The 230,686-nt window shown below is 41.4% G+C and carries 213 protein-coding genes and 3 pseudogenes (1 of these 216 cut by a window edge); 173 read left to right on the plus strand and 43 right to left on the minus strand.

Annotated features, from left to right (window positions below; translation table 11 throughout):
- Positions 1 to 603: 603 nt before the first annotated feature.
- Both J7E81_RS20645 and J7E81_RS20650 read left to right on the plus strand, forming a co-directional pair.
- Positions 604 to 1,602: a glycosyltransferase family 2 protein gene (locus tag J7E81_RS20645; RefSeq protein WP_215045338.1), complete on the plus strand. Its 999-nt coding sequence runs from the start codon at positions 604 to 606 to the stop codon at positions 1,600 to 1,602.
- 55 nt (positions 1,603 to 1,657) lie between these two features.
- Positions 1,658 to 3,214, plus strand: coding sequence for a glycosyltransferase family protein (locus J7E81_RS20650; protein ID WP_215045339.1), 1,557 nt, complete (start codon positions 1,658 to 1,660; stop codon positions 3,212 to 3,214).
- A 206-nt stretch (positions 3,215 to 3,420) separates the two neighbouring features.
- Here J7E81_RS20650 and J7E81_RS20655 read toward each other — a convergent pair whose 3' ends face one another.
- The 3 genes from J7E81_RS20655 to J7E81_RS20665 form a co-directional block, all read right to left on the minus strand.
- Complete coding sequence (locus J7E81_RS20655; protein WP_215045340.1) at positions 3,421 to 4,383, minus strand: hypothetical protein; 963 nt, start codon at positions 4,381 to 4,383, stop codon at positions 3,421 to 3,423.
- A complete protein-coding gene (locus J7E81_RS20660) occupies positions 4,380 to 5,258 on the minus strand; it encodes an ABC transporter permease subunit (protein ID WP_215045341.1) in 879 nt (292 codons plus the stop codon). The genes J7E81_RS20655 and J7E81_RS20660 overlap by 4 nt, the downstream gene beginning before the upstream one ends.
- Positions 5,259 to 5,377: 119 nt before the next feature.
- Positions 5,378 to 5,830: a staygreen family protein gene (locus J7E81_RS20665; protein ID WP_215045342.1), complete on the minus strand. Its 453-nt coding sequence runs from the start codon at positions 5,828 to 5,830 to the stop codon at positions 5,378 to 5,380.
- Between the two features lie 314 nt (positions 5,831 to 6,144).
- Between J7E81_RS20665 and J7E81_RS20670 the strand changes: the two genes are divergently transcribed.
- From J7E81_RS20670 to J7E81_RS20685, 4 genes are all read left to right on the plus strand, one after another.
- Positions 6,145 to 7,527: an amino acid permease gene (locus J7E81_RS20670; RefSeq protein ID WP_215045343.1), complete on the plus strand. Its 1,383-nt coding sequence runs from the start codon at positions 6,145 to 6,147 to the stop codon at positions 7,525 to 7,527.
- A gap of 208 nt (positions 7,528 to 7,735) precedes the next feature.
- Positions 7,736 to 8,488 carry a helix-turn-helix domain-containing protein gene (locus J7E81_RS20675; RefSeq protein ID WP_215045344.1) on the plus strand — a complete coding sequence of 251 codons (753 nt, stop codon included), beginning with the start codon at positions 7,736 to 7,738 and terminating at the stop codon, positions 8,486 to 8,488.
- 226 nt (positions 8,489 to 8,714) lie between these two features.
- On the plus strand, positions 8,715 to 10,079 hold the full coding sequence (locus J7E81_RS20680; RefSeq protein WP_215045345.1) for an MFS transporter: 1,365 nt from the start codon (positions 8,715 to 8,717) through the stop codon (positions 10,077 to 10,079).
- A 53-nt stretch (positions 10,080 to 10,132) separates the two neighbouring features.
- Complete coding sequence (locus J7E81_RS20685) at positions 10,133 to 10,984, plus strand: creatininase family protein (RefSeq protein WP_215045346.1); 852 nt, start codon at positions 10,133 to 10,135, stop codon at positions 10,982 to 10,984.
- A 1,158-nt stretch (positions 10,985 to 12,142) separates the two neighbouring features.
- Here J7E81_RS20685 and J7E81_RS20690 read toward each other — a convergent pair.
- A complete protein-coding gene (locus J7E81_RS20690) occupies positions 12,143 to 12,676 on the minus strand; it encodes a GbsR/MarR family transcriptional regulator (protein ID WP_215045347.1) in 534 nt (177 codons plus the stop codon).
- A gap of 254 nt (positions 12,677 to 12,930) precedes the next feature.
- Here J7E81_RS20690 and J7E81_RS20695 point away from each other — a divergent pair, with 254 nt between their 5' ends.
- From J7E81_RS20695 to J7E81_RS20725, 7 genes are all read left to right on the plus strand, one after another.
- Complete coding sequence (locus J7E81_RS20695; protein ID WP_215045348.1) at positions 12,931 to 14,217, plus strand: quaternary amine ABC transporter ATP-binding protein; 1,287 nt, start codon at positions 12,931 to 12,933, stop codon at positions 14,215 to 14,217.
- Positions 14,187 to 15,041, plus strand: coding sequence for an ABC transporter permease (locus J7E81_RS20700; RefSeq protein WP_215045349.1), 855 nt, complete (start codon positions 14,187 to 14,189; stop codon positions 15,039 to 15,041). Before J7E81_RS20695 ends, J7E81_RS20700 begins: the two co-directional genes overlap by 31 nt.
- Positions 15,038 to 15,934: a glycine betaine ABC transporter substrate-binding protein gene (locus tag J7E81_RS20705; protein WP_215045350.1), complete on the plus strand. Its 897-nt coding sequence runs from the start codon at positions 15,038 to 15,040 to the stop codon at positions 15,932 to 15,934. Before J7E81_RS20700 ends, J7E81_RS20705 begins: the two co-directional genes overlap by 4 nt.
- Positions 15,935 to 16,086: 152 nt before the next feature.
- Positions 16,087 to 17,622, plus strand: coding sequence for a glycine betaine uptake BCCT transporter (locus tag J7E81_RS20710; protein WP_215045351.1), 1,536 nt, complete (start codon positions 16,087 to 16,089; stop codon positions 17,620 to 17,622).
- 284 nt (positions 17,623 to 17,906) lie between these two features.
- On the plus strand, positions 17,907 to 18,809 hold the full coding sequence (locus tag J7E81_RS20715; protein WP_215045352.1) for an AEC family transporter: 903 nt from the start codon (positions 17,907 to 17,909) through the stop codon (positions 18,807 to 18,809).
- A gap of 124 nt (positions 18,810 to 18,933) precedes the next feature.
- Positions 18,934 to 19,380: a MarR family winged helix-turn-helix transcriptional regulator gene (locus J7E81_RS20720; protein WP_215045353.1), complete on the plus strand. Its 447-nt coding sequence runs from the start codon at positions 18,934 to 18,936 to the stop codon at positions 19,378 to 19,380.
- Positions 19,381 to 19,647: 267 nt separating this feature from the next.
- Positions 19,648 to 19,950 (plus strand): hypothetical protein, encoded by a 303-nt coding sequence (locus tag J7E81_RS20725; protein ID WP_215045354.1) that lies wholly within the window; start codon positions 19,648 to 19,650, stop codon positions 19,948 to 19,950.
- A gap of 83 nt (positions 19,951 to 20,033) precedes the next feature.
- Here J7E81_RS20725 and J7E81_RS20730 read toward each other — a convergent pair whose 3' ends face one another.
- The gene (locus J7E81_RS20730) at positions 20,034 to 21,224 is read right to left on the minus strand and encodes an amidohydrolase (protein WP_215045355.1); all 1,191 of its coding nucleotides are present in this window, start codon (positions 21,222 to 21,224) and stop codon (positions 20,034 to 20,036) included.
- A gap of 368 nt (positions 21,225 to 21,592) precedes the next feature.
- On the opposite strand from J7E81_RS20730, the gene J7E81_RS20735 reads away from it, so the two are divergent.
- From J7E81_RS20735 to J7E81_RS20755, 5 genes are read left to right on the plus strand one after another with little or no spacing between them, the layout of a single operon-like run.
- Positions 21,593 to 22,405: a ribulose-phosphate 3-epimerase gene (locus J7E81_RS20735; RefSeq protein WP_215045356.1), complete on the plus strand. Its 813-nt coding sequence runs from the start codon at positions 21,593 to 21,595 to the stop codon at positions 22,403 to 22,405.
- A 4-nt stretch (positions 22,406 to 22,409) separates the two neighbouring features.
- Complete coding sequence (locus J7E81_RS20740) at positions 22,410 to 22,955, plus strand: hypothetical protein (RefSeq protein WP_215045357.1); 546 nt, start codon at positions 22,410 to 22,412, stop codon at positions 22,953 to 22,955.
- A complete protein-coding gene (locus J7E81_RS20745) occupies positions 22,956 to 23,663 on the plus strand; it encodes a class I SAM-dependent methyltransferase (RefSeq protein WP_215045358.1) in 708 nt (235 codons plus the stop codon). It abuts the gene before it with no gap.
- Positions 23,660 to 26,173 carry an SUMF1/EgtB/PvdO family nonheme iron enzyme gene (locus tag J7E81_RS20750; RefSeq protein WP_215045359.1) on the plus strand — a complete coding sequence of 838 codons (2,514 nt, stop codon included), beginning with the start codon at positions 23,660 to 23,662 and terminating at the stop codon, positions 26,171 to 26,173. The genes J7E81_RS20745 and J7E81_RS20750 overlap by 4 nt, the downstream gene beginning before the upstream one ends.
- Positions 26,174 to 26,213: 40 nt before the next feature.
- On the plus strand, positions 26,214 to 27,020 hold the full coding sequence (locus J7E81_RS20755) for a Cof-type HAD-IIB family hydrolase (RefSeq protein WP_215045360.1): 807 nt from the start codon (positions 26,214 to 26,216) through the stop codon (positions 27,018 to 27,020).
- Positions 27,021 to 27,214: 194 nt separating this feature from the next.
- Here J7E81_RS20755 and J7E81_RS20760 read toward each other — a convergent pair whose 3' ends face one another.
- Both J7E81_RS20760 and J7E81_RS20765 read right to left on the minus strand, forming a co-directional pair.
- Positions 27,215 to 27,439 carry a hypothetical protein gene (locus J7E81_RS20760; protein WP_215045361.1) on the minus strand — a complete coding sequence of 75 codons (225 nt, stop codon included), beginning with the start codon at positions 27,437 to 27,439 and terminating at the stop codon, positions 27,215 to 27,217.
- A 3-nt stretch (positions 27,440 to 27,442) separates the two neighbouring features.
- On the minus strand, positions 27,443 to 27,763 hold the full coding sequence (locus J7E81_RS20765) for a YbjQ family protein (protein WP_215045362.1): 321 nt from the start codon (positions 27,761 to 27,763) through the stop codon (positions 27,443 to 27,445).
- A 359-nt stretch (positions 27,764 to 28,122) separates the two neighbouring features.
- On the opposite strand from J7E81_RS20765, the gene J7E81_RS20770 reads away from it, so the two are divergent.
- From J7E81_RS20770 to J7E81_RS20810, 9 genes are all read left to right on the plus strand, one after another.
- Complete coding sequence (locus J7E81_RS20770; protein ID WP_215045363.1) at positions 28,123 to 29,625, plus strand: malate:quinone oxidoreductase; 1,503 nt, start codon at positions 28,123 to 28,125, stop codon at positions 29,623 to 29,625.
- Between the two features lie 200 nt (positions 29,626 to 29,825).
- A complete protein-coding gene (locus tag J7E81_RS20775; protein ID WP_215045364.1) occupies positions 29,826 to 31,382 on the plus strand; it encodes a histidine kinase N-terminal 7TM domain-containing diguanylate cyclase in 1,557 nt (518 codons plus the stop codon).
- A 379-nt stretch (positions 31,383 to 31,761) separates the two neighbouring features.
- On the plus strand, positions 31,762 to 33,168 hold the full coding sequence (gene uxaC / locus J7E81_RS20780) for a glucuronate isomerase (RefSeq protein WP_215045365.1): 1,407 nt from the start codon (positions 31,762 to 31,764) through the stop codon (positions 33,166 to 33,168).
- A gap of 246 nt (positions 33,169 to 33,414) precedes the next feature.
- A complete protein-coding gene (locus tag J7E81_RS20785) occupies positions 33,415 to 34,815 on the plus strand; it encodes a glycoside-pentoside-hexuronide (GPH):cation symporter (RefSeq protein WP_215045614.1) in 1,401 nt (466 codons plus the stop codon).
- A gap of 132 nt (positions 34,816 to 34,947) precedes the next feature.
- Entirely contained in the window at positions 34,948 to 35,946 is a 999-nt protein-coding gene (locus J7E81_RS20790) for a LacI family DNA-binding transcriptional regulator (protein WP_215045366.1), read from the plus strand.
- 82 nt (positions 35,947 to 36,028) lie between these two features.
- Positions 36,029 to 37,498, plus strand: coding sequence for a tagaturonate reductase (locus tag J7E81_RS20795; protein ID WP_215045367.1), 1,470 nt, complete (start codon positions 36,029 to 36,031; stop codon positions 37,496 to 37,498).
- A gap of 12 nt (positions 37,499 to 37,510) precedes the next feature.
- On the plus strand, positions 37,511 to 38,998 hold the full coding sequence (locus J7E81_RS20800; protein WP_215045368.1) for a UxaA family hydrolase: 1,488 nt from the start codon (positions 37,511 to 37,513) through the stop codon (positions 38,996 to 38,998).
- Positions 38,999 to 39,055: 57 nt separating this feature from the next.
- Positions 39,056 to 39,712: a bifunctional 4-hydroxy-2-oxoglutarate aldolase/2-dehydro-3-deoxy-phosphogluconate aldolase gene (locus tag J7E81_RS20805; protein WP_215045369.1), complete on the plus strand. Its 657-nt coding sequence runs from the start codon at positions 39,056 to 39,058 to the stop codon at positions 39,710 to 39,712.
- Positions 39,696 to 40,679 (plus strand): sugar kinase, encoded by a 984-nt coding sequence (locus tag J7E81_RS20810; protein WP_215045370.1) that lies wholly within the window; start codon positions 39,696 to 39,698, stop codon positions 40,677 to 40,679. The genes J7E81_RS20805 and J7E81_RS20810 overlap by 17 nt, the downstream gene beginning before the upstream one ends.
- Positions 40,680 to 40,782: 103 nt before the next feature.
- Here the strand turns inward: J7E81_RS20810 and J7E81_RS20815 are convergent, their stop codons facing one another.
- The 3 genes from J7E81_RS20815 to nagA all read right to left on the minus strand — a co-directional run bounded on the left by J7E81_RS20815 (position 40,783) and on the right by nagA (position 43,527).
- On the minus strand, positions 40,783 to 41,505 hold the full coding sequence (locus tag J7E81_RS20815) for a GntR family transcriptional regulator (protein ID WP_215045371.1): 723 nt from the start codon (positions 41,503 to 41,505) through the stop codon (positions 40,783 to 40,785).
- A 79-nt stretch (positions 41,506 to 41,584) separates the two neighbouring features.
- Positions 41,585 to 42,325 carry a glucosamine-6-phosphate deaminase gene (gene nagB, locus J7E81_RS20820; protein WP_215045372.1) on the minus strand — a complete coding sequence of 247 codons (741 nt, stop codon included), beginning with the start codon at positions 42,323 to 42,325 and terminating at the stop codon, positions 41,585 to 41,587.
- Positions 42,322 to 43,527: an N-acetylglucosamine-6-phosphate deacetylase gene (gene nagA / locus J7E81_RS20825; protein ID WP_215045373.1), complete on the minus strand. Its 1,206-nt coding sequence runs from the start codon at positions 43,525 to 43,527 to the stop codon at positions 42,322 to 42,324. Before nagA ends, nagB begins: the two co-directional genes overlap by 4 nt.
- 226 nt (positions 43,528 to 43,753) lie before the next feature.
- Here nagA and nagE point away from each other — a divergent pair, with 226 nt between their 5' ends.
- Both nagE and J7E81_RS20835 read left to right on the plus strand, forming a co-directional pair.
- Positions 43,754 to 45,640 carry an N-acetylglucosamine-specific PTS transporter subunit IIBC gene (gene nagE, locus J7E81_RS20830; protein WP_215045374.1) on the plus strand — a complete coding sequence of 629 codons (1,887 nt, stop codon included), beginning with the start codon at positions 43,754 to 43,756 and terminating at the stop codon, positions 45,638 to 45,640.
- 108 nt (positions 45,641 to 45,748) lie between these two features.
- Complete coding sequence (locus J7E81_RS20835; RefSeq protein ID WP_308162249.1) at positions 45,749 to 46,534, plus strand: SDR family oxidoreductase; 786 nt, start codon at positions 45,749 to 45,751, stop codon at positions 46,532 to 46,534.
- Between the two features lie 79 nt (positions 46,535 to 46,613).
- Here J7E81_RS20835 and J7E81_RS20840 read toward each other — a convergent pair whose 3' ends face one another.
- The 4 genes from J7E81_RS20840 to J7E81_RS20855 all read right to left on the minus strand — a co-directional run bounded on the left by J7E81_RS20840 (position 46,614) and on the right by J7E81_RS20855 (position 51,050).
- Complete coding sequence (locus J7E81_RS20840) at positions 46,614 to 47,822, minus strand: SpoIIE family protein phosphatase (RefSeq protein WP_215045376.1); 1,209 nt, start codon at positions 47,820 to 47,822, stop codon at positions 46,614 to 46,616.
- Positions 47,822 to 48,667, minus strand: coding sequence for an alpha/beta fold hydrolase (locus tag J7E81_RS20845; protein WP_215045377.1), 846 nt, complete (start codon positions 48,665 to 48,667; stop codon positions 47,822 to 47,824). Before J7E81_RS20845 ends, J7E81_RS20840 begins: the two co-directional genes overlap by 1 nt.
- 223 nt (positions 48,668 to 48,890) lie before the next feature.
- Positions 48,891 to 49,967, minus strand: a complete 1,077-nt coding sequence (locus J7E81_RS20850; protein WP_215045615.1) for a Gfo/Idh/MocA family protein — start codon at positions 49,965 to 49,967, stop codon at positions 48,891 to 48,893.
- Positions 49,968 to 50,060: 93 nt separating this feature from the next.
- Complete coding sequence (locus J7E81_RS20855) at positions 50,061 to 51,050, minus strand: glycoside hydrolase family 43 protein (protein WP_215045378.1); 990 nt, start codon at positions 51,048 to 51,050, stop codon at positions 50,061 to 50,063.
- Between the two features lie 197 nt (positions 51,051 to 51,247).
- Here J7E81_RS20855 and J7E81_RS20860 point away from each other — a divergent pair, with 197 nt between their 5' ends.
- Entirely contained in the window at positions 51,248 to 52,096 is an 849-nt protein-coding gene (locus tag J7E81_RS20860) for an NAD-dependent epimerase/dehydratase family protein (protein WP_215045379.1), read from the plus strand.
- Between the two features lie 40 nt (positions 52,097 to 52,136).
- Positions 52,137 to 52,976: an aldo/keto reductase gene (locus tag J7E81_RS20865; protein WP_215045380.1), complete on the plus strand. Its 840-nt coding sequence runs from the start codon at positions 52,137 to 52,139 to the stop codon at positions 52,974 to 52,976.
- A gap of 72 nt (positions 52,977 to 53,048) precedes the next feature.
- On the opposite strand, the gene J7E81_RS20870 is transcribed toward J7E81_RS20865, so the two are convergent.
- Together J7E81_RS20870 and J7E81_RS20875 are read right to left on the minus strand one after the other, a co-directional pair.
- Positions 53,049 to 54,431, minus strand: coding sequence for a L,D-transpeptidase family protein (locus tag J7E81_RS20870; RefSeq protein WP_251028784.1), 1,383 nt, complete (start codon positions 54,429 to 54,431; stop codon positions 53,049 to 53,051).
- A gap of 275 nt (positions 54,432 to 54,706) precedes the next feature.
- On the minus strand, positions 54,707 to 55,912 hold the full coding sequence (locus J7E81_RS20875; protein WP_215045381.1) for a nitrate/nitrite transporter: 1,206 nt from the start codon (positions 55,910 to 55,912) through the stop codon (positions 54,707 to 54,709).
- Between the two features lie 345 nt (positions 55,913 to 56,257).
- Here J7E81_RS20875 and nirB point away from each other — a divergent pair, with 345 nt between their 5' ends.
- From nirB to J7E81_RS20890, 3 genes are all read left to right on the plus strand, one after another.
- A complete protein-coding gene (nirB, locus tag J7E81_RS20880) occupies positions 56,258 to 58,351 on the plus strand; it encodes a nitrite reductase large subunit NirB (protein WP_215045382.1) in 2,094 nt (697 codons plus the stop codon).
- Positions 58,348 to 60,495 carry an assimilatory nitrate reductase catalytic subunit NasC gene (nasC, locus tag J7E81_RS20885; RefSeq protein WP_215045383.1) on the plus strand — a complete coding sequence of 716 codons (2,148 nt, stop codon included), beginning with the start codon at positions 58,348 to 58,350 and terminating at the stop codon, positions 60,493 to 60,495. Before nirB ends, nasC begins: the two co-directional genes overlap by 4 nt.
- An 86-nt stretch (positions 60,496 to 60,581) precedes the next feature.
- Entirely contained in the window at positions 60,582 to 60,989 is a 408-nt protein-coding gene (locus tag J7E81_RS20890; protein ID WP_215045384.1) for a DUF1259 domain-containing protein, read from the plus strand.
- Positions 60,990 to 61,097: 108 nt separating this feature from the next.
- On the opposite strand, the gene J7E81_RS20895 is transcribed toward J7E81_RS20890, so the two are convergent.
- Complete coding sequence (locus J7E81_RS20895) at positions 61,098 to 63,398, minus strand: glycoside hydrolase family 2 protein (RefSeq protein ID WP_215045385.1); 2,301 nt, start codon at positions 63,396 to 63,398, stop codon at positions 61,098 to 61,100.
- A 152-nt stretch (positions 63,399 to 63,550) separates the two neighbouring features.
- On the opposite strand from J7E81_RS20895, the gene J7E81_RS20900 reads away from it, so the two are divergent.
- Entirely contained in the window at positions 63,551 to 64,780 is a 1,230-nt protein-coding gene (locus J7E81_RS20900; RefSeq protein WP_215045386.1) for an AraC family transcriptional regulator, read from the plus strand.
- A gap of 79 nt (positions 64,781 to 64,859) precedes the next feature.
- On the opposite strand, the gene nspC is transcribed toward J7E81_RS20900, so the two are convergent.
- The 7 genes from nspC to rluF form a co-directional block, all read right to left on the minus strand.
- The gene (gene nspC / locus J7E81_RS20905) at positions 64,860 to 65,987 is read right to left on the minus strand and encodes a carboxynorspermidine decarboxylase (protein ID WP_215045387.1); all 1,128 of its coding nucleotides are present in this window, start codon (positions 65,985 to 65,987) and stop codon (positions 64,860 to 64,862) included.
- Position 65,988: 1 nt separating this feature from the next.
- Positions 65,989 to 67,227 carry a saccharopine dehydrogenase family protein gene (locus J7E81_RS20910; protein ID WP_215045388.1) on the minus strand — a complete coding sequence of 413 codons (1,239 nt, stop codon included), beginning with the start codon at positions 67,225 to 67,227 and terminating at the stop codon, positions 65,989 to 65,991.
- A 561-nt stretch (positions 67,228 to 67,788) separates the two neighbouring features.
- Positions 67,789 to 68,517, minus strand: coding sequence for a GntR family transcriptional regulator (locus J7E81_RS20915; RefSeq protein ID WP_215045389.1), 729 nt, complete (start codon positions 68,515 to 68,517; stop codon positions 67,789 to 67,791).
- A 66-nt stretch (positions 68,518 to 68,583) separates the two neighbouring features.
- Positions 68,584 to 69,366, minus strand: a complete 783-nt coding sequence (frlD, locus tag J7E81_RS20920) for a fructoselysine 6-kinase (RefSeq protein ID WP_215045390.1) — start codon at positions 69,364 to 69,366, stop codon at positions 68,584 to 68,586.
- 67 nt (positions 69,367 to 69,433) lie between these two features.
- Entirely contained in the window at positions 69,434 to 70,447 is a 1,014-nt protein-coding gene (locus tag J7E81_RS20925) for an SIS domain-containing protein (RefSeq protein ID WP_215045391.1), read from the minus strand.
- A gap of 329 nt (positions 70,448 to 70,776) precedes the next feature.
- Positions 70,777 to 72,120 carry an amino acid permease gene (locus J7E81_RS20930; RefSeq protein ID WP_215045392.1) on the minus strand — a complete coding sequence of 448 codons (1,344 nt, stop codon included), beginning with the start codon at positions 72,118 to 72,120 and terminating at the stop codon, positions 70,777 to 70,779.
- Between the two features lie 484 nt (positions 72,121 to 72,604).
- Positions 72,605 to 73,312 carry a 23S rRNA pseudouridine(2604) synthase RluF gene (rluF, locus tag J7E81_RS20935; protein WP_251028785.1) on the minus strand — a complete coding sequence of 236 codons (708 nt, stop codon included), beginning with the start codon at positions 73,310 to 73,312 and terminating at the stop codon, positions 72,605 to 72,607.
- 241 nt (positions 73,313 to 73,553) lie between these two features.
- Here rluF and J7E81_RS20940 point away from each other — a divergent pair, with 241 nt between their 5' ends.
- The 3 genes from J7E81_RS20940 to J7E81_RS20950 all read left to right on the plus strand — a co-directional run bounded on the left by J7E81_RS20940 (position 73,554) and on the right by J7E81_RS20950 (position 76,806).
- Positions 73,554 to 74,432, plus strand: coding sequence for a L,D-transpeptidase (locus J7E81_RS20940; protein ID WP_215045393.1), 879 nt, complete (start codon positions 73,554 to 73,556; stop codon positions 74,430 to 74,432).
- Positions 74,433 to 75,037: 605 nt separating this feature from the next.
- A complete protein-coding gene (locus tag J7E81_RS20945; protein WP_215045394.1) occupies positions 75,038 to 76,195 on the plus strand; it encodes a ParM/StbA family protein in 1,158 nt (385 codons plus the stop codon).
- A gap of 8 nt (positions 76,196 to 76,203) precedes the next feature.
- Positions 76,204 to 76,806 (plus strand): hypothetical protein, encoded by a 603-nt coding sequence (locus tag J7E81_RS20950; RefSeq protein ID WP_215045395.1) that lies wholly within the window; start codon positions 76,204 to 76,206, stop codon positions 76,804 to 76,806.
- A gap of 61 nt (positions 76,807 to 76,867) precedes the next feature.
- Here J7E81_RS20950 and J7E81_RS20955 read toward each other — a convergent pair whose 3' ends face one another.
- Positions 76,868 to 76,993: a DUF4023 domain-containing protein gene (locus J7E81_RS20955; RefSeq protein WP_215045396.1), complete on the minus strand. Its 126-nt coding sequence runs from the start codon at positions 76,991 to 76,993 to the stop codon at positions 76,868 to 76,870.
- 232 nt (positions 76,994 to 77,225) lie between these two features.
- Here J7E81_RS20955 and J7E81_RS20960 point away from each other — a divergent pair, with 232 nt between their 5' ends.
- Positions 77,226 to 78,158, plus strand: coding sequence for a phosphotransferase (locus J7E81_RS20960; RefSeq protein ID WP_215045397.1), 933 nt, complete (start codon positions 77,226 to 77,228; stop codon positions 78,156 to 78,158).
- 36 nt (positions 78,159 to 78,194) lie between these two features.
- On the opposite strand, the gene pepT is transcribed toward J7E81_RS20960, so the two are convergent.
- Both pepT and J7E81_RS20970 read right to left on the minus strand, forming a co-directional pair.
- Positions 78,195 to 79,427: a peptidase T gene (gene pepT / locus J7E81_RS20965; RefSeq protein WP_215045398.1), complete on the minus strand. Its 1,233-nt coding sequence runs from the start codon at positions 79,425 to 79,427 to the stop codon at positions 78,195 to 78,197.
- A gap of 510 nt (positions 79,428 to 79,937) precedes the next feature.
- Positions 79,938 to 80,864 carry a nuclease-related domain-containing protein gene (locus tag J7E81_RS20970; RefSeq protein WP_251028786.1) on the minus strand — a complete coding sequence of 309 codons (927 nt, stop codon included), beginning with the start codon at positions 80,862 to 80,864 and terminating at the stop codon, positions 79,938 to 79,940.
- Positions 80,865 to 81,078: 214 nt separating this feature from the next.
- Here J7E81_RS20970 and J7E81_RS20975 point away from each other — a divergent pair, with 214 nt between their 5' ends.
- From J7E81_RS20975 to J7E81_RS21035, 13 genes are all read left to right on the plus strand, one after another.
- Entirely contained in the window at positions 81,079 to 81,702 is a 624-nt protein-coding gene (locus tag J7E81_RS20975; RefSeq protein ID WP_215045399.1) for a TetR/AcrR family transcriptional regulator, read from the plus strand.
- Between the two features lie 16 nt (positions 81,703 to 81,718).
- Positions 81,719 to 82,603 carry an ABC transporter ATP-binding protein gene (locus tag J7E81_RS20980; protein WP_215045400.1) on the plus strand — a complete coding sequence of 295 codons (885 nt, stop codon included), beginning with the start codon at positions 81,719 to 81,721 and terminating at the stop codon, positions 82,601 to 82,603.
- 6 nt (positions 82,604 to 82,609) lie between these two features.
- The gene (locus J7E81_RS20985) at positions 82,610 to 83,407 is read left to right on the plus strand and encodes an ABC transporter permease subunit (protein WP_215045401.1); all 798 of its coding nucleotides are present in this window, start codon (positions 82,610 to 82,612) and stop codon (positions 83,405 to 83,407) included.
- A 12-nt stretch (positions 83,408 to 83,419) separates the two neighbouring features.
- A complete protein-coding gene (locus tag J7E81_RS20990) occupies positions 83,420 to 84,217 on the plus strand; it encodes an ABC transporter permease subunit (RefSeq protein WP_215045402.1) in 798 nt (265 codons plus the stop codon).
- Between the two features lie 131 nt (positions 84,218 to 84,348).
- Positions 84,349 to 84,699 carry an ASCH domain-containing protein gene (locus J7E81_RS20995; RefSeq protein ID WP_215045403.1) on the plus strand — a complete coding sequence of 117 codons (351 nt, stop codon included), beginning with the start codon at positions 84,349 to 84,351 and terminating at the stop codon, positions 84,697 to 84,699.
- 130 nt (positions 84,700 to 84,829) lie between these two features.
- Positions 84,830 to 86,563: an ABC transporter ATP-binding protein gene (locus J7E81_RS21000; RefSeq protein ID WP_215045404.1), complete on the plus strand. Its 1,734-nt coding sequence runs from the start codon at positions 84,830 to 84,832 to the stop codon at positions 86,561 to 86,563.
- Positions 86,564 to 88,411: an ABC transporter ATP-binding protein gene (locus tag J7E81_RS21005; protein WP_215045405.1), complete on the plus strand. Its 1,848-nt coding sequence runs from the start codon at positions 86,564 to 86,566 to the stop codon at positions 88,409 to 88,411.
- Positions 88,412 to 88,598: 187 nt separating this feature from the next.
- Positions 88,599 to 89,804 carry an MFS transporter gene (locus J7E81_RS21010; RefSeq protein ID WP_215045406.1) on the plus strand — a complete coding sequence of 402 codons (1,206 nt, stop codon included), beginning with the start codon at positions 88,599 to 88,601 and terminating at the stop codon, positions 89,802 to 89,804.
- A 316-nt stretch (positions 89,805 to 90,120) separates the two neighbouring features.
- Positions 90,121 to 91,293 carry an ABC transporter substrate-binding protein gene (locus tag J7E81_RS21015; protein ID WP_215045407.1) on the plus strand — a complete coding sequence of 391 codons (1,173 nt, stop codon included), beginning with the start codon at positions 90,121 to 90,123 and terminating at the stop codon, positions 91,291 to 91,293.
- A gap of 225 nt (positions 91,294 to 91,518) precedes the next feature.
- Positions 91,519 to 92,397: a branched-chain amino acid ABC transporter permease gene (locus J7E81_RS21020; protein ID WP_215045408.1), complete on the plus strand. Its 879-nt coding sequence runs from the start codon at positions 91,519 to 91,521 to the stop codon at positions 92,395 to 92,397.
- Between the two features lie 15 nt (positions 92,398 to 92,412).
- Positions 92,413 to 93,387 (plus strand): branched-chain amino acid ABC transporter permease, encoded by a 975-nt coding sequence (locus J7E81_RS21025; protein WP_215045409.1) that lies wholly within the window; start codon positions 92,413 to 92,415, stop codon positions 93,385 to 93,387.
- A complete protein-coding gene (locus tag J7E81_RS21030; protein WP_215045410.1) occupies positions 93,362 to 94,141 on the plus strand; it encodes an ABC transporter ATP-binding protein in 780 nt (259 codons plus the stop codon). The genes J7E81_RS21025 and J7E81_RS21030 overlap by 26 nt, the downstream gene beginning before the upstream one ends.
- A complete protein-coding gene (locus J7E81_RS21035; RefSeq protein WP_215045411.1) occupies positions 94,141 to 94,848 on the plus strand; it encodes an ABC transporter ATP-binding protein in 708 nt (235 codons plus the stop codon). Before J7E81_RS21030 ends, J7E81_RS21035 begins: the two co-directional genes overlap by 1 nt.
- A gap of 198 nt (positions 94,849 to 95,046) precedes the next feature.
- On the opposite strand, the gene J7E81_RS21040 is transcribed toward J7E81_RS21035, so the two are convergent.
- The gene (locus tag J7E81_RS21040) at positions 95,047 to 96,855 is read right to left on the minus strand and encodes a TIGR04190 family B12-binding domain/radical SAM domain protein (RefSeq protein WP_215045412.1); all 1,809 of its coding nucleotides are present in this window, start codon (positions 96,853 to 96,855) and stop codon (positions 95,047 to 95,049) included.
- Positions 96,856 to 97,144: 289 nt separating this feature from the next.
- Here J7E81_RS21040 and ybaK point away from each other — a divergent pair, with 289 nt between their 5' ends.
- Positions 97,145 to 97,621, plus strand: coding sequence for a Cys-tRNA(Pro) deacylase (gene ybaK, locus J7E81_RS21045; RefSeq protein WP_215045413.1), 477 nt, complete (start codon positions 97,145 to 97,147; stop codon positions 97,619 to 97,621).
- 212 nt (positions 97,622 to 97,833) lie between these two features.
- Positions 97,834 to 98,937, plus strand: coding sequence for a PRK06851 family protein (locus tag J7E81_RS21050; RefSeq protein ID WP_215045414.1), 1,104 nt, complete (start codon positions 97,834 to 97,836; stop codon positions 98,935 to 98,937).
- A gap of 32 nt (positions 98,938 to 98,969) precedes the next feature.
- Here J7E81_RS21050 and J7E81_RS21055 read toward each other — a convergent pair whose 3' ends face one another.
- Entirely contained in the window at positions 98,970 to 99,125 is a 156-nt protein-coding gene (locus tag J7E81_RS21055) for a hypothetical protein (RefSeq protein WP_215045415.1), read from the minus strand.
- Between the two features lie 126 nt (positions 99,126 to 99,251).
- Between J7E81_RS21055 and J7E81_RS21060 the strand changes: the two genes are divergently transcribed.
- Entirely contained in the window at positions 99,252 to 99,920 is a 669-nt protein-coding gene (locus J7E81_RS21060) for a DNA alkylation repair protein (protein WP_215045416.1), read from the plus strand.
- Positions 99,921 to 99,999: 79 nt separating this feature from the next.
- Positions 100,000 to 100,854: a Cof-type HAD-IIB family hydrolase gene (locus J7E81_RS21065; protein ID WP_215045417.1), complete on the plus strand. Its 855-nt coding sequence runs from the start codon at positions 100,000 to 100,002 to the stop codon at positions 100,852 to 100,854.
- A 212-nt stretch (positions 100,855 to 101,066) separates the two neighbouring features.
- Here the strand turns inward: J7E81_RS21065 and bshB2 are convergent, their stop codons facing one another.
- From bshB2 to pdxK, 3 genes are all read right to left on the minus strand, one after another.
- Complete coding sequence (gene bshB2 / locus J7E81_RS21070) at positions 101,067 to 101,732, minus strand: bacillithiol biosynthesis deacetylase BshB2 (RefSeq protein ID WP_215045418.1); 666 nt, start codon at positions 101,730 to 101,732, stop codon at positions 101,067 to 101,069.
- A gap of 33 nt (positions 101,733 to 101,765) precedes the next feature.
- Positions 101,766 to 102,113, minus strand: a complete 348-nt coding sequence (locus J7E81_RS21075; protein ID WP_215045419.1) for a YojF family protein — start codon at positions 102,111 to 102,113, stop codon at positions 101,766 to 101,768.
- A gap of 253 nt (positions 102,114 to 102,366) precedes the next feature.
- Positions 102,367 to 103,203: a pyridoxine/pyridoxal/pyridoxamine kinase gene (gene pdxK, locus J7E81_RS21080; RefSeq protein ID WP_215045420.1), complete on the minus strand. Its 837-nt coding sequence runs from the start codon at positions 103,201 to 103,203 to the stop codon at positions 102,367 to 102,369.
- 458 nt (positions 103,204 to 103,661) lie between these two features.
- Between pdxK and fdhD the strand changes: the two genes are divergently transcribed.
- The 15 genes and pseudogenes from fdhD to J7E81_RS21145 all read left to right on the plus strand — a co-directional run bounded on the left by fdhD (position 103,662) and on the right by J7E81_RS21145 (position 116,842).
- Entirely contained in the window at positions 103,662 to 104,438 is a 777-nt protein-coding gene (fdhD, locus tag J7E81_RS21085) for a formate dehydrogenase accessory sulfurtransferase FdhD (protein WP_215045421.1), read from the plus strand.
- A gap of 120 nt (positions 104,439 to 104,558) precedes the next feature.
- The gene (locus J7E81_RS31510; RefSeq protein ID WP_483861575.1) at positions 104,559 to 105,131 is read left to right on the plus strand and encodes a twin-arginine translocation signal domain-containing protein; all 573 of its coding nucleotides are present in this window, start codon (positions 104,559 to 104,561) and stop codon (positions 105,129 to 105,131) included.
- Between the two features lie 12 nt (positions 105,132 to 105,143).
- Positions 105,144 to 107,543, plus strand: a pseudogene (fdnG, locus tag J7E81_RS21090) (formate dehydrogenase-N subunit alpha); the annotation flags it as partial.
- Positions 107,544 to 107,545: 2 nt separating this feature from the next.
- Positions 107,546 to 108,370 carry a 4Fe-4S dicluster domain-containing protein gene (locus J7E81_RS21095; RefSeq protein ID WP_215045422.1) on the plus strand — a complete coding sequence of 275 codons (825 nt, stop codon included), beginning with the start codon at positions 107,546 to 107,548 and terminating at the stop codon, positions 108,368 to 108,370.
- Positions 108,363 to 108,686, plus strand: a complete 324-nt coding sequence (locus J7E81_RS30645) for a hypothetical protein (protein ID WP_251028788.1) — start codon at positions 108,363 to 108,365, stop codon at positions 108,684 to 108,686. Before J7E81_RS21095 ends, J7E81_RS30645 begins: the two co-directional genes overlap by 8 nt.
- Positions 108,647 to 109,075, plus strand: coding sequence for a cytochrome b/b6 domain-containing protein (locus J7E81_RS30650; protein WP_308162251.1), 429 nt, complete (start codon positions 108,647 to 108,649; stop codon positions 109,073 to 109,075). Before J7E81_RS30645 ends, J7E81_RS30650 begins: the two co-directional genes overlap by 40 nt.
- 99 nt (positions 109,076 to 109,174) lie before the next feature.
- A complete protein-coding gene (locus tag J7E81_RS21105) occupies positions 109,175 to 109,984 on the plus strand; it encodes a formate dehydrogenase accessory protein FdhE (protein WP_215045423.1) in 810 nt (269 codons plus the stop codon).
- Between the two features lie 16 nt (positions 109,985 to 110,000).
- Positions 110,001 to 110,609: a molybdenum cofactor guanylyltransferase gene (gene mobA / locus J7E81_RS21110; protein ID WP_215045424.1), complete on the plus strand. Its 609-nt coding sequence runs from the start codon at positions 110,001 to 110,003 to the stop codon at positions 110,607 to 110,609.
- Positions 110,610 to 110,636: 27 nt separating this feature from the next.
- Entirely contained in the window at positions 110,637 to 111,869 is a 1,233-nt protein-coding gene (locus tag J7E81_RS21115) for a molybdopterin molybdotransferase MoeA (protein WP_215045425.1), read from the plus strand.
- A gap of 13 nt (positions 111,870 to 111,882) precedes the next feature.
- A complete protein-coding gene (locus J7E81_RS21120; RefSeq protein ID WP_215045426.1) occupies positions 111,883 to 113,820 on the plus strand; it encodes a molybdopterin biosynthesis protein in 1,938 nt (645 codons plus the stop codon).
- The gene (locus J7E81_RS21125) at positions 113,817 to 114,284 is read left to right on the plus strand and encodes a molybdenum cofactor biosynthesis protein MoaE (protein WP_215045427.1); all 468 of its coding nucleotides are present in this window, start codon (positions 113,817 to 113,819) and stop codon (positions 114,282 to 114,284) included. Before J7E81_RS21120 ends, J7E81_RS21125 begins: the two co-directional genes overlap by 4 nt.
- Entirely contained in the window at positions 114,277 to 114,510 is a 234-nt protein-coding gene (moaD, locus tag J7E81_RS21130; RefSeq protein WP_215045428.1) for a molybdopterin converting factor subunit 1, read from the plus strand. Before J7E81_RS21125 ends, moaD begins: the two co-directional genes overlap by 8 nt.
- 401 nt (positions 114,511 to 114,911) lie before the next feature.
- Positions 114,912 to 115,931 (plus strand): thiazole biosynthesis adenylyltransferase ThiF, encoded by a 1,020-nt coding sequence (locus J7E81_RS21135; protein WP_215045429.1) that lies wholly within the window; start codon positions 114,912 to 114,914, stop codon positions 115,929 to 115,931.
- A gap of 213 nt (positions 115,932 to 116,144) precedes the next feature.
- On the plus strand, positions 116,145 to 116,453 hold the full coding sequence (locus J7E81_RS21140; RefSeq protein WP_215045430.1) for a YwdI family protein: 309 nt from the start codon (positions 116,145 to 116,147) through the stop codon (positions 116,451 to 116,453).
- A gap of 17 nt (positions 116,454 to 116,470) precedes the next feature.
- Positions 116,471 to 116,842 (plus strand): DUF423 domain-containing protein, encoded by a 372-nt coding sequence (locus tag J7E81_RS21145; protein ID WP_215045431.1) that lies wholly within the window; start codon positions 116,471 to 116,473, stop codon positions 116,840 to 116,842.
- Between the two features lie 49 nt (positions 116,843 to 116,891).
- Here J7E81_RS21145 and gerQ read toward each other — a convergent pair whose 3' ends face one another.
- Complete coding sequence (gene gerQ, locus J7E81_RS21150) at positions 116,892 to 117,371, minus strand: spore coat protein GerQ (RefSeq protein WP_215045432.1); 480 nt, start codon at positions 117,369 to 117,371, stop codon at positions 116,892 to 116,894.
- Between the two features lie 265 nt (positions 117,372 to 117,636).
- Complete coding sequence (gene hemQ, locus J7E81_RS21155) at positions 117,637 to 118,380, minus strand: hydrogen peroxide-dependent heme synthase (RefSeq protein ID WP_215045433.1); 744 nt, start codon at positions 118,378 to 118,380, stop codon at positions 117,637 to 117,639.
- Between the two features lie 260 nt (positions 118,381 to 118,640).
- On the opposite strand from hemQ, the gene pta reads away from it, so the two are divergent.
- Positions 118,641 to 119,612 (plus strand): phosphate acetyltransferase, encoded by a 972-nt coding sequence (gene pta / locus J7E81_RS21160; RefSeq protein WP_215045434.1) that lies wholly within the window; start codon positions 118,641 to 118,643, stop codon positions 119,610 to 119,612.
- A gap of 108 nt (positions 119,613 to 119,720) precedes the next feature.
- Positions 119,721 to 120,560, plus strand: coding sequence for an octanoyl-[GcvH]:protein N-octanoyltransferase (gene lipL / locus J7E81_RS21165; protein WP_215045435.1), 840 nt, complete (start codon positions 119,721 to 119,723; stop codon positions 120,558 to 120,560).
- A 129-nt stretch (positions 120,561 to 120,689) separates the two neighbouring features.
- Here the strand turns inward: lipL and J7E81_RS21170 are convergent, their stop codons facing one another.
- Positions 120,690 to 121,460 carry an RsfA family transcriptional regulator gene (locus J7E81_RS21170; protein ID WP_215045436.1) on the minus strand — a complete coding sequence of 257 codons (771 nt, stop codon included), beginning with the start codon at positions 121,458 to 121,460 and terminating at the stop codon, positions 120,690 to 120,692.
- A gap of 324 nt (positions 121,461 to 121,784) precedes the next feature.
- Between J7E81_RS21170 and J7E81_RS21175 the strand changes: the two genes are divergently transcribed.
- The 3 genes from J7E81_RS21175 to J7E81_RS21185 all read left to right on the plus strand — a co-directional run bounded on the left by J7E81_RS21175 (position 121,785) and on the right by J7E81_RS21185 (position 124,208).
- Positions 121,785 to 122,006, plus strand: coding sequence for a YuzB family protein (locus J7E81_RS21175; RefSeq protein ID WP_007087472.1), 222 nt, complete (start codon positions 121,785 to 121,787; stop codon positions 122,004 to 122,006).
- A gap of 286 nt (positions 122,007 to 122,292) precedes the next feature.
- A complete protein-coding gene (locus tag J7E81_RS21180; RefSeq protein ID WP_374104073.1) occupies positions 122,293 to 123,600 on the plus strand; it encodes an HD domain-containing protein in 1,308 nt (435 codons plus the stop codon).
- Positions 123,601 to 123,704: 104 nt separating this feature from the next.
- Positions 123,705 to 124,208, plus strand: a complete 504-nt coding sequence (locus J7E81_RS21185; protein WP_215045621.1) for a YwgA family protein — start codon at positions 123,705 to 123,707, stop codon at positions 124,206 to 124,208.
- Between the two features lie 125 nt (positions 124,209 to 124,333).
- Here J7E81_RS21185 and J7E81_RS21190 read toward each other — a convergent pair whose 3' ends face one another.
- Positions 124,334 to 124,519: a 2-hydroxymuconate tautomerase gene (locus J7E81_RS21190; protein WP_215045437.1), complete on the minus strand. Its 186-nt coding sequence runs from the start codon at positions 124,517 to 124,519 to the stop codon at positions 124,334 to 124,336.
- Positions 124,520 to 124,712: 193 nt separating this feature from the next.
- On the opposite strand from J7E81_RS21190, the gene J7E81_RS21195 reads away from it, so the two are divergent.
- Together J7E81_RS21195 and J7E81_RS21200 are read left to right on the plus strand one after the other, a co-directional pair.
- On the plus strand, positions 124,713 to 125,366 hold the full coding sequence (locus J7E81_RS21195) for a site-2 protease family protein (protein ID WP_215045438.1): 654 nt from the start codon (positions 124,713 to 124,715) through the stop codon (positions 125,364 to 125,366).
- A 15-nt stretch (positions 125,367 to 125,381) separates the two neighbouring features.
- Positions 125,382 to 125,894, plus strand: coding sequence for a YwhD family protein (locus J7E81_RS21200; protein WP_215045439.1), 513 nt, complete (start codon positions 125,382 to 125,384; stop codon positions 125,892 to 125,894).
- Between the two features lie 178 nt (positions 125,895 to 126,072).
- On the opposite strand, the gene J7E81_RS21205 is transcribed toward J7E81_RS21200, so the two are convergent.
- A complete protein-coding gene (locus tag J7E81_RS21205) occupies positions 126,073 to 128,139 on the minus strand; it encodes a transglycosylase domain-containing protein (protein ID WP_215045440.1) in 2,067 nt (688 codons plus the stop codon).
- 421 nt (positions 128,140 to 128,560) lie between these two features.
- Between J7E81_RS21205 and speE the strand changes: the two genes are divergently transcribed.
- The 5 genes from speE (at position 128,561) to J7E81_RS21230 (ending at position 133,196) form a co-directional block, all read left to right on the plus strand.
- Positions 128,561 to 129,388: a spermidine synthase gene (gene speE, locus J7E81_RS21210; RefSeq protein WP_215045441.1), complete on the plus strand. Its 828-nt coding sequence runs from the start codon at positions 128,561 to 128,563 to the stop codon at positions 129,386 to 129,388.
- A gap of 245 nt (positions 129,389 to 129,633) precedes the next feature.
- Positions 129,634 to 130,506: an agmatinase gene (gene speB / locus J7E81_RS21215; protein WP_215045442.1), complete on the plus strand. Its 873-nt coding sequence runs from the start codon at positions 129,634 to 129,636 to the stop codon at positions 130,504 to 130,506.
- A 270-nt stretch (positions 130,507 to 130,776) separates the two neighbouring features.
- On the plus strand, positions 130,777 to 131,211 hold the full coding sequence (locus tag J7E81_RS21220; RefSeq protein WP_308162253.1) for a YwiB family protein: 435 nt from the start codon (positions 130,777 to 130,779) through the stop codon (positions 131,209 to 131,211).
- Complete coding sequence (gene argS / locus J7E81_RS21225) at positions 131,208 to 132,878, plus strand: arginine--tRNA ligase (RefSeq protein ID WP_215045443.1); 1,671 nt, start codon at positions 131,208 to 131,210, stop codon at positions 132,876 to 132,878. Before J7E81_RS21220 ends, argS begins: the two co-directional genes overlap by 4 nt.
- Before the next feature lie 138 nt (positions 132,879 to 133,016).
- Positions 133,017 to 133,196, plus strand: a complete 180-nt coding sequence (locus J7E81_RS21230; RefSeq protein ID WP_215045444.1) for an H-type small acid-soluble spore protein — start codon at positions 133,017 to 133,019, stop codon at positions 133,194 to 133,196.
- 31 nt (positions 133,197 to 133,227) lie between these two features.
- Here J7E81_RS21230 and uvsE read toward each other — a convergent pair whose 3' ends face one another.
- Positions 133,228 to 134,184, minus strand: coding sequence for a UV DNA damage repair endonuclease UvsE (uvsE, locus tag J7E81_RS21235; RefSeq protein ID WP_215045623.1), 957 nt, complete (start codon positions 134,182 to 134,184; stop codon positions 133,228 to 133,230).
- A 15-nt stretch (positions 134,185 to 134,199) separates the two neighbouring features.
- On the minus strand, positions 134,200 to 135,402 hold the full coding sequence (cls, locus tag J7E81_RS21240) for a cardiolipin synthase (protein ID WP_215045445.1): 1,203 nt from the start codon (positions 135,400 to 135,402) through the stop codon (positions 134,200 to 134,202).
- A gap of 185 nt (positions 135,403 to 135,587) precedes the next feature.
- On the opposite strand from cls, the gene J7E81_RS21245 reads away from it, so the two are divergent.
- The 10 genes from J7E81_RS21245 (at position 135,588) to J7E81_RS21290 (ending at position 149,979) form a co-directional block, all read left to right on the plus strand.
- The gene (locus J7E81_RS21245; RefSeq protein WP_215045446.1) at positions 135,588 to 137,699 is read left to right on the plus strand and encodes a (Fe-S)-binding protein; all 2,112 of its coding nucleotides are present in this window, start codon (positions 135,588 to 135,590) and stop codon (positions 137,697 to 137,699) included.
- Positions 137,700 to 137,948: 249 nt separating this feature from the next.
- A complete protein-coding gene (locus tag J7E81_RS21250) occupies positions 137,949 to 139,136 on the plus strand; it encodes an acetyl-CoA C-acetyltransferase (protein ID WP_215045447.1) in 1,188 nt (395 codons plus the stop codon).
- Positions 139,137 to 139,405: 269 nt separating this feature from the next.
- The gene (locus tag J7E81_RS21255; RefSeq protein ID WP_215045448.1) at positions 139,406 to 140,257 is read left to right on the plus strand and encodes a 3-hydroxybutyryl-CoA dehydrogenase; all 852 of its coding nucleotides are present in this window, start codon (positions 139,406 to 139,408) and stop codon (positions 140,255 to 140,257) included.
- Positions 140,258 to 140,483: 226 nt separating this feature from the next.
- Positions 140,484 to 141,614 carry an acyl-CoA dehydrogenase gene (locus J7E81_RS21260; RefSeq protein WP_215045449.1) on the plus strand — a complete coding sequence of 377 codons (1,131 nt, stop codon included), beginning with the start codon at positions 140,484 to 140,486 and terminating at the stop codon, positions 141,612 to 141,614.
- Between the two features lie 125 nt (positions 141,615 to 141,739).
- Positions 141,740 to 142,879, plus strand: a complete 1,140-nt coding sequence (locus tag J7E81_RS21265; protein ID WP_215045450.1) for an acyl-CoA dehydrogenase — start codon at positions 141,740 to 141,742, stop codon at positions 142,877 to 142,879.
- Positions 142,880 to 142,944: 65 nt separating this feature from the next.
- Positions 142,945 to 143,601, plus strand: coding sequence for a TetR/AcrR family transcriptional regulator (locus J7E81_RS21270; protein WP_215045451.1), 657 nt, complete (start codon positions 142,945 to 142,947; stop codon positions 143,599 to 143,601).
- A 34-nt stretch (positions 143,602 to 143,635) separates the two neighbouring features.
- The gene (gene icmF / locus J7E81_RS21275) at positions 143,636 to 146,884 is read left to right on the plus strand and encodes a fused isobutyryl-CoA mutase/GTPase IcmF (RefSeq protein ID WP_215045624.1); all 3,249 of its coding nucleotides are present in this window, start codon (positions 143,636 to 143,638) and stop codon (positions 146,882 to 146,884) included.
- A gap of 178 nt (positions 146,885 to 147,062) precedes the next feature.
- On the plus strand, positions 147,063 to 147,236 hold the full coding sequence (locus J7E81_RS21280) for a hypothetical protein (RefSeq protein WP_215045452.1): 174 nt from the start codon (positions 147,063 to 147,065) through the stop codon (positions 147,234 to 147,236).
- Positions 147,237 to 147,464: 228 nt separating this feature from the next.
- A complete protein-coding gene (gene rpoE, locus J7E81_RS21285; RefSeq protein WP_215045453.1) occupies positions 147,465 to 148,061 on the plus strand; it encodes a DNA-directed RNA polymerase subunit delta in 597 nt (198 codons plus the stop codon).
- Positions 148,062 to 148,383: 322 nt separating this feature from the next.
- Complete coding sequence (locus tag J7E81_RS21290) at positions 148,384 to 149,979, plus strand: CTP synthase (protein ID WP_215045454.1); 1,596 nt, start codon at positions 148,384 to 148,386, stop codon at positions 149,977 to 149,979.
- 140 nt (positions 149,980 to 150,119) lie between these two features.
- Here the strand turns inward: J7E81_RS21290 and J7E81_RS21295 are convergent, their stop codons facing one another.
- A complete protein-coding gene (locus J7E81_RS21295) occupies positions 150,120 to 150,650 on the minus strand; it encodes a DUF2529 domain-containing protein (RefSeq protein ID WP_215045455.1) in 531 nt (176 codons plus the stop codon).
- Between the two features lie 151 nt (positions 150,651 to 150,801).
- Between J7E81_RS21295 and J7E81_RS21300 the strand changes: the two genes are divergently transcribed.
- The 34 genes from J7E81_RS21300 (at position 150,802) to J7E81_RS21465 (ending at position 183,592) form a co-directional block, all read left to right on the plus strand.
- Positions 150,802 to 151,173 (plus strand): response regulator, encoded by a 372-nt coding sequence (locus J7E81_RS21300; protein ID WP_215045456.1) that lies wholly within the window; start codon positions 150,802 to 150,804, stop codon positions 151,171 to 151,173.
- A 247-nt stretch (positions 151,174 to 151,420) separates the two neighbouring features.
- On the plus strand, positions 151,421 to 152,275 hold the full coding sequence (locus tag J7E81_RS21305) for a class II fructose-bisphosphate aldolase (protein ID WP_215045457.1): 855 nt from the start codon (positions 151,421 to 151,423) through the stop codon (positions 152,273 to 152,275).
- Positions 152,276 to 152,735: 460 nt separating this feature from the next.
- Positions 152,736 to 154,022, plus strand: coding sequence for a UDP-N-acetylglucosamine 1-carboxyvinyltransferase (locus tag J7E81_RS21310; RefSeq protein WP_215045458.1), 1,287 nt, complete (start codon positions 152,736 to 152,738; stop codon positions 154,020 to 154,022).
- A gap of 322 nt (positions 154,023 to 154,344) precedes the next feature.
- The gene (gene rho / locus J7E81_RS21315; protein WP_215045459.1) at positions 154,345 to 155,607 is read left to right on the plus strand and encodes a transcription termination factor Rho; all 1,263 of its coding nucleotides are present in this window, start codon (positions 154,345 to 154,347) and stop codon (positions 155,605 to 155,607) included.
- A 207-nt stretch (positions 155,608 to 155,814) separates the two neighbouring features.
- Positions 155,815 to 156,027, plus strand: a complete 213-nt coding sequence (gene rpmE, locus J7E81_RS21320; protein ID WP_133332912.1) for a 50S ribosomal protein L31 — start codon at positions 155,815 to 155,817, stop codon at positions 156,025 to 156,027.
- Between the two features lie 167 nt (positions 156,028 to 156,194).
- Positions 156,195 to 156,791: a thymidine kinase gene (locus J7E81_RS21325; protein ID WP_215045460.1), complete on the plus strand. Its 597-nt coding sequence runs from the start codon at positions 156,195 to 156,197 to the stop codon at positions 156,789 to 156,791.
- Positions 156,792 to 157,142: 351 nt separating this feature from the next.
- The gene (locus J7E81_RS21330) at positions 157,143 to 157,637 is read left to right on the plus strand and encodes a hypothetical protein (RefSeq protein ID WP_215045461.1); all 495 of its coding nucleotides are present in this window, start codon (positions 157,143 to 157,145) and stop codon (positions 157,635 to 157,637) included.
- 148 nt (positions 157,638 to 157,785) lie between these two features.
- On the plus strand, positions 157,786 to 158,859 hold the full coding sequence (gene prfA, locus J7E81_RS21335) for a peptide chain release factor 1 (protein WP_215045462.1): 1,074 nt from the start codon (positions 157,786 to 157,788) through the stop codon (positions 158,857 to 158,859).
- Entirely contained in the window at positions 158,852 to 159,808 is a 957-nt protein-coding gene (prmC, locus tag J7E81_RS21340; protein WP_215045463.1) for a peptide chain release factor N(5)-glutamine methyltransferase, read from the plus strand. The genes prfA and prmC overlap by 8 nt, the downstream gene beginning before the upstream one ends.
- Before the next feature lie 319 nt (positions 159,809 to 160,127).
- Complete coding sequence (gene spoIIR / locus J7E81_RS21345; RefSeq protein WP_215045464.1) at positions 160,128 to 161,060, plus strand: stage II sporulation protein R; 933 nt, start codon at positions 160,128 to 160,130, stop codon at positions 161,058 to 161,060.
- Positions 161,061 to 161,171: 111 nt separating this feature from the next.
- The gene (locus J7E81_RS21350; protein WP_215045465.1) at positions 161,172 to 161,618 is read left to right on the plus strand and encodes a GNAT family N-acetyltransferase; all 447 of its coding nucleotides are present in this window, start codon (positions 161,172 to 161,174) and stop codon (positions 161,616 to 161,618) included.
- 185 nt (positions 161,619 to 161,803) lie between these two features.
- A complete protein-coding gene (locus J7E81_RS21355) occupies positions 161,804 to 162,847 on the plus strand; it encodes an L-threonylcarbamoyladenylate synthase (protein WP_215045466.1) in 1,044 nt (347 codons plus the stop codon).
- 100 nt (positions 162,848 to 162,947) lie between these two features.
- Positions 162,948 to 163,505, plus strand: a complete 558-nt coding sequence (locus tag J7E81_RS21360; protein ID WP_215045467.1) for a manganese efflux pump MntP — start codon at positions 162,948 to 162,950, stop codon at positions 163,503 to 163,505.
- A 238-nt stretch (positions 163,506 to 163,743) separates the two neighbouring features.
- Entirely contained in the window at positions 163,744 to 164,184 is a 441-nt protein-coding gene (locus J7E81_RS21365) for a low molecular weight protein arginine phosphatase (RefSeq protein ID WP_215045468.1), read from the plus strand.
- A 254-nt stretch (positions 164,185 to 164,438) separates the two neighbouring features.
- On the plus strand, positions 164,439 to 164,885 hold the full coding sequence (gene rpiB, locus J7E81_RS21370) for a ribose 5-phosphate isomerase B (RefSeq protein ID WP_215045469.1): 447 nt from the start codon (positions 164,439 to 164,441) through the stop codon (positions 164,883 to 164,885).
- 25 nt (positions 164,886 to 164,910) lie between these two features.
- Positions 164,911 to 165,477, plus strand: a complete 567-nt coding sequence (locus J7E81_RS21375; RefSeq protein WP_374104078.1) for a TIGR01440 family protein — start codon at positions 164,911 to 164,913, stop codon at positions 165,475 to 165,477.
- A 188-nt stretch (positions 165,478 to 165,665) separates the two neighbouring features.
- Positions 165,666 to 166,907, plus strand: coding sequence for a serine hydroxymethyltransferase (glyA, locus tag J7E81_RS21380; RefSeq protein WP_215045470.1), 1,242 nt, complete (start codon positions 165,666 to 165,668; stop codon positions 166,905 to 166,907).
- Positions 166,908 to 167,128: 221 nt separating this feature from the next.
- Complete coding sequence (gene upp, locus J7E81_RS21385; protein ID WP_215045471.1) at positions 167,129 to 167,758, plus strand: uracil phosphoribosyltransferase; 630 nt, start codon at positions 167,129 to 167,131, stop codon at positions 167,756 to 167,758.
- Between the two features lie 236 nt (positions 167,759 to 167,994).
- On the plus strand, positions 167,995 to 170,160 hold the full coding sequence (locus J7E81_RS21390; protein ID WP_251028792.1) for a S8 family serine peptidase: 2,166 nt from the start codon (positions 167,995 to 167,997) through the stop codon (positions 170,158 to 170,160).
- Positions 170,161 to 170,575: 415 nt separating this feature from the next.
- Positions 170,576 to 170,803 carry an AtpZ/AtpI family protein gene (locus tag J7E81_RS21395; protein ID WP_215045472.1) on the plus strand — a complete coding sequence of 76 codons (228 nt, stop codon included), beginning with the start codon at positions 170,576 to 170,578 and terminating at the stop codon, positions 170,801 to 170,803.
- Complete coding sequence (locus tag J7E81_RS21400; RefSeq protein ID WP_215045473.1) at positions 170,803 to 171,186, plus strand: ATP synthase subunit I; 384 nt, start codon at positions 170,803 to 170,805, stop codon at positions 171,184 to 171,186. The genes J7E81_RS21395 and J7E81_RS21400 overlap by 1 nt, the downstream gene beginning before the upstream one ends.
- 11 nt (positions 171,187 to 171,197) lie before the next feature.
- On the plus strand, positions 171,198 to 171,911 hold the full coding sequence (atpB, locus tag J7E81_RS21405) for a F0F1 ATP synthase subunit A (RefSeq protein ID WP_215045474.1): 714 nt from the start codon (positions 171,198 to 171,200) through the stop codon (positions 171,909 to 171,911).
- Positions 171,912 to 171,984: 73 nt separating this feature from the next.
- Positions 171,985 to 172,209 carry a F0F1 ATP synthase subunit C gene (atpE, locus tag J7E81_RS21410; RefSeq protein ID WP_215045475.1) on the plus strand — a complete coding sequence of 75 codons (225 nt, stop codon included), beginning with the start codon at positions 171,985 to 171,987 and terminating at the stop codon, positions 172,207 to 172,209.
- 118 nt (positions 172,210 to 172,327) lie between these two features.
- The gene (locus tag J7E81_RS21415) at positions 172,328 to 172,858 is read left to right on the plus strand and encodes a F0F1 ATP synthase subunit B (RefSeq protein ID WP_215045476.1); all 531 of its coding nucleotides are present in this window, start codon (positions 172,328 to 172,330) and stop codon (positions 172,856 to 172,858) included.
- On the plus strand, positions 172,855 to 173,391 hold the full coding sequence (locus J7E81_RS21420) for a F0F1 ATP synthase subunit delta (protein WP_215045477.1): 537 nt from the start codon (positions 172,855 to 172,857) through the stop codon (positions 173,389 to 173,391). Before J7E81_RS21415 ends, J7E81_RS21420 begins: the two co-directional genes overlap by 4 nt.
- Positions 173,392 to 173,509: 118 nt before the next feature.
- Positions 173,510 to 175,018 (plus strand): F0F1 ATP synthase subunit alpha, encoded by a 1,509-nt coding sequence (gene atpA / locus J7E81_RS21425; protein ID WP_215045478.1) that lies wholly within the window; start codon positions 173,510 to 173,512, stop codon positions 175,016 to 175,018.
- Between the two features lie 88 nt (positions 175,019 to 175,106).
- Positions 175,107 to 175,964, plus strand: a complete 858-nt coding sequence (atpG, locus tag J7E81_RS21430) for an ATP synthase F1 subunit gamma (protein WP_215045479.1) — start codon at positions 175,107 to 175,109, stop codon at positions 175,962 to 175,964.
- A gap of 130 nt (positions 175,965 to 176,094) precedes the next feature.
- A complete protein-coding gene (gene atpD / locus J7E81_RS21435; protein ID WP_215045480.1) occupies positions 176,095 to 177,516 on the plus strand; it encodes a F0F1 ATP synthase subunit beta in 1,422 nt (473 codons plus the stop codon).
- Positions 177,517 to 177,537: 21 nt separating this feature from the next.
- Positions 177,538 to 177,945: a F0F1 ATP synthase subunit epsilon gene (locus tag J7E81_RS21440; RefSeq protein WP_215045481.1), complete on the plus strand. Its 408-nt coding sequence runs from the start codon at positions 177,538 to 177,540 to the stop codon at positions 177,943 to 177,945.
- 416 nt (positions 177,946 to 178,361) lie between these two features.
- On the plus strand, positions 178,362 to 179,639 hold the full coding sequence (locus J7E81_RS21445) for an ABC transporter substrate-binding protein (protein ID WP_308162255.1): 1,278 nt from the start codon (positions 178,362 to 178,364) through the stop codon (positions 179,637 to 179,639).
- Between the two features lie 99 nt (positions 179,640 to 179,738).
- Positions 179,739 to 180,614: a carbohydrate ABC transporter permease gene (locus tag J7E81_RS21450; RefSeq protein WP_215045483.1), complete on the plus strand. Its 876-nt coding sequence runs from the start codon at positions 179,739 to 179,741 to the stop codon at positions 180,612 to 180,614.
- Between the two features lie 2 nt (positions 180,615 to 180,616).
- Entirely contained in the window at positions 180,617 to 181,531 is a 915-nt protein-coding gene (locus J7E81_RS21455; RefSeq protein WP_215045484.1) for a carbohydrate ABC transporter permease, read from the plus strand.
- 154 nt (positions 181,532 to 181,685) lie between these two features.
- On the plus strand, positions 181,686 to 182,699 hold the full coding sequence (locus J7E81_RS21460; RefSeq protein ID WP_215045485.1) for an SIS domain-containing protein: 1,014 nt from the start codon (positions 181,686 to 181,688) through the stop codon (positions 182,697 to 182,699).
- 56 nt (positions 182,700 to 182,755) lie between these two features.
- Complete coding sequence (locus tag J7E81_RS21465) at positions 182,756 to 183,592, plus strand: PfkB family carbohydrate kinase (RefSeq protein ID WP_215045486.1); 837 nt, start codon at positions 182,756 to 182,758, stop codon at positions 183,590 to 183,592.
- 485 nt (positions 183,593 to 184,077) lie between these two features.
- Here the strand turns inward: J7E81_RS21465 and J7E81_RS21470 are convergent, their stop codons facing one another.
- The gene (locus J7E81_RS21470) at positions 184,078 to 185,064 is read right to left on the minus strand and encodes an SIS domain-containing protein (RefSeq protein WP_215045487.1); all 987 of its coding nucleotides are present in this window, start codon (positions 185,062 to 185,064) and stop codon (positions 184,078 to 184,080) included.
- A gap of 216 nt (positions 185,065 to 185,280) precedes the next feature.
- Between J7E81_RS21470 and J7E81_RS21475 the strand changes: the two genes are divergently transcribed.
- The 26 genes from J7E81_RS21475 to J7E81_RS21600 all read left to right on the plus strand — a co-directional run bounded on the left by J7E81_RS21475 (position 185,281) and on the right by J7E81_RS21600 (position 209,513).
- Positions 185,281 to 186,117, plus strand: coding sequence for a sugar phosphate isomerase/epimerase family protein (locus J7E81_RS21475; protein ID WP_215045488.1), 837 nt, complete (start codon positions 185,281 to 185,283; stop codon positions 186,115 to 186,117).
- Between the two features lie 141 nt (positions 186,118 to 186,258).
- Entirely contained in the window at positions 186,259 to 186,978 is a 720-nt protein-coding gene (locus J7E81_RS21480) for a GntR family transcriptional regulator (RefSeq protein WP_215045489.1), read from the plus strand.
- A 40-nt stretch (positions 186,979 to 187,018) separates the two neighbouring features.
- Positions 187,019 to 187,879, plus strand: coding sequence for a YitT family protein (locus tag J7E81_RS21485; RefSeq protein WP_215045490.1), 861 nt, complete (start codon positions 187,019 to 187,021; stop codon positions 187,877 to 187,879).
- 990 nt (positions 187,880 to 188,869) lie between these two features.
- Positions 188,870 to 189,241 (plus strand): NADH-quinone oxidoreductase subunit A, encoded by a 372-nt coding sequence (locus J7E81_RS21490; RefSeq protein WP_215045491.1) that lies wholly within the window; start codon positions 188,870 to 188,872, stop codon positions 189,239 to 189,241.
- On the plus strand, positions 189,232 to 189,744 hold the full coding sequence (locus J7E81_RS21495) for a NuoB/complex I 20 kDa subunit family protein (protein WP_141561107.1): 513 nt from the start codon (positions 189,232 to 189,234) through the stop codon (positions 189,742 to 189,744). The genes J7E81_RS21490 and J7E81_RS21495 overlap by 10 nt, the downstream gene beginning before the upstream one ends.
- Before the next feature lie 3 nt (positions 189,745 to 189,747).
- Positions 189,748 to 191,202 (plus strand): NADH-quinone oxidoreductase subunit C, encoded by a 1,455-nt coding sequence (locus J7E81_RS21500; protein ID WP_215045492.1) that lies wholly within the window; start codon positions 189,748 to 189,750, stop codon positions 191,200 to 191,202.
- Positions 191,203 to 191,205: 3 nt separating this feature from the next.
- A complete protein-coding gene (locus tag J7E81_RS21505; RefSeq protein WP_215045493.1) occupies positions 191,206 to 192,306 on the plus strand; it encodes an NADH-quinone oxidoreductase subunit D in 1,101 nt (366 codons plus the stop codon).
- A complete protein-coding gene (gene nuoH / locus J7E81_RS21510; RefSeq protein ID WP_215045494.1) occupies positions 192,306 to 193,310 on the plus strand; it encodes an NADH-quinone oxidoreductase subunit NuoH in 1,005 nt (334 codons plus the stop codon). Before J7E81_RS21505 ends, nuoH begins: the two co-directional genes overlap by 1 nt.
- A gap of 106 nt (positions 193,311 to 193,416) precedes the next feature.
- Positions 193,417 to 193,836: an NADH-quinone oxidoreductase subunit NuoI gene (gene nuoI, locus J7E81_RS21515; RefSeq protein ID WP_098527792.1), complete on the plus strand. Its 420-nt coding sequence runs from the start codon at positions 193,417 to 193,419 to the stop codon at positions 193,834 to 193,836.
- Positions 193,833 to 194,354 (plus strand): NADH-quinone oxidoreductase subunit J, encoded by a 522-nt coding sequence (locus J7E81_RS21520; protein WP_215045495.1) that lies wholly within the window; start codon positions 193,833 to 193,835, stop codon positions 194,352 to 194,354. The genes nuoI and J7E81_RS21520 overlap by 4 nt, the downstream gene beginning before the upstream one ends.
- A complete protein-coding gene (gene nuoK / locus J7E81_RS21525) occupies positions 194,351 to 194,665 on the plus strand; it encodes an NADH-quinone oxidoreductase subunit NuoK (RefSeq protein WP_215045496.1) in 315 nt (104 codons plus the stop codon). Before J7E81_RS21520 ends, nuoK begins: the two co-directional genes overlap by 4 nt.
- 147 nt (positions 194,666 to 194,812) lie before the next feature.
- Complete coding sequence (nuoL, locus tag J7E81_RS21530; RefSeq protein WP_215045627.1) at positions 194,813 to 196,684, plus strand: NADH-quinone oxidoreductase subunit L; 1,872 nt, start codon at positions 194,813 to 194,815, stop codon at positions 196,682 to 196,684.
- Positions 196,681 to 198,189 (plus strand): NADH-quinone oxidoreductase subunit M, encoded by a 1,509-nt coding sequence (locus J7E81_RS21535; protein WP_215045497.1) that lies wholly within the window; start codon positions 196,681 to 196,683, stop codon positions 198,187 to 198,189. Before nuoL ends, J7E81_RS21535 begins: the two co-directional genes overlap by 4 nt.
- 6 nt (positions 198,190 to 198,195) lie before the next feature.
- Positions 198,196 to 199,683 carry an NADH-quinone oxidoreductase subunit NuoN gene (gene nuoN / locus J7E81_RS21540; RefSeq protein ID WP_215045498.1) on the plus strand — a complete coding sequence of 496 codons (1,488 nt, stop codon included), beginning with the start codon at positions 198,196 to 198,198 and terminating at the stop codon, positions 199,681 to 199,683.
- A 503-nt stretch (positions 199,684 to 200,186) separates the two neighbouring features.
- Positions 200,187 to 201,026 carry a CheR family methyltransferase gene (locus J7E81_RS21545; RefSeq protein WP_215045499.1) on the plus strand — a complete coding sequence of 280 codons (840 nt, stop codon included), beginning with the start codon at positions 200,187 to 200,189 and terminating at the stop codon, positions 201,024 to 201,026.
- Complete coding sequence (locus tag J7E81_RS21550) at positions 200,998 to 202,035, plus strand: protein-glutamate methylesterase/protein-glutamine glutaminase (RefSeq protein ID WP_215045500.1); 1,038 nt, start codon at positions 200,998 to 201,000, stop codon at positions 202,033 to 202,035. Before J7E81_RS21545 ends, J7E81_RS21550 begins: the two co-directional genes overlap by 29 nt.
- 102 nt (positions 202,036 to 202,137) lie before the next feature.
- Entirely contained in the window at positions 202,138 to 202,965 is an 828-nt protein-coding gene (locus J7E81_RS21555; protein WP_215045501.1) for a magnesium and cobalt transport protein CorA, read from the plus strand.
- 185 nt (positions 202,966 to 203,150) lie between these two features.
- A complete protein-coding gene (locus J7E81_RS21560; RefSeq protein ID WP_215045502.1) occupies positions 203,151 to 204,476 on the plus strand; it encodes a flagellar hook-length control protein FliK in 1,326 nt (441 codons plus the stop codon).
- Between the two features lie 15 nt (positions 204,477 to 204,491).
- Positions 204,492 to 204,929, plus strand: coding sequence for a flagellar hook assembly protein FlgD (gene flgD / locus J7E81_RS21565; RefSeq protein WP_215045503.1), 438 nt, complete (start codon positions 204,492 to 204,494; stop codon positions 204,927 to 204,929).
- A 33-nt stretch (positions 204,930 to 204,962) separates the two neighbouring features.
- Positions 204,963 to 205,901, plus strand: a complete 939-nt coding sequence (locus tag J7E81_RS21570) for a flagellar hook-basal body complex protein (protein ID WP_215045504.1) — start codon at positions 204,963 to 204,965, stop codon at positions 205,899 to 205,901.
- A 16-nt stretch (positions 205,902 to 205,917) separates the two neighbouring features.
- The gene (locus tag J7E81_RS21575; RefSeq protein ID WP_215045505.1) at positions 205,918 to 206,340 is read left to right on the plus strand and encodes a flagellar basal body-associated FliL family protein; all 423 of its coding nucleotides are present in this window, start codon (positions 205,918 to 205,920) and stop codon (positions 206,338 to 206,340) included.
- A 29-nt stretch (positions 206,341 to 206,369) separates the two neighbouring features.
- Entirely contained in the window at positions 206,370 to 207,344 is a 975-nt protein-coding gene (gene fliM / locus J7E81_RS21580; RefSeq protein ID WP_215045506.1) for a flagellar motor switch protein FliM, read from the plus strand.
- Positions 207,345 to 208,499: a flagellar motor switch phosphatase FliY gene (fliY, locus tag J7E81_RS21585; protein ID WP_215045507.1), complete on the plus strand. Its 1,155-nt coding sequence runs from the start codon at positions 207,345 to 207,347 to the stop codon at positions 208,497 to 208,499. It begins immediately after the preceding gene.
- Positions 208,500 to 208,536: 37 nt separating this feature from the next.
- Complete coding sequence (locus J7E81_RS21590) at positions 208,537 to 208,899, plus strand: response regulator (RefSeq protein WP_215045508.1); 363 nt, start codon at positions 208,537 to 208,539, stop codon at positions 208,897 to 208,899.
- A 31-nt stretch (positions 208,900 to 208,930) separates the two neighbouring features.
- Complete coding sequence (locus tag J7E81_RS21595) at positions 208,931 to 209,326, plus strand: flagellar protein (protein ID WP_215045509.1); 396 nt, start codon at positions 208,931 to 208,933, stop codon at positions 209,324 to 209,326.
- A 49-nt stretch (positions 209,327 to 209,375) separates the two neighbouring features.
- The gene (locus J7E81_RS21600; protein WP_215045510.1) at positions 209,376 to 209,513 is read left to right on the plus strand and encodes a hypothetical protein; all 138 of its coding nucleotides are present in this window, start codon (positions 209,376 to 209,378) and stop codon (positions 209,511 to 209,513) included.
- Between the two features lie 105 nt (positions 209,514 to 209,618).
- Here the strand turns inward: J7E81_RS21600 and J7E81_RS31125 are convergent, their stop codons facing one another.
- Together J7E81_RS31125 and motA are read right to left on the minus strand one after the other, a co-directional pair.
- Positions 209,619 to 210,392 (minus strand): OmpA family protein, encoded by a 774-nt coding sequence (locus tag J7E81_RS31125; RefSeq protein ID WP_215045511.1) that lies wholly within the window; start codon positions 210,390 to 210,392, stop codon positions 209,619 to 209,621.
- Between the two features lie 12 nt (positions 210,393 to 210,404).
- On the minus strand, positions 210,405 to 211,193 hold the full coding sequence (gene motA / locus J7E81_RS21610) for a flagellar motor stator protein MotA (protein WP_215045512.1): 789 nt from the start codon (positions 211,191 to 211,193) through the stop codon (positions 210,405 to 210,407).
- A 279-nt stretch (positions 211,194 to 211,472) separates the two neighbouring features.
- Between motA and J7E81_RS21615 the strand changes: the two genes are divergently transcribed.
- The 20 genes and pseudogenes from J7E81_RS21615 to J7E81_RS21705 form a co-directional block, all read left to right on the plus strand.
- Positions 211,473 to 213,491, plus strand: a complete 2,019-nt coding sequence (locus J7E81_RS21615; protein WP_215045513.1) for a chemotaxis protein CheA — start codon at positions 211,473 to 211,475, stop codon at positions 213,489 to 213,491.
- 19 nt (positions 213,492 to 213,510) lie between these two features.
- Positions 213,511 to 213,933: a chemotaxis protein CheW gene (locus tag J7E81_RS21620; protein ID WP_215045514.1), complete on the plus strand. Its 423-nt coding sequence runs from the start codon at positions 213,511 to 213,513 to the stop codon at positions 213,931 to 213,933.
- 23 nt (positions 213,934 to 213,956) lie between these two features.
- Entirely contained in the window at positions 213,957 to 214,424 is a 468-nt protein-coding gene (locus J7E81_RS21625) for a chemotaxis protein CheW (protein WP_215045515.1), read from the plus strand.
- 193 nt (positions 214,425 to 214,617) lie between these two features.
- Complete coding sequence (locus tag J7E81_RS21630) at positions 214,618 to 215,061, plus strand: YaaR family protein (protein WP_215045516.1); 444 nt, start codon at positions 214,618 to 214,620, stop codon at positions 215,059 to 215,061.
- Positions 215,062 to 215,081: 20 nt separating this feature from the next.
- Complete coding sequence (locus J7E81_RS21635) at positions 215,082 to 215,510, plus strand: flagellar basal body-associated FliL family protein (protein ID WP_215045517.1); 429 nt, start codon at positions 215,082 to 215,084, stop codon at positions 215,508 to 215,510.
- A gap of 33 nt (positions 215,511 to 215,543) precedes the next feature.
- Positions 215,544 to 216,422 (plus strand): flagellar hook-basal body protein, encoded by an 879-nt coding sequence (locus J7E81_RS21640; protein ID WP_215045518.1) that lies wholly within the window; start codon positions 215,544 to 215,546, stop codon positions 216,420 to 216,422.
- Between the two features lie 28 nt (positions 216,423 to 216,450).
- Positions 216,451 to 217,305 carry a flagellar hook-basal body protein gene (locus tag J7E81_RS21645; RefSeq protein WP_215045519.1) on the plus strand — a complete coding sequence of 285 codons (855 nt, stop codon included), beginning with the start codon at positions 216,451 to 216,453 and terminating at the stop codon, positions 217,303 to 217,305.
- 155 nt (positions 217,306 to 217,460) lie between these two features.
- Positions 217,461 to 219,038, plus strand: coding sequence for a flagellar filament capping protein FliD (gene fliD, locus J7E81_RS21650; RefSeq protein ID WP_215045520.1), 1,578 nt, complete (start codon positions 217,461 to 217,463; stop codon positions 219,036 to 219,038).
- Between the two features lie 385 nt (positions 219,039 to 219,423).
- Positions 219,424 to 219,747 (plus strand): carbon storage regulator, encoded by a 324-nt coding sequence (locus J7E81_RS21655; protein ID WP_215045521.1) that lies wholly within the window; start codon positions 219,424 to 219,426, stop codon positions 219,745 to 219,747.
- Positions 219,748 to 219,882: 135 nt separating this feature from the next.
- A complete protein-coding gene (locus J7E81_RS21660; protein WP_215045522.1) occupies positions 219,883 to 221,061 on the plus strand; it encodes a flagellin N-terminal helical domain-containing protein in 1,179 nt (392 codons plus the stop codon).
- Between the two features lie 344 nt (positions 221,062 to 221,405).
- A pseudogene (locus tag J7E81_RS21665) lies at positions 221,406 to 221,519 on the plus strand (flagellin); the annotation flags it as partial.
- Between the two features lie 413 nt (positions 221,520 to 221,932).
- A pseudogene (locus tag J7E81_RS31385) lies at positions 221,933 to 222,913 on the plus strand (HAMP domain-containing protein); the annotation flags it as partial.
- A gap of 78 nt (positions 222,914 to 222,991) precedes the next feature.
- Positions 222,992 to 223,855, plus strand: a complete 864-nt coding sequence (locus J7E81_RS31390; RefSeq protein ID WP_374104080.1) for a methyl-accepting chemotaxis protein — start codon at positions 222,992 to 222,994, stop codon at positions 223,853 to 223,855.
- A gap of 59 nt (positions 223,856 to 223,914) precedes the next feature.
- Positions 223,915 to 224,490, plus strand: a complete 576-nt coding sequence (locus tag J7E81_RS21675; RefSeq protein ID WP_215045524.1) for a DUF6470 family protein — start codon at positions 223,915 to 223,917, stop codon at positions 224,488 to 224,490.
- A 235-nt stretch (positions 224,491 to 224,725) separates the two neighbouring features.
- The gene (gene flgM, locus J7E81_RS21680; protein WP_215045525.1) at positions 224,726 to 225,001 is read left to right on the plus strand and encodes a flagellar biosynthesis anti-sigma factor FlgM; all 276 of its coding nucleotides are present in this window, start codon (positions 224,726 to 224,728) and stop codon (positions 224,999 to 225,001) included.
- A 12-nt stretch (positions 225,002 to 225,013) separates the two neighbouring features.
- A complete protein-coding gene (locus J7E81_RS21685; protein ID WP_215045526.1) occupies positions 225,014 to 225,499 on the plus strand; it encodes a flagellar protein FlgN in 486 nt (161 codons plus the stop codon).
- Between the two features lie 18 nt (positions 225,500 to 225,517).
- Positions 225,518 to 226,981 carry a flagellar hook-associated protein FlgK gene (gene flgK, locus J7E81_RS21690; RefSeq protein ID WP_215045527.1) on the plus strand — a complete coding sequence of 488 codons (1,464 nt, stop codon included), beginning with the start codon at positions 225,518 to 225,520 and terminating at the stop codon, positions 226,979 to 226,981.
- Positions 226,982 to 226,995: 14 nt separating this feature from the next.
- Positions 226,996 to 227,892: a flagellar hook-associated protein FlgL gene (gene flgL / locus J7E81_RS21695; RefSeq protein ID WP_215045528.1), complete on the plus strand. Its 897-nt coding sequence runs from the start codon at positions 226,996 to 226,998 to the stop codon at positions 227,890 to 227,892.
- A gap of 116 nt (positions 227,893 to 228,008) precedes the next feature.
- Positions 228,009 to 230,117 (plus strand): sensor domain-containing protein, encoded by a 2,109-nt coding sequence (locus J7E81_RS21700; protein WP_215045529.1) that lies wholly within the window; start codon positions 228,009 to 228,011, stop codon positions 230,115 to 230,117.
- A gap of 73 nt (positions 230,118 to 230,190) precedes the next feature.
- A protein-coding gene (locus J7E81_RS21705; RefSeq protein WP_215045530.1) for a flagellar brake protein crosses the window boundary here: on the plus strand, positions 230,191 to 230,686 show its 5' portion. Its footprint extends 119 nt past the window's final position; the window shows 496 of its 615 coding nt (coding positions 1-496); it begins with the start codon at positions 230,191 to 230,193; its stop codon lies off the right edge, out of view.

Raw genomic sequence — 230,686 nt, forward strand, 5'->3', positions numbered from 1 at the left:
TAAAAGAGCGAGGTTGTGTCCGAAGTTGAACCAACTTCGGACAAGGCAAAGGCAAAAGAGTGAGGTTGTGTCTGAAGACGAACCAACTTCGGACAAGGCAAAGGCAAAAGAGTGAGGTTGTGTCTGAACACGAACCAACTTCAGACAAGGCAAAGGCAAAAGAGCGAGGTTGCGTCTGAACACGAACCAACTTCAGACAAGGCAAAGGCAAAAGAGCGAGGTTGCGTCCAAAGTCGAACCAACTTCGGACAAGAAAAAGCCAAAAGAGCGAGGTTGTGTCCGAAGATGAACCAACTTCAGACAAGGCAAAGCCAAAAAAGCGAGGTTGTGTCCGAAGATGAGCCAACATCGGACAAGGGCAAACCAAAAAAGTGAAATGATGTCCGAAGAAATACCAAATAAGCACAAATACCCCGTTAAAAGTTGCCCCGTATTTTTAAATAATTTTTTCATAAAAACTACTGTTAAATAGGTGCGGTGAACCGTATTATAAGTAAATGAGGTTTTTTGTGGTACTTCTTTTTGTGTAAGGAGTAAAATTAGGATATCCTAGATAACCTATAAAAAAAGAAACTAATATTTTTTGAAATTAGGAGTAAAATAATGCAAAATAATTTACCGTTACTAACGATTGTTGTTCCTTGTTACAATGAAGAAGCGACCTTAGAGGAAACAATCAAAGAACTAACCAGAATAATGACAAATTTGGTTATAAATAAATCTATAAGTAATGAGAGTATTATTTTATTTGTCAACGATGGTAGTACAGATCATACTTGGGATATTATTGAGGAAAACATCGAAATAAACCAATATGTTCAAGGGTTAAAATTAAGTAGAAATTTTGGCCATCAAAGAGCATTAATTGCTGGTTTAGAAACCGCAAGAAATTTTTCAGATTGTGTGATTTCAGTCGACGCTGATCTTCAAGATGATGTGGAGATTATTCATCAATTTATTGAGAAGTATCAAGAAGGTTATGAAATTGTTTACGGAGTCAGAGATAAGCGCGATACTGACACTCTATTTAAAAGAAAAACTGCTTTATGGTTTTATAGCCTTATGAGGAAAATGGGTGTCGAGTTAGTACCCAATCATGCAGATTACCGTTTAATGAGTAAAAGGGCTCTAGATGAATTAGTAAAGTATCAAGAAGTAAATTTATTTCTTCGAGGGATCATTCCTCTTTTAGGTTTTAAAACAACTAAAGTTTATTATAATCGCAAAGAAAGATTCGCTGGGGAGTCAAAGTATCCATTAAAAAAAATGATTGCGTTCGCCTTTGATGGGATGACGTCGTTTAGCGTTGCACCAATACGTTTTGTTTCGATGTTAGGATTTTTAATGGTACTAATCGGGATTGCGATAGCTGTTTATACCCTATTAGCAAAAATATTTTCATATACCATTAGTGGTTGGACATCATTGATGTTATCCATCTGGATTGTTGGAGGGGCACAATTATTAGCAGTTGGAATTATTGGTGAGTACATAGGTAAAATTTTTAATGAAACAAAAGGACGGCCGAGATATACCATTGAACAAAATAGTGTTCTTGAGAAACAAAAGAAAAACTTATCCTATTTAAAAAGAGATAAATAGAGGATAACAAGGTATGCAACCCTTGAGATTCATCAAAAAGGCACGGGAGACAAAAATGAACAATACATGGAAAGAGATTAGGTTATTTGGGATTTTCAACGAAAAACTTACTATTTTTTTGTTTTTTTATTCCTTTTTCATCATGTTGTTTTTCACACAAACCTCACCCTTCTTTGTGATAACGGAATGGGTAGATTCAAATGCATTTTTTACAGTTGGAAAAGGTATGGCGAATGGTTTAATTCCGTATCGCGATCTTTTTGAACAAAAAGGTCCTTTGCTATATGGCATCCATGCAATAGCTTACTGTATTTCACATACAACCTTTCTAGGAGTATATCTATTTGAAAGCCTTGCAATGTTTACTAATCTTATTTTAGCTTTTAAAATTGCCCGTCTTTACTTTAATTGGATGCCTGCAGCGAGTATATCTATTTTCTTCCCATTAATCATATTAAATCAACAAGCCTTTCGGTTTGGGGATAGTGCAGAAGAGTTTTCTATTCCATTCTTAATGACCCTTTTGTATATTATTTTGAAATATTTTAAGAAAGACTCTGTATCTCTTTTTAAATGGCCAATTTATTTGTTAAATGGGATTATGATTGGGTGTGTTTTTTGGATAAAATTTACTCTTGTGGGGGCATGGATTGGATTTTACCTTGCTATTTTATTCATTTGTGTAGGCGATAAGAAGTGGAAGGAATTAATAAATGCGATCCTCTTTACTTTTGTGGGACTAGTTTTGGCAAGTTTTCCATGGTTCATTTATTTTGGAATGAATCATGCTTTGAAGGATTTTATAGATGTGTACTTAAAATTTAACATTTTTATGTATTCAACTCAAACGAATCTAATCGAAAAACTTGTTAAATTTGCCATAACATTTGGTTCAGAATTTAATAGAAACTTTGAAAGCAAAGTTTTGATTACGATTGGTTTACTTGATTTTCTATTCACATGGAAATATTTAAAAGATAAAGGTCAAAAATGGATGTTAATAAGTACGATCATCTTCTTGATAACCGGGGTATATATAGGAGGACAAGCCCATCGATACTCTTTCCTGATTATAACTCCATTGGGATTAATGGGACTTTTAGCAATTGGCCATTACTTGCAAAACGCTAAAATGCAATTGCAGATTCACATGAATAATATAAGCCGATGGTTTGCTTTAGCTATAGTCGCATTAACAACTATTTTCATGTGCTTTGGTTATAATGTAAATATGAATTCTTCAAGGTTGTATATAAAAGCCCCTCTGGCTCAACAGACATTTGCAAGAATAATGAATCAAGAGCCTCATCCAACGTTATTAAATTATGGAACTTTAGATGGCGGTTTTTATACTGTAGCTAATATTCTGCCGAATATTCGCTATTTTGAAATGCAAAACATTGACTATAGTGTATATCCTGAAAATAGGGACGAGCAGAATCGTTATATAAAAGAAAAAATGATTCAATTTGTTGTCATTAGAGGGAATCCAGCGATGAATCCTAATCAGCTCCAAATTCCTTATCTTCATGAAAATTACCATTTGGTTTCACAACAAAATCAAAATGTGGAAGGATTACCCTATAAATTTTTTCTATTTAAGTTTAACTAATAAATTTGGTCGAAAATAGGCACTTGTTAAATAACATTCTATACCTAATTCCAATCGAAGGTGTTTCATCCAAAAAAAAGCTTATTTTAGGATGAAACACCTTTTTGTTTTGTTAATTTTCCAACTCTGCTTTAGTCTGAAAAGTAAAGTCCGGAGAAAGAGGTGGAACTGTATAGTCATCTTGATTGTTATCTTTCTGTAATTTCTTAGAACGGCGATTTTTTGAAATTGCCTGCCATTCCTGCTTCGAGCTCTTTTTTTATCATGTTAATTAGGAATATTAAAAAAAAGTATCCAAAAAGTGGATCTAGGACAATCCATGGAATCCTATAGAATTCTCGGTAGTTTTGACCAATTAATCCCGACCATTCCTTCGTAAGTGAACTAACTTGGCCTGGAACATTGTGAGCACCGATCCCCAAGCTTCCTGTTTCTGAGGTCCCGACAATTTCTTCCAGCGAGATGCCACCTAAGTAAATATTGAAGGTACCAAGGAACATAATTAACACCAAGGTATTGAGTAATTGTTGAACAAATAGTAGCAAACCGTAAGAGCTTATAAAAGGCTTAAGATGCCTTTTTATGATATGAAAATGACTTGCCCCCATCAAATATGAACTTTGTATAAAGGACTTTCCTTTTAGTTCTTGGATGATATCTGATGTACTAATCAGGACAGAAGGAACACCCACAATCACTAAAATGATCATCTGATAAGCAATTATGAAGACTGCACCATCTTTTACATAGATAGTGGAAGTAGCTGTAATAAGTAATAAGGTGATAATAATATGCGGAATAATCCGAAATACAACAAATAAATCTTTTACAATTGGCAAAAATAGCTTAAGCCAAAAGGAAAAAATGATTCCGAACAGACCACCAATCAAAACTCTCAGTATGGTGATGCCAAAGGCAATAAGGATGGTATATTTCGCGCCATAAATCATCATTAGAAGGATATCTGCTCCATTTCGGTCAGAACCAAGAATAAAATGAAGGGAAGGCGGGAAAGGCGGGACTCCGATTATATCCCCATTTTCATCCGAAAGAATCCGCGTCTTGTTAAAATCCTCCGGACCATATAGGGGGTAGAGAAAGCTTAGAATTAAGATAAGACTCAAAATCGACAAGCCCAAAATGGTCTTTTTGTAATTTACTATCCTCATATACTGTTACGTTCCTTTCTATTCATTCTAAATGTTACAATCCAAGAAAGTAAATTTGATAGAATAACAGGAACAGCAAAAAGCAGAAGACTTATAACATATGGGACAATCCGCTTAGCAAAGAAGGATTTTACAATTCCTATATACCCGTCAATGTTAAATAGATATTCTACTACAATAATATTCGTAAGAATGTACCAGATAATTACTTTTAAATGAATGAGTAATAAAGGAATAATGTTACGTATGATATGTTTTAAGTAAATCGTTCTGCGTGACAGGCCTTTTGCTCTTGCAAATACGACATATTCTTTTACCTCTTCATTCGAAAATTCTTTTAATAAAAACTGGATTAAGAAAAGGACCGGAAGAAAGGACGATACGAAAGCCGGTAGAAAATAGGGTTGTGTACTCATTCCGCCATATAACTGAAACAGTTTAATATCGTATGTTTTATATAGATAGATGACTAAATATTGTAACAAGAAGATGATTAATAGTTCAGGTGTACTCGTCGTGAAATCAATGAAACCTGTTAATCTTTTTCGAGCGGATGTTGGCAGCATCATGATGATGGTGGAGACAACCAGCCCCACAATTACTACAAATAGGAGAGCAAGTAATAAGATGCTCATTGTATAAAAATATTTATCAATGGTTGAAGCATTTAAATATTCAAATATAAAAGGAACTTCGTCTTTGATATGAAGAAACCAGCTTAGGTTACTTTTGGAGTACTCCCAATATAAGCTAATATCCAAATCTATTCTTTTTTCCTTAGCATTAAAATGAAGAAATATAGGAATATTCATCAAAAAGACAAAGCCAGCCAAAATGGCTGTTACGCGTATGGGGAGAAACACTTTCTTAATCAAATTTTACCCATTCCTGTAAATGATATACAATAATGTAATTCTATTATAAAATATTCTGACTGTGTTTGTCAGTTGAATGTGTACAAATAAAATCAATCAAAAACTTATAGGTAATTAGTCTATATTAAATAACTATGAAAAGTCCTCCTACTTTCTTGTCTAGCAAACTGAGGATAGGCAGACAAAAAGTTAATGATGATGGACGCTTGGTCTAGATTAGGGTATGTGGTGAACAAGAACCTATCACCTTTTCGAATAGCTGTTAATGCAAGCGGCAATTCACGTCTAAATATTTCATTACGTTTTGCTGAGACATTTTTGTTATATTGTCCTTGATCTATATGCAAATAAACAAAATAATAGTAGGAACCTCCCATTTGTTTCCATTCTCCTAATACTTCATCTCTCATTGGATTTATCTTATCCCAGGCATAATGAACTCCAATCGTTAAAAATAGATCTCCAGTTAAATCAGAGTGAGTTAGTGTGTAGCATCTTGGAATAACGGGTTCGGTAGCAGTGATCCCATCTCTGAATTTTACTGATAGTTTTTCAGGATTGAAATTGCTCACAGCAATCTACTCCAATCGTTTTTTTTATCTTTATGCTGATTTTCGTTTATTAATTCTCGCAAAAAGGTAAAGCTGCCTCTTTATAGGCAGCTTTATAATGATTAGTTAGTAGTTAAAGTAATGGATGATAGTGCCAATAAAGTTATTTAAATATTCTAAAATTAATTCCTCCTCTTAAAACTATTATCTAAAAAAGCTTGATAGGTAGTGTTTTTCTAGAAAATACATTTGTATTTTCTACATGGAGGTATTATAATCAAATAATAATTCAGAAAGATTAGTAGACAGAGATTAATAGGGAGAGGGGTGCCGTAGTGGAAGAGAAGGAATTAAAGAGAGGCTTAAAATCGCGTCATATTCAGATGATTGCGTTGGGCGGTACAATTGGTGTCGGATTATTTATGGGTTCAGCAAGTACCATTCAATGGACGGGTCCATCTGTCCTGCTTGCCTATATCATCGCAGGGATTTTTATCTTTTTTATTATGCGGGCTATGGGAGAAATGTTATATGTGGAGCCAAGTACGGGCTCTTTCGCAACATTCGGTTATAAATATATTCATCCATTAGCAGGGTATTTAACGGCATGGAGCAACTGGTTTCAATGGGTAATTGTGGGGATGTCAGAAATTATTGCCGTTGGGGCCTACATGAAATATTGGTTCCCAGATCTCCCCGCTTGGATTCCGGGATTAGTTGCCTTTGTGATTCTTGGGGCAGCCAACTTAATTTCAGTAAAATCCTTTGGTGAATTTGAGTTTTGGTTCTCGTTGATAAAAGTCGTCACTATTTTAGTTATGATCGTTGCCGGATTTGGTCTCATTTTCTTTGGAATTGGCAATGGAGGAATCGCAACCGGGATCTCCAACCTTTGGAAACATGGCGGCTTCTTTACAGGCGGCTGGTCGGGATTTCTTTTTGCCTTATCACTTGTTATTGGGGCCTATCAAGGAGTCGAATTAATCGGGATTACTGCTGGAGAAGCAAAAGATCCGCAAAAAACATTAACAAAAGCGACCCAAAGTATAATTTGGCGGATTTTAATTTTTTACATTGGGGCAATCTTTGTGATAGTGACGGTTTATCCTTGGAACCAACTGCATTCAATTGGCAGTCCGTTTGTAGCCACATTTGCAAAACTTGGAATTACGGCGGCAGCGGGAATTATAAACTTTGTCGTCATCACTTCGGCAATGTCCGGGTGTAACAGTGGGATTTACAGTGCCGGCCGAATGCTTTACACATTGGGCGTTAATGGACAAGCTCCCAAAATCTTTACGAAACTATCCTCCAATGGGGTACCATTGTTAAGTACGATGGGTGTACTGATTGGTTTGGCAGTGGGCATTATTTTAAGTTATATTGCACCAAAGAATTTATTCGTCTATGTCTATAGTGCTAGTGTGCTTCCGGGGATGATTCCGTGGTTTGTGATTCTGATCAGCCAAATTCGCTTCAGAAAAGCGGAGGGTGACAAAATGGAAAAACATCCATTTAAAATGCCGTTTACCCCTGTATCAAACTACCTGACCATCGCTTTTCTGGTTCTAATATTAATCGCCATGTGGTTTAATCAAGATACTCGTGTATCGCTTGTGGTAGGGATTGTTTTCCTAGCGCTTATTTCTATCAGTTATTATGCTTTTGGTATCGGTAAGCGTGCAGCGAAGGATGGACATATCAAACGTGTTTCTTAAGACTTCTTAAAAAAAGAGCCTATTCGAGATGGAGATATCTTGAATAGGCTTTTTTATGGGTGGCTAGTTTGTAGGATCATTGTCAAATTAGATTCAATGGGGTTATTTGGCTGTATTAAAACCATCATATATAAGTGAGGCTTATAGCCTAAAATAGGCAGTGAATAGTATAATAAAGTCAAAAGGTAAATATAGGCGGGGACTTTAGATGAAACAACATCGGCAAGCTGATACGCCAAATTCAATTCTTAATCGAAATGGGCCTACGCCTGAATACATTGAAACCGTTCATATGCTAAGGGAAAAATTACTCCGCGGCATTCAGCTTGGTGACCGGGATTTGATCAGCGAATACGAAAGAGATGCATCTCAGAAATTTAGAGATGAACAATTAAACATCCTAAACAGAGTCCCAAATAATAAAGTTCGTTCCTATAAAAATATATTGTTATCACATAATACCCTTTATAGCTATGCGGCTGAAAAGGGAGGGTTAAGTCCATGGCAGTGCCACTTTATATCGGAAAAATATGCGATTATGATTGAGTTCGCCGAAACCTTAGCTGAATTAGATCAAATTCATGACCATATGATAGCGGAATATTCTAATCGCTCTATTCGGAAATCTCAAAGTGACAACTTAACGATTGTAGAGAAAGCAGAAAACTATATAGAAATGAACTTTGCTGAGGACATTTCAATGGAGGAAATGGCAAGAAAATTACATGTTCATCCTTCGCATTTAATGCGTGCGTTTAAGAAAGATAAAGGGATGACTATTAGTAATTTTCGAAATCTGAGAAGATTAAAAGAAGCAAAAGAACTGATTCTATTCTCCCGTCTTTCGATGACTGAAATCGCCATAATGGTTGGATTTAGTAATCCCCAGTATTTTTCCAAATTCTTTAAAGAGGTAGAAGGTAGGACTCCTGTAGAGTATAAAAAGAATAATAAGAAATGACCAATGTCAGTCTAGGAATCCTTTTAGGGGCGCATGAAAAATCATGCGCCTTTTTTTGCAAATATTCACGCAACTATAGTATAAAAACATGCAATTGTAGTGCAAAAGTGTTTTAGCAAATGGATGTATACTTGTAATTAAGTTCTAGCTGGAGCGGGTACAGGTAAAAACGCATTATTTTTATTTTTAACTAAAATGTAAACGGTTAAAAAGGGGAGATATATTCATGAAAAAGTTTGGAGTAAGAGATCAAGTTGGATATGCGTTTGGGGATATTGGTGGAAGTTTTGTAAACTTATACATTGGTTCTTTCTTTATTGTCTTTTGTACCTATGTATTAGGTGTAAGCCCTTACTTTATGGGGACAATGTTTTTAGCGGGTAAAGTATTCGACGCCATTGTTACTGGTATTATGGGAACCATTACGGACCGTTATAGAATCGGAAAAAGCGGCGATAAATTTTTGCCTTGGATTAGCTTTTCTAAATGGTTACTAGCAGCAGCCTGTTTACTCTCTTTTGCTGACGTCTCTAGTTTGGGGTCTACTGCAACGCATATTTGGGTAGTAGCTGTTTATTTATTCTTCTGTGTTGCATATACGGCTGATGCCATTCCATATGGTTCATTAGCATCTGTTATTACCAATGATCCTGATGAACGGACAAAATTATCCCGTTCCCGTTCGATCGGCGGTATGATTGTAGGAATTGGATTCTTATCGTTTGTACCAATGTTCATCTATGACAAAGCTAGAAATATTGTTCCAGAAGCATTCTTCTATATCGCGATTGTATTCAGTATTTTATCATTACTATCCTATACTGGGCTTGTAAAATTAACAACTGAACGTATCCGTGACGAAAAGCCTGCTGGAGCCAAGCCTGATTACAATTTCAAGGAAGCATTTAAAGTAGCATTTTCCAACAGGCCATTAATCGGTATGATTGTTGCAACGCTTGGTTCTACCTTAATTATTTCTGGTGTTGCTACTTTAGCTGCTTATGTATTTGCTGAATTTTATAACATGCCTAGTGCCTTTGCTATCAACTCTTTCATTAACATGGGGATCATACTTGTTCTATTCGTTGTCGTTCCAAAACTCACAGTAAAATTCAATAAACGCAACTTGATTCTTGCTACATCAGCATTCAGTTTAGTTGCATCTGCTTTTATGACGTTTGTTACTTTTGAAAATGTATATGTATTTGCAGCATTATACAATATCGCAACAATTGGTTCATCCGTGTTTGTTATGCTTGTTTGGGCTTTGGTTACGGACTGTATCGATTATTCAGAGTATAAAACCGGAAAAAAAATCGAAGGAACTCTTTACTCCCTCTACTCTTTCGGCCGTAAAGTAGGAATGGGATTAGGAGCAGCCGTCGGTAGTTACTCTTTAGGTTGGGTTGGATTTGTATCCGGTGCAAAATCACAATCACAAGAAGTTGCAGAAGGTATATTAAAAATGTACACAGGTATGCCAGTTGCCGCTTTTATTATCATACTAATTGGTGTAGGTTTAATCTTTAATCTGAATACAAAGAGCACAAATGAAATGTATGCGGCATTAAAAGAAAGAAGAGCGTCGTAAAGGAATCCATTTATAGTGAATTCTTATTAAATAGTATTATAGGAGAGATTTAGATGCGTACTAGATTCCTATCAAAAATGACAAATGGGGAAGTTGAAGAATATTTAGAACGAAATGATATTATCTATGTTCCAGTAGGAGTAACGGAAACTCATGGAGCATTGCCGCTGGATTCTGAAACTGTTTTAGCGGAAGCAATTGCTTTAAAAATGGCTGAAGCATCAGATGGACTTGTTTTGCACAACTTGCCTTATTTCTTCCCAGGTGGAACGATAGTCGGCCGGGGGACGATACAAATGAGTATAAAAGACGGGATGGCTTATTTGGATAAAATTGCGAAGTCATTACTAAATCAAGGCTTTAAACGACAAATTTATATTACCAGTCATGGTCCAGGTTATTTGACAGTTAGTGGCATGGTTCGTGATTTCTTTGATGAAACCAAAGTGCCTGCCTTGTATATGGATATATTAAAGGCGGCAGAGGCAGCCAACTTCAATTTAATGGACTCATTTCATAACATGACCATCGGTGCTTATAAAGTTTTAGGTAGATTAGAAGATGTCCCATTGAATGTACCTGAATCTCATTCCGTTACGTATGATGTTCAACATATGTTATCTGGAATGAGTATGAATCCTGGTAATCTATTAGGGAAATATGCTTATCAATCCGGTGCAGTGGGTTCTTACTTTAACGAACCTTCTGATCATATGGCTACTCCGCTTTTGAAAACATCTGAAGAAAGAGAAGCACATGCAGAATCAGGTGTTCAAGCAATTAACGAACTTGTAAAAGCATTGGATATGCCGGCTATTGTAGAAACACTTCGTCAAGTGGATATATACACTAAGGATACGATTCTTCCTAAATACGGTGCAAATTTGCCAGTCGGACATGCGTAATAAACAAAAAAATCGTGCGAACCTTATGGGTATCGTGCGATTTTTTTGTTTTGGATTTTTTTAAAATTGATATTTTCATATAAGAAACAAGAGGTTTAATTGCTGCTAGTCCCTCACTAAAACTATTTTAAATAACGTATTGACTTAATTATATCAGGCATCAAAACTTTCAATAAATTTTTGGGCAACTTTAGTGAGATAGCTATCCTTTAACCAGATTAAGAAGGCATCCATTTTAATCGTGCAATATGAAATTCAACAAAGTTTAGCCCTTGATGGATGATCGCATCTGGTGATTCACATTCTATTTTTGGTGTTAAACCATGCTTCTTAAATTCACTTAAAATAAGTTCATATGCAACGGTCCCGTATATCCGATGAAGATGGAGTAATGGATATTCAGAGATCTCTTTCATTGTGATTTTGGATTGTGGATGTATTCCTTTTTGGGAGGCGGGCCTATTAATAGAACAAAGAGGGTTTGAAATTGTATATGGGCACCCATTGCATAAAGAAACCAAAATGAAGTTTCAGTCATTGGTAAAAAAGTAGGAAGCAATTGATACTTTATGTGAAAATCAAAGAAAAGAATGTAGGATTCATCGTTTTAGTAGAGAAGAAATGATTCCATTATGCCTATAAAAAAAATCAATTTACTGCATCAGTTGATCCATCATTTTGGAAATTTAAACTCTCTTCCTCCACATAAGAATCCTTTGGATGAGGAAAATAAGGATATGATCATTTCAGTCATCCAATTAATAAAGGGATTTCTTCAAAGTGATCCTTTAGACATGGCCAATTCTGACCATAGAATAATAGACGTAAGAAATCACCAGTTTAGACTTACCCAAAGTGATTTTAATGGAGAACAGAATCCCCAATTTCCCCATTTTGTTTCACATGGAACATTCATTATATTTAAAATCCTGTCTATACTGGATATATTGGAGGAATTATAACAGCTTCAATGGGGGAAGCGATAAGAAGCTAGAGTTATGAGGATATTCTTCACTACATATCTAAAAATAATTACTTTAAAAAATCCAGAATAGAACATAGTGCAATAAAACCTTGCATAGGATCTATTCTGGGTTTTTCTGGTGATTTTTTATACTATAAAGGACATTGCAGGCCATTTAATTAAGATGTGCATTTTCACTGCTTCTTAGGGATATAGTTAAAAATCTCTTTCGATTCAAAGCTGTCCACAAGACGGTTCAGCCAATCATAATAGCCAAGAGCATCGGTTAATTTTTCAATATCCATTTTTGCTTCTGTTTTTACCTTACTATCCACATGATCATCATCCAACAGTGACTGTAACTCTGTGAGTGATTTCTCCATAGCTGTGACATTAATCGAAATCCCTGACCGCCATTTAATCGAAAAAAAATCAATAAAGGTTTGATACCAATCGGGCTCAGCTTGATATAAATCCTTCCTTACCCCCTTTTTCCACACCTTCCCAACCATCTTAAGCTCTAACAAACTTCGGACGGATGTACTCATACTCGTCTTACTCATTCCGAGCGCATCTTTCATTTCATCCAGTGTCAATGGACCTTCCTGAAAATATAAAGCTCCATATAATCTGCCTATAGATTCCGTTACTCCGTATAAGTTCATATTTTGAGAAATCGCTTCAATCACCCGTTCACGGGCTTGTTCCAGCTTTTCTTCGCCATTCATCTTGCATCACATCCATTTGTATACATGTACTAAATAAGACTACCATGTTTATTTTAAAAGTAAAGAATGGAGGAAAAGAGGAAATGGGAGCATTTTTAAGTAATTTTAAGAATATTGTATATTCAGTACGTACAGTTTTTTCTGTATGCTATTTATGCCCAAATTTGCCCAATTAACAACTTTGATTAAAACATAAAGTTGTTACTATAATAAGAAAGTCCCAACACTTTAGTAACAGCAATTGAGGTGAACACATGAATTCTATTTATAAAAAGATCAGCGTTCGTAATGTAACAAAGGTCTTTGGAAAATCCAAAAAAGCTCTTCAATTATTACAGGAAGGGGAATCAAAACAAAGTATTTTAAAGAAAACGGGGGCAACGATTGGTGTAAATCAAGCTTCGTTCGATGTAGAAGCAGGTGAAATTTTTGTCATTATGGGTTTATCTGGAAGCGGGAAGTCAACTTTAGTCCGGATGCTCAACCGACTGATTGAGCCTACAGCTGGTGAGGTCTTCATTGATGGTGTTGATGTGGTCAGGATGAAGAAAGAACAGCTAAGAGACGTCCGCCGTAAAAAAATAAGTATGGTATTCCAAAAATTTGCTCTCCTCCCTCACCGGACCGTACTGGAGAATACAGAGTATGGTTTAGAGGTACAGGGGGTACCTAAAGAAATTAGAACGGATAAAGCAATGGAGGCTTTAAAGCTTGTAGGATTGGATGGATATGAAGACCAGTATCCCAAGCAATTAAGCGGCGGGATGCAGCAAAGAGTCGGATTAGCGAGAGCATTAGCCAATGATGCTGATATTCTGCTAATGGATGAAGCCTTTAGCGCTCTCGATCCCCTCATTCGCAAAGATATGCAGGATGAACTCCTGGAGCTTCAGGCAACGATGAAAAAAACAATTGTATTTATCACTCATGATCTAGATGAAGCCCTTAGAATTGGCGATCGAATTGCTCTCATGAAAGATGGTGCCATTGTACAAATCGGAACGCCAGAAGAGATTCTCATGAATCCATCCAATGACTATGTAGAGAGATTCGTAGAGGATGTAGATTTATCCAAGGTATTAACTGCAGGGCATGTCATGAAACGGGCAGAAGCGGTGTCCGTTGAAAAGGGTCCGCGGGTTGCCTTGCAAATGATGAGGGATTTGGGGATTTCAAGTATCTATGTTGTCGACTGCAAGAAGCAATTACTCGGTGCCATAACCGCTGCGGATGCAAAGGAGGCGCTTGACCGGAACGAAGGAATCATAAGTATTATACAGCATGATGTTTCGACTGTTTTACCGGAAACACTCTTAATCGATTTATTTGAGAAAGTTTCTGGTGCATCCATTCCAGTAGCTGTTGTCGATCAAAGAGGGCGGCTAAATGGTATTCTTGTCCGTGGTGCGGTCATTGGCGCGCTGGCTGGTAACAATGATTCCATTAACAAAATTGAGCCAGCAATAGCTGAAACAGCAGCTGACAAGGAAGACACGGAGGTGAAAATCACATGGAACAATGGTTCCCGAAAATCCCAGTAGCTGATTGGGTGGATACATTTGTTAACTGGCTGACGATTCATATGGCCGCGGCCTTCGATGGAGTTACCACCGTACTCCAATCTATAGTGGATGGAATGGTTATCGGCTTTGGTTATATACCCTCCTACATATTTATGATTCTATTAACTATACTTGCCTGGAAAGTTTCCAATAAGGGAATCGCACTCTTTACCTTGGTCGGTTTATTTTTAATTGCCAATCTTGGCTACTGGGAACCAATGCTTGAGACATTGGCACTCGTCCTAACAGCTGTCATCATTTCAATTATATTAGGAATACCAATCGGAATCTGGGCGTCGCAAAAGCAAACAGTTAAGCAAGTGATAACACCAATTTTAGACTTTATGCAAACCATGCCTGCTTTTGTTTACCTTATTCCGGCGATTTTCTTCTTTAATATTGGGGTAGTCCCAGGTGTAGTTGCATCTGTTATTTTTGCGATGCCGCCGACGATCAGGCTGACGATCCTTGGCATTAAACAAGTACCGGCCGATATTATTGAAGCCACAGAAGCCTTTGGGTCGACAACAAGTCAACGATTACTTAAAGTACAGCTCCCGCTGGCGATGCCAACCATCATGGCAGGAATTAATCAAAGCATTATGCTTGCCCTTTCCATGGTGGTCATCTCATCAATGGTTGGAGCCCCAGGACTTGGCGCCGATGTTTATCGCGCTGTAACACAAATCCAAATTGGCAAAGGTTTTGAAGCCGGTCTTTCGATTGTGGTCATCGCCATCATTCTCGACCGGGTTACTCAAAATATAGGAAAAAATAAAAAACAAGGGGGAACTGCTTTATGAAGAAGTGGATGTTCATGCTGCTGGCAGCTTTACTAACAATTGGACTAGCTGCTTGCGGGACGGAAAATACGACATCGAAAGAAAATGGCGGGAAAAAGCAGACAACTGTCGGGGACAGCGTTGACTATAAAATCATTGGAATTGACCCAGGCGCAGGTCTTATGAAGGCAGCAGCTAAAGCCATAGATGAATATTCATTAGACGATTGGAAGCTTGTCGAAGGATCAAGTGCCGCAATGACCGCCTCACTAAAAAAAGCTTACGCGAAAAAAGAGCCCATCATTGTCACAGGCTGGACACCTCACTGGATGTTCGCTGAATTTGATTTAAAATACCTAGATGATCCAAAAGGTGTTTTCGGAAAAGATGAAAGCATTCATACAATTGCAAGAAAAGGCCTAAAAGAAGATCTGCCAGATGCCTATAAGGTATTGGACCAATTCAATTGGACTCCGGATGATATGGGCGTGGTGATGAATGAGATCGTCAATGGAGAAGAACCGGAGGAAGCAGCAGCTAAGTGGGTGGAAGACAATGCCGATAAAGTAAGCGAATGGATCAAAGGAGCAAGCAAAGTTAACGGCGACAAAATTACCCTTGGTTATGTTGCATGGGACAGCGAAATTGCCAGTACCAATGTGATTGGCAAAGTCTTAACAGACCTTGGCTTTAAAGTAACACTAAGCCAAGTTGAAGCTGGGCCAATGTGGACAGGTGTTGCCGACGGAAGTTTAGATGCACATGTAGCTGGCTGGCTGCCATCGACCCATGCAGATTATTACAAAAAGTATGAAGGCAAATTTGATGATCTCGGTGAAAACCTGAAAGGGACAAAATTGGGACTCGTCGTTCCAGCTTATATGGATATTGACTCTATCGAAGATTTGAAATAATTTTTCATAAGCTGACTTAGGAAGCCGGTCAATCAATGACTGTTCTGGGGTCGGCTCTTTTTTAGTTTATCTTAGTTTTTCCTCATTTAAGATTAGAATAATCAAGCCCTTTTAACAAATCATAAGAAAAAAGTTAGAAGGGGGCAGGAGTATTGGTTTATAAATTATCAGTTCTAATTACAGTATTATTTGTTCTATGGGGAGCGTTAGCACCTAAAAATTTAGGGACTATATCGAAAGAGGCATTTACTTTTACCATCAATAACTTTGGCTGGCTGTATTTATTTTTAGCTTTGGGATTCTTACTATTTGCTTTTTATTTAGCTTTTGGCAAATTTGGAAATATACGTTTAGGTTCTGATGATGATGAACCGGAATATTCAAACCGATCATGGTTTGCCATGCTGTTTAGTGCCGGAATGGGAATCGGCCTCGTTTTTTGGGGTGTGGCTGAACCAGTGTCCCACTATATGGACCCTCCCTATGGGAATGCCAAAACAGCGGATGCTGCAAGGCTGGCGATCCGCTATTCCTTTTTTCACTGGGGATTGCATCCTTGGGCCATCTATACCATTATTTCTTTATCATTAGCGTATTTTCAATATCGAAAAGGCTACGCGGGACTAATAAGTTCTACCTTTTATCCGCTTTTAAAGGAAAAAGTAAAAGGTCCTATAGGAAAAGCTATAGATATCCTTTCTATTATCGCTACAGTTTTCGGGGTGGCTACTTCACTGGGGTTGGGTGCTTTACAAGTCAATGGCGGCTTATCCCATTTGCTTGGGATCTCAACATCTACCACCTGGCAAATCATTATTATCATAGTAGTCACTGTTCTATATCTGATTTCCGCAACCACTGGCCTTGATAAGGGGATATTACTGCTGAGTAATGGGAATCTCATTTTGGCGGTTGCCTTACTGTTATTGACCTTTTTTCTAGGTTCAACTTCCTTTTTATTAGATACCTTTACAGTCAGTATTGGAGCCTACATTCAAAATCTGTTACAGATGAGTCTAAGATTAACACCTTTTCAAAATAATCCGTGGATCGGAAATTGGACCCTGTTTTACTGGGCTTGGTGGATTGCATGGGCTCCTTTTGTTGGAATGTTTATTGCAAGGGTATCAAAAGGGAGAACCATAAAAGAATTTGTTCTGGGTGTTCTGTTGATTCCAAGTTTATTTAGTTTTATCTGGTTTTCGGTTTTCGGAGGCAGCGCTTTGCATCTCGAAATGTTTGAGGGAAAAAAAATCACTGAGGCTGTACAAAACGATATTACCTCCGCTTTGTTTGTAACCCTTGAAGGATTACCGTTTGGAACGATTATGAGTATCATTACTACCCTGTTAATCGTCACCTTTTTTATTACTTCTGCCGACTCAGCCACCTTTGTTTTAGGCATGTTATCATCTGAAGGGGATCTAAATCCATCTAATCGGGTGAAGTTTTCATGGGGCATTCTTCAATCTTCCATTGCCATTGTTTTATTACTGAGCGGGGGGTTAGAAAGCCTGCAAACAGCCTCCATCGTATCCGCCTTACCGTTTGGAATTATCATGGCTCTCATGTGTGTGTCTATTTATAAAGCTTTGGACCAGGAAATCAAGATGGTCAGAAAACAGGAAAAAGACAGAAAAAAGAAGATTGAACAATTGATTAGGGAACTGGCGGATCGCCATTCATAACGAAAAGTCCTCTTAATCAGGGCCAAAGCCTGCCGTTGTCTTTGGCCCTTAATCTATTTGACCCCTTTCCTGTTCACCCCAGTTATCCTTTCCTTTAGATCTTGGGACAACATGCATATGTAATAGGTTGCTCCAAGTACACCATAATGCTCTATAATAAAAACGTTGGATAAAATCTTGCTGCAATGTGAAAACAATAGAAGGAGATATGATTTAGGGGGGGAATACTACTCAAAAATTTCTCTTAGAGAAACACAGGGCATATAGAGGAGTGCATTATAGTTATGAATCAAGAATTTCTTTACGTCATTATGATCATTATGCTTGGTTATGTTTTAAGACGTTTAAGGGTCTTAAAAGAAAGCGATGGAGAAGTCATCTCAAAAATCATTTTTAAAATCACCCTGCCAGCTTTAGTTCTTGTAACATTCGATTCTGTAAAAATAGAAACCTCTTTAATTTTGATACCAGTGATGGTCTTTATCTTTGGAATCATGACTGCATTGCTTGGTGTCCTATTTTTCAAAAACGAGAAAAGGGAACTAAAAGGTTCTTTTCTCATGCTATCCGGATTTAATGTTGGTTTATTTGCCTTCCCTCTTGTTCATGCCATATGGGGAGTGAAGGGCTTAACCTATTTTAGTATGTTTGATGTCGGCACCTCTTTTACCGTCTTTGGGATTGCCTATATTCTAGGAAGTTATTTTTCAGAAGAAGGACTGGGTTTAAAACCAGTTGAAATTTTAAAGAGACTTAGCAAGTCGGTTCCTTTAATGACGTATATTATTGCTAGTATTTTAAATTATAGCCATATCCATTTACCTGATCTGATCATTCATGTTGCGAAAACAATATCTGGAGCAAATATGCCATTATCCTTATTATTATTAGGGCTTTACTTAAACTTTAAGGTTGATAAACAATTAATCAAACCGATGTTAAAATTTTTAACTTTCCGCTATGGTTTAGGGCTGATTGTAGGCTTAGCATTGTACTTTTTCCTTCCATATGGTCAGATGTTTCGGTCTACCATGTTAATTGGTCTGCTGCTGCCTTGTGCGGCCTCTGCCTTAACCTTTGCAGTTGAATTTAACTATAGTACGACCCGTTTAATTGCGACTATATCAAATATAACCATATTAATTAGTATCGTCATATTGTATATATTTGCTAACTTTATTGGGTGATCCTTATCCATCATGAAGGCAGTTGCTTGAATAAATGGTAATTATCTTAAACGTCAACCGTGGTTGACATCTGAAAGGTTTTTTTATATAGTAGGTGGCAATGAAATGATTGGAGTGAAAACACTTGAATCCGGAATTAGACTACTTGGACTTAATTGACTTATTAAGTGAGCGTCATCTTTTGCTTCGTAGAATCACAGAGAAATTGTGGAATGATAGCAGTGATATTCATATTTCCAATTCTGAATGGTTTATCATGGCGAGAATTTACAAAAAGCAGCCGACGATTGCGGATATATCAAAAAGTGTAGATATTTCGCGGCAAGCAGTCCATAAATTTATTAAAAGCCTCCAATCAAAAGAATTAGTTGAGGTAATGAACGTAAAAAACAACAATAAAGAAAAATGCATAAAATTAACTTTATTAGGTGAAGAGTGTTATGAAAAAAATGCGGCATTAAAGGCTTCACTTGTGAAAAAAGTCACTGATAAAATTGGAGAAAAGCAAGTAGCATTCCTGAAGGATTTATTAAAATCCAATTGGGGATTAGAGGAAGCCTATATGGAGTAAGAGTTGAGATGATCATCCTATGATCTCCAACTCTTTTTTTGATTACTGCTTTATTAAACTGTTTACCTGTTTAACTATTTTTTAATGTATGGAATAAATCACCATATCTCCGACATTAAACATTTTCATACCCCTTTTTCCAGGATTGTAAACCTGGTTTACAATCCATGTTACTCCTATTTTTGCGTTTTGTCAACCTTGTTGACAATGAAAGTGGACTTATGTACAGTTAGAATGTGATTTTTTAAAAATTAGGAGATGTAGAAAATGGAGATTGTGAAAGAGCAACATCAGCAGCTTTCTGAAGGTGAGAAAGACGATGCGTCTCCCGCGGTGCGATTTGAGATTGGGGAAAGAGTAAAGATCAAAGTGATTGATAAAGAATCGATACAGGGAATGGAGCCTGAGGATTACTATTATTTAAAAGGATTTGAGAGTAAAACAGGGGTTATTAGTGAACAAATGCAGAGTAAATCAGGTGCATATTCATATAGAGTTCAATTTAACGAAAATCGGTTCGGATATTTTTATAGCAAGGATCTTATTTTTAATCCTCAAAAAAACAAATAAAAATCCTTATGAGGTTGGAAAATAGAGCCAAAGCAACGGTGGTGTCAGGCACCATGTGAAAAATTCACATGGTGCCTGACACCTTATTGCTCTAATCCATAGTAACCGCAAACGACATAACCGACTGATTTTGCTGCGACAATGAGGGCGTCTTCGTCGATATCAAATTTGGGATGGTGATTGAAATAAGGTTTTTCGACGCCTTTTGGGGTGCAGCCAATATAAAAGTAGCAGCCAGGGATTTTTTCTAAGTAGTGAGCAAAGTCATCTGAAGGTGACATCATTGGATATTCCACAACCTGCTTAATGTCAGGATCATTTGCCCCCTCAAGGCTGGCTTTCACTCCTGCTGTAACCTCTGGATGATTATACAAAGGCGGATAATCAGATGTATAGGTTAATTCACATTGCACGCCAAATTCAGCTTCCATCCCGCTGACAATGCGGCGAACTTCCTTTTCTATTAACTCTTTTGTTTCTCCTGTCATGTATCGAATATCCCCTTCAAGCCCGACACGATCTTTAATCACATTAAAGGTTCCTTTTCCGTCAAATGAACCAATAGTGATGACCCCCATATCAAAAGGATTTAAACGGCGGCTAATAATCGTCTGTACGGCTGTCACAAAATAGGAACCGGCAACAATAGCATCATTGGCCATATGCGGGGAAGAGCCATGTCCCCCCACCCCTTGTATACCCAATTTAAAATAGGATCTACCCGCCATAGAATAGCCGCTGTGGTATCCCACAAAACCTGCCGGATTCAGTGGAAGTAAGTGAATTCCAAAAATAGTGTCCAAATCATCAAGTGCTCCAGAGTCAACAATGCTTTTTGCACCGCCTGGCGGGACTTCTTCGGCATGTTGATGAATGATTTTGATGGTACCAGGCAGCTCATTTTTTAATCGAATCAGACAATCAGCAAGGATCATTAAGTAAGCAGTATGTCCATCATGGGCACATGCATGCATGACCCCTTCATTCTTCGATTTAAAGGGAAGCTCCGTTTCTTCTAAAATCGGCAGGGCATCAAAATCAGCACGAAGTCCAATCGTTTTCCCCGGCTTTCCACCTTTGATGGTCACGATAATCCCATGACCATTCCCAACATTGGATTGAACTTCTACATCTTTTTCCTTATAGAAATCCAAAATATATTGAGCTGTTTTTTCCTCGTGAAAAGATAATTCAGGGTTTTCATGTAAATATCGGCGAATTTGAATCATTTCTTCTTGCCGAGCTTCTAACATGTCCATTAATTGTTTTCTCATGTTTCTTAACATCCTTTCTCCATACATGCTCAGAGTCTCTACTCAAGTCCTCTACCTTCCCTTCCTTTCTCATCCTTATGCTTCCCTTTTTTTTAAAACTGCACGGTGCCAAGTCTAGGCCTGCAAGAAATGTCTAAAACTTTTTGAACAGCTGGAAAAATGTCCTTCCATAATACTAATAATTTGCGTTCTACCATTGATCTGGGGACGGATTAGTCTGAAATCACGGAATCTTGACTACCGTATTATAGGTAAAGTACAATGAGTGGGTATATTTTCCTGAAGCCTTCAATAGGGAAATATTGAATTAATTGAATTTCTAAGATACCCTTGAAATTGTTAACTTATAGACAGGAAGGTGTAAAAATATGGCAATTGTACTTGCGTCCATTCTAGATGCAGATTGGTCGAAATTATCTGATGAAATACGTGATGTGGATCGTGCAGGAGTAGATGGTTTTAGTATTGATATTATGGATGGGCAATTTGTTCCAAGAACAACATTTGGGCCAAAAGATGTCTCTGTTATTAGGAATTTAACAAATGTACCTATTGAAGTCCATTTAATGGTTAGTAATCCAGAGAACCATGTTGAAATGTATTGTGATGCTGGAGCAGATCAGGTGGTTTTTCATATAGAGGCTGCGAATGACCCACTCTCTATTATTGACTCCATCCACGCGCGGGGTATACGGGCAGGTATCGCTATTCTTAAAGAAACACCCCTCGATAAAATATCGAATGCTGTACTCAAGTCGATAGATGCACTAACAATCATGTCCGTTACTGTAGGATTTGGCGGTCAAAAGCCATCTTCCGAAACAGTTCAGCGTATTATTGAAATTAGAGAGCGAGCCAAAGAGATAAACCCTAATCTTTTCATCGTTATTGATGGTGGAATGAAGCCGGATAATTGTTCGGAATTTGTTCAGGCAGGTGCTGATGCAGTTGTAATTGGGACAGGTATCTATCACGCTTCAAATTATGATGAAGCGATTAAAATTACCCATCAAAATATTGATCCGAATGAACCGGTCTCAAAGAAACGTATAGAGGGCTTGCTTGCCACACCAAGTGAAAAACTAGCAAATGACTTGGAAAGAAGAAAGCGTTTGGAAAAAATACGAATCGACCACGAAATACCCTTAGAATCATGGGACCCATTAAATTCGAAGAGGTAAGAGTATGATGCAAATAATAGGAATTGTAGCAACTTTAGTATCTATTGTTACTGGGGTTGCTGCAATTGCAAAGGGTACTTATAAGTTTTTTAAAAAGAGGGACGAACAAAAAAAATTAGCCATAGTTAAAGCCCAAAAAACTGCACAGGCTGAAACAGATACAGCACTTAGAATAAAAATGCTCATGCAATCAAGTGAAATCATCGATGTTCCGACTATTTCAATGATCCCATTGTTGGGGAAAGATGATAGTGAATTTGGTTATCTTAGCAGCGATAATATTTCAGAATGGCGAACGAATCTTAGAAGGAAACTGATTTGTCCTTTTTGGGCAACGAACCTAAGTTCCAATGAGTTAGGGCTTGTTAAGAGAGTAATGCCTTTAACAAATGAATCTGATATGTTGACGTTACAAGTGACGATAAAAGAGGAAAATGTGGTCTGGGATGTAAAAGATACTTATCCTGCGGACCGTTTATCTAATAATGCACTGTTACTACAACATTATCGTACTAAATTCCTGTTTGAAGATGAGGAGAGAATTGTATAAATGGAATCAAATGTTTTTTCGCCGGTCCGGCATCGTTATGCCCTTGCTTTTAAAGAAATAGATGACAATAATCCTCAAATATTGGATGTAGGCGGTTATGTTTCACGAGCCGCCTTGGTGATGGACCACTTTGAATCATTTGATTATAAATCAATTAATGTCGGTACAGCTTGGTATAATAATGAACAATGTGATTACCTATATGATGGGGTGACAATACCGTTTGATGATCAAACATTTGATTTTACGATTTCGGTTGATTGTATTGAGCACCTTCCATCAGAGGGCCGTGAGAAATTTGTAAACGAAATGATCAGAGTTTCCAAAAAAGCGGCCATCATCGTTTCACCGTTTCGTAGGTTAGATCATGAAACGGAGGAAAGATATGTGCTGGATGTGTGTGCAAGATTCGGAATTAAGGCACCGCCATCATTAGTGGAGCATGAGTTATACGGTTTACCTACATATGAGGAGCTTCAAGAGTTTGTTAATAAGAATTCTGGCATGTTAAAATTTGCAACCGTAAAACGTGATTATTGGTCCCTTCAGATGGCGATGCTTTGGAATACAATAGCTTTAAGAGGAAACAGTGATCAGGTGAATAGAAAACTTCAAACTTTTCAAGAAGAATTGCTCTCCAACCAAAATGTACATTTAGATGTGAATAATGCTTACCGATGTGTATTAGTTTTTAGGAGAAAGCCATGAATCGATATGAAATAGAAACCATGTATAATACTATTTTAATAAAGCATGCTCAAAAAAGATCTCATAGTCTTTCATTTAAAGGAACAAAACTATTACCTCAATCCATTCCTTTGAAACAACTGTATATCGATCTTGGCTTTCAAGCAGATTTAATGGGCTTGCCAGAACGCGGCGGGATTGGTCGTGCTAGTTTAAAAGAGTTAATTACTCAACATAATTCTGTCACGATCCTTGGCGGCTCCGGTTCTGGAAAGAGCACTTTTGTTAAATACATTTTAAATCAGTTCTTTTCAGAGAGTAATAGTGAAGTATTAAATAAATGGCCTTTTTGTGTAAGTATGAATGATTATATTAAAAAATGTACAGAAGAAAGGCTTAAATTTACTGATTACCTCTACGCAGAGATTGTCCAAATTGTGGGTCTTCACGATGATGTAAAAGGTTGGTTCCAAGACACACTTTCTACCGGGGGGGCCTTTCTCATTATTGAAGATTTGGATGTTGCCGCTTTTCATACAGAAGCCATGACTTTTGCATTGAAGAGTTTAGAGGACTTTTTAAATTCAATTATTCCATTGGGTAATAAAGTATTACTTACAAGCAGGATCATTGGCTATGAAGAAGTACGGTTAAATCTTTCGCAATCACACATGGAATGTTATATTAGCGGATTTAATGATGATGATATAATCCAATTCTCCAACAATTGGTCTCAAATCATTACAACAAATGAAGAGCAAAGAAAAAAATGTTGTTTTGATTTACTCGATCTTATTAGTTCCTCCCAATGGAACAGAGAAATGTCTTCTAATCCTAGTATTTTAACAAGATTAGCTATTATTAGTTTAAATAGTAATGGCAAAAAGTTATCTCAAATGGAAACAATTGAATTGATCTTAAATGGTTTAATCCGAGGTGGAGAAATATTCAGAGGATCAGAGGGGCTTGTCAATAAGTTGCGGAATAGTAACTTGATTTTACAAACGCTAGGCCCACTTGCTTTGGACGACTGTATTTCTGAAGGTGATAGTTTTGGATTTTATGCTCACGAACTAACAACGAAGATTAATTATATAAACCATCCAAGCTTGAATCAAATTGAAATACCTTTAAATGTCCATCTACATGATCCATTTTGTTTATTGTTCAGGGAATTAAAAAATGAGCGTTTAACAATATTATTTCAAGCTTTTAGATATTATATTGCCGGATATAGCCTATCAGACGTCCTTTTGGAAGATGGTCAAAAGGCCTATTCAATTCTTGTATCTATGATTAACGCTGATAATCTCTTCTCCGTTGCTTTAGCTATTACAAGCGCTGTTTTAATTGCGTCTCGAAATGGTACGGATGTCAATACCATGCTTAAAAATATTGAGTCATTTGACAAGGAAGGACTGGGAATTGGCCCTTTATTATGCGGTTTTGTATTGTCTGAAAATTCTAAGATCGCACGTGGCTACAAAGAGGCAGAGAGGACAAAACAAAGATTATTAGATATTCTAACATGTAAATACGGGCAATCAAATCCTAAAATTAGAAGCTGGGCAGGGGAAGTTGTCGCCAAACTGAATGATCCTAGAAAAGAAGTAACGACCATCGATTCCATGCATTTCTGCGAGGTCAAGGCGGGAGATTATTTTTTAAATAGTAACGACGAAAAGCCTAGTTCTATACTGTATGATTATTATATGGGTAAATTTCCAATTACTTGGTCACAATTTAATGTTTTTGCTAGGAATGAATGCTATCAAAATCGTAAATATTATCCTAATGAATGTGATTCATGGTTTTTCGACAAGGAAGCACATAGTATTCCTTTTTTTAATAATATCCTATTAAATGAAAATCAACCGGCAATTGCTATTACATGGTTTGAGGCATATGCATTTTGTAAATGGTTAAATGAATTAGCTCATAAAAACAATTGGTTAAATTCAAATTGGGAAATTCGATTACCGTTAGAGGAAGAGTGGGTTAAAGCTGCTCGTGGCGGGCAATCGATACCAAAGAATCCAGTTGTATATAAGTTAAACGAATTTAAATCACACATTCATTCAAGTGAGAAGGAACATGATACTAACCCGAACTCTCGTCGCAGCTATACTTGGGAGGATAATCAATCAATTCCTGAATGCCCAATAGGGATCTTTGGAATTAATGGTTCTTCACCTGTTGGAGCTTTTCCTAACAGTGTAAGCCCTTATGGGTGTGAAGAAATGATTGGGAATGTCTGGGAATGGCTTAGTACTGAGTGGGGTGAGGATTGGGAACACCCAACTAGAACACCGTACTCGAAAGATTCAAAGGTAGAACAAATGGCTATGATGGTAAAGGGTGGTTCATTCCTAGTCTCAGATAAAGAGTACTCCCAAGAGTCTCGAAAACATCTTGCTATTGATTACTTAACAAAAAATCACTCTGATGTTCGACATGTTACACATGGGTTTAGAATATGTATTGCACCCAAAAATCAAGCTTCACTGAGTACGAAGGTTGGCCAACAGTAATCAGTTGAATAGATGGCTTTTGTGAAGCATAGGAGCGGAAATGTATAAATTATTGGCTTTGGATATAGATGGGACCTTTTTGAAGAGTAATGGGGAAGTTTGTGAATCTACAATTATTTCAATTAAAAAGGCTATTAAACTTGGGACCATTGTTACCTTTTTAACTGGAAGAACCCTGGATGGAGTTACAAGATTCATAGAAATGCTTGATTTAGATACACCAGTTATTATTTATAATGGTGCAATGATTATTGAGACAAAGACGAATGCAAATATTTTCGCAAAAAATCTAAGCACAAATGATGCCAGACAAATAATTGAACTAGGTTCGAGCTTTGAAACTACTATGCTTTTATGGTCAAATAAACAGTTATATGTAAATGTAAATAATCATTACATTACACAAGATAAAGAAATACATGGAATAGAGCCAATTGTAATCAATAATTATGATACTATTATTAATAATGGATTGTCTAAAATTGTTTGGATGGATGAACCGCAAAAAATTGAAAGAATGAAAACCAAGATTGAAAACACCATAAATAAAACGATATCATATTGTACTTCTGCAGCGAATTATTTGGAATTTTTTGATAAAGATGTTTCTAAGGCGCATGCTCTGGCAAAAGTCGCCGAAATGTATAACTTCAAGAAGGAAGAAATCATTGCAATTGGTGACGGTGAAAATGATATGTCTATGATTGAGTATGCAGGATTAGGAATTGCAATGGGTAATTCTTCTGATGTTGTAAAAGAAGTAGCAAATTTTGTTACGACTTCTAATGATAATAAAGGGATTGCTAAAGCCCTAGAGAAATTTCTATTTTTAAATACAGTATCCTAGATAATATTGAATTTTTTTAAAGCACTTTTTACTGAAATAGGAACCGTATTGGTTCAGTAGGATTGTATTTTTTTAAAGAATAATAACGGTATGGTAGATAATTTGCAGTAAACCTAGTAAGAAAATAAAACGAAAAGAGCCTGTTTAGTTAAACATTAAACCGGCTCCTTTTTTCTTTAATAATCGAAATGGCATCATTCTTCTTTATAAAAGCGTTCTCCTGTTTCCTGATTGAAATAAACGACTAATCTTTTATTTGTTGTTGGATCAAATGATACTTCATTGGTTCGGACAAAGCCTTTAGGTACTTGCTGTCCATGCTTTGCTTTGAAGCGGCGGTCCCAAATGAACCAAGATCCAATGATTAAAATGATTAGAATAATGAGTTGAATTCCATAAAAGCCAACAATCCATTTCATGGGTTATACCTTTTCGGCAATAACTGCTGTTCCATAAGCAACAATTTCACTCATATTCTGGCCGATTTCTCCAGAGTCAAAGCGCATCATTATGATTGCGGTTGCACCCATGGCCGAAGCATTTTTTACCATCCGGTCAATTGCTTGTTTTCTGGCATCTTCGAGCATTTCAGTATATTGACTGATTTCCCCGCCTACAAGTCCCTTTAAAGAAGCAACAATATCTTTACCAATTCCTCTTGCTCGTACAGTTAAGCCGAATACTGGACCTATCACTTCTGTAATTTTATGATTAGCAATATTTTCAGTTGTTACGATGATCATATCGATCCGCCCCTTAACAAAAATAATGACTACATCCTTTATTTTACTTTTCACTTGATATAAATACCATTACTTTTTGGATTAACCTCCACTTTGTATGGAAAGGAATGTCAATCAAAACGGTTTTTTTGTGTTTATAGGGTCTCGAAAAAGGAACGTCCCACTTTATTACATGCTTTAAATAGTTTATAATTATCAGATAATGCTAAATATATTAATCTATAAATAGTAATAGTAATTGTCACTTGATTATCATTGGTTCAAAAACGTGTGTTCCTAGGCGGCGCCTTGCTTTTTGTGACACCTATTCAGGAGCGCCTGCATCTTTTTTCAAATATAGAGATAAGGAAGCGGTTATAATGAGCAGCATGCAGACAAAAACAGACATTATTTTAATTGGGGCCGGAGTCATGAGTGCGACTTTGGGGTCATTATTGAAAGAGTTAGCACCAGAATGGGAAATTAAGGTGTTTGAGAAACTCGCAAATCCTGGAGAAGAAAGCTCGAATGAATGGAATAATGCCGGTACCGGCCATTCAGCTCTGTGTGAGCTAAACTATACATCCGAAAAATCGGATGGTTCAATTGATATTAGCAAGGCTATCCAAATTAATGAACAGTTTCAGCTCTCTAGACAGTTTTGGTCTTATCTTGTAAACCGTAATTTAATTCAAAATCCGCAAGACTTTATCATGCCAATCCCTCATATGAGTTTGGTACAAGGGGAAGATAATGTAACCTTTTTGAAAAAACGATTTAAAGCGCTGTCAAGCAATCCCCTATTTCAAGGGATGGAATTTTCCGAAGATCCTGAAAAACTGAAGGAATGGATTCCGCTGATCATGGAAGGCCGTACATCCAATGAACCGATAGCGGCAACTAAAATTGATTCCGGAACGGATGTCAATTTCGGTGCTTTAACCCGCATGTTGTTTGATCACTTAAAGAGCAAAGACGTCGAGATAAACTATAATCATAGTGTTAAAGATATTAAACGTGCAAACGATGGCTCTTGGGAAGTAAAAGTCCATAATATCGCTAGCGATACGATAGAATATCATACAGCAAAATTCGTCTTTATCGGCGGCGGCGGCGGCAGTCTGACTTTGCTGCAAAAAACCGGTATCGCTGAGTCCAAACATATTGGGGGATTTCCGGTAAGTGGATTGTTTTTGGTATGTAACAAACCGGAGATTGTCGAACAGCATCATGCAAAAGTATATGGGAAAGCTAAGGTGGGTGCTCCCCCAATGTCCGTCCCGCATCTTGATACAAGATTTATTGAGCATAAAAAATCTTTACTGTTTGGACCTTTTGCTGGCTTCTCGCCCAAGTTTTTAAAAACTGGTTCTAACATGGATTTACTAAATTCCGTAAAGCCGAATAATGTCCTGACGATGTTAGCTGCAGGGGCAAAGAATGTTCCATTAACAAAATATCTAATCCAACAACTCATGCTATCAAAAGAACAACGAATCGAAGAGTTACGGGAATTCATTCCGAATGCTAAAATCGAGGACTGGGATATCGTGACAGCAGGCCAACGGGTGCAAGTGATCAAGGATACGGAGACAGGCGGTAAAGGGACACTTCAATTTGGGACAGAAGTAGTTAACGCTGCGGATGGCTCAATCGCAGCATTACTGGGTGCTTCTCCAGGTGCCTCTACTGCAGTTCACGTTATGCTGGAAGTGTTAGCGAAATGTTTCCCGCAGCATATAAAAGAGTGGGAACCGAAAATCATGGAGATGATCCCTTCCTATGGCTTGTCGCTAGTGGAAAATCCAGAGTTTTTCCACGACATTCATATTTCAACAGCACAGACGCTTAACCTAAGCGAAAAAGAATTGGTCTATAGTTAATTTTGTTAAATCCTAGTATGATAGAATCATCATAATAAATACAGTAGAGAAACGGGAATTGGATGATCCAATTCCCGTTTCGGTTTGGTTTCAATTATGCAGACGATGATCTAGAGGATGTTATTAATAATATTCCACATTTGTTTTTATCTATGCTACATTAAAGGGAAAGGTGTTATCCAAAAAGAGGTATCAAAATCGTGAACTCACAACTGACAGCCTATATAACGCTGGTTTGTACATCGGGCGTACTTAATTTGTATTTATGCTTATACGCCTATGTAAAGCGGCACCATTATACGAATATAGCTTATTTCTTTATTCTTTATACTGCTTCCATCACCATTTATTGTTTTGCTTCTGCTGTTGGTTTAATGGCTACAACAATTGAAGAACTAAAGTTTTGGACAATCATTCAATACATTGGCATGCCGTTTTCTCCACCCTTGGGATTATTGTTCATCATGCAGTATTTAGGAATAAAGATAACGAAAAAAAGGATTACAGCTCTTCTTACGATCCCACTCATTAGTTTGCTCATGGTTGCTACGAATGATTGGCATCATTTGCATTATCGTGTATTTGAAATCGATCCAATCTTGGGAGCTCCTTATATTCATCAGGAGATCGGTATCTGGTATATGATTCATGGCATTTTCATATTTGCCTGCATGTTTGTAGCTTTTTTACTAGTTATTTTTCATTGGCGTGAGACTGATAAGGTTTATCGCCCGCAATTAATCTCATTATTGTGCGGTCAACTGGTTCCGATGCTAACCGCTTTTGTTTATCTAATTGGTTTTACCCCTGCGGGTATTGATCCAGTTCCAATGGTTTTATGGCTTTCATCACTATTATATTTATGGTCTATTAACACATCACGAATGTTCACCATTATGCCAGTTGCGAAAGATGCGATATTTAATAGTATTAATGATGGAGTGATTGTGTTAGATGAATCCTATCGATTAATAGAGTTTAATCAAGCGTGTAAGAATATGTTTCCACCTCTAAATAAATCGATGTTTGGATTGAGCTTTGATCGGGTTTGGCCAATGTTATCAGGAGGATCGTCTCCCTTTATGCTAAAAGAAGCAGCGTCCACTTGGGAAATGCAGTTAGCTGTCGATCATTTAGAACGTATCTATCAAGTTCGTACTTCATCCTTACAGCATGCTAATAATAGTAAAGGTCAATTAATTATTTTTACTGATATTACCGAGCTAAAACGGCTGCAGGTAAAATTGGAGCATCTAGCCTACTACGATGAACTTACACAAATTTTTAATCGCCGAGCATTTTTTCAGCAGTGTGAGCAAGAATTTTCCGCAGCAAAGAAGGATTCATTACCATTTACGATGATATTGTGTGATATAGATTATTTTAAAAGAGTCAATGATACCTATGGTCATCATGTCGGTGATCAATTGCTTGTGCACGTAGTAAAAGTTTGCCAAACGCAGTTAAAGGAAGATATTTTATTTGCGCGATATGGCGGTGAGGAATTTGTTCTGGCTCTGAAAGGATGGACCGTAGTAGAGGGTGAAGTGTTGGCTAATAAACTGCGAAAGCAGGTAGAAGCACAGCCGCTGCTAACTACTGAGGGAGTTATTTCTGTTACCTTAAGCAGTGGAGTAGCTGAGGCAATGGAAGACACAGAGGAAACGCTGCATCAGCTGTTGAATAAGGCGGATAAAGCTTTATATTCCGCAAAACGAGAAGGACGTAATCAAGTGCAAGTCTATAGAGCTATTTAGAAACTAGTAAATAGTAAGTAGATGCCTCCAAAATGGGAGGCATTTTTGAATTATGTTAGTTTAACAATTATAGTAAGCTAACTAAAGTGTACTGGCAGATTTGTGACAACCTTCTAATAGAATTTTGAACATTTATTGAAAACGCTTAAAAATTTTTTATAAAAACAATTGAATGATAACTTTATCCGAGGTATTATAGAAACAGATAAAATGTTCACGTTAACATCACGGGAGAATAAACCAAAGAATCCAATCGTTAAAATGGAATAAAATCAATTTTTTACCAGTAATTATGTTAACGTTAACAAAGTATTTTGCGTCAACTTAAACTTTCTTTGAAATGGCCAAAATATAAATTTACAGGAAGATGGTGAAGAATATGCAAAAATTCATGGATGATAACTTTCTTTTAAAAAATGAAACAGCAGTCCGCTTATATCATGATTATGCAAAACAAATGCCAATCATTGATTACCATTGCCACTTAAGCCCAAAGGAAATTTATGAAAATAAAACCTTTAAAAATATTACGGAAATCTGGCTTTATGGTGATCATTACAAATGGCGTTTAATGAGAAGTAATGGGATAGAGGAAGAGTTCATCACTGGAAGTGCAAGTGACTATGAAAAATTCATGGCTTGGGCAAGAACAGTCCCAATGACAATTGGTAATCCGTTATATAACTGGACACATCTAGAATTACAAAGGTTTTTCGGGATTTATGATTTACTCAATGAAGAAAGTGCACCGCAAATTTGGGAGAAGGTTAATGCCTTATTAAATAGTGAGGGCTTTGGAGCAAGAGATTTTATTAGAAAATCAAATGTAAAAGTCGTTTGTACAACCGATGATCCAACAGACAGTCTGGAGTATCATCTTAAATTGAAAGAAGAAACTAACTTTGATGTCAAGGTGCTGCCAAGCTTTAGACCTGACAAGGCTTTAGAGATTAATAGAGACACCTTCCAGCAATGGGTTGAAATGCTTCAATCTGTATCAGGTGTTTCAATTGAATCCTATCAGGATTTCCTAGAGGCACTTGAATCAAGGGTAAGATTTTTTGATTCGGTTGGCTGCAAAGTCTCGGACCATGCTATTGATCAAATGATGTACGCTGACACGACAAAAGAAGAAGCAGATGTCATTTTTAATCAAGCAATACAAGGAAATAAGGTTTCCATTGAAGATGAAAAGAAATTCAAAACATTCACCTTTAAATTTTTAGGCAAACTTTATAGCGAGCTGGACTGGGCGATGCAATTCCACATTAATGCATTAAGAAATAATAATAGTAGAATGTTTAAAGCAATGGGTCCTGACACTGGCTGGGATTCGATTAACGATGAATCGATTGCGAAGCCATTATCAAAATTATTGAACTTGATTGAACAAGAAAGCGGACTTCCAAAGACCATCATCTACTCATTAAATCCTAACGATAACAATACCATTGCCTCTATGATTGGTAATTTCCAAGGCGGAGGAATCCCAGGGAAAATTCAATTCGGTACAGCCTGGTGGTTTAATGATACTAAGGATGGAATGATTGAACAAATGAAGTCATTGTCCAATATGGGGCTGTTCAGCCGATTCATTGGAATGCTGACTGACTCCAGGAGTTTCCTATCTTACACAAGGCATGAATATTTTAGAAGAATCGTATGTTCCCAGATTGCCGAATGGGTTGAAAACGGGGAAGTTCCGAATAACATTGAGTTTTTAGGGAGTATTGTCCAAGGTATTTGTTATCAAAATGCCAAAGAATACTTTGGGTTTGAGCTATAAAAAAAGTCCCACCCTTACTAGTATTATTGCAGTAATACTAGTAAGGTGGAACACCAAGAAAAAATTAATCAATAAATTATATCAAAGATTCACTCCTTGTTTCAAGTAGACACATCGTTTAAAAGGTAAAAAACCAAAGTTTTTAAGGTTTTATGGAAACGGATTCAGCAGACTGGTTGAATTAACCATATATGTATGAATGGCAGGTTCTTATTATATAAAGGTGGTGTATGTATGGCAGACAATATGGCAAGAACATTAAATAAAAAAAGTAATACTTCAGATCAAGGATCAGGGAAAATTACCACAAAAGAGAAAGTTAGTTATGGATTTGGTGACTTTGGAAACGGCTTCATGTTTGACTTAGGTCAGTCCTATTTAATGCATTTCTATACGGATATTGCGGGCATAAGCGCAGCGGCTGCAGCAGGTGTCTTTTCAATAACGAAAATCTTCGATGCCTTTATGGATCCTTTGGCAGGTTCCTTTATTGACTCGAGGACGCCTGGTAAACGCGGGAAATTCCGCCCTGTTATGATGTTTGCTTCCATTTTGCTGGCAGTTATGACGGTCGTTACTTTTACCATGCCTGACCTTTCAATGGGTGGAAAGATTGCTTGGGCATATGGAACGTATATGGCATGGGGTCTAATCTATTCCTTTACAAATGTTCCTTATGGTTCCTTGGCTTCCGTTATGACGAGGGATGTTGGTGAACGTTCGATTATGGCATCAACACGGCAAGCGGGATCCATTGGTGCTCAATTAGTTACTGGTGTTGCTTTTGTTCCAATCCTGATGCTATTCCCAAGTCAAAAAATAGGTTATCCAATAACGGCTGCCATTATGGCATTAATAGGTGTTATTGGTTTTTGGATTTGCTATAAAAATACAAAAGAACATATTAAAGTTGAAAACTCTAAAGGAAAAGAAAAGCAGTCAGCGAAAGATTATTTCCGTGTTGTCTTCACCAATCGTCCATTATGGTGCCTAATTTTAATGACTTTGTTTACAATTTCAGCCATGAATACGAATAACGCAATGATGATTTATTTCTGCCAATATAACCTTGGCCACGTGGGTTTACAGCCAATTATTAACTTCATCCAAATGGGTAGTTCAGTTGCAGGTATTGCCTTAATTCCAATGTTAGTACGCCGCTTTGGCAAAAAGAAAACGGCGATGGCCGGTTTGTTAATCGGTGTTGTTGCTGATGGGTTAAATTTTATTATCCCAACAAATATTTATAGCTTTATCGTCTTAGTTTCAATTGGTTATGCTGCGTTAGCGATTTCAAATGGTGTTACGTGGGCCTTTGTTTCCGATACAATTGATTATGGACATTGGCACACTGGCGTTCGTAAAGAAGGTGTTACGTATGCCGCATTTAACTTCTCTCGTAAGATTGCACAGTCGCTTGCTGCTCTAGTTTCAGCTGGTGTACTTGCTGCAACTGGCTATATTGCGAATGCTCACCAATCTGCGGGAACACTCCTGGGGATTAAGGGGACAATGACTCTTTATCCAGCGGTTGCCTTACTGCTTGCTGCGGTCATTCTCGGCTTGCTATACAATTTGTCTGATGATAAATTCAAAAGCATTGCCCACGATTTAAATAATGGCCGTTGGGAAAAAGGACGTTTCTAAGTATAAAAAATAAAGACGTGGGGATCTCCACTCCCCCGTCTTTTAGATTAACAGCTAATGCTATAATAGTATTAATAAATTGGCGCTACTGGTAAAATTAGAAGCGGAAGGTTAGAAAAAGGGTGAACAAACATGGTTACAATTAAAGATATTGCAAAACTGGCAAATGTATCCCATACGACTGTGTCCCGTGCGTTAAATGACAGTCCGCTTATCAAGCCAGGAACCAAAAAAAAGATACAAGAATTAGCTGCACAGTTGAATTATATACCTAACTTTAATGCCAAAAGCCTTGTCATGCAAAAGTCCTATACGATAGGTCTTTTCTTTACAAGTATATCAAATGGTACATCACCAAGTTTCTTTGCAGATACCGTAAAAGGTGTTAATCATGTCATTAATGAGGATTACAATTTATTTGTAAGAGGCATCGATGATTATCCTAACTTTTCATCGATTCATCATAGACGATTCGATGGAATTATTTTAATGAGTCAAAGTGAGGTAGATAATTCCTTTATTTATCATGTCCTTAATCAAAAAATTCCTCTTGTTGTGATTAATCGAGAGGTTAGCGATCAGTCTATTATTAATATTTTATCGAATGACCGTGAAGGTTCTTGTCAGGCTGTAAAGCATCTTATCCAAAAGGGTCACAAGGATATTGCGATTATAGAAGGTATTAAAGGATTTAAATCTTCATTGGAGCGGAGAGAGGGATATTTAAAGGCCTTGATTGATGAGCAAATTCCCATTCAGAGCGAATATATTGTTAACGGAAATTATGATATGGAAAGCGGATATAAGGCAATGGAAAAATTGTTGTCACTAGAAAACCCGCCAACAGCCGTCTTTAGCTCCAATGATGATATGGCAGTAGGTGCTCTCAATGCTGTATTTGCAAAGGGACTAACTGTCCCTGGGGACATTTCCGTCATAGGTTTTGATGATATTCAAATTGCACGATATACCAATCCTTCATTAACAACCGTCAAGAAACCAATTGAGAAAATCAGCAGGCTCGGTGCAGAAAAAATCCTGAAAGCTGTCGAAGGTCAAGAGATTAAAGGCGAAAAAATATTTGTTGAAACAGAGTTAATTATAAGAAAGTCCGTTTCTACATGGAATTAATATTTCCCGTTTGTAAGTAAATGCTTATAAACGGGTTTTAAATAGATAAAATGTTAACGTGTGCATAAAAGGAGGAACAATTATGCAAAAACTAAACAAAAAAACAGTTGAAGGCTATAAAAACTATCCTGAAAAGGTGTTGCAATTTGGAGAAGGGAATTTTTTAAGGGCGTTTGTTGATTGGCAAATTGATGTTCTCAACAAGACCACAGATTTTAATGGCAGTGTGGTGGTCGTCCAGCCACGGGGAAGTGCAGGGGTAGAAAAACTTAATGAACAGGATGGCTTATATACCCTTTATTTGCAAGGCATGAAAGACGGAAAGCCGGTGAAAGAGCATACCTTAATTGATGCTATCAGCAGGGGCATAGATTTATTCACTCAATACGATCAATTTGTAGAGTTAGCAAAAAATCCGGACCTTCGGTTTATTTTTTCTAATACAACAGAGGCTGGAATTGCTTTTGATGAAACAGATGGTTTAGAGGATCAGCCGCAAAAAAGCTACCCTGGAAAACTAACAGCATTCCTTTATCACCGCTTCCAGGCTTTTAATGGGGATATAAATAAGGGATTCATCGTTATTCCTTGTGAGTTAATTGAGTGTAACGGTGAAAAATTGAAAAAGATTGTTCTCCAATATGCGATCCAATGGGACCTTGGTGACGAATTTATTCAGTGGCTAAATGAAGCAAATACCTTCTGTTGCAGCCTTGTGGACCGGATTGTCCCAGGTTTTCCAAGAGACACAATTGATGAAATGACAGAAGAGCTTGGTTACAAAGATGATTTGGTTGTAGTCGGCGAACAATTTTATTTATGGGTGATTGAAGGCCCGCAATGGATTAAGGATGAGTTTCCAACACATTTGGCAGGCCTAAATACATTATTTGTGGATGACTTAACCCCATACAGGACAAGAAAAGTACGAATTTTAAACGGCTCTCATACAGCCATGACTCCAGTCTCTTATTTATATGGCTTAGAAACTGTCGCCGAAGCAGTTGATCACCCAGTAGTGGGGTCCTATATTAAGGAACTAATCTTTGATGAAATTATTCCAACCTTAGATCTTCCAGTTGAAGAATTAAACCATTTTGCTGATGCAATACTGGAAAGATTTATGAACCCATTTATCAAACATTTTCTTATGAGCATTTCACTTAATTCAATGTCAAAATATAAAACGAGAGATCTGCCATCGTTATTGGAATTTATTGACCGAAAAAAGGAATTGCCAGCAAAGCTTGTATTTTCCCTTGCGGCGCTTATTTCTTTCTATAAAGGAAAAAGAGGAACAGAAGATATTCAGTTGTCAGATGATCAGGATATTCTTAATTTGTTTCATCAGCAATGGGGAACATTTGATGGAACAGTTGAAAGTTTAAGAGCGATTGTCAAAACAGTCTTAGGATATGAGAAGAATTGGGAAATGGACTTAAATGCAGTTCCAGGATTAACGGATATGGTAACAACTTATCTTTATGAGATTGAAACAAAGGGAATGAAAAGCGCGGTTGAAGCTGTATTAAACGTAAAAGCCGAACAATAAGGGGGAACAATCATGTTAGATATTATTCAAATCAATGAAAATGATAATGTTGTCGTTGCCTTAAAGGACCTGGAAATGGGTCAATCCATTGAAGTAAACGAAAATGAAGTCATCTTAAAAGAGGCTGTTAAAAGGGGCCATAAGGTTGCTATAAAGGACATTCAGGAAAATGAAAATGTGGTCAAATACGGTTATCCAATTGGGCATGCAAAAGGGTTTATTCAAGCTGGGGAACACGTTCATACTCATAATACAAAAACCAATCTTGATGGCATACAAGACTACCAATTCACCCAAAAGCTGACTGAAAATCCCTATAAAAAAGAACCGTTATCCTTTAAGGGCTTCAAACGTCAAAACGGTCTTGTTGGGATCCGTAACGAACTCTGGATAGTCCCAACAGTTGGCTGCGTGAATGGCGTAGCAGAGACGATCATTAAACGGTTTGTAAAAGAAGTTGGAAATATCAGCCCATTTGAGGACATTCTTGTACTAAAACATAACTACGGATGCTCCCAGCTTGGGGATGACCATACGAATACAAGAGACATATTGCGAGATGCGGTCCTTCATCCAAATGCGGGTGGTGTGCTGGTGTTAGGTCTTGGATGTGAGAATAATAATTTATATGAATTTAAAGAGAGTCTTGGCGAATTTGATGATCATAGGGTAAAGTTTCTCGTTTCGCAAGAGGTTTCAAATGAAATTGAGGCAGGAGTAGAGTTATTAAAGGAAATCTATGAAAATGCCAAAAATGATCAGCGTGAAGATGTACCATTGTCTGAATTAAAAATCGGCCTAAAATGTGGCGGCTCGGATGGACTGTCTGGTATTACCGCGAATCCATTGCTTGGCAGGCTGTCCGACTTCCTTGTGGCTCAAGGTGGAACGACGGTTTTAACCGAGGTTCCTGAAATGTTTGGTGCTGAGACGATTCTCATGGAACGGGCAGCGAATGAAGAAGTATTTTCTAAAACTGTAGAACTAATCAATGATTTTAAACAATATTTTATTGCTAATAACCAGCCTGTCTATGAAAATCCGTCACCAGGGAACAAGGAGGGCGGCATCACGACACTAGAAGATAAATCGCTTGGCTGTACCCAAAAAGCAGGAACATCGATGGTTAATGACGTACTTAAATATGGAGAAAGAATTAAGAAAAAGGGTTTAAATCTTTTGAGTGCCCCAGGAAATGACCTTGTTGCTGCATCTGCCTTAGCATCGGCTGGCTGTCAATTGGTTCTCTTTACAACTGGCAGAGGTACACCATTTGGCACATTTGTCCCAACAATGAAGGTATCAACAAATACACCGCTTTATGAAGCAAAGCCTCACTGGATTGACTATAATGCAGGAGTTTTGCTTGAGCAGTCAGGCGATGTCGTTTTGCGTGATTTTATTGACTATATTATTAAAGTAGCGAGCGGTGAACTCGTGAACAATGAAAAGAATGAATTTAAAGAGATTGCTATTTTTAAGACAGGCGTTACTTTATAAGCTTTTGCTACAACGAAGCCGTGGGAACGATCAATTCTACTTTAGGAGGACAAGACATTGGCACAAGATTTACTGTCATTACTTGCAAAGGAAAAAATAATCGCTATCGTCAGGGGAATTCCAAGGGGCAGCGGGGAGCAAACAGCCAAAGCTCTAGCCGAAGGAGGAATTTCATTTTTAGAAATTACTTTAAATACGGATGGCGCCTTAGATATGATTGACGAAGTCAAGGGAAAATTTGGAGAACGAATAAAAGTAGGCGCAGGGACCGTTTTAAATCTTAAAATGGCAAAGGAAGCGATACAGGCGGGTGCTGAATACATCATCTCGCCAAACCTTGATGAGGAAGTTTTAACATATGGACTTGAGCAGGGTGTGGAGGTCTGGCCGGGAACCATGACTCCATCTGAGATTGTCCGGGCTTATAATCTCGGGGCAAAGGTAGTAAAAGTATTTCCAATTGGTTCCCTAGGTGTGAAATATATTAAGGATTTACGAGCGCCTCTATCTCATATTCCAATGGTTGCTACGGGTGGAGTCAATTTAGATAATATCAAGGAAGTACTTGGTTACGGCGCAGTTGCAGTAGGCCTAGGGGGAAATCTCGTAAATAATAGCTTGATTGAAAAAGGTGACTTTGAGAAAATTACTCATATGACAGCATCGTATACCAAACTAGCTAAAGAGGTGGAGGAAAATGCAGCAAAATCATAGAGCGGATGTTGTGACAATCGGTGAAAGTATGGTCCTATTTCAGCCAATGGGCGAAAAGGGAATTAAGTATGAGTCCCTTTTTACAAAGTCATTGGCAGGGGCAGAATCAAATGTAGCCATTGGACTAACTCGTTTAGGGAAAAAAGTTCGATGGATTAGTAAGGTAGGCAACGATCCTTTTGGTGATTTTATCTTAGCAACGCTTGCGGGCGAAGGGGTGGATGTATCCCATGCCCTCCGGGATAAAGGGTCCCCTACAGCTGTTTACTTTAAGGAGACAAAAGCGTTTGGAGATCCAACCGTGTACTATTATCGGAAAAACTCCGCCGCCAGCAAAATGGAACCGTCTGATGTTCGTCCAGAGTGGCTGGAAGGTGCCAGGCACCTACATGTGACAGGAATAACACCTGCATTAAGCGAAAATGCTGCTGCGGCCATTCGTCAAACAATGGAACTTTCCAGAGAAATGGGAATAACGATTTCGTTGGATCCTAACCTAAGGAGAAAGCTTTGGAGTGAGGAGCAGGCAAGAAGGGTGCTGCTTTCTCTTATCCCATTATGCGATGTGTTTCTTCCAGGTGAAGAAGAAGCAGAGTTTCTCATCGGGAAACAATCAATCGAAGATTACGGTAAGCAATTTCTTGGAATGGGACCAAAAGTTGTGGCATTAAAGCTTGGCGAAGAGGGTTCGATTGGTTTTATAGAAGGGAATTCAATGAAAGTGGCTCCCCATGCGGTTCAGCATGTAATCGATACAGTTGGTGCCGGGGATGCATTTGCCGCTGGCTTTGTCTCTGTCTTTTTAGACAATCAAACTGCCATGACACCAGCTTCTTTGGAAAAGGCCTTAACTCGAGCCAATATTATGGGAGCGTTAGCAACTCAATTTAAAGGTGACTGGGAAGGTATACCTGCGTTAGAAGAGCTCGAGGCGATTGGTTCAGGGAAAGTCGAAGTAAAGAGATAGTATTCTTAATCAATAGGCATTAAATGACAAACTTTCGCAAAAGAGCCAAGACATGTGTCTTGGCTCTTTTGAAAATGGACTAGGGCGTCTCCGCTTTTCGACTTTACCGTTTCATTTGAATCATAAATTTATACCGGTCGGCACGATAAGAGGAGCGAACATATTCAACGGGAGTACCATCCTTTAAAAAAGTTTGTTGTTGAATAAGCATAATCGGGGCACCTTTTTTAATTTTTAAAAATTTAGCCTCAACTTGATTCGCAATGGACGATTCAATTATTTGTGAAGCGTGGTCTATTTGAAAATTCAGTTGTTCCTCAATGAAGGCATAAACAGACTTTTTCACAATCTGCTCTGTTAGGCCTTTAATAAGATTTGCTGAGATATAATTTGATTCCACAGCCATTGGAACATCATCAGCAAGCCGAATACGTTTAATCTCATACACGGGGCCATGTTCTTGAATACCGAGCTGGCTGGCAATTTGGCTAGTTGCAGGAATAATTTCAAAGGAGAGCAATTGACTGTCTGGTTTTAACCCTCTAGCAACCATATCTTCCGTAAAGCTGCGTAATCGATGAAGCGGTTGTTCAATTTTTCGCTCCGACACAAAAGTCCCTTTTCCTTGGATTCGATGTAGATAGCCTTCGTTAACAAGCTGAGTTAAAGCCTGTCTCACTGTCATCCGGCTGATTTGATACTTTTCAGCATACTCTCGTTCAGGAGGAATGGAATCGCCGGGTCTTAGCTCACCTTTCTCAATTAAATCCTTTATAAGCTCTTGAAGCTGATAATATATCGGGATGGGGGAATCCTTTTTGATCATACTCCTCTCGTGCATCCTTTCTATTTAAACTCAGGAAACCTGTTTGCTTCTCGTTTAGAAGGACACGAAAGAGGAGAACTCAACTGTGAACCTTTAAACCAGCAATTGCAGCCTTATCTGCAATAATTGTAACATATGGATGATTTTTCAGCACGGATGCAGGAAATCTTTCATCGATCGTATCTTCAGTCAAAAGTCTCCTCAGTGCATCCTTTTTTTGTTCTCCGGAAACGAGTAAGAGAATTTCTTTGCTTTTCATTATTGTCGCTATTCCCATCGTTAGGGCTTTTGTCGGGACCTCTTCCAAACTGTTAAAATATCTTGCATTCGCTTGTCGTGTGGAAGCGGTCAATTGGACCACATGCGTTTCAGTATCAAAGGGTGTTCCAGGTTCATTAAATCCGATGTGGCCATTTGCTCCAATCCCAAGAACTTGCAAATCAATTCCCTTATGTTGGGCAACCAATTTCTCATAGTCATCACATTCTTTTAAAACATCCTCGACAGTTCCACGTGGAACAAATGTGTTATTTTTTTGAATGTCAATATGATTAAATAAGTGATCGTCCATATAATAACGGTAGCTATTCGGGTTGTCTCCAGAGAGTCCGACATATTCATCCAAATTGAAGGATGTAACCTCCCGATACGAAGTCCCATTCTTTTGATGATCAGCAATTAAATTGGCATAAATACCCATAGGTGTTCCGCCTGTAGCAAGTCCAAGTTTAATTTTTGGAGTTTGAATCACTTTTTGAATAATATAATCGGCGGCGATTTTACTCATATCTTGATAATCGATTGCTTCGATAATTTTCATTTTGTTGTTCCTCCCTTAGTATAGGCAACCTTTCCACGGCATATCGTCAGATAAACATCCAAGTTCTCATCAAGGATCACAATATCCGCATCTTTTCCTTTCGAAATGCTGCCCTTTCGATCAAAAACTTTCAGTTGTTTGGCTGGATTGACAGCGGCCATTTCAACTGCTTCCTCTAATTTGCATCCGGTAAAAGCTACTATATTTTTTACCCCTTGTCCCAATTTTAGGATACTGCCTGCAAGGGTTCCGTCACGTAAGGTCGCTCTTCCATCCTGGACGATTACATCCTGTCCGCCTAAATCATAATGACCATTTTTTAGACACTTTGCCCGCATGGCATCGGTGATTAAAATGATCCCCTTTTTCCCTTTTTGCTGGTAGGCGAGTTTCACCATTTCGGGATGGACATGCACACCATCTACTATTAATTCTGCCTTTAACTCTTCCCTTAAAAAGGCTGCTCCCACCACACCAGGCTCACGGTGATGCAGGCCCCGCATTTGGTTGTATAGATGGGTGACATGGTTTGCACCCGCGTCGATGGCCTGAATGACGTCTTCAAATGTGGCGTCAGAGTGGCCAATGGAAGCAATGATTCCTTTTGTTTTTAAATATCGTACCAGCTCGAGCCCGTCTGGCAGCTCGGGTGCAAGTGTGACAAGTTTAATGGATTGACTAGCGAGGTCTTCCCATTTTTTAAACAATTTCAGATTCGGATTAACGATATGTTGAATGGGCTGGGCTCCAGCTTTCTTTTTATTAACAAACGGACCTTCAAGGTGGATTCCGAGTATTTCCGCCTTTCCTGGAGATTGATCTTTTTTAATGAAGCGGCCGGCGTTTAGTAAGGCCTCTTCAATTTTATTTTCTTCTTGGGTCATGGTCGTGGCTAAAAAGCTAGTGGTTCCTTCACCCGGCAATGCCTGGGTCATGGTATCCAACGCTTCTTGTGTGGCGTCCATCGTATCAGCCCCGTTGGCCCCGTGGATATGAACGTCGATAAAACCGGGAACAGCTTTATAGGATGAAGGAATGTTAAGTGCCTCCCATTCTTCCTCTTCCTCGAATGTAAGATTTTTTATTGGACCTAATTCCACGATTTTTTGATCTTTTATTTTTATATAGCCATTTTCAATCCATTGGCCTTCAGCATATATTTGAATTCCCTTGAGCAAAATAGGTGTAAATTTTATTGTCATGTTCATTACTCCCTTTCCAGACACCGTAATTTTATCATTTACAAAATATAGATGTCTATACCAATTTTCTCTAAGAAATATCGGTATCTCTCTATATTATATGCTAGTTATCTGCTTGTTTACCAATAATTTCAACTCTATTGGTATAGACAACTATAATAGTTGGATGGTATGATGGTCCCTGTGATATAAAAACGCTTACACATAAAAAGAGGAGAGATGCATCATGTTAGGATTTTTACAGCGAATTGGGAAAGCATTAATGCTTCCAATCGCCGTTTTACCAGCTGCTGGTCTGTTATTACGTTTTGGTCAGCCGGATTTGCTGAATATCCCATTTATTGCAAATGCGGGTAATGCCGTTTTTGCAAACTTAGCTTTAATTTTTGCCATTGGTGTCGCCATGGGGTTTGCAAAGGATAGTAATGGGGCAGCCGCATTATCAGGGGCGATTGGTTACTTGGTTTTAACCCAAGGAACAGTAGCCATTGATAAGGATATTAATATGGGTGTTCTTGGAGGAATTCTTACTGGAATTATTTCCGGACTATTATACAACCGTTTTCATGATATCAAATTGCCTGAATGGTTAGGTTTCTTTAGTGGAAGACGATTCGTTCCGATTATTACCTCGGTAACAATGGTCATTATTGCTGGTGTTGCTGGATTTATCTGGCCGCCGATTCAAGATGCGATAAATGGGGTCGGTAACTGGATCATTGGTTTAGGGGCACTTGGAGCAGGTATCTTTGGGATTTTAAACCGTCTGTTAATCCCGCTTGGTCTTCACCATGTTTTAAACAGTTTGTTTTGGTTTCAATTTGGGACATTCCAAGGTAAATCAGGAGATATTGCCCGCTTCTTTGCTGGTGACCCAACAGCTGGAACCTATATGACAGGCTTCTTCCCTATTATGATGTTTGGATTGCCTGGGGCAGCGCTTGCCATCATTGCCGCTGCTAAGAAGGAAAAAAGAAAAGCGATTACTGGTATGTTTATTGGGGTTGCACTCACCTCATTCATTACAGGTATTACCGAACCAATTGAATTTTCCTTTATGTTTATTGCACCGCTGCTGTACGGAATTCATGCCTTATTAACAGGCCTTTCATTTGTCATCGTAACTTTGTTGGGAATTAAGGACGGCTTTACCTTCTCAGCCGGGGCGATTGACTATATTTTAAACTTTAATATTGCGCAAAAACCGCTGCTTTTATTACTAGTTGGATTGATTTACGGAGTGGTTTATTTTCTTGTTTTTTATGGTGTCATTAAAGCGTTTAATATTAAAACTCCAGGCCGTGAAGACGAAGAAGAAGAATCAGAAGAAAAAGAAACGATTGAATCCGTTGCTGGAGCAACTAAATACGAAACGATGGCTTATCATTTTATCAATGATATTGGCGGTAAGGAAAATATTACAAATATTGATAACTGTGCCACACGTCTTCGTTTAAATGTTAAGGACATGGATCAAGTAAGAGATTCTTCGTTAAAATCGCACGGTGCAAAGGGTGTTATGAAATTAAACAAAACAAACCTGCAAATCATCGTCGGGACGGAAGTTGAATTTGTAGCAGATGCGATGAAGAGATTGGATACAAGGTCAGGAAGTATTCCTTCTGAGCAAGCTGTAATGGCTGAAACTCAAAACTGCCTGCCGTTAAGTGAACAAGATTTTGTGATGCCGATGGAAGGTGAAATTATTCCGATCACGGAAGTGGAGGATCAAGTATTTTCACAAAAAATGATGGGAGACGGATTTGCGATTATTCCTGCCAAGGGTTCTGTGGTTTCTCCTGTTGATGGGGAAGTGATCAATGTCTTCCCAACGAAACATGCAATCGGCCTTAAATCGAAACAGGGATATGAGATATTGATTCATATTGGTATGGATACAGTAAATTTAAAAGGGGAAGGATTTACTGTCCTTGTGAAGGATGGCGATTCAGTCTCAAAAGGGCAAGAAATTATAAAATTTGATTTAGATAAGATTAAGCAATCAGTACCGTCGACCGTTTCTCCTGTTGTTTTTACAAACTTAACGAAATTAAACATTAAGAAGCAGGGGAAAGTTTCACAGGGCGAAAAGGGTATTATTTCAATCGAGTAGGACAGCAGGACATTTGGACCATTTCTTAACTAGATGTGTTTCTCCCGTTTTAAAACCTTGAGGATGGTTATAGTACAAATACATCATCAATTAAGGAGGCTTTATTACGTGGAGAAACTACTTCAAAATCAAGTTGCTTTTGTTACAGGGGCTGGATCAGGGATCGGCAGAGCAGCTGCTATTAAGCTAGCGCAAAATGGAGGCAAGATTGCCTTAGTCGATTTGCATAAGGAAAATGTAGAAGAGGTGAAACAGCAAATTGAAGAAATGGGCAGTGAGGCACTTGTCTTAGAAGCCAATGTTTCTCATCCAGAGGAGGTAGAGGAATGTTACAAAAGAACGGTTGACCAGTGGGGAAGACTTGATGTTGTTTTTGCGAATGCTGGTATTAACGGAGAGGTTGCTCCAATCGAGGATTTGAACCCGGAAGATTGGGACCTGACTATTTCTAATAATTTAACAAGTACCTTTCTAACTGTTAAATATGCCATTCCTCATTTAAAGTCTAATGGCGGCAGTATCATTATTACGAGTTCAATCAATGGGAACAGAGTATATAAAAACTTTGGTATGTCTGCATATAGCACATCTAAAATCGGCCAGATGGGCTTTGGGAAAATGGCAGCACTCGAGCTCGCTAATTATAAGATTAGAGTTAACATGATCTGTCCAGGAGCAATAGATACGAATATCAATGAGAATACATGGAAAGAAAAAGAGAATTTAAAAAAGGTTGAAATACCTGTTGAATATCCGCAAGGCAGCCAGCCGCTAGAACATAAAGCAGGAACATCCGAACAAGTCGCCGACCTCGTCCTATTCCTAGCCTCCAGCCAATCAAGCCACATCACCGGAAGCGAAGTCTATATCGACGGGGCAGAATCCTTATTATAATATGGGTGCCTGACACCATAAAAAGACAAACACACAAAAATGTCCACGTAGAGTGGACATTTTTTGGTTTTGTTGTTGATTATTTTAAGTCAATGAGAATAAAGCTTTTATCATCGCTCTTATGATAGACATTTTTTTCGTGGTTTAGGGACTGTAAAATTTTTTCTTTTAGTTCTACTAAAGGTAATGAGCCTGTTTCCTTTAATAATGGAGCTAAGTGGTCTGATGCAAGGGGATCAACACCATCAGTGTAAAGGAGCAATCTGCTCCCCTTTTTGAAGGTGAATGTATTTTTCTTAAATTCTATACCCTCAAAGGTTCCAAGTGGCGGGGCTGTAGAAAATAATTCAGATTGATTTCCGTCAGAGTCCTGCCATAAAGCAGGCGGATGGCCTGCATTGATGTACTCTATTATTTGTTTATCTGTATCAATTGAAAGAAGGATAGCAGTAGAATAATGCCTAGCCTCCTCATTGTTCTCAAATAATTTGTGAAGGTGGCGATCCAGCTCTTTCATCACAATATCAACCGCAACTCCTGCTGATAGTAATCTTTGAAACAGAGAATGAAGAGTCATCGTAATTAAAGCGGAAGAAATCCCGTGGCCCATCACATCAAGCAGAATAATTCCATAGTGATGCTGGTCTATTTGATAAATCCCATAGATGTCACCGGATAATTCGCTAGAGGCATTATAGAATACTTCCATTTCTACCTTTTCATTGTTAATCGGGTTAGTTAATGAAGTTTCCTGAATGATTCTAGCAAGCTCCAACTCTTTCTTTGTTTCTATTTTATATTTGTGATTTTGTTTATTCAGTTCCAGCAGTTCTTCTTTTTGCTTTTCCAGCTTTTTAAGAGTAGCCTCTAATTCTGCATTCGCTTGATCCTTTGCCTTTAATGCCGCTTCCGTTTCCTTTTTTGCTAGCAGCAATTCATTTTCATATTCGCTTCTTTTGCGCATGGGAATCAGAATACATTCCAATATCGTTATCTCATTTCTCTTTTTTTGGAGAGCGTTGATCAGAACAGGGATTTCGTCTCCTTTACTAGATACGAGTGAAATATACATTTCCTCGACATGTTGTTCTAGTTTTATGAGCGGGAAAAAGTAGAATTGAAAGAACAGACGGGCAGGAACGGTGAGAATAGAATTGACATGCTGTCCTATTAATGGATTATGGGTGTAATCAAGTATCTTAAGTAATGTGTGGTTAATGGATAAAATAAGACCATCTTCTGATAGAGTTAGAAATCCACAAGGTGCATGATCGAGTTGTTCGTCCATTAAGTAGTAACACCTCTAACCACAAGGCTGCCTGCTGTGGAAGCTTCCTTCAGGTATTGATGGATGAGGCGGATGGTCTCCTCAGGATGACTCATATGCGGGCAATGGCCTGTTGCCTCCATTATTTTCAGCATACTAGCAGGAATTTGCTGATGAACATACTCTCCCACTGCTGCTGGAGCGATAATATCATTTGAGCATTGTAAAATAAGTGAGGGTACCGTTACTTTTTTTAAATCGTCGCGGTTGTCTGCGAAAAAGGCAGCCTCTGCAAATTGACGGGCAATAATTGGGTCAGTGGAGCAAAACCGTTCTTCCAGCTGAAGTTTAACCTCCGGCCGTTCCGGATTATTTGTTACCGTCTGTGCAAATATATTCGCCCAGCCTATGTAATTTTTCTCCATCATATCAATTAAGCCTAACAGCTCCTCCTTTTGAAAGCCCCCAAAATAATGCGGAGGGTCATTTAGATAACATGGAGAAGGGCCAATCATAACAAGATGAGAGAAGTACTCAGGATGCTTCAATGATGCCAGTACACCAATCATACCCCCAACAGAGTGTCCCACAAATACAGTTTCTTTTAGATCTAAGGCTGAACAAATGTCCAGTACATCTTGTGCATAGCCTTGAAGACTACTATATTTTTTTGAGTCATAAGCACGAATGTCTGAACGCCCCGAACCTACATAATCAAATAAAATGACTTGGTAATCTTTACTGAATGCGTCGGCAACCGACTTCCATACTGTTTGATCACAGCCAAAGCCCGGAGAAAAAATAATCGACTGTCTGCCATGGCCTTTGACCTTTACATTATTCCGAACGAGAATATCTTGATCCATCCTGATGCTCCTTTCTAGTATTATATTTATATCATAACACTTACTTCCTAAGATTGGCATTTTCTCTTCTAGTACTTAGGACCCCACTTTAAACATTAAATTTGCGGAACCATTGGGATTTCTTCTCTCTTTTCAAGGCCAAAGTGCTTAAAGGGGGAAATGTACTAAAATCCTGCTAATGTGTATAGGAGTGTTTTCGGCAAAGTTGTATCCCCAATTTAGCTTATTCAGCCCAGGGTTGACGTACGGTCCTTACGATCTCGGAAGAACGAATCGCCTTTTCCATCATAATGCTAAGGTACTGATCCTGTGACGCCTCAGTCAGGCTATAAAAACTAGGGCCACCCGCTAGGTATTCCCCCATTTTTTTCAAGCATGAAGCGATAGCTATTTCATCATCATAAAGCCTTGCCGGTAAAAAAGGATTGCGATACACCCATTGTTCTCCAGCTAAGATTCCATCAAGATAGTATCCTTCCTGGTTTTCTTCCTCCCCTTTGTTGATGCGCTTAAATTCCAAGTGAACAGGAGTAGAATAGTCGGCCAATACCGTTAAACGGTTATCGAAAATTTCCCCGCGGTCTCCACGAACCGATAAGTGGTTGGAGCGAATCCATGAACGATGCTGATCCTTAGTAAAATCATAGATGCCTAACTTCCGATCAAATTCAAGCCAAACTAAGTCACGTTCAGCCGTAATGACTTTTTCCTCTTTAGGAGCCCCGCCGCGGTCAGGACCTGCGATGATTGGAGCTTCAAATCTCATTCCTCTAATCGTTGCGGCTTCAAAGCCAACGCCCAGCATTTTTCTTAGTAAGCTTATCCCATGGTAAAAGTGAGAAATAGAAACGGTGGCTTGTGTGACGTTCCCTAGTCTTCCCGACTGAATCATAGAAAGTCTGGCTGCTTGGATGGGATGTAAATGATATTGCTCAGCAACTTGTATTTTAGCCCCTTTATAAGTAAGCTTCTCATGCAGCGATAATAACCCCTCTATTGAAGATGCCGGCGGGGTTTCCGCCAATGCAGGGATACCCATTTCTCCTAATTGAAGTAAATATTCAGGAATGGCCGATCCACTAACAGATACGACCACGAAATCAGGATTTTCATTTTCCAAAAGGTGAGTTAAAGTCCGATAGGTTGAGACATTCCATTTTTGTTCTAACCATTTTCCTTTAGCACCATCCCTTACCACCATCCCGCTAACACGAAATAAATCAGGAAGAGCCTGGGCAATTCTCAAATAGTATTGTGCTCGAAAACTAGCGCCGCCAATAATACTAAACGTAATCACTATTCATTTCCTCCAATCCCGTTATGTAATAAAGGCCAACTCTAAGAGATGGCCGTTACTACTCATAAAAATTTTCAGTTGTGGGTTTTCCCATTTTTATTCATTTTCATTATAGGGGTCAATCGTTTGGATGGTCCCATTCTCGTTATACTTTAGTTCTGTGTATTTTACACAGCGCTGGTGGTCTACTCCATTTGATAAAGAACTATCATGATAAAATAAATACCACTTATCACCAAATGGCACAATCGAATGATGGGTTGTCCAGCCTATTACAGGAGTAAGGATTGTCCCTTTAAAAACAAATGGACCTTGTGGACTTTTACTCATAGCATACGCGATGGTATGTGTAGTTCCAGTAGAATAAGAGAGATAATAATTTTCGTTGTACTTATGGACCCATGGGCCTTCAAAGTATCTCCTTTTCTCATCTCCAGCAAGGATTGGATTCCCTTCTTCATCCACAATGGAAATCTGTTGTGGCTTTTCCTTAAAAGTCAGCATATCTTCCGTTAATTCCGCTATCATCGGCCCTAAAGCAGGTTCTGACTCAGCGGGACCATCCCCATCAGCAAGAAAAGTATCCGTCCGCCATTTTTCTAATTGTCCACCCCAGAGTCCGCCGAAATACATATATGCCTTTTGATCATCATCCACTAAAACGGCGGGATCAATGCTAAAACTGCCTGGTATGTAAGTTTCTTCTGGTGTGAAAGGGCCAGCAGGATGTAAGCTAGTAGCAACTCCTATTCTGAAAATATCTTCGTGATCTTTGGCAGGGAAAAATAAATAATATTTATTGTTTTTATAGGCAGCATCGGGTGCCCATAACTGTTTCTTTGCCCATGGTACATCCTTCACGTGAAGAACTTCTCCGTGGTCTACACAAGGAGAGTTAAAATCCTCGATGGACAGGACATGATAATCTTCCATTGCATAGTGTTCCCCGTCTTGGGTTAGAGGTCCCTCATGACTAAGGTCATGGGAAGGATAGATATAAATTTTACCATCAAATACATGGGCAGAAGGATCGGCTGTATAGATATGTTCCACTAAAGGTTTATTGGGTTTTACGGTTTTTGCCATCTTTTAATCTCCTTACTATTTTAAGATTTTACTAGTTTTTTAGACATGAAAGCAGCACAAGTTGGGAAGCGTTTTATAGAGAACAAATCATAAACAAAATACTTGAAAATAAAACGCTTTGTAATATACTTAGTTTATGCAAACAACAAACAAATGTCAATCGCTGAATAGTGAGTTGTTGGAAAGGAGGAATAGACATGAAAAAAGTAGTAATAACAGGTGGAAGCGGGCTCCTGGGACGGGACGTCATAAAAGAATTTCTGGACCATGGGTATGAGGTTGTCAATGCTGATAGGATATATCCTAAAGAACAGCTTTGTCGGACCGTTATTACCGATTTAACGAAACTAGGTGAGGTATATGGAGTATTAGCTGGTGCGGATGCTGTCATTCATCTTGCAGCTATCCCAGTTGCTTACTCGCATCCAAATGAAGTGACCTTCCAAAACAATGTCATGTCCACCTATAACATTTTAGAAGCTGCAGGGAATTTAGGAATTAAAAAAGCTGTCATTTCTTCAAGTGAGTCGTCCTATGGTATTTGTTTTTCCAAGCAGGATCTTCAGCCTCAATATGTACCGATTGATGAGGATCATCCACAATTGCCGGAAGAAAGCTATGGATTATCCAAGATTGTGAATGAAAAAACAGCCGATATGATTCACCGGAGAACAGGCATGCAGGTGGTGTCATTCAGATTAGGAAACGTCATTTCTCCAGAAATGTATAAAAATTTCCCTGGCTTTATCCATGATCCTGAACAACGAAAAACCATTCTTTGGAGTTATATTGATACAAGAGATGCAGCGACGGCTTACCGGTTGGCCATTGAGACAGACGGACTCGGTTCAGTTGCCCTTAATATTGGTGCGGATGAAACCAGTATGGACATTGAAAGCAAACAATTAATGGAAATTTGCTATCCAGCTGTTAAGGATTTCCGAAATGATTTAGCAGGTTTCGCCCCATTATTAAACAATGAGAAGGCAAAAAGACTGTTGAAATGGCAGCCTGTTCATCAGTGGAGAAATTACGTGAAGCATTAGTATTCGAAAATATTAATAGTTTGTGAAGGAGAGAGAATCCATGATTACTAGTCTAAAAAGTACGGTGACATTACATAATGGTGTCAAAATGCCATGGGTAGGCTTAGGTGTTTTTTTAGTAAAAGACGGAGAAGAAGTGGTCAAATCCGTTAAAGCAGCTCTTGAGGCTGGCTATCGAAGCATTGACACAGCTGCAATTTATAAAAATGAAGAAGGTGTCGGCAAGGCGATTGCTGAATCAAACGTTCCCCGTGAGGAGCTCTTTATTACCACGAAGATTTGGAATGCTGATCAAGGATATGAAGAGACATTAAAAGCATTTGATGTCAGTATGGAAAAGCTAGGGTTGGATTATTTAGACCTTCTTCTCATTCACTGGCCGCTTCCATCCCATGGGAAATACGTGGATACATGGAGAGCGCTTGAAAAACTCTATAAAGATGGACGCGTCCGGGCCATTGGCGTAAGTAACTTTAAGGTCCATCACCTTCAAGATATTTTAGCAAATTGTGAAATTAAACCAATGGTCAATCAGGTAGAATACCATCCACGGTTTAATCAAAGGGAATTGCATGATTTTTGTAAGAAGAATGAAATACAGCTCGAAGCATGGTCACCTTTAATGCAAGGGGGGCTTCTAGACGAGCCTGTGTTAGTTGAAATTGCCAAAAAGTATAATAAATCCACGGCTCAAGTCATTATTCGCTGGGATATTCAAACTGGAGTAATCACTATTCCAAAGTCAGTTAAACCTCACCGAATTGCTGAAAATGCGGATGTCTTCGATTTCGAACTTTCACAAGAAGATATGGATAAAATAAACGCCTTAAATCAGGATAAACGTATGTTTGCGGATCCTGACGAGTTTAGTAGAGTATAAAAGTAATAGATATCTAAAAGGAGGCTTATCTACTAGCGATGAGCCTCCTTTAAGTTAATTTACATATTTGGTTTAGTAAACGACAACTGGTTCATTTTTACTAAGATTGTCATACACAACTTTCATTACACTAGATGGAGTGTTGACACAGCCGCCAGATCCTGCGGTTAGATAAGCAGTACTTGCCCAGTTTCTTCGCCAGCTGGCATCATGGAACCCGCACCCACTAAGGGTAAAGGGTGCCCAATATTGAACCTTAACAGAATAATTTGCATTACCCACTTCACTTCCCTGAAGGATGGATGGCGTTTCTTTATACATAACATACCATACTCCTGTCGGTGTATCTTCATGGGTATTATGTCTGCCGGTAACCACATTGGAGGTAAAGGTTAATTTCCCATTCTTATAAAGCCAAATACGCTGTTCAGCAATTGACACTTCAGCATAAGTATGACCAATGCCATCATTACTTTTAGCATTATAGCCTGTACCGTAAGTACTCCAGCCAACACCATAAATATGATCCGCTTCAAGTGACTTTTTCCCAGTTTCAAAAGCTTCCTGAACCCGCTTTGTTTCTTTTGTGACATTTATGGCCCAGCCATAAGATTGTCCTTTAACTGTTATCACTGAACCTGAATGGGTTTTAAAATGGAAATTTTTATTTAACGTGGATTGGGAGTCATTAATTTTATTCAGCTTATCTTTTATGCCATCAGATTCGATTGTGACTTGCATCTCTTTTGTCACCGATGCATTTCTTATTAAATCACTGCCTGTTAAAGAATAGACCTTGTCCTGCACTTTATAATCAACGGTTCGTTGAACAAGTTCCTGCAGCATTGTCATTTCTTTTTTTATAATGGGACTGTCCGCTTTGATGGGCTGCAGGTATTCAGGTTTCAAATGGACTTCACTTGTATATTCCTGTTTTTGATAATTTTTTACTAATTGAGCAACATCATATTGTTTCCCAGCAACGCTTTTTGAGACAATAATTTTGCCTTGCTCTAAACGGGCTTCAGCATCTTTCGGGGCTAATAAGTTCTTATTCATGGAAAGAAGCTTAGCCTCTACTAGCTTTTTCAATGTTTGGCTGCGATACTGGTCCATTTTTCCTGGCTGTAGTGAAAAGTTCTTTTCCTTTGAGGAGGGCCAAAACGTCTGTTGGCTTTTTAACAATTTCTTTACACTAGGTAAATCGTTACTGGTAAATTCCATTTTTGTATCTTTTCCGTCAAAAATTCGATTTTCTCCGATAAAGACATCATTTTTTAATACAGTGGATTTTAATTTTTTTAATGCTTTATCAGCAGTCAATCCGCCCACCTTAGTGTGATTGATCATGACATGCGCATTGAACCTGGTTGACTGGTGGTAGTACATCCCAGCTAATACTAGCGCAATGATCACAATAAGACTGCTTCCAATGATGACTTTAACTTTATGCAAGACCTTCACCTCAAGGATAATTGAAAGATTCCTAATATTAAAATTATTCCAATTAAAAATCTAGTAATCTAGTAGAGTATTTATTACTATTTCAATTATACCAAAATAATACCAAAATTTCACTTAGATGTTAGTCCTTATATTTACAAAATGTAGATAAATAGAAGGACAAAGTATCGCTAATCTGAATAATAGGCCAGTTTAAGTTTACCGGTATAAAGATAGGTAAGTAGAATCCTGCAATCGTAGTGGCTAGATCCCAAAATAGTAGCAGCTTAGAGTTGTCTAGAGACCTCCTTGGATGTCCATGCTTTTTGCCAAGATTGCTTAGCAAGTAATACAATCACCAAACCAGCTAAACCAATTCCCGCGTACACCATAAAACCTGGTGTGTAGGTTCCTGTTATTTGTTTAAGTGTGCCGAGGATATTAGGAACAAAGAACCCGCCAATTCCTCCGGCTGCTCCCACAATCCCGGTAACCATGCCTATTTCCGCTTGGAATCTTTGCGGTATCAATTGAAAGACGGCTCCATTTCCCATTCCGAGAAAAAGCATTCCGAAAAACAATAACGTCGTGACAAGCGGGAGAGGTGGAAGCTGACTTACACCGAACATGCATAGAGCTACGGCAATAAATAAAATAGTCAAGAGACGAATACCGCCAATTCGATCAGCAATCGACCCGCCCACAGGACGGAAAAAACTTCCGGCTGCCACACACAGTGTAACAAAATCCCCAGCACTAACCTTTGATAATTGATATTGGTCAACAAAAAAGATGCTTAAAAAGCTTGATAACCCAACAAATCCACCAAAGGTCACACTGTAAAGCAGGCAGAAATACCAGGTATCCTTCTGTTTAAAAATAGTGAAATATCCGGCTGGCTTCTTAGCTGAAGGCTGTAGGGGTGCATCTTTTGCCATAACGATATAAAGAATAAAGACGATCAAAAGAGGAATGATTGCTAATCCAATCACATTATGCCAGCCAATCTTTTCTGCAAGACGCGGACCGAATAGCGTGGCGAACAGGGTTCCGCTGTTACCGGCACCTGCAATCCCCATCGCTAATCCTTGTAAATGAGGAGGATACCAGCGGCTTGCCATTGGAATGGCTGCAGCAAAGCTTGCCCCTGCGACACCAAGAAGAATCCCTATTAAATAGAGCTCAGTTAATGTTGTGCCAAATAACCATGCCCAAACGAGAGGTACCATCGTGACAAGCATCCCAATAATGGCTGTCTTTTTTGGCCCAATTCGATCTGTCAGTAGGCCGAGGATTAAGCGAAAGAAGGAACCACTAAGAATAGGAACCCCTACAATGAAGCCTTTTTGTGCAGGAGTTAGACCGAAGTCTTTCGTAATAAAAACGCCAAGCGCACCCAAAATTACCCAAATCATAAAACTGACATCAAAATATAAAAATGACGCAACTAATGACGGTGTATGACCACTTTTTCTTAGCTCTGATAACTTCATAAAATACTTCTCCTCCTTTTAGTTCGGTAAATAGTTATCCAATACTTTCACTTCCTATTACCAGCCGACATTGGTTTTTTTTGAAAAGACAACTTTCCCAAGCAACAGTATGAATGAGAACAGATTCACTTTATTTTTCATTTTGGGCCTCCTGCTTTTTAATTTTTTGCATGTTGTTAGAATAGTCTGCCAATATTCTTTTGTCATGATTTATGTAAGGTCCTCTAACATAGAAACTTTTGTGTAAGGAGATATGACATGATTGATTTCTAATTCGTTCTTTTATGAAATAATAAACGGTATTCATGAACATGGCAGGTACTCTTACAATGCTGGAGGTTTGTTATGAAAAAGCAAAAACTGGTCTTAATAGGCAACGGGATGGCAGGTGTACGTTGTATGGAGGAGATCCTAACGATCTGTCCCGATGGTTTTGATATGACGATTTTTGGCAGTGAGCCACATGTGAACTACAATCGGATCCTTTTGTCGACGGTGCTGCAAGGCGGCACAACCCTTGAGGAGATTACCCTAAATGATCGTAATTGGTATGAAAGGCACCAAATTAAACTATTTACAGGGGAAACAGTTGTAAAAATTGATACGGTAAAACAGGTGGTTATTACCGATAAAAGCCAAGAGATTTCCTACGATCGCCTCATCATAGCGACTGGATCAGTTCCCTTTCTTCCTTCTATTCCAGGTGCGGATAAAAAAGGGGTTACGGCCTTCCGAACGATAGAAGACTGTCAGACGATCATGGCAACAGCGAAGCATTTTAGAAAAGCAGCGGTCATTGGAGGAGGTTTGTTAGGACTCGAGGCGGCAAGAGGGCTCCTCAACCTTGGAATGGATGTGAGTGTGGTCCACATTGGAAGTTATTTATTAGAACGACAATTAGATCATACGGCAGCGAGGATGGTTCAAGTTGATTTGGAGAATCAAGGAATGAAGTTTCTTTTTGAAAAACACACGCAGGAAATTACCGGAGATAACCGGGCAGAAGGGCTGGTTTTTAAAGACGGGACCATGATTGATACGGATCTGGTGGTGATGGCAGCGGGGGTTAGACCGAATGTCCAATTAGCCAGAGAAAGTGGAATTGAAACGAATCGAGCCATCCTCGTGAATGATTTTTTACAAACAAGCGCAGAGAATGTTTACGCTGTCGGAGAATGTGTTGAACATCGCGGCCGTGTTTATGGACTTGTAAAGCCTTTATATGAACAAGGGAAAATAGCAGCCAAACATATCTGCGGTATCGGGGACCAAGGCTATAAAGGTTCTGTTCTTTCTACACAATTAAAAATTTCAGGGATAGAGGTGTTTTCTGCAGGAAAGTTTCATGAGGACTCCTTGTCGAAGTCTATTAAACTATACGATGAGGTCAATCGAATCTATAAAAAATTGGTCTTTCAAGATCATAAATTGATTGGTGCTGTTCTTTTTGGAGATACAAGGGAGCGGACGAGATTGCTCGATATGATTGCCAGCCAGCAGGAAGTGTCTGACCAAGAAAAAATGGCTTTATTGCAATCAGCAAGAGAGACCAGTTATTCAGTTGCTGCCATGCCTCATAGCGAACTAGTTTGTAACTGTAATGGGGTGACAAAGGGAGCAATAGTGGAAGCAGTTCAACAAAAAGGATTGACCACCGTTGACCAAGTGAAAAAATGCACGAAAGCATCCGGCTCCTGCGGTGGCTGTAAATCGGTAGTTACGGAACTAGTTTCCTATCTAAAGAGCGATGAGTGTACTGAAATCAGCAAAAAAAAATCGATGTGTCCCTGTACCTCCCTAACAGAGGATGAAGTCGTACAGGAGCTGCTGCAGCTCGGCATCACTACCTTCATAGAAGCAATAGAGAAGCTGAATTGGAATACCAACAATGGCTGCAGCATTTGTCGTCCTGCCATCAACTATTACTTAGGAATGATTTATCCGGAAAATGGCAGAGAACAAGGCATTGACAGGATCATCACGTGTATAGAGGAATACAATTGCCAATGTGATAAACAACGATCCCTGAAATTAGCGGCTGCCTTTAAAAAGGGATTAGAGTTTTTAGCCATGCCATGCCTGTTAAAGCTAGGTGTCTCCACCTGTATGCATAACGGAGCGGGCTCTACAATAAAAGATATTGGCGTCATTGGAACGGGATTAGGCTGGGAAATTTATGCGGGAGGCAGCAGCGGAAGATTGATTCAAGCAGGCGAATTATTGGCGGTTGTCCCGACTGATAAAGAAGCTGTCCAAATCATTAGGGGGCTGATTCAATATTATCGGGAATCAGCTCATTACCAGGAGCAAATAGGGCAGTGGCTTGAACGAATGGGCTTAATTCATGTCAGGGAAGTATTGTTCGACCAAGAGCTTCGTCAGGAATTACTAGAGCGCTTAGATGAAGAACTATCAGTAGGAAAAGGTGAGGAATTGTGACGGAATTGATGCTAAAGTATTTCCGTAAAAAGCAACAGGAAGTACAAACGGAAAAAATATATGATACACAATGTCCCTTTTGTAGTATGCAGTGTAAAATGCAATTGATCGAACAGTCGATTGTTTCACGAAAGCAATATAAAACAGTTGGAATAGATAATCCGACCACCCATGGCCGTGTATGTGTCAAAGGCCTGAATGCCTACCAGCATGCGTTTCATAAGGAACGATTAAAATACCCGATGTTAAAAGTAAATGGAGAATTTGTTCGAATTACGTGGGAACAAGCATTGGAACAGATTAAAGACCAGTTTACTAGAATACAAGACGAAGACGGACTTAATGCCTTAGCGGTGTATGGGAGTGCATCGATTACGAACGAAGAAGCGTATTTACTTGGTAAATTTGCCCGAGTGGCTTTAAAGACGAAGTATATCGATTATAATGGCCGGTTATGTATGTCGGCCGCTGCTTCAGCCGCTAGTCAAACCTTCGGGATGGACAGAGGATTGACCAATAGTCTCGCTGAAATTCCATATACCCGCTGCATTATTTTAGCCGGAACGAATATCGCGGAATGCCAGCCAACAATCATGCCCTATTTTGAAAAAGCAAAAGAAAATGGGGCATTTATTATTGCGATCGATCCACGGGAAACATCGACTACGAAACTAGCAGACTTACATTTAAAAGTGAAACCAGGAACCGATGCAGCATTAGCAAACGGGCTGTTGAAGGTGATCATCGAAGAAAATTACATGGATGAACAATTTATTCAAGAACGTGCGAATGGCTTTGATGAGGTTGCAGAGTATGTAAGGTCAATAAAGTTAGCGGAAATCGAAGAAATTACAGGAGTCTCGATAAACCAAATTCGCAAAGCGGCCATTACATTTGGCAAAGAAGAAACAGGAATGATTTTTACCGCGAGAGGAGTCGAGCAGCAAACAGATGGAGCAGCCGCGGTCCGTAACTTCCTTAATATCCTTGTAGCTACTGGCAAGCTGGGCAAGCTGCATTGCGGTTTTGGGGCGATTACCGGACAAGGGAACGGTCAAGGGGCGAGAGAGCACGGCCAAAAAGCTGACCAGCTCCCAGGGTACCGGTTGATTGAAAACGAAGCACATCGAACACAAATAGCCAATGTTTGGGGAATCCATCCAGAGGATTTACCCGGAAAAGGCGTCTCGGCCTATGAAATGATGGAGAAAATCGATGAGAGAGAAATTACGGGGATGTTTTTAATGTGCTCCAATCCAGTTGTCTCCAATCCAAATGCTCATTTTGTTAAGAATGCATTGAAAAAGTTAAAATTTCTTGTCGCGGTCGATTTATTTATTTCAGAAACAGCCAAACTAGCGGATCTCATTCTGCCCACTTCCTCCTACTTAGAGGATGCAGGGACCATGACGAATGTGGAGGGGAGGGTAACGTTACGGGAAGCGAGCTGCCCATGTCCGGGTGAAGTGAAGCATGATTGGCAAATCATTGTGGAGATTGCCCGAGTAATGGGGAAAGAAAAGTACTTTTCTTTTTCATCTGCTGAAGAAATTTTTAATGAATTGCGATTGGCTAGCCGAGGGGGAATCGCGGATTATTACGGGATTACCTATGAAAGGCTGCGAAAGGAAGGCGGCATTTTGTGGCCATGTCCTGAACTTGACCATAAAGGGACCACGAGGCTGTTTGAAACGTCCTTTGCTCATCCTGATGGCAAGGCTGTGATGGTTGTAGTTCCCAACAAATCTGTTGTTCCAAAGGAAGAGGTGTGCAGCGAGTATCCCTTGTATTTGACAACAGGAAGAGTTATGTCTCATTACTTAACGGGAGTTCAAACAAGGAGAAGTCCTGCATTAGCTGCTAGAAATATTGAATCCTATATGGAAATTCATCCGACAACGGCAAGGAAATACCAAATTGTAGACCATTCCTTAGTTAAAATTGAATCTCGACGAGGCAGTATAATCGTTCGAAGCAAATACACGGAGGAGATTCGTCCGGATACCATCTTTGTTCCATTTCATTGGGCAGACTCCCAAAATGTGAATAATCTTGTCGGAGAAGAATTGGACCCTGTCTGCAGGATGCCTGGTTTTAAATTAAGTGCTGTTAAGGTAAAACCAGTAAATGATGTCAACATCTGATGTCATACGTTGAAAACGATGTCCATGGAGTACTTAATAACCCTGTCTAAACATAGACTTAGATGTGTATATGAAGGGGGGATTAGGTGAATAACATCAAGCAGCTAGGAGAACAATTTGCCCAAATCCTAAATGGAAAAGCCGAGCTAAAGCATAATGGCTGTTCTGTTTCACTAAAGCGCAGTTTTAATGTACTTATTCAAGGACGTCCTAGTCATTCCATTTTACCAGTAGGAATTTCTTTTGAGTCTTTGGATGTGAATGGGAATGCCTTAAACTTGGGAGAAATAACATTACTTGAAGAGGAGATTCCAGGATTCATGAAATCCAGTGTGGAACAAGGGCTCATTGTGGGAGCATTGCATAATCACTGGATCTATACACAACCACATCTGATGTACATTCATATACAATCGGTGGAGCCGCCCCTTGTTTTTGCTAGGAAAGTTGCAAAGGCATTTACAACATTAATCAGCTACCCGATTCAAGAATAAAGAGCAGCACCATTTAAAAGGGAAGTGTTTTGATTATTAACGTTAATCAAAAGTAAACAAAGGGACGGTTCTTCTGCTTCTTTGGAAGCAGGAGAACCGTCCCTTTGCTTATTTCTTAACTTTCGTCAATTCTTTATTTAAGGTGTACATCATTTTCTCGGTAAATTGTTCTGGTGCCATGGAGGCGATGAAGTCGATTTGCATTCCTGCTGCCATTCCGTACATTGGATGTTCAGTGAAGTTGCCTAAGTATTTTTCTAGGATTGCCTTTGTTTCTTCATTTTCCATTAATGCCTTGAAGGTATCACGAGTAGAGTAGACATCATCGGTGATGTTAATTTCTTCTATCTCGACATCTTCCATTTCCGGCATTTGGAACCAGTTTCCGACCACTCCGCCTGTATCTTCTTCTGGCGCTTCATAGCTTGGATTTGGCTCTGCTGTTTTCATGAATCGAGCTGTATCCTCAAGAGTCATGCCGTCTTGGTTAGAAGTAACCTTGATTTCAGTGATTCCTTCTGCTAACCCCACGTTTTCAAAAACAAATACATGATTGTCACTTGTTTTCGTTTCAATCTCTTTGCCATTTGCATACAGAGTTAGTTCAACACAGTTTGAATAAGCCTTGATGGTAATATGCTCATCTGCTCTGTCAATGTAGCGCTTGCTCGTGATATGAACAAATTTCTCATCAGACCAGTTCGCTTTATACATGTAGAAGGCGTCTTTCTTAATTCTGCGGTCATAAGTGATCAACCCTTTGTTGTTTCTGCCCTGTACGCCGCCTTCGTCACGGATATTGGCCCCAAAATCAAACATATTCCATACATACGTTGACCATAGGTATGGACGTTTTGAGAAAATCCCCCATACTATTTCATGATAAAGAGCATGATATTCCTCTGAATAATCCTTTACCTGTGGAGTATTGGTGTGATATTGCAGGATTCCTTCTGCCCCGTATTCAGAGATACCTAGAGGCACCTGCGGGTTGGTTTGATGGAAACCGTCTAACCAATCAGCGAAATCCTCCGCTTTTCCTTGATACCAGCCGTAATACTTATTATAGCCGACAACATCCGTCACATAATTGTATTCATCCTTATCAGGTACAAACATAACATTTGCCATGGTCGTTAAACGAGTGGGGTCTTCTTTTTTCGTGAGCTTATTTAATTCATTGACGAGTCTTCTCAGTTCAGGCCGTTCTCCGCTGATTTGAATTTCATTTTGGATACCCCAGAACATAATCGATGGATGGTTGAAGTTTTGACGAATTAATTCAGTCATTTGCTGCTTAGCATTGATTCCCTCTAACTCATGTTTTGACATAACCGAGATAAAGGGAATCTCCGCCCAAATGACCATGCCCTCCTGATCACAAAGTTCATAGAAGAACTGATCATGCTGATAGTGGGCTAAACGGATCGATGTGGCGCCGACCTCTTTAATTAGTTCCATATCTTCTAAGTGCTCTTTTTTCGTAATTGCCCAGCCCATGTCTTTGCGGTCTTGGTGCCTAGATACACCATTTAATCGAAGTGATTCTCCATTTAAAAAGAAACCTTTCTCCGGGTCAACATGGAAGTATCTCACTCCAAATGGGATCGTTAGTTCATCAACAGTATCGTTAAAGCTGACTAGTGAGATCTTCGTTTCATAAAGATAGGGGTTCTTTCTTCCATTCCATAATGAAGGGTTTTCAATCGTAACAGGAATCGCTACTTCTGTTGTTTCACCTGCTGCTAGAAAAACTTCCTTGGCCCCGTAGGCTACATTTTTACCATTAGCATCTAAGATATCTGCCCAAACTCTTACTTTTTTTTCAACATCAAGGTCATTAACCACCTTAGATTTAATGGTTAAAACAGCTCTCTCATTTGAAATATTCTCTTGAACAATATAGACACCTTTGGAACCATAATCGAGTAAATCAAAGTGAATTGAATTTGCAATCACAAGATTGACATCGCGATAGAGCCCGCCATAGAAAGTGAAATCGGCCATCTGTGGATACACATCATCGACAACGGTATTATCAACTTTGACGGAGAGTGTATTCTTTTTTCCAAACTCGACGGCATTTGTAATGTCAAAGCGGAAAATTGAGTAACCGCCGCGATGTTGTCCAAGATGTTGTCCATTCACATATACATCCGTAATACTATTTGAGCCATTAAACTCAATATATACTCTATTTCCTTGTTCTAATGCATCTACTAAAAATTCTTTTCGATACCAGCAGGCACCTTTATAATAATCAAAGCCATTGGCACCATCGATGGCATTCCAGGTGTGAGGAACCTGAACCTCCTGCCAATTATCTGTATTAACGTTTACTGCACTTGCATTCTCTTCATCTTGTCTAATAAATTTCCAATTAGCATTAATATTTAAGACCTTTCTCATTTAGCTTCCTCCTAAATATCGTTTCAACCAAATTCATTATAGTATACGCTTTCGATAGATAATCATACAAAATTGACTTTATTAGCATAAATATTGCGTTTTTTCTTTTGAAAGGTTTTAATAGTGGAAATAGATTAGGGAGGATAAGAAAGATGAGTCTATCGATAGAAATCACTAAAAAAGGAAAGCTTCTTCATTCGATTACTTATTTAGATGTAAAGATTGTTGACCACGAGGGGAAGATCATCTTTCAAAAATCGCAAATCCAAACACCCTTGCTCCTGCAGCCCTTCGCTAATGATGATCCAACAATGAATGAAAAGTTAATGAAAGCAGAGAACGGACAGTATTTTCATTATATAAATAGCATTGGGCTTGAATATTTAGCAACTGGGCTTTGGAGTAATAATCACTATCAGGGTTTTATTGTTTTGGGTCCATTTTTATCAAGTATTCCTTCCAATGAGCTGATTAGTGACCTTATTTCAGCACATAAATTCCCAATTAGTGAGCGGAAACAGCTTCAAGATTATTATCAATCACTTTCAATTATTGGCAGTAACAAGTCTACCTATCTGGGGGACCTACTGGTTAACATATGTCAACATTCCTATATTGAGGGTAAATTAGTGAACACGGAAGTTCGTAAGTCAGCGGAAAAGGTTGAAAAAGTTCTTTACGAAGAAGATAAAAATTTGATTGAGGAGCGATATAAAGAGGAAAAGAAATTAATGAGGGCGATAGAAAAAGGTGATATGGAGGAAATCGGCAAGTTATCAAAGGAAGTTAAGGGGATGATGGACTTTTCAGACCGTATTCCCGAGAGTCCCTTTCGTTCGGCTAAAAACCTACTTTTTGTCTTAAATACGATATGCCGGATTTCAGCTGAAAAGGGCGGCCTGCAGCCCCTTGTTGTCCACTATGTGTCAGAAAAGTTTGCAATCCTTATTGAAAGAGCCCCAAATCTTCCATACTTAAAAATATTAGCATTCGATATGATAAACGAATATGGCGGTCTCGTTCAAAAACACTCGAACAAGGATTTCAGCATGATTGTAAAAAAGGCAGTCAATTATATTCATTCAAATCTTGAACAAACATTAACCCTTAAAGAAATTGCAGCCAGCATCCATGTCCATCCTTCTCACTTATCCCGCAAATTCAAGCAGGATACAGGCAAAAGTATCATTGACTACGTAAATCAAAAAAGAGTCGAGGAAGCCATGCTCCATCTACAAACCGGAACTGCAGCAGTTACAGATATCGCCTTAATTGTCGGATACAATGACTTAAATTATTTTACGAGAGTATTTAAGAAAGTCACTGGACAAACCCCATCAGAATATAAAAAAACAGAGGGACGGTTCTCTTGCTTCCATTGAATGAAGCAGGGGACTGTCTCTCTGCTTGCTTTTGCTTATAAAAAAGAAGCAAGAGAACCGTCCCCTTGCTTCTAATCTATTAAGCTAATCTCATTTTAAAGTCTTGATAGCCGAATTCGCGAACGATTTCACAATCACCATCTGGTTTTTTTACGGCGATAGCTGGTAATGGCATACCGTTAAAGGTTGTGTTTTTTACCATCGTATAGATGGCCATATCGCCAAAGACTAATCGGTCCCCGCTCTTTAAGGGTTCATCAAAGGAATAGTCACCGATGACATCGCCTGTTAAGCAAGTTTGCCCGCCAAGTCGATACGTGTATGGTTTTTCGCCTGCTTCACCTGATCCAACTAGTGGAGGACGGTAAGGCATTTCCAAGACATCCGGCATATGGCAGGTTGCAGAAGTGTCAAGAATAGCGATATCCATTCGGTTTTGATGTAAATCCAGCACAGAGGTAATGAGATAACCGGCATTAAGAGCAACGGCCTCTCCTGGCTCAAGATATACTTCTAATCCATATTTATCTTGCATTCTCTTAATACAAGCCTCAAGTCGAGGGATATCGTAATCTTCTCTTGTAATATGATGACCGCCGCCGAAATTGATCCATTCCATTTGCGGAAGCCACTCTCCGAATCGTTCTTCCACTGCATTTAGAGTGGTTTCTAAATCATCAGAGTTTTGCTGGCAAAGGGTGTGAAAGTGAAGACCGGATACACCCTCAAGCAGCTCAGGGCGAAAATGGTCTCTAATGACACCGAATCTGGAACCTGGTGAACATGGATCGTAAATGGCATGTCCAATTTGCGTAGAGCATTCCGGATTGATCCGTAAGCCCACTTTTCTGCCAGCTTTTAAAGCCTTATCTTTAAATTTTTCTAACTGTGAGAAGGAATTAAAGATAATATGATCACAAATCGAGATAATTTCATCTATTTCATCGTCACGATAGGCAGGGGCAAAGACATGATTTTCTTTGCCCATTTCCTCGTAACCAAGACGTGCTTCGAATAATCCACTTGCTGTGGTACCACTTAAATATTTTCCAATGAGGGGATACATTGTTGTCATAGAAAATGCCTTCTGGGCCAAAACAATCTTAGCACCTGTACGCTCAATCACACCGTTCAGGATTTTCAGGTTTTTTTCAACCAGACTTTCGTCTACGACATAACATGGTGTTGGTAAATCTTCAAACCGCATTTTATTTAATTAGCTCCGCTTCTTTTTTCTCAGCAGGCTCATCATCAACAAGAACTGGATTAAAGTCTTCTACCCATGGAAGTCCCCATTTGTTTAACTCTTCCATGAATGGATCAGGATCAAATTGTTCAATATTATAAACTCCAGCTTTGTTCCATTTACCAGTTAGGATCATTGCTGCACCGATCATCGCAGGAACCCCAGTTGTATAAGAGATGGCTTGTGAGCCTACTTCTCTATAGCACTCTTGGTGGTCACAAACGTTGTAAACATAGTAAGTTTTGTCTTTTCCATCTTTTTTTCCTCTGAAAATACAGCCGATGTTTGTTTTACCCACTGTACGAGGTCCAAGGGAAGCTGGGTCTGGCAATACAGCCTTAAGGAATTGAAGTGGAATAATTTGCTTTCCTTCAAATTCAATTGGCTCGATTGATGTCATTCCAACATTCTCAAGAGCTCTTAAGTGTGTAAGGTAGCTTTGACCGAATGTCATGAAGAAACGGATTCGCTTAATTCCTGGGATGTTTTGAGCAAGAGATTCAAGCTCTTCATGATAAAGCAAATACATATCTTTTTGGCCAACTTCAGCAAAGTCATAAACTCGCTTGATTTCCATTGGCTCCGTTTCAATCCATTCGCCATTTTCCCAGTAACGTCCATTAGCAGAAACTTCACGAATATTGATTTCAGGGTTGAAGTTTGTAGCGAAAGGATAGCCATGGTCGCCGCCGTTACAGTCAAGAATGTCGATATATTCAATTTCATCAAAATAATGTTTTAGAGCGTAAGCAGAGAATACGCCTGTTACACCAGGGTCAAAGCCGCTGCCTAATAGTGCTGTAATGCCAGCTTTTTCAAAGCGCTCGCGGTAATCCCACTGCCATTTGTATTCGAATTTTGCAGTATCTTCTGGCTCATAGTTTGCTGTATCCATATAGTGTGTCTTTGTTGCAAGGCAAGCATCCATAATCGTTAAATCTTGGTACGGTAATGCTAAGTTCATGACGATATCTGGTTTTACTTCATTAATTAACGCGATTAACTCATCTACATTATCTGCATTCACTTGTGCAGTTGTAATTTTTGTTTTGCCGCCATCAAGTTTGGCCTTTAATTCATCACATTTTGATTTTGTACGGCTTGCTATACAAATCTCTTCAAATACTTCGTTGTTTTGAACACATTTGTGGATGGCAACAGATGCTACGCCGCCAGCCCCGATAATAAGCGCTTTTCCCATTTTCCTATCTCCTAACCTAATAAATTTTTTAGCACAACTAAATTCCGTAACAACAAAAAAAGCAAGTGCAAAACGCAGGAATTAATTGCGCACAACACTTGCTTTGATATATTCAATATTAAAAATCAAGTATATCCATGACAAAAGGTCATATCTATACTCTACCAAGTCATCAAACATTTTGGCAGAAAGCTTTTTAATATTTAACATATATCATTTTAGGATCAGAGTCTATATAGCAAATAATCACTTTTACCACTCTTATTGACCGTTTCACAAGTTGTGTGCATGTGCACTGGTTGTAAAGTAACCAACTTATAAAATTTGAGCTTTTAACTCAATCAATAAGGCAACCAAAGTTGCCAATCGGCAGTTGACCCGGCTGTCCGTATGGCCTTAACTTCCAAAGAAGTGGTCAAGGTTATCTGCTTGGAAAGATCCAGATATATTTAAATATTTGCTTTCCAAAATCATGCTACTTCATGTTAGCAGTATATAAAAATAATTGCAAGAGGAATTTTAAAAAAATATCTAAAAAAGGTTTCACCAAACTTACATGAGCTATTTTGCCCGATGAACCGTAAGTTTAACCTTGTTTGTTTCACACATAAAGGTAGAGAGATGGACAGGTTCATCAGCTGAATTGAATGAGATCTTTAAAATTTTAAAAAGATTAGCCCCAATATCGCATTCCAACCATTTAGCATAATCTTTTGTAGCACCAATAACATCAATAATTTTGTCATTACTGACAATTTCCGTTTGGTAATCGTTCAAAAGAATTTTATAGGTTGATTCATTTCCGACAATTTTCTTTTCTAAATCTGGGAATCGAATTAACGAGAAATGGGCAATATCATAAAACAGAGGGCGATCATTTACATACATTAGCCGCTCAAGTTCCAAAATGGGGCTTCCTTCCTCAATTTTAAGATATTCTGCTATTTCCTCAGTTGCAGGTATAACCTCGCTTTTTAAAATTCTAGAATTAGGGGTCATGCCAAGCTGATGACTAAACTCCGAGAATCCGCTTACAGATATTAACTCGTTATGAAACTTTTTTGAGGTAACATAAGTTCCTCTTCGTGGAATACGTGTTAATGTACCGTCCTTTACCAGCTCCTCAATTGCTTTTCGGATGGTAATCCGACTTACATTGTAAATATCACAAAGTTCAGCTTCAGTTGGGATTTGTTCATCTGGTTTATACTTACCTTGCTGGATATCATTTTTCAACATTTGCCTTATTTGCATATAGAGCGGCTGGGGGGTAGAAGGATTTAAATTCATTACCTGCTTCATCCTTATCAATCAATAAATTTTACTATCTATTATACATCTATAGCCCAGTCCTAGTCACCATGCACCGAAATATTGAATCGTTTTTGCGGCTGTTTCCGTACCTAGCTGTAAACATTCTTTAATGGTACAGCCTTTCAAGATTCCATAAATAAAACCCGAAATAAAAGAGTCTCCTGCTCCCATTGTATCAACTACATTCTCTTCTATCACACCATATTGGTAAAATTGCCGACCATCATAGGCAAGAGAACCATTTTCTCCTAATGTTGCCACAGCAACTTTTGAGCCAAGGTTTTTAATTTCCTTTAAATACTGACGTATATAGGCATCATCTTCTGTATAGGAAAAAAAGGCATAATCGACAAACGGTGGTAAGGTATTTACGAGGGGATCATCTAATTGGTTTGAAAAGTCAAATGAAGTAAGCAGCCCCAGTTCTTTAAAGGCAGGATAATAGTGCTCCACATGTCCCCAAATTCCAGCATGTACGCATTTGTGTGTTCCGATAAAATTAATTTCCTCGGGCGTTAAGGTAAAGTCAGCCATTACACCTTCATCATATTCTCCGAAGTGGCGATCATTGTCAACTAATTCAACATAGGTGACCGCCGTTTTACCTTCCTTTTGAGATAGATGAGTGGTATTAACACCCTTGTGTTGGATAGCACGAATCATTCCTTTACCGTATGAATCAGACCCAACCCAGCCAATATAGGACGTTTCAGCACCTAAGCCTTGTAAATAGACAGCGACATTGACGGGATTTCCTCCAGGATAGGCCTTCCCGCTTGCTTGATAAACATCCATGCAGTTATCTCCGACAGCAGCTATTTTCATTGTTATATCCCCACTTTTCCTTTTTTAAGAAGAAACGAGCACTACAAGTAGTGCTCATTCATCAATTCTAATATTCCATTTGGCGATAGTATCTTCTGAGGTCTAACGAATGGTTCCGTTCACGCTCAAGATAAACACTGATTCTGCTTAAGACGGACCAATTAATGCTAACAGCAAAGTGTTTTCGAAATTCATCGCTGATCCCTTCCATCTCGAAATCTTTTGTATCAATTATCGTTACATTTTTTGTTATATTTTCAACAAATCTTTCTACACGATCCATAAGAGGCCTTGTTTCATCCTCCCCCTTAAGTAAAATCACACTTGTATCTTCGACAACAAGTTCAAGCGTACCGTGGAAAAACTCAGCCGCATGAATGGATTTAGCATGGATCCATTGCATTTCCTCTAAAACACACATCGCATAGCAATAAGTATTTCCCCATAAGTTACCGGAACCGACCATCATATGATAATCTGTATCTTTATGTTTGATTGCAAATTCTTCTGCTTGTCGATCAAAAGATTTAACAGCATTCAGAATGGCACGTGGGAGTAAATTAACTTCCTTCGTAAATTGCTCATATTGAGGAAATTCATCGTGGTTATACATAAATCGGAAAATAACCATGTATAAAAGCAGATAAAAAGTATCAAAAGAATGTTTTTCTGATCCTGTAGTGATACAATAGTCGACCATTTTTGTTAATGGTGTATTCGGCTCTGCGACTAATGCAATGGTTGTGGCTCCTTTTTCTTTACAATACTCGGCAGCTGCAAGGGTTTCTTTCGTTGTTCCAGAAACAGAGGTAAAGATACAAACAGAATCTTTACTAAAATGCTTATGGTTCATAACCATAAACTCCGCTGCAATTTCTGCATGAACATCAATTGTAGAGTTTGATTTTAAAATATACTCATAAGGATACATCATGGCAATGGTTCCGCCTGCACCGATTAGGAAAATGTTCTTGTAGCCTTTTTGGCAAATTTCATCAACAAAACTCTCAATTTCCCCTCTAAATGCAAGGCCCTCTTTTTCAACTAGCGTAAGGAATAATTCTTCATCAAATTTCAACATGGACTTGGTCCTCCTTTTATATCGTGGAAAAAACTATTTGTTATGTCTTGTATTATAATTAGATATAACAAATAATGCAATGCATATTTAAAAAAATGGCTGTGTTACAGGCTATTGATGTTTTTTAACAAGTTGATTGGAGCGGAAGGCGGCGAAGACTCCTGCGGGAGTACGGGCTAGGGGAGACCCCACAGGCGCAAGTGCGCCGAGGAGGCTCCCCGGCACGCCCGCGGAAAGCGAAGCCGCCTGGAGTGGAAATCAACATTCAAGATTAACACAGCCCCAAAAATAGGAAGTTAGTATTTGGATCTAACTTCCTATTAATCCAGTCATGCCACTACATCATTGCCCTTGCTACTTGCGGACCCATACCTTTTATTCCAATAAAAATAAACAGGAAGTCCGGTTGCAATGACAATAAACGCTGCAATCATACCTTGCCAAGGAGCCCAAGTGAAGGTTCCCCAAGCAAGCCATGAGGCACCAAGTATGGCTAAAATAGTCGTTAATTTCCACATTGGCATACGATAGATTGGGTTATAATCATCCCGTTTACGGCATTTGTAAACAGCAGCAAAGTCCAAAATATTAATAACAAGCTGAATGAGTGTAAAATACCCAAGTAAGGCTGTTAAATTACTCATAAACACGAGAATACAAGCATACGTAACTTGAATAATAATTGAAAAACTAGGAGTTTCATATTTAGGATGGACCTTAGCAAACCGTTGAAAAAATAGTCCATCTTTCGCCATCGCATATTCCAAACGAGGCTGAAACATAATACAGGAGCTTAATGATCCGAGAATAACAATAATGGCTGTAATGGCGACAAAGGAAGAAGCAATGTGAGATAGACCTGGAATATAACTCACTGCCTCTGAAACAGCAGCATTTGAATGAATTAATTTATCAAACGGCATTAAGCCGATGACACATATGGCCAGCAAGGTGTACAAAGCTAGGACAATGAATACCGAGCTAATGAGTGCACGTGGGAGTATTTTTCCAGGATTTTTAAATTCGCCAGCCATAAAACAAATCGCTGCCATCCCTGTGTAAGCCCAAGTAGTTGCGGATACGCCTCCGATTAAACTTGTTTTTACAGCTCCATGCGCAGGCACATATGAAAAATTGCCAGCTTTCATATACATCAAGCCTAAAACAATGACAATAATAAAAGGAATGATCTTAACAGCAGTGATAATAACTTGGAATAGTCCACCTTCTTTTACACTTCTGTAATGGATGGAGGTAATGACTAAGATGATCGCAACCCCTAGCAACTTTCCGGCCATACCAGAAAAGAATGGAAAAAAGCTAGCAAGGTAAGAAACAATTGCTAAAGCCATAATAGAGATGGATGGGGGATCTAACGCCCAGAACGTCGCCCAACCGTATAGAAAGGCAAGAGGCCTCCAACCGGCTTTATTTAGGTATACGTAACCGCTTCCATTTTCAGGATAAGCAGTGGATAACTCTGCTAATACCATTACTTGCGGTATGGCGATTAGGCCGCCGATAATCCAAGCTAAAATTGAAATAGATGGAGTTCCTGCTGCTTTTGCAACATCACCAGATGAGACAAAGATACCTGACCCAACAGTAGTTCCAACCGCAATCGCTAGAGCAGACCAAAAACCCAGTTTTCTTGTAAGAGTGCCATTACTCATTAAGAGTTCCTCCAAATCCAGATTCTAAGATTTCCAATTCCTTTACTTTTTTCAATGATTTACTGAATGTATCATGTGATGTTCATCCCCAGAGATCTCATTTATCAGCCCCTTTTTATTTGAAAACGTTTTATTTGTTATGCCTTGTATTATAATTAAACATTACATAACTTTCAATAGGGAATTTTAAATATACTCAAATAAATAGTTTCGTAACTTTTAATAGGCTATTTTTCTTTTCATTAGGTTGTTGTATTATTGCGATTTTTAATAGAAGGAAGGTCAAGTAATTATAACTGTGACAGTTTTTATTTTGTACATAGACCAACTCAAAGAGGGAGGGTAATAGAGAAAGTCGCAAAAAAACAAGGAAAGACCAGCCGATTATTTATCGGGAAGTTGAAAAAGATGGAGAGTGTTCTGGAAGAAGGCCGAAGAGAAATAAAAGGATGAACCAAAATGATGCTGGTTCATCCTTTTTTATCTACCATTCCCGAGGCTGATAGTTAAGGTCATCGAATAATTGCTCTTTTTCCTTTTTGGTTAAATCCCGCCACTGGCCAATGGGCAGTTTCCCCAAATGGATATTCATGATCCTTGTCCGCTGCAACCTGACTACCTCATAGCCTAAGGCGGCACACATCCGGCGGATTTGCCGGTTAAGCCCCTGGGTTAGGATAATTTGAAAGACATACTTTGAAAGCTGTGTGACTTTGCATGGAAGTGTTTTGGTATTTAAGATTTCCACTCCGCCAGCCATTTTCTTTACAAACTCAGCGGTAATTGGCTTATTCACGGTAACAATATACTCTTTTTCATGCTTATTCTCTGCGCGGAGAATTTCATTTACAATATCTCCGTCATTTGTTAGGAGGATTAGACCGTCTGAGTCCTTATCCAGCCTGCCAATATGAAAAATCCGCATTGGGTGATTTACAAAGTCAACAATATTTCCTTTTATATGCCTTTCAGTTGTACTTGTAATTCCGACTGGTTTATTTAAGGCAATATAAACATATTCTTTCTTAACTTTAATAGGACTCCCATCAATGCGAACCAAGTCACCAGGCTCTACCTGGCTGCCCATTTGCGCGACCTGGCCGTTAATGGTGACCCTGCCCTCGCTAATTAACTTATCTGCTCCTCGTCTAGAGGACTTTCCCGACTCACTAATAAATTTATTAATCCTCATAATAACCACAACCTTAAGTGGAATAGTCACTTAAGAATAACCTACTTTTATTATTCTTTTCAAGCTGTCCAACTGGTGCCTGTCACCATTTCTTCTATTTGCAATCAGTTTAACCAAAAATGTCGAATGAATTTTTGATAGATTTGTAAACTATTAAAATGTTTCTATCAAATTGTGACAAAAATTTCCTCTCTGAAATGTTATTGTAATCTAAAATACATATATATATGGGGAGATGCAAATGAAGAAGTTATCGATTATTTTTGTTTTGCTTTTTAGTATCTTTGTCTTTACTACACCAACAGATGCAGCAGGCAGTTCCCAACTGATTATTATTAACAAAAAAATTAACACTCTTGCTTTCTATGATGGGGGAAAGTTAGTAAAAACCTTTAAAGTGGCCACTGGTAAAACAAGAAATTTAACTCCAGAGGGTAAATTTAGAATTGTTATCAAAATGGTAAACCGTCCATATTATAAGGGGCATATTCCTGGCGGCGATCCACGTAATCCATTAGGAGACAGATGGATGGGATTAGAAGCAAGGGGTACATATGGAACAACCTATGGCATACATGGAAATGCAAATGAAAACTCAATTGGAAAATATGTAAGCCATGGCTGTGTACGGATGCACAATCAAGAGATTCGCTGGCTTTACAGCAGAGTTCAAAATTATACGCCGGTTGTCATCACATACTCTACTAGCAGTTTTGACGCCATTGCCAAGGCAAACGGAGTCAAAGTGAATGTTCCAAATGGCTGGGTTCAAAAGAATGGACACCGTTATTATTATGTAAATGGAACACTTCAATATGGCTGGTTAACAATCAGTGGGAAAAAATACTTCTTTGATCATATAGGAGTGATGAGAACAGGCTGGGTTGTAACTGGAGGAAAGAAATACTACCTGGATCCATCTGGAGTATTGAAAACAGGCTGGCTAGTAACCGGAGAAAAGAAATATTTCCTTGATCAAACTGGAGCCTTGAAAACGGGCTGGGTACAAATCGGTGGAAAATCGTACTACTTTTTTCCTTATCCTAACGGAAACATGGCAGTTAATACCGTTATTGAGGGCCGTAAAATCGGACCAGATGGTGCTTGGCAGCAAGTTTAATATGTAGCTTTAGATTTACTTGGCTTTAACGGTCAGATTCAGGCACAGGCTGTTCAGCATGGTGATACGTTTGTACCAACCGCGCAGGTGATTAACGTAACTGATTTCCAAAATTACCTGCCAAACCCACAAAACATTCACTTAAGTTCATTAGGATATCAAGTAGTTGCTGGTGAGTTTTGGAAAGTAATTAAATAGTTTTATAGATTATTAGGCACCCCCTGCCGGGTGCCTAATTTTTTTACGGAAGAAAAAGTACCCTTTATTATTATGTTTACATTTATTGTATACTTGTAAACATAATGTATACGGTCTGTTTGCGTTTTTGTTTACGTGTATACAAATTGTAAACATGAAGTACACAACCGCGTTTACATGTATACAAAGGTGTACACATGCGGGAATAGCACTATGTATACGGATATGTAGTAACTGTTTACAAAACTGTTTACAAAATCAAAAAGTTTACAAATTGTTTACTGTTTTACACTTTTATTTCTTTTCTATCCGTCCCCCTTGAAGAATCTATCAATCTCCTATAGCCTTATAGAGAGAGAGTTTTTATTACATAAAAAACTATTTAATGAAAAGGAATGATAATTATTATGACTAAATCTAGAGTTGCAGCAATAGATGTAGGAAATGACTCCATTAAAGCTATTTTCGGGGAATTGGAATATGAGTTGAATATTCCTAACATTATCGCCAGGGATACAGAAGACCGCCCTGTCATCGGTATTGAAGAGCTTGACAATAAAAATCCGCTCGATGGCATTCATATTAAAGTCCACTCCCCTGCCCTTAAGGAGAATAATGCAATTTATCGTGTTGGTAATTTAGCAACCAAGACAGATAATGCGACGGAATTAGATCCAGGCAGTAGTAAATCGGAAGAGGATCAAACACTGATCATGCTTTTTGCCACATTGGCATTAGATGCAGTAAATCAAGATAGTTTTCCACGTGCGAAGAACGTAATAGATGCTTCTTATACATTAGGAACAGGTCTTCCCCTTCGTGAGGTAAAGGAAGGTAAGGATGCCGGCTACCGTTCAAGATTAGTTGGAAATGTCCATCAGGTTGAATTTTTGGTCACTCCGAAATATCAAGGACTAAAAGTTAATATTAAATTTAACGAAGTAAAGGTCTATCCGGAAGGCTTCGCAGCTTATATTAATCTAGTAATGGATAACAATTTGAAAATCATCAACAAGGACTTAATCGATCGACGTATCTTGATTCAGGATATTGGCGGGTTATCAACTGATATAGCTGTAATTAAAAATCGAAATGTAGACGATGATAAGGCGCAGGGCTTTAACCTTGGGGTATCAGAGTCATTAGAAGCGATCCGTGAAGAAATCCGTAAAAAGCACGGTGTTGAGCTGGACAGCCGCCGTGATGTAGTGGAAATCATTACAAGAAAAAACGATCGCAATCATATTATGGTCAAGGGAAGCAGGACAAGCGTTCACGATATTACCGATCGTATATTGCTTGATTTAGCCAAAAAACAATATCGTTTGTTACGAAATGTTTGGCAGAAAAATTCACAGACAGAAATCTGCTATTTTGTTGGCGGCGGATCACATGTCCTTAAAGATTATCTAAAAACGCTAAATAATAATTTAGATGGTTACAATATTGAATTCTTTGAAGATGATAAGGAAAGTATTTGGATGATGGCCAATGCTTACTACAAGCTCATCATGGATTTCGTCAGAAAAACGGAGAAGCCTAAAGAACCAATCAAAACGAACTAGGTGATCGTATGAAGAAAAATTCCCTATCTGAAATTAAGCGCGGCCAGGCGATATCCTTCCGTGTTCCTTCAGATACACCTGATCATATCGTCAAGCATTTACAAAGGCTAAAGGAGACCGAGCGGCGGAATTTCTCCAGTACCATTGCCGAATTTGTTATGGAAGGGGTCAGTCATTCCTTCGCACGTGAGAAGGAGACGATTACCATCCCCCTTCCTAAAAAGTTAACAAAGGCACAGCGGGACTGGTTAAAGCATGAGCATTCGGAAGCCATGCTGGGCAGTATCCTCTATCAACTGATTTCTGATCCAATTCGGGCGACGTCGTTACTTGCCTCATTGAACAGTAATTCCTTAGATATTGAGGAGGCCTTGTATCTGCAGGAGGATATGCCGTCTGCCTCCGCTCACAGCGAGGATATCCCGATTGAAATAGATTCCTTTAAGGAACTTGCGGCAGGTCTAGATGTTGATGACCTGGAGGATGACTTAAATGATTTTGATTGGGAGACGGCGAGGCAAGCGGAGCCGCTGCCTGAGGAAGAAAGTAGCGAAGAGGAATTAGATGCGGATGATCTGCTTGGCGGTTTCTTAGCGAATATGAATAAATAATCCGAAAAAACGAGCCCCGTCTTTTATAAGGCGGGGCTGTTTGATCCTTTAACTCAGTCAATTAGTGCTGCTTATTCGGTAGCTTCTGGCTTTGATGGCCATTACTTTGACGTTCTTTGTTATCCTTGTCTTTTTCTTGTCTTTCCTGCAGTTTTTCAACAAATTCATGTGTAGTATTGTCTTCCATTTATGCATGCCTCCTTTTAAAAATGAACCATAGTTATTCTGTCCAACTCCAATAAAATTATGTAGGCTGTTTAATGGTGCCAGATATAAACTCGAGATTTGTTCATACATATTAGTGAAGGTCTTTTTGACTAGGATATTTATGGTTCCTTTTCCTTGTTTTGAATAGAGCTATTTACTATAATGGAAAAAAATATGAAAATACTACTATATGAATGGGTGGTGGGCCGATAATGCTGCCTGCTAATATTGTCCTTGAAAATGGTGTTCTTAATGATGCCTTAATTTTAAAAAGAGAATTCCTCTATCAAGGAATGAATGGGCGATTTGTTGAGCGTTTTTTTCTATCTCCTGCAGTAAGCTTTATTTTCAAACCATTAACCAACAATGGCCAGTTAGGAAGAGAAGTATGGGTCCACCAACATATACTCCCACAGTTTCCTGCCATATACCCCAAAATTATTTCCTACAGAATAAGTGAACAGCCTGAATGGAATTGGATGATCGTAGAGGACCTCGGGGCACTGAACCACGATTTTAGTGAAAAAAGTGCTTTAGAAGTTAGTAAGTGGGTGGCCTGGTGGCATTCCCTGCCCATTGAAAAAATAAAAGATGTCCCGATCCCAAATTTGAAGCCGCAAATGGATACAATCGCAGCTGAAGTTGGCTGCAGCAAGGATGCGTTTTTACAACGGTTGCCGGCACTAGGATTAGATCGGCAGCCTATTGAACAAGTATATACATTGCTTGGAAAAATTAATTTCTCTACTCGACTCGTTTTATCACATGGGGATTTACATTTAGGTAACTTTTCCTTAGTCGACAATCAGCTAAAGATATTGGACTGGGAACATTCCCATCTAAATTCACCCTATTGGGATTTGTATCACTTAATTGATATGTCCCATCCTCTTTTTCCTAAACAGGTTACATCAGAACTGCGCCAGCAAATCTTGGAGATATACCTTAATCAAGTAGATTTTGAAGTGGAGCGCGACTTGTTTATGAAAGAATATTATTTGTTTTCCGCGGTTTTCTCGATGTGGATGATCGGGCTGATCGAGAAAGACCTCCAAGCAAAGGAGCGGAAATGGCCTGAAGAACAATTGCATAGGCAGATGAAAGAAACCATCGTAAGTCTTAAGCAATGTGCGGAGGCGCTTTGAAAAAAAGCTAACCATTTGGGTTAGCTTTTTTGCGTATTATGCTTTTTGCTCAGTTAATTTGATGATTTCAATAATGGTTTGCGTTGCTTTTACCATATTTTCAACCGAGATAAACTCGAACTTCCCATGAAAATTTTCGCCGCCGGTAAAAATGTTCGGGGTTGGCAGACCCATATAGGAAAGCTGTGAGCCATCAGTGCCGCCGCGGATTGGTTTAGTGATTGGTTTGATGTCTAAGCTAACCATCGCTTCATGAGCAATGTCGACAATCTCCATAACCGGTTCAATTTTCTCTTTCATGTTGTAGTATTGGTCATTCAGTTCGAGCACGATTCTGTCGGAGCCATACTTGGCCTGGAATTCACTCACAATGGATTGTAAGGCTGCCTTGCGGTCATTGAATTTTTTTCGGTCATGGTCACGGATAATATAGTGAAGATTGGTTTGCTCCACATCACCGTTGAAAGCTAGCAAATGATAAAAGCCTTCGTATCCCTCGGTATGTTCTGGTGCCTCTTGTGCCGGAAGTTTGCTATGTAATTCCATACCGATTTTGATAGAGTTGACCATTTTATTTTTGGCTGATCCTGGGTGGATGTTACTGCCTTTAATCGTAATTTTCGCTCCTGCGGCGTTAAAGCTTTCGAATTCTAACTCACCAAGCGGACCGCCATCAACGGTGTAAGCATATTTTGCATTGAAGGCCGCAACGTCGAACTTATGTGGGCCTCTGCCAATTTCCTCATCCGGTGTGAACGCAACGCGGACCTTACCGTGTTTGATTTCAGGGTGTTGAATAAGGTAAGCCATTGCGGTCATGATTTCCGTAACGCCAGCCTTGTTGTCCGCGCCTAGCAGGGTGGTGCCGTCTGTTGTGATTAGTGTATGACCTTTGTATTCTGGAAGACTTGGGAAGTCCTTGGGTGACAAGATGACGTTTAGGGCTTTGTTTAGGACGATCTCACCGCCATCGTAGTTTTCGACGATTTGCGGGTTGACGTTTTTGCCGGTGAAGTCGGTGGCAGTGTCAACGTGGGCTAGGAAGCCGATGGTTGATACGTCTTTGTCGGTGTTGGCTGGCAGGGTTGCCATCACGTAGCCGTTTTCGTCGATGGTTACTTCTTGCATCCCAATTTGTTTTAGCTCTTCAACTAACATGCGAAGCAATGTCCACTGCCCTTCTGTTGATGGACAGGTTTCGTTGTTTTCATTGGATTGTGTGTCAACTTTTACATAGGAAGTAAATCTTTCAATTAGTTCGTTTTTCAACTTTGCTGCACTCCCTTTTTTTGAGTTTTTAATCATGAATATCATATCACTTTGGGTGAGCGGTTACACGTTTTGAAAAAAGTTAATGGCAAGAGGTGAGAGGATTTGTGGATAGATTACTGCAATTAGCGGATGAGCAACTCTAACTTGCGCCAGGCAAAACAACTTGCGGATAAGAGGTGCTAACTTGCGGATGAGAGGCGCTAACTTGCGGAAAGAGAGAGGCAACTTGCGGATAAGCAACTCCAACTTGTGCAAGGGAAAACAACTTGCGGATGAGAGGCGCTAACTTGCGGAAAGAGAGAGGCAACTTGCGGATAAGCGCCTCCAACTTGCGCAAGGGAAAATAACTTGCGGATAAGAGGCGCTGACTTGCGGAAAGAGAGAGCCAATTTGCAGATAAGCGCCCCCAACCTGTGCAAGTCAAAACAACTTACGGATAAGCGCCCCCAACTTGCGCAAGTCAAATCAACTTGTGGAAAGCAACTCCAACTTGCTCAATGGCCAATATCACCGTTTTAAACGAAAATCCATTGTGTAGGACCGGTAACGATATTTTCCCTCACTTAGCAGATTCATGCTTGTTAATATTCGATTTGCAGTGTAAATATCCTCCACCCCCAAAAACTCCCGACACTCCCTATTAGTGATACTCCTCTTAAAAATCAAAAACCACTCCCTTAAAGTCCTCTCATGTGCAAGATGATCCTTAGTATTGCAAATAGGGCAAACCCAGGTTCGTGGTGTCTTCACCATCCCGATTCTATGGCATTTCAGACACCTCACGCCTGTTTTGAAATCACTAAAAGGAATATGAAAAGTCTCGCAAACTGGTTTTGGAATGTACATTTGATGACTATCGAGAAGCTCTGCAGACAGCCAATGGAAGGTATCAGGATCTAGCTTCTGTTCCAGGCTCGGAATGTTTTTTAGATAAGAAGGAATCAAGTTAGGATATAAAATCTTTGTCCTTTGAGGAGGAACAGCCACAATCTGTTTCGGGTAGGATAAAACAACAGCACCATAAAGAGGAATCTTGATATTTCGGCTCTTTAGCCAATCAGAAAGCAACTCATAATTTCGCTCCAGTTGAACCACCGGACTCTCAAACCCGTCCTTATGTCCGTCTTCCCGGGTCCTAATCAATTGTGGAGGGTTATCTTTAAATTCGAGAATCCCGCCAATATTTTTAACCTCTAACACCACCCCAAACCTGGGGCTCAACAAAAACGTATCCATTTGAAAATCAGAAGTAGGAGATAAATCATGAAAAATGTGGTGGTTAAAAGAAAAAGAGGACGTACGGAGAACTTCAGCGACCTGGTCTTCCCCGCCAATTCCTGCTTCAACTGAGGACTGTTTTCCTGCCAATACAGGCAGAAGAGGATGCCCGGCAGGAAGACGGCCTTGAGAGGATATCAAGCCTTCTAACTTCAATGAGGGGTCTCGACTTTTGATGCAAATATAAAACACCTCCCTTAAATTTACATGAATCGTATCATATCCCACAAACCCAAACGATACCCTCTGTATCAATTTCATAATATTGTAAAAAATATAGCTTATCCGCCTATTGATCAGGGTAGTCAACGGGATTATAATGACTCCATTGACTGATGTGGTCAACACTAAAAACAGGGGGGCTGCACCAGTGTTCTCAAAATTTTTCAACTTAGAAACGGAAAAACAAGACCGAATCCTAAATGCTGCCATAAAGGAATTTGCCCAGAAAGGATATGATAAGGCCTCAACCAACGAAATCGTGAAAGAAGCCGAAATCTCAAAGGGATTAATTTTTCATTATTTTAAAAACAAGAAGCAGTTATTCTTATTCTTATTTGACCATTGCATCCAAATTATTACCGATGACTTCTACAAAAAGGTCGACCTTAAAGAGGAAGATTTTTTCAAAAGAATACGGAAGGCGGTCGCAATTAAAATGGACCTCCTTGCCAAATATCCAGACATCTTTAAATTTATTGAAGAAGCCTATATGGACGATGCAGCCGACATTAGAGCGGAAATTGAGAAAAAGGTGAAAGCCTTAAATGAGATTAACTTTGGGAAAATTTACGAGGGCATTAATCTTTCGAAGTTTCGCGACGATGTCGACATCCGAAGAATCTTAAAAATTATTACCTGGACGTTTGAAAAATTAAGTGAAGAGGAGCTTAACAAAGCAAAATTAACAGCAAATCACGAAATTGACTACCCGGCCATCCAGCTTGAAGCTGAGCAATATTTCGAAGTATTAACCAAAGTGTTTTATAAGTAAAAAGGGGGCAGGAACCATGAATATAATCGAGATTAACAACCTGACAAAGACGTACGGCAAGTCTAGAGGGATTACCGATATTAGCTTTCATGTTGAACAAGGTGAGATTTTTGGTTTCATTGGACCAAACGGTGCCGGAAAATCGACGACCATCCGGACCCTCCTTTCCCTCATTTATCCAACGAGCGGCAGCGCCAAAATCTTTGGAAAAGACTGCATTCAGTTTGCACCGGAAATCAAAAAGGAAATTGGTTATCTGCCTTCGGAAGTTTTTTACTATGACAATATGAAAGTGAAGGATCTCTTAAAATACTCCGCCAGCTTCTATAAGAAGGACTGCAGTAAGAGAATTAAAGAGTTAGCGGAAATGATGGATCTTGATTTAACCAAAAAGATTGATGATCTCTCCCTGGGAAATAAAAAGAAGGTGGGCATTGTTCAAGGCCTGCTTCATGAACCAAAGCTAATCATCCTTGATGAACCGACAAGCGGGCTGGACCCGTTAATGCAGCAAAGATTCTTTGAATTGCTGGAGGAGGAAAATCAGAAAGGCGCTACAATCCTTTTTTCGTCACACATTTTGAGTGAGGTTCAAAGACTATGCAATCGGGTGGCAATTATTAAAGAGGGCAAGATTGTTACGGTAGAAAAGATAAGTACGTTACAAGAAAACAATTATAAAAAGTTTAAGGTGGAAACGAACTCGGCCCTCTCTCCCGACTATTTTAATATCATCGGTGTAAGTAATTTGGAGGCTAAAGGTAATGTAATCAGCTTTCTTTTTAAAGGAAACATCAATACGGTCTTGAAGAAGTTAGCCGAAATGGAAGTCGGCAATTTGTGGATTGAAGAGCCTGATCTTGAGGAGATCTTTATGCATTATTACGAAAAGGAGGCCTAAGAGTCTATGAATATCTTTTTTCATGAGTTAAAGGCGTATCGGAAATCAACGATGATTTGGACCTTTTCGTTAATCATGGTGGCATTGCTATTCCTGTCGATGTTTCCCTCGTTTGCGAAAGATGCGGATGAGTTCAAGAAATTATTAGCTGGCTACCCGTTGGCGATGAGGAAGGCGATCGGACTTAATTTGGAGAGTATATTTACGATTTTGGGATTTTACAGCTATGCTTTGACGTTCACAACGCTTTGTGCGGCCATTCAAGCAATGAATCTCGGTACTGGAATTGTCAGCAAAGAGGTTCGCGAAAAAACGGCTGATTTCCTGTTAACCAAGCCGGTGACCCGCATACAAGTTTTAACTAGTAAACTGATGGCTGCATTCACGTCCCTATTAATTACCAATGTTGTCTACCAGATTGCAGCCAATTTGATCGCGTTGCAGGTTAATACAGTAGATTATAGTATAAAGAAATTCGTACTGCTCTCCTTGACAATGTTTTTTATTCAATTAATCTTTCTAGCAATCGGCATCATCATCTCTGTCATTGTTCCAAAAATTAAATCTGTCTTAACGGTTTCATTAGCAACGGTGTTTGCGTTTTACTTTCTCGGTGTCATTAGTGAGACTTCCGGTGATGATGTGAAACGATACATCTCGCCATTTAAATACTTTGATCACAGCTATATTACCAAACACGCTAGCTTCGAAGGATCTTTTCTCATTGCAGGTGCCGTGATTGTCGTTGCAGCCACTGCGGCAAGTTATATGATCTATACTAAAAAGGATATTCATGCTGTTTAGGGGGATCTGAAGATGAATATATTTTTAAAAGAATTAAACTCTCATCGTAAATCACTCCTATTTTGGTGCATTGGTGTGTTTCTAATGGTGTTATCCGGCATGAATAAGTATGCTAATTTGTATTCATCACAGCAATCAATGAATGACGTAATGAAAGATATGCCCAAATCGCTGCAGGTGGTAATGGGAGCAGGAAGCTTAGATTTATCAAAAGCGAGTGGTTATTATGGGATGCTGTTTATTTATTTGCTCTTGATGGCAACGATACATGCAGCCATGCTTGGCGCCGGGATCATTGCAAAAGAGGAGCGGGACAAAACAGCCGAGTTCTTATTTGTGAAGCCCGTTTCCAGAACAAAGGTTATTACGGCAAAATTGCTGGCAGCCTTGTTCAATCTCATCGTTTTTAATTTAGTAACATTAACTTCGTCGATTGTCCTGATGGCTAAATACAGCAAGGGTGAAAATGTAAATCGAGATTTGATCATCTTGATGGCGGGGATGTTCATCTTGCAGCTGTTGTTTATGGTGATGGGCAGTGCCATTTCCTCTGTAAAAAGGAAATCAAAGAAGGCACCTTCCCTATCGGCAGGTGTCCTGTTATTGACTTTTATTTTGTCTGTGGCGATAGATTTGAATGAAAGGTTGAAAAACCTTAAGTACTTGAGCCCGTTTAAATATTTTGAGGCGAAAAATGTGATGTACGGAGGCGGGTTGGATCCCCTCTTTGTTGTTATTTCCCTCTTTTTAATCGCAGCCTTCACAAGTGTAACTTACTTTTTTTATAAAAAACGAGATTTAACTAGTTAAAGACCGGGGGATTTTCCTCCGGTCTTTTGATACCGTGATAAAGGAGGTCAGGTAGTTTAACCGAGCTCATAATGGATATAACTATATAAAAAGTGTTAATATGAATAAATCAAACAAAGGGAGAGAATCAAATGACAAACGAAAATGAAAACGCTATACTGCCACCGAAAACTTGTTCGGTTGAAAAATTAATTACCGTAAAGACCGATGTCGAGAAGGTTTTGGCGGGTGAAAAAACCGCTACACGCCGGAACGGCCGGTATGCCGACCCAGGCGAAATCATGACACTTGAAGGCCGTCAGTTCGTCGTCGACAAGGTTTATTCTCAGAGCTTGGGCGAGTTGACGGATGATGATGCCCGCCGCGAGGGCTTCAGCACAGTTGAGGAATATAAGCAGTCGATCCTTGCCTATCATCCAGGTATGCCGTGGCTCCCACAGATGCGTGTCTGGGTCCATGAATTTAGCCCGGTCCAAGATTAATCAGGTTAAACAGAAATAGTCCATTCTCTGCAATGGGCTATTTTGTTTTTTCTATGCTTAAAAATTGTTTTATTCCGGTAAACGAAATTATAATAGCTTTATTAATATCACCAAAGGGTTAGGTGAGAGCATGAAGTTTTTATCAAAGTACATAAAGAAATATTGGAAGTCTTTTAGCATTGCCGTACTATTTCTCACCTTTGAGGCAATAAGTGATTTGATGCAGCCAACGATTATGGCAAAAATCATCGATAAAGGTGTTGTGAACCGAGACATTCATTATGTGTTAAAAATGGGCGGCGTGATGCTGTTGATTACTGCCCTCGGTGCCATCAGTGCCTCTGCCCGCAGCGTAATTGCCAGCATTGTCTCGCAAAACTTCGGCACCGAATTGCGCTCCGATTTATTTAAAAAAGTTCAAACGCTTTCGTTTACAAATCTCGATCGGTTTAATCGCGCCTCGTTGATAACCCGGTTAACAAATGACGTCACACAGGTGCAGGTGTTTGTGAATGGGCTGATGCGAATCTTTGTTAAGTCTCCTCTGCTTGCGATAGGGGGCCTTGTGATGGCCACACGGCTTAACTTGCACTTATCCATTGTTTTGGCCGTGGTTGTTCCGATTGTAGCCTTATTAATTGTCCTGAATCTGCGCCTCGGTTTTCCTCTCTTTTCTAAGGTTCAGCAGGCCTTAGACCGCGTGAATTCGGTGATGAGGGAATACTTATCAGGGGTTCGTGTCGTCAAGGCCTTTAACCGCTTTGATGTTGAAATTGGCAAATTTGCCAAAGCAAATGACCAGTTTAAGGATCAATCTATCACCGCAGGGCGTCTGATGGCTACATTCAGCCCGGCCATCATGCTGACGGTGAATCTCGGTATTGTCGCCGTCCTATGGATGGGCGGACTAGGGGTAGAATCAGGTAACATTCAAGTAGGGCATATCATTGCTTTTACCAACTATATGACGCAAATTCTTTTTTCCCTGATGGTGATTTCAATGGTCTTTAATATGTTTGTCAGGGCTAAGGCATCCGCGGGCAGAATTAATGAAGTGTTTTTACAGGAGAATGGTACCATAGTAGAAACGCAGGCCGCATCGCTGCATCATGGTCAAGAAACAGGCAGAATTGATTTTGAAGATGTCACTTTTTCTTATGAAGGAACCAGTGGCGAGCCAATCTTAAAACATATTGATTTAACCATCCTCCCGGGAGAATCGGTAGGCATTATTGGCTCAACTGGTTCAGGAAAAAGTACCCTCGTCGGGCTAATTCCCCGTTTTTATGATGTGACAAGCGGGACAATTAAGGTTGATGGCCAAGATATTTCAAAGCTAAAACCGCAGCTGCTAAGAGATCAAATCGCGATTGTACCACAAAAAAATATCTTATTTACCGGCACGGTAGCAGATAATATCCGCTGGGGAAAAGAAGAGGCCACCGATGCAGAAGTAAGGACGGCAGCCATGATAGCCGGTGCCGATGACTTTATTGCCGCCTCGCCGGAGGGATATGAAACAAAAATTGGCCAGGGTGGTGTTAACTTCTCCGGCGGTCAGAAACAGCGGATATCAATTGCGCGGGCCCTGGTGAAAAGACCGAACATTTTAATTTTGGATGATAGTACGAGTGCAGTGGACGTTGCCACTGAAGCGAAAATTAAGACTGCCTTGAAAAAATATGCTAAAGGCCTAACCTGTATTTTGATTGCCCAGCGGATTACCTCGATTATCGATGCGGATAAAATCGTCGTTTTGGATCATGGTGAACTTGTTGGAGTCGGGACCCACCGCGAGTTGCTTTCGGATTGCCGAGTTTATCAAGAAATCTATCAATCGCAGATGGGCAAGGAGGCTTTGTAAATGTCAAAAGGAAATGAACAGACTGTCCATACACCTCCTCCGTTAAGACCGGGTGGTGCCCAGCGCCTTCGCGGCCCTGTTGTCAAACCGAAGAATTTAAAGGGAACGTTAAATCGCTTATGGCACTATTTTGGCAACGAGCGAAAAATGCTGAGCTTAATCTTTTTCTTTATTATCGTGGATGCCGTTCTAATGCTCCTTGCTCCGTATTTAATTGGAAGAGCAGTTGATGCAATGAGCCTTAAACAGGGTAAGGTTGATTTCAATCTATTAGAAATAATGATTATTGTGCTGGCCTGTTCATACTTAGCAGATGCGGCCCTGACTTTTTTACAAGGCTGGCTGATGGCGGGTGTGGCACAAAGGGTTGTGAAGCGACTGCGCGAGGCAATCTTTCGGAAGCTGCAAAAGCTGCCAGTCTCCTTTTTTGATACCCGGACGCACGGGGAGCTAATGAGCCGGTTATCGAATGATGTGGATAATGTTAGTAACACCATCTCCCAGTCCACGACCCAACTAATGTCGGGACTGATTGTGATTACCGGCTCTTTAATCATGATGATTATCCTAAGCCCGTTATTAACAATAGCAAGCTTAATTACCGTGCCGCTTGTTTTTTTACTCACCAAGACAATTGCAAAGCGCACGAGTGTCTTATTTAAGAATCAACAGATAGAGCTCGGTAAATTAAATGGTCATATTGAAGAGTCCATTTCAGGGATTGAAGTCGTTAAGGCGTTTAATCATGAAGACCAAGTGATTAAAGAATTTGAACTGGTTAACACCAAGCTTCGTGATGTCGGCCTTAAGGCGCAAATCTGGTCGGGTTTTTTAATGCCAATTATGAATGTCATTAATAATCTTGGCTTTGCCATTGTCGCAGTTATTGGCGGGATTTTGGCAGTGAAAAGTCTGGTTACCGTTGGGGCGATTGCGAGCTTTATCACCTATTCGCGTCAATTTGTCCGGCCGTTAAATGACCTTGCCAATATTTTTAATATTCTTCAGTCAGGTGTGGCAGGGGCAGAACGAGTTTTTGAAATCATTGATGAGCCCGAGGAGGTAATTGATCCTCCGCATGCGGTGGAATTAATGAACCCAAAAGGCCATGTCGTCTTTGAAAATGTTAGTTTCGGCTACCGTCCTGACGTTCCCATTATTAAAAATGTCAGCTTTGAGGCCCGAGTCGGCAGCAGCACGGCCCTAGTTGGCCCAACAGGGGCTGGGAAAACCACGATTGTGAACCTGCTGACAAGATTCTACGATGTTACAGAAGGCAGGATCCTGCTGGACGGACGAGATATTCGTGATTATACAAGGGATAGTTTGCGGAGGTGTTTTGGGTTTGTCCTGCAAGATACGTATCTATTTTCAGGAACGATAAAAGAGAACATTAAATATGGCAAACCTGAAGCCACCGATGAAGAGGTGGAGCAGGCAGCCCAAATGGCTAATGCAGATGTTTTTATCAGGAGACTGCCAAATAAATATGAAACAGTTTTATCGGAAAATGGCGGAAATCTCAGCCAGGGTCAGCGTCAGCTTTTAGCAATTGCCAGGGTGATCCTGGCAAGACCTGCCTTGCTCATTTTAGATGAAGCCACGAGCAGCATTGATACAAGAACAGAGCTTCATATTCAAGAGGCATTGCTTAAATTAATGGAAGAACGAACTAGCTTTATCATTGCTCACCGTTTAAATACGATACGGGATGCCGATATGATTATGGTGATTGACAATGGTCAAATCATCGAAAAAGGAAGCCATGAGGAATTAATGATAGCCAAAGGCCGGTATTTTCAGATGTTTTTTAATCAATTTAAAAATGTCGAAGGAGCCCTTGAGTAGGACAAGTAAATTAAATGATTAATAAGGTTAACGGGAATGCACTGGCAGTTGTGCATTCTCTTTTTTTACGGGAATATAATGACAGATGTCAAGACAACTGGTAGAATACCATATGTTCATTATTGTTTTACCTAGATTAGAGGTTTTTGGGGAATAATGTAAATACTTGTTACATAGGGGGATTATCATGAAAAATAAAAAAGAAATATCCACCCGGAGATTGCTCGGAATTGCCGGCATGGGCTGGATGTTTGACGCCTTGGATGTAGGGATGCTTAGCTTTATCATTGCAGCATTGAAAGTAGAATGGGATTTAACGCCAGGAGAAATGGGCTGGATTGGCAGTATCAATTCGATTGGGATGGCCGTAGGCGCACTTATTTTTGGATTAATGGCTGATCGAATCGGCCGGAAAAATGTTTTTATCATTACCTTACTACTATTTTCAGTAGGGAGCGGTGCGTCCGCACTTACGACCTCACTAGCAGCCTTTCTTGTCTTAAGATTTTTTATTGGAGCAGGCTTGGGCGGAGAGCTTCCAGTTGCCTCTACTTTAGTCTCAGAAAGCGTCTCTGCTGAGAAGCGCGGCAGGATTGTGGTCTTACTCGAAAGTTTTTGGGCAGGCGGCTGGTTAGTGGCTGCGGTCATTTCGTATTTTATTATTCCGAAGTTTGGCTGGCAGGTAGCCTTGGTCATTAGTGCGATTCCAGCCCTATATGCCCTATACCTGCGAATGGGCCTTCCCGATTCACCTCGGTTTACGGCAGTAAAAGATAAGCAGAAGACCACACTAGGTCAAAGTTTACAGAAATTATTCTCTAAGGATTACGGACGGCAGACGGCAATGCTTTGGATCGTTTGGTTTTGTGTCGTTTTTTCCTACTATGGAATGTTTTTATGGCTGCCTAGTGTCATGGTCATGAAAGGATTCAGTCTCATTAAGAGCTTTCAATATGTACTGATCATGACCATAGCCCAGCTGCCGGGTTATTTTACAGCAGCCTGGTTTATTGAAAAAATTGGCCGGAAATTTGTGTTAGTGGTTTACTTAATTGGGACTGCGATTAGTGCCTATTTCTTTGGCAACGCAGACACTACGGCCACGTTAATGACCTCTGGGATTCTGTTATCATTCTTTAACCTTGGGGCCTGGGGCGGCTTATATGCTTACTCGCCGGAACAGTATCCTACTATTATTCGCGGAACAGGGACAGGCTTCGCGGCCGCGGTGGGGCGGATTGGCGGTGTGCTGGGTCCGTTATTAGTAGGAAATCTGGTTGCTCAGCATGTGGCGATTTCAACCATTTTTATGATTTTCTGTATTTCGATCCTAATTGGTGCATTAGCAGTCTTTATTTTAGGAAAAGAAACGAAAAATAAAGAATTAGTATAATAATTATGGAAAAGGGGTTCTAAAAAAAGGAATCCCTTTTTCTTTGGAACGAACAACTGATTATATTTAACCAAAATATTAAAAATAGATTGCTTTTGCGTTAAAAAAGTTATTCAACATTACTTTATTGCAATAAAGCGTTTTTTGCTTAAAAAACGTTTTAATTTTCTTATTCTTTTAATTATTTTAAAATAACTGTATAATAGGACTAGACGAACCCCTAAATATTAATGTACAATGTTTTCAGAATATTATAGTTTTTTGAATCAGTAGGACAAAGGTCTTGGGCATTTTTTTAAAAATAGGGGGTAGTTGGATGAGAAAGAGGAAATTAGTTGGAATTTGTATGTCCTTTATGGTAGCAGCAGGAGTAATGGCAGGATGTAATTCAAGTGCGAGTAGTGATGGAGAAAAAGGCGGCACAATTAAAATTGGCGCCAACTTAGAACTCTCAGGCGGAGTAGCCTCCTATGGCCAATCTGCTAAGGAAGGTATTGAATTAGCGATTGAGGAGATTAACAAAAAAGGTATTGACGGTAAAAAACTTGAATTAGTAACGGTCGATAATAAGTCTGATGCTGCAGAAGCTACAAGCGGTGCCCTTAAACTGGCTACACAAGATAAAGTGGCAGCAATGATTGGTGCAGCAACTAGTACAAACACCCTAGCCCAAGTACAAATTGCCCAGGATAATAAGATTCCATTAATTACACCAACTGCCACAAACGCAACCATTACCTATAAAGATGGAAAATTAAATGACTTTGTCTTCCGTACCTGCTTCATTGATCCCTTCCAGGGCACAGTGGCAGCAAACTTTGCTACCAATGACTTAAAAGTGAAAAACGCGGCTGTTTTAATTGACAGCTCAAGTGACTACTCTAAAGGTCTTGCAGATGCTTTTAAAAAGTCCTTTAAAGCTAATGGCGGAAAGATTGTCGCTGAAGAAGCATACGTGGCAAAAGATACAGATTTCCATGCTACCCTAACACGGATCAAAGCCGCAAAACCAGATTATGTCTTCCTTCCTGGTTTCTATGAAGAAGTCGGTTTGATTGTAAAACAAGCTCGTGAGGTTGGTATTACTGTTCCATTTATGGGCGGCGACGGCTGGGATTCTCCTAAACTAGTGGATATTGCTGGTGCCGATCCGCTTAAGAACACATATATTACGAACCACTATTCTTCAGGTGATAGTGACAAGAAGGTTCAAGAGTTTGTTTCAGCATTTAAAGCAAAGTATGGTGGTAAATCCCCTGATGCTTTCGGAGCACTAGGATATGATACGGTCTACTTCCTTGCCGATGCCATTAAACGTGCAGGAAGCAGTGATCCTAAGAAAATTCAGAAGGCACTAGAAGAAACAGATGGTCTACAGCTTGTATCAGGTAAAGTGAAGCTTGATAACCATCATGATCCAATTAAAGCCGCAGTTATTCTAGAATACGTAAACGGCCAACAACAATATAAGACAAAGGTTAACCCGTAATTCGAAAAGCAGAAGCGCCTAGGTGCTGGAGCTAGACAATTAGAAAAGTGGAAACTTTGAACATCTGCTACATTTGACAAATCTTATAGTTTGCCAAGGAATAGGGAGCGCTGATGTCTCCCTATTCCAGTTTATAAAAGAATTATAAGATAACTAGCGTGCTAAGCTTAAAAACTAGTATTTAGAAAAAGAAATATAGGAGTTCATCAGAAGGAGTGTAAACATATGGAGTTAATACAGCAGCTCGTGAATGGAATATCCTTAGGCAGTATCTATGCATTAATTGCATTAGGATATACAATGGTCTACGGTATTGTTAAATTAATTAATTTTGCCCATGGAGATGTCTTCATGGTAGGTGCATTTATAGGTTTTTATTCAATTACTATTCTTCATTTAGGGTTTTTCCCATCCCTGCTTATTTCAATGGTCGTATGTGCGATCTTTGGAGTGTTAATTGAGCGGATTGCCTATAAGCCGTTAAGGAATGCCACTAGAATTGCGGCCCTTATTACCGCTATTGGGGTATCATTGTTTATCGAATATGGGACGATATATGTTCGCGGAGCACAGCCTGAGGCGTATCCAAGTAATTTAGTGCCTTTAAAAGACATGGATATCTTGGGTGTGAAAATCAGCGGTCAGTCCATCTTAATTTTGTTAACATCGATTGTCTTAATGATTCTTTTGCAATTTATTGTTCATAAAACAAAAATCGGTAAAGCAATGCGTGCCGTCTCACATGACATGGATGCTGCCAGATTAATGGGGATTAACGTGAATAACACCATCTCTGCAACCTTTGCAATTGGTTCTGCTTTAGCGGGGGCAGCAGGGGTGATTTTCGGAATGTATTATACAAAGATTGAACCGTTAATGGGAATTATCCCGGGTCTAAAAGCTTTCGTTGCTGCTGTTTTAGGTGGAATTGGAATTATTCCGGGTGCAATGACCGGCGGCTTATTATTAGGTGTGATTGAAGCACTTGTTAGTGCAGCAGGATACTCTTTATGGCGTGATGGCGTCGCGTTTATTGTTCTTATTTTAATTTTAATTTTCCGTCCAGCGGGACTATTTGGCAAAAATGTCAGAGAAAAGGTTTAAGGGGAGGCTTCTACGATGAATATTTTAAAACAAGCAAAGTTTTTCTGGACATCAATCGTTTTAGCCGTTATTTTTGCAGTTGTCATGCAATTTTTAATTACCGGTGGAACAGTAAATCAATTCTATGTAAATACCTTATTCTTTATGGGTATTAATATTATTCTTGCAGTCAGCCTGCATTTAATTATCGGAATTACCGGACAGTTTTCGATTGGACATGCCGGGTTCCTTGCAGTTGGGGCCTATGCCTCTGCGATTATGACTATGAAATTAAGCCTGCCTTTTCCAGTAGGTTTACTAGTGGGCGGATTAGCAGCAGCGGTGGCGGGTCTTATTATTGGGATCCCTACGTTACGGCTTAGAGGGGACTATCTTGCAATTGCGACACTTGGTTTTGGAGAAATTGTTAGAATTGTCTTTTTAAATATTGATTATGTTGGCGGAGCAAGTGGTATGACGGTCTCTCATTTAACGACATGGCCTTGGCTGATCGGCTGCGTATTATTAACTGTGATCGTCATTGTGAACTTCACAAACTCAACCCATGGCAGAGCTTGTATTTCCATTCGGGAAAACGAAATAGCTGCGGATGCAATGGGGATTAACACGACTTATTATAAAGTTGCGGCCTTTGTGCTTGGTGCTTTTTTTGCCGGTATTGCCGGTGCATTATATGCTCATAACTTTTATATTATTCAACCAACCAACTTTGGCTTTTTGAAATCATTTGATATTTTAATTTATGTGGTTCTTGGTGGTTTAGGCAGTATGTCAGGTGCTGTTATTGCAGCCATCCTTTTAACAATTATTTCTACCTACCTGCAAAGCTATCCAGAGCTGCGGATGGTAATCTATAGCTTAGTACTGATTGTAATGATGCTTTATCGTCCACAAGGATTATTGGGGACAAAAGAAATTACCTCATTCTTTAAAGTTGGTAAATCGGCTAAAGGAGGAATACAGCATGACAGCAAAAACACAGTTGCTTAAAGTAGAAAATGCCGGTATCCGATTTGGCGGCTTAAAGGCTGTTTCTGATGTGAATTTGGAATTAAGGAAGGGTGAACTTGTTGGTCTAATCGGTCCAAATGGTGCCGGTAAAACAACCTTTTTCAACCTGTTAACGGGAGTTTATGTTCCAACAGAAGGAAGTATTTCGCTCGATGGAGAAAAACTTAACGGGTTAGCCCCTTTTAAAATAACGAAAAAAGGAATTAGCAGGACATTTCAGAATATCCGGTTATTCAATGAGCTATCTGTTCTGGACAATGTTAAGGTAGCCTATCATGCGCTTGCAAAGCATTCAATTTTAAGCTCAATTTTCCGTCTTCCTTCTCACTTTTCAGGTGAAAAGGAAATGGAAGAAAAAGCAATTGAGTTTTTGAAAATCTTTAAGCTTGATAATGTCCTGCATGAACAAGCGAAAAATTTGCCGTACGGTCAGCAGCGCCGCTTAGAAATTGCCCGGGCATTAGCGGCTAATCCCAAGCTATTGCTGCTCGATGAGCCAGCAGCAGGGATGAATCCACAGGAAACGGAAGAATTAATGAATTTAATCGCGTTGATTCGAGAAAAATTCGATCTTACCATTCTATTAATTGAACATGATATGCTTCTAGTAATGGGCGTATGTGAGCGGATTTATGTACTTGATCATGGCCAATTAATTGCCGAAGGTACACCAGAGCAAATCAAAAATAATCCAAAAGTCATCGAAGCGTATCTTGGCGAGGAGGTCTCGTAATGCTTAAAATTAATGATATGAACGTTTATTATGGCAATATACATGCATTAAAGGGAGTTTCTCTAGAGATTAATCAGGGAGAAATCGTGACCTTGATTGGTGCCAATGGCGCGGGGAAAAGTACATTGTTAAAAACGATTTCCGGCTTACTTAAACCAAAAAGCGGGGAAATCGTATTTGAAAATGAGCATGTAGCTGGTAAGGTAGCCCAGTCCATCGTAAAGAGAGGAATTTCACATGTTCCTGAAGGCCGTCGTGTCTTCGCTAACATGTCGGTGGAGGAAAATTTAGAATTAGGTGCTTATTTACGTAAAGATAAAAAAGGGATCAAGGAAGACTTTGATAAAATTTATCAGTTATTCCCCCGCTTGGAAGAGCGCCGCAAACAGCTATCCGGTACGCTTTCAGGAGGAGAGCAGCAAATGCTTGCGATGGGCCGGGCCTTAATGGCTAGACCGCGCTTATTGCTGTTAGATGAGCCTTCAATGGGTCTTGCGCCGCTGTTAGTTAAAACCATCTTCCGTATTATTGAAGAGATTAACCAAACTGGTACCACGATCCTTCTTGTTGAACAAAACGCCAATATGGCTTTATCCATCGCCGATCGTGCATATGTTATTGAAACAGGAAAAATAGTCGCTTCCGGAACAGCTGAAGAACTCAGCCAAAGCGATCAAATCAGAGCAGCCTACCTTGGCGGGCACTAATAGAAAAGCGTAAGCGCCTTGAACAGGGGCGACAGGCATAAGACGAGCAGGCGAGAAGGCTGTTTTTTAGCCTTCTTGACGGATTGGCTTATGACCCCGAGCCCCTAGGCGCTGGAGCTGGACAATTTTCAAAGTAATTTTATAGTTTCTTATCTCTTAAAAAAGGTATCGGAAAAGAATCCGATACCTTTTACTATTTTAGCCCTTTATTTTTCGATAATCTGCATCAAGTTTAAATTGCTGGCGGCGTTTCGGACTGAGGAGATGTCTGAGTTTGTTTACATAATCTTCATATAACTGTTCCATACCAACTAAGGCGAGCGAAAAGAAATTGGCATAATTCTTTGGTACTTCCCACTTCAATTCATTTTTCCCGCAGATACTATACTTATTTAACTCTTCTATTTCTTCTTGAATCTTAGCTAATTCAGCGGCCTGCTCCTCGACGGGAAGAGAAAGGACATGGTCAATCAATTTAATATATTCCTTTGACCTCTCAATCTTCTCTTTGATATCAAAGTAATCCTCTTTACTAATCAACTGGTACTCTAATTTAAAGTCATTAAGGCGTTCGGCTGCCTCATAGGTGGAATTGACAATGTCATCGCGTGTCATATCCTTTGTTTCATAGCTTAGCATATGCTTCCAGGAAGGCTGCGTGATGGCCTTACGGTGATCCTCAAGAGTGTGACAATACTTCTTATAGCCATGAATTTCAGGATGTTCAAAGGCCGGGCTGGCAGGATCTAAGAATGGTGCTAGTGGTGCGACAAAGTAAAAGATTCTAGGGTCTTTGTTACATGCCAGATGAATAGTCTCACAAAAATCAATATTTTCAACCGCACTTATGTAGGTCTGCCCTGGGATTCCGACCATAAAGAACAGGTCGATCTTTTTGCAGCCATTTTTTAAAGCAAAATTAAGGGTATGGATTACTTTTTGGTTGGTACAGCTAAATTTGCCATTATAGCGTCTAATCTTTTCATCATGTGTTTCAAGCGTGATTTCAATACTGTATTTTGGGACGCTGTCATTCATCATTTTAAAGAATTCCTCATCGGCATATTGGAACAATTCAAACACGATTTCATTTTTTAAATGGAGTTCCTTTAAACGGCTGAAAAATTCCTGTACATAATCACGTCCACCCTGACGGAGGTCATGCAGAATAAAAATAGGCGCTCGGCTAAAGCGGGAAATAAATTGAATATCCTCTACTAACTTCTTCGGTGAGCGTAATGCTAAAGAATTCCGATTGCAATTTTGGTCATAAGCCTCTCTCGAGCCGCCGCAAATCAAGCAGTTTTGCGTACATCCTCTGGCTGTTAACAGGGCAGTGTTTGGATATTGGAGCCAGCCGTTGTAGGGCAACGGGTCCAGAAAGTTCCGGTATTTAAACACGGAGCGAATGGTATAACGATAACCTGGAACATCAATATCATCGAGATCTTTCGGAACGTAGGTAATGGGATTGTAACCGTACTCCGTGCCTTTTTTCCAGGTAAGGTTAGGGATATCAGCATAATGGCTATTGCCCGCTTCTATCTTATTCATAAGTAAAAGCATCAGTTTTTCAGTTGAGTCACCGCGCATAACAAAATCAATAAAAGGATATTCAATTAGCTCTTTATGATAGTAAGTAGCCGATAATCCACCAAAGATGACCGGGGTTTCAGGATGGAGGCGTTTAACAATTTTAGCAAGCTCGATACTGCCGTGTGCATGTGGCAGCCAATGAAGGTCAATCCCGAATGCCTTCGTCTTAATTTTTCGGAGCTTTGCTTCGACATCAAATTTATCACTCATCAGCATCCGGTTGGCAATATTAATAATTTTTACCCTAAGGCCGTACCGCTCTAGATAATCGGCAATACTTGTCAGTCCAATCGGGTACATCTCAAAAACCGGTGAGGATGGGACTACGTCGCTGATTGGACCGGCAAGTAATGAGTTTTTTCTAAAGTCATATACGCTTGGCGCATGTAATAATACTAAATCGTATTTCATTGTTTTCACCTCAGGTCAATTTATGGGGAAATACTTTTCTATAAAAGTAGTTTGTGTGAAGGCAGTCGGATATGTGAGGGTTTTCACAAAGGTCTATGGCTGGATAGCTGGCGATCTGCCCTTTCCCAGTGTAGTTTTGTTAGGATCTAAATTTAGTTTACTATAATAATGGAGTAATAGAGTGACAATCGGGTGACAGAATCTAGGTGATTTTGTGTATATCAAGGTTTTTCAATAAAAAATGGCAATGATATAATCCTACTATAAAAAGGTTAAAAGGATGATGGTGATGGCACAGACAAAAACAAACGCAATGCGAATACTTGATGCAAAAAAGGTCGGGTATGACGTGCTTACATACGATAATAAAGATGGGAAAATTGACGGGATATCGGTAGCAGAGAAGATTGGAAAAGACCCTAACATTGTCTATAAGACGTTAGTAGCCCAAGGTGCCAGTAAAAATATTCTTGTGTTTGTCATTCCTGTTGCAGAGGAACTGGATTTAAAGAAGGCAGCCAAGGCTGCGGGAGAAAAAGCGATTGAGATGCTGCCAATGAAGGACATTCAAAAATGGACAGGCTATATCCGCGGCGGCTGTTCTCCGATCGGCATGAAAAAGGATTACAGGACATTCCTCGATGAAAGCAGCAGACAACTGGAAAATATGGTCGTAAGCGCGGGGAAAATAGGTGTTCAGATTGTGGTTTCCCCAATTAAATTACAGGAAGTAATAAAAGCTGAATGGATCCAAGTAACAAAATGACAGAAGGACTGACAATCTGATTTGTCCATGGATGTAAGATAAATTTTTCATAGGCACTCACCTAAAAAACAACAAAAGCATAAGATAACGTGAAAGTGAATCACCTGCAAATGGGGTGAATTAAACTTAAATATTACTTTTAGAAACCTATTCAAACGTTATACATCTTAAGCTTTTAAGCAAGTTGATTTGTTAAAAGGGAGTGTTGAAGAGTGGCAGGAAAAATCAAAAATTATTATGCCGGCGGTAATACGGCCAGAGGCTTTTATAATCTGTATGATTCCAATCTGCAAGGATTAGAGAGATTGTTTATTTTAAAGGGCGGCCCAGGAACCGGGAAATCCTCACTTATGAAGAAAATAGGCCAAGAGTGGGTCGAAAAAGGTTATAATATTGAGTTTCTCCATTGTTCATCTGATAACCAGTCCATTGATGGCGTGATTATTCCCGCGTTAAAGGTAGGTCTTGTTGACGGGACAGCGCCGCATGTGATTGAGCCTAAGGCGCCAGGTGCTGTTGAAGAGTATATAAATCTTGGTGAGGCTTGGAATTCGCGCGCTCTTAATAGGCAGAAAAATGTGATTCAAAAGCTGACAAACCAAATCAGTCAATCATTTCAGAAAGCCTATGCAACGTTTAAAGAAGCATTAGAAATTCATGATGATTGGGAAAAAATTTATATTAACAGCATGAATTTTAAAAAGGCGGACCAATTAACCAATAAATTGATTGACTCGTTTTTTGGAAAAATAAAGTTAAATAAAACGCCTGATGTCCGTCATCGCTTCTTAGGAGCTGCCACGCCGCAAGGAGCAGTTGATTATGTTCCGAATTTGACGGAGGAAATTCCAAAACGCTATTTTATTAAAGGACGTCCAGGTTCTGGAAAGTCGACAATGCTGAAAAAACTGGCAGCCGCAGGGGAAGAGCGCGGTATCGATGTCGAAGTTTATCATTGCGGTTTTGATCCGCACAGCCTCGATATGGTCATTTTTCGGGAACTGGGTGTGGCGATTTTTGACAGTACGGCCCCGCATGAATATTTCCCAAGCCGAGATGGCGATGAGATTATTGATATGTATGAGATTTTGATAGAGCCTGGAACGGATGAGCTGTTTGCTGACTTCATCAGTAACATTGCTGAAAAATATAAAAACAAAATGACCGAGGCGACAAGTTATCTGGCAAAAGCTAAATCTCTGCACGATGAGCTGGAAGAGATTTATGTAGCAGCAATGGATTTTTCGGTTGTTGAAAAAATTCATGCGAGAATTGCTGGGGAAATAAATGATTTGGCGGCGAGCAAGGTCCTATAAAAGCGGGTAGTGCCGGGGAGGTCCCCGGCACTTTATTTATGTGGGTTTGTCTTACTCTGCTGGCTTTTATTACGCTTGTTCCCCTTGCTGTTATCGCCGCTGACAAACTCCGTGCCGAATTCCGCTTCCGCGTGTCCTGCTTGCGGTGAATTTTGATTACGGCTGCCTTTATTAATTTTCTTTGTCATGTTATGTATCCCCCCTATCTGCTAATAGTGTGTCATTGAGTCAGTGGATTATCCGGATAAAATAAAGGGAAAAATGGGAAGTAGTAGAATTAATTATCGGACAGATTTGGGAGAGGATGGATGTTAATGTTAACAAAGACACATGTTTTAACAAAGCTGTTTGAGGAGAATCGCAATGAGGACAACGCTGGGCCGATGCAAAATTATATGAAAGGTCATTTCTCTTTCCTAGGAATAAAATCCCCTTTACGTAAGGAATTAGAAAAGAAATTCTTTCAGGAAACAGGCATGCTGCTTGAGCCTTTTAATAAAGAATTCATAGAAGAGCTTTGGAATAAAGAGGAAAGAGAATATCAGTATACAGCATTAACTTATATGGAAAAATCCCTGAAGAAACTACAAAAAAGTGATTTGCCTTTCATGGAATGGCTGATTACGACCAAACCCTGGTGGGATACTGTTGATGCCATTGCTCCTAAACCAGTCGGAAATATAGCAGATAAATTTCCAGATGTTATAGAAGAAACGATTGATGGCTGGGCCATTCATGAAAATATCTGGCTGCGGAGGGCCGCGATTCTTTTTCAACTAAAATATAAGAAGAAAACGAATGAAGACCTGCTATATCGATACATATTGAAAAATGCTGAGAGGAAGGAATTTTTTATTCAAAAAGCGATCGGCTGGGCGTTGCGGGAGTATTCAAAAACAAATCCAGCATCTGTGAAGAAATTTATCGGGGAACATAAGTTAGCCCCTTTAAGTGTTCGCGAAGGCAGTAAGTATTTGGGTTGAGCTTTCCATTCTTTAATGGCTCGGGATCTGTGTTAGAATGGCAATAATATAGACAGAAAAAAGGGAAAAGGTGGACAACATGATTAAATGTATTGCTTCAGACATGGATGGAACATTATTAAATTCAAGGCAGCAAATTAGTGAAGAAAATAAACAAGCGATTTTAAAAGCACAGGCCCAGGGTGTTGAATTTGTGGTTGCTACCGGAAGGTCTTATCAAGAAGCTACATACGTACTATCTGAGGCCGGCTTATCGTGTCCTGTTATCTGTGTGAATGGGGCAGAGATCCGCTCTAAAGAAGGAGATGTCCTCTCTTCAACGCCCATAAGTAAGGAACTTGCGAGAGCGGTAGCAGCAAAACTAAGTGAACATGATGTCTATTACGAAGTTTATACAGACAAGGGTGCCTACACGATTGATCCGGAAAAGGCTGTTTCCATCTTGGTGGACATTGTTGTTAGTGCTAATCCCGAGATAGATCCTGAGGAGATTAGACATGAAGCAGGGGCGAGAATCCGCGATGGCTTAATTCATCAAATTGACGACTACGAGCTTCTATTTGCTGATGAAAATTATCTGATTTATAAAGTCTTGGCATTTTGTTTTGATCGCAGTAAACTTAAAGCGGCTGGCGCAGAGCTTCGTGATTTTTCAGACTTGGATGTTACTTCTTCCGGCCATGAAAACCTTGAAATAACGAATAAACAGGCTCAGAAAGGTCTTGCCCTCGCAACATTTGCAAAAGCTAAAGGAATTGATATGGCTGAGACAATGGCGATTGGCGATAACCTAAATGATGTCTCCATGTTCGAGCGGGCAGGAAGGTCGGTTGCCATGGGCAATGCCAGCTACGAAATTAAGGCATTATGTGATGTGATTACCGATACCAATGATGAACATGGAGTAGCACAGGCGATACTTGAAGTGTTATAGAATAGTTGCAACAAACAGATTCAATAAAAGAAGCCCTTCGCACTGAAGGGCTTTTGGTAATGGTATTGGGTGATGGCTTATTACAGGTTATACACATCCAGCTCCAGCGCCTAGCCCCTCGAGGTCACAAGTCAATCCGTCCAAAAGGTTAAAGAACAACCTTTCGCCGGGCTCGTCTTGTGCTTGTCGGGGCTGATCAAGGCGCTTACGCTTTAGAATTTATATGTCCAGAACCGTTCATTGTTAATCCAAGCCATCATTTGCGGTTCTTGATTTTTCAACTTTTCGACAGTGCCTTTAAATGAATGCTCAGTTTGCGACCGATGTGCCTGAATGGCAGCCAGCTTCTTATGAATAACAGGTGAAACATCCTTGATAATATCAGGTTCACCAAGCTCATCAATACAATTTTTGGAGAAGGCAACACAGTGTAAGGTCGGCCGCGCGGCAGCAGGCATTCTTTCAACTGCCCTAATGACAGCCGCGCCGGTGGCATCATGGTCAGGGTGAACAGAATAACCAGGATAAAAAGTGATAATCAAGGACGGGTTTACCTCATCAATGATGGCTGTAAGGGTGTCTGCTAATTTTTCATCATCTTCAAATTCAACCGTTTTATCACGGAAACCAAGCATGCGAAGGTCTTGGATCCCTATAGCCTCAGCAGCCGCTTTTAATTCTTCTTTTCTAATTTTAGGTAAGTTTTCCCGATCGGTAAACGGGGGATTTCCCATATTGCGCCCCATTTCCCCTAAGGTTAAACAAGCATAGGTAACAGGAGTTCCATTCTCGACATGTGTTGCAATCGTCCCGGATACACCAAACGCCTCGTCATCTGGATGAGGGAAAACGACCAATAAATGGCGTTCTTTTTCCATAAAACATTCTCCTTTCGGGTCTAATAGGACGTCTTATTCAAAAGGCGTTAGACTAATTTCTAATGCCACAGCAAGCTTGCCATCATGGTCATGACCTGCTAACAATAGATGATTTTCTTCATCAATTTCAAAGTGGGTGATCCCCTCAGCATAAATCCAGCCGAGATTGATCTTTAAACCCACACGATACGGACCGGGTCCTTTAATTTTTCCGATTTCATAGCGGACAAGGGCGTTGCGGATAAACGCTCCGGCAGAGAAGAACGATTGGTCATTATGTGTTGCATAGGCACCATTGGTTGTTTCAAGATGAATATAAACATCCTTATTAGCAAAAAGGTTGATAGCGTCCTGAACTTTTTTAACATCGATGAGTTCCAAAGTGCAGCCTCCTTCCAAACTGATGGATTTATACCTAATGAGTATTGTTTTTCATAATGTAATTATCATACTAAAATCAAATAGAAAATGCGAAATCCGTGCTTAATAAAAGAGCACAAGCGCCTTGCCCAGGGGAAAAGGTAGTTCATTTTTTCTAAGGCGCTTCACGCTGGACAATTCTCCATGTTAATTATTAACTTCCTGTCACAACGAAAAAGAACCGAACAAGCTCGGTTCTTCATCCTTATCATTATTATTCACAGTCCTCACAATACTCTGTTACAGCTCGTCCACTGCGGTAGGCACCATGCCAAGTGGGACCGACATATTCATTTAATGGGAAACCTTGCTGGATCCCTGCAGAGACAAATCTCTTTGCCACATCGACTGCATCATAAACGGAATTTCCTTTTGCCACTTCCGCAGCAACAGCCGCTGAGTTCGTACAGCCAGCACCATGGGTAAAGTTTGTTTCAATCTTCTCTGATTCGTAAATCTGAAACTCCTTCCCATCATACAGAAGGTCAATTGATTTTTCTTCTGTTTGAAGCTTGCTGCCGCCTTTAATTAACACGAACTTAGCACCCTGATCGTGAATTTTTACAGCTGCATCCTGCATTTCTTCAATTGTCTTTGGTGTCTTCATTCCTGCCAGCTGACCTGCCTCAAAAAGGTTTGGTGTCACGACATAAGCACGTGGCAGAAGCAATTCCCGCATCGCTTCCGTCGTTTCCGGATTTAAGACTTCATCTTCTCCTTTACAAACCATGACAGGGTCAATAACAACATGCTTTAATTGATGTTCATCGATTTTTCGTGCGACTAGCTCGATAATTTCAACAGTGCCAAGCATTCCTGTTTTCATCCCGTCAATTCCAACTGACAGAATGGTATCCAGTTGTTTTTCGAGAATGGTGACATCAATCGGAAATACATTATGATGCCATCCTTTTGGATCCATCGTGACGATACAGGTAATCCCAGTCATCCCGTAAACGCCCAGCTCTTGAAATGTTTTTAAATCAGCTTGAAGCCCCGCTCCGCCGCTTGAATCAGAACCAGCAATGGTTAATACCTTTTTGATTGCCATTATGTATGCCTCCTTTAGGAAATAACTCCTTCCTTATTATAAAACAAAATAAAAAATATAACAGGAAACTACTATGGTCGGTTGCAATTTAATTAATAGTTACAAAAAAATGACAAATGGACCAATAGTACTACTAACTAGGATACATAGTGATAAATATTACTTTCAAAATAACCTGCTGGAAGTACGATAATTTCAAAAGACAGCAAAAAGTCATATGTAACCGTTTTCTTTAACTGTATTCCTATTGTTATCTTTTATATTTTGTTGGAAATTTGACACAAATAAGGCCAAGGTGATAATGCCGCCATTCTTAAGGGAGCCTAAATACTTCAAAGGTCTTTACTCCTCCCTTCACTTGGCAATTCCGTTCAAGGCTGTGACATTAATCGCTGAGTGACATTGGTCCTATTTTTACAATAAAGAATAAGGAAAAATTTCCTCAAGGAGGGGATGGTATGGGCCGTAAAGGCTGTCCCGATGAATATCCAATATCCTTACATCTTAACGGCTATGAGATAGCTGTTTTTCAATTGACGAAATACAATCTAGACGATTGGACATATGGGTATTTGTTCTCTGAAGGATTCATCCAGGATGCAAAGGATATTGAAACCATAACCATAGATGAAGAGATGGGAGCGATCCATGTTTCCCTTCATTCACAGCTTGATGAAGAACAGTTTTTTTTGAAAAAGAAACACTATACGGCCGGTTGTGGCAGAGGGGTAACCTTCTTCTCAATGACCGATGTTAAAAACTTTGCCAAGGTGGCCGCAGGCCAAAAGTATCTATTAAGTTACTTATTAAAAAAGAGAAGTGAGTTTGCTGGAGCCTCAAGCCTTTATCTGGAAACAGGCGGAATGCATGGAGCTTGTATTGTCGAGGAAGACGGAACTATCACCATCCGTGAAGATATTGGCCGCCATAATGCGGTTGATAAAATTATTGGGCACGCACTGCGAAAGGGTTTACCTCCTGAACGGTTAATTTTACTGACAACCGGAAGGGTTTCATATGAAATGCTCTCAAAAGCTGCAAAATTTGGCTTTCCTGTGATCGGCTCCCGTACTGCCGCCACCAAACAGGCTGTTCAGCTGGCAAAATTCTTAAATATTGAGGTAATCGGCTATTTAAGAGGGAAAATGGCTACGGTCTATACCTCTACAGGAAGAGTCAAAAATGATCTTTCACAAGAAATAGACTTGGAGAGAAGCATTGAAGGGGGGAATTGAAAACAGAGTTAAAACGCAGTAAATAAATAGAGAGAAAAAAGCATGTTCCGTAAAACCAATAGGAAAGGTACGGCTGCTTTCAGAGGGATGTTCTAATCATTTTTGGGAAGGAGAATAGTGATGGTTGAAATGAACTTAAACCGTCGGCAATTCTTAAAGCTATCAGGTGCAACGGCCGCAACTCTTGCAGTTGTTGAACTAGGCTTTAATGATAAAAAAGCCTATGCGGACACAAAAAATTTCAAGATTGCAAAAGCTACTGTAACACCAACCATTTGCTGCTTTTGTGGTGTAGGATGCGGGATACTCGTCCACACCAGAAATAATACCGTGGTTTATACGGAAGGGGATCCGGATAACCCGATTAACGAAGGTAAACTATGCAGTAAAGGAACAACATTACGACAAATTTATACATCTGAAAAACGTGTAACAAAACCACTGTATCGTGCTCCTGGCAGCAATAAGTGGGAAGAAAAAGATTGGGAATGGATGCTTGACACCATCGCCAAACGTACGAAGGAAACACGTGACGCTTCATTCGTTGAGAAAGAAGCAGGCATTACCGTAAATAAAACAGAAAAGATTGCCAGCCTTGGCGGCGCGGCACTTGATAATGAAGAAACCTATTTAGTATCAAAATTAATGAGAGGGCTTGGTGTCACTTACTTAGAGCACCAGGCACGAATATGACATAGTTCTACGGTTGCCGGTCTGGCACCTACATTTGGTCGTGGAGCAATGACAAATCACTGGAATGACCTACAGTGGACAGATTGTGCCCTCATTATGGGAGCCAATCCTGCTGAAAATCATCCAATCAGTTTTAGATGGCTGACAAAAGCGAAGGAAAAGGGCGGAAAAATTATCAGCGTTGATCCGCGTTATACACGGACATCTGCCGTGTCTGATCTCTATGCCCCGCTTCGTTCTGGAACGGATATTCCGTTTGTCGGCGGTATGATTAAATATGCTATTGAAAATAATCTCATTCACAAAGACTATGTTGTGAAATATACAAATGCTTCCTTTATCGTGAAAGAAGGCTACGATTTTAAAGATGGTCTTTTCTCTGGATATGACGAAGCAAAACGAGTTTACGATAAAACGAAGTGGGCGATTGAAACCACTCCGGATGGAAAACCAGTCAAGGATGAAACCTTAGCACATCCTCGTTCGGTCTTTCAATTAATGAAAAAACACTATTCCCGCTATGATGTGGATACAGTAACGTCCGTAACAGGAACACCAAAGGAAGATTACTTAAAGGTTTGTAAAGCCTTCTGTGAAACAGGAAAAGTAGGTAAATCAGGTACCATCCTTTATGCAATGGGGACAACCCAGCATACAGTTGGCTCACAAAACGTTCGGATTTTTGCAATCCTGCAGCTTCTATTAGGTAATATTGGGCTGCCAGGCGGAGGAATCAATGCGATGCGCGGTGAATCCAACGTTCAAGGCTCAACGGACTTTGGCTTGTTATGGGATAACTTAACGGGTTACCTTGCTGCACCAAAAGCAACGTTTCCGGAGCATGCTACATTGGATGGTTATTTGAAAAAAGAAACACCGCCATCTGGCTACTGGAGCAACAAACCTAAATTTGTGGTCAGCTTGTTGAAATCTTGGTACGGAGCAAATGCGACCAAAGATAACGAGTTCGGCTATCAGTTTTTACCAAAAGGCAATAAAAACTACTCGCATATTAACTTATTTAAAGCGATGTTCAACAACGAGCTTGAGGGTGCGTTCCTTTGGGGTACAAACCCAGTTGTCGGCGGACCTAACGCTGGTAAAGAAAAAGAAGCCCTTGGCAACTTAAAATGGCTTGTTGCTGTTGACCTTTGGGAAACAGAAACGTCAGCTTTTTGGCAAAAAGAAGCTGGCAATGATGCAGCCAGCATTAAAACAGAAGTATTCCTTCTTCCGGCTTGTTCTTCGTATGAAAAAGAAGGAAGTATTTCAAACAGCTCACGCTGGATGCAGTACCGCTGGAAAGCAATAGAGCCGAAGGGTGAGTCCCGTCCGGACCTTGATATCGTTCATGAACTTGCTATAAAGCTTAAAAAGCTATATGCAAACAGTCCAAAATCAGCCGATCAGCCATTCTTAGCTCTTGATTGGAATTATGGCATCGGTGAAGCACCAAATTTAGACGCCATTGCCAAGGAAATTAACGGTTATGACCTTAAAACAGGTAAATTATTAAAAACCTTTGGCGATTTAAAAGATGATGGCACCACTTCAAGCGGTAACTGGATTTATTCCGGCTTCTATCCTGAAGAAGGAAAAAATCTATCGCAGCGCCGTGATAATAAAGATACAGGCGGCGGAAATTTCTTAAATTGGTCCTTTGCTTGGCCGGCAAACCGCCGAATTCTATACAACCGTGCTTCGGCAGACCCAAGCGGTAAGCCATGGAGCCAGGAAAAAGCAGTGATTTGGTGGGATGCTGCCCAGAAGAAATGGGCCGGAAATGATGTCCCAGACTTTAAAGCAGTCATAGCGCCTGCCGATCCAGGCGGAACAGGTGCCTTTATGATGAACAAAGACGGAGTCGCTTTATTATTTGCACCAACGATGAATGACGGCCCGTTCCCTGAACACTATGAGCCATTTGAGAGTCCTGTAGTTAACGCATTCTCATCCGTAAATTTAAACCCTGCCGTTGTCATTAATGACGGTGACTTTAACAAAAAAGGCTACATGGTGGACTACCCGATTGTTGCAACCACCTATCGGACGGAAGCTCACTGGCAATCAGGTTCGATGACGCGTAACCAAGAGTGGCTTTCCGAGATTGCTAGATATATGTATGTTGAATTAAGTGAAGAACTTGCCAAAGAAAAAGGGATCAAAAATAAAGACAAAATTATTGTCACCTCTGCCCGCGGCAAAATTGAAGCTTATGCAATGGTAACAAAACGCTACAAACCGTTTACCGTTAAAGGTAAAATAGTGCACCAAATCGGAATGCCTTGGAATTTTGGATACAAAGGGTACGCAACAGGAGCAACAGCAAACCGCCTGACTCCACATATTGGGGATGCCAACACGATGATTCCGGAATATAAAGCATTCCTATGTGACATAAGGAGGGCTTAGTGATGGCTGAATACGTAAAATACGTTGATGTTACCAGGTGTGACGGCTGTAAAGCCTGTATGGTGGCCTGTAAAAACTGGAATGACCTTCCGGCAGAAGTAACCGCATTCCAAGGAAGTGCCCAATCACATCCAAAAACAAGTGCTGATACATGGAATGTTCTCCAATATGTCGAGCATGAAAACGGAAAAGGCGATTTAGAATACCTTTTCCGTCACTCATCCTGCTTCCATTGTGATACAGCTGCCTGTGAAAAGGTTTGTCCTGAGAATGCCATCAGTTACTCAAAATTTGGGTCTGTTGTGATTGACCATGATAAGTGCGTAGGCTGCGGCTATTGCGTACAAAACTGTCCATTTGAAGTGATTTCATTAAAGACTTACAAAGATAAGAACGGTAAAGAATACAAAAAATCTCAAAAGTGTACGATGTGTACGGACCGTCTCGAAGAAGGCTTACAGCCTGCCTGCGTGACGACTTGCCATACCGATGCGATGCAGTTTGGCAAAAAAGATGAAATGCTGGCTAGAGCCAAGAAACGTTTAGCTGAGGTTAAAGAACGTTTCCCTAATGCGAACATCTATAATCCAGAAGGGGTTGGAGGAACACATACCATCTACCTGCTGGCTGAACGGCCTAGTGTTTATGGTCTTCCGGAAAATCCTAAGGTTCCAACATCCGCAGTCGTTTGGAAAGATTACACACAGCCAATCGGCAAGATGATGCTTGGTGCCACAACGATGGCGCTTGTCGGAGCATTTATTACCAATAACATTATCAGTAAAAGAACACAAGGTCAGGAAGATGGAGGGGATAGCCATGAGTAATCATCAAAAGCATCCAAAGGCTAATGAGCAAATTCGCCGCTTTCCTAAGGCATTTGTTTGGGCACATGCGATCAATGGAATAGCCTTCTTTGCCCTTTACATCACAGCCCTGCCAATGTATACCGAATTTTTTGATTGGCTATATCCAGTCTTTGGCGGCCCGGCAAATGCCCGGCTGTTGCACAGAATTTTTGCTGTAGTGTTTATAACACCTACATTCATCTTACTGCTCTTTAGTCCTAAGTTTCTTTTTCTCTGGACGAAAGAATTAATCACGTGGAAAAGCGGGATCTCCAGTTTTTCGGTAATTTTGTGAAAGAGTTGTTCGGCTTCAGGTTTGATCATGTAAAACAGACATTCTTTAACGCAGGTGAAAAAATTAACTCCATTCTTCAGATCTTTTGTGCCATCTTGGTGATTGCTTCAGGCTTCATGATGTGGTTCCCTGAGTTTTTTCCAAGAGCACTTGTTCAGTGGGGTTACGTCCTTCATAATGTTGGGTTTGGCCTAGGAATCGCCGTTATTGTCGGCCATATTTATCTTTCTGTTGTGCACAAACACTCTAGACCAGGTTATTCAGGTGTTGTAACAGGCAAGGTCCCAGCATGGTGGGCAAAAGGCCACTATGAGGACTGGTATGACGAAGAAGTGAAAAAAGGCAACTTCCCTAACTTAGATGATCCGAAACGTAAAAAGGGTGCCTAATATAATACAACCATTCGAATAAATTTTATATTTTAAAAAAAGGGATGGCTGTCGAAAATATGACAGCCATTTCTTATCACAAATATGAGGTGTGAGATCATGATTAAATCCGTTGTTTCAAAGGAATACCAGGAACTGCAAAAAGAGATCGTCAAGCTTCAAGAACAATGGAAGCTGCAGCTTGACCCGGAAACCATCAGACCAAACCTTGATAAAGCAGCCATGGAAGCAGGGGTCCCTGCAGCCGCTTTAACGGTTATTGATTTTGAAATTTCACTATTTTTACAGTGGATAGAGGAAGTTAACGCCCTGCTTGTAAGCAACAATCCTGAGTTAGAGCCGAAGCTTGCTGGTATCACTGCTTTACTTACTGAAGAAACAGCCATTCGCTGGATTGAAGAGGCCTTTGCTTTCAATCATGTCTATTTTACGGCCTATGCAGAGGAAAATGAGCTTGAAGAATGGATTCCTCATTTCCTTGCCGAAACAGCCCTGCGGCCATACCTGCAGCTAACAGCAGAAAAAGTTCAGCCTGAGATTGACCATGCTGTCCCGGGTGCGGGCTGCCCTGTTTGCGGTGAACCTGTTAGATTAGCAGCCATTGATGAGGATGGAAAAAAGATCATCCACTGCCCGCGTTGTTTTGCTCATTGGTCTGCAAGACGCTTGGAGTGCTCACACTGCGGCAATGAAGATCATCACAGTATTTATTTTTTAGAAATTGATGGCGATGTAACGTCGAAAATTCAAGTTTGCGAGGAATGTAACGGCTATATTAAACTAATTGATAGCAGACAATATATTACAAAACCGTCGGTGGCATTATTGGACCTTAACTCCATTCATCTCGATATGGTTGCTCAGGATAAAGGGTATCATTCCGTCGGGGAAAAGAAACAGACAAATTAAGAAGGTGCTTTTATAAATGAAAGCTGCAGCGATTATTTTAGCAGGCGGGAAATCCAGCCGGATGGGGACAAACAAAGCCCTGCTTAAAATCAATGAAAAGACGAATATTGAAAGAATAGTAGATAAGCTAAAACTTCTTTTTGATGATATAATTCTTGTAACGAATGATTCTGAACAATATGAATTTTTAAGTGTACGGATGGTCCCGGACCACTATCCCGGCCAAGGGCCGCTTGCGGGAGTTCAAGCAGGCCTTACGGCGTCAGACTACGATCTCAATTTGATTGTGGCCTGTGATATGCCGTTTCTGTCGAACGAGCTGGCTGAGGCCCTGGTTACCAATGCCCTGCACTATGATGCGGTCATACCAGTCATCCATGGCAAACAGCAGCCGCTATTTTCTGTTTTTAAAAAGCAAACTGCTGCTGTTATAGAGGAACAGATTCAAGCAGGACAGCTGCGGATGAAACATTTGCTTGACCACTTGAACGTGCTCTATCTGACTGAAAAAGAACTAGAAACCTATTGTCAAATGGGGTTAGATCAAGTCTTTTTTAATATGAATCACCCAGAAGAATATGAAGAGGCCAAAAAGAAGGCTGAGTCTGATTTTTTAAACATGTAGAACAATCTAAGGGGGAGTAAGGGAACCATGCAATTTTTTAAAGTTAAGACAGTTGAAGAAACATTTACCTTAATAGATGAAAAAATATCAGCGATTGGGGATACAGAGGTTAGAGAGCTCTCAAGCGCCCTCCATTATATTCTCGCGAGTCCGGTGGCTGCTAAGGAAAATGTACCGAGTTTTGACCGCTCAACTGTCGATGGTTATGCTGTCCGCGCCAAAGATACGTATGGTTCCTCTGAATCCATGCCCGGCTTTTTAAACGTTGCAGGTGAAGTGAAAATGGGTGAAGTTCCGACGGTAGAAGTAACGAAAGGCAGCGCTGTTTATGTCCCGACAGGCGGTATGCTCCCCAAGGGAAGTGACAGCGTTATCATGATTGAACACTGCGAGGATGTGGATTCACTTCTCAATACGTACAAGCAAATCGCTCCTTTAGAAAATGTGATACGTGCCGGAGAAGATATTAAACAAGGAGAAATTCTTCTCACAAGCGGAACAAAGCTTCGGCCCCAGGAATTAGGGGCACTCGCCTCATTAGGAGTCACCCATGTAACGGTTTTTAGGAAAGTAAAGGTCGGTTATCTGTCTTCAGGTGATGAAATCGTCCCATATCAAACAGAAACATTACAGGAAGGGCAGATTCGTGATATCAACTATTTAACCATTGCAGGTCTTGCCCAGGAATGGAATGTTGAGGTGGTATATGGCGGAATTGTCCGTGATGACTTTGCCGAATTTAGCGAGCGTGCCCGTGCCCTTTATGATGAGGTCGATTGTTTAATCCTTTCAGGAGGCAGCTCGGTTGGAGCAAAAGACTATACAACAGATGTTATCCAATCATTAGGAGAACCGGGCGTGTTCGTCCACGGGATCAGCATCAAACCAGGAAAGCCTACGATTCTAGCCTTAGCGAATGGAAAGCCCGTCATTGGTCTGCCGGGACATCCTGCCAGCGCGATGATTATCTTTAAGCTATTCGGCGAGCATGTTCTCCGCAAATTAAAAGGAGAAACAAGTGAACGCAAACCGGATCGTATTTTTGCAAAAATAACGAAAAATATTCCATCCTCGATGGGCCGGGCTGATTATATCCGCGTCCGTCTCTTAGACAAAGAAGGAGAATGGTGGGCTGAGCCCATTATTGGTAAGTCGGGTTTAATTACTACATTGGTTAAAAGCGATGGTATTGTCGAGATTAGTTCAGAAAAAGAAGGAATTTCACAGGGCGAATGGGTTCCTGTGATTCCATCAAGGTAAGGGGTTAAAGTCAATGGAACAGAATCAATATAAACGAAAAATTTATTTAGAAGATAAACCCCGTGTGCAAGCAAGAGAAGAAATTCTTAAGGCCTTTCAACAGACCCCTGAAATAGACTGGATGAATGTGTCAGAGGCCTTAGGCCGAGTGACCGCTGAGCCAATCTTTGCCCATGTCTCCTTGCCGCATTACCATGCCTCTGCGATGGATGGAATTGCTGTTATTGCCGAAAGTACGTACCAGGCACACGAACAAAACCCGCTATTACTTAAGATAGGTGAACAATTTTGCTTTGTTGATACCGGGAACGCCATTCCCACGCCCTTTAATGCCGTTATTATGATTGAGCATGTCCATATCGTTGACGATGAAACAATTGAGATTATTGAACCGGCCACTCCTTGGCAGCATATCCGTCCAATTGGCGAGGATATTGTTCAAGAAGAGATGTTGTTTCCGCAAGGACATACGCTCAGACCTGCAGACTTAGGCGTGCTATTGGCGGCACAGCAGCTAACAGTACCTGTTGTAAAGAAACCTGTGGTTACCATTATTCCAACCGGTAATGAATTAGTGGAAGCCCATGCTGATTTGTCACCTGGAAAAATAATTGAGTTTAACGGCACAGTCTTTTCCGGGTTTATTAAGGATTGGGGCGGCGAGCCGCGCCTGCATCGCATCGTTAAGGACGAACCGGAGAAAATTAAAGAAGTGCTTTTAGAGGCAGCGGAAACCTCCGATATGATTGTGATCAATGCCGGCTCTTCCGCAGGACGAAAAGACTTTACTGTTCACATCATTGCCGAAATTGGCGAGGTGTTTACCCATGGGGTCGCCGCACGGCCAGGTAAGCCTGTTATCTTAGGGAAAATAAACGGCAAAATTGTCGTCGGTGTTCCGGGCTATCCCGTGTCTGCTTACTTGGCACTAGAATGGTTTGTTCAGCCATTAATCTGTAAGTACTTAGGGATTCCTGTTCCGAAACGGCAAACCATCACGGTTAAGCTTGGCCGCCGCATCGTCTCTTCGATGGGAGCAGAGGATTTTATCCGAATGAATATCGGCTATGTGAATGGACAATTTGTGGCCAACCCGCTTACCCGGGCAGCAGGGGTAACGATGTCCTATGTTAGGGCAGACGCTATGTTGATTATCCCGCCTAACATCAGCGGCTATGAACAAGGCGATGAGGCGGAAGTTGAACTGTTACGACCGCTGGAGGAAATCAAACATGCAATCGTCTTTAGCGGCAGTCATGACCTAACCATCGATCTGTTATCATCCCAGCTGAAACGGGCACGGACAGAGCTGAAAATTGTCTCTTCCCATGTTGGCAGTATGGCTGGTATAATGGCGATTCGAAAAGGCGAGGCCCACGTAGCGGGCATTCATTTGCTAGACCCTAATACAAAACAGTACAATAGATCATACGTAAATAAACTTTTAGCAGGTCAAGATGTCGTTTTATATCCTTTTTTAAAAAGGATGCAGGGCTGGATTTTGCCACAAGGCAATCCACTTGAAATCAAAACCGTTACAGACTTAGTCCGCACAGGCGCAAACTTTGTGAACCGGCAAAAAGGAGCAGGCACCCGAATCTTGTTTGACTTACTATTAGAGGAAGCAGGCCTTAGCGCCGAAGAGATTACCGGTTATGACCGCGAGATGTTCTCTCATCTAGCGGTAGCGGCAGAAGTGAAAGGTGACCTGCGTGGTGCTGGGATGGGAATTTATCCGGCAGCAAAGGCAATGGGGCTCGATTTTATTCCGGTCAACGATGAAGAATATGATTTAGTCATGAAACGTGATTTTTATGAAAGTGATAGCGGCCGGCAGCTCATTGATATCATCCAATCACCTGCTTTTAAGGAACAGGTTGAAAAAATTGGCGGCTATCAAGTCGTGGAGAACGCCGTGCCAAAGCGGTTGACAGAAGAGGTGGAAGAATGAAAATGTATGAAATCTCAAAGGATCCGATTGATATACAAGCGGTAATTGATAAAGTAGTTCAACGGGAAGCTGGTGCGATTACCACCTTTATTGGGACCGTACGTGAACTAACAAACGGTAAGAAAACGTTGTTTTTAATCTATGATGCCTATGAAGCGATGGCCGTAAAAAAATTGGAGCAGATTGGCCGGGAAATTGAAGAGCGCTGGGAAGGATCAAAGGTGGCGATCACGCACCGCGTCGGCCGGTTAGATATTACAGATGTGGCAGTCGTCATTGCTGTTTCAACGCCGCACCGGGCGGATGCCTATGAAGCCAACCGCTATGCGATTGAACGAATTAAAGAAATCGTCCCGATCTGGAAGAAGGAACATTGGGAGGATGGCGAAGCCTGGATGGGAAACCAGCTTGAAACGGTTGCTTATCCTAGTGGTAAACCTGAGGCAGGTGATTTAGATGAATAAGGTCTTGTTCTTTGCGCACTTGCGAGATGCGGTCGGTGAGGAGTTCTTGTCACTTAAGGCTGCCGGTAAAACGGTTGCTGAATTGAAGACAGAACTGGCTGCTAAATATGATATACCGCAGATGGATACGGTTATGACCGCCATCAACGAAGAGTTTGCCTCCAATGATGAGGTAATCCGTGAAGGGGATGAAATTGCCTTCATTCCACCGGTGAGCGGCGGTTGATTTAGACAGGTTGAACTAGTTTAAGCTCGCCATGTGTGGCGAGTTTTTCTAAAAGGCTCTGTTAAGGGTTATTGCTGATTTTTAGCATGTTGATTGGAACGAACGGAAGGCGGCGAAGACTCCTCGAAAATGCTATCGCATTTCCTTCGTGCGTGGGCGGATTCGAGGATGCAAATTCAAAGTCCTGCGGGAGTGAGGGGCAGGGGAGACCCCACAGGCCGCAAGTGCGCCGAGGAGGCTCCCCTGCACGCCCGCGGAAAGCGAAGCCGCCTGGAGTGGAAATCAATATTCAAGATTAGATAAGAACGTATAAAATGGCTATGAAAATTGTCCAACGCCAGCGCCCCGCGACTAGTGACGTCGCTAAACGGGCGCTTGCGCTTTTCGATGGGGGAACAATTATGAACGAACGCTATTCACGACAAGTCCTTTTCTCAGGAATCGGCCAGGAAGGACAAGCAAGGATTGGCAAAAAGCATGTCCTTATCATTGGGGCCGGAGCGTTAGGCTCTGGGAGTGCTGAAATCCTGACGCGAGCCGGAGTTGGAAAAGTAACCATTGTCGATAGAGATTATGTTGAGGCGAGTAATCTTCAGCGTCAGCAGCTCTATACAGAAGAGGATGTGGCCGAAAAGCTGCCAAAAGCAGCAGCAGCAGAAAAACGGCTGCGCGCTATTAATTCGGATGTAGAGATACGGGCGATCATCGGTGATGCTTCTCCGGAAATGCTGGAAGAATTGGTTGTGGATGTTAATTTAATGATCGATGCGACAGATAATTTTGAAACCCGAATGTTGATGAATGATGTGGCGCAGAAATATCAAATTCCCTGGATTTATGGAGCCTGTGTCGGCAGCTTCGGAATGAGTTTTTCCATTATCCCTGGGAAAACGCCATGTTTAAATTGTTTGCTCCGTACCATTCCGCTCCAGGGAATGACCTGTGACACGGGCGGGATTATTTCCCCCGCTGTGCAAATGGTGATTGCCCATCAAACAGCTGAAGCCTTGAAAATTCTGGTTGAGGATTGGGAGGCAGTCAGGACAACGTTTGTCAGTTTTGATTTATGGCGAAATCAATACACAAGTTTAAAAATGTCGAAGGCGAAGTTTGCGGGCTGCTTGTCTTGTGGTGAGGAACGGACCTATCCTTATTTGGACCAAGAAAACAGGACAAAGACCAGTGTCCTGTGCGGCCGCGATACCGTCCAGATCCGCCCGTCAAGCTATGGCGATGTTTCCCTGGAAAAGCTCGCGGGACAACTGAGTTCGTTAGGTTACCAAGTGAAAGGAAATCCTTACTTGATATCGGTCGAAATGGGGGCGGAGCGGATGGTTATTTTTCAAGATGGCCGCGCGCTCATCCATGGTACGAAAGATTTGACTCACGCCAAGTCAATCTATCAACGAATACTAGGTTGAATGGGAAATCCGGACCGGGCTTGGTTCGGGTTTTTTTATGTCCTGTATGGGGGATTTTACAAAAATTCCTATCCTTCTCATTAAGGCACATCCCTCTTACGAATCGACATGTTCCACGTGAAACATGTCGAAAAACGAAACAGGTCTATTTTTTCGTAAAATCGACGATAATCATGTAGAATAAATAAGAGATTGAATGTAGAGGTGTCACACATGAATATATCGGTTGAGAAATTACTGGCTAAAATAGAGAATGAGTTGAAACTAGCTAAGACGAGTTCAAAGGAAGAAACCTTAAGAGAAAAGATTTACTCTATTAAAATATTATGCGAACTCATCCTAGATGAAAAGCAAGCTAATGTGAAGCCTGCTGCAGCAGCGATTCAGCCGGCCGTCACCCAGCAGGTCTATCAGCAGCCATTAATGAATCAACAAGTATTTCAGCAAGGCTCGTCATTACAGCAGCTGAAAAAGCTCGATATGGAAGATGAAGCAAATGGGGATTCACTATTTGATTTTTAAGATGGGAGAAATTAGCCATGAAAGTATTTATTATTGTTGGGGCGATTAACGCCTTTTTAGCGGTAGCACTGGGAGCGTTTGGCGCACATGGACTTAAGGACAGACTCGATGCCCACTATTTAGAGATTTGGAAAACGGGTGTAACCTATCAGATGTTTCATGCAACTGGAATTCTAATTATTGGTATGCTTCTTGGTAAAGTACCAATGAGCTCTCTTTTTAATTGGTCGGGATGGCTAATGCTGGTTGGGATCATTTTCTTCAGCGGCAGCTTGTATCTTTTGAGCTTAACGAAGGTTGGCGTGTTAGGCGCGATTACACCGATCGGTGGAGTTTGCTTTTTGGCAGCCTGGGTATTAATGATTGTTGGAGCAGTAAAGAATTTTTAATAGCAAAAAGGCATTGGGAGAGACCCGATGCCTTTTTTTTTACCCTTATTTATCGAGGTGGGTAAGTACCTAATGATGGGCCGCTGCCAAATGGATATTCATACTCTATTTCCTCAGAGAAGGTAATATAGTCAACCGCAACCATCGGAATGAGATAGCGAGTTCCGACCTGAGGATCACTTAAGATGACGTGGTCCCGACCAGCTGCTTCAATAATTCCTTTAAATTCCTTGGCATTCCACTGATTATTGCCTTCAAAGGTTGCAAATACGCTTACTAATTTTCCTTTGTTCAAGCGAAGAATATTTTCAATGTAAGACTGCTCGATTGGCAGCATGCCAGGAGCTGATGCAGATCCTTGCGCAGGTGGTGTTGTGGGCATGCCTCCAACTCCAGGCTGCGGAAAGGGTTGTTGGAAACCTTGCTGGCCAGGCATGAAACCTTGCCCGCCTGCGATCGGTTGTGCACCCTGCTGGCCGGCTGCACCTGTATAAGGCTGAAATCCTTGAGGATTGTAATATTGACTCATCTTTTTCCCTCCTATAAAAAATTCATAAATAATAAGTACAACTAGACGAATGACCTAACATTTGTATTCATACTCCATTGAACCTAAAATGTTGACAGTTTTTTCGGCTCTTTTCTCACCTCTTTTTGATGAGACTTTCGGAGCTTCATTTTAGACTCGCTGTTAAAATAGTATGAGGAGAAGGAATCAAATATGACTGAATGAACAGGAGGATAAAACAGAAAAAAAATTCTCGAAGCATGTGCCTCGAGAACTTTTTTATTAATTAAACGTGGAGAAAGCGCGGTACAGTTTCTTCTTCTAGCAGATTGCCGACGAAAAAGGCGCCAAATTCACCATAGCGGGCGCTGACCTCATCAAAACGCATTTCATAGACGAGCTTTTTAAACTGAAGTACGTCTTCAGCGAATAAGGTAACGCCCCATTCGTAGTCATCGAAGCCAACCGAACCAGTGATAATTTGTTTTACTTTCCCGGCATATGTACGGCCAATCATGCCATGGCTGCGCATCATACTGCGGCGCTCTTCCATCGGCAGCATGTACCAGTTATCATTGCCTTGACGGCGCTTGTCCATTGGGTAGAAGCAGACATGCTTAGCTTTTGGCAATGTTGGGTAAAGACGTGCAAGGATTTGCGGATTTTGGTAAGGATCTTCACCTGCTGGCAGATAGTTGCTGAGCTCCACTACGGATACATAGGAATGAGCTGGAAGGGTGAATTCCGCTAATTTTGTTTTATTAAATTGAGTTTCAATTTCGTTTAACTCCTCCATCGTTGGACGAAGGATCATCATCATAAAATCGGCTTTCTGACCGACGATTGTATATAAAGCATGGCTGCCCTCTTTGCGTGCCTGTGTCTCATTCCATTTTTCAACAAGACTTAAAAACTCGTGAATCGCGGCCTCGCGCTCATCACTTGAAAGCATTTTCCAAGTTGTCCAATCAACGGTACGGAAATCATGAAGGCAATACCAGCCATCAAGCGTCTGTGCTGCTTCACTCATTATAATCACTCCTAAATAATCATTCTGCTTATTACCAATCTTAACTATATCATAGTTTGACCAAATGCCGCCTTAATAAAACTCTATATTCAGAGAAGTGGATATTTAAATAAAAAAGGGTAAATAGTAAGAATGAGAGTGTAATTTTTTGAAAACAAAAACTTTTTCATGAAACCGCTGCCTGTGACTTACATTGCTTGAAATTTTATCATGGTAAAGTATGCTAGAAGAGGTAGCTTTTTTAAGGGAGGATTAGTGTAGTGAGTGATTTATTTGAAGGATTAAAAGAGAAGATTTCTGGACGTAACTTGCGAATTGTGTTTCCTGAAGGGTTGGATGAGCGGATTATCCGTGCAGCCAGCCGTTTGGCTGAGGAGAATTTAATCACACCGATTTTAGTTGGAAATATTGAGCAAGTACAAACAAAGGCTAAAGAGGTTGGCGTTTCTTTGGAGTCTGCAGAAATTTATGACCCTGCTACATATGCAGGCATGGAAGAATTAGTAGCAGCATTTGTGGACCGCCGCAAAGGCAAGGCAACTGAAGAAGATGCCCGCAAAATTTTGCTGGATGAAAATTATTTCGGTACGATGCTCGTATATTTAAATAAAGCACATGGTCTTGTCAGCGGTGCGGCTCATTCAACGGCTGATACAGTTCGTCCAGCACTGCAAATCATCAAAACGAAAGCTGGCGTGAAGAAGACGTCTGGCGTGTTCATCATGGTTCGGGAAGATGAGAAATATGTATTTGCCGATTGTGCGATCAATATTGCACCGGACAGCAATGATTTAGCGGAAATTGCGATTGAGAGTGCGAAGACGGCGGAAATGTTTGATATTGAGCCGCGGATTGCCATGTTAAGCTTTTCGACAAAAGGTTCGGCTAAATCACCGGAAACGGAGCGTGTTGCGGAGGCTGTAGAGGAAGCAAAACGCCGCGATGCATCGCTTGTCTTGGACGGAGAATTTCAATTTGATGCCGCATTTGTTCCTTCCGTTGCGAAAAGTAAGGCACCTGGTTCTGTACTGCAAGGCGATGCCAACGTGTTTATTTTCCCAAGCCTTGAAGCAGGAAACATCGGCTATAAAATTGCTCAGCGTTTAGGCGGATTTGAAGCAGTTGGTCCGATTTTACAAGGGTTAAATGCACCCGTAAATGACTTATCACGCGGCTGTAACGAAGAAGATGTGTACAAGCTTGCGCTGATTACAGCGGCACAAGGATTATAAGAAGGAATGGGCTGGTCCAAGCGAGGGCTGGCTCTTTTTTTGCGTGGCTGTTTAAGTTTGCTTCTTTTTGATAAAATAAGCGTATTAAACCAGTAAGGAGTTACAAGTATGGACGGTTTACTGCACCAGCCAGAGTGGCGGATCATCGACCAGTCGGCGGTTGGAATACATTTTCAAGCATTACAATCTTTTGGGACGGATGATACATTATGTGCCTCTGTCGGGGCAGGTGAGGCACCTGCGACCGCCCGGACATGGATCCATCATAATACAGTCGTGTTAGGGATCCAGGATACGAGATTGCCATTTTTACAGGAGGGCATTCACTATTTGACCGAGCAGGGCTACCAGCCGATTGTCCGGAATTCCGGCGGGTTAGCTGTGGTCCTCGATGAGGGTGTCCTCAATATCTCGTTAGTTTTTCCAGAGGTGGAAAAAGGGATTGATATTAATCGCGGCTATGAGGTCATGTGGCAGCTTATTCAGCAGATGTTTGCTGATTTTCCTCTGATGATTGAAGCGCGGGAAATTGTCGGCTCGTATTGCCCGGGAAGTTATGACCTTAGTATCGGCGGGAAAAAGTTTGCGGGAATCTCACAGCGCCGTTTAAGACGAGGCGTAGCGGTTCAGATTTATTTATGCGTAAACGGGAGCGGCTCAAGACGGGCAGAGTTAGTCCGGGGATTTTATCAACTGGCAAAAAAAGAGGAGCAAACGAAATTTGTTTATCCAGAGGTTGTTCCTGCGGTAATGGCCTCGCTAGCAGAATTGTTCGGTGTTGAACTGACGATTGCTGATGTGATGCTGCGCTTACTAAAGCAGTTAAAAGCCAACAGTGACCATTTGTATGCGGGGCAGTTGAATGAGTTCGAGCTTGGTTTGTTTCCAGGTTACTATCAACGTGTCGTTGACCGCAATGAAAAAATTGCTGAGATGATCAATTGTTAAGTAAGCAGCTGTGGGGGTTCAGTGGTTTTATAACAAGAAAGCCGTAAATCGATTTAATCGATTTACGGCTTTCTATATTGAGTGCTGCTGCGCTTTGCCTCTTCTCCCTAAAACGCTTTTAAAAGATGCTTACTCGGCTACTTTTTCAAGGTTGCCGTTTCGGTCCATTTTGAATTTAGTGGCAGGTCTTTCCTCTTCTTCAAATAAGACAAGTTTACGGGCCCGATTCATGATTTTCATCAGTGTCTCATAATCTTCTTGAATGGTTTCGGTATTTTGCTCCAGCCCTTCTATTTTCGCGGCCATTTCTTCATTTTGCCTTCTTAACTCGAGTATTTCTCTTTTCAATCTTTCATTCTCACTTTTTAATGCTTCATTTTGCAGATTGGCATGATGAAAGTTTTGTAAATAGGAGATAACAGAATCAAGTGAAAGTTGTCCACCAGTAGGTGCTGCGTTTCGGTAGGCTTGTACGGCTGCTGATGGTTTAACATATGTTTCGGCTGCGATTTCGGTCTGCATATCCGGGATCTCTTCCATTGTTTCAAATGTTTCGATTGTTTCCATTGGCATTTCAATTGTAAGCGGCGCTAGCGTTTCTAATTCATCGGTAGCTGGGACCGGCGGATTGTAGAGCAGCTTTTTCTTGCCGCCTTGATCCTTGCCTAACACTCGCTGTCTTTGTTTTCGTTGTTTTTTCGCTAATTGCAGCGCTTTTTCATAGCGGTGGCGGACGACGGCATTCCATCTAAATCCACAGGCGGCCGACGTGCGGTTAAGCTTGTCTCCAACCTCCTCGAAAGCGTTAAGCTGGGTACTGCCTTCTCTTACATGACGAAGGACGGTTTCAGCTAAAAGTAAGTCATTTTCATCTGTCCATGCATCTTGACGAACTTTCATATTATTCAACTCCCTAAATTAATTTACCAATTTGTCAGTTCCATTGACTGACTTGTTTTTAAAGTTCTAGTCTTAGGATGGACAAGTTTTTCAAGGTTTATACCAAAATGAATACAAGGATAGTAGATTTTTTAACTAAAAGATTTAAGTGGGATTGACAAGAGTTACTAATGATTTCAACTTGCATTGGAAAAAAAGAACCTGTAAAATGACCTATGGAGTTAGGCGGTTTCTAAGATAATTGGATTTGGCAAATTATATATGGTGTTAATTGGATAAAATAGTGAGTAGATAATAGATTGTCGATAGAAAGGGGTGGATGGAATGTCGAATGAATTTCGAGTTTGCGATGATTGCCAGGCCGTGAATTTAAAGACATTGATCCCTCGTTTGAAAGAAATAGATCCGGATGCGGAAATTAAAATTGGCTGCCAGTCCTATTGCGGTCCCGGCCGGAAAAAGACCTTTGCCTTCGTTAATAACCGCCCTGTAGCTGCGTTAACAGAAGAGGAATTAATGGAGAAGGTCAATAAAAAAATCAAGTAAAGCTCCGGCTGAAAATAGACCTCATAAGACAATCACCTACGTCCCCAAGACCCCAGGTGATTTTTCTTTTTCTTGGCCGCGGTACCACTGGGGTTCCACTATGTTGCCACTGCGGTGCCTGTCACCATTTCTCTTCTCATTGGGTTATAAATGGTGCCTGTCACTCTACATGATGTCGAAAAATCCTGCGGAATTTTGTTGGTTTTTGGTATATAATAGGAATAATCAGTATACTGGCCAATTGGCAGTAGGTAAGTTAGGTATGTTATGAGGAAAGGGGTATTCCATGCAATTGCGATATTCGGATGAAAAGTTAACCGAAGAAAAAGTGTTTAAAGACCCCGTTCATCGCTATGTTCATGTCCGAGACCGAGTTATTTGGGATCTAATTGGAACAAAAGAGCTTCAGCGGCTGCGCCGGATTAAACAGCTCGGCACTACTTTTTTAACCTTTCACGGTGCAGAACACAGCAGATTCAACCACTCTCTCGGAGTTTATGAGATTGTCCGCCGCATCATCGATGATGTTTTTGCGGGCAGACCGGAATGGAACGATGACGAACGCCTGCTCACACTATGTGCAGCGCTTCTCCACGACCTAGGGCATGGCCCATTTTCTCACTCCTTTGAAAAAGTATTTGATTTTGACCACGAAGACTTAACCCGGGCGATTATTTTAGGCAATACAGAAGTCAACAAAGTGCTTCTAAAGGTAGGAGCTGATTTCCCCACGCAGGTTGCTGAGGTGATCGCTAAAACAAGCGCGAAAAAACTGGTTGTCAGCATGATTTCCAGTCAGATTGATGCCGATCGGATGGATTACTTGCAGCGAGATGCCTATTTTACGGGTGTCAGCTACGGTCAATTTGATATGGAACGGATTTTACGGGTAATGAGGCCTAGGGAAGACCAGGTTGTCATTAAAAAAAGCGGCATGCATGCGGTTGAGGATTATATTATGAGCCGCTATCAAATGTACTGGCAGGTTTACTTTCACCCTGTCTCCCGCAGCGCTGAAGTGATTTTAACGAAAATCCTTCACCGTGCTAAGTACTTATATGAGAATAACTATTCATTTAAACTTGAACCGATCCACTTCACCTCTCTGTTTAAAGAGGAAGTGACATTAGAAGACTATTTAAAATTGGATGAGTCTGTGTGTTTTTATTATTTTCAAATTTGGCAGGAAGAGAAGGATCCGATTATAAGCGACCTTTGCCGGCGTTTCGTTAATCGCAATCTGTTTAAATACGCTGAATTTGATCCTGCTAAGGAATATAAAAAGCTTGCAGAATTGACAGTTCTATTTGCGAAAGCCGGGATTGATCCGGAATATTATTTGGTGGTGGATTCATCGTCGGACTTGCCTTATGACTTTTACCGGCCTGGCGAGGAAGAAGAACGGCTGCCGATTCATTTGTTAATGAAGAATGGGGAATTACGGGAACTTTCCCGTGAATCTGAAATTGTTGATGCGATTTCAGGAAAGCGGCGAACGGACCACAAACTCTACTACCCGGCTGATTTCCTCGAAGACGATTCTGACTCTAGCCACAGTGAACTAAAAAAGCAAATACGTGCCCTTTTGGAATAGAAATGGTGCCTGTCACCATTAGAGATCTTAACATTGTTGAAATAGGAGAATTGGTGCCTGACACCAATCGAGATCTGTTTAGATGGAGTAGGAGATGACGAATGTTGTTAAAAGATCATGCTAAGCTGATGCAGGCAATTATGGTTTCTGGTGAGATTACTGGGAGAAAAAAGCTGCAGAAGATGATTTATATTGCGAAGAAGGTAGAATTTCCTTTTCATGAGCGGTTTCAGTTTCATTTTTACGGCCCTTATTCAGAGGAGTTAACGACGAGAGTTGAAGAGCTATGTAATATGGGGTTTTTAAATGAAGTGAAAGAGAAGAAGGGTGGATACTACCAATATCGCTATACGCTGACAGACTCGGGGAAAGAGTTTTTGAGCCTAAACCAAGTTGAAATGCCGTATTTAGAGGATTGCTTTAATGATATGAATGAGCAGAATGCTAGATTCCTCGAACTGGTTTCCACGGTTTTATATTTTGATAATCTCCCAAAAGAGGAAGTAGCGGACAAGGTGTTCACCTTAAAAAGCAGCCAGCGCTATACAATGGCTGAAGTGGATGAAGCCTATCAATACATTGAAACCTTAAAAACGAAAATCCAATAAGATCAAAAAACCGCCGGGACGATCGATTAACCATCCCAGGCGGTTTTTTTAGTGGTGCCTGTCACCATTTCTACTATTACGAGGTAAGAAACGGTGCCTGTCACCTGTTGATGTTACCTTTTTGATTATTTATCGCTTGCGCGTACGCCGGCTACGGCGTAGTGGTTTTTGCTCATTTCTTCGATGAACACGGTGACTTTTTCTTTTGGAGCGCCGGTTGTTTCGCTTACGGCATCCGTTACTTTTTCGACTAATGCGCGTTTTTGGTCTTCGCTGCGGCCCTCCAGCATCTTAACTGTTACATATGGCATTTTACTTTCCTCCTTATTAACTGAACTACTAGTAGTGTTCCACAAACAAACTAAAAGTGCAATATAGAGTGAACATTTGATTTTCATTTTCCAAGCGGTATCAGGTATACTTAAAGAAATATGAAGTAATGGTCCAAATGAATGACGGTTTAGCCATTCATCTAACGGTTTATCATAAGGAAGGAGAAATGAAATGGAAGGATTCCACTTGGCCTACCCACTGCGGCTAATTCCCTATGTGGCGATTACCCTTATTTTTGCCTTCACATTCCATGAATTTGCCCATGCCTACGTCGCCTATAAATTTGGTGACAATACAGCCAAAAAGCAAGGCCGCTTGACCCTAAATCCGCTCCAGCATCTTGACCCGATCGGAACGATTCTCATTTTTATTGCTGGATTTGGCTGGGCCCGCCCCGTACCGGTTAACCGCTTTTATTTTAAGAAACCGCGTCTTGCCGGCATCCTTGTTTCCGCAGCAGGCCCGTTATCAAATCTGATTCTAGCCTCGCTCGGTTTTATTGTCGGTTATGGACTTATGCGCTTCAGTGTGGGATCTTCTGCTTATTTTGATGAATTCCTAATGATTTTTATTAATTTAAACATCGTTTTGTTCATCTTTAATCTGATACCGCTCCCGCCGCTCGATGGCTACAGAATTGTAGAGGACCTTGCCCCTCATCATGTTCGTGCGAAAATGACACAATATGAACAGTACGGAATGCTAATCTTTTTAATTCTCGTGATCACCCCGCTTGATCGATTTACGATTCAGCCTATTTTTAGCATCGTCGTCCCATGGGTAAGGGAAGGATTAAGCAATTTCTTTTATACACTTTTTTTCTAGGAGGTTTATTTTTCAATGGAAGAAAATAAGAAAAAACTTGGTTTTAATATTATCAAAAAAAGTGACCCGATGGATGGTCACAAAGGATTTGGAAAAGGGGCTTTGAGCCTTGATAATGTTTCACCAGTGTTTATTGATATTGAGGCAGGCGAGGCGGAGATTGATATCGGCGCCATGCATGCCCGCAGTGCCGTGGAAAAAGGAATTAAATTTTTGGCAAATCAAGAAGAAGTACCAAATGGCAAGCCGTATTGGCTGGTTTGGGTGACGATTGATCGCAATGAGGAAGGCCCTTATTATGCCGGTGTGACGGCCTGCTTTATGACCGTGGACCGTGGAATCCGCCGCGGCTATAAATCTTTGCCGGAACATGTCAACCGCATGGATAAATCACTTAAGCGCCATATTATCGTCGATGTGATGGATGATTCTTCTAAAAAAGTTTTAGCTGATTTCTTACGTGCACACAACGCGGTTTTATGGGAGAATTCTACCGAAGAACTGAAAAAAGGCCTGTTAGCTGAATAATTTTTTAGTAAAAAAAACAAGTTTAATTCTTGTTCTTTTTTGGATAAATGAGGTAAACTATATTCAGTGTGAACACACTGTAAAACTAGGACAAGAAAAGCTCCGGAGCAATCCGGAGCTTTTCTAATGGTTTATTGTCCCCAATACCAGCGGCTGGAGTTCGCCGCTTTTTGCTGTTTTAATTCCAAGGCATAATTTTCTTATACCAAGGAACCTGTTTCTCATCTAGCTTCTTTTTGGCAGGATGATGAGCATTCTTTAGGTGATCGGTGCAATATTCCGTTGGCTCAGTTCCTTTGACAAAGTAAGTGAAGCGGCGGACAGGGCAATCCTTTGTTGCTAGTTTTCCGTTTTCCGGATTAACATATAGGCCGATTACACCTTCTTTTGGCGGTTTGAACGCCTTAACTGGTTTTCCTTTTAAAGCATCTTCCATAAAATGAGCCCAAATCTTTTTGGCGTACGTTTTTTCGGCAACCATTTCAATCGGCTTTCCGACATCATAACCCGCCCACACTGCTGTAACCAGCTGCGGCGAGTAGCCAATCATCCAGCTGTCTGTTTCCGTTGAACCGGACTTTCCGGCATAGGGTCGGGTGATATCTTTACTAACCGTACTTCCAGTCACCTTGGCATAGCCGTTTAACTTCGAATCGAATACCCCTGTTAACATTTGTGTCATAACGTACGCTCGTGCTGCATTTAATACTCGTTCATGATGATCTTCTTTTTCAAAAATGACATTGCCATTATAGTCTTCCACTCGTGTAATTAACTCCGGATGAACTTTTTTTCCACCATTCGCAAACATGCTGTAGGCGTTGGCCATTTCAATTACGCGGACGCCGGAAGTTCCTAAAGCTAGTGATGGCACTTCCGTCATCTTTGTAGACAAACCAAATTTTTTCGCTGATTCAATTAAGGTATCTTCGCCTAAAAATAAATGAGTTTTGACGGCAAAAATATTATCAGATACAGCAATCGCCTGGGCAAGCGTGATTTCCCCATTCGCATATTTATTATTGAAGTTATGCGGTGTATAATCTGGCTGGCCATCATCAAAATGGAATGTCGTATACTCACTCCGCATCGTTGATGACGGGGTAAAGCCATGCTCAAGGGCAGCATAATACAACAACGGCTTGATCGTTGAACCTGGCTGCCGTATCGCTTGGACGGCGCGGTTAAACGGACTTTTTTCATAATCCCGGCCGCCGACCATGGCTTTGACATCGCCCGTTTTCGGATCCATGGCGACAAGACCGACTTGAATGTCGGAGGAGCTGGCCACATATTTTTTAATTTGGCTTTCGGCCGCTTCTTGCTGCTTTAAATTAAGGGTTGTATAGACCTTTAAACCGCCTAAGGCGATCGTGCGGTCATCTAAATGAAGCTGGTTTTTGAGTGCATTCCGAACGGCATCCTGAAAATAAGGGGCCACTTTCACTTTATGTGTGCTGTGGACGCCTTCTAACCTAAGCGGGGCAGCCGCGGCCGCTTGGGCAGCCTTTTTGGTAATATAGCCGTTTTCCACCATGGTTTTTAAAATAACTGCCTGACGGGTTTTGGCTTTTCCGATATTGGCGAGCGGCGAGTAGATCCCCGGACCCTTAGGTATGCCTGCAAGCATGCTGGCCTCGGCAAGGGTTAATTCGGAAGCTTTTTTTCCAAAATAATATTGGCTGGCCGCTTCCACACCATAGGCGCCGTTGCCGTAATAGATGGTATTTAAATAGCCTTCCAGAATTTCTTTTTTGGAATAGTTCATTTCAAGGCGTATCGTATAGAACGCCTCAGTCAGTTTCCGCTTCCAGGTTTTATCGTGCTCAAGAAACAGATTCCGTGCATATTGCTGCGTAATGGTGCTTGCCCCCTGAACTTTGGCAAAGGCTTGAACGTCAGCAACGACTGCACCGGCAATTCGTTTAAAATCAAAGCCGTGATGATGATAGAAGTTCTTATCTTCAACGGAGACGGTTGCATTGACTAGATCTGGCGATATGTCCTTCATCCCGACCCAGTAGCGTTTTTGACCGCTGTTGCTTTCACCGATTAAAGTTCCATTATCGGCGAAAAATAACGTTGATTGCGGGACAGCCAGCGGCGGTGCCCCCAGTATTTTCGCATAGCCAAGAACACCGGCAAAGAGGATGAGCATACAAATCATGCCGATCAAACTGATGATGATAAATGCCCTTAGGTATTTTATTGTCTTTCGAAATCCCTGATCAGTCATGATTTCCATTGTATTCACCTCTCTATTAAGCGGGAGCGCTTTGTCAGCTTAGCGCTGCAGCTAGATTTTCCTACGATTGACACTTTTAAAATTTAGATAGTAATAGTATTGAAAAAATAGAGTCATTTTAAACATTCATGGAAAAATTCCTTAAATTTTACTAGACTTTTTCTTATGTTTGTAATTCAATAGGTTGGGTAGCATAAAAGAAAAGCGGAAACGGCCGTTTAACGACGTATGGATTGGACCGCGCCGACTGAGATAAAGGAAACACGAAGAGCGTTAGCGATTCGATGTTGACTTATCGTAGGGAGGTGAGGGGCAATACACTAGTCGTTGGCCGTTGGAGCTGGACAAAGAAGAGCGGAAGCGGCCGTGCTCTAGGTTCATGCAGCCGCTTGACTATATGCGAAATGGAAGGAAGTTGGGCATGTCAATTTGGTTTACAGAAAAGCAGACGAAAAACTTTGGGATTACCATGAAAGTCAACCAAACCTTACATACAGAGCAAACTGAATTTCAAAAGCTAGATATGATTGAAACAGAAGAGTGGGGCAACATGCTTTTGTTAGACGACATGGTGATGACATCGGTCCGTGACGAATTTGTTTACCATGAAATGGTTGCACACGTACCATTATTCACCCATCCAAACCCGGAAAACGTACTAGTGGTCGGCGGCGGCGACGGGGGTGTGATCCGTGAGGTCCTAAAGCACCCAAGCGTGAAGAAGGCTACCCTGGTGGATATTGATGGAAAGGTAATCGAGTACTCTAAGAAATTCCTACCTGAAATAGCCGGCAAGCTCGATGACCCGCGTGTCGATGTCCGCGTCGACGACGGATTTATGCACATTGCCAAAAGCGAAAATGAGTATGACGTGATAATGGTAGATTCAACTGAACCAGTAGGTCCTGCGGTGAACCTGTTTACGAAAGGTTTTTATGCGGGGATTTCTAAAGCATTGAAAGAAGATGGCATCTTCGTGGCGCAGTCGGATAACCCCTGGTTTAAAGCGGAGTTAATCCGAGATGTTCAACGCGATGTGAGAGAGATTTTCCCGATTACACGTCTGTATGTAGCCAATATTCCAACATACCCAAGCGGCTTATGGGCATTTACGATTGGTTCAAAAAAATATGATCCTTTGGAGGTTAGCGAAGAGCGCTTCCATGAGATTGAGACCAAATATTACACAAAAGAACTGCATAAAGCCGCGTTTGTTTTGCCAAAGTTTGTTGGCGATTTATTGAAGTAGCGGAATTGTGCCCATAACCCGAGGCTGTGCGGCGGTACGGTCAAAAAAGTGATTTTTTGTGCCCGCTGGGGTTATGAAAAGTGATGTGACGGTAACAAAAATAGTTTTTTGTGACCAAAGTGTCAAGAAAAGTAGTCCTACGGTCACAAAAAAGAAAAATTGCGCCCATTTGGGTTCATAATACAAACAGAACGGTCACAAAAATCGTTTGTGGCTGGTAATACATAAAAGAGAGGGATAGTAGAATGCGTTTTGATGAGGCATACTCGGGTAATGTTTTTATTAAAAGTCACCCGAATTTTGAAGATAGTCAGGTTGTATTATATGGAATGCCAATGGATTGGACAGTGAGCTATCGCCCAGGGTCACGTTTCGGCCCAGCCCGTATCCGTGAGGTATCCATTGGTCTTGAAGAGTATAGTTTTTACCTTGACCGTGAGTTAGAAGAGGTTAAATATTTTGATGCCGGTGACATTCCACTTCCATTTGGTAATGCGCAGCGCAGCCTGGATATGATTGAAGAATTTGTTGATCAGATTTTAGCAGCTGGCAAATTCCCCCTTGGCATGGGCGGAGAGCACCTTGTTTCATGGCCGGTCATGAAGGCTATGTATAAAAAGTATCCGGATTTAGCGATTATCCATTTTGATGCACATACGGATTTGCGTGAGGAATACGAGGGTGAGCCATTATCACACTCCACCCCAATTCGTAAAATTGCCGAACATATTGGACCAAAAAATGTTTACTCTTTTGGAATCCGTTCCGGGATGAAGGAAGAGTTACAGTGGGCAAAAGAGAACGGTATGCATATTTCTAAATTTGAAGTGCTGGAGCCATTAAAAGAAATCCTGCCAACACTAGCAGGACGTCCAGTATATGTCACCATCGATATTGATGTGCTTGACCCTGCACATGCACCTGGTACAGGAACGGTTGATGCAGGCGGCATCACATCAAAAGAGCTGCTCGCCTCCATCCATGCAATTGCTCGTTCTGAAGTTAACGTAGTCGGCGGCGACCTTGTTGAAGTGGCGCCAATCTATGACCCATCAGAACAAACAGCCAACACCGCCAGCAAACTACTCCGCGAAATGATCCTAGGCTGGGTAAAATAAACGGTGCCTGACACCGTTTGTTGTATAGCCATAGTGCTTTGTTAGGTAATGGTGCCTGTCACTATTAGTCGTATAGCCACAGTGCCTTGATGGTTAATGGTGCCTGACACCATGAAAGCAATGGGTGCCTGTCCCGGTGCGGGGCGGGCATTTTTTGATTTGTTGGTGATCTAAGTTTATAATAGAAAAAGTATGCTTTTATGTACTTAGGTCAATTATGATACTAGCGAACGATCTAAAGAGGATGATAAATTCCTTTTAATAAAGGAAGTGTTACAGTTGTCAAGTTTGTCTACTACAGAGATTCCCATGAAGATTAATGTGAAAACAACGATTCATCAGCAAGAAGGCTCAGAGACCATTGAGCTGCAGGTATTTGGCCGCTATTTTGAAAAGGACGGGGCTTCATTCCTTAAATATGAGGAAGTACTAGAAGAAGGTACAGTCCGGACAATTGTGAAGGTTGCGCCAGATGAGGCGCTGATCCTCCGAGGCGGGGCCGTAAAGATGCGCCTACCCTTCAGGTTACATAAGAAATTAAGAGGCAGCTACGAGATGCCGTTTGGGGTATTTGAAACAATGACAATGACTAGAAGACTCGAACACACAAAGGGTCTGATTGATATTCTTTATGATTTCACAATGCAGGGCTCACCTGCCGGTACATTCCATATGGAGATAACCTTTCAGGAGGAAGAAAGATGAATATAGTAGAACAGGTACAAACAAAACTAAAAGAAGAGATCAAAGCAGCCGTGCTGAAGGCAGGCCTAGCTTCAGAGGAACAGATTCCCGATGTCATTCTAGAGACCCCAAAGGAAAAGGCTCACGGTGATTATTCAACCAACATGGCGATGCAGCTTGCGCGCGTCGCAAAAAAGGCACCGCGGATGATTGCAGAGGCATTGGTTGCCAATTTTGACCGTACAAAGGCTTCGATTGAAAAAATTGAACTAGCAGGCCCAGGCTTTATTAACTTTTACATGAACAATGCATATTTAACAGATTTAATTCCGACCGTTCTTCATGCTGGGGAACACTACGGCGAAACAACAACAGGCAACCGCCAAAAAGTCCAGGTTGAATTTGTTTCAGCCAACCCAACCGGGGACCTTCACCTTGGACATGCCCGCGGTGCGGCCGTTGGCGACTCGCTTAGCAATATCCTTGCCAAAGCAGGCTATGATGTTTCGCGTGAATACTATATTAATGATGCCGGCAACCAGATTAATAATTTAGCGTTGTCCGTAGAAGCCCGCTATTTCCAAGCACTTGGCTTGGAGAAAGACATGCCGGAGGATGGCTATCATGGTGCCGATATCATTGGAATTGGTAAGACTTTAGCAGAAGAGTTCGGCGATAAGTATGTAAATGTTACGGATGAAGAGCGTTTCGAATTCTTCCGTGAGTATGGTTTGAAATATGAAATGGCCAAACTGAAGAAGGATCTTGAAGATTTCCGGGTTGGCTTTGACGTATGGTACTCAGAAACGTCCCTTTATAAAAATGGTAAAATCGATGAGGCACTCGCCGCACTTCGTAAGACAGGCTATATCTATGAGCAGGACGGAGCAACCTGGCTGCGTTCAACGGATTTCGGCGATGATAAGGACCGCGTTCTCATTAAGCAAGACGGCTCTTATACGTATTTAACACCGGATATTGCCTACCACAAGGACAAGCTTGAGCGTGGTTTTGAAAAATTAATCAATATTTGGGGTGCTGACCACCATGGCTATATTCCACGGATGAAGGCCGCCATTCAGGCCCTTGGTTATGACCGCGAGGTGCTCGAGGTTGAAATTATTCAGTTAGTTCACCTTTATAAAAATGGTGAAAAAATGAAGATGAGTAAGCGGACCGGAAAAGCCGTAACAATGCGTGATTTAGTCGATGAGGTTGGCCTCGATGCGACGCGTTACTTCTTCGCGATGCGCAGTTCAGACACGCATATGGATTTCGACTTGGATTTAGCTGTATCGGAATCCAATGAAAACCCAGTTTATTATGCACAATATGCTCATGCCCGAATTTCCAGTATCCTCCGTTCAGGCGAAGACCAGGGAATTTCCGTTGACGCAGATGCTGATTTTTCATTCATTGAATCTGAAAAAGAAATTGACCTATTAAAGAAACTTGGTGAATTTCCGGCAGCTGTTGGCGAGGCCGCACAGAAGCGTGTACCGCACCGCATCACGAATTATATCTTGGAATTAGCGGCAGCGTTCCATAGTTTTTATAATGCGGACAAGGTGCTTGATAGCGACAATCTAGACCGCACGAAAGCACGCCTTGCCTTGGTAAAATCCGTGCAGATCACACTTAAAAATGCGCTCGCTTTAATTGGCGTTTCAGCTCCAGAAAAAATGTAAAACATAAATGGAAGCCTCTTGGTTAGGAAACTTAATCCTTGAGGCTTTTTTTGTGGGGAATTTTTATTTTTAACATGAATATCTTCCAAAAAAATGCAGATAGTAAAGATAGAAATTGAGTAGGAGTGAACCGTTTAAATGAATATTGGAAGAGCAAAAGAAATACTTGAATCAGCGGATATGATTAATGTGACTTATGATGGGACCCCCGTCATTATTCAACATGTTGACGAAACCACGAAAATGGCGCGGATCTATACCCGAAAGGATCCGGAGAATGAACAAGATGTTCCCGTCCTCAATCTAATCGAAGAATAGAAAAGAGTCTCCAGCGTAAACGGAGACTCTTTCATTTTATTTCAATGCTGGCCCCGCTTATCCGCTTAAATCCCCGCAATTTACTTAAATCCTCGACTAATTTTAAGGCCGCCTGATCCTTTGCCTTGGCCTCAATCATAAAATCGACATCCTGCCCGAGTTCACGCAGTAAATTCACAAACGGCATAATGAATTCCGGGTCGACCAAATCCGCATGGGAGCGGAATTCCTTTTCATTTTTGGGAGAAGAAATATGGACTTTCGGCACCATTTCACCCTTAGACCAGGTCCCAAAAATCCGCGGCAGCAGCTCCTCGAGCGGGGCTTCACTAAGATTGGCCATATAATGATGATAATCAAACACTAACCGGATTTCTTCTTTTTCACACACCTTTAAAGTCTCCTCCGCCGTATAAGTCTTATCATCATTTTCGAGGGTCATGACCTTTTTAATGTGACTAGGCAAGGTGGTCAGGTTTTCATAAAATCGCGACAGTGCGGCGGCCTTATCGCCATAGGCACCGCCAATGTGGATATTAATCAGCCCTTTGTCAGCAATCCCCATTGCCTCAAACATCTGATAATGGTACGTCATATCGATGACGGCATTTTCGGTAATCGTCTTTTTGGGAGAGGTAAACAAGGTAAATTGATTCGGATGAAAACTGACGCGCAAATGATTCCGTTTTACTAAGTCGCCAATTTCCCGCCATTCTTTTAAAAAAGGAGTGGTAAAATCCCAGCGCACCTCTGGGTGTGTCGCCAACGGGACAATTGAGCTTGAGAACCGGTACAATTCAATTTCGTGCGCCAGATTGTAGTAAAGCATCCTTAAGGTGTGCTTGAGATTTAACCTCGTCACCTCAAGCAGCTTTTCCTTGCGCTCAGAGGCGCTAAGCTGCTGATAACGGGTAAAAGTCAGTGCCTTCGCTGGGGAGGCATCCCATAAACTGATTGCATGTGAAACATAGCCAAACCGAATTTTGATCATCAACACTCCCCCTTATAAAAAGTAGCAAACAGCCCCAGCTATTGTTTCTTTTACAGATCGCCAAAGATTTGGTTTATTTAGGACAGTGAGCGACAGCTTTTTAGAATCAAGGATGTCCCGATCGATGACACTCTTCAATCGCTTAATAAAGGCTGGATCATAGATATAGCAATTTATTTCTTTATTTAAAAATAAACTGCGCCGATCGAAATTGGCCGTGCCAATATCACAAATTTTATCATCAATCAGGATTGTCTTTGCATGATAAAAACCATTTTGGTATTGATAAACCTGGGCACCTGCCGTGATAAGCCTTCGTAAAAAGCGGTAAGATGCCTCTTGAACTAGGATATGATCAGAGGTATAGGGGACAATGAGCGTAATCTGGACGCCGCGCCGCCGCGCTGCCAGTAATTCCTTAAAAATGGGCGAGCTTGGAATAAAATAAGGGGTGCCGATGATAATCGATTGATCGGCTTTCCTCATCAGGTCAATAAAAATTCCTTCCAACAGCCCCGCTTCCGTTGGGTTTAATTGATGCCGGATGCTGCCTTTGGACAGTGGAGGAAAAAGCCTTGGATCATGATGAACCTTTTCGCTCGCATACTCGTTCCAATCCTGCAAAAACGCACTCTGCAAAAAATGAACGCCCTCACCTGTTAGCTTTAACTGGTAATCCCGCCAAGGACTAAGCTTCGGGTCTTCATCAATGTATTCTTTGCCAATATTAAAGCCGCCCATAAAGCCGATCTTTCCATCAATAATCGATATTTTTCGGTGGTTTCGAACTTGGGCAGAGTAAAAGAGGAAGGGAAGTTTGACCCGATTGCTAAACGCGACATGGATGCCAGCGGTTTTAAGGTCCTTCACCTCTTTTTTCTTGATCGTTAAACTGCCAAGCCGGTCAATCAGCAAACGGACCTCGACACCTTCTTGTGCCTTCTTTTTTAAAATTGTGAAAAATTCCTGTCCCAAGCTGTCATTCTTTATAATATAATACAAAATATGGAGATGTTTTTGGGCTTTTTGAATCTCAGAAAAATAGCTACGGAAAAAATCCTTGCCATGTGTAAAAATCTCAAACTCGCTGTGGAGGATGCCGGTCTCCACTTTGTTTGCAATCAGCAGATGCTTCTTTCGGCCTAAGCTAAAATCTAGGACAAGCCATATAATGAAAAGAACAAGCAGTCCACTCAAAATGACTACAAATTTCATTGAAAATCTTCCCCCATTCGGTTTCGTTAGTGTCCCCATGTACGAACTTTTCTATAAGTTGGCCAATTTGATAAAAATGATTTGACTGAATGCTCATTCATTTTTATAATAGACATAGATACAATTCTGAAAATTTACTATTTTCTACAAACAATCGGGGAGAATCAAAGAAAGGGGCGTTTTACTTGAATGGTCTTTTATGGGTCAACCTCATTGCATTTCTGGCTGTAACCGCTTACGCGATTAGTCTATTTGTTTATGTGGTTAAAACAAGAATTGAATTTATCAAACTGGGAAAGAAAGTGGAGTTTGATCATAATGTCAAAGAACGGCTGCAAAAAATTTGGGTCAACGTGTTTGGCCAGAAGAAACTCTTAAAAGATAAAAAAAGTGGTGCCATTCATGTCATGTTCTTTTATGGCTTTATTTTAGTCCAATTTGGCGCCATTGATTTTATTTGGAAAGGGCTCGCACCTGGCTCACATCTGCCGCTGGGTCCATTGTATGCGGGATTTACCTTTTTCCAAGAGATTGTCACATTAATGATTCTTGTTGCGGTAGTGTGGGCTTTTCACCGCCGCTATGTAGAAAAATTAGTCCGCTTAAAACGCAATTTTAAATCAGGTCTTGTTCTGTTATTCATTGGCGGATTAATGGTGTCTGTTTTACTGGGGAATGGAATGGGCCTCATTTGGCATGGGGAAGAGCCATCATGGACGGAACCGATTGCTTCAGTGATTTCGGTTATTTTTTCGGGGATTAGTGAAACCGCCTCCATTGTTGTTTTTTACATAGCATGGTGGGCGCATTTATTATTCTTGTTAACCTTCTTAGTATACGTGCCGCAGTCCAAGCATGCCCACTTAATCGCCGGGCCGGCCAACGTCTACTTTAACCGTTTGGATAAACCGGGAAAATTGAAAAAAGTTGATTTTGAAGATGAATCACAAGAATCGTTCGGCGTTGGTAAAATTGAAGACTTTACCCAGCACCAAATGATTGATTTTTATGCCTGCGTAGAATGCGGCCGCTGTACCAATATGTGTCCGGCCACAGGAACGGGCAAAATGCTGTCCCCAATGGATTTAATCGTTAAAATGCGCGACCACCTCACCTTTCATGGTGCGTCTGTAACCTCTAAGCAGCCATGGGTGCCGACGTTTGCATTTGCCAATTCAAAAGGAAACCAGATCGCACTTGCGGCACAAGGTCAGGGTGCACAGGAAACAGCTGCTGCTGCGCTTTACAACCCTAGTTTGATTGGTGATGTAATTACCGAAGAGGAGATTTGGGCGTGTACCACCTGCCGAAACTGTGAGGACCAATGCCCTGTTATGAATGAACATGTCGATAAAATTATCGACATGCGCCGTTACTTAGTTTTGACAGAAGGAAAGATGGATGCCGATGCCCAGCGCGCGATGACTAATATTGAGCGTCAAGGCAACCCGTGGGGCTTAAACCGTAAAGAGCGTGAGAACTGGCGTGAGGCTCGCGAGGATGTCCACATTCCAACCGTGAAAGAAATGAATAAGGCCGGCGAAGAATTTGAATACCTTTTCTGGGTTGGCTCAATGGGCTCCTATGATAACCGCAGTCAAAAAATTGCCTTATCGTTTGCCAAGCTCCTCAACGAAGCAGGTGTGAAGTTTGCCATCCTTGGCAATAAGGAAAAGAACTCTGGTGATACACCTCGCCGTTTAGGAAATGAGTTCTTATTCCAAGAACTTGCGGCCAAGAATATTGAGGAGTTTGAAAAGGCAGAGGTCAAGAAAATCGTTACGATTGACCCGCATGCCTATAATATTTTTAAAAATGAATATCCTGATTTCGGGTTAGAAGCAGAAGTCTTCCATCATACGGAAGTGCTTTATCAGCTGGTCCGTGATGGAAGACTTGTTCCGAAGCATGCGGTGAATGAAAAGATTACCTTCCATGATTCCTGCTACCTCGGACGTTACAATGACGTCTACGATCCGCCGCGGGAGATTTTAAAATCGATTCCGGGTGTGCAGCTGGTCGAAATGGAACGCAACCGGGAAAAAGGAATGTGCTGCGGCGCAGGCGGCGGTTTAATGTGGATGGAGGAAGAAACCGGTCACCGCATCAACGTCAGCCGGACAGAGCAGGCGCTAGCCGTCAATCCATCCGTGATCAGTTCGGGCTGCCCTTACTGCTTGACGATGCTTTCCGATGGAACGAAGGCAAAAGAAGTGGAAGAAAAGGTTGCAACCTACGATGTGGCTGAGCTGCTTGAAAAAGCCGTTTGTGGTGACGGGCAAGCAGTCGCTTCTTAAATCCATGAGCAAGAGCTTGAATTTTTACAAATCAAAATTTTAAAAATTTTGTGTAAAACATTTCAACTCTTGCTCTTTTTTATGTAAAATAGAGGTATATAGTTAAACGCTTACATTATTTTAAAAAGCGTAAGCCGGAATCGTTGGTTCCTTGCCTGCGTTATATTTTTCGTTTCATTTCGAGCGAGCGTTCAGTCGCCACAAGCAAAGGGAGAACAGCTGAAAAATGGGAATAAGGGAGAGATTAGCATGGGGAGAACGGTGATTTTAAGCGGTGTTCGCACACCTTTTGGAAAATTAGGAGGGAATTTAAGCGGCTTTACGGCGTCACAGCTTGGCGGAATTGCCGTAAAGGAAGCATTGATTCGTTCAGGTGTGAAGCCGGAAGAAGTAGAGGAAGTCATTCTTGGAACGGTGTTACAAGGCGGCCAGGGGCAAATTCCATCGCGGCAGGCAGCTATTCATGCCGGACTACCATGGGAAGTTAAGACGGAGACGATTAACAAGGTTTGTGCTTCAGGAATGCGGAGCGTGACGCTGGCAGACCAAATCATCCGTGCCGGCGATGAAGAGGTCATTGTCGCGGGCGGTATGGAATCGATGAGCAACGCGCCATATATTTTACCAAAAGCAAGATGGGGCTTTCGCATGGGTGACTCAACCGTTAAGGACTTAATGATTCATGACGGATTGACCTGCAGCTTCACCGGGGTTCATATGGGCACTTATGGAAATAGTACAGCAGCAGAAATGGATCTTTCACGTGAAGCTCAGGACGAATGGGCGCTGCGAAGCCATGTTAAGGCAATTGCCGCTATCGAGAGCGGGAAATTGGCGGAGGAGATCGTATCGGTTGAGGTACCGCAGCGCAAAGGGGATCCGGTGTTGGTTTCTGCAGATGAGGGGCCGCGCAAGGATACGTCGTTAGAGCGCTTGTCCAAATTGGCCCCGGTGTTCAATTCAACCGGGACGATTACGGCCGGGAACGCGCCAGGCGTGAATGACGGTGCAGCAGCGCTTGTGTTAATGAGTGAGGAGCGGGCTGAGCGTGAGGGACGCAAGGTGGAGGCCGTCATTCTTGGCCATACAGCGATTGCAGTCGAAGCAAAAGATTTTCCGCAGACCCCGGGCTTGGTGATTAATGAGCTGTTAAAAAAGACTGGCCGCAGCTTGGAAGAGATTGATTTGTTTGAGATAAATGAAGCCTTTGCAGCTGTGGCATTAGCGAGCACAAAAATTGCCGGGCTTGATCTGGAAAAGGTCAATGTCAATGGCGGTGCGGTGGCGCTTGGTCATCCGATTGGTGCAAGCGGGGCACGGATTATTATTACCTTGATGCATGAATTGAAGCGCCGCGGCGGCGGAGTCGGAATTGCTGCGATTTGTTCAGGCGGCGGCCAGGGTGATGCGGTGATGATTGAGGTGCCAAAAGCGTAAGGCTGTCGGAGTGAGACAGCACAGATTTAATTTGCGGTTAGGAGGCCTTTATTTGTGGATAAGTTCATTTTATTTGCGGATAAGGGCCTTTCACTTGCAGATAAGCAGGTTTAATTTGCGCAAGGGAGGCTAACTTGCGGATAGCCAGAAACTATTTGCGGATACCGGACTTTCACTTGCGGATAAGCTAATTTCACTTGCGGATACCACCTTCCAACTTGCGAGAAGGCGGACCACAGTTTTTTTAATAGAGAGATGGAGGGAAAACAATGAACGTTTCAAAGGTTATGGTGATTGGTGCGGGTCAAATGGGCTCCGGAATTGCTCAGGTTTGTGCCCAAGCCGGCTACGAAGTGGTATTGAATGACTTAAAACCTGAATTTGTGGAGCGGGGTTTAGAAATCATCCAGAAAAACCTCACCCGCAACGTAGACAAAGGCCGAATTACAGAGGAACAAAAGCAGGAAGTAATCGCCAGACTAACCCCTTCAACCGATCTCAACGATGCCAGCAGCGTCGACCTGGTCATTGAAGCAGCAGTTGAAAATATGGAAATCAAGACAAACATCTTTTCACAGCTAGACAAAATCGCTCCAGCACATACCATCCTAGCTAGTAACACCTCATCATTGCCTATCACAGAAATTGCCGCTGCCACCAGCCGTCCAGAAAAGGTAATCGGCATGCATTTTATGAATCCTGTTCCCGTTATGAAACTCGTTGAAATAATCCGCGGGCTTGCAACAGCCGATGAAGTCTATCAAGTGATTGAGGATATGACCAAAACGTTGGGCAAAGTACCGGTTGAGGTAAATGACTTTCCTGGCTTTGTCTCGAACCGCATCCTCATGCCAATGATCAATGAAGCCATTTACACGCTTTACGAGGGCGTTGCCACCAAAGAAGCCATCGATGAAGTGATGAAGCTTGGCATGAATCATCCAATGGGACCGCTAACGCTAGCTGATTTTATCGGCTTAGATACATGCTTATACATTATGGAAACACTTCATGAAGGTTTTGGTGATGATAAGTATCGTCCGTGCCCGCTTTTGCGTAAATATGTGAAAGCCGGCTGGCTCGGTAAGAAATCAGGGCGCGGTTTTTACAGCTATGAATAAAATAGAAAAGCGGAAGCGCCTTGAACAGGGGCGACAGGCTTAAGACGAGCCGGCGAGAAGGCTGTTCTTTAGCCTTCTTGACGGAATGGCTTAAGACCCCGAGCCCCTAGGCGCTGGAGCTGGACAATTAAAAGAAACCAGGTGGATTACGCCGTCATTACATAATCGAAGATTCCCCTGGCACACAGCATCTGAACTATTCATCCTCAGGAAGGGGAGACATATGATGAATCTGACATTGACAGACGAGCAAGAAATGATGCGGAAAATGGTTCGTGATTTTGCCCAGAAGGAAATCACACCATTTATTGAAAAAATGGAAAAAGGGGAATTTCCCCGCGGCATTCTTCGCAAAATGGGCGAGCTCGGTCTAATGGGAATTCCCGTTTCCGCTAAGTACGGCGGGGCGGAGATGGATTTTATTTCTTATATTATTGCGATTCATGAACTGTCAAAAGTAAGCGCTACAGTAGGCGTAATCCTGTCTGTCCACACCTCCGTCTGTACGAACCCAATTTTATACTTTGGAACGGAGGAACAAAAGCAAAAGTATATACCCAAGCTGGCGTCTGGCGAGTACTTAGGGGCGTTTTGCTTAACCGAACCAAGTTCTGGGTCCGATGCCGCCAGTTTAAAAACACGGGCGGTGAAAAAAGGCGAGCATTATGTGCTAAACGGCTCCAAGGTGTTTATCACAAACGGCGGTGAGGCCGATGTGTATATAGTGTTTGCAACGACGGACCCATCCCTTGGAACAAAAGGGATTGCGGCCTTTATTGTTGAAAAAAATACCCCTGGTTTTATCGTCGGCAAGGATGAGAAGAAAATGGGGCTGCACGGCTCAAGAACGGTGCAGTTAACCTTTGAGGATTTGCATGTCCCCGCGGCAAACATGCTTGGCCAAGAAGGAGAAGGCTTTCGAATTGCAATGGCGAACCTTGACGTCGGCCGAATTGGCATCGCCACTCAGGCATTGGGGATTGCGGAAGCAGCTTTTGAAGCGGCCACAGCCTACGCGAAGACGCGCCATCAGTTTGGCAAACCAATAGCTGCTCAGCAGGGGATTGCTTTTAAGCTGGCCGATATGGCGACAAGTGTCGAGGCGGCTAAACTATTAGTCTATCAGGCTGCTGATTTGCGGAGTAAAGGGTTGAAGTGCACGTTGGAGGCGTCGATGGCAAAGCTGTTTACCACTAGAACAGCAGTGGAAGTGACAACAGAAGCGATTCAGGTATTTGGCGGCTACGGTTATACGGAGGATTATCCCGTTGAGCGCTTTTTCCGTGATGCCAAGGTGACGGAGATTTATGAGGGCACGAGCGAGATTCAGCGGATTGTGATTAGTAAGCATCTATAATTTAGATGCGAAGTGGTAATAAATCTAAAAATTTGTTAAATTGTCCGCACTTTTTTTAAATATATCTAAAATTATTGTTAATAAAGCCAAAGATGGGCCCGGATTGGGCAGAGGAGGCACTCAAAATGCAATTTAAATTATCGGAAGAGCATGAAATGATTCGTAAAATGGTCCGGGATTTTGCCCGCAACGAGGTCGCGCCGACAGCGGCAGAACGTGATGAGGAAGAACGCTTTGATCGCGAGATTTTTGACAAAATGGCGGAACTGGGATTAACGGGAATTCCATGGCCGGAAGAATACGGCGGCATTGGCAGTGACTTTCTTGCTTATTGTATCGCGGTTGAAGAGCTTTCCCGCGTGGATGCGTCAACAGGCGTCCTCTTGTCTGCCCACACCTCGCTGGCCGGCTGGCCGATTTACAAATTCGGCAGTGAAGATCAAAAACAAACCTACCTGCGCCCGATGGCAGAAGGCTGTAAAATCGGTGCTTATGGATTAACAGAGCCTGGCAGCGGTTCGGATGCGGGCGGGATGAGAACGACTGCGCGTTTAGAAGGGGACCACTATATCCTAAACGGCTCAAAAATCTTTATAACCAATGGCGGTGAGGCCGACATTTATGTGGTCTTCGCTTTAACCGACCCAACCAGTAAGCAAAAAGGAACGACAGCGTTTATTATCGAAAGCGATTTCCCTGGCTTCTCGGTTGGTAAAAAGGAAAAAAAACTCGGTATTCGTTCCTCGCCAACAACCGAAATTATTTTTGAAGATTGCAAGGTTCCGATAAAAAACCGCCTTGGTGAGGAAGGCGATGGCTTTAAAATTGCGATGATGACGCTCGATGGCGGCCGCAACGGCATCGCTGCCCAGGCAGTCGGCATCGCCCAAGGCGCACTCGATGCAGCCGTCGACTATGCACGCGAACGCCAACAGTTTGGCAAACCAATTGTCGCCAATCAAGGCATCTCCTTTAAGCTGGCAGATATGGCTACCAATATTGAAGCGGCAAGACTACTAACCTATCAAGCGGCATGGCTCGAGTCCAATGGCTTACCGTACGGTAAAGAGTCGGCGATGTCCAAACTGTTTGCAGGTGACACGGCAATGAAGGTGACGACGGAAGCCGTTCAAGTCTTTGGCGGGTATGGCTATACAAAAGATTATCCGGTTGAACGGTTTATGCGCGATGCAAAAATCACTCAGATTTATGAAGGAACACAAGAAATTCAACGTCTCGTGATTTCGAGAATGATTACAAAATAAACAGCCATGCCAACAGGGGCTCGGGGGCCCCTTGGCGTTGGTGCTAGAAAAAGGCGGTACCTAGGATGAAAAAAAGAGAAGTTCAAGCCTCTGTCAAGGATGAGCGTCTTGTGCAAAAAAGGCGCGACCAAATGATCAAAGGGGCTGTATCACTTTTTAAACAAAAGGGGTTTCACCGGACAACGACAAGGGAAATCGCCAAAGCAGCTGGATTCAGCATCGGCACATTGTATGAATACATTCGCACGAAAGAGGATGTCCTATACTTGGTCTGTGACAGCATCTATGACCATGTCAGCGAACGGCTTCAGCAGGATTTGGCAGTGGAAAAAGGGACATTGGAAAGCTTGAAGCACGGAATTGCTGACTTTTTCCAGGTCATGGATGAAATGCAGGCCGAGGTGTTGGTTATGTATCAGGAAGTGAAGTCACTATCCAAAGATGCCCTGCCATATGTATTGAAGAAAGAGATGGAAATGGTCGCGATGTTTGAGGAGCTGTTGACCCGTTGTGTCGAGAACGGGGAACTGCGATTATCGAAAAAACAAATCGAACTTGTCGCCCACAATATTTTTGTCCAGGGACAAATGTGGGGATTCCGCCGCTGGGCCTTAAGAAAGCTGTTTACGCTTGAGGAATATATTGCAATGCAGACAGAAGTCTTATTATCGGGGATTCAAGGCGGGGTCTCGGGCGCTGTTGCAGTTCCGGAGAAGGGGTAATCACACGATTCATTTTTCCAAAAGGGGGAGCACGATGGGGAAATATCAGCCACGGCATCATATTCGCTTTGTGACGGCGTCGAGCCTGTTTGACGGTCATGATGCCTCCATTAATATAATGAGACGGATTCTGCAGGCGAGTGGGGCGGAGGTCATTCACCTTGGCCACAACCGCTCGGTCGAAGAGGTTGTAAATGCCGCGATTCAGGAAGATGTCCAAGGAATTGCGATCTCGTCGTACCAGGGCGGGCATGTTGAGTATTTCAAATATATGTATGATTTGTTAAAGGAAAAAGGGGCACCGCATATTCGGATTTATGGCGGCGGAGGCGGGGTGATTATCCCGCGCGAGATGGATGAGCTGCATGCCTATGGAATTGCCCGGCTGTTTTCGCCGGAGGACGGGCGGACACTTGGACTGCAAGGGATGATTGACCGGATGATCGAGGAATGTGATTTTTCAACAGTCACTTCCGATGTTAACGAACAGATTGCTAAGCTGCCGGCGGGCGATGTGAAAGCGATTGCCAAGCTGATTACGATTGCAGAGCTTCATGTTGATAAAAGGAACGAGGCCGCGGCTGCAGCTGAACAGGTGCTTGAACAGGTGAAGTCACTTGAAAAGGGGATTCCTGTTGTTGGGATTACCGGAACGGGTGGTGCCGGAAAAAGTTCGTTAACCGATGAGTTAATCCGCCGCTTTATCAATGAATTTCCAGGCAAAAAGGTCGCGATTCTTTCTGTCGACCCAACCAAACAAAAAACAGGCGGAGCACTGCTTGGCGACCGGATCCGCATGAATGCGATTTTCTCTCCGAATGTGTACATGCGCAGTCTCGCGACAAGGTCTTCCAAAAATGAACTATCGCTGGCGATTAAGGATGCTGTCACGGTTACCAAGGCGGCAGGCTTTGACCTAGTTATTGTCGAAACGAGCGGCATCGGTCAGGGCGATGCGGAAATCACCGAGATTTGTGATGTGTCGATGTATGTGATGACGAGCGAGTTTGGAGCGCCGTCACAGCTGGAAAAGATCGATATGCTCGACTTTGCCGATTTGATTGTCATCAATAAATTTGAACGCAAGGGTTCTGAGGATGCAAAACGCCAGGTGCAAAAGCAGTACCAGCGCAACCATATGCTGTTTGAAAAAGACCTGGACGAAATGCCGGTATACGGCACGATTGCCAGCCAGTTTAATGACCAGGGGACGAATGCGTTGTTTGCGGCGTTAGTTGAGGTAATTAATGAAAAAGCAGGCACCGAGTGGGTGACATCGTTTAGTAAGGAAGCCGTGGTTGAAAAGCAAAATGTCATCATTCCGACAGACCGCCGTTATTATTTACGTGAGATCACCGAGACAGTGCGCGGCTATCATCGCAAGGCTGAAGCCCAAGCCAATATTGCCCGGAAATTATTTCAGCTTGAGGGTGCCATCGAGGCAGTTCAGAATCAGCCGGAAGTGGTGGCTGCTTTAGAGGCAGTGAAGCAAGAAACGGAGGCACAGCTGACGGCGGAATCGCAAAAAATCCTGGCGTCGTGGGAACAGACCAAGTCAGCGTATGCGGGTGAAAAATTTGTTACGCGCATTCGGGATAAAGAGATTATCACCGTTTTAAAATCAAAAAGTTTATCAGGCCTTGATATTCCGAAAGTGGTTCTGCCTAAATATAAAGATTATGGTGAGATTTTGCGCTGGGTGTACCGCGAGAATGTTCCAGGTTCATTCCCTTATACGGCTGGGGTGTTTCCTTTTAAACGCGAGGGTGAAGATCCGAAGCGCCAGTTCGCCGGTGAAGGAACACCGGACCGGACGAACCGCCGCTTTCACTACTTATCAAAGGATGATGCGGCAAAGCGGTTAAGTACTGCCTTTGATTCAGTGACTTTGTACGGGGAAGACCCGGATTACCGACCCGATATTTTTGGGAAAGTTGGCGAAAGCGGGGTCAATGTTTGTACCTTAGATGACATGAAAAAGCTGTATGCAGGCTTTGATTTATGCCACCCTTCCACATCGGTTTCAATGACGATTAATGGCCCGGCGCCGATTATTTTGGCAATGTTTATGAATACGGCCATTGATCAGCAGGTGCAGGAGAAGGAAGCAGAGCTTGGCAGGACGTTGACGGTTGAAGAGTTTGCTAAAGTCCGAGCCTACACACTGCGCACTGTACGCGGGACCGTTCAGGCTGATATTTTAAAAGAAGACCAAGGCCAGAATACGTGTATTTTTTCAACAGAGTTCGCCTTACGGATGATGGGCGATATTCAGCAGTATTTCATAGACCATCAAGTCCGTAATTATTATTCTGTGTCGATTAGCGGTTATCATATTGCCGAAGCCGGTGCTAATCCGATTTCGCAGCTCGCGTTTACGCTGTCTAATGGCTTTACGTATGTGGAATATTATCTGAGCCGCGGTATGAAGATTGATGATTTTGCACCGAACCTATCGTTCTTTTTCTCGAATGGCCTGGATCCCGAGTATACGGTGATCGGCCGGGTGGCACGGAGGATTTGGGCAACAGTAATGCGTGATAAATATGGGGCGAATGAGCGCAGTCAAAAGCTGAAGTATCATGTTCAGACCTCAGGGCGGTCGCTGCATGCCCAGGAAATCGACTTTAATGATATCCGCACGACCCTGCAGGCGTTAATGGCCCTGCATGATAACTGTAACTCCCTTCATACAAATGCTTATGATGAGGCGATTACGACGCCAACCGAAGAGTCGGTGCGCCGGGCGATGGCGATTCAGATGATTATTACGAAGGAGCATGGGTTAACGAAAAATGAAAATCCCCTTCAAGGTTCGTTTATTGTCGAAGAGCTGACCGATTTAGTGGAAGAGGCGGTACTTCAGGAGTTTGACCGCTTGAATGACCGCGGCGGGGTGCTCGGTTCGATGGAGACCCAGTATCAGCGCGGCAAGATTCAGGACGAATCGATGTATTATGAAATGAAGAAGCATACCGGAGAATTGCCAATTATTGGCGTCAATACGTATGTGAATCCGAATCCGCCATCTGAGGAAGAGGTCAATAATATGGAATTGGCCCGGGCCACGAAAGAGGAGAAGGAATTACAAATTCATCATTTGCGGGCCTTTCAGGAAGCCCATTCGAGTGAAACAGCTGCTGCCTTAGCTCGTTTGAAGGCTGCAGCGGTCAACAATGGCAACATCTTCGCTGAATTGATGGAAACCGTTAAAGTCGCCAGCCTTGGGCAAATCACGAGAGCCTTATATGAGGTTGGGGGACAGTACCGTAGGAATATGTAATATGAAAATAGTATTAACGGTGACAGGCACCATGTGGAAATTTCACATGGTGCTTTTCGCGGAATGTCTATTTTTGTGTTAAAATAGTTAGTTGTTATCGATATCAAATTAATCTTGTATCTTATATAATCAATCTTAGCGTTTCAACTTCAATGTGTTTATAGGTAGGTGTGTCCAGATGAAGGGTCTTCACATAATCATTATTTTAATCATTTTCGCCTGGCCATTAAACTATTTATATCAACGGCAGCTGGGTGCAGTTTCGTTCCTGCTTTTGGCCATCCTCTTTTTATATGTTTCCCTGAAAGAGATGAAAAAGCTTAAAAGGGAGAAATCGCAGAAAGGGGAATAATTCATCCCTGCAAAAATTCAAGACAAACTATCTACTTACACTAGCATAAACACCAAGAATTTGTTTATAATGAAGAATATGCAAAAATTAGAAGTGTGGAAAGTGTATTACCCGCACGGGAGCTAGACAGTTATCAAAATTCAATTATTTTTTCATACATAAGAATCCTAACTGTCCTGGACCACTCGGAAAGTTATGAGTGTTAAATAGAGAAAGGAAGTGCCAATAGTGAGTTTAGCACAATACTCAAAAGAGGAATTGCAAGAGTTTTCCCTCATGGAAATGGCTTATGAATATTTAAAAAATAGCAAGCAGCCCATCTCTTTTCATGATTTAGTGAGCGAGATTAAAGCCGCAGCTGGAATATCGGACGAAGAAATTCGGACACGCCTGGCACAATTTTATACAGATATCAACATCGACGGCCGTTTCCTTTCATTAGGAGAAAACCGTTGGGGACTACGCTTCTGGTATCCAGTCGATACGGCGGAAGAAGAGGTAATCACAGCCGTTAAACCGAAGAAGAAAAAGGCGAAGAAGGTTGTCGACGAAGAAGAGCTTGAGGATTTCGATGAAATCGATGAAGAAGATTATGATGATCTGGATGACTTTGCTGATGATGATGACGATCTTCTTGACGATGATGACGACGATTTGGACGATGATCTGGATGATGTCGATGAATTCGACGACGACGACGATGTCCTTGACGAAGATGATGAAGATGAATTCGAGCTTGATGAAGCAGAAGTTCTCGATGAAGAACTTGACGAGGATGAAGAAGATGAAGAGTTCGACGACGTGGAAGAAGACGAAGACTTGTAAGTTTGATCCCGGGTTCCACCGTTTCTTTCTTTTTAGGGTGAAGGAAACAGCTTGACTTTTTATTCAAGCCCCTGTATTATCTTTTTTGGGCTCCTTTTAAAAGGACGAATGAATATAACGAATATGCGCTCCCCTCGCAATGCCGCGAGTGGAGCGCTTTTTATTTTTATGTGAAGCTGGAGAGTGCCTGGCACTTGATGCTTTTCTAAAAAACTCCATATCAGGAGTTTTTTCGTTTTTGGAGCAATAGGGAAATAATTTTTAAAAAAATATCCTTAAACAACCTGAATAATGTACAAACTGTAATAGAGGAGGACTATTTATGACAAAGTATATTTTTGTTACGGGTGGTGTAGTGTCATCACTTGGAAAAGGGATTACCGCTGCTTCCTTAGGGCGTTTACTGAAAAATCGAGGTTTAAATGTAACGATCCAAAAATTTGATCCGTACATTAACGTGGACCCAGGAACCATGAGTCCTTACCAGCACGGTGAAGTATTCGTTACCGATGATGGTGCGGAAACAGATTTGGATCTTGGTCACTATGAGCGTTTTATTGACATTAATCTAAACAAGTACTCCAACGTAACAACAGGAAAAATCTATTCAACTGTATTAAGAAAAGAGCGCCGCGGGGACTACTTAGGGGCAACCGTTCAGGTTATTCCACACATTACCAATGAAATCAAAGAGCGCTGCTTCCGGGCGGGAAAAGAAACAAACGCTGATGTTGTCATTACGGAAATTGGCGGTACGGTTGGGGATATCGAATCACTGCCATTCCTTGAAGCGATCCGTCAAATTAAGAGTGATATTGGCAGCAAAAATGTAATGTACATTCACTGTACGCTGATTCCTTACATAAAAGCGGCCGGTGAAATGAAGACGAAACCAACCCAGCATAGCGTAAAGGAACTGCGCAGCTTAGGAATTCAGCCAAATATTATTGTCGTCAGAACAGAATATCCAGTTTCTCAGGATATGAAGGATAAACTGGCCTTGTTCTGTGATATTGATGCCAAAGCGGTGATCGAATGCCGTGATGCGGATACCCTTTATTCCATTCCGCTTGCGCTGCAAGAGCAAAACATGGATCAAATTGTTTGTGATCACTTGGAATTGGGTACTTCTCCAGCAGAAATGACCGAGTGGACAGCACTTGTTGACCGGGTTCTAAACCTATCTGGTAAAGTCCGGATTGGTCTGGTTGGTAAGTATGTAGAACTTCAGGATGCCTACATTTCAGTTGTCGAAGCGATGAAGCATGCCGGTTATGCATTTGATACTGATGTAGAAATCAAGTGGATTAATTCCGAAGATGTTAACCGTGAAAATGTGGCTGAACTCCTTAAAGATGTCGATGGCGTGCTTGTGCCTGGCGGATTTGGCGACAGGGGAATTGAAGGGAAGATTGAAGCAACCCGTTATGCCCGTGAGCAGAAGAAGCCATTCCTTGGTATTTGCTTAGGTATGCAGCTGGCAACGATTGAATTTGCCCGCAACGTATTGGGTTATGCTGATGCACATTCAGCAGAATTCCTTCCTGAAACGAAGCACCCAATTATCGACCTGCTTCCTGAGCAGAAGGATGTGGAAGATTTAGGAGGTACATTACGTTTAGGTTTATATCCTTGCCGACTTGCGGAAGGGACAAAAGCGTTTGAAGCGTATGAGGATGAAGTGGTCTATGAGCGTCATCGTCACCGTTATGAGTTTAACAATTTCTATCGTCAAGAGATGGAAGCGGCTGGATTTATTTTCTCAGGAACAAGTCCTGACGGCCGTTTAGTGGAAATCATTGAGTTGAAAGATCACCCATGGTTTGTGGCGTCACAGTTCCATCCGGAATTCGTGTCAAGACCAACGCGTCCACAGCCGTTGTTCCGTGACTTTATTAAAGCTTCTATTCAAAAATAATTTAGATTACTGGCCAGTCCTGTTTGCGGACTGGTCTTTATTTTTTGTAATAAAAAGGAAAAACAGCCAATCTAGCCGGAAAATGGGCCAATCACCTCCAATAATCAGCCAAACAAAATAGGGCCCAACAAGGCCCTATTTTACTCTTCATATTCCGCTAAAATCTCATCAATCGTAAATTTTAAGCCATGATAGATAAACAATGTAGCCATCGCAGACGGATAGCCATAACGATTTCCTGCCTCATCGGGAAGCAGTCCTTTTGTTAAGCGCAAATCGATATGAACATCGGCTAATTGTGATAAATCCTGATCAGCGGGCTCAATCACAGTGGAAGCCGCCACAAAAGGGATCATCTTGTCGCGGAGCAAATGGGCGAGTTCAAGTGCAGGCCCGTCAGTAGAAAACCTTGAAAACAACAGGACACGGTCAGCGTCACTTAGTCCGTCAATCTCAGCCTCGGTTAACACCTTAGCCGCCTGTAACGGCTCAGCCCCTTCTACTGCTTCCAATGCCACGGCCTTCATTTCCCTCGTGCCATAAATATAAATGGAACCGTCACCTGCAGGGGCTTGGGCGAGCAAGCGGGCGCCATCTTCAAATGAAAATTCTTCTTTTTCTGCTATTTTTTTAAAAACACCCGTTAACTGGGTAGTAAACATTTTTAACATTTTAACCCTCCTTTTACGCCATTCATTATAAGCCTTTTTTCGGCGTAACCCAAAAACAAATGTAAAAATAACAAAACTTTAAGCAGGATATTTATTTCCCAAGGTAGAAATATAACAAGTAAAAGAGAAAGCTAAGAAAGAGGTGGCGTTTATGAAAGAGAAAATTTTAATTGTCGACGATCAATTTGGCATTCGCATCTTGCTGAATGAAGTGTTCCAAAAAGAAGGATATCAAACATTTCAAGCTGCAAATGGAGTCCAAGCACTAGAGATCGTGACAAATCATCATCCGGATCTTGTCCTCTTGGACATGAAAATTCCCGGTATGGACGGTATAGAAATTTTAAAACGAATGAAAGTTATCGATCCAGAGATTCGCGTCATCATCATGACCGCCTACGGTGAATTGGATATGATTCAAGAAGCCAAAGACCTTGGTGCTCTAACCCATTTTGCAAAGCCATTCGATATTGACGATATCCGTGCAGCTGTCCGCAAACATATTCCGCAAAAAGCAAACTAAATAATGGTATTTTTTTAAAAAGTAAAGCACGAAAGCAGACAACTTCCAGTGGGTACGCTTTCATTGTGACAGTTTCAAAAAAAGCACTCGAATAATGGCATTTCCTCATTTCTTTTGATATGATACATATGAACTTTTAACAGGCTGGGTATCATTTGATTTATACATAATCGACAAATCAGAGGGAAATCCTGTTATGGAAGACCCTGTTTAAAATGGTATCAAGCTAACTTAAGGAGGAAGAGAAATGCCTTTAGTATCAATGAAAGACATGCTTAACAAAGCGAAAGCGGAAGGCTACGCTGTAGGGCAATTCAACATCAATAACTTAGAATTTACACAAGCCATTCTTCAAGCTGCTCAAGAAGAGAATTCACCTGTAATCCTTGGTGTCTCTGAAGGCGCTGGCCGTTACATCGGCGGATTCAAAACTGTTGTGAAAATGGTAGAAGGCTTAATGGAAGATTATAAAATTACTGTACCAGTGGCTATTCACCTTGACCACGGTTCAAGCTTTGAAAAATGTAAAGAAGCCATCGATGCAGGCTTTACATCTGTTATGATTGACGCTTCACACCACCCATTTGAAGAGAACGTTGAAATTACTAAAAAGGTAGTAGACTATGCTCATTCAAAAAATGTTTCTGTAGAAGCTGAATTAGGAACAGTTGGCGGACAAGAAGATGACGTTTCTGGAAGCATTATCTATGCTGACGCTCAGGAATGTGTGGAGTTAGTGAAACGCACAGGTATCGACTGTTTAGCTCCTGCATTAGGTTCTGTACACGGTCCTTACAAAGGTGAACCAAACCTTGGTTTCAAAGAAATGGAAGAAATCGGCAACCTTACTGGTATGCCATTAGTATTACACGGTGGTACTGGTATCCCAACAAAGGACATCCAGCGTTCTGTTTCTCTTGGAACTGCAAAAATCAACGTGAATACTGAAAACCAAATTGCTTCTGCAAGAACAGTTCGTGAAGTATTAGCGGCAAAACCTAACGAATACGATCCACGTAAATACTTAGGCCCAGCTCGTGACGCGATCAAAGAAACTGTAATTGGTAAAATGCGTGAATTCGGTTCTGCAGGCAGAGCTTAATAACATCTGTTGGTTCTGGAATTAACCGGAACTTTTATAAAAACTGAAAACCGTCCTTTTTTAAGGGCGGTTTGTGTCTGTAAATGGAAGTCTGAAAATTTAGTCGATACTGAAAGAATTGAGGCTCCTTATAAGACAGGAACAACCGCAAAAACGCCTATTTTCATTGGGAAACCTCCTCCATTTTTCACAGCGAAAACAAACACTCACGACTGCTTTGCAAATTAGGATAAATTTTTTTATTATGAATACATGAAATTGAGATTTTCGTGTAAACTAATAATAGACAAGCTGTCGGAATTTGACTTTTTGTGTTGGAAAAATATACCTATAGCCTCGCTTGGTACCAGTGGTCTTTTTAAATAAAGCAGAAACACCCTTATGGTGCTTGTGCATAAAACAAAAGTCTCGCGCTGACAATCATTCGTGACCTTTCGTGGGCTTAGAAGGGAGTCAATTAATGGAAAAACTAAAAATTGCGGGCGGTTATCCGTTAAAAGGAACAGTTCGCATCAGTGGTGCTAAAAACAGTGCTGTAGCCCTCATACCAGCAACCATTTTAGCAGAATCACCCGTAACGATCGAGGGTTTGCCAAATATCTCTGATGTGGAAATCTTAAAAGATTTGCTCGAGGAGATTGGCGGGAAAGTCGCTATGACGGATGAGGAAATGACGGTTGACCCTTCAACGATGATTTCGATGCCGCTGCCAAACGGAAAGGTAAAAAAGCTGCGTGCTTCCTATTATTTAATGGGTGCAATGCTAGGTCGGTTTAAGAAGGCAGTGATTGGTTTGCCTGGCGGCTGCCACCTCGGCCCAAGACCGATTGACCAGCATATTAAAGGGTTTGAAGCGTTGGGTGCTCAAATTACCAATGAACAAGGGGCGATTTATTTACGTGCAGATGAACTGCGCGGTGCCAGAATTTACTTGGATGTAGTCAGTGTCGGCGCGACCATTAATATTATGCTGGCTGCCGTACGCGCTAAAGGCCGGACGATCATTGAGAACGCGGCGAAAGAACCAGAAATTATTGATGTTGCCACCTTATTAACCAATATGGGTGCGAAAATAAAGGGAGCTGGAACCGACGTGATTCGGATTGATGGTGTCGATACGCTTCACGGCTGCCGGCATACAATCATTCCAGACCGGATCGAAGCAGGAACCTATATGATTATAGGCGCCGCTGTCGGCGAAGGAATCTTAGTCGATAACGTCATCCCGCAGCATTTAGAATCGTTGATTGCTAAACTTCGTGAGATGGGCGTGCAGATTGAGACGAGTGATGATCAAGTGTTTGTTGATGGTTCAGTCAACTTGAAAGCGGTTGATATCAAAACCCTTGTTTATCCGGGGTTCCCAACCGACCTGCAGCAGCCATTTACGACGCTCTTAACAAAAGCTTCAGGATCAGCTGTGGTGACCGATACGATTTATGGTGCCCGTTTTAAACATATTGATGAACTAAGAAGAATGAATGCGAATATTAAGGTGGAAGGCCGCTCCGCGATTATTAACGGTCCGATTCAGCTCCAAGGTGCAAAAGTGAAGGCAAGCGATCTCCGTGCCGGAGCAGCCCTTGTCATTGCTGGGCTGTTGGCCGAAGGGATTACGGAAGTGACTGGTCTTGATCATATTGATCGCGGTTATAGTAATTTAGTTGAAAAACTAAATGGACTCGGTGCCACTGTTTGGCGGGAAGCATTAACAAAGGACGAGCTTGAACATCTTAAGAACACATAAAAAAATAAAGTAGACGTAGACAGTGCAAATGGTGTCAGGCACCACAGAGAAGAGGCTAGATTAATGCATCTAGTCTCTTCGTTTAATTCGCAAGGATAAGGAATAATTACCAATAATGGAATTATTATTTTTTAGTTGATTAATTTTTTGTAGAGAGGGTAAAATAGTAATTGTTTTTATTATGCATCTATTCTGCAATCCTATTCATTTCTTTTATCTACTTCTATTTCAATTCCTCTAATTTCTAATTATTATCTAACTAGACAATCTCCCGCTTTCAACTAGCGGATTTGCTGGAAAAATTTTAAAGAGTGGTGTACAAATGGACTTAACTATTTCAAGTTTAGAAAATATGAAGCTGAAGGAACTTTATGAGCTTGCTCGGGAATATAAAGTAACCTACTACAGCAAATTAACCAAAAAAGAATTAATTTTTGCAATCTTAAAATCACGCGCCGAACAACAGGGCTTTTTCTTCATGGAAGGTGTTCTCGAGATTATTCAATCAGAGGGTTTTGGATTTTTACGGCCAATCAATTATTCGCCAAGCTCAGAGGATATTTATATTTCCGCTTCGCAAATCCGCCGTTTTGATCTTCGTAATGGGGACAAGGTGTCCGGTAAGGTTCGACCTCCAAAAGAAAATGAGCGCTATTATGGCTTGCTCCACGTGGAAGCCGTTAACGGAGAAGATCCTGAATCTGCAAAGGAACGTGTGTACTTCCCAGCGTTAACTCCACTGTATCCAAATAGACAAATGAAGTTGGAAACAACGCCGAAGCATGTGTCGACGAGGATTATGGATGTTGTGGCACCGGTCGGTTTTGGTCAGCGTGGTCTGATCGTAGCCCCTCCAAAGGCTGGGAAAACGATGCTGATAAAAGAAATTGCCAACAGCATTACGACGAATCATCCAGATGTCGAGCTAATTGTGTTGTTAATCGACGAACGTCCGGAAGAGGTAACCGATATTGAACGTTCTGTTGCTGGCGATGTGGTCAGCTCGACGTTTGACGAGGTTCCTGAGAACCATATCAAAGTAGCCGAGCTTGTTCTTGATCGGGCGATGCGTTTGGTTGAGCATAAGCGCGATGTCGTGATTCTGATGGATAGCATTACGCGTTTGGCTCGTGCCTACAACCTAGTCATCCCGCCAAGCGGCCGGACGCTCTCTGGTGGTATTGACCCGGCAGCATTCCACCGTCCGAAGCGTTTCTTCGGGGCAGCCCGTAATATTGAAGAGGGCGGCAGCTTAACGATTCTCGCTACGGCCCTTGTGGATACGGGTTCACGTATGGATGATGTTATTTATGAGGAATTTAAAGGGACAGGTAATATGGAGCTGCATCTTGACCGTCAATTGGCAGAGCGCCGTATTTTCCCTGCGCTTGACATTCGCCGCTCCGGTACGCGTAAAGAAGAATTACTTATTCCGAAGGACCATTTGGATAAGTTATGGGCAATTCGCAAATCGATGTCCGATTCACCGGACTTTGCTGAGCGCTTCTTGAAAAAATTACGCCAGACGAAGTCAAACGAAGAATTTTTCGCCCAATTAGGGGAAGAGTTGAAGACTAGACGGTAGTAGAAGATTTTGCTTTGGACTAGATTGATTGGGGGTTCAATTTGCGTTCCTTTTTTAAAAAGAAACCAACAAATCCCAGCTTGCAAAAATAGGATACCCTTGTTATAATGGGTGCAGTGTCTTTTATGTAATTGGTGCTTGTTTGTAAAGACAGGCATTTATATAACTCTGTTTCGAATGATTCAGGGCGGAAGGAGCTGAAAAGAAATGAAAGCAGGAATTCATCCTAATTATAAGACAGTAAAGGTGACTTGTGCATGCGGTAATACATTTGAAACAGGTTCTGTTAAAAATGAGATCCGTGTTGAAACTTGTTCAGAATGTCATCCATTCTATACTGGTCGTCAAAAATTCGCTGAAGCTGGCGGACGTGTTGACCGTTTCAACAAAAAATACGGCCTTAAGTCACAACAACAATAATTACTCAAGGAACAGGCAAGAGAACCTATGGCTTGCCTGTTTTTTATTGAGAAAAATTAGTGGATAGACATAGATAGGCAAGGAAAATACTTAAATATAGTTGGGAATTCAGCTTAAAATATATTATAAATCGTTATAGGGTTCGTTATAGGAAGGAGACGCCGTTTATGTATTTAATGAAACAAAGCGGATGGGTTGAGGTTATCTGTGGCAGTATGTTTTCCGGGAAATCAGAGGAATTGATTCGTCGGGTTCGGCGGGCTCAGTTTGCAAAACAAAATATAGCTGTGTTTAAGCCGAAAATTGACAATCGCTACAGTGAACAGTCAGTCGTATCCCATAATGGCTCTTCTTTTCATGCGACGCCAATTTCCCATTCTATTGAGATTTTGCATCATGTAGAGGCAGATATCGATATTATTGCGATAGATGAAGTTCAGTTTTTTGATGAAGGAATTGTCCGGGTTGTTCAGCAGCTGGCAGACAGCGGGCACCGCGTGATCTGCGCTGGACTTGATATGGATTTCCGCGGTGAGCCTTTCGGGCAGATGCCGGCATTAATGGCGGTAGCGGAGTCGGTAACAAAGCTGCAGGCTGTTTGTACTGTGTGCGGTTCACCATCCAGCAGAACGCAGCGGCTGATTGATGGCCGTCCAGCCTCTTACCATGACCCGGTTATATTGGTCGGTGCTTCGGAAGCATACGAACCGCGCTGCCGTCACCACCACGAAGTCCCCAAAACAACACCTGTCACCTCGCGTTAAGTTCTTAGTGGTGCGATGGTGATGGTGCCATAACGGTGCCTGACACCAAAAACGTGGTTAGCAATGTACAAATATAATAAATGGTGCCTGTCACCGTTAACACTGTCTGGGAGTTGGTTCTCAGGCAGTTTTTTTGTGGGTTGATTTGATCGATGTTTGGATTTTTAGTCGTCTTACGCGGAATTATCGTCGTTTTACACGGAATTATTGATAAAATATGCGGAAATAAACTGGAAATCCACGAAATTACCTATCCTCATCATGATCACTCCTCTCTACATAAGCTTTGGAAAGATTTCACTAGCTCATTCCAACTCAGCTCCGGGCATGATAGTAATGGGAGGTGTAGGAATGTTAAAAAAATGGATGTCCCTCATGGGTATCATGTTTTTGTTAATCGTTAGCGGCTGTCAAGGACAAAATGATCGTTCGGCCAATGACCTTCGCCACAATAATCCACAACACACGAACATGTCCAAGATGAACAATGGTGGACCTGATAGTATCAGTGATCGCCGTAAGAACAAGCAGCATATGGTCGAAGATGATATTACCAACCAAAACCCGAACTTTCTTGATTTAAAACGGACAGGCAGCGGTGGGGAAGCAGGTGCGACCAATCACGGCAATGATATCAACAAAGCAAAACAAGTCATTGCTTATACGAATGAATTTAGAACGGATTCTGTCTGGATTAACGGCGACCGGATGTGGGTAACTGTTTATAAAAAAGGGATGCTGTCTGATCAAGCAAGAAACAAAGCAGAAGCGCGCCTTCACCGGAAACTGGTAAAAGCACTTCCGCGTTACAATATTGAAGTCCGCGTCCAGGAAGACCGCAGGTAACATGCTCTGATTTTAGGGCATGTTTTTTTGTTCTAAAAAAAGGGCTTGGTCACAGATAAAATATTTCTCCCTCAATTTGGTTTTGACGGGGGTTTTCACCTATACTATAATTAGAATGTTATGGACTAAAACTCGAGGTGAATGAACTGTGTTTGATCGTCTTCAATCCGTGGAAGATCGCTACGAAAAGTTGAACGAACTTTTAAGCGACCCAGAAATTATTAATGATTCAAAGAAACTTCGCGAATATTCAAAAGAACAAAGTGATATACAAGAAACAGTACAAACCTACCGCCAATATAAAGAGACTCGTGAGCAACTTCAGGATGCAAAGGCTATGCTTGAAGAGAAGCTTGATGCCGAAATGCGTGAAATGGTGAAGGAAGAAGTCCATGAGCTTGAGGCTCAAATTGAAGAGCTTGAAGCAAAAATGAAGATTCTCCTTGTTCCAAAGGATCCAAACGATGACAAAAACGTTATCTTTGAAATCCGCGGCGCAGCTGGCGGGGAAGAGGCAGCATTGTTTGCCGGTACGCTTTACCGGATGTACAGCCGGTATGCGGAAGCACAGGGCTGGAAAACAGACTTGATTGATGCCAGCCCAACAGGCCTTGGCGGCTATAAAGAAATCAGTTTTATGATTAATGGTCAAGGTGCTTACTCTAAATTAAAGTTTGAAAGCGGCGCCCACCGTGTTCAGCGTGTGCCAGAAACAGAATCAGGCGGCCGGATTCATACTTCAACGGCAACGGTTGTATGTTTGCCAGAGGCGGAAGAATTTGAATATGAAATCCATGATAAAGATATCCGCTTTGATACTTTTGCTTCAAGCGGTGCCGGCGGACAATCCGTTAACACGACGATGTCAGCCGTTCGGTTGACACACATACCAACCGGAATCATGGTATCAATCCAGGATGAAAAGTCCCAGCACAAAAACCGGGATAAAGCGATGAAGGTTTTACGTGCACGTGTCTATGATAAGTTCCAACAGGAAGCCCAGGCTGAATATGATCAGGTTCGTAAATCGGCAGTTGGAACGGGCGACCGTTCAGAACGAATTCGCACCTATAACTTCCCGCAGAATCGGGTAACCGATCATCGCATTGGCTTAACCCTTCAAAAGCTTGATCAAATTGTTGAAGGTAAGCTGGATGAAATTATTGATGCATTGGTAATGGATGAACAGGCAAAAAGACTAGAAGAGGCATCTAATGAGTAAAAAAGTATTTGAGGCCCTAAAATGGGCTTCTTCTTTTTTAGTTGAATCGGGTCGTAATGAAAATGCCGGCGAACTTTTGCTTCGGCATTTTACTGGAATGTCACGGGCGCAGTTGTTTGCCAGTATGCGTGAGGATTTAGAGCCGAGTGTTTGGGAGGCGTTTGAAGGGGCTGTGCGGGCACATGTTGAAGAAGGTGTCCCGGTCCAATACTTGATCGGTTCTGAAGAGTTTTATGGCCGGACCTTTGTGGTGAATGAAGAAGTTCTCATCCCGCGCCCGGAAACAGAAGAACTCGTCTACGGGACACTTCAGCGCATGAAGAAGATCTTCACCAGCCACCAGGAAATCCGTTTAGCTGACATCGGCACAGGCAGCGGCGGCATCGCCATCAGCTTGGAATTAGAATACCAACCGCTGACAGTGGAAAAGGTGACAGGCACCAATAATACTGCGGAGATGGTAGGAACGGTGACAGGCACCGATAACACTGTGAAGCAGGTGTTAAGGGTGACAGGCACTGATATTGCGGAGGGGTCGCTTGCGGTGGCGCGGGAGAATGCGGCTCGGCTTGGGGCGGATGTCCGCTTTGTGCAGGGTGATTTGCTCGGGCCGTTTATTGAGAATGGCGAGAAACTGGATGTGGTGGTGTCAAATCCTCCTTATATTCCGGTTGCTGACAGGGAAACGATGTCTGAAGTGGTGACGGAGCATGAGCCGCATCGTGCCTTGTTTGCGGGCGATGATGGCCTCGACTTCTACCGCCGTTTTATGACGGAATTGCCACTGGTCCTAGCGCCAACGGCCCTTGTCTGTTTTGAAATCGGCATGGGGCAGGGTGAAGCGGTAGCGGAACTGTTCCGAACAACCTTTCCAAAGGTTAAGGTCGAAATTGTTAATGATATTAATGGCAGGGATCGGATGGTTTTTGCCGAAATTAAAGAGTGTTAAGCCGTAATTGGTTTAACACTCTTTTTTCGTTAACCAGGAAATTATAATTACATACCTTGTGGAGAACAGTTTCGTGAAATTCATATACTACGTGCTATTGGACAAGTTCGTGAGGTAGGAAATGGATTTTGTCCAATAGGGTATTTCTATTGGACAGATTGGTGAGGTTGGAAATTAGTTTTGTCCAATAGACCACTCCTATCAGGAAGACAGATTTTTGCCAGCGAAAAATTTAATAGAGTTTTTCAAATTTACTAGTTTAAGATTCTTCATCTTTGTCCAAAATGAAACTATCGAAGGGCAAAGGGGTTGTGCTAAGGTGAGAGGAAAACTAATCGTTTGGGGATACTTAGTCATTTTATCATTGGGAACAATGTTGAATTTATATATGCCAAAGACCGAGGCAGCATCAAAGGAATCAATTGTCATCCCGGGGGAAGCCATCCGCTTAAGGATTTTGGCAAACAGTGATTTTGAACAAGACCAAGCAATCAAACGCAAAGTGCGCGATGCTGTAAATGCACAAATTACACTGTGGGTACAGGATTTAACGTCGATGAACGAAGCAAAGAAGGTCATTAATAACAAGCTTCCTGAAATCCAAACCATTGCCGAAAAAGTAGTTCATGATCAAGGATCCAACCAATCAGTGAAGGTTGAGTTTGGAAAAGTTCAGTTTCCTACCAAATTATATGGTCAGTACTTATATCCAGCTGGCGAATATCAAGCAATCCTGATTACATTAGGCAAAGGCGAAGGCGCAAACTGGTGGTGCGTTTTATACCCGCCGTTATGCTTCCTTGATTTTTCAAATGGTGTCGCAGTGAGCGATGGCTTTGAGGAAAAACACGTAGCAAAAGCAGAAACCGTCAGTGAAAAAGAACAGCAAAATGAAAGTCAAACAGAAGAGGCAGTAACACCTGCGCCTGTACCAGTGGAAGAAAAACAACAAGCGGAAAGCATCGTAAGCGAACCGGTAGAAGAACCATCTGAGCCTGTAAAAGAAGTAGAACAGCCCGTAAAAAAAGTGATTCAAGCGCCCGAAAAATCTGTAGAAGAAATGAAGAAACCAGCTGTGGAGGAAGTTAACGCTGAAAACTTGGATAAAGACGTACAAATTAAGCCAGTTGAAGAAGTAAAAAAGGCGAAGAAGAAAGTAAAGAGAGAAGCCCCTGTCTATACCGCTAAGGACGAAGAACCAGTAAAGGTTAAGTTTTTCGTGGTAGAAATGTGGGAGAAAATGTTTAACTAAAACTAGTCCAGCGCCGGACTAGTTTTTTTGATGAAATCGCTCATCCTGCTGTTCTATTATCTCTAGTTTTTCATAGTAATAGAGTAGAATCTTTTAAACGAGGTGGATGGGATGCAGGCAATAATTCGCAAGGCTAATCAAAAGGATTTGGGAAGTTTACAGGCGTTTTTGGCAAGAGCTAATCTTGGGACTGATGGACTAACCGCAGAAACCATAGACTATTTTCTCCTGCTAGAAAACGAAGATGGCACAATCCGTGGTTCGCTCGGCATGGAGGCGTTTGAGGAGCATGGGATGCTGCGCTCACTGGTGGTTTCTCCAGGACAAGCGGATAAAGAAATTTTTATGCTTTTTGAGCAAATGGTCAAATTAGCGAAAGAAAAAGGGATGAAAAGCTTGTTTTTGGCAACTAATAAAAGTGTGGCTTTGCCATTTTTTGAATTGATGGGCTTTCAAAAAATCGAGCGAGAAGCGTTACCCACAGAATTTTCTACCTCTGAGCACATTCGACACGTTTTAAATGTGGATAACTCATTATTTTTAAAATTTTCACTATAATTGTGGATTAATCCACAAAGTTATCCACTTTTTCCTCAAAGTTATACACAATTTGTGGATAAAACTTGTATTTATACCCACCTTCTTTTATACTTTCAAACGTACAAGGTGAAAAGATAGGAGTTTTTCCGCGTAAATTCGCCAAAATTCGATAAAAGTTTTGTCATCAATAAAGGTGGATAACTATGAACACAAACATCTGGATAGTGGATAAATATGTGGATAATCTAGAGAATAATCCACAGGTTGTGGATGCAGCCAATTTTTTAAGAAAAAATGAAGTGGTCGCCCTGCCAACAGAGACCGTTTACGGGCTTGGCGGTAATGCTGAAAGTGATGAAGCAGTGGCCAAAATCTTTGCAGCGAAAGGACGCCCTAGTGATAATCCATTAATCATTCACATTGCCGACCGCAACCAGCTTAGTAGATTTGTAACGGAGGTTCCTCAAACGGCCGCAAAATTAATGGATGCCTTTTGGCCGGGGCCGCTGACGATTATTTTTAAAAAGAAAGATGGCATTTTGTCAGAAGTGGCGACAGCCGGACTTGCTACCGTGGCGGTAAGGATGCCGGACCATCCGGTTGCGCTGGCATTGTTGAAAACCTGTGGACTTCCGATTGCCGCTCCAAGTGCGAACAGCTCTGGAAAGCCGAGTCCAACGAAAGCGGAGCATGTGCTGGATGATTTAAATGGAAAAATTGCCGGCGTATTGGATGGCGGCGCGACAGGAGTTGGCGTTGAATCAACCGTCGTTGATTGCACAGAGGGGATTCCAGTCATCTTAAGGCCCGGCGGCGTGACGATGGAGCAGCTTGAAGCGGTTGTTGGGGAAGTCCGTGAAGATGCGGCCTTAAAGGATCAGTCTGCACGTCCAAAGGCACCAGGGATGAAATACCGCCACTACGCACCAAATGCCCCGCTTTATATGGTGTCAGGCACCAAAGAATTTCTGCAAACATTAGTGTTGGAAAAGCAGCAGGAAGGACTTCGGGTGGGTGTGTTGACAACCGAAGAAAATTACCGCTTTTACAAGGCGGATGTTATTCTTTCATGTGGCAGGCGGGCTGAGCTGGAAACGGTCGCGGCCGCTTTATATGACACACTAAGAAGTTTTAATCAAGACAATGTTGATATCATTTTTAGTGAAATTTTCCCGAATGAAGGCGTCGGACATGCCATCATGAACCGTCTGCAAAAAGCAGCCGGCCATAAGCTTATCACCCAATAGCACCACTGTCTCCTTTAGGGAGGCATTGGTGCTTTTCTTACTTCTAAACTCCCTTGGACGTGCATAGGCTAGGATAGTTAGTCCAAGGGGGCGAAGATCAATGTCAGAAATGTTTGGCGAACTCATTACACTATTATTAATGGCATTTGCGCTTGGGATGGATGCCTTCTCGGTTGGGCTTGGCATGGGAATGTACAAACTGCGGCTGAGGAAAATTTTTAATATCGGCCTGACCATCGGCTTATTCCATGTATGGATGCCGCTTTTAGGCCTATTAGCTGGAAAATTTCTATCTGAAAAATTCGGCACCTTTGCGACGCTTATCGGCGGGCTGCTCCTCATGGTCCTAGGGGTGCAGATGATTTGGTCGACAATGAAAAAAGAAGAAGCAAAGGTCATTTCACCAGTAGGCTTCGGCTTACTGTTATTTGCCTTAAGTGTAAGTCTTGATAGTTTTTCCGTTGGGTTGACCTTAGGGATTTACGGAGCGAAAACCTTTATGGTTCTTTTATGCTTTGGTATTGTGGCCACAGTGCAAACATGGGCGGGGCTTTTGCTCGGCAGAAAAGTCCAGGGCTGGCTCGGAACGTACAGCGAGGCCTTAGGGGGAACGATCCTGCTTGCGTTTGGAATAAAGCTGCTTACGCAATTTTGGTAAAATGAAACTAGGAATCTTTCAAAAAACCACCCAAATTTGCTAGAATGAAGTTATCTAATCGCCTGGTTTTTAAAAAAATACCAAGGTTCGTTACATAAACCACATAACGACGATTCGTCGCCTTGTTAGTGGTACAGCCTTTTTTCGAAAATGATTCGGGAGAAGGTCTTTTTTTAAAAAGAATTGGTTCAATTAACCAATTCTGGGGTAAAATTTTTAAGGGAAGGTGGCTAGTAAAATGCGGCGTATTTTGTTTGTTTGCACAGGAAATACATGCAGGAGTCCAATGGCAGAAGCGATTTTAAAAAATAAAAAGCTTACCGATGTGGAGGTAAAGTCGGCAGGGATTTATGCGGCAAACGGCAGTGAAGCATCCACTCATGCGAAGCAGGTGCTCGATGACAATCAGGTTCCGCATAATCATCGCTCACATCTGTTAACAGCGGAGGCCGTTGACTGGGCAGATCTCATTTTAACGATGACGAGCTCTCATAAATTTGCGATTCAACAGCAGTTTCCTCAGGCGGTAATGAAGGTGTTCTCGTTGAAGGAGTATACAGGTGAAACTGGCAGCCAGGATGTTAGTGACCCGTACGGCGGCAGTCTCGCAGTCTATGAGGAGACCTATCAGGAATTAGAAAAATTAATTGATAAAGCGATAGAAAAATTTAAAGCATAGTGGTTTTGCGAATGGCGGAAAGACTTTTTGAAAAAACTATCCATTAAATAGAAAAGATAGAGCTCTCTTAATGAAATAAGAGGGCTATTGTTTTTGCCTCAAATAACTGAACCGGGAAAGGTTTCTGCTTTAAATTTTTGAGTGGGTGTGTCAAAATGAAAACAGATTATTCTAAGAGTTGCTGCAGAAGATTTACGCGTCTGTTTGTAACGGCAGTTTTTTGAATTTTGGGAAATGGAACAGGAGGATTTTTTATGAAGGTGGCATTAGCGTCAGACCATGGCGGCGTCAATATACGTAAGGAAATCGCCAAATTACTGGAAGAATTAAAGATTGACTACGTAGATTTTGGCTGTGATTGTGAAACATCCGTGGATTTTCCGGATTATGCACTGCCTGTGGCTGAAAAGGTAGCTAGCGGCGAATTTGACCGCGGTATTTTGATTTGTGGAACAGGGATTGGGATGAGCATTGCCGCCAATAAGGTAAAAGGCATCCGCTGTGCCCTTGTTCATGATACCTTCAGTGCCCGCGCAACGCGTGCACATAATGATACGAATATGCTCGCAATGGGCGAGCGCGTCATTGGCCCAGGATTGGCCCGCGATATCGCTGAGATTTGGCTGACGGAAGGGTTCGAAGGCGGCCGTCATGCAAACCGGATTGGGAAGATTACCGAGTACGAGAAAACGCACCTTTAAGCAAGACGGAAAGAAGGGTATGGTAATGATTCAAGATTGGGAAATAGAGCTTGAAACCATTCTAGGTGAATTCCAAGAACAGGCGGAACTAAAGCCAGGGCAGCTGCTTGTCGTCGGCTGCAGCACGAGTGAGGTGATTGGCGAACGAATTGGTACTGCCGGGACGATTGAAGTAGCTGAAATGATCTTTCAACAGTTTAAAAAGCTCCAAGCGGAGAAGGGAATTCAACTTGCTTTTCAATGCTGCGAGCATTTAAACCGGGCATTGGTCATGGAACGCTCCGTTGCACGTGAGCGGGGCTATGAAGAGGTTTCTGTGGTACCTGTCCGCAAGGCTGGCGGTGCGATGGCAACCTACGCCTTTGGGGGTTTTGAGGACGCCGTGGTGGTCGAATTCATAAAGGCTGAGGCTGGCATTGACATTGGCCAAACACTCATCGGTATGCACATAAAACATGTAGCCGTGCCCGTACGCGTTAAGCAAAAAAGCGTCGGACATGCCCTTGTCACCCTAGCAAAAACCCGCCCCAAACTAATCGGCGGCGCCCGTGCCGTCTACGAAAAAAACACCGAGAATAACAGCTGCTCGTAGTGCTAATGGTGACAGGCACCGTTAGAGGCACCGTTAGCACTATTGTTCGGTTATTAATGGTGACAGGCACCTTTTCTTCTATTTTTATAGAGTTTATGGTGGCAAATTCCGAAAGATATGTTAGAATGAAGAAGGAATTTTCGAATTTTGAATTTTATTGGTGTTTTACATAAAAAGGGGGATTTAGGATGAAGCATTTGTCTCAAGCGGATGAGCAGGTTTTTAAAGCGATTCAACAGGAATTAGGACGTCAGCGTTCAAAAATTGAATTAATTGCCTCGGAAAACTTTGTAAGTGAAGCAGTGATGGAAGCACAAGGTTCTGTATTAACAAATAAGTATGCAGAAGGATATCCAGGACGCCGTTACTATGGCGGCTGTGAATATGTCGATGTGGTTGAAGATCTAGCGCGCGAACGTGCGAAGCAAATTTTCGGTGCCGAATATGTAAACGTTCAGCCGCATTCAGGGGCACAAGCCAACATGGCTGTTTACTTCACAATCCTCGAGCAGGGCGATACCGTTCTTGGGATGAATCTTTCTCACGGCGGACACTTAACACACGGAAGCCCAGTAAACTTCAGTGGCGTTCAATACAACTTCGTTGAATATGGTGTGGATGAAACAACTCACCGCATCAATTATGATGATGTCCGCGAAAAAGCGTTAGCTCACAAACCGAAGCTTATTGTTGCCGGTGCGAGTGCCTACCCACGCGAAATCGATTTTGCTAAGTTCCGTGAGATCGCCGATGAAGTGGGAGCTTACCTCATGGTTGATATGGCGCACATTGCTGGACTTGTGGCAGCTGGTTTGCATCAAAATCCAGTTCCATACGCAGACTTCGTCACAACTACGACTCACAAAACCTTGCGCGGTCCTCGCGGCGGGATGATTCTTTGCAAAGAGGAATTTGGAAAGAAAATTGATAAGTCGATCTTCCCTGGTATCCAAGGTGGTCCGCTTATGCATGTAATCGCCGCAAAAGCTGTTGCCTTCGGTGAAGCACTAGAGGATAGCTTTAAAGAATATGCAGGAAACATTATTGCGAACGCGAAGCGCCTAGCAGAATCACTGCAAAAAGAAGGATTAAAGCTAGTTTCTGGCGGTACAGATAATCATTTGCTGTTAGTTGATGTGACAAGCCTCGGCTTAACTGGAAAGATTGCTGAGCATGTGTTGGATGAAGTCGGCATTACCGTTAATAAAAACACCATTCCGTTTGACCAAAACAGCCCATTCGTAACGAGCGGAGTCCGCATTGGTACTGCAGCTGTGACAAGCCGCGGCTTTGGTTTAGAGGATATGGACGAAATTGCGTCAATCATCGCTTTTACATTGAAAAACCATGAAGACGAAGCGAAGCTTAACGAAGCACGTCAACGTGTTGAAGCCTTAACAAATAAATTCATCCTTTATCCTGAGTATTAATTGTTTATTAAATGGACCTTCATCTTCCAGATGGAGGTCCGTTTTTTATATCTGCGTGAACCACCGCTAATCAGCTTTAGAGACCACCACGGTGCGCTTCCTATTAGAAAGAATATTCGCTCTACTTTTCTCTCTTAAAACATTAGGAGATAAGTTGCTCTATGGGGCTTTTTTCTGTAAAATGAGGCGATGATTAATTTTTGAAAAAAGGGGCGATTATTGTGGCAAAGGTATACGTCTTCGACCACCCATTAATCCAGCATAAACTTACTTACATACGTGATAAACATACAGGAACGAAGGAATTTCGCGAACTCGTTGATGAAGTGGCAACCTTGATGGCATTCGAAATCACACGAGATATGTCGCTTGAGGACATCGATATCGAGACACCTGTCTGCCCGGCAAAATCAAAGGTTCTTTCCGGGAAAAAAATTGGCATCGTGCCAATTCTCCGCGCGGGAATCGGAATGGTTGATGGGATTTTAAAATTAATCCCTGCTGCGAAGGTAGGTCATGTTGGTTTATACCGCGACCCAGAAACATTGCAGCCAGTGGAATATTACATTAAGCTTCCAAGTGATGTTGAAGAGCGCGATTTCATCGTGGTAGATCCGATGCTGGCAACGGGCGGTTCTGCGATTGAAGCGATTCGTTCGTTGAAAAAGCGCGGCGCAAAAAATATTAAGTTTATGTGTTTAATTGCTGCTCCTGAAGGTGTGGAGGCTGTACAAGCTGCCCACCCAGATGTGGATATTTATATTGCGGCATTGGACGAGAAATTAAATGACCATGGCTATATCGTTCCAGGTTTAGGCGATGCCGGCGACCGGTTATTTGGTACGAAATAATAGAGTCGAGCAGCGATGCTCGGCTTTTTTTATTGGAATAATTGTATAAGGTTGGAAATCCCAAACTATTTCAAGAGTTTTTACTCATTCAGCAACGTGGTGTAGCCAAAAACCTGCTTCACTCTCTAAACCTTCCATCTACAGGTATAAAACGGACGACACAATACTTTCTCCCGCCCGATTGCATACTTTCCCCCCTCAAAGAAAACGCTATGAGGAAAAAGGGGAATCCATAAATGAAATGGCTGTTATCCATTTTTCTCACACTGCAAACCTCTACCGTACTCATTCACCCGCCGATACCCAAATCTACCCAAGTCGCAATCGTTGTGTTAAAACAATCGCAATCTGAACAGGAAATCAAACGACTGATCAGTCCGTATCAAAACGTAAAGCTGCGCCGCATTTTCCATGAGGCCCTTGATGGCTTCTCAATTGAAGGCAGCCCTGAGGCGATCACAAGGCTGGGCCAACAACAGCGCGTCCTAACCGTATCGCCAGTCGCTCAATACCAAGCCGAAACAGAAGAAAGCGTCAAAATAATTGGCGGGGAAGAGGTGCGCCGCATCTTTGACCATCAGAATCAGCGCCTCACCGGCAAAGGCATCACCGTCGGCGTCATTGATACCGGGGTCGACTATACGCATCCCGATTTAAAAAGTAATTACGCCGGCGGGCACGACCTTGTCGACAATGACCGGGACCCGATGGAAACCCTCGCCATTGGCAAAGCCACGATCCATGGCACCCACGTCGCCGGCATTATCGCGGCCAATGGAAAAATAAAAGGTGTTGCCCCCGAGGCCAAAATTGTCGCTTACCGTGCGCTCGGGCCTGGCGGTGGCGGAACTACCGAGCAGGTCCTTGCCGCGATCGAACAGGCGATCAAAGACAAAGTGGATGTGGTCAATCTTTCCCTTGGAAATGACATCAACGGGCCGGACCTGCCGATTTCCCTAGCCTTAAACCGTGCCGTCGACAAAGGGATCGTTGCCGTGGCGGCGTCGGGAAATTCGGGTCCAAATGTTTGGACAGTCGGCTCTCCCGGTACGGCCTCTAAAGCCATATCCGTCGGGGCTTCCACACCGACAATGAAAATTCCCTCTTTACTAATAGAAGGAAACCGCCTGCGAATCCAGCCCTTGGAGGGATCAGGCAACTGGGGACTGGACCGTTCTCTCGAATTGGCGGACGGCGGGTTGGGCCGCAAGGAGGACCTTCACAACGTCCAAGGCAAAATGGTGCTAATCAAACGCGGAACACTGACGTTTACCGAAAAAGCAAAAAACGCCTATGCAGCGGGCGCCAAAGCAGTGTTGATTTATAACAATTTGAGCGGGAGCTTTATGGGAAACCTCGATACTCCTATGACCATCCCAATCGGAGCACTCGCTAAGGGTGACGGAGTCATTTTACAAAAAAAAATAACGAACCAACGTGTGACGGCAAGGGTATTGGTCAGTGAGGAGCGGGACCGGCTCGCAGACTTCAGCTCGCGCGGACCGGTGACGGGGACATGGGAAATTAAGCCGGATATCGTCGCGCCAGGGGTGGCGATTCAATCAACGATTCCAGGCGGTTACTTATCATTACAAGGCACCAGTATGGCCGCACCGCATGTGGCAGGGGCATGTGCGTTAATCAAGCAGGCCCACCCGGATTGGTCGCCGGCGGAGATTAAGGCAGCGCTGATGAATACGGCCAAACCGATTGGGCCAAATCCAAACGCTTTGTACCGGACGTATGAGCAAGGAGCTGGAAGGATTCAGGTGGATGAGGCGATTCAGACCACATCACTTGTCACTCCAAGCAGTCTTCGTTTTGGCAAATACAGTGATGAGAACGACAGCCATAAGGCCGTAGTGAAAGTTAAAAATACGAGTGAGAAGACACAACGCTATTCTTTTCGAATACCATACAAAGTTGAAGGGATCAGCTGGCGGTTTCCGTTATCGTTTACGCTCAGACCAAAAGAGTCAACGGAAGTACCGGTCGAGCTGCAAGTTGATCCACAGGTATTTAAACGGAAGATTCATGATGGTTTTATCCAGCTCGAGGCAGGGGCGAAGCTGATTCAAATTCCTTATCTGTATGTGCTGGAGGAGCCGGGATACCCGCGGGTGATGGGCTTTGATTTTGCGTATGGGGACAGGCCGGGAGAATACCGTTATGAGGTGTACCTGCCAGGCGGTGCCGAGGAGTTTGGAATTGCTTTGTTTAACCCGGAGAGCTATCGCTTTGTCGGCTTCTTAGACACAGAAACAAATGTGAAAAAGGGACAGCTGCGCAAGCTGATTCGAAAAGAGCAGCTCCCGGCATCGGGTACTTATTTAGTGAAGGTATTTGCCAAGAAGGCAGGAAAAGAGGATTTCATCGAAAGGATGATTATGATCGAAAAGTGAGAGGAATAGATTCGGAAGGCTGGGGCAGAAAAAAGCACCAGCTTTCTTTAGGTTAAAAAAACCGTATAAATTACACCTCTTTTCAAGCAAACTCTAGACAAAAAAATAATATTTTATTAGAATTAGATTAAAATTTGATTAAAAGTTCACAAAATAGACACAAATCGGACCAAAAAAATTCAAAATTTACAATACAATTAAAGTGTAACAAAGGTGTCAAACTTTCAGAAATTATTAATAGTAGATTGTGGTATAATTCACGTAAATTCATTGACATTGACAAGTGGCTATTGTATGCTAACAAAGGGTATCAATGATAGGGTTTTCATGTCGAATTATCTATATAAAGATAGTTTTATGGAATGAATTTGTCACCTGCCCGTTTGACATTCTCTAAGAGTGAGGATGTGACTATATGCGTCAAAAAAACCGCAATCCATTCCAAGCAATGGCGTTAATGTCTGCGATTGTCTCCCAGTTAGTCGGCTCCATTCTCATCGGTATTTTTGCAGGCAGATGGCTTGACCGGCATTGGGGTGTAGAACCAATTTTCTTAATAATCGGACTGCTTTTGGGACTGGCAGCAGGGACTTATTCTATGCTTCTTTCAATCCGCCATTTCTATTCAGGAGATAAATCATAATGCCAGATTTCAGAGTTATGTACAACAGGCAAAAGAAATGGATATTCTACTTGCTGGCCATTTATGTTCTTGGCTGGGGCTTCACTACGCACCATACGATCTTTTTAGGATTAGTTTTAGGGACATGCTTCGGTTTTCTTAACCTCTTACTCCTGGTAAGGAAGACTGAGAAGTTCGATAAACAAGTATCAGAGGGGAAAAAACCCCGGTCACTAGGATCCTTATCAAGGATGGCGACAGCGGGTATTGGGGCTGCAATTGCATTGAAGTACCCGGAATATTTTAATATTTTTAGCTTTGTGATAGGACTAATGACATCCTATATTGTCATTATGATAGATTATTTTTACAATGCAATACATGTACACAAAAAGGGGAAGTGAGGTGAGTACATATGGAACATAAAACTCCTGAGTTTGAATTCTTAGGTTTATGGTTTAATGGCGCTAACGTCTTAATGATCACTGTAGCAAGTGTCATTGTTTTTCTAATAGCCGTGCTTTCGACACGCAAGCTGGCAATGAAACCAACAGGGATGCAGAACTTCTTTGAATGGGTGATGGACTTTGTGAAAGGCATCATCAACAGCACGATGGATTGGAAGGATGGAGGAAGATTTCACATCCTTGGAATCACACTCATCATGTATATCTTTGTATCCAATATGTTAGGTTTGCCATTTTCAATTGTGATTGATGGAACACTTTGGTGGAAATCACCAACAGCTGACCCAATCATCACGTTAACTCTTGCTGTTATGATTTTGGGTCTTACCCATTATTATGGTGTAAAGTTAAAAGGTTTCAAAGGATATGCTCAAGGCTTCTTCAGCCCGATGGGATTCTTGTTCCCATTAAAGATTATTGAAGAATTCGCCAACACATTAACACTTGGTCTGCGTCTCTACGGTAACATCTTCGCAGGTGAATTGCTGTTATCACTTTTAGCAGCGGGACTGGCCCACCAAGGAATTGCCGGTACCATCGCCGCAGTGCCGCTGACATTAGTATGGCAAGGTTTCTCTGTGTTTGTCGGCTCGATCCAGGCATACATCTTTACTATGTTAACAATGGTTTACATGTCTCATAAAGTGAGTCATGACCATTAAAATAACCGTTCATGCTCATGAACAAAAATAAAAAAATATTATGTTTTCATACATTTAAGGAGGAAAAAAAGAAATGACAGGTTCAATTGGTATTTTAGCAGCAGCGATCGCAATCGGTTTATCAGCAATTGGTGCAGGTATTGGTAACGGTCTTATCGTAGGACGTACAGTAGAAGGTGTGGCTCGTCAGCCTGAATTACGTGGTATGCTTCAAACTACAATGTTCATCGGGGTTGCGTTAGTTGAAGCCTTGCCGATTATCGGGGTAGTTATTGCGTTCATGGTATTGAACAAATAAAACTCGAAAATTTCCTGGTGGCGAAGATAACCGAATCCTTCGCCATTCATTTATGTTTGTTTGATTGAATTGATTGTTTCCAAACGTTTTAGCAACTCTTGAAAGGAGTGAACCCAGGGTGTTAACTAGCAGTTTTGTATTGGCCACTGCGGCTGAAGGCGGCGGCCACATTAATACTGGAGATATCTTCTTCCAGCTAATCGTATTTATCATTTTGTTAGCATTGCTTAAAAAATTCGCGTGGGGTCCATTAATGGGCATTATGAAACAACGTGAAGAGCATATCGCTAATGAAATTACTGCGGCAGAAAACAGCCGTTTAGAAGCGAAAAAACTTATCGAAGAGCAGCGTAACCTTCTTAAAGAAGCACGTAATGATGCACAAAACTTAATTGAGAGTGCGAAGAAGCAAGGCGACTTGCAGCGTGAAGAAATCATTACGACGGCCCGGGCTGAAGCAGAACGCCTGAAAGAAGCTGCCAAGCTTGAAATTGAACAGCAAAAGGAAAAAGCTGTTGCTGCCATTCGCGAACAGGTTGCTTCCTTGTCTGTGTTAATTGCTTCTAAAGTAATTGAGAAAGAATTAACAAATGCAGACCAAGATGCACTAATTAACGAATACATTAAAGAGGCAGGAGAAGGACGATGAGCAACACAATGGTAGCAAAACGCTACGCGTCCGCTCTTTTTCAAATCGCTAATGAACAGCAGGTTCTAGGTCAAATAGAAGAGGACCTTCGTGTAGTTAAGGAAGTCTTGGAATACAATCCTGATTTAAAAGCTGTCCTTAAATCTTCAAAACTTACGCTCGATAAGAAAAAAGAGATTGTGAAAAATGCTTTTGCATCAGTGAATGTGTTTGTCCTAAATACGGTATTGGTCTTAATTGATCGTCATCGCGAGGACCAAATTGTTGAAGTAACCGATCAGTTCCTTGAACTGGCAAATGAAGCAATGGGAATCGCAGAAGCGGAAGTGTACAGCGCACGTGAGTTGACGGATGCTGAACGCGAAGCATTATCTGCGACATTTGCTGCGAAAATTGGCAAAAAATCACTAAGAATTGAAAATATCGTCGATTCTAACCTGCTGGGCGGCATCCGCCTTCGGATTGGAAATCGAATTTATGACGGCTCTTTGCGCGGAAAGCTAGACCGTTTAGAACGTAAGTTGTTAAGCTAAGACGAAATGTAAAGCAACCGGTAAGCGAAGTACACTCGCCGCTGGGCGCTGGACGACTTTTAAAAGTTTACTGCAGGAAAAAATATACGCAAAGTATCAGAAGATAGGGGTGAAACTCATGAGCATCAAAGCTGAAGAAATCAGTGCCCTGATTAAATCACAAATTGAAAACTATCAGGCAGAAATTCAAGTGAGTGATGTTGGTACAGTTATCTCAATTGGTGACGGTATCGCTCGTGTTCATGGCCTCGACAATGTTATGGCCGGAGAACTTGTTGAATTTGCAAACGGCGTTATGGGTATGGCACAAAACCTTGAAGAAAATAACGTCGGTATTATCATCCTTGGACCTTTCACAGATATTCGTGAGGGAGACGAGGTTCGCCGCACAGGCCGTATCATGGAGGTTCCAGTAGGTGAAGCGCTAATCGGACGTGTTGTAAACTCATTAGGACAGCCAGTTGATGGCATGGGTCCAATCAATACAACAAAAACTCGCCCAATTGAAGCAGTAGCTCCTGGCGTTATGGCTCGTAAATCCGTTCATGAGCCGCTTCAAACAGGGATTAAAGCGATTGACGCACTTGTTCCAATCGGTCGCGGTCAGCGTGAATTAATCATCGGTGACCGTCAAACAGGTAAAACATCTGTTGCGATCGACACCATCTTAAACCAAAAAGGTCAAAACATGATCTGTATCTATGTTGCCATTGGTCAAAAGGAATCAACTGTTCGTAACGCGGTTGAAACTCTTCGTAAATATGGCGCATTAGAATACTCAATCGTTGTAACAGCTTCTGCATCACAACCTGCACCGCTATTATACCTAGCTCCATACGCGGGTGTTGCAATGGCAGAAGAGTTTATGTATGACGGCAAGCACGTTTTAATCGTATACGATGACCTTTCAAAACAAGCTGCTGCATACCGTGAGCTTTCCTTGTTACTACGCCGTCCTCCAGGTCGTGAGGCATATCCAGGGGATGTATTCTACTTACACAGCCGTTTGTTAGAACGTGCATGTAAAATTAATGATACTCTTGGTGCTGGTTCCATTACAGCATTACCATTTATTGAAACACAAGCAGGTGACGTTTCTGCTTATATACCAACAAACGTTATCTCCATCACGGATGGACAAATTTTCTTACAATCTGACCTTTTCTTCTCCGGTGTTCGCCCGGCGATCAACGCAGGTCTTTCCGTATCACGTGTAGGTGGATCGGCGCAAATCAAAGCGATGAAGAAGGTTGCAGGTACACTGCGTCTTGACCTTGCTTCATACCGTGAATTAGAAGCATTTGCTCAGTTCGGTTCTGACCTTGATAAAGCAACACAAGCGAAGCTGAACCGTGGTGCTCGTACGGTTGAAGTTCTAAAGCAAGATCTTCACAAGCCGCTTACGGTTGAAAAGCAAGTTGTAATCCTTTATGCATTAACACGCGGTTTCCTTGATGATGTTCCATTACAGGATGTACGCCGCTTTGAATCTGAATTCCATAACTGGTTAGACCACAACCGCAAAGAATTGTTAGACCATATTACCAAAACGAAGGATCTTCCTTCTGATGAGGATATGGCTTCTGCAATCAACGACTTCAAAAAGACGTTTGCAGTTTCTGAATAATAGGGTCTGACATATTGAGGGGTTTAGGGCGTGCGGTCCGCCGCACGGCCTAAACCAGACATTCTTTGAAAAAGGGTGGTGAGAACCTATGGCTTCATTACGTGATATAAAACAGCGTATTACTTCAACAAAAAAGACGAGTCAAATCACAAAAGCGATGGAGATGACTTCGGCTGCTAAATGGAACCGCGGTGTTGTAAATGCGAAAGCATTTGTACCTTACATGGAGAAGATCCAGGAAGTAACAGCGTCGATTGCAATTGGCTCTAAAGGTGTGAATCACCCGATGCTAAAAGCTCGTCCAGTTAAAAAGACCGGTTATATTGTCATTACATCTGACCGTGGCCTTGCTGGTGCATTCAACAGTAACGTCATCCGCCGAGTGACCCAAACCATTCAAAGCCGTCACCAATCGAATGATGAGTTCGCGATTATTACGATTGGCCGTGTAGGCCGTGACTTTTTCGTAAAGCGCGGTATGAATGTAGCGCAGGAGATCGTCGGCGTATCTGATCAGCCAAACTTTAGTGATATTAAAGACCTAACTAGTTCAACGGTCGGTATGTTTGAAGATGGAACCTTTGATGAATTATATGTGTTTTACAACCATTATATAAGTGCGATTTCTCAAGAGGTTACGGAGAAGAAACTGCTTCCATTAACGGATTTAACAACTTCTTCAAAGCTCACTTCCTATGAATTTGAGCCATCTGCCGAAGAAATTTTGGAAGTTCTCCTGCCGCAATACGCAGAAAGCTTAATCTACGGCGCGCTGCTTGACAGTAAAGCAAGTGAACATGCCGCACGGATGACTGCGATGAGAAATGCTACCGATAATGCGAAAGAATTAATCAAAAACTATACATTGAGCTACAACCGTGCCCGCCAGGCATCGATTACCCAAGAAATTACTGAAATCGTTGGCGGTGCGGCTGCACTGGAATAGTAGGTTTCTGGCTGCTCGGCCTTGAATTTTTGAAAAAAGAACCCTTTTGGGGTCTCAGATATAAGAAGTCGTGGGAATAAGTCCATTATTCCCGGACTCTTTTTGAAAGAGTAAGATAGGAGGGAACATGATGAACAAAGGACGCGTTCTTCAGATTATGGGTCCGGTTGTTGACGTAAAGTTCGAAAGCGGTCAGCTTCCTGAAATCCATAACGCATTGAAAATTGTAAACACAACGCGTACTGAATCAGAAGTTGAGATCAACTTAACCCTTGAAGTAGCCCTTCATTTAGGTGATGATACAGTTCGTACAATTGCGATGTCTTCTACTGACGGTTTAACTCGTAATGCGGAAGTTGAAGATACTGGCAGACCAATTTCAGTACCAGTTGGCGACGTAACACTTGGCCGTGTATTCAACGTATTGGGAGATGCCATTGACCTTAAAGAAGATATTCCAGCAAGTGCCCGCCGTGATTCGATTCACCGCGAAGCTCCAACGTTTGAAAATCTTTCGACTGAGGTTGAAATTCTCGAAACTGGAATTAAGGTAGTAGACCTTCTTGCACCATATATCAAGGGTGGTAAAATCGGTCTATTCGGTGGTGCCGGTGTAGGTAAAACCGTTTTAATCCAGGAATTAATCAATAACATCGCCCAAGAGCACAGCGGTATTTCCGTATTTGCTGGTGTTGGTGAGCGTACTCGTGAAGGTAATGACCTTTATCATGAAATGACGGATTCAGGCGTTATCAAGCAAACGGCAATGGTATTTGGACAAATGAACGAGCCGCCAGGTGCACGTATGCGTGTAGCCTTGACTGGTTTAACAATGGCTGAATATTTCCGTGATGAACAAGGACAGGACGTTCTTTTCTTCATGGATAACATCTTCCGTTTCACACAAGCAGGTTCTGAGGTTTCCGCGCTACTTGGCCGTATGCCATCTGCGGTAGGTTACCAGCCAACGCTTGCAACCGAAATGGGTAAATTACAAGAGCGTATCACCTCAACTAACAAAGGTTCTGTTACATCAATCCAGGCGATTTACGTACCAGCCGATGACTATACTGACCCGGCTCCGGCGACGACTTTCGCACACTTGGATGCAACAACAAACCTAGAGCGTAAACTTTCTGAGATGGGTATCTACCCAGCGGTGGATCCGCTTGCGTCCACTTCTCGTGCATTGTCACCTGAAATTGTTGGCGAAGAGCACTATAATGTAGCACGCCAAGTTCAATCAACATTACAACGTTACCGTGAATTACAGGATATCATTGCAATCCTTGGTATGGATGAACTTTCTGATGATGATAAGTTAGTGGTACTTCGTGCACGTCGTGTACAATTCTTCTTATCACAAAACTTCCACGTAGCAGAACAGTTCACTGGACAGCCAGGTTCCTATGTTCCTGTTAAGGAAACGGTTAAAGGTTTCAAGGAAATCCTTGAAGGTAAGTATGACCATCTTCCAGAAGATGCGTTCCGTTTAGTTGGACGTATTGAAGAAGTGGTTGAGGCCGGAAAACGCTTGGGTGTAGAAGCTTAAAGTTTGCCAGGAGGGTAAAAAATGAAGACGGTAAAAGTCAGTGTTGTTACTCCCGATGGCCCGGTGTATGATTCTGAAGTAGAGATGGTAAGTACCAAGGCTAAGAGTGGTGAGCTGGGCATTTTGCCTGGTCACATTCCGTTGGTTGCTCCGCTTGCAATTAGTGCGGTTCGTTTGAAAAAGGGTGGGAAAACGGATTACGTCGCTGTTAGCGGTGGATTCCTAGAGGTCCGTCCTGATCAGGTGACTATTTTGGCGCAATCAGCTGAATTAGCCTCTGATATTGACGTGGAACGCGCTTTAAAAGCGAAGGAGCGTGCTGAGCAGCGCATGCATGAGCAGCGTGCTGAGCATACGGATTTCAGACGTGCTGAGCTTGCCTTGCAGCGTGCCATCAATCGCCTCGCCGTATCGGAAAAAAAATTATAGATAGATCGAAAAACCCTTCTGGTGTTTGTGCCAGGAGGGTTTTTTTTATTTTTATCGACCAAATGGTCAAGGAAAAAAATTATTAAATAAATAACTTTTTTGCTGTCAGAGAACTTGAACCTATGGTATTTTAGACAAATAAAGAAATATTCTACAATACCAATTTCGATAGTCGAAAAATAGTAACAAAAGAGTTTACCATTCTGCAATAAATTGTTTGAAAGTTTTAGCTATTTCGATATTGACGATAAACGTTATAACATGTAATAATATATTATAATACAACAGGTAATAAACACAGACAGGATAGGTCGAAGGAGGATGAACAAAAAGTTTATACAGTTTAGTTTAGTTCTTTGTGAAAGCGGTTTAAAAAGCCTTTTGCCATGAGAGTGAATTTACTGGGGGGAATGTATGTGAAACGTTGGTTTAGTTTAGCTATCAGTATTTTAATCGTTATGTCATTAATAATCGGTTGTTCCTCAAAAAGCACTACTTCAAAATCAAAAGATGGAAAGACTACGATCACCTTTTTTTACCGTTGGCCAAATGAGCCATACAAGTCCTATTTTAAGAGTGTTATTGCCGATTTTGAAAAACAAAACCCTAACATTAAAGTCGAAGAGGTAACCGCATTAAACGACGACTATAAGCAAAAAGCAAATGTTCTTCTGGGAAGCCAGAATCCACCTGATGTATTTTTTAGCTGGGCTGGAGAATATGGACAAAAGTTTATTAGAGATGGTGTGGCGTTAGATCTGACAAAATATTATCAAGAGGACACTAAGTGGTCTGACCAGTTAATCAGTTCACAAGTAGACTTCTTTAAGAAGGATGACAAGGTCTATGGAGTACCGCTTTTTACAGACAGCAAGCTGTTCTTCTACAACAAAGATCTATTTGATAAGTTGGGTCTGAAGGCTCCAACTACATGGGATGAGTTCATGAACGTATTGGCAACGATTAAAAAGAGTGGAACAACGCCAATCATCTTGGGAAATAAATCGCCTTGGGCTGCTGCTCACTATGTAACAGCTTTGAATCAGCGTTTAGTTCCTAAGGAAGTGCTGGACAAAGATCTTAGTTATCAGGGGGCTAAGTTTACCGACCCTGGATATGTAGAAGCTTTAAAGAAATTAAATGAATTAAGACCCTATTTTAATGACGATCCAAATGCAGTTGCACACGATGAAGCAAGAGGCCTATTCTTGGGCGGAAAAGCAGCCATCACATTCCTAGAAACACAGGAAATTACGTATATGAAAGATGCAACCTTTAAATGGGATACCTTTAAGGTACCAACGATTGACGGGGCAAAAGGGGATCAGGGTGGTTTAATCGGCGCACCTGAAGGCTTTATGGTTCACAGTAAATCTGCTCATCCGAAAGAAGCAATGGCGTTCTTGAAGTTTATGACGTCTAAGGCAAATGGCGAAAAGTTAATTAAAGATACTGGATTAGCCAGCACAGTGGTTGACGCAGTCAATGAGAATAGCGCGACGAAAGAAGAAGTTAAAGCAATGGATTTAATTAAGGAACAGAAAAATATGCTGATCTGGACGGATAGTGCGTTAGACAGCCGCATTTTCAAACCATATGGTGATGGAGTACAGACGATGCTTGGCGGCGGAATGAAGCCTGCCGATGTTATGAAGAGTGTTCAAGAAGCAGCAAAACAAGTGAATAACAAGTAGTAGGAACTGCAAATCTATCACAGGTGCCGGTTAAGAGAGACAACAACTCCCTTTTAACCGGCAAAATGCTCAATGACTTTGTTGTTTGGGGGGGTTAAGATGCGCGAGAAAAGAATGGTCCCAATTCTTTACATGGCACCTGCCTTAATTATGCTGGCCTTATTTGTATACTATCCATTAGTTCGAAATGTCGTAAATGGCTTTTATGAATGGAACCCATTTACATCAGATAGAAGCTTTGTTTTTCTAGATAATTATCTGCGGCTCTTTAAAGATCCTGTTTTTTACAAAGTGTTAAAAAACAATATGCTATACGCGGTGATCTCAGTGATTATGCAGGTTGGGCTTGGGTTAGTGATTGCAGCGGTACTGGAAGATAAGATTTTTAGGAGATTTTCTACCTTCTTCCGGACAACATTTTTCATCCCCGTTCTCATCTCGATGACGGTTATCGGAATCCTATTTAGTTTTATTTACAATCCCGAAGTAGGACTGCTCAACAGTTTCTTACGACTAATCGGACTAGGGAATTTGGCAGAGGGCTGGCTGGGCAACCCGAAAACAGCGATTTATGCAGTCATTTTTGTCTCTCAATGGCAAAGTATTGGCTATGCGGTCATGCTGTATGTCTTAGCCGTTCAGAAGGTTCCAGGAGAATTATATGAAGCGGCTACCATCGATGGGGCCGGGAAGATTCGTACATTCTTCAGCATTACGGTTCCACAAGTAAAAGAAATGACCTTTGTTCTATTAATCTATACTGTGACGGGCTCGTTCTTAGTTTTTAGTGAGGTATATGTATTAACGAGTGGTGGTCCGGGGAACTCATCACAGGTTTTTAGTACATATCTCTATCAAAAAGCGTTTATTGATAATGAACCAGGATTTGCTTCAGCAATCGCAAACGTGATTCTGGGTATCACGCTGATCTTTTATTTCGTGCAGAATAAATTCTTAAAAACAGGGGAGGAGTAGAAATGAAGCTGGTGGAATCACAGGGAGATTCAGTGAGTCATGAACCAAAAATTGAAAAGCTGGCCGCGCTTAACTTGAAATCTAGTAAACGCAAATCGGGCTTTTCAGTCGTGGTCGGATTGATCTTCCTCTTTTTACTCCTTTACTTTGCAGCCATTGCCTATCCCTTGTTCTGGATGGTCATCAACTCTTTTAAAACGACGGCTGCCATTTTTAACGACAGCTGGGGGCTTCCAAAAGAATGGCTGTTTTCGAATTATACGACGGCTTGGGAACAAGGGGTTTCCAGCTACTTCATGAACAGTTTGATCATCACTGGCGGGACCTGTTTGTTAACGGTCTTAGTAAGTGCTCTGTGTGCGTATGGTTTAACTCGTTTTCAAATCAAAGGTGGCAAGTTCCTGCTTTTGTTTGTTTCAGCGGGCCTGATGTTTTCTCCGCAAAGCAGTTTAATTCCGCTTTATGAGTTGGTTCAAAAACTGGGACTCTTTGATACGTACTGGGCATTGATTCTAACGTTTACGGCCTACCGAATTCCTTTAACCGTACTGTTAATCCGTTCCTTTTTCCTATCGATCCCGAAAGAGTTAGAGGAATCTGCTTACCTTGATGGGGCTAACAGCTTTAAGGTGTTTACAAAAATATTCTTGCCAATGAGCAGACCGATTTTGTTCACGGGTGTGATTTTAACTGCTTACTATGCGTGGAATGAGTTTTTGTTTTCGATTCTCTTTATTCAATCAGAAGACGTTAAACCGATTACCTCTGGACTGTTAGTGTTTAAAGGTGCCTTGAGCACGAACTGGGGAGTGTTAATGGCAGGTTTGGTTATTTCCGCCATTCCGCTGATTGTCATCTTCCTCATGATGCAAAAATACTTTGTCCGCGGCTTAGCCGAGGGAAGTGTGAAGGGATAATTTTTTTAAACTAGGTTCTGTTAACCGATATTGTTATTTATACTCTGTTGATTGGATCGGAAGGCGCCCCGGCCCCGCGGGTTTGCTGAGCGCCTGGAGAGGAAATCAACAGCCAAATTTAAGGCTTAAAAAATAATAATAGGGAGTGGACGCAATGTTGAATTTTAGCAGAGAAAAGTATTTAAAGGTGACAGGTGGAGCCATCGGGCTGAGAGAAGAAATTGAAAGAGTAGTAGACCAAGTCTATCAAAAAGGCTTTAAAAACCTATTCTTAATCGGATCCGGCGGAGCAGTCGCTACCTTCTATCCATTCGAATATATCGTGAACTCAACATCGACGATTCCAGCCTATGCAGAAATCGCCGCAGAATTTGTTCTACAAAATAATAAACAGTTAAGTGAAGAATCACTAGTGATTCTATCCTCTCTATCAGGAACGACAGAGGAGACGGTTGCTGCAGCAAAATACTGTAAAGAAAGAGGAGCAACGACGATTGGCATAACTGGTGAGTACAATAAGCCGCTTGCTGACACAGTAGACTTCCCATTAGTCAACTTTGCAGAAAATGATTTTGCCAGTGATTCGAATCAATTGGTGCTCTTCCACCTTATTTTTAAACTGATGCATAAAAATGGTGATTTCCCTGAATATGAAAGATTTGCCTCACAGCTTGAAATCCTTCCGGAAAAGTTAATCGAGGCAAAAGAAAAATTTGAGCCGAAAGCAGAAGCGTTTGCGATTGTTTATAAGGATGAGCCGTACCATATGGTGGTTGGATCAGGAACCACCTGGGGCCGGGCCTACTCTTATGCGATGTGTGTATTGGAGGAAATGCAGTGGATTAAAACGAAATCGATCCATGCAGCGGAATTCTTCCATGGCACAATAGAATTGGTGGAAGAAGATACAAGCATGATTCTGTTAAAAGGGGAAGATGAAACTCGCCCACTGATGAATCGTGTGGAGCGGTTTGCTGAGCAGTATACGAAGAAATTGACGGTGCTTGATACGAAAGACTATGCGCTAGAGGGGATTAGTCTGGAATTTAGAAAGTATTTATCACCAATTGTTACGTCGACTCTTTTGCAAAGACTTAGTGTTCACCTCGAGGATAAGCGGAATCACTCGTTAGAGATTCGCAGATATTACCGCACAGTTGCATATTAAAAAGTGTAAGGGAAAGAGGATATCTTTCCCTTCTTCACGAATGGGAGGGACAATTGATGAGATTAATAGCGGTTGGGGATAATGTAGTTGATTATTATGAAGATCGAGAAGAAATGTTTCCCGGCGGGAATGCTGTCAATGTGGCGGTCTTTTGGAAGCGTTACGGTGTAGAGGAAGTTTCCTATATTGGGATTGTCGGGAATGACGAAGAGGGCGATCATATTGTCAGCTCGTTAGCGGAGGAACAAATTGATGTTTCCCGGGTAAGGAAAGTGTTCGGAGCATCTGGTGAAGCGGTTGTTACGTTGGATGAGCAGGGCGACCGTAAGTTTGTCGGCTCGAATAAAGGCGGTGTCCAGACACAGGTGAAATTAAATTTTACTGAAACCGAACTAGCGTTTATCAGCACATTTTCGTTGCTGCATACCAGTGTCTATAGTTATTTGGAAAAAGAACTGCCGGTATTACAGAAGTATATTGATCTATCATTTGATTTTTCAACCAAATATGATGAAGAGTATTTAAAGCTTGTCTGCCCTTATATCAAATATGCCATTTTCTCGGGCGGCGACCTGACGCATGAGGAATGTGAAGCACTCATTGCACGTGTTCACCAGTTAGGCACACCGAATATTATTGTTACCCGGGGTTCGGCGGGATCGTTATTTTCAGATTCAAAACAGGTGTATCAACAAGGAATTGTCGAAACGGATGTAGTGGATACCCTTGGAGCGGGCGATACGTTTGTAGCGATCTTTTTAAAAGAGTACGTATCGCATGGCGATACACAGGTAGCGATGGAGAAGGGTGCTGCAGCGGCCGCGGAAACATGCCAGCGCTATGGTGCCTTCGGCCATGGAAAAAAGCGTGGGAAACGGATTACGATTGGCTAAGGTAAGGGGGACCTGTTCTTTGTGGAACAGGTTCTTCTTTATCATAGTTCCATTAAAAAATGCAAGTTGATGAGTTCATTGCCCTCAAAGGGAAAATGGGAGCTAGTTGGGTGAATGAAAAGTGGTTTCATTGCCCTCAAAGGGAAAAAAGGAGCTAGTTGGGTAAATGAAAGGTGGTTTCATTGCCTCAAAAGGGAAAATGGGAGCTAGTTGGGTAAATGAAAGGTGGTCTCATTGCCCTCTAAAAGAGAAAGTATAAGCTAGCACGGTAAATGAAAGGTGGTTTCAGTGCCCCAAAAGGAAAAATGGGAGCTGGATCGGTAAAAGGAAGGTAGTTTCATTGCCCCAAAAGAGAAAATGGGAGCTAGTTCGGGAAATGAAAGGTAGTTTCATTGCCTCAAAAGGGAAATTAGGAGCTAGCCCGGTTAATGAAAACATTTTAATAAAAAACTCCCTAAGTCTGTAACTTAGGGAGCGGTTGCATTTTAGTATTCCACTTTCCACATATATCTTCTTTTTGAAAGCGGGTGATTACGAGCATCAGCTAATTGTTCTGCATAGCGGCGAAGAACATAATTTAGGACAAGTGGCGCAATATAACCTTTTAACTCTTCGTCAATACCTTCTAGATCAAGCTCTTTTGCATCTAACACGACGAGTTTTTTACCATATTTTTTCGAGAAATCTAAGGCTCTTTCATCGAGTGGACGTGTTTCATCTAAGCCAAGCAGGATAATAAATGGTACTTCTTCATCAATGATTTCAAATGGACCATGGAAGTATTCACCTGCGTGAATGGCGTTAGAGTGGATCCACTGCATTTCTAATAGAATACAAGTCGTGTAGGAATAGGCGATTCCATAGTTGGCTCCGCTCGCCATCGTATAGATTACTTTTTCATCCTTATATGATTGACCAAATTGTGCGGCACGATCTGCAAATTGCTGGCCAGCTTTTTCAAAAGCTGCCTGCGTATTGGATAAGCTATTGACCATTTTGTCAAACTTATCGTTTCCTTCTAGGACGTTTAGAACACCCATCGTTAGTTGATATAGTAAGCCTAAGTTGGTATTGAAGGCAACGGATTCAGCGCCCCATTCGTATTTAACCACGAATTCACTTTCCTGTGCCAGCGGGGAGGTTGGTTCGTTTGTGAAACCAACTGTTAATGCTCCTTTTTGACGGGCAAATTCAGCTGCCTTTACGGTTTCTGGAGTGGTACCTGACATTGAGCACAAGATGACAAGAGAATTTTCGCCAAGTTTTCTAGGGTTGCGATGAATGAATTCATTGGAGCTGTATACATCAGAAGGAATGTTTTTTGCTTCTCGGTCCATGATATATTTGTTCGGATACATGATAGCAGAGGAACCGCCGCATGCAACAAAGTATACATGGTTAATTGTGCGCCCTTTCAAAGCATCTAACACATTTTTTACCTGTGGATCTACAACTACTTGTGAGTTTACCATTCATTTTTCCTCCTTAGGACTGTTTGGTCTGACATATAATAATACATTATATGATGTTATAGTATTATACATGATACAAATTGTCAATCTCTTTTGAAAATTAAATTTAATAATTTATCTCTAATTGACTTATAACATATTATAATGTTATATTAACTTTGTATATCTTAATTATTTTTAAAAATAATGACAAGATAATGTGAAGGGGATGGGGAAATGTCAAAGATCACGAGGGATCAAATTACGGGAATGAACTTCCATTATAAGCACTATCCTTTGGAATACTTTTTAGATGCAATGGTTCGATATGAATGCAAAAATATTGAATTATGGGGAGCATCCCCTCACTTTTATGTAGATGAACTAACACTTCAGGATATGAAAAATATAAAAAGAGAGATTGATAGAAGAAACTTATCGGTGGTCTGCTTTACACCGGAACAATGTGTGTATCCGATCAACCTTGCGGCCAAAGAGGATAATATTCGGGAGAGAAGTATCCAATATTTCATCAAATCAGCAGAGGCTGCAAAAGAATTAGAGGCCCCATTATTATTGGTTACGCCAGGCTGGGGCTATGAAAATGAAGAACGACACGAGGCATGGAAAAGAACGAGAGATTCGCTGGAAAAGTTATCAACGGTTGCCGGTGAACTGGGGTTAACCCTCGCGCTTGAACCTTTAACAAGGGTGGAATCTAATATCATTTACGATGCGAAGTCGTTAAAAGCGATGCTTGAGGAAGTAAATAGTCCCTTCCTTAAAGGAATGATTGATACGATTCCAATGGCTTTAGCGAATGAAGATTTTAATGATTATTTCAGCCTCCTTAAAGACGAGATTGTCCATATTCATTTCATTGACGGGAAACCGGAAGGCCACTTGGTGTGGGGAGACGGCGAGTTACCGCTGCAGAAATATATCGATCAGTTAAGTCAACATGGTTATCAGGGATCACTGACTTTAGAGTATACATCCTATCAATATGTGCAGAACCCGGATGAGGCGATGGAACGGACGTGGGACGTACTTTCAGGGGTGTTAGTCGATTGAAACAAATTGATAGCTGGAAATGATTTGTATATACTTGTAAGTATCAATAGAAAAATCAGCAGATGGAACTAAATGATCATAAGGAGGGGGGCTTTCCTCCCTATTTAGTTTACGAATAAGAAAATTAGGCAGGTGATTGTTATGTTAAAACAGGATGACCAGATTCCTTTATATATTCAATTAAAGGAATCACTCCTCAGCTCCATTTTGAATGGGGATTTAAAGTACGGGGATAAAATCCCAACGGAAGCCGAATTAAGTGAAGAATATAAAATCAGCAGGATTACCGTAAGAAAGGCCATTCTTGAGCTGGTTGAAGATGGGTTCCTGGTGAAGCGCCAGGGTAAAGGGACGTTTGTTAACAAACGGAAAATTGAACGAAAAATTGTTCACTTTTTAAGTTTTAGCGATGCTTGTAAGGCGAATGGCCTGACGGCAAGTAGTAAGGTGATTAAAAAGGAAATTGTGCAGCCAGCGGCAAAGGATAAAGAGCTGCTGCAGCTTGAAGAGGGGGATGCCCTGTTATTTATTCAGCGGGTCCGCTATGCTGGCGATTCGCCGATTATGATTGAAAACAATTATTACTCCTATAAAAAGTTCCATATTTTACTGAATGAGGATTTAGAGGGTTCTGTCTATAAAGTAATCGAAGAAAAGCTCAATATTAAGCCGCGTGGTTCTTGGGAGACGACGTTGGAGATTGTCCGGGCATCCGAGGATGAAGTGCAATTACTCAATACTTCAAGCGGTGAGCCTCTATTTTATATGGAAACGACCGTTTATGATGAGAATGATGAACCGGTCCATCGCGGAAAACAGTATATTTTAGGGGATAGCTATAAATTCATCTTCCAGCAATAGTTTAAAAAGAAGTTGGGAATTTGATATGGGGAAGTAGAGCGTGATGAGGAAAACGATCCAAGATTGTTTATACATTTTGCTGGGTTCGCTTATTTATTCAATTGGGATTAACTATTTTACCATTCCTAACCTGTTATCAGAAGGCGGGATTATCGGCTTGACGATCATCTTTCACTATGTATTTCACTGGTCTCTTGGGATTGTAAATTTTGTTCTCAATACGGTGCTCGTTTTGGTCGGAATGAGGTTTTTAGAGAAAAGAGCTATTATTTATACGTTATTTTCCATTTTTTCATGTTCGTTGTTTTTATTTATTACCGAGGAAACGGGAAAACAGCTTACCAATGACACGTTATTAGCGGCCATCTTTGCCGGTTTATTGGTGGGCGGCGGCATAGGGATTATTTTTCGTGCAGGGGGAACCTCGGGCGGGACGACGATTTTAGCGAGGCTGGCCAACCAGTTTTTGGGCTGGAGTATGGGGAAGGGGATTTTGGCGATTGATCTGATCGTAGTGGCGGGTTCGGTGTTTATCATAGGGCTCGGCAAAGCGATGTATACGTTGATTGCTGTTTACTTAGGCGCTAAGGCGATTGATTTTATTGTGGAAGGTCTAGAAGAAAAGGTAGCTGTCCTGATTATTTCGAATTCATCTGAATTGGTATTGGATGCGATTACAAATAAGTTATCGCGAGGAATTACTGTTTTAGAGGGACGCGGCGGTTATACCGGTGATAATAAGGATGTGCTGTATATTGTGATTAATAGGCAGGAAATTGTTGAGTTGAAGAATTTGATTTATGCAGTGGATGAGCATGCTTATGTGACTGTTCATCTTGTTCAGGAGATGATTGGTAAGGGGTATAAGGTTGGTAAGACTAAGGTGGCGAAAGGTGTATAGGGTGTTGGGGGGAGAGCGTTTTTTTGGGGACGCTCTTTCTTGCTGTAAAAATAAGTTGTTATGAGGACAGAAGCCGGATGGAAGTTCTCATCTTTGTCTCATGATGTCGCCATGAGTGCGGAAACTAGGCGGGATCTCACTTTTTTGTTCCCGTGAGTTGCTATTAGAGGGTAAAGGCAGGTATTTGTTGGGCCAGTCTTGCGACTGGCTTTTGTGTTAAAAGACATTAAAATCTGATAGATGAACTGTTAGTAAATTTCATTTGGTAGTGATAAAGTCTCAGTTTTTTCGGCCGATGGAATGAAGGGCTGAATTTTGCATATGATGATAGGGGAAATGGATATGCAGTTGGGCTGTCCGTAATTGGTTGATATTCTAGTAATATAACAAGTTGGTGTGGTTTTTTGTCGTAAGAGAGTGATTATTGTTTAATTTTTAGAAATAGGGAAGAAAAGTGAATATTTGATGACAAATCTCACAGACAATATCGACAAAATTATTGTTAAATAGTGGATAAAGGGCGAAGGAATTAGCAAACGGTTTGGGTTCTTGCGAACCCTGTGTTATGCACGTCATCTTCCGCTAACGCTCCAGATCACGTGCACCTAAAGCCGCTCTTAGGATTAGTTCTTGCGGGTTCGCTCTTGCGTCATCTCTGATGTTTTTCAGGGAGCTTCTCTGCGAGATCACGCAAACGCTCAGGGGGAGGGGACCCGTGCCGTAAGACAAGTTTAGGGTGAAAATTGTATTTCTATCGCCATGTGCTGTCGCACATTGCGCTTCCGCTGTCGCTCCAGCTTGCGAAATTTCCCATTTTTAGCCTCTTTTGAGAGCGAGCTCTCACGAGGCTAAAAATGGGAAATTGTCGCGGCGATAGAAATCCAATTTTTTATAAAGTTGGCTTGTCGACATGGGTTTGTAACAATGCTATAATGAATTCGGTTACATGTTTAATTAATATGAAAATTTACAACATTGGAGGGGATAGACATGGAACTTAATGTATATCAGAATAATTATCTGATAGTTTTTGTGTTCCTATGTCTTGGTGTGCTGCTGCCTGTGGTGGCGTTATATTTTGGGAAACTTCTGCGTCCGAATAATCCGAGCGATGAGAAGAATACCACATATGAAAGCGGTATTGAGCCATTTCACGATTCTCGTGTGCAGTTCAATGTCCGCTATTATATTTTTGCCCTGATGTTTGTTATTTTTGATGTAGAAACTGTGTTTTTATATCCATGGGCGGTGGCTTATGATAAGCTGGGGATTTTCGCACTCGTTGAGATGCTGATTTTTGTGGCGATGCTTTTACTTGGTCTTGTGTATGCTTGGAAGAAGAAGGTGTTACAATGGATTTAAGACTAGAAGATTTCACACCGGATGAAATAAGAGAATTAGAACGAAATGTATTTTTTGCCACGCTGGAGCAAATTAAGGCATGGGCACGAAGTAATTCTTTGTGGCCGATGACATTTGGTCTGGCTTGTTGTGCGATTGAGATGATGGGTACAGGGGGAGCGAACTATGACCTTGACCGGTTTGGGACGATTTTCCGTACGTCGCCAAGGCAATCGGATTGTATGATTGTTTCTGGTACGGTGACGAAAAAAATGGCACCGATTTTACGCCGTTTATATGACCAAATGCCGGAGCCAAAATGGGTGATTGCGATGGGGTCATGTGCGACTGCAGGCGGTCCGTATGTAAAATCGTATTCCGTGGTTAAAGGAGTCGATCAGATTGTTCCGGTGGATGTCTATATCCCAGGATGCCCGCCAAACCCTGCCGCTTTAATATACGGAATCAATAAGTTAAAGGATAAAATTCGTTACGAAGCGAAGACTGGGAAGAAGGTGATCTAACCGATGAGCGGGGAGAAGGATCTCGAACAATTAAAGAAAGAGGCGGCCGCAAAGGCAAAGGCTGAGGCTTTAGCAAGGCGTCAGGCGAAAGAGGCTGGCGGATCGGCACCGACACCACCACCGGCACCGACACCTCTAACACCGGAGGAGGCGCCAGGATCAGCTGCAGGTGCTGAAGACTCAAGTGACCTCGCGAAGAAAAAGGCAGCCGCGGCGGCAAAAGCAAAAGCGGCAGCGTTAGCAAAGAAGAAACGTGAAGGAATCATAGAAGAAGAAGCCCCTCCAGCTCAAACGGCGGAACCTGCTTCTAGTAGTGATACAGATGATCTTGCTAAGAAAAAAGCAGCATCAGCGGCCAAAGCAAAAGCGGCGGCGTTAGCGAAGAAGAAACGCGAAGGGATCACGGAAGAAGAGGCGCCGGTGGAGGAAACACCACCGCAGGTCGTGGAAACTGCTTCAGCAAATGACGCCGATGACCTCGCGAAGAAAAAGGCGGCCGCAGTGGCGAAGGCAAAAGCGGCGGCGGCAGCAAAACGCAAAGCGATGGAACAAGCCGGCGGAGCGGCTTCAGCTGATGAAACAGCATCCGAGCAAGCAGACGATACCGATGACCTTGCGAAGAAAAAGGCGGCCGCAGTGGCGAAAGCAAAAGCGGCGGCGGCAGCAAAACGCAAAGCGATGGAATCTGCGGGCGGTGACGCTTCGGCAACGGATGATGCACCTGGGGATGATGCTAAAGCGAAGGCAGCAGCAGCGGCCAAAGCAAAAGCCGCCGCGGCAGCGAAAGCCAAGGCAGCGGCATCCGCAAAGGCGAAGGCAGCTGGAACCGATGCAGCAGATGCAGGCGGCGATGATGAAAAAGCAAAAGCAATTGCGGCAGCCAAAGCGAAGGCCAAAGCAGCAGCAGCAGCGAAAGCAAAAGCGGCAGCAGGCGGGAAAACTGGTGCAGCGGCGGAACCGGCAGCTGAAGTGAAGCCATCTGTCAATCAGCCATACTTAGATAAGTATGTAAAAGTGATTGCGGAGCACTTAGGGCCAGATGTTTTAGAAGATTCTTATATTAATAAACTATCCAAAGATGTTCCGACACTTGTGGCGAAGCATGATACATATTTCAAAGTAGCTCAATTTTTAAAATATAATGAGCTGCTTGGGTTTGATTATCTGTCAGAGCTGCATGGAACAGATTTTGAAACACATATGGAAGTCTATGTTCACTTATACTCATACAAAAACCGGCAATCGGTGGCATTAAAAGTGAAGATTGACCGAGATGAACCAACAATCGAATCCTTGCAGCCACTCTGGGCCGGAGCGAACTGGCCTGAATGTGAAGCATACGATTTACTTGGAATTAACTTTAAAGGACATCCCGATTTACATCGGATCATGCTTGGAGAAGATTGGGTTGGCCATCCACTGCGTAAAGACTATGAACAGTATGATGTGGAGGTGTAACCATTGATCAGAACAGAAGAAATGCTGCTAAATGTTGGTCCCCAGCACCCAAGTACGCACGGAGTATTCCGGCTTGTGGTTAAAATTGATGGGGAAATCATAACAGAGGCAAAGCCTGTCATCGGTTATTTACACCGTGGAACGGAAAAATTAGCCGAGAACCTGCAATATACACAGATTATTCCCTATACAGACCGGATGGACTACCTATCGGCGATGACCAATAATTACGTCATCTGTCATGCGGTTGAAACGATGATGGGAATCCAGGTGCCTGACCGTGCGGAATACCTGCGCGTTCTTGCCATGGAGTTAGGACGGATTGCCAGTCACCTGGTGGCTTGGGGAACGTATGTCCTTGACCTTGGGGCGACTAGTCCATTTATTTACGCTTTCCGTGATCGTGAAATGATTATCAATATGTTGAACGAGTTATCAGGTGCCCGTTTGACCTTCAACTATATGCGGGTCGGCGGTGTGAAATGGGATGCTCCTGAGGGCTGGATTGAAACGGTCAGAAATTTTGTTCCCTATATGCGCGAGCAGCTGAAAGGTTATCACGACCTTGTTTCGGGAAATGAAATCTTTTTAGACCGGGTAAAAGGGGTTGGCAAATATACGAAAGAAGAAGCCATTCAATACTCACTCAGCGGACCGAATCTTCGCAGTACAGGGGTAAAATGGGATCTTCGGAAAGATGAGCCATATTCGATTTATGATCGCTTTGACTTTGATGTTCCAACATCAGAGGATGGGGACTGCCTAGCGCGCTACCACTTACGGCTTGAGGAGATTACGGAATCACTGAAAATCGTTGAGCAGGCTGTCGAGCAATTCCCAGCTGAAGGCGACATTCTTGCCAAAGTTCCGAAAATCATTAAAGTACCAAAAGGGGAAGGGTTTGTGCGAATTGAATCACCCCGCGGGGAGATTGGCTGCTATATTTACAGTGACGGGAAGAAGGAACCGTACCGCTTAAAGTTTAGGAGACCATCATTCTATAATCTACAAATTCTTCCGAAATTACTTGTAGGCGAAAATATTGCAAACTTGATAGCCATTTTAGGAGCAGTGGATATTGTCCTTGGGGAGGTTGACGGCTAATGATTCAAGATTTGCTCCAATCAAGCCCTGGCTGGGCAAACTTTGGAATTTTCTTTTTACTCGGTGTCATCTTGCTTTTGGTCGTTTTAGGTTTCGTTACCTACGGAATCTTAGCCGAGCGAAAAGTAATGGGATATATGCAATTGCGTCACGGCCCAAACCAACTTGGCGGCCGCTTTGGACTGTTGCAAACTGTTGCGGACGTATTAAAGCTTTTATTAAAAGAAGATGTCATCCCGAAAGCAGCAGATCGGCCATTATTTATTTTGGCGCCGATTATTGCCTTTGCTCCATCATTCATGGTGCTGGCGACGTTACCGTTTACTGACAAGTTTCAATTTGCCGATATCGGTGTCGGCTTGCTTTATTACATTGCCATTTCGGGATTAACGGTTTTTGGGATGCTGCTCGGCGGCTGGGCCTCGAATAACAAATACGCCCTTTTGGGTGGGATGCGTGCGGCGGCACAAATGATTTCGTATGAAATTCCGCTCGTCATGTCGGTGTTAGGGGTTATCCTGCTAGCAGGTAGTTTAAATTTAAATGATATCGTCCTGCAGCAAAAACATGGCTGGTTTATTCTATTGCAGCCAATTGGCTTTATAGTGTTCTTTATCGCTTCGATTGCGGAATTAAACCGGACACCGTTTGACTTGCCAGAGTCAGAAAACGAACTGGTTGCCGGCTACTTCGTTGAATACGCAGGATTCCGCTGGGCGTTTTTCATGCTTTCAGAGTATGTCTATGTATTTGGGATGTCGACACTGATTACGGTCATCTTCCTAGGCGGCTGGCTGGCGCCATTTGCATTCCTTAGCTTCATTCCTGGAGCAGTATGGTTTGCACTTAAATTCTGTTTAGTAGTCTTCATGTATTTCTGGATTCGGAGTACGCTGCCGCGTTTCCGTGTCGATAGATTGATGGAATTCGGCTGGAAAGTCCTACTGCCAATCGCATTAGCAAACATTTTCCTCACCGCCGTCATCAAATCACTATTTTTCTAATTACATTTGGTGCCTGACACCAATATCAGCAACAACACTGTGATAGCAGTAAAAATGGTGCCTGACACCAATAACAATATTTAAACTGTCAAAAGGGGTGAAAAACGTGCTTGGAGTATTTAAAGGCTTGAAATATACCCTTAAACAATTATCGCGCGAGAAGGTTACGTACGATTATCCAAATGAGCCACTTCCGCTGCCGGACCGCTTTCGCGGCATCCAAAAGTTTTATCCGGAAAAGTGTATTGTTTGCAATCAGTGCATGAATATCTGCCCGACAGAATGTATTAACTTAACGGGTAAGAAGCATCCGGACCCTACAAAAAAGGGAAAGATCATCGACACATATGATATTAACTTCGAAATCTGTATTCTATGTGACCTGTGTACCGAGGTTTGTCCGACGGAAGCAATCGTCATGACGAATAACTTCGAGCTCGCTGCATACAGCCGTGACATGTTATTTAAAAATCTGGAATGGCTGGATGAAAACGACGAAAACGTACGGCAGGTGAATAAACCATGACATTCTCAGGTGAATTCCTCGCATTTATGGGACTCGCACTCGTTGCCATTATCGGCGGGGTGCTGCTGTTAAACCTGAATAAGGTAATCCATATGGTTGTCGCTCTTATTTTCACATTCGTAGCGATTGCGGGGATTTATGTACTGCTTTCTGCAGAATTTATCGCGGCAGTGCAAATCTTAATTTATTCAGGGGCGATCACGATCATTATGCTTTTCGGCATCATGTTAACGAAGCATAATGATGACAGTGAACCGAAAACAGGCAGATTACGCAAGTTCCTCCTGTTCCTTGGCGTGGTCGGCTTTGCCTTTGCAGTTTACATTGGCATCTACAATTTCAATATTGAACAGGTTCCGACCAAGCTCCATGAAAATAACACCTTACAGATTGGGCAGGCGCTCTACTCAAAATATATTATTCCGTTTGAGTTAACATCTGTATTGCTTTTAGTAGCTCTAGTCGGCTCGATTGTCTTAGCGAAAAATGATAAGAAGAAGGAGGCGGATGAGGAATGAGTTCAGTTCCCGCTTCAGCCTTCCTGGCATTGGCACTCATTTTATTTTGCATCGGCTTATACGGTGCGTTGACAAAGAAAAATACCGTAATCATTCTGATCTCAATTGAACTCATGCTGAATGCTGTTAATATTAATCTGGTAACCTTCAGTAAATATGGCATGGCACCGTCAATTACCGGACAAATCTTCGCCTTGTTTGCCATCAGTGTGGCAGCAGCAGAGGCAGCAGTAGGTCTGGCAATTCTTATTGCCCTTTATCGCAATAAAAAGACGGTCAGCATTGATGAAATGGACACAATGAAAAACTAAAATGATTTAGACACTCCTCGGGAAGAAACAAACCACACGGGTCCTGAGGCGAATCGACCATACTTCGGGCAGTGACAAGCACGGAACGCCCGAAGAGGAATCGACAAAATTAGGATGGTCACTCGATCACCATCCAAGGGGTTGATAATATTGGAAAATGCTTGGCTTATCCCGCTTTTCCCGCTATTATCGTTTTTGATCCTTCTTCTATTCGGTAAGCGGCTGAAGGACGCGAGCGCATATGTGGGGATCCTCTTCACGCTCGCATCGCTGATATATTCCATTTTGGTCTTATTCCAGCGCTTTTCGGAGCCAACCTACGGGACAAATTTTGAATGGCTCACGATAGGAGATCTGCATCTTACAGCGGGCTTCGAAGTCAATCAATTAAATGCGTTAATGCTAGTAATCGTTTCGCTCGTTAGTTTCTTGGTACATACGTACTCCAAAGGGTACATGCATGGCGACGAGCGGTTCCATGTATTTTATGCTTATTTAGGATTATTTACCTTTGCAATGCTCGGGCTGGTGATTTCACCAAACCTGCTGCAAACCTATATTTTCTGGGAGCTAGTTGGTGTTGGTTCCTTCTTATTAATCGGATTTTATTTTTACAAAGAAGAAGCGAAAGCGGCCGCCAAAAAGGCGTTCATCATGACCCGTATCGGCGATGTCGGCTTGTTTATCGGGATGATTCTTCTTTTTTGGGAAACGAAAAGCTTTGAATACAGCGTCATTTTCCATTCAGTTGAAACCGGTGCGATCCCAACATCGATGATTACCTTAATTGCGATTCTAATTTTTATCGGGGCCGTCGGAAAATCCGGTCAGTTCCCGCTTCATACCTGGCTTCCAGATGCGATGGAAGGTCCGACACCAGTTTCGGCCCTAATCCACGCTGCTACCATGGTTGCCGCTGGTGTATATTTAGTCGCAGCACTATTCCCATTGTTCTTAGCAAGCCCAACCGCACTGCTGACGATCGCGGTCATCGGAGCGTTTACTGCCATTTTTGCGGCAAGCATTGGGTTAGTGCAAACCGATATCAAACGGGTGCTTGCCTACTCAACGGTCTCGCAGCTTGGCTACATGATGTTAGCCCTTGGCTCTGCCGGCTATGTGGCAGGTGTATTCCACTTAATGACACATGCCTTCTTTAAGGCCTTGCTCTTCTTAGCAGCAGGTTCAGTCATTCATGCGGTCCACACGCAAAACATTGAAGAAATGGGCGGACTTTGGAAAAAGTTGAAGCTGACCGGGCCATTGTTCTTAATCGGAACCCTCGCGATCAGCGGAGTGCCGTTACTATCCGGTTTCTTCTCAAAAGACGAAATTTTAGCGGCGGCATGGGAAGGCGGACATCCGATCTTGTTCTTGCTTGCGCTTATTGCGGCCTTCATGACGGCATTTTATATGTTCCGCTTGTTCTTCCTAGTCTTTACCGGAGAAGCACGCGGAAATCAAAAAGATGTCCACGAATCGCCATCCAATATGACCTTGCCAATGATGATCCTTGGCGTACTCGCCGTCATTGCTGGTTACGTGAACACACCTTGGTTCGGCACGTTCCTAGGTGACTGGCTCGTTGACGGCAATGCAGCCCTTGCCCAACATGGACATACGGAAGGTCCTGTCTGGATCATGATCGCAGCCACACTCGTATCGCTAGCAGGAATCTTCCTTGCGTACTTGATGTACTATAAGCGTTCACTTGCCCGCAACTGGTTAAGCGGCACAGGGGACACCTTGCACAGTATCTTATTTAATAAGTATTACGTTGACGAGTTCTATCAATATACCGTTGTCGCAGCGTCCAAAGCATTAAGCTACTTCTTACGGTTCATTGATGTTTTCCTTGTGGAAGGACTTGTTAAAGGCGTGGTCGGGATTGTTCAAGGACTCGGCAGAGCTGGTTCTAAACTGCAATCCGGACAGGTACAGACCTATGGGGCTGTCGCCTTTATCGGTCTCGCACTGCTCGTCGTCATCTTTGCATTCACAGGGGGGTACTTACGATGAATTTATCAGCTGTTCTTTCAATCCTAGTATTCTCCCCGATACTCGGTATCATTGTCTTGGCTATGATGCCAAAATCAGTTGAAAAACCAATCAAAATCGTTGGCTTTCTAGCCACCTTGCCAGCATTATTCCTGTCCTTGGCCTGTTATCTTCACTTTCAGTGGGGCAAGAACCTGGCAGACTTCAATGTCGCGAAAGAGTGGATTCACTTCCGCGGCATGAATACCGAAGAGCCCTACTTTGCGGTCAACTATGAATTGGGCTTGAGCGGCTTTCAGCTCTTGCTCGTCGTGCTAACCGCCGTAGTGGCAACATTATCAGCCATTGCCGCGGCACGGTTTGTTAAAAAAGAATGGAAGGGCTACTTCATGCTCTTTCTTCTCCTAGAAGTAGGAATGCTCGGTGTATTTACCGCGGAGAACTTAATCCTATTTTTCATCTTTTTTGAAATTACCCTCATCCCAACGTTCTTCTTAATTGGGAAATGGGGTTATTTTGAAAAAGAAAGGGCGGCATACAGTTTCCTAATCTACAACGGATTAGGCTCTGCTGTACTCCTGATTGTAATAATGATTTTGTTTGCCAAAACAGGTACTACCAATATTGAAATGCTGACACAAATGATGGCAGACCCAAGCGCACCGCTGTCCGGTGACTTGAAAATGGGCCTCTTCATCGGTTTATTAATAGCCTTCGGTGTGAAGCTGCCGATCTTCCCATTGCACAGCTGGATGTTAAAGGTGCACGTTCATGCACCGCCAGCGGTTGTTATGATTCACTCTGGGATTCTATTAAAAATTGGTGCATACGGATTAATCCGTTTTGGATTGGGAATTTTTCCGAAGCAGTTTGATACCCTTGCGACGCTGATTGCTGTCTTTGGCGTGATCAACCTTCTTTACGGGGCGTTCCTAGCCTTCATTCAAACAGATTTTAAAATGGTTCTCGCTTATTCGTCGATTTCCCACATGGGCATCGTGCTGATTGGCCTTGCGGCGATGAACACAGCTGGAGTGCAAGGGGCGATTTTCCAAGTAGTCTCACACGGTTTGATTTCGGCGTTATTATTCTTCATCGTCGGCATCCTGTACGAGCGTACGGATACATCACTCCTCGAGAACTTGGGCGGAATGGCAAAGGGGATGCCGCTTGCGGCTGGCTTCTTACTTGCAGGCGGGATGGCCTCACTGGGACTTCCAGGCATGTCCGGCTTTGTTAGTGAATTTATGGCCTTTCTAGGGCTTTTCAAAGAAATACCATGGCTTGCCGCTGGTGGAACGATTGGCATTATCATGACCGCAGCGTACGTATTGCGCGCTGTCTTAGGAATTACCTACGGCAAAGCGCATCGTGAGTTCACCGGTGTGATTGACTTAAAAGGTGTCGAATTCGTACCGGTTGTGGTACTAATGGCTTTAATTGTATTAATTGGTGTTTATCCAAGTGTTCTAAGTTCTCCGCTGCAAACAACACTAGAAACCATCATGTTAGGGTTAGGAGGGTGATGAAGAATGGATTTAACGGCATTGAAATCATTTAACTGGAGTGTCATGACACCAGAGTTCATCATCCTCGGTGTGGCAGCAGCATTGACATTAATCGATTTATTTCTACCGAAAAAACAAGACCGCCGCTTCCTTGGCTGGATTGGAATCCTTGGCATTGCCGCCGCCATTGTATCGGTTGTATCGCTGCTCAATACGGGGGCGACATCGATTTTGGATGACAGCTTCACGTTGGATTCTTTTGGCAAAGCCTTTAAGTTAATCCTGCTTGCCGGTTCGGGGCTCGTCATGTTCCTTGCTTTCAGCTACGAGGCAAAGGAAGGGATGGAAACCTACCGCGGCGAGTTTTATTACTTGTTCTTAACCGCTTTGCTCGGTGCGATGATCATGACGTCAAGCGGGGATTTAATCACGTTATTCATTGGGCTGGAATTGTTAACTGTTTCTTCCTATATCTTAGCGGGCATCCGCAAGCATAATTTACAATCAAATGAGTCTGCGATGAAATACGTCATCAATGGCGGGATTTCCACAGCGATCACCTTGTTTGGAATGAGCTATGTGTATGGATTAACAGGATCAACGAACCTTTTCGACATTGCCCAGACACTGTCCGCCGTAACAGATGCGCAGCATGCGTACCTGCTCGGTCTATCATTCTTAATTATCTTTGTAGGTTTGTCGTTTAAATTAGCGGCCGCTCCGTTCCATATGTGGGCACCGGACGTTTATCAAGGAGCGCCGACGCCGGTTACGGCCTTCTTGAGTGTCGTATCAAAATCAGCTGGATTTGTAATCGTTATTCGCTTATTGATTGCAGTCTTCTACAATGCGGCACCAACTGGGGCAAACGGCGAAGGCATCCTGTTTAAGATGCAGGATTACCTTGCCGTGATCGCCGCCGTTACCATGATTGTTGGAAACGTGATCGCGTTAAGACAGACCGATATTAAGCGGTTGTTCGCCTACTCTAGTATTGCCCATGCCGGGTATATCTTGGTGGCGTTAACCTCTTTGAGCTCGAACATGCTGTTTTCGATTTGGTTCTACCTGCTTGCCTATATGTTAATGAACCTCGGCGCTTTTGCGGTCATTCAGTTGATCACGGAACAGTCCGGATCAAGCAAAATTGCTGATTTCGCTGGTCTATACCGCCGTTCACCGGTTCTCGCCGTCATCATGGGCATTCTGCTTGTTTCCTTGGCAGGTTTTCCAGGTACAGCCGGATTCATCGGCAAATTAAATATCTTTATCGGAACTTTCTACGGCACACCGCATTATGTGCTGGCTTCTATCATGATTGCAACGACCGTCGTCTCGTATTTCTACTACTTTGGCATCATGACGCAAATGTTCTTCCGTCCGGCTAGGGACGAGCGTAAATTGAACATTCCATTCGGCATTGTCGTTGTATTAGTAGTTGCGATCGTCGGATCAGTCTTATTTGGAGTCGCGCCAAACATCGCACTCGACTTCTTGAACAACCTGCAGTAATTTTTTTAAAAAGGAACTCGGGACTAGGCTTTGAACCTTGGCTTGTCCGAGGAGATTATTTCCCGGGGAAATAAGAAATCCATCGAGTTGGCCGCTTTGGGGAAGGCGGCCAACTGGAGAACGTGGTCAAATAAAAGGGGTAAACATATAGAAAGAAGAGGCGTTGGAGCCTCTTCTTTTTTTTATAGAGATTAAGTACATATTCTCAATTCAAATCCAACAATTGGATAAATCATCTTGTTTGCTAGGACCTTTATAACGAAAAAGTGTTTTTTTTTTTGAATAAGGGTTAAACTTTTTCCGTTAATTTCCGAAATATAGTAATAAGTCATTAATAATACCATTTAATATATTCAGAGCTATGAGGAGATAGTACCAACTCCCAATAGGTAAACGGGCATACTGAGAACGTTGCAGGTTTAGTTGAAGAGTAAGTAAAAAAGTTGAAATAAAAATAGCCTTACCGTTTTACAAAAATGGTGGGGCATTAAAAGGTGATGATCATGGAGGATAATATACTGCGAGAGTTGAGTAAAATGGTGTATGACTATTGTGGACTGCGGTATAGTGATAGATTACCAACTTTGAAAGATAGAGTCTCAAAAAGGCTAAATGAGCTTCGACTTTCATTGTGGGAATATTGTAGTTATTTAAGAATCACACCACAAGAGTGGGACCAGCTTGTGGAGTTATTAACCATTAATGAAACTTATTTCTATCGGGAAGAAAACCAATTGAATGAGTGCTGCTCCATCGTCTTACCACAACTGAAAGCAAAAGTCAGAAATCGTCCGTTAAGGATTTGGAGTGCAGCCTGCTCCACTGGTGAAGAACCGTTCACCCTCTCGATGCTAATCCAAGAGACTGGTCAGTTTTTACCGGGAGCGGTTGAAATTATTGCCACTGATATTGATAAGAAGGTGCTGCAAAAAGCAGAAAAGGCTTGGTATCACCAAGGATCATTTGCATTTCGCAGAATTCCCAATATCTTAATGAATAAGTACTTTATCGAGACCGAAGGTGGATTTCAAGTCACTTCGACTACTAGAAATATGGTTAAATTCAGGCATTTAAATTTACTGGATCCTACTAAACTAGCACTAATTGGTGAGGTGGATGTTATTTTTTGCAGAAATGTATTAATCTATTTTGATCAGGAGACGACTAAGCGGATAATCCGTAGTTTTTATCAAAGATTAGCACCTGGTGGATACTTGTTTCTTGGCCATGCTGAATCGATAACAGACATGGGCATGGGGTTTGAAAAAGTGGACTCGGATAAGACTTTTTATTATCGAAAGGAACTTGGTCAGAATGAAACAGTACGGAGTATTAGTAGTTGATGACTCAGCTTTTATGAGGCGAGCGATAAGCTTAATTCTTGAGAAAGACTCGCAATTTTTTGTAATCGGCATTGCTAGAAATGGAATAGAGGCGATCGAAAAGGTGCAACGCCTTCAACCCGACCTTGTGACCATGGACGTGGAAATGCCAGAGATGAACGGCTTACAAGCTTTGAAACAGATTATGAAGACTTCACCAGTTCCTGTGGTGATGTTAAGCTCCCGAACCGGAGAGGGTGCATACGAAACACTTCAGGCTCTTGAAAGCGGGGCAGTTGATTTCTTTTTAAAAGATAGTCTAATTAAAGTTCGCGATGACCAGGAAAAAGTTCAAGAGTTCCTGCATCGCTTAAAAGGGATTGCGGAAGCAAAACTGCCAAGGAAAATAGAAGTTGCTCCATCTCAAAAGAGAGTAATAAAAAAGAGTGGTCAGCGGCAGACTGATCTTGTCTTTATTGGCTGTTCAACGGGAGGCCCCTCTGCATTACAAACCATTCTTCCAAGAATTCCAGAGGATTTTCCGGTACCAGTTGTTGTGGCCCAGCATATGCCTCTTGGATTCACAAAACCTTTAGCAGACCGATTTAATAACCTATGTAAATTGAGGGTAATGGAAGCTCAAAGTGGCCAGACGGTGGAGGTAGGAAATATCTATATAGCACCATCTGGTTTTCAAACACAGTTTGAGAGGAAAGCGGATGGCTCCATAGTTTTTAGAATAGAGAAGCAAGAAGGAGTGAAAGCTCTCTATAAACCATGTGTGGATATTACGCTTCATTCTGCTGCACCAATCTATCGTGACCGTCTCTTAACCGTTATTTTAACTGGGATGGGAGTAGATGGAATGCAGGGCTGTGGACTGGTAAAAAAATACGGTGGACATGTGTTTGTTGAAGCTGAGGAGTCTTGTGTCGTTTACGGAATGCCTAAAGCGGTTCTTGAGGCTGGATATGCCGATAAACAGTTCTTGCTTTCCCGCATGCACCAAGAAATTATTTCATTTGTATAGTCCACCCAACTGGAGGTGGACTTTTTAAATGGTAGGAAGGAACTTGATTAATGGATCATATCGTTTCTTTTCAGGAGAAAAACATGAGTGGGGGGAAGGCGAATGTCAACCACAGAGAGTAAGCAAACAGAAGAAGAAAAGAGGCAGCCTGGCTTTTTCTCTAAATTGATTCTTTTAGGGATCCTGCCTTTATTGTATTCGATTGGGCTTGGGATGGTAGTTCTACACTTTTCAGGTATTGATTTTCAAACCCAAGTAAAATGGGTGGAAGACCATACAAAGCCACTGTTTGCGATGAAACAGAAATTAGCAAAAGCAAAGGAAACGAATGACAAGAGCACAGCCTCCGCAACGAAAGGCGACGGTTCAGATAGTAAAACGAGTTCTGCCGCTACTAATTCGGGGATTTCAGCGAATAATACGGCTGCCGCAACAACCAATACAGGCAGTTCTGCTACCAGCACTGCTGAAAATACGGAGAAGACTAAAGCCGTGGAAAATAATACAGCTCCGGAAACTAACGGAGATGAATCAACGAAAACATCGGTGGTTGCAGATTCTTTAGCAAGTATGGACCCAAAGGATGCAGCCAAGATGTTAAGCAATATGCCGGAAGCGGAAGCGGTGAAGAATTTAAAACTCTTAGAACGAGACGTCCAAACAGCCATTATTGCTGAAATGCCAGGAGAGGAAGGGGCAAGGCTTGCCATTGCTTTAGACAAAGGGGAAGAAGCAGAAACCACAACCAATTCATCAGTACAGTTGTACCAGTATATGAGTCCTGATCAAATTGCATCCATTTTAAGAGGAATCAGTGATCGAGCGGAAGTATTAAAGCAAATTAAACAATTGGATCCTAAAACAGCTTCAAAAGTAGTCTCGCAATTAGATCCCCAAGTCTCCGGCTGGCTTGTTTCACAGATGAATTAATATAAAAATAAAGTACAGTTATAGGCAGTGACAAAATATAACACAAAAACCATCAAAATATTTGTAAAAATAACCCTGATTTGTTTGATGATTATCAAAAAAACTCATGACTTGTAACTATGTAATAAGTTATAATATAAAGTGACAAAAGCTATGGTGTCCAAATAAAAAGGAGGAGGATCTATTTGGATATCAATCAAATTTCTATCAAAAATAATCAAATAAAAACAGTGGATATCGAAAAAAACAGTCCGCTTACTCCGGGAGAGCCATCAGCGATTTCTTTTAGACAAATATTAGCAGATTGTAAGGCAGGATCGAATGGCAAATCTGACTCCGCTGCTCAAGAACAAACGGAGAGCAGTGTTGATCAAGAAGATCCGTTGATGATAAAAGAAGATGATTGGCAAGTCTTAGAATCTATGTTATCTACCTTGTTTGCAACATTGCAGCAAGGTCAAACTATGCCTGTTCCAGAAGCAAAATTGCCAGCCGAAAATACATATGGTGCAGAGAGTTTGCCTATTAGTAGCAGTTTGCAACAATTTGACGAAAAATTGAAACAGAATCCAATTCAATTTACGAATGAAATAAGCAGTGTATTGGCTAAGTTTTTGGAGGGACAGCCCTTAACCGCGGAGCAAAGTCAATTAATCAGCCAAATTGGTGATGTATTGATAAAATCCCAAGAAAAACAAGAAAACCAAACAAATCAAACAAATCAAACTAATCAAGTAATTGGTGAAGTTCCTCAACAAATCATAGATAAGCTTAAAGAAGCATGGGGGACAAAGGTTGAACAAAAAAAAAGTTCTGAACCATTATTACCGATAAGCTTAGATAAAGACCTAATCCTTCAATCTTCAATGCCTAAGGTAGTGAGGATAGGGAACCAAAGCAACGCTCGAGATGCTTCTTCAGGAAAGGAAGATGTCAATAAGGAGCTGGAAACATCCGCTGTTTTAAATCAGCAAACAGTTCCCATTTCTCAAAATTTGATACAGGACAAACCACCTGAATCGCCGCTTCTGGTTTCTAGGTTTGTTCCGGAAGTAAGTGAGTGGATGGACAGGTTCATGAAGGTTACAAATGGACAATCTGGTGATACAGAAGCAGTACTTTCATTATTTCCGGAACATCTGGGGGAAATTGAGATAAAAATTTCATCTCAGCAGGGTCAGGTATCAGCCCAAATTCTCACAGACACAATGGCAGCAAAAAAAGTATTAGAGGGGCAGCTTCAAAATTTACATCAGGCACTGCAACAGCATGGCTTACAAGTACAAAAGTTGGACATCATCCAACAGGTACCATCGGCTAACCTCAATCAAACAAACCTTTCATTTTCTCAAAGTGGCTCCGGCTATCAACAAGGTCAGCAGCGTACGTTTACTAGAGACGGGGATGCGGCAAAACCGCAAAGGGAGAATGAGATTGAGGGAGAGGTGCAACCGGTCACGTACGGTAGAACATCCCTAAGATCTGCTTCCAATATTGACTTTACCGCATAGAAAGGAGCCAAGGTAATGAGTAATTGGACAAATATATCATCTGTTACCAATAATAATTCGGTTTTTAGTAATGTGAAATCCTATGAAGAACAAAGTAAATTGGGGAAAGATGATTTTCTAAAGATCTTAACCACACAGTTAGCCAATCAAGATCCATCTAGTCCGCTTGAGGATAAGGATTTTATTGCGCAAATGGCCACATTTAGTTCACTGGAGCAAATAACCAATTTGAATAGTGCATTTAGTAAGTTTGCCAATCAGCAAACGGGGCAATATGCCGCTTCAATAGGAAAAGAAATAACCTGGACACCAGAAAACAGTACAACTCCTCAAACAGGTGTTGTAACCGGGATATCCAATCAAGGTGGGAATTTTTATTACCTAGTAGGATCTCAAAAAATCCCAATGGAAAATGTAACAGAAATTAAACTATCAACTTCAGAATCTAAATAAGCCAATTTAATAGAAATGTAGGGAGGATATAGGATGTTAAAGTCACTTTACTCAGGAGTTTCGGGGATGAAAGGATTTCAAACCAAGCTTGATGTAATTGGAAATAACGTAGCCAATGTAAATACAGTAGGTTTTAAGAAGAGCAGGGTCATGTTTCAGGATATCATTAACCAAAATATTGCGGGAGCTACTGCTGCTACAAATACGCGGGGTGGAATTAACCCGAGACAGGTCGGTTTAGGTACAAAGATTGCATCCATTGATACGATACAAACGCCAGGCAGCCCAATGACAACAAATGTTGGTACAGATTTGGCCATTGATGGTGATGCCTTTTTTGCCGTGAGTCCGGAAATAGGCGGGGCGCAATATTTAACGAAGGCCGGTAATTTTACTAGAGATAACAATGGAAACCTTGTAAATTCTAATGGATATTTCGTCCTAGGGGTTAACAAGTCTTCGAATACACCTGTAAAGATTAATATAACAGAAGATGCCCGGAATCTCGATGCAAGCGGGAACCCTCTAAGGGATAATAATGGAAATCCTGTAGCACCAATGAAATTTACATCCTATGCAATTGATGCTAATGGCTATATCAATGTAGTTCGAGAGGATGGGGTGAGCGGAAAATTGGCCATGAATCCAGCTGGTCAATATTATTTAAATACTACCAATAACACAAATGATGATATTTCTTTAGGAACGGCTGTCGTGACAAACCCTAGTGGATTAAAAAAGATTGGAAACACGATGTTCCAAGAAACACCAAACTCAGGTAGGGTGAACATAGAAAAAATTGAAGACAATGCTGGCGGACAAATGAATGCAGGAGTTCTTGAAATGTCCAATGTCGATTTAACAGAAGAATTTACGGAGATGATTGTTGCACAGCGTGGTTTCCAAGCGAACGCTAGAACGATTACCACTTCTGACTCTATGCTTGAAGAAATCGTCAATTTGAAACGATAACAAGGCAGGAATAATCATGAAGTCTAAAATAAAACCGATGATTCTAATTGGAGCGGTTGCCATTCTGTTACTTGGAGGGACTTGGTTCTTCCTCTCTCAATCTACTAGTAAAAAAGAGCCCAAAGAATTGTCAGCTGATGAAATTGTGGCCCGCATGGTTGAGACAGAACCGATGACAACCAATTTGCATGCCGGCGGCTTTATCCAATTAGGGTTTAAGATTGAGACCAGTTCTGAAAAGGCAAAAGAGGAGTTAACAAATCGTTTGTTCCAAGTAAACAATATTGCCATTCGATTGATCTCAGCGATGACAGAAGAACAAGTGAAAAGTCCGGAGGGTATGACTGAGTTTGAAAAAAACATGCAGACCGAGCTAAATAAAGAAATGCAAACAGGGAAGATTGTTCGAATCTATACCACTAATAAAATGATTCAATAACTCAGGGAAGAGTTAGGGGGATACCACCTTTGGCTGATGTATTATCGCAACAGGAAATAGATGCTTTATTATCGGCCATAAATAATGGCGAACTACAAGCATCAGATATGACAGAGAAGAATGATAAAGTAAAAGTTTATGATTTTAAGCGTGCTATGCGTTATTCTAAGGAACAATTACGTAGTATTTCGCGTATCCATGAAAATTTTACCCGGTTACTTACTTCCTATCTGTCGGCTCAGCTTCGAACGTACGTTCAAATTGAAATTGATCTGGTCGATCAAGTGACCTACCATGAGTTTATCGCCTCCATTCCATCAAGAACCATTCTAAATGTATTCGAGGTTCAGCCAATGGATGGGAAAATGGTCATGGAAATTAACCCCCAGGTAGCCTATGCGATCTTAGAGCGTCTGCTGGGAGGACAAGGAGACGCCTCGACACGGAATGGGACGTTAACTGAAATCGAAATCGTTCTAATGGAAAAGATTTTTTCACAAGCATTTGATTATTACCAAAGTGCCTGGGAAAACATTGAAGAAATTAATGTGAAATTGGAAGGGATAGAATCGAACCCCCAGTTTATTCAACTAGCTTCTCCAAATGACACAGTCATTATCATTGTCCTTCACACGACAATCGGTGAAATCAGCGGGCGGATGACGTTATGTTTACCTCATTTAACGGTAGAGTCAGCACTGCCAAAATTATCGACACATCAGTGGCTCTCGACGATGGTAAAGACAAGCGTTGAACAAGAAAGTCACATTAAGCAAAAACTTGATGCCGTAAATGTTCCGGTTATTGCCGAGCTTGGAAGGGCAACACTTTCCGTCTCAGATTTAGTAAACCTTCAAATTGGCGATGTGATTGGTATTGACACAGGGAAGTTACAAGTTAAGGTTGGCCAATTAACTAGATTCCTTGGCAATCCAGGTATCCAAAAGGGCCGTTACGCTGTACAGATTGATGAAAAAATTCAAGTGGAAGGGGATGAAGGATAAATGAGTGAAGGTTCTTTATCACAAGAGGAAATTAATGCACTGTTTAATCAAGTAGAAACAACACAATCATTAACAATTGATGATGTTTTGAGTGCGATGGAAAAAGATGCTTTGGGTGAAATTGGAAATATCGCATTAGGGAGCTCCACTACAGCCCTCTCCACTTTGTTAAATCAACGTGTCGAAATCACGACACCAACACTTTCCGTGATTGAGCAAGATCGATTACAAGATGAAGAGAATCACAGGCATGTAGCGGTTCACGTTGATTATACAGTTGGGATCCGTGGCAAAAACCTTTTAATGATAAAGGAAAACGATGCAAAAATCATTGCCAATTTAATGATGGGCGGTGATGGAACCGTCCAAGAAGAAGAAATATCAGAATTACATTTAAGTGCAGTTCAAGAGGCGATGAATCAAATGATGGGATCAGCGGCAACATCGATGTCAACGATGCTCCATCAAAAAGTAGATATTTCACCGCCAACCATCGATTTAATTGATTACCCACCCACCAATTTAAACGATCTGGAAGATGATATTATTATTAAGGTTTCTTTTAGATTAGCGGTGGGAAGTTTAATTGACTCAAATATGGTTCAGTTAATTCCTTTGTCATTTGCGAAGGAAATGATTCAACAGATCCTTTATTCAGGAGAACAGGCAGCCCCTGCTTCAACAACAGTTACTTCTTCTGCGCCTATTATGGTGGCTGAACAATCAACTGCTAGCGTGCAACAGCCTAATTCAATCGTCCAAGCAGCTGTAATGGGAATGGAAAGTGCACCTGTTCAGACAGCACCACCCAAGACTCCGGAAAATGCAAATGTACAAAAAGTAGAGTATACAACCTTTCCCAATACATCTAGTGCTGCCCCTGCTGGTGGTTTAGGAAATCTTGATATGTTATATGATATTCCTTTAGCCATCACGGTAGAATTAGGCCGAACTGAAATGCAGATTCGCAAAATATTAGAATTGGGTCCGGGTGCAGTCATTCAGCTTGAAAAACTGGCTGGGGAACCGGTAGACATTTTAGCAAATAACAAATTAATTGCTAAAGGGGAAGTTGTCGTTATTGAGGAGAACTTTGGTGTTCGAATCACAGATATAATTAGCCAGGTGGATCGCCTAACGAAAATGACTATGTAATAATACAACTTTAGAAATTTTGGAGGATTGAGAAAAGATGGCAAGGATTTTAATCGTCGATGATGCGGCATTCATGAGAATGATGTTAAAGGATATTTTAACTAAGAACGGACTGGAAGTTGTCGGGGAGGCAGTAAACGGAGCAGATGCGATTGAAAAGTATCGTGAGCTGCAGCCGGATGTTGTCACGATGGATATTACCATGCCAGAAATGGATGGGATTACAGCAGTAAAGCAAATTAAAGCGCAGTTCCCGCAGGCAAGGGTCATTATGTGTTCCGCTATGGGACAGCAGCCGATGGTATTAGAGGCAATCCAAGCGGGTGCAAGAGACTTTGTGGTTAAGCCCTTCCAGGCTGATCGCGTAATGGAATCTATTAAGAAAGTATTAGCAAGTTAAGACTAAGTGACGTAGAAGGGGGAGGGGACCCTTGGTATTACCAAAAATGGGAAATTGCCCAAAATGTAAAAAACTATTTTTACAGCTTAGGGATATTTGCGATGACTGTTATCAAAAACAAGAGACTGATTTTTTAAACGTAAATGACTTTCTTCGCAGAAATAAGGGTTGTACCATACAAGAGTTAAGCGAGGCTACGAAGGTTTCAATCGGTCAGATTCGTCAATTTATTTTGTCAGGACGACTCCTTTTGGTGCAATTTCCTAATATATCTTATCCGTGTGAAATATGTGGGAACATGATTCGTACGGGTAAAGCATGCTCTAGTTGTACAGAAACGGTTAATAAATTGAATAAGCAGGTCAATAAAACGCCAGAACCAGAGATAAAGAAAAGTTATTTAAGGGTTAAATCACAAAAAATATAAGTACCCTTCATAGACATACAGGATTCAACTAGAATGGGGGAAGTGTTGAATGGCTAAGAGTTTTTGGCTAACACCAGAGGAAGCAGTTCTTAGAAACAAAAGAAGGAAACAACTTTTGTCTGTAATATTTGTGGTGGCTACAGTAATAATATCTGCGTTAGTTACAATACTCGCCAATAATATATAACGGATCCCAAGCAAGGGATCCTTTTAACATAGAGTAAAAATCATCAACCGAAACAAGAGTAATTAAAAAAGCACACGCCTTCAGTTATGCGTGTGCTTTTTAACTTTATTTATTACGGAGAATAATGATATTAACCCGGCGATTGGCTTCCCTGTGTTCAGGGGTATCATTTGAGACGATCGGCTTCGAATCACCAAATCCAACAAACTGTAAGCGGGTTGGGGCTATCTTTTGTTTTTCGAAATAATGCAATACGGATAAGGCTCTAGCTCCGGAAAGTTCCCAATTGGATGGGAATTTGGCACTGTGGATTGGTTTATTGTCGGTATGACCCTCAATCGTAATCGAACGGTCGACAGTTTTGATCATACCGACAATGTCATCAAGGATCGGTAAAAAGTTGTCTTTAAGATGGTCACTTCCCGAATCAAAGATAATTCGGTCTTTCAGAGTAATCTGAATCCCTTCACTCTTATCCGTAAGAGTGATTTCCGCATTAAGCTTATTTTTATCAATATAAACTTGCAGATTTCGCATCAATTGTTGTAATTGTTGCTCTTCAGCATTAGTTGTTTGCGGTGTCTCCTGTTGCTGTGGCTGTTCTTTCTGCTCCAATTGTTTGAGTGAGTCGCTATTTTTTGTGCTGTTGGTAGTAGGTGATTGTCCACCGCTATTGGTCTCAAATACCGAGACAGTATTAAAAGCATTATAGAGTGATTCAAGGACAGCATTTGCCTTTGCTGAATCCTCTGACCGCATCGAAAATAATACAATAAATAAAGCAAGAAGAAGCGTAAGTAAGTCAGCATAAGGAATCAGCCAGGACTCATCAATATGTTCTTCTTCATGACTTTCGAGATGTCTTCTTTTCCTAGCCACTTGAAACCTCCATTATTCGTTTGCTTGAGCACTTTTTTTATCTAATTCCGCTGGGGTTAAATAAACATTTAGCTTATGCTCCAGTTGTCTACTGTTAATACCTTCTTGTAGAGCAAGCAAACCTTCGACCATAATTTGACGGACTTCAATTTCTTGTCTTGAGATAAGTTTCAGTTTGTTACTCATCGGATGCCATAAAACATAACCGGTAAAAATCCCAAGTAGTGTCGCAATAAAGGCAGCGGCAATGGAATGGCCTAGTTTTTCAATATCAGCTAGATTCCCTAAAGCCGCAATTAACCCGACAACCGCCCCAAGAACGCCAAGCGTCGGTGCGTATGTGCCTGCCTGTGAAAAAATTAAGGCGCCTTTCCGATGGCGTTCTTGCATTGCACTAATTTTCTCCAATAAGACATCATTTGCAAAATCGGAGTCCGTCGTATCAATAATCAATTCCATTCCATTTTTTAGAAACGGATCTTCAATGGTGGAAATTTCGCTTTCTAAACCTAGTAAACCTTCTTTTCTAGCAAGAGTGGCCCACTTGGTGAACATATCGATAACTTCTAACTTAGTAGGGAGTTTTTTGCTTCCGCCAAAGATTATTTTAATAAGCTTAGGAAATTTTTTAATTTCAGCTAATGGGAAACTGATAAAAATTGCAGCAATGGTACCACCTATAATAATTAAGTATGCCGCCGGGTTGACTAAGGCAGTAAGACTGGCGCCTTTCAATACCATCCCTACCCCAATCGCCACTAGGGCAAAGATAATCCCTAAGAGCGTTGAAGGCTCTTTCATTTAAACTCCTCCTTATATAGTAAAATAGTAATATCCATTTCATATATTTTCATTTTATTTGATTAAATTACAGAAAACAACCGTTTGTTTGATAGAAAAGATTTATTATCAAAAAATATCAAATTACATTAAACTCGAAAAAAATGCAACCGATAATATCTAAAAAAGGCAATAAAGTTAGTGTGAAAAAGACACATTTAACTAACTTAAATAGATTTAAATATAAGCTCCAACATCTTGGAGGATTTTTTGACTGCTAATTAGCGAGGGGAGTATGGCATGGATTTAAGCGGATATTTAGAAATGTTTATTGAAGAGTCAAAAGAACATTTACAAGCAATAAATGACCAATTACTAAAGTTGGAAGCTGAACCGGATAATACAAACATTGTAAATGAAATTTTTCGTTCGGCTCATACGCTAAAAGGAATGGCTGGTTCAATGGGCTATGAGGAACTGGCATCATTGACACATGAAATGGAAAATGTGTTGGACTTGCTTCGCAATAATAAGCTGAGTATCACATCAGAAATCATGGATGTCATATTTACCTGCGTTGACTTAATCGAAAAAATGGTGGATAGCATTGAACAAGGCGGAGATGGCAAGGCAGACGTTACAGACGTTGTCAATCAATTGGCAAACATTCAAAATCCCTCCACAGCAGGGGAAGGGGAAATCGTAACAGCTCTTGCTGAAGTAGCGGCTGCTGCTGAACTAGTTCTTGATGAGTTTCAATTATCCGTTGTCAAAAGCGCAAAAGAAACAGGAAAAAAAGCCTACAGCATCTCGGTAACGCTGGATGAAAGATGTACGATGAAGTCAGTTCGTGCTTACATGGTATTCCAGGCAGTGGAAGAACTTGGTGAAATCATTCAGACTGTACCATCGGTTGAACAAATTGAGGAAGAGAAATTCGACCAATCCTTTACACTCCTGCTTCTATCTGACCAAGAGACACGAGAAATCCAATTTCAAATAAGTAACATTTCCGAGATAAAAGAAGTGATGGTTTCTGAAGTTGCTGACCTAGGGCAACAGGTCCATGATAAGGACAAGCTTGTCAATGGAACGACTAACCCGGAGAACGGGTTGAACAAACAAAAGGATAAAGAAGAGACAGAGACTGGAAAGAAAAAACAACGTTCTAAATCCATTCGTGTCGATAGCGAGAAACTTGATCAGTTAATGAACCTGTTTAGCGAGTTGATTATTGACCGCGGCAGATTAGAACAAATTTCCCGCAAGGCAGAGCTTAGTGAATTAACGGAAACCGTTGAACACATGACAAGAATATCTACTGATTTGCAAGGATTGATACTGAATATGCGCATGGTACCAGTGGAACAAGTATTTAACCGTTTTCCGCGGATGGTACGCGACCTTGCCAAAGATCTAAACAAGAAGGTCCAATTAGTAATTGAAGGGGCAGAAACAGAGTTAGACCGAACGGTAATTGACGAGATCGGCGACCCGCTTGTCCACCTATTACGAAATGCCCTTGACCATGGCTTGGAATCAACCGTTGAAAGACAAGCAACCGATAAGCCAGAAGAAGGGCTTATTTTATTAAAAGCCTATCATGGCGGTAATCATGTTTTCATTGAAGTACGCGATGATGGTAAGGGAATCAACCGTGAAAAAGTATTAACAAAAGCAATTGAACGTGGTGTGGTGACCCAGGAAGAGGCTAAAACACTGACAGATCAACAAGTGAATGGTCTCATTTTAGCATCTGGGTTTAGTACAGCTGATAAGATATCTGATATCTCCGGCCGTGGTGTAGGTCTTGATGTGGTAAAAATAAAAATCGAGTCATTGGGCGGCGTCATAACCATTGATTCGTCTGAGGGACAGGGCTCGACCTTCCGTATCCAGTTACCTTTAACCTTATCAATTATTTACGCAATGCTAGTAAAAGTAGAGGATGAAACCTATGCGATCCCATTCAATTCGATCGTAGAGATTACAAATGTAAGACACGATCAGGTTTCCACTTTATATGGGCAAAAAGTAATCCAGTTTAGAGGACAAGTCGTTCCTTTAATCTATTTGAATGAGGAATATCAAGTACCGGAGGTTGAAGGGAAAGCTGATAGACAACAGCTCTTTATTGTGATTGTTCGCAAGGGTGAAAAGACTGTCGGTTTAGTAGTAGATTCCGTTCTAGGACAGCAAGAGGTGGTTTTAAAATCACTAGGCGGCTTCTTAACGAATCTTTATGCGATTTCAGGATCAACCATTCTTGGCAATGGAGAAGTGGCCTTAATCATCGACGCTAATCAGTTCATTAAGTAAGAAGGGTGGAGCCTCAAACATGGGAATAATGAAAATTGTTGCCTTTAAATTAGGAGAAGAGGAGTACGGATTAGACATTAATCATGTACAATCGATTGAAAGAATCGAGCATATTACTAGAGTTCCGAATGCCCCAGCATATGTAAAAGGGGTAATGAATCTCCGTGGGAATGTGACTCCAGTGATTGACCTAAGTAGTAAGCTGGAAATGGGCCAAAGCAACTATACAGAAACATCACGAGTGATTATGACGAAGATAGAAGATATTGAGTTAGGCATGATTGTTGACCAAACAAGCGATGTGATTGATATTGCACCTGAGCATATTGAATCAGCGGCAGGTAGTTTTGAATCTACTTACTTTAACGGCATTGCTAAAATAGATGGGCGTTTAATTATTCTGTTAAAACTAGAGGAAATAATGAAAAACGATAATGAATAACTTTAATAAAAGGGGATCGAATGATGGGTCAACAAGATAATAAAACACTTATATTTAAAGTAGGTGAGGAGGAATATGGGGTTCATATCAGCCAAGTTGTTTCAATTGAAAGGATGCAGGCCATTACTCCATATCCCAACCGTCCGCGTCACGTCCTTGGTGTTACCTCGATTCGTAATGTGGTCACACCGATTGTAGACCTGCGTGCTGCCTTAACAGGAGTTGACTTAAAACCTTCGGATCAAACACGAATTATTATTGTCCTTGTAAAAGAAAAGGAAATTGGGCTTGTTGTTGACGCCGCAACAGACGTATTGGACATTACCGCTGAAACCGTTCAGCATCTAAATCTATTAAAAGAAAAAGAGGCTGCTTATTTGAAAGGAATCTCCAAATTAGATGAGCGTTTACTGATTTTACTAGATATCGAGCAGTTACTAGAAGACACCACCAATCTCGATGAACTAAAAGAAATTACAGCAGCCTTATAGATTGTCACAGGACACAATCATTTTATGATCGTAGCACACCCAGCCAGCATTTAACTAGCTGGGTGTTTTTTTAGAATGGAGCATTTTTTTAAAAATTTTCATATCAAATCATAGCAATGTTAAGTTATAATAACATCATAATTTTTGATAAATTTTGATAGTTTTTGTTGGATGAAAGAGGAGGATGTTGAGCTTGAAGATTCAGGATGCGGTAAGAATTAATCGAGGGGAATTCCCACTATCTACATCTGAAAGGGTATCGAGTCAATCACCATCATTCCAAAAAATTATGAATACCTATTCAAAAGAAATTACCCAAGACCATCTGAGTCGACTTTTGGAAGATATCGATCAGCAAGGTCAAAAATTAAGTGAAACACCGACATTTCGTGAACTCCAAAAATACAAGGAATTGGTCAAGAAATTCATGGGAGAGGCATCGAAAAATGGGGTAGCCCTTTATCAATCAGAGTCATGGGATTTGTATGGGGGCAATAAAACACTCAAAACTGTGCGGGTGATTGATCAAAAAATGATTGAATTAACAGACCAGGTCCTCAATCAGCAAAAAGAGGGTTTATCGATTCTTGAGCGGATTGGTGAAATGAAAGGCTTATTAATAAATCTCTACACATGATAGATAAGGGGTCATAAGGAATGAAGCTTTATTTAAAATCGCTACTCATTATTGGCATCATTACGGTGATTGGGGTCGGGGGATATTTCGTTTGGCAGTACCTGCAAACACCAAAAGAAGCCGTTGCCAAAGAAGCGCCAACAGCAGAAGAATTACTCGCGAGATCATTCGATACGGAAGAAATCACCACCAACTTTAAGGATGGCGGATTTATTAAATCGAAATTCAAAATTGTCACCACCACAAAAGATCAGGCCGAAGAATTGAACAAACTAGGATTTCAAGTGGAAAGTACTATTATTCAGTATATTAATGAAATCAATAAGGACTCGGTCAATCAGCCAGATGGGATCATGGCTTTTGAAGACAACATAAAGACGGAGCTTAACAAAGAGCTTCACCACAACTATATTACTCGTGTATATATTATTGAAAAAATCGTACAATAATCGACCAGATTGAATCAGGAAAGGAGATTTGTCATGTTAAGAGGAATTTATTCGGCTGCATCAGGGATGTTTTCACTAGAACGAAAGCAAGAAACACTAGCAGATAATTTAGCGAACGCGCAAACACCGGGATATAAGAAGGATGACACCATGCTAAGGGCGTTTCCTAAATTGTTAATGCAGAGAATACAAGACTTTCAAGGAACGGCTCCCGAGGGAGTTAACGTCCCGGGGGCAAGAGTGGGAATCGGTGAACTAGTAAATGGTGTTTATGCCCAAGAGCGAATTCCGAGTTTTACCCAAGGGCCGCTTGTACAAACGGATAATCCCCTGGATGTGGCGATTTCTGACCAGGAAATCCCATCACAGACCATTAATGGACGCCAAGTAAAACCGGCCGCTTTCTTCGCCGTTCAACTGGCGGATGGGACGGTTGGCTACACAAGAAATGGCAAATGGGACTTAGATGAAAATGGCAATGTAGTAACTTCAGAGGGATATCGCATATTAGGAGCGAATCATCAGCCAATCAAACTGACGGATAGCTTAAAGAAAGAAGAACTGCTTATTAATCAAGAAGGTCAAATTATCGCTTATCCAAGTGATGCCACTAAAACGAAGGTTGTGGGCGAAATCGGGATTGCTGTGGCCAATAATCCATATGACCTGCGGAGGGCTGGCGGGAATGTTTATACGGCAAATAATCCGCTCACATTTGTACAAGACCCGGGCAGCGCCAATCCTGGGGTTTCTTTGCAGCAGGGTTATGTAGAACAATCCAATGTGGACACTGGGCAGACCATGTCGGATATGATGCTGGCGGTACGGGGCTATGAAGCCAATCAAAAGGTACTTGGTGCCTATGATCAATCTCTTGAGCAACTAAACTCTGTTGGAAAAATAAATGGCTAATAGAATGGTAGAATAGGAGAAACCAATCTTGAATACGTCACTGTATATATCTTCAAGCGCTTTAATAGCGTATCAACAAAAAATAGATACTTCTGCAAACAATATTGCCAATGTGAATACACCTGGTTTTAAACGGAGAGAACAAAGTTTTACAGAAATACTAGCCTCGCAAATCAATAATCAAACTCGGACAAGTCAGGAAATAGGACGTCTTACGCCTGCTGGTATTCGTGTTGGCTATGGAACTCGTACAGGGTTAACACAGCTTGATACGGCGCAAGGACAAGCGCAAGAAACAGGCAATCCCTTTGATTTAATGATTTCAGGGAATGGATTTTTCCAGGTAGGATATCCTACGGGCCAAGGTACGGCAGCAGAGATTAGGTATACACGTGATGGCAGTTTTCATTTAAGCCCTGACCCTGACCAATCCGGTAAGTATCACTTGGTCAATGCAAATGGCGGTTATTTGTTAGACCAAAATGGTCAACCAATTCAGCTCGATGGGCAGAATGAAGTGAGTATTAATTCTAATGGACAGATTCAATTACGTAATAAAAATGGTCAAGGGGCTGCGTTTTTATCTGGACAGCAAGTGGGGATTGTTGATATTCAAAATCCACATGTTTTACAGAACATGGGGAATAATGAATTTACTATTAACCCCACTGCATTATCGAATGGAGCCGGTGCAGCAAACTATGTAAGAATGATGGCACCGGGCGAGGTACAGCTTTCATCCGGTTATTTGGAGGGCTCCAATGTAGATTTATCAGAAGAAATGACGGATTTAATGACAACGCAGCGTGGCTTTCAATTGAATGCCAGAGCAGTTTCGTATGCTGACCAGATGATGGGGATTGCGAATAGTATAATGAAGTAAATTGGTAAGAGACGTAGCGTTACGTCTCTTTTTGTTTTATTAGGGTAAAAATCGACTAAACTTTTTCTGTTTATAGTCGATAAAACGCAATAAGGCACTTTACGACTTTTGAAGGGATATCCTTCTATGATGAAAATGAAGGGGGATTGCATATTATGGCAAGTGTTAATCTGACCACTCACGTATCCGGATTAGCGTCAGGAATGGATACGGAAAGTATTGTAAGTGGTTTAATGAAAGCAAATAGAGTACCGCTAGTCAAGCTTCAGCAGGCGAAACAAATCAATACCTGGAAAACGGATGCTTACCGCGAAATCAATACAAAAATAGCGAGCTTTCGGGATGCGATGCAGGATTTGAGACTCGAGGGAACATTTAATGCCCAAAAAGTAACCTCTAGCAGTTCAAGTGTTGATGTTTCAATGGCTGGTACATCAACTTTGAAAAACTTTTCGATAACAGAAGCAACGCAAGCAAAACCTGCTATGGGAGGTTTAGTGAGTTTTGGTACGACACTAAATGGGACCGACCCTATTTTTTCAAAAGACCAAACACCAAGTGATATAGAATTTAAATTAAACGGTTATACAGTAAAAATACCGAGCAGTAGTACATATGATCAAGCGATTGCTGCAATTAACTCGATGAGTACTTCTACAAATGTAAAAGCTGCAAATGTCGGTGGGTCGTTGGTTCTTAGTACCACCGGAACAGGGAAAGACAATTCCATTACGATATCTGGCTATACAGGTAATGCTTCATTATTAAATATCAAAGAGGGTACCACAACTACCACGCCAAAAACGTTATCTGATGGAACTAGTACCACTAGCGTTTCACTTTTTGACCAAGGAACATTTACGGACGGTTTAGATGCTGTACCAGGCTCGGTTGTGATCAATGGTACTAAAATTAATATCTCAACTAATACTTTTACCTTTGATGGGGTTCAAATTAATTTAAAGGCAAATATAACCAATACCGATCCGGTCGCCATCAACACCGTTTCGGATACAGATAAAGTTTTCGATAAAATTAAGACGTTTGTCGATAAATACAATGAGCTAATCACGGATTTAAATAGCAAATTATCAGAAACAAAGTACCACGACTATCCGCCGTTAACCGATGACCAAAAGAAAGATATGAAGGATGAGGATATCAAGCTTTGGGAAGATAAAGCAAAGAGTGGTCTTTTAGCCAATGACCCTACCATTAGACAATTCTTAACACAGATTCGGTCAAGTCTAAGCGAAGCGGTTGGCGGGGCTAACTCATCATTTGACTCTCTAGCGGAAATTGGTATTACAACAAGTACCTACTACAAAGATAATGGTAAGTTGACTCTGGATGAGGCCAAGCTTAAATCATTATTAAATAGTAACTTGGCCGATGTCCAAGCATTGTTTTCTAAGAAGTATGATACAAAAATTGCTTCAGATACAACTGTTACAAGTACAACAAAATACAAGAATAGTGGCTTTGGAGTTCGGCTTTATGATCGTATTAATGACAGTTTATCAAAATTAACAACAATTGCAGGAACAGCGGGGACTATTTCTTTAACCAGTAATCTAGCGAAAGAGGCAACCTCACTCAATGAGAGAATATCATCAATGCAAGATCGGTTGGATACTCAAGAACAAAGCTTATGGACAAAGTTTAATGCAATGGAGAGTGCACTGCAAAAGCTGAATACTCAAAGTTCTTGGTTAACACAACAACTGGGATAGTAAATTTATATAAAATAATTTGTAAAAAACGAACCATTACCCTGCTGTCAATGGTTTGTTTTTTTATGTAATCTAAAAAAAAATCCCTAAACATATTTATCTTCTCTTCCGATAATCCATATTAGAGCTAGTAATTTAGAGGCTTTTGAGACTTATTTAAATTCCTTTTTAATTATTCTAAACAAAATCTTTGGTCTTCCGATAATAAACATACCAAGTTATTAAAATAGCTGCGAAATCTAAAAATTATGCGTCTTAATTCATAATTACATACTAAACTAATCTTCTGATGGACCGATAAAGGAAATAACGAAGAGTGGATGATAATTAAGATAATTCTTTGGATTACTTGGGTATTACTTGGTACAAAAATGGAGGATGGCACATGTTGATTGTAGGTAGAGAGATTGGACAATCTGTGATAATTGATAGTGACATAAAAGTTACCCTTCTTCAAATTGGAACAAAGCCCAAACTCGCTATTAATGCAACAACTTCCACTCGAAAATCTCGAGTAAAACAGAGTAGCTACAAATTAGAGAAGATTAATAATAAAGACCGACAAATTGGAGAGACCTTGCTAATAGGTGACAATGTAGAAATTGCCCTTATCCAAACACGGTCAGGTTTATTGAGATTCGCCATTAATGCCCCAAAGGAAATTAGTATCTTTCGTGAAGAAATTTATGAAAGCACAAAACCTTGGTAGGTAGTTAATAAAAATAGAATATTGTAATAAAGGCTTAATTCTTTTGGTAATAACCCTATGTGGGTTCATTATATATAAATTCTCGCGGGGGGAAATTTCCGCAAAAAATTATTATATTTTAAGGAGGAAGTATTTATGCAAATTAATCACAATATCACAGCACTTAACACTCTAAGTAAGTTGAACAGTGCTTCAAATGCACAATCTAAATCAATGGAAAAATTATCATCTGGTCTTCGCATTAATAGTGCTGCAGATGATGCGGCTGGTCTAGCAATCTCAGAAAAAATGCGCGGTCAAATCCGTGGTTTGGATATGGCTTCAAAAAATGCACAGGATGCAACATCTTTGATTCAAACTGCAGAAGGTGCATTAAATGAAACTCATGATATTTTACAACGTCAACGTGAGTTGGCTACTCAAGCAGCAAATGATACAAACACAGACCAGGACAGAAAAAGTATTCAAGATGAAATGGATCAATTAGGTAAAGAGATCGACCGTATTGCAAGTACAACTCAATTCAATACAAAGAATTTATTAGACGGTTCAATGGATAAAACTACTGTTTCACAAGCAAATATTCAAGGTAATAGTGCGCTTAAAGCAGGTGCATCTACTCCAGTAGCATTAACAACTAAATTAGATGCGTTAACTGACAAAGATGGAAATAATTTGGGTATCCAATTAGGAGATACTATAGAAGTATCTTATGTAAAAAATGGTCAAACGGTAACCAATACATTTACAAATTCTGATGGTGCAGCTACACCAGCATCTTTAACTGTTGCTCAATTGGAAACAACAGACGGTGGTTCAACTGATGATACTAACTTTGCTCTTACAGTTGATGCAAAGGGTAGTTTAAATGCAACTGCATCAAATCTTGGTGAAGCTGGTGCCATTCATGGTTTAACTATCACAGTTAAAGATGCCAGTGGTAATGTTAGAACTGGAGCAACGAACGCCCTTTCTAGTTTTTCTGAGACACAACAAGCAACTGACGTACACTCCGATGGTTCAGCAACATTCCAAATCGGTGCTAATACTGGCCAAAACATTAACTTGGCAATTAAAGATATGGGGGCATCAGCTTTAGGAGTAAAAGATCTTAAAGTAGGCAACCAAGGTCAAGCAGATGTAGCAGTAAAAGTTATTGACGAAGCAATCCAAAAGGTTTCGGCTGAACGTTCAAAACTAGGTGCTACTCAAAACCGTTTAGAACATACAATTAACAACCTAAACACATCTTCTGAAAACCTAACTGCTGCGGAATCTCGTATCCGTGACGTAGATTATGCTTTAGCTGCCTAATCAGTAACAAGCACAGTCGTCCTAGCTGGTAACGGCTAGAGATCATTATCGGGTGAATTGCTGGAAACCCCTTAGAACTTTTCTTACCACAACGTAGTTGGAAACGACAAGCGTGATGGTTTGAAAAAAGAAAAGATTGGGCAATCAGCAGCCAAGCTCCTGTCTCGAAAGAGTGGAGAAGGTTCAACGACTAGGATAGACCATCTAAGGCGCAAGCTATGATGATGAAATCCATAGGTGAAACAATGATCATCAGCATTGTGAATCCGAAGTGCCCGGCCCCTACTAGAATGCTAGAGGGTGAAGATATAGTCTAGTCATTTATGAAAATAAATGTTCGCACGATGGCGAAAGAAATGATGAACCAAACTAAGAACTCGATTCTTTCTCAAGCAGCACAAGCAATGCTGGCGCAAGCAAATCAGCAACCACAAGGAGTTCTACAACTTCTTCGCTAATAGACTTAAAAGAGGCTTTGCTTTTACCAAAGCCTCTTTAAACTCTTTAATTGATAATTTATTTTCTCTTTTTTCTATAAAGCAATACTTTCAAAAAACCTATCACAACTACATATTGTTGCAATACGATTTGCACAGCTTGTTGAAGCCTCAACAAGCCTTTTTTTATTTTAAAAGAAATAATCCACAAAATATCCGTTAAACTCCTCTAGAACTCTTCCGATAAATAAAGTAGAAGCAAAGCGGGAGTTTAAGCTGGATCATTCACACATAACTCGAGGGTCTAGTAAAACAACCAACAAGAAATCAGGGGGTACAGCATGAAAAAGGAGAGAAGTACGAACACAAGGTTCAAGTGGAACAGCGCCAAAACCAAATTGATTGCAGGGATGGTGGCAGTGGCATTAGTTCCAATGATTGCAATAACCTTAATATCCAACGTGATCACGAAAAACGATTTAACCGCTGAGGTATCGCAATCGACGAAACAAGCCACTATACAGGCAAGTAAAAGCTTAGATTACAAAATGCAAGGTGTGGCGAATCAATTAAGTTTATTGTCTCATAATATTAATTTTACAGAATTTTATCAAAATCCAAACAACGCCACCTACGGATTCTTTTTATTAGAAGGCACCCAGAAAACGAGTAAAGAGTATTCAAATGTTTATTTTGCATCTTCAAAAAAAGAAATGATATTAGCCCCTAAGCAAGAGCTTCCAGCGGGTTACGACCCAACTGGGCGGGATTGGTACAAGGGTGCCATCGCGAAAGATGGAGCGGTTTATTATAGCCCTGCCTATCAGGATGCTATTTCAAAACAAATCATCATCACTGTTGCTCAAGCTGTTAAGGACAAGAACGGTGCATCTGTCGGTGTTGCTGCAATAGATTTAGATGTCACGAGCTTTTCCAACGAACTTAAGGACATTAAAATTGGCAAGAACGGGTATATGACTGTTATCGGTCCAGATGGTAATTATATTGCTCACCCAGATAAAAGTTTATTAGGAGAAAGTGCGAAGGATCTTGCGCTATGGAAGGACGTATCTCAGAAAACTGAGGGCTATAGCGAGTATACCTTTAAAGGATCAGACAAATTTTCGGCGTTTACAACCAATCAAAAAACAGGCTGGAAGTTTGTTTCTACATTAGAAAAGTCGGAGATCACATCTGGCGCAAACCATATTAAGACCATGGGCTGGATCTTAACAGCTATCTTTGCACTGATATCTGCTCTTGTGGCATACCTTATTGGGAAAAGTATTTCTAACAATATTAATTCCGTAAAAGGTGCCCTTGAAGCGGCCTCAGCAGGGGACTTTACCGGCAGAGTATCAGTAAAAACAAACGATGAATTTAAGGAACTGGAACAAAGCTTTAATCATACGATGGAAGAGCTGACTTCATCACTTCAAACAGTGGAAGGAACATCAAAAGCTGTTTTAGAAACCTCTGCAAACTTATCTAACATGACAAGAGAAACGACAGCTGCTTTATCAGAAGTCGCCTTAGCGATCGGTGAAATCGCCCAAGGGGCAAATCTGCAAGCAAAAAATATCAATGTAAGTTCTGGACAGATGAGAGCATTGTCCGAGCAATTGGATGAAATCTCACATGCCACTAACGATATGAACAATGCTTCCAAACTTTCGATGGAATTGAGCAACAAAGGCTTAACCCAAGTAGAGTTATTAACGGATAAATCAGCAGAAACAAAAACATCAACCACAGAAGTGGCAACAATTGTCAATGAGGTTGATGTACGAATGGAAGAAATAAACGCCATCATTGAGGTTATTGCCAAAATTACGGACCAAACAAACCTACTCTCACTCAATGCTTCCATTGAATCCGCTCGGGCAGGGGAACATGGACGAGGGTTTGCAGTTGTTGCGAATGAAGTCCGAAATTTAGCAGAACAATCAAAAGCTTCTGCGGTTGAAATAAAACGAATTGTTGAAAGTATTAAGTCCGTTGTTAAAAAAGCTGTCCAAGCAATGGAACAAACCAATCAGGCCGTATCGGCACAGGATGTGGCAGTGACTGAAACGAGAGCGATTTTCACTGACATTTTATCAGCTATTCATAATTTGGCCGAAAAGGTAGAAGAAGTTCAGGGAACGATTAGACAGAGTCAATCCAATAAAGAGGCAGTTAGCCAAGAGATGGATAGTATCTCGAGCGTTTCCGAACAGACCGCTGCTGCTACGGATGAAGTCTCGGCGTCTGCAGAACAAATTTCAGCAACCATGCAATCGTTCACCATCCATGCAAATGGTCTAAAAGAGCTATCAGAACAACTCGAAAATGAACTGAAGAAGTTTAAATTATAATAATGGGAAGAGGAGCTTGTCGACGCTCCTCTTTTTCAAATAGTTAAGGTGGTGCCTTAATGCCTATCCCGCAAATTAGCATCACGCAGACCAATGCTTTAATTGGCCTGCGGACTACACAGCCTGTACAGGAAATAGAGCAGCCTGCGGCAGAACTATCCATAAAACAAACACCAGCTGCAATGACGATTGACCGCAAGCCATCAGAGATGATCATCGATCAAGAAGAGGCTTGGAATCAGCTTGGATTCAAACCTATTAGTGTGTTAACGAGGGATATAGCTGAATTTTCGCAACAAGAAGCCTTAGAGGCTATTGCTGAAACGGCCCAGGAAGGTGATCAACTGGCTAGTATCGAGCATAAGGGGGATGCCATCGTGTCAATTGCAGAAGAAAAAGGCAACCCTCCTCCTGCTGATTTTACCATTGCCTTTATTCCGAGCTATGGGTCCGTTCATATTCAGTATAACCCCGCAGAGATTCAAATAGATTGGAAGTTAGGTGGAGCTGAAGTAGAGGCCAAGGTGAATAAGCCTGTCCACCACTATACTCCTGGAAAAACAGAAGTCTATATGAGGCAGATGCAGTCACTTAAAATTGATTTTGTCGGTGGAAATGTGAATAGGGAATCTTAAGTTACTAACGAAAATATGAAGGTTATAAAAAATTTAGATTTTGATGATGAAGAATGGTTTTTTTGCTATAATCATAGAGGTTTAAAAGTTGCTGAAAAGGCGGATTTCATACTACCATACAGAAAACAGTATTTTGTCCTTTGGTATAAAATACTGTTTTCTTTTTTCACAAGGGCCCTAAACTTTTATCGAATAAGGCCGATAATAACTAAAAAGGGAATAGGAGGAACAATCCATGCGTATCGATGAATCGAAATATCGTTATATTTCCTACCAAAATCAACAGAACCAATCGAAAGTAACAGAACTGCCAAAGAAAACTTCGGCATCAGTAGAGGTTAAAATATCATCACGCGGCCGTGAAATGTCACAAGCAATGATGTCTGAACAAGCGCAGCGTCAACAGCGAGTTCAAGAACTGAAACAGCAAATCGCAAATGGAACCTACAAAGTAGATAGCAGTAAAGTAGCAGATAAAATGCTTGATTTCTGGAACAAAAATGAAGAGTAAAGGGGTTAGAACATGCAAGCCCTGAACCAGCTAATCGAAACACTGGAAATGATGATCGGTGCACACAGTCGATTACTCCAAATAGCCAAAGAAAAAAGAGCGACTCTCGTGGAAGGGAATATTCAGGGGCTTCAAACCCTTGTCTATCGAGAAAGTTCTTGCGCTGATGAAATTCAAAAACTAGAACAAAAAAGAAAAGAGATTGTTCAAGAATATATGGAAAACAAAGGCTGCTCTAGCCATTTATATACAATAGAAGAAGTATTAAACACGGTAATCGACCAGGCTTTAGAGATAAAAATAAACCTGATTTCCAAACAATTACGTGACCTTGTTTATGAAATAACCCATATAAATGAAAGTAATCAACAATTAATTCAAACATCATTATCCTATGTTCAATTTGCCATGGGAATTCTTATTCCTAAAGAACAAGCCATTGGCTATGGACCAAAGGCAGCAAAACGATATTCCAGTTTATTAGATGCAAAAATATAACGGATAGGAGGGAAAAGGTTGACTTCCACATTTCATGGTTTAGAGCTAGGAAAAAGAGCTTTGTATGCACAACAAGCAGCGCTATCAACCACTGGTCAAAACATTGCCAATGCCAATACAGCCGGGTATACACGTCAACGTGCGGAAATGCAGGCAACAAATGCCCTTCCGGCTCCAGGAATGAATAACGGTACATCTCCTGCTCAATTAGGAACAGGGGTAGAAGTAAATAAGCTCGTTCGATTAAGAGAAGATTATTTGGATGTTCAATATCGTGGAGAAAACAAAAATCTGGGATACTGGGAAGCTAAAAGTGATACTTTATCCAAAGTAGAAGAGATTATGAATGAACCATCTGACACCGGTTTAGCTAATTCGATGGATGAATTCTGGAATGCTTGGCAGGAGCTGGCGAAAAATCCAGACAGTTCAGCAGTTCGGGCGGTGTTAAGGCAGCGCGGGGTAGCGCTCGCTGATACATTTAATCAATTTGCTAATTCGTTAGACCAAATGCAAACTGACCTCAAAAATGTGATTGAAACGAAAACGAGTGAAATCAACTCATTGGCAACACAGGTCGCCAGCCTCAATGACCAAATCTCTCGGATTGTACCAAATAATTACCAGCCTAATGATTTATACGATCAACGAGATTTGCTGCTAGATCAACTTTCTAAACTGGTTGATGTGAAAGTAAGCGCCCCTTCAGCAACGGGAATGGTGAATGTTTCGGTTGGCGGGGAACTGTTAGTTTCAGGCCAAAAAGCCGATAAGTTAACCATTGGCTATAGTTCAACAGCAGATGGAACAGAGACGGTAACAAACGTCCAAATCGGTGATAAAACGATTAAATTAGAATCCGGTGAATTACTAGGAAGACTGGAATCGTTTGGGGTCGATGGAAAAGGGACGCTGCCTGATTATAAAAATAAACTAAATCAATTAGTGGCAGGATTTGTTAATGCTGTTAATACAGTTCACAATAATGGGCAAAATTTGGTTGTGACGAATGGCGGGGTAGTAACCCAATCAGCTCAGGGTGTTGACTTTTTTACAGGAACGACTGCAAAGGATATCCAAGTAAATGCAGCGATTATGAACTCTCTTGATTTGATTGCTGCTGCAAAAGAGGAAGCGAATGGGACATCCTCTACAGGCAATGGACAAAACGCTCAGGAAATGGCGGATTTAAAGTCGAAACCCCTTCCAGGAATGACCTCTACAGCGGCTGATTTCTATAGCAATATGATTGGTCAGCTCGGAATTGACTCACAGCAAGCAAGCAGGATGCAGGAAAACTCGGAAGTGATCATTAATCAAGTCGAAAATCGCCGCCAGTCTGTATCGGGTGTTTCATTGGATGAAGAAATGGCCAATATGATTAAATATCAGCAAGCATACAATGCAGCAGCACGTGTCGTGAATGTCATGGATGAATGTTTAGATAAAATTATTAACGGTATGGGCCGGGCCGGATTATAGGAGGAGGGAGTAAGATGAGCACACGAATCACACAAAATATGTTGAACTCAAATATGATGTTTAACCTGCAGCGAAGCAATAAAGCGATGGATAAATATCAAACCCAACTTTCCTCTGGAAAAAAAATTAATAAACCTTCGGATGACCCGGTAACGGCTGTCCGGGGAATGACCTACCGTTCAGCGCTAAACCAGATCGATCAATATAAGCGAAATACAGATGATGGGACCTCTTGGATGACGACAACGGATGAAGCAATGGATCAAGTTACCCAGGTTCTACAACGAGTAAGAGAACTAACTGTTCAAGGGGAAAATGGTACGAATGATGCAAGTGCTCGGACAGCCATTGCCGAAGAACTTGACCAATTAAAAGAGCATCTTGGTGAAATTGCCAACTCACAAATAGCTGGAAGATACATCTTTGCCGGAACAGCTGTAAAGACGCCGCCATATGACGCAGAAACAAAACAGTTTACCAATTCAAATAATCAGAAACTCGAGTTGCAGGTAGGTCAAAACAATAATGTTCAAATAAATGTTCTTGGGACAGATGTCTTTAACTATCAGGGGGACGGGAGCCAAGGAATCTTTAAATTACTGGATCAACTCGTATCAGAATTTCGTTCTACTAAACCATCGACTTCTGGTAGTTTAGATAAATTAGATAGCCAAATCGATAATATACTGAAAGAACGAGCCGAATTAGGAGCAAGAATGAACAGGATGGAATTAAGTGCCTCGAGGATTGATGGACTAGAGGTTTCAACCACTTCTTTACTCTCACAAGAAGAGGATGCTGACATTTCTGTGGTTATTACCAATTTAAAGTCACAGGAAAATGTCCAAAAGGCCGCCCTATCGGTAGGAGCAAGAATAATCCAGCCAACATTAATGGACTTTTTAAGGTAAATAGACATGAAATTCATAGTAAAAAGCACAGCTATCTATGTAACTAGTCAGATGACGGCCTTTTAAGGAACCGTACGGCTAGTGTTATAAAAGTCAAAAAAACGAGTGGAAAAGTGATGAAAAATAAACACCCTGTTGGGTCGGAGTTTCATAACTTCTTTTGGAAATTATACTTTCGTAATTTTATACTGGTAATCTTAATTGTAACGATCGCTTTCTTAACCATACAAAGCAGTCTTATACAATTAACAAAAGCATCGTACCAATCCGTTATTGCTGCGAGCTTTGATTCCTTTTATCATTGGATATGGCAGTCCACCTATTGGATTTTACCCATACTGTTTTTATTCCTTTATTTTTATACCTATCGAAATATGCAACCGATTAAGTTTTTTTTTGAACCCGTTAATTCCGCCACAGTGGGGAAATACGAGCATATACTTGATTCAAAAACGAATGCTGTAATAGGCCGTCTTGCAACTGATTTTAATAAAGTGATCGATAATATCCGTAATCAAAAAAAAACAATCCTAAATATGGATTGTCTCGTAAAAGAACAACAATTAATCTTGAGTCAATTACTCGATCAAAGCCATAATCTGATTTTTATACGAAATCGGCACGGGGAATTTACGCTTGTAAATAAAGCATTTGCTGACGCACATCATGATACAATCGAAAATATTCAAAATCTTACGGTTTTTGATTTATATGATGTAAAAACCGCTTGGGAGTACTTTGATAGCGACAAAACTGTGATGAATCAGCAGCAGGAACAGATTTTCTCAGATTGTCTGATGCTTGATAAGGATGGGAAGCGCCGTTGGTTTCAATTGTCGAAAATACCGATTGTTTCTTCTGATGGTGAATGTGAGCTTGTTCTTGGAGTATCAACAGAAATAACCGATAAAGTACTAAAGGAACAGGCAATTGAATATCATGCTAATCACGATTTCTTGACGAAGCTGCCCAACAGGATGTATTTCCAAAAACAAATGGATCTAGATATGAATAGTGTGGAGATCAAAACGGCATCACTGCTGTTTTTAGATTTAGATGGTTTCAAAACGATTAATGACAGTTTAGGACATGCAGTGGGGGATGAACTGATTAGAGAGGTGGCTGAGCTGCTAAAACGCAATATTCTAAGACCAGCTGTTCTTTCAAGGATGGGCGGGGATGAGTTTGCGATTTGGATGCCCCATGCTACATTATTTCAAGCAGTGGATTTAGCGCAAAAGATTCTTGCAATTCTGGAAAGGCCGATTGTGTTGGCGACTCATGAACTGCATGTGACAGCAAGTATTGGAATTAGTTTTTTTCCGGAAGACGGTGTAAATGTTAAAACGTTATTAAGTCATGCAGATAATGCGATGTATGGAGCAAAAAGTAAGGGGAAAAACACCTATGAAATTTTCACTCCGGAAATGAGTGTTAAGTCGCAGGAACGCTTAGAAATAGAAAGTCTTCTCCGTAAAGCCCTTGATAAGAATGAGTTATATTTAGTCTATCAGCCCAAATTGGATATAAAGCAGGATAAAATTACAGGAGTGGAAGCATTACTACGCTGGAATAACCCAAAACTAGGCAATGTACCGCCTGATAAGTTTATCCCCATTGCAGAAGAGTCTGGACTTATTATTCCAATTGGTAAATGGGTCTTACAAGAGGCATGCAAACAAAATAAATATTGGCAAAAAGCGAAAGGTTTATATGTTCAGATGGCTGTGAACCTATCAACCAAGCAGTTTCAATATGACGGTCTTTTATTCGACATCAACCAAATACTACGAGAAACTGAATTGAAACCCAAATGGTTGGAATTAGAGATCACTGAATCTATCATTATGGAAAATTTAGAAATTGTGATGTCGGTATTGGATGAGATAAAAAATATGGGTATAACTCTGTCCATAGATGATTTTGGAACAGGTTATTCCTCTCTGAGTTATTTAAAAAAGTTACCGGTTGAGACCTTAAAAATTGATAAGTCGTTTATCAATGATATAACCGTTAAGGACGAAGATCGTGCGATTACCAAGGCGATTATTGCAATGGGAAAAAGCCTGAATATGACCGTAATTGCAGAGGGTGTAGAAACAAATGAGCAAATGGAGTTCTTAGCGGAGCATGGTTGTCATCAGGCTCAAGGCTATTTAATTGGCAGACCCTTAAATATGGAAAATATTGAAGTCTTATTGCATGATAATCTAGTAGAGTTATAATTTTACACTTCAAACAAGCTTTATAGAGAGAGATTCTCTTATATAGAAATAGAAAAGAAGGTGCTTTGGCAAGATGTTTCCTAAGATAAATCAAAATATCTTCTTAAACGTTCCAAATGAAGACCAATCCTATCGTTCCATCGTAGCTGAAATAGATGAGAATGAGATTTTGATTGGCTTTCCAGTGGAGGCAGATTTAATTGGATTTTTGCCGGACGGAACAGAATTAGAGATAACTTATATTACATCTGGTAGTCTTTATCGTTTTCATACGAAAATTGTTGGTCGTAAAAATGACACGATTCGCCTGTATCGGGTCATCAAACCTAGTAATGATAGGATTAAAAAAGTTCAGCGGCGTGATAATTTCCGAGTGTATACCAATTTAAAACTGAACCTAAATGACCTGGAGTTAACGACGATTAATATTAGTGCAGGTGGAGCTTTGTTTGCTTCTAATACAGACGTATCCTTTACCAAAGGGGAAGGGGTCTCCGGGACTTTATTTGTTCCCAACGTTCAAAGCAAAGTTACGGAGGCTATTGCTTTTAAAGGCCAAGTGAAACGAA

Origin of the sequence: Bacillus sp. ISL-18 (genome assembly GCF_018613415.1) — a bacterium.
Lineage (GTDB): Bacteria > Bacillota > Bacilli > Bacillales > Cytobacillaceae > Neobacillus.

Coding starts and splice junctions, on each gene's coding strand:
- bshB2 (WP_215045418.1), bottom strand. CDS start 101,732: ATGGAAAAAGAACGCCATTTATTGGTCGTTTTCCCTCATCCAGATGAC.
- speB (WP_215045442.1), top strand. CDS start 129,634: ATGCGTTTTGATGAGGCATACTCGGGTAATGTTTTTATTAAAAGTCAC.
- J7E81_RS21625 (WP_215045515.1), top strand. CDS start 213,957: ATGGGTCAACAAGATAATAAAACACTTATATTTAAAGTAGGTGAGGAG.
- J7E81_RS21230 (WP_215045444.1), top strand. CDS start 133,017: ATGAATATTGGAAGAGCAAAAGAAATACTTGAATCAGCGGATATGATT.
- J7E81_RS21060 (WP_215045416.1), top strand. CDS start 99,252: ATGTTAACAAAGACACATGTTTTAACAAAGCTGTTTGAGGAGAATCGC.
- J7E81_RS21120 (WP_215045426.1), top strand. CDS start 111,883: ATGGAACAGAATCAATATAAACGAAAAATTTATTTAGAAGATAAACCC.
- J7E81_RS21655 (WP_215045521.1), top strand. CDS start 219,424: ATGTTGATTGTAGGTAGAGAGATTGGACAATCTGTGATAATTGATAGT.
- J7E81_RS21030 (WP_215045410.1), top strand. CDS start 93,362: ATGACAGCAAAAACACAGTTGCTTAAAGTAGAAAATGCCGGTATCCGA.
- J7E81_RS21295 (WP_215045455.1), bottom strand. CDS start 150,650: ATGTTAAAAATGTTTACTACCCAGTTAACGGGTGTTTTTAAAAAAATA.
- J7E81_RS21520 (WP_215045495.1), top strand. CDS start 193,833: ATGACATTCTCAGGTGAATTCCTCGCATTTATGGGACTCGCACTCGTT.
- J7E81_RS20865 (WP_215045380.1), top strand. CDS start 52,137: ATGATTACTAGTCTAAAAAGTACGGTGACATTACATAATGGTGTCAAA.
- moaD (WP_215045428.1), top strand. CDS start 114,277: ATGAATAAGGTCTTGTTCTTTGCGCACTTGCGAGATGCGGTCGGTGAG.
- J7E81_RS21390 (WP_251028792.1), top strand. CDS start 167,995: ATGAAATGGCTGTTATCCATTTTTCTCACACTGCAAACCTCTACCGTA.
- J7E81_RS21460 (WP_215045485.1), top strand. CDS start 181,686: ATGTTGAATTTTAGCAGAGAAAAGTATTTAAAGGTGACAGGTGGAGCC.
- J7E81_RS21465 (WP_215045486.1), top strand. CDS start 182,756: ATGAGATTAATAGCGGTTGGGGATAATGTAGTTGATTATTATGAAGAT.
- J7E81_RS21365 (WP_215045468.1), top strand. CDS start 163,744: ATGCGGCGTATTTTGTTTGTTTGCACAGGAAATACATGCAGGAGTCCA.
- J7E81_RS20950 (WP_215045395.1), top strand. CDS start 76,204: ATGAAGAAAAATTCCCTATCTGAAATTAAGCGCGGCCAGGCGATATCC.
- J7E81_RS31510 (WP_483861575.1), top strand. CDS start 104,559: ATGGTTGAAATGAACTTAAACCGTCGGCAATTCTTAAAGCTATCAGGT.
- J7E81_RS21355 (WP_215045466.1), top strand. CDS start 161,804: ATGAACACAAACATCTGGATAGTGGATAAATATGTGGATAATCTAGAG.
- nirB (WP_215045382.1), top strand. CDS start 56,258: ATGAAAAAGCAAAAACTGGTCTTAATAGGCAACGGGATGGCAGGTGTA.
- J7E81_RS21590 (WP_215045508.1), top strand. CDS start 208,537: ATGGCAAGGATTTTAATCGTCGATGATGCGGCATTCATGAGAATGATG.
- J7E81_RS20675 (WP_215045344.1), top strand. CDS start 7,736: ATGAAACAACATCGGCAAGCTGATACGCCAAATTCAATTCTTAATCGA.
- hemQ (WP_215045433.1), bottom strand. CDS start 118,380: ATGAGTGAAGCAGCACAGACGCTTGATGGCTGGTATTGCCTTCATGAT.
- J7E81_RS21115 (WP_215045425.1), top strand. CDS start 110,637: ATGCAATTTTTTAAAGTTAAGACAGTTGAAGAAACATTTACCTTAATA.
- J7E81_RS20650 (WP_215045339.1), top strand. CDS start 1,658: ATGAACAATACATGGAAAGAGATTAGGTTATTTGGGATTTTCAACGAA.
- J7E81_RS21570 (WP_215045504.1), top strand. CDS start 204,963: ATGTTAAAGTCACTTTACTCAGGAGTTTCGGGGATGAAAGGATTTCAA.
- atpG (WP_215045479.1), top strand. CDS start 175,107: ATGGCTTCATTACGTGATATAAAACAGCGTATTACTTCAACAAAAAAG.
- J7E81_RS20875 (WP_215045381.1), bottom strand. CDS start 55,912: ATGAAGTTATCAGAGCTAAGAAAAAGTGGTCATACACCGTCATTAGTT.
- J7E81_RS21535 (WP_215045497.1), top strand. CDS start 196,681: ATGAATTTATCAGCTGTTCTTTCAATCCTAGTATTCTCCCCGATACTC.
- J7E81_RS21055 (WP_215045415.1), bottom strand. CDS start 99,125: ATGACAAAGAAAATTAATAAAGGCAGCCGTAATCAAAATTCACCGCAA.
- J7E81_RS21615 (WP_215045513.1), top strand. CDS start 211,473: ATGGATTTAAGCGGATATTTAGAAATGTTTATTGAAGAGTCAAAAGAA.
- J7E81_RS21170 (WP_215045436.1), bottom strand. CDS start 121,460: ATGAAAGTTCGTCAAGATGCATGGACAGATGAAAATGACTTACTTTTA.
- J7E81_RS20945 (WP_215045394.1), top strand. CDS start 75,038: ATGACTAAATCTAGAGTTGCAGCAATAGATGTAGGAAATGACTCCATT.
- icmF (WP_215045624.1), top strand. CDS start 143,636: ATGGGGAAATATCAGCCACGGCATCATATTCGCTTTGTGACGGCGTCG.
- rho (WP_215045459.1), top strand. CDS start 154,345: ATGGACTTAACTATTTCAAGTTTAGAAAATATGAAGCTGAAGGAACTT.
- J7E81_RS21000 (WP_215045404.1), top strand. CDS start 84,830: ATGAAGTTTTTATCAAAGTACATAAAGAAATATTGGAAGTCTTTTAGC.
- J7E81_RS21450 (WP_215045483.1), top strand. CDS start 179,739: ATGCGCGAGAAAAGAATGGTCCCAATTCTTTACATGGCACCTGCCTTA.
- nagA (WP_215045373.1), bottom strand. CDS start 43,527: ATGACAATAAAATTTACACCTATTTTGCTCAAGGGAATTCAAATATAT.
- rluF (WP_251028785.1), bottom strand. CDS start 73,312: ATGAGGATTAATAAATTTATTAGTGAGTCGGGAAAGTCCTCTAGACGA.
- J7E81_RS21500 (WP_215045492.1), top strand. CDS start 189,748: ATGAGCGGGGAGAAGGATCTCGAACAATTAAAGAAAGAGGCGGCCGCA.
- J7E81_RS21395 (WP_215045472.1), top strand. CDS start 170,576: ATGCGTCAAAAAAACCGCAATCCATTCCAAGCAATGGCGTTAATGTCT.
- J7E81_RS21635 (WP_215045517.1), top strand. CDS start 215,082: ATGAAGCTTTATTTAAAATCGCTACTCATTATTGGCATCATTACGGTG.
- J7E81_RS21145 (WP_215045431.1), top strand. CDS start 116,471: ATGAAAGTATTTATTATTGTTGGGGCGATTAACGCCTTTTTAGCGGTA.
- J7E81_RS21330 (WP_215045461.1), top strand. CDS start 157,143: ATGTTAAAAAAATGGATGTCCCTCATGGGTATCATGTTTTTGTTAATC.
- nuoK (WP_215045496.1), top strand. CDS start 194,351: ATGAGTTCAGTTCCCGCTTCAGCCTTCCTGGCATTGGCACTCATTTTA.
- J7E81_RS20765 (WP_215045362.1), bottom strand. CDS start 27,763: ATGATCATCGTAACAACTGAAAATATTGCTAATCATAAAATTACAGAA.
- J7E81_RS20990 (WP_215045402.1), top strand. CDS start 83,420: ATGAATATATTTTTAAAAGAATTAAACTCTCATCGTAAATCACTCCTA.
- J7E81_RS20770 (WP_215045363.1), top strand. CDS start 28,123: ATGAGCAGCATGCAGACAAAAACAGACATTATTTTAATTGGGGCCGGA.
- J7E81_RS21660 (WP_215045522.1), top strand. CDS start 219,883: ATGCAAATTAATCACAATATCACAGCACTTAACACTCTAAGTAAGTTG.
- J7E81_RS21125 (WP_215045427.1), top strand. CDS start 113,817: ATGAAAATGTATGAAATCTCAAAGGATCCGATTGATATACAAGCGGTA.
- J7E81_RS21095 (WP_215045422.1), top strand. CDS start 107,546: ATGGCTGAATACGTAAAATACGTTGATGTTACCAGGTGTGACGGCTGT.
- J7E81_RS20980 (WP_215045400.1), top strand. CDS start 81,719: ATGAATATAATCGAGATTAACAACCTGACAAAGACGTACGGCAAGTCT.
- J7E81_RS20740 (WP_215045357.1), top strand. CDS start 22,410: ATGATGCAAATAATAGGAATTGTAGCAACTTTAGTATCTATTGTTACT.
- J7E81_RS21270 (WP_215045451.1), top strand. CDS start 142,945: ATGAAAAAAAGAGAAGTTCAAGCCTCTGTCAAGGATGAGCGTCTTGTG.
- pdxK (WP_215045420.1), bottom strand. CDS start 103,203: ATGGCAATCAAAAAGGTATTAACCATTGCTGGTTCTGATTCAAGCGGC.
- J7E81_RS21135 (WP_215045429.1), top strand. CDS start 114,912: ATGAACGAACGCTATTCACGACAAGTCCTTTTCTCAGGAATCGGCCAG.
- flgD (WP_215045503.1), top strand. CDS start 204,492: ATGAGTAATTGGACAAATATATCATCTGTTACCAATAATAATTCGGTT.
- J7E81_RS20925 (WP_215045391.1), bottom strand. CDS start 70,447: ATGTTGAAATTTGATGAAGAATTATTCCTTACGCTAGTTGAAAAAGAG.
- J7E81_RS21480 (WP_215045489.1), top strand. CDS start 186,259: ATGTTAAAACAGGATGACCAGATTCCTTTATATATTCAATTAAAGGAA.
- J7E81_RS20910 (WP_215045388.1), bottom strand. CDS start 67,227: ATGGGAAAAGCGCTTATTATCGGGGCTGGCGGCGTAGCATCTGTTGCC.
- J7E81_RS20685 (WP_215045346.1), top strand. CDS start 10,133: ATGCGTACTAGATTCCTATCAAAAATGACAAATGGGGAAGTTGAAGAA.
- J7E81_RS21350 (WP_215045465.1), top strand. CDS start 161,172: ATGCAGGCAATAATTCGCAAGGCTAATCAAAAGGATTTGGGAAGTTTA.
- J7E81_RS21575 (WP_215045505.1), top strand. CDS start 205,918: ATGAAGTCTAAAATAAAACCGATGATTCTAATTGGAGCGGTTGCCATT.
- J7E81_RS21280 (WP_215045452.1), top strand. CDS start 147,063: ATGAAGGGTCTTCACATAATCATTATTTTAATCATTTTCGCCTGGCCA.
- J7E81_RS21455 (WP_215045484.1), top strand. CDS start 180,617: ATGAAGCTGGTGGAATCACAGGGAGATTCAGTGAGTCATGAACCAAAA.
- J7E81_RS21495 (WP_141561107.1), top strand. CDS start 189,232: ATGGATTTAAGACTAGAAGATTTCACACCGGATGAAATAAGAGAATTA.
- J7E81_RS21105 (WP_215045423.1), top strand. CDS start 109,175: ATGATTAAATCCGTTGTTTCAAAGGAATACCAGGAACTGCAAAAAGAG.
- J7E81_RS20860 (WP_215045379.1), top strand. CDS start 51,248: ATGAAAAAAGTAGTAATAACAGGTGGAAGCGGGCTCCTGGGACGGGAC.
- J7E81_RS20940 (WP_215045393.1), top strand. CDS start 73,554: ATGAAGAAGTTATCGATTATTTTTGTTTTGCTTTTTAGTATCTTTGTC.
- J7E81_RS20985 (WP_215045401.1), top strand. CDS start 82,610: ATGAATATCTTTTTTCATGAGTTAAAGGCGTATCGGAAATCAACGATG.
- fdhD (WP_215045421.1), top strand. CDS start 103,662: ATGGGCCGTAAAGGCTGTCCCGATGAATATCCAATATCCTTACATCTT.
- J7E81_RS21360 (WP_215045467.1), top strand. CDS start 162,948: ATGTCAGAAATGTTTGGCGAACTCATTACACTATTATTAATGGCATTT.
- rpiB (WP_215045469.1), top strand. CDS start 164,439: ATGAAGGTGGCATTAGCGTCAGACCATGGCGGCGTCAATATACGTAAG.
- J7E81_RS21035 (WP_215045411.1), top strand. CDS start 94,141: ATGCTTAAAATTAATGATATGAACGTTTATTATGGCAATATACATGCA.
- J7E81_RS21065 (WP_215045417.1), top strand. CDS start 100,000: ATGATTAAATGTATTGCTTCAGACATGGATGGAACATTATTAAATTCA.
- J7E81_RS21400 (WP_215045473.1), top strand. CDS start 170,803: ATGCCAGATTTCAGAGTTATGTACAACAGGCAAAAGAAATGGATATTC.
- J7E81_RS20725 (WP_215045354.1), top strand. CDS start 19,648: ATGGAGATTGTGAAAGAGCAACATCAGCAGCTTTCTGAAGGTGAGAAA.
- J7E81_RS20695 (WP_215045348.1), top strand. CDS start 12,931: ATGAATTCTATTTATAAAAAGATCAGCGTTCGTAATGTAACAAAGGTC.
- J7E81_RS21600 (WP_215045510.1), top strand. CDS start 209,376: ATGGCTAAGAGTTTTTGGCTAACACCAGAGGAAGCAGTTCTTAGAAAC.
- J7E81_RS21470 (WP_215045487.1), bottom strand. CDS start 185,064: ATGGTAAACTCACAAGTAGTTGTAGATCCACAGGTAAAAAATGTGTTA.
- J7E81_RS21490 (WP_215045491.1), top strand. CDS start 188,870: ATGGAACTTAATGTATATCAGAATAATTATCTGATAGTTTTTGTGTTC.
- J7E81_RS21015 (WP_215045407.1), top strand. CDS start 90,121: ATGAGAAAGAGGAAATTAGTTGGAATTTGTATGTCCTTTATGGTAGCA.
- J7E81_RS20750 (WP_215045359.1), top strand. CDS start 23,660: ATGAATCGATATGAAATAGAAACCATGTATAATACTATTTTAATAAAG.
- J7E81_RS20745 (WP_215045358.1), top strand. CDS start 22,956: ATGGAATCAAATGTTTTTTCGCCGGTCCGGCATCGTTATGCCCTTGCT.
- J7E81_RS20800 (WP_215045368.1), top strand. CDS start 37,511: ATGTTAGATATTATTCAAATCAATGAAAATGATAATGTTGTCGTTGCC.
- nuoH (WP_215045494.1), top strand. CDS start 192,306: ATGATTCAAGATTTGCTCCAATCAAGCCCTGGCTGGGCAAACTTTGGA.
- J7E81_RS20655 (WP_215045340.1), bottom strand. CDS start 4,383: ATGAGGATAGTAAATTACAAAAAGACCATTTTGGGCTTGTCGATTTTG.
- J7E81_RS21290 (WP_215045454.1), top strand. CDS start 148,384: ATGACAAAGTATATTTTTGTTACGGGTGGTGTAGTGTCATCACTTGGA.
- J7E81_RS20795 (WP_215045367.1), top strand. CDS start 36,029: ATGCAAAAACTAAACAAAAAAACAGTTGAAGGCTATAAAAACTATCCT.
- motA (WP_215045512.1), bottom strand. CDS start 211,193: ATGAAAGAGCCTTCAACGCTCTTAGGGATTATCTTTGCCCTAGTGGCG.
- speE (WP_215045441.1), top strand. CDS start 128,561: ATGTCAATTTGGTTTACAGAAAAGCAGACGAAAAACTTTGGGATTACC.
- J7E81_RS21260 (WP_215045449.1), top strand. CDS start 140,484: ATGAATCTGACATTGACAGACGAGCAAGAAATGATGCGGAAAATGGTT.
- J7E81_RS21010 (WP_215045406.1), top strand. CDS start 88,599: ATGAAAAATAAAAAAGAAATATCCACCCGGAGATTGCTCGGAATTGCC.
- nagB (WP_215045372.1), bottom strand. CDS start 42,325: ATGAAAATTATCGAAGCAATCGATTATCAAGATATGAGTAAAATCGCC.
- J7E81_RS31390 (WP_374104080.1), top strand. CDS start 222,992: ATGACAAGAGAAACGACAGCTGCTTTATCAGAAGTCGCCTTAGCGATC.
- J7E81_RS21375 (WP_374104078.1), top strand. CDS start 164,911: ATGATTCAAGATTGGGAAATAGAGCTTGAAACCATTCTAGGTGAATTC.
- J7E81_RS21140 (WP_215045430.1), top strand. CDS start 116,145: ATGAATATATCGGTTGAGAAATTACTGGCTAAAATAGAGAATGAGTTG.
- J7E81_RS20700 (WP_215045349.1), top strand. CDS start 14,187: ATGGAACAATGGTTCCCGAAAATCCCAGTAGCTGATTGGGTGGATACA.
- atpD (WP_215045480.1), top strand. CDS start 176,095: ATGAACAAAGGACGCGTTCTTCAGATTATGGGTCCGGTTGTTGACGTA.
- J7E81_RS20690 (WP_215045347.1), bottom strand. CDS start 12,676: ATGAATGGCGAAGAAAAGCTGGAACAAGCCCGTGAACGGGTGATTGAA.
- uxaC (WP_215045365.1), top strand. CDS start 31,762: ATGCAAAAATTCATGGATGATAACTTTCTTTTAAAAAATGAAACAGCA.
- J7E81_RS20915 (WP_215045389.1), bottom strand. CDS start 68,517: ATGAATTTAAATCCTTCTACCCCCCAGCCGCTCTATATGCAAATAAGG.
- J7E81_RS20960 (WP_215045397.1), top strand. CDS start 77,226: ATGCTGCCTGCTAATATTGTCCTTGAAAATGGTGTTCTTAATGATGCC.
- J7E81_RS21555 (WP_215045501.1), top strand. CDS start 202,138: ATGTCAACCACAGAGAGTAAGCAAACAGAAGAAGAAAAGAGGCAGCCT.
- J7E81_RS21025 (WP_215045409.1), top strand. CDS start 92,413: ATGAATATTTTAAAACAAGCAAAGTTTTTCTGGACATCAATCGTTTTA.
- J7E81_RS20760 (WP_215045361.1), bottom strand. CDS start 27,439: ATGAAATGGATTGTTGGCTTTTATGGAATTCAACTCATTATTCTAATC.
- J7E81_RS21020 (WP_215045408.1), top strand. CDS start 91,519: ATGGAGTTAATACAGCAGCTCGTGAATGGAATATCCTTAGGCAGTATC.
- fliY (WP_215045507.1), top strand. CDS start 207,345: ATGAGTGAAGGTTCTTTATCACAAGAGGAAATTAATGCACTGTTTAAT.
- J7E81_RS21195 (WP_215045438.1), top strand. CDS start 124,713: ATGGAAGGATTCCACTTGGCCTACCCACTGCGGCTAATTCCCTATGTG.
- J7E81_RS20895 (WP_215045385.1), bottom strand. CDS start 63,398: ATGAGAAAGGTCTTAAATATTAATGCTAATTGGAAATTTATTAGACAA.
- J7E81_RS21205 (WP_215045440.1), bottom strand. CDS start 128,139: ATGGAAATCATGACTGATCAGGGATTTCGAAAGACAATAAAATACCTA.
- J7E81_RS20735 (WP_215045356.1), top strand. CDS start 21,593: ATGGCAATTGTACTTGCGTCCATTCTAGATGCAGATTGGTCGAAATTA.
- flgL (WP_215045528.1), top strand. CDS start 226,996: ATGAGCACACGAATCACACAAAATATGTTGAACTCAAATATGATGTTT.
- J7E81_RS20785 (WP_215045614.1), top strand. CDS start 33,415: ATGGCAAGAACATTAAATAAAAAAAGTAATACTTCAGATCAAGGATCA.
- J7E81_RS20755 (WP_215045360.1), top strand. CDS start 26,214: ATGTATAAATTATTGGCTTTGGATATAGATGGGACCTTTTTGAAGAGT.
- J7E81_RS20715 (WP_215045352.1), top strand. CDS start 17,907: ATGAATCAAGAATTTCTTTACGTCATTATGATCATTATGCTTGGTTAT.
- lipL (WP_215045435.1), top strand. CDS start 119,721: ATGGACGGTTTACTGCACCAGCCAGAGTGGCGGATCATCGACCAGTCG.
- J7E81_RS20645 (WP_215045338.1), top strand. CDS start 604: ATGCAAAATAATTTACCGTTACTAACGATTGTTGTTCCTTGTTACAAT.
- J7E81_RS21040 (WP_215045412.1), bottom strand. CDS start 96,855: ATGAAATACGATTTAGTATTATTACATGCGCCAAGCGTATATGACTTT.
- J7E81_RS21475 (WP_215045488.1), top strand. CDS start 185,281: ATGTCAAAGATCACGAGGGATCAAATTACGGGAATGAACTTCCATTAT.
- J7E81_RS20790 (WP_215045366.1), top strand. CDS start 34,948: ATGGTTACAATTAAAGATATTGCAAAACTGGCAAATGTATCCCATACG.
- J7E81_RS20955 (WP_215045396.1), bottom strand. CDS start 76,993: ATGGAAGACAATACTACACATGAATTTGTTGAAAAACTGCAGGAAAGA.
- rpmE (WP_133332912.1), top strand. CDS start 155,815: ATGAAAGCAGGAATTCATCCTAATTATAAGACAGTAAAGGTGACTTGT.
- J7E81_RS21545 (WP_215045499.1), top strand. CDS start 200,187: ATGGAGGATAATATACTGCGAGAGTTGAGTAAAATGGTGTATGACTAT.
- J7E81_RS21190 (WP_215045437.1), bottom strand. CDS start 124,519: ATGCCATATGTAACAGTTAAGATGCTGGAGGGCCGCAGCGAAGACCAA.
- nspC (WP_215045387.1), bottom strand. CDS start 65,987: ATGCGGTTTGAAGATTTACCAACACCATGTTATGTCGTAGACGAAAGT.
- prmC (WP_215045463.1), top strand. CDS start 158,852: ATGAGTAAAAAAGTATTTGAGGCCCTAAAATGGGCTTCTTCTTTTTTA.
- J7E81_RS21640 (WP_215045518.1), top strand. CDS start 215,544: ATGTTAAGAGGAATTTATTCGGCTGCATCAGGGATGTTTTCACTAGAA.
- J7E81_RS21200 (WP_215045439.1), top strand. CDS start 125,382: ATGGAAGAAAATAAGAAAAAACTTGGTTTTAATATTATCAAAAAAAGT.
- mobA (WP_215045424.1), top strand. CDS start 110,001: ATGAAAGCTGCAGCGATTATTTTAGCAGGCGGGAAATCCAGCCGGATG.
- J7E81_RS21620 (WP_215045514.1), top strand. CDS start 213,511: ATGGGAATAATGAAAATTGTTGCCTTTAAATTAGGAGAAGAGGAGTAC.
- J7E81_RS20705 (WP_215045350.1), top strand. CDS start 15,038: ATGAAGAAGTGGATGTTCATGCTGCTGGCAGCTTTACTAACAATTGGA.
- J7E81_RS21550 (WP_215045500.1), top strand. CDS start 200,998: ATGAAACAGTACGGAGTATTAGTAGTTGATGACTCAGCTTTTATGAGG.
- ybaK (WP_215045413.1), top strand. CDS start 97,145: ATGGCACAGACAAAAACAAACGCAATGCGAATACTTGATGCAAAAAAG.
- frlD (WP_215045390.1), bottom strand. CDS start 69,366: ATGAAAATAGCTGCTGTCGGAGATAACTGCATGGATGTTTATCAAGCA.
- J7E81_RS21305 (WP_215045457.1), top strand. CDS start 151,421: ATGCCTTTAGTATCAATGAAAGACATGCTTAACAAAGCGAAAGCGGAA.
- J7E81_RS20730 (WP_215045355.1), bottom strand. CDS start 21,224: ATGAGAAAACAATTAATGGACATGTTAGAAGCTCGGCAAGAAGAAATG.
- J7E81_RS21310 (WP_215045458.1), top strand. CDS start 152,736: ATGGAAAAACTAAAAATTGCGGGCGGTTATCCGTTAAAAGGAACAGTT.
- J7E81_RS21005 (WP_215045405.1), top strand. CDS start 86,564: ATGTCAAAAGGAAATGAACAGACTGTCCATACACCTCCTCCGTTAAGA.
- argS (WP_215045443.1), top strand. CDS start 131,208: ATGAATATAGTAGAACAGGTACAAACAAAACTAAAAGAAGAGATCAAA.
- J7E81_RS21325 (WP_215045460.1), top strand. CDS start 156,195: ATGTATTTAATGAAACAAAGCGGATGGGTTGAGGTTATCTGTGGCAGT.
- J7E81_RS21175 (WP_007087472.1), top strand. CDS start 121,785: ATGTCGAATGAATTTCGAGTTTGCGATGATTGCCAGGCCGTGAATTTA.
- J7E81_RS21180 (WP_374104073.1), top strand. CDS start 122,293: ATGCAATTGCGATATTCGGATGAAAAGTTAACCGAAGAAAAAGTGTTT.
- J7E81_RS21300 (WP_215045456.1), top strand. CDS start 150,802: ATGAAAGAGAAAATTTTAATTGTCGACGATCAATTTGGCATTCGCATC.
- J7E81_RS21685 (WP_215045526.1), top strand. CDS start 225,014: ATGCAAGCCCTGAACCAGCTAATCGAAACACTGGAAATGATGATCGGT.
- J7E81_RS21440 (WP_215045481.1), top strand. CDS start 177,538: ATGAAGACGGTAAAAGTCAGTGTTGTTACTCCCGATGGCCCGGTGTAT.
- J7E81_RS20900 (WP_215045386.1), top strand. CDS start 63,551: ATGAGTCTATCGATAGAAATCACTAAAAAAGGAAAGCTTCTTCATTCG.
- J7E81_RS20815 (WP_215045371.1), bottom strand. CDS start 41,505: ATGATCAAAAAGGATTCCCCCATCCCGATATATTATCAGCTTCAAGAG.
- atpE (WP_215045475.1), top strand. CDS start 171,985: ATGACAGGTTCAATTGGTATTTTAGCAGCAGCGATCGCAATCGGTTTA.
- J7E81_RS20995 (WP_215045403.1), top strand. CDS start 84,349: ATGACAAACGAAAATGAAAACGCTATACTGCCACCGAAAACTTGTTCG.
- atpA (WP_215045478.1), top strand. CDS start 173,510: ATGAGCATCAAAGCTGAAGAAATCAGTGCCCTGATTAAATCACAAATT.
- gerQ (WP_215045432.1), bottom strand. CDS start 117,371: ATGAGTCAATATTACAATCCTCAAGGATTTCAGCCTTATACAGGTGCA.
- J7E81_RS20680 (WP_215045345.1), top strand. CDS start 8,715: ATGAAAAAGTTTGGAGTAAGAGATCAAGTTGGATATGCGTTTGGGGAT.
- J7E81_RS21700 (WP_215045529.1), top strand. CDS start 228,009: ATGAAAAATAAACACCCTGTTGGGTCGGAGTTTCATAACTTCTTTTGG.
- J7E81_RS20855 (WP_215045378.1), bottom strand. CDS start 51,050: ATGGCAAAAACCGTAAAACCCAATAAACCTTTAGTGGAACATATCTAT.
- J7E81_RS21250 (WP_215045447.1), top strand. CDS start 137,949: ATGGGGAGAACGGTGATTTTAAGCGGTGTTCGCACACCTTTTGGAAAA.
- J7E81_RS21420 (WP_215045477.1), top strand. CDS start 172,855: ATGAGCAACACAATGGTAGCAAAACGCTACGCGTCCGCTCTTTTTCAA.
- J7E81_RS30645 (WP_251028788.1), top strand. CDS start 108,363: ATGAGTAATCATCAAAAGCATCCAAAGGCTAATGAGCAAATTCGCCGC.
- J7E81_RS20810 (WP_215045370.1), top strand. CDS start 39,696: ATGCAGCAAAATCATAGAGCGGATGTTGTGACAATCGGTGAAAGTATG.
- flgM (WP_215045525.1), top strand. CDS start 224,726: ATGCGTATCGATGAATCGAAATATCGTTATATTTCCTACCAAAATCAA.
- J7E81_RS21255 (WP_215045448.1), top strand. CDS start 139,406: ATGAACGTTTCAAAGGTTATGGTGATTGGTGCGGGTCAAATGGGCTCC.
- J7E81_RS20840 (WP_215045376.1), bottom strand. CDS start 47,822: ATGGACGAACAACTCGATCATGCACCTTGTGGATTTCTAACTCTATCA.
- cls (WP_215045445.1), bottom strand. CDS start 135,402: ATGAAATTTGTAGTCATTTTGAGTGGACTGCTTGTTCTTTTCATTATA.
- J7E81_RS20930 (WP_215045392.1), bottom strand. CDS start 72,120: ATGAGTAATGGCACTCTTACAAGAAAACTGGGTTTTTGGTCTGCTCTA.
- atpB (WP_215045474.1), top strand. CDS start 171,198: ATGGAACATAAAACTCCTGAGTTTGAATTCTTAGGTTTATGGTTTAAT.
- J7E81_RS20845 (WP_215045377.1), bottom strand. CDS start 48,667: ATGGATCAAGATATTCTCGTTCGGAATAATGTAAAGGTCAAAGGCCAT.
- fliD (WP_215045520.1), top strand. CDS start 217,461: ATGGCAAGTGTTAATCTGACCACTCACGTATCCGGATTAGCGTCAGGA.
- J7E81_RS21675 (WP_215045524.1), top strand. CDS start 223,915: ATGCCTATCCCGCAAATTAGCATCACGCAGACCAATGCTTTAATTGGC.
- glyA (WP_215045470.1), top strand. CDS start 165,666: ATGAAGCATTTGTCTCAAGCGGATGAGCAGGTTTTTAAAGCGATTCAA.
- J7E81_RS21265 (WP_215045450.1), top strand. CDS start 141,740: ATGCAATTTAAATTATCGGAAGAGCATGAAATGATTCGTAAAATGGTC.
- nagE (WP_215045374.1), top strand. CDS start 43,754: ATGTTAGGATTTTTACAGCGAATTGGGAAAGCATTAATGCTTCCAATC.
- nuoN (WP_215045498.1), top strand. CDS start 198,196: ATGGATTTAACGGCATTGAAATCATTTAACTGGAGTGTCATGACACCA.